The sequence below is a fragment of the Microbacterium lacus genome (assembly GCF_039531105.1).
In the GTDB taxonomy this organism is placed as follows: domain Bacteria; phylum Actinomycetota; class Actinomycetes; order Actinomycetales; family Microbacteriaceae; genus Microbacterium; species Microbacterium lacus.
Genome location: NZ_BAAAPK010000001.1, coordinates 3,073,915 through 3,283,630, shown reverse-complemented (window position 1 = coordinate 3,283,630; position 209,716 = coordinate 3,073,915). Strand labels below are relative to the sequence as shown.

The following is a 209,716-nucleotide window of genomic DNA, read 5'->3' as shown; positions in this document are numbered from 1 at the left end:
GATCAAATGGGCAGAACTCTGCGCAACCGCAGTCATCATCCTCGCCCCCATCGTGCTGTTCACCCTCGTCATGCAACGACCACTCGTCAAAGGCATCACCGCCGGCAGCCTCAAATCATGACCCACGAAGAAGAAAGGTAAGAGATCATATGAAGGTTGGCCTTGGCATCCCCGGTCCGATCCTGAATGATGAGACCCTGATTTTCGCCCGACAGGCCGGGGCGACACATATTGTCGCGCACTTCGTATCCGGCCTGCTCGGCGAGAAAGAAGATACCTGGCTGCGCGGTGGCCTGCGGAGGTCGTACGAGAACGACCCGCGGTATGACTATGAGTCGCTCGTAGAACTGCGCGACCGTGCCTCCGAGCAGGGATTGACTCTCGAGTCCATAGAAAACTTCGCCCCGGCAGACTGGTACGACGTTCTCCTCGACGGCCCGCGCCGGGACGAACAAATGGACAGAGTCAAACAGGTCGTGCGGAACGTCGGTCGCGCGGGCATCCCCACGATGGGCTACAACTTCAGCATCGCCGGAGTCTGGGGTCGACCGCATCAGCCGACAGCGCGGGGTGGTGCGCTCTCTGCGACATTCGCCAATTCTGAGCAGACCCCCATCCCACGGGGGATGGTGTGGAACATGGTCTACGACGCTGAACTCTACGAGCGCAGCCTCCGCAATGGCGATTTCGTCGAGCCGATTTCGCAGGAGCAACTGTGGGATCGGTATTCTCGGTTCTTGAACGAGATCCTCCCCGTCGCTGAGGAGTCGGGTGTCATCCTTGCTTTGCACCCGGACGATCCGCCCCTACCCGAGTTGAGGGGCGCGGCTCGCCTCGTGCATCGGGCACACATCTACGACCGAGTACTGGGGCTCAATCGGTCGCCCTCGAACGCCATGGAGTTCTGCGTCGGGACCCTCTCGGAGATGCCCGACCAGGACATATATGAGGTTGTCGAGCACTTCGTGGCTACGGGACGCATCCAGTACGTCCATCTGCGGAATGTGCAGGGTCGAGTCCCCGACTATCGTGAGACATTCATCGACGAGGGTTATGTCGATATGCAGAGAATCCTTCGCATCCTGCACGAGGGGGGATTTGACGGCGTCGTCATTCCCGACCACACCCCCCTCATAGCGACATCGTCGCCGTGGCATACCGGAATGGCATACGCGCTGGGGTGGATTCGGTCAGCGATGAAGGCGGTCGGTGCCCTCGAAAGGTGACGGGTGGCGATCCGGCCGCTCACATCGAGATGAGCTGCCGGATCGCATCGCCCGAAGCGAGCGCCCTCATCCCGTCTGCAATCGATTCGAGCGGAATCACGTCTGATACAAGGCGGTCCACGGGCAGCTGCCCGGCGGAATACAACTCGAGGTATCGCGGAACATCGCGCCGAGGAACGGCCGAGCCCATGTACGACCCACGTATGACGCGCTCCTCCGCGACAAGGCTGATCGCGGGGATCGACAGTTGGCGTTCTGGGTGCGGAAGTCCGACGGTGACCGTGGTACCTCCCACGGCCGTCGCCGCATAGGCCTGTGCCAGCACGCGTTCGCTGCCCACGCTCTCTATCACCGCTGGTGTGCCCCCTCTACTGAGCGCGCGAACCGCTGCCACTGGATCGTCGCTTTCCGCGTTGACAACGTGGGTAGCGCCGAGCTCGACAGCGAGGTCCAGCTTGCGGGCGATCCTGTCGACGGCGATGATCGGGTGCGCACCCGCCGCACGCGCCCCGGCGATTGCGCTTAGCCCAATCCCGCCAAGCCCGAAAATCGTGATGCCTGTTCCCGCCGTCACACCCGCTGAGTTGAGCACCGCGCCGACTCCTGTCACCACTGCGCACCCGAACAGCGCAGCATCGCGCAACGAGATCGTTTTTTCGATTCGGATGAGGGATGCGCGCGATGCGACCAGGTGACGAGCGAAAGCCGACACGCCGTTGTGGTGGGAGAGAGTCGCACCGTCGGCATCCACGAAACGACGAGACCCCGTGAGAAGAGTTCCCTCGGAATTGGCGCGGTTCCCCGGCGCGCACAGCGCTGGCCGCCCGACTACACACCACTCGCAGCGGCCGCACGGTGGAACGAACGAGAACACCACGTGGTCGCCGACTTGGAAGTCGTCCACGTCGTCGCCGATCTCGGCGACGACACCGCTGGCCTCATGGCCGAGCACAAGCGGGAGTGGGCGGATGCGTGTTCCGTTGACGACCGATAGGTCGGAGTGGCAGATGCCGGCGAATGCAACCTGGACGAGGACTTCTCCGCGGCCGGGCGGCAGAAGTTCGACCTCTTCAACCCGAAGACCAGAGTATCGATCGTCGCTCGGGTCAGCGGATCGCAGAACTGCGGCGGTGGTCTTCATCGATATCACCCTTTGATTGAGATTACTATATTATATTTTATCACCACGACGCGGTGGGTGGGTTCCCGTCGCTCAGCTCGACGGGCTTGCGCGTGGCCTCCCGCTTTGGCGGACTCGCGGCCTCGACGTTGCAGCTGGATGAGCCATGACACCCTCTCCGTGGCCGCGTGCCGTAGGCACCGAGCCCGCCCTCGCGCCTCTGGCCCTGCCCAGTCTCTGCGAGATTCGCGGCAATGGGTAGTCTCGCTGTCGTCTGCGACAACATATCTTTCTCGATCGCGGAGGACGTGCACCAAAGTCGATCCAGTATGCGTAATATATAAAATATAGACGGGCGACGGCGCGCGCTCTCGCCCTCACAAGGAGGACTGCTTTGGCTCAGACGCTAGCCTTCATCGATGGATCCTCCGTCGATTGCACAGCAACCTACGAGAACATCGACCCCGCGGATGGCCGTAGCCTCGGGACCGTCGTCCGCTCCGGCCCCGCGGAGGTGGATGCCGCGGTCGAGGCCGCCGGTCGAGCTCAGCGTCTGTGGAGGCGCGCCACACCCGAACAAAGGGCGGGGGTGCTCACACGACTAGGTTCCCTAATCTTCGACAATCGTGACGAGTTGGCGGTCCTCGAGAGCGAGGACACGGGTAAGCCCTTATCGCAGGCTCTCGCTGATGTCGACGTTTGTGCCCGATACATGACCTTCTACGGTCACGCGATCGACTCGTACTACGGTCTTTCGATTCCGATTGGGCCAGACCACGTCGTATACACCCGACGCGAACCGTTCGGCGTCGCTGCGCACATTCTTGCCTGGAACTATCCTCTGCAGCTCTTAGGACGCGCGATAGGACCCGCGTTGGCCACAGGGAACGCATGCGTGGTCAAGCCGGCGGACGAGACTCCTCGTTCTGCTGTGCGGGTCGCCGAGCTCGCGATCGAGTCCGGGTTACCCAAGGGGGTCCTCAACGTCATCCCGGGGATCGGCGCGGAGACAGGCGCTCTCCTGGCTGAGCACCAAGGGGTGGCTCACATCGGGTTCGTCGGTTCGACCGCTATCGGCGCACAGATTGCGCGCTCGGCTGCCGAGCGGACCGTCCCCACCACCCTCGAGCTGGGTGGCAAGTCCGCTCAAATCGTTTTCCCGGACGCCGACCTCGACGCTGCCGTCCCGGTCTTGCTGAAGGCGATCATCCAGAACGCCGGACAGACCTGCTCAGCTGGCGCACGACTCCTCGTGCACCGGCACGTTCACGCCGAGATCATCGAACGGCTCGGCCGACGATTCGAGACGGTGACAATGGGCCGCGGTATCGACGACCCCGACCTCGGACCGCTCATCTCCGTAAAGCAGCAGAAGCGGGTAGAGCAGTTGGTGGCCGCTAGCTCAGGGCGAGTCATCGCCGGTGGCACTATACCGGCCGGGTACGACGAAGGAGCGTTCTTCTCCGCCACTCTCATCGATGACGTCGATCCCGCCTCCGAGATCGCGCAGGAAGAGGTCTTCGGGCCCGTCCTCGTCACCACTTCGTTCGATGACGAGGCTGATGCACTCGCTCTGGCGAACGGGACCGACTACGCGCTGCTCGGAGCCGTATGGACGCGAGACATCGGTCGCGCGCATCGGATGGCCGCAGAGATCGAGGCGGGCCAGGTGTACATCAACACCTATGGCGCGGGCGGGGGAGTGGAGCTGCCCTTCGGCGGATTCAAACGTTCCGGCTACGGCCGAGAGAAAGGCTATGAGGCGATGGACGCCTACACGCAGACCAAGACTGTGGTGGTGAAGCTGTGACTGGGAAGGAAGTCACTGGGTGGGAGGGGCGATTCTTCGAAGACTTTGCGATCGGAGACACCTACTATCACCCGCTGGGGAGAACCATCACGGCCACTGACAACACATGGTTCACTCTGCTCACGCAGAACACCGCCAAGGTTCACTTCGACTCTGCCTACGCCGCCTCTACGGAGTTCGGCAGGCCGCTGGTGAACTCGACTCTCACGCTGGCGCTCGTAACGGGCCAGTCAGTGATCGACCTCTCCCTGAACGTCTTTGCGAACCTCGGATGGGACGTGGTGCGGCTCCCGGCGCCTGTGTTCGAGGGTGACACCCTGTACTCCCGCTCCCGCGTCCTCGAGCTTCGAGATTCGGGGTCGCGCCCGGCTGTCGGACTCGTCACCGTGGTCACGGAGGGTTTCAATCAAGACGGAGTTATCGTGATCTCGTACCGGCGTACCTTCATGGTTTACCGCCGGGGCATGGCTCCGCTCGCTGACGTCAGACGACCGGACACGGCCAGTCTTGACGAGGCTTCAGCGCGATGAGTCGGTCACTCGCAGATGCGCGCTCCCTGCTCTTCGTCCCAGGCGACCGCCCGGCGCGCTTCGTCTCCGCAGCCGCAGCTCGCCCCGACGTGGTCGTGCTCGACCTCGAGGACGCCGTCGACGCGGCGAGGAAAGACCTTGCGCGCGAAAGCATCGCCCGGGCGGTCCACGACGGGCTCGGGCGTGATCAGCTCTTCATTGTTCGCGTGAACGGTCTGGATACCTCTTTCGCCGACGATGACCGTGAGATCTTCGGCGCAGCACGCGCCAGCGGATTCGCAGGCGTCATGGTGCCGAAGGCTGAGGACGCATCCATCCTCGAGAACTACACCACAGGTCTCGGCGAGGTCGTCGCACTCGTCGAGACGGCCGTCGGCGTTCGGCACGCGTATGCTCTCGCGCGCTCGCGTGCCGTCACGCGCCTCGCGCTCGGAACGATCGATCTCGCGCTCGATCTCGGGCAGGCCGCGGTGGAAAGGACCCCGGATGCCGATCCGACGATGGATCTGGTCAGAGCTGACCTCGTGCTCGACTCGCGAGCCGCACAGTGCGCCGCCCCGATCGACGGTGTGAGCGTGGCGCTATCCGATGATGATGCATTGACCGACTCTGTTCAGCGGGCGCGCGCCATCGGGATGACAGGGAAGCTTTGCATCCATCCTCGTCAGGTCGGCCTGACGCACGACGCGTTCATTCCAACGGACCTCGAGATCTCTTGGGCGTGGTCTGTCGTTAGAGCCGGCGGTCCCACCCATGGCGCCAAGGCGGTCGATGGAAAGATGATCGACCGCCCCGTCATCGAGCGGGCTCGTCGGATACTGGCAGAGGCGGGCACGCGATGACGAATGCCCCGCTTGCCGGCGTGACAGTCCTCTCTCTGGAACAAGCTGTCGCGGCACCGTTCGCCACCCGACAGTTGGCGGACCTTGGCGCCCGTGTTATCAAGGTCGAGCGCCCTGAAGGTGACTTTGCGCGCGACTACGACACGAAGGTCTACGGCGAATCGAGCTTCTTCACGTGGCTCAACCGCGGCAAGGAGAGCGTGGTCGTGGACCTCAAGACGGCCGACGGGATCGCCCTCATACGTCGAATCATCCGAACGGCGGATGTCTTCGTTCAGAATCTCGCCCCCGGCGCCGTCGGGCGTCTTGGACTTGACCCGCTGCAACTGCATGCCGAGGAACCCTCCCTCATCGCCGCTTCGATCTCTGGATACGGTGGCGGCGGACCTGCGGAGAAGAAGAAGGCGTACGACCTGCTTATCCAGTGCGAGGCCGGCCTCGTCTCCGTGACGGGCTCACCTGACGCCCCCGCGAAGGTCGGAATCTCCATTGCTGACATCGCCGCCGGCATGTACACCTACTCCGGTGTGCTTACCGCTCTCTACGAGCGTGAAAAGACGGGCGCGGGGCAAGTTTTCGAGGTGTCGATGCTAGAAGCACTCGGGGAGTGGATGGCGCAGCCCTACTTCTACGCGCGCTACGGCGGGGCTGACCCCGCCCGGGCCGGCGCGCGCCATGCCTCAATCGCTCCCTACGGACCGATGGCGTGCAGGGATGGAACGGTGTTTCTCGGTGTTCAAAACGATCGCGAGTGGGCTGCCTTGTGCAGGGACGTGCTGAATCGCCCCGACCTCGCTGAGGACCATCGCTTCGTGGGGAACACCGGGCGCATGGCGCATCGTCAGGACCTCGAGGATGTGCTTGCAGCCGCGTTCAGCGGTATCCGTGTCGATGAGGCCGAGGCGCGTCTGGATGCGGCGGGAATAGCGAACGCGCGGCTGAGGACGATGCAGGAGTTTGCAGATCACCCGCAGCTCGAAGCTCGCCGCCGCTGGCGTGACATTGCGACTCGTAGCGGCGTCGTTCGAGCAACGGTTCCCCCCGTCACGGTATTCGGCCGCGAGCCTCTCATGGGCCCAGTTCCCGCGATCGGTGAGCACAGCGAACAAATCCGTGCAGAATTCGGGGCAGGGGGGAGCGCTTAAGGATGGACGCCGCTCCGATGACCGCCGACCTCGCGCAGCATGCAACCAGGGCCCCCGTACCCGAGACCGCATCCGACAGATTGAGAATGCTGGCTGTCGATTACCTGTCCCTTGCACGCGCTGGCTCGCGGGCTCCGTCGGCTATTGCCGCCGTTGCCGCAGTGAGTGATGACGCCGGGAGCGCTCACATCGAAGGTTCGCAGGCGCGAGTGCCCGCCGAAGCGGCTGCCCTGGTGAACGGGATCTCAGCGCACGGGCTGGAACTGGATGACACTCACGAGGAGTCCTCGACGCATCCCGGTGTTGTCATCTGGCCAACTGTGTTCGCGCTGGCCGATCTCGACAGCATCTCCGTGGACGAGGCTCTCGCCGCTGCGAACGTCGGTTATGACGTGATGACGTCCAGCGGGGTGCTGATCGGTGCGGCGGAGGTCTACCGACGTGGTTTCCATCCCACAGCTGTCGCTGGAGCTCTGGGGGCAGCAGCTGCAGCGTCTCGGCTGCTCGAACTGGACGTAGAGCAAACGCAGAATGCACTCTCGCTGAGCGCCAACCTCGCGGCGGGAAGCCTGCAGTTTCTCACGGATGGAGCGTGGACGAAAAGACTCAATGCCGGCCATGCGGCTTCCGCGGGCATTCGCGCTGCGCGCCTGGCTCGCGCTGGCTTCCGTGCGCCCGCAGCCGCTATCGAGGGCGACCACGGGTGGTTGCGCCTCTACGGCGGCGGAATGTCGGCGGGCAACGAGCTGGACCTTTGCGCGGGGCGAGGTGTGCTTTCCACAAGCGTAAAGTTCTTCGCGTGCTGCCGGTATATGCACGGCGCTATGGATCTGCTGGCGGACCTGCACATGTCCCTCGGGCACCTCACGAGTGACGAGATTGCCCGCATAGACGTGGCAGTCATCGAGGCGGGACAAGCTCTTGTTTCGCTTCCACCCGCTCAGAAGCTGAGCGTCGCATCGACGGTGGATGCCCAGTTCAACATGCCGTTTGGTGCGGCGCTCGCCTTCACCACGGGTCGAGCCGGGCTCGAGGACTTCGATAACGCAGCGTCCGTGGCCGAGCGGTTGGCGCCGTGGATGTCGAAAATCCACACCGTGACCAGCGCGAAGGTGGAGGCCGCCTACCCTTCCAGATGGACCGCCGAGGTGCGCGTGTTGCTCGACGATGGGCAGGAGATCGCGCGGACCACCGAGAGCTTCCGAGGTTCCCCTTCGAGTCCACCTAATTGGGAGGACATTGCTGAGAAGGCGGCGGAGTTAGTCGGTCCTGATTCTGCTCGTGCGCTCGTCAAAAGGTGGCGACACGCTGACGGAGACGCTCCGCTCTCTTCGGTCAAGTTAGATAGCGCTTCGTAGTCTATTATATATAATCCATAGTATGGAGATTGACAATGATTGAACGTGAGCGACTTCGTGCGGACGTCGCGGCACTTTGTAGCGAATTTCCGGACGAGTACTGGCGAGAGCTCGACCAGCGCCGCGGCTACCCCGAGGAGTTCGTTGACGCCCTCACGAAGGCGGGATTCCTTTCTGCGCTTATTCCGACCGAGTTCGGCGGCCTGGGCCTGGGAATAGGGGACGCTAGTGTGATTCTGGAGGAGATCAACCGTTCGGGCGGACACTCCGGAGCATGCCACGCCCAGATGTACACCATGGCAGCCCTTCTCCGGCACGGCAGTGACGAGCAGAAGCGAGCGTACTTGCCGGGTCTCGCGGGCGGCAGTTTGCGACTCCAGGCGTTCTCGATCACGGAGCAGACCGCCGGCTCCGACACGACGCGAATCGAGACCGAGGCTGTCCGCAACGGGGATGGTTGGACAATCACCGGTGAGAAGAGCTGGACTAGTCGAATCGATCAGTCGGACCTCGCGCTCGTTCTGGCGCGGACCTCACCCCGTAACGACGGTCGGGGCCGCGCTGATGGGCTCACCCTCTTTCTCGTCGACCTGAGAGAGGTGCGCGCGAAGCAACCCGAGGCGCTGATCGTCGAGCCGGTCCGCACGATGTTCAACTTCGCTACCAATCGAGTGAGCTACCGAGGGATGCGGGTGCCGGCAGATGCCGTGATCGGTGATGTCGGCAAGGGCTTCCGCTATGTCCTCGATGGCTGGAACGCGGAACGAGTCCTGCTCGCTGCCGAGGCCATCGGCGACGGCTACTGGTTCATTAGCCGCGCGACGGCCTACGCGAATGAAGTGGAGCGCTTCGGCGCCAAGCTCGCGGTCAACCAAGGAGTCCAGTTCCCCATCGCACGTGCCTACACCAAGATTCGCGCGGCAGACCTAATGCGCTTTGACGCGGCGGAGCGCTTCGATCGCGGCGAGGCTTGCGGAGTAGAGGCCAATATGGCCAAGTTGCTCGCCAGCGACGCGAGTTGGGAGGCGGCCAACGTGGCGCTCGATACTCATGGCGGATACGGCTTCGTCGACACGTATGACGTCGAGCGAAAGTTCCGGGAAACGCGCCTCTATGGGGTGGCACCGGTCAACAGCAACTTGGTGCTCTCCTACGTGGGGACGAAAGCCCTTGGAATGCCCAAGTCCTACTGATCTGAGGAGTCGACTCGCTCGTCGTAGTGCGCAGCCAAGAGTTCTCCGGCATGAAGGATGTGCGTCGCCATCGCGGCTCGCGCGGCAGTTGGGTCATGCGCGGCAAGCGCGCGCAACAGAGCATCGTGATCCTCGAGCGTCGCGGCCTGCCAGCCCGAGATGGAGGCGTAGAAGCGTCGCGGAGCGTACTTTGAGAGCAAGCCGATGGTCGCGGCGATCTTCGGCGCGGCCGCCAGCAGATTGACCGTGCGGTGGAAGTCGTGGTTCAGCTGCTCCACGTCCTTGGCGTCGTCCCGCGCAGCAGCGGCCCGCAGGCGATCTTGAATCTTCTCAAGATTGTCCAAGTCTGTTGCATTGGCACGCGACGTCGCCCGGGCGGCAAGCTCGCCAGCGAGCAGACTCTGCGCGGTGAAGACGTCTCTGATGTCTGCGCCCGTCAAGTGCGCGACGGTGAAGCCACGCCGGGGTTCGTAGCGCAGGAACCCCTCAACTCGCAGAGCCTGAAGAGCCTCACGCGCCGGCGTCGAGGAGATGTCCAGAGCCTCAGCGATCAACTCCGGGCGGACACGAGTGCCAGGCCGGATCTGGCCCGAGACAACGAGTTCGCGGAGGTAGTCGCTGGCTTCATCACTGAGTTGACCGCGCCCGGCTCGTGAGGCTGGAATTGGCCAATCTGTCCCGGTCTTCAATCGAGCCCTTCTCTCGTGGGCACCATCGGTGCGGCTATCCCCCATATTATATATCGAGTGTCGAACCTCGGAGAGGGATGATCTGGGCAAACGAAATCCTTCCAGTGTCTTCGCCGCCAATGACCGTTCGGTGGCTGTTTGGTTTCGGTGTGGCCCGATTCATGCGGCCTCACGCGGAAGCACGAGCTGGCGTCATCCGAGACCAAGCTAGCCGATCACCCGAGTTCACACCGTTTCGTGAATCGATGTGGTTGTGCGCCGACGTGCGGCGTGGCGGTGTCAAGTGACGAGGAGTCCACGGCGCCTTGGTGTCGAAGTGCTGTGGTGGGTGGCCGAAGGACGAAAACCACTGTTTTCCGCGGCTTGTGGCGACGAGGTGGGGATAGTCCGGCCCGGTGGGTGGGGCGTCAGGGATCGGTGGCGCCGATCATCGTGAGCAGGGTGAGTTTCTCTTGACTCTCGCTCCCGGGGTTCGCCGTGTAGACGAGCAGTCGGTGCCCTTGTTCCTCGTCAAGCAAGGTCTGGCACGACAGGGTGAGCGCGCCGACGTGGGGGTGCACGTAGCGTTTGGTGTCGCGAGGGCGGACCCCGATTTCGTGAAGCTCCCAGACCCGCTGGAACTCTTCGCTCTCGTCGAGAAGCTGAGCGGCGAGCGCTGCGGCTCGCGAGCCGGAGCCGCGAATCGTTGCGAACTGTCGCAGACCCGAAGCGAACATCCTGCCGAGGAAGTCGTGATCGCGGGGGTCGTATCGCGCTCGGGTGGTGGGGTCGGTGAACCAGCGGTAGCCGATGCTGCGCGATGGTCCGGTGTAGCGGGTGAGGTCGCCGGTCAACGCACGGGCGGGATGCGTCTGACGCAGTGTCTCGCCGAGCTCGGTGACGATCTCGGCCGGGGTGTCTTCGAGACGATCGAAGATGCGCATCATCCCCGGACTGATGTGCTCGCTGATCCCTCCCCGAGGGGGTGGGGTGTGTCCTGCGAGGCGGAACAGGTGATCGCGTTCGTCGAGCGTGAGATGCAGTCCTTGAGCGATGGAGGCGATCATCTGCTCCGACGGCTGTGGGCCGCGCTGCTGCTCGAGGCGGGTGTAGTAGTCGGTCGACATGTGGCTGAGTCCGGCGACCTCTTCGCGGCGGAGACCGTCGGTCCGGCGGCGCGGGCCCGCTGCAAGCCCCACATCTTCGGGCTGCAGTGATGCTCGTCGACGACGCAGGAACTCCGCGAGCGCAGCCCGATCAATGACCATGCCTCGTTTCTACCTGCCCAGAGCAGACTGATCCATGGATCAGCGATCCCTGGATGCCGGTCTGGCGCCCGTCGATGCTGGGATCATGACGCGCACACCTATCGACATCACGCTCCCCGACCTCACTGGCACTCGGGCCATCGTCACCGGCGCCAGCGACGGCATGGGTCTCGTCATCGCCACCCGCCTCGCCGCCGCGGGCGCGGACCTGATCCTCCCCGTCCGCAACCGCACCAAGGGTGACGCCGCGATCGCCGCCGTTCGGGATGCTGCGCCGACCGCATCGGCTGAGCTTCGCGATCTCGACCTCTCGTCGCTGGACTCGGTGGCCGGATTCGCCGCGGGCCTCCTCGCCGACGGGCGCCCGGTGCACCTGCTCGTGAACAATGCCGGCGTGATGACCCCGCCGACCCGGCAGACCACGGTCGATGGGTTCGAAGTGCAGTTCGGCACCAACCACTTGGGGCACTTCGCGCTGGTCGCACACCTGCTTCCCCTGTTGCGAGCCGGGCAGGCGCGCGTTGTCTCGCAGATCAGCATCGCGGCGAACCAGGGGGCCATCAACTGGGACGACCCCAACTGGGAGCGCAGCTACGACGGAATGCGCGCGTACAGCCAATCGAAGATCGCCTTCGGCCTTTTCGGGCTCGAACTCAGCCGTCGAAGCCGAGCCGAAGGGTGGGGCATCACCAGCGCGCTCTCGCACCCGGGTGTCGCCCCGACGAACCTTCTGGCGGCGCGGCCCGAGCTCGGACGCACTCGTGAGACGGGGAGCCGCCGGATCATCCGGGCGCTCTCGGAGCGAGGCATCCTGCTCGGCACGGTCGCGACCGCGGCTCTGCCTGCCCTTCTGGCAGCCACGACCACGGATGCCGACGGCGGGTTCTTCGGCCCGAGCGGTCCCGGACACCTCGGCGGACGCCCCGCTCAACAGAAGCTCTATTCCCGTCTGCGCAGCCCTGAAGACGCGTCCCGCATCTGGCAGCTCTCATCCGAGCTCACCGGAGTCCACGCCAGCACGTAAGGCTGAGGGGCGACAGGAAGACGTCCGCGAGAATTTCTAATCGCGAAGTGGGGGTGAAGGCCAGTACAAGTAGAGGCTCTTCGGCCATGCCTTTAGTTCCGCGGGGTCGGCGGAGGAACATCGAACGCTGGGCGTGCGACGCACCGTGGCCTGCCAAGAATGAGAAAGGATTGCGAAACTCTGGGTCGCCGTGAACGTCTGTAAACCTCGACCTACACCAAAGCGGACCATGGATTTCCGGCGCGAAACACCCTGAATCACCTCGGGTGCGAGCTGAATCGGCGGAGTTCAAATCCCTCCGTCTCCGCCACGCAGGCCCGGGTCGGTCCGGGCCATCCGCGTTGGTCTGGAAGCTCACGGGACTGCGCGCGAACACGTCAGGCGGCCTGGAAGTCGCGTGCGGATCAGCCGATCAACGTCACCCCGAAATCTGTCACGACGGATCGAAGTTCGGCGAGGTAGCGCTGTGCCTGCTCGGTGAGGGGGATCGCGGAATGGCCGATCCAGCCGATCTCGATGGACTCTTCGACCTCGAGCGGGATCGCGGTGATCTCGGGGTCGAGGTCGTCGCTGATGATTCCGGTCGAGATCGTGTACCCGTCGAGGCCGATCATGAGGTTGAAGATGGTCGCCCGGTCGGAGACCCGGATCTCCTGCCTGCTCGAGAGCGTCGAGAGGATCTCCTCGGCGAAGTAGAAGGAGTTGTTCGCTCCCTGATCGAAGGTGAGCCGCGGCAGGTCGGCGAGATCGGCGAGTGTGACCCGATCTCGAGTCGCGAGCGGGTTCTTCCGGGAGATGAAGATGTGCGGCTCGGCGAGGAAGAGCGGTCGGAACGCGAGCCCGGAGTCGCGCAGCAGCTTGTCGATCACCCTCCGGTTGAAGTCGTTCCGGTACAGGATGCCGAGTTCGCTGCGGAGTGTGCGGACATCCTCGATGATGTCCCACGTCCGGGTCTCGCGCAGGGAGAATTCGTACTCCGCCGCACCGCTGGATCGCACCATCCTCACGAATGCGTCGACGACGAACGAGTAGTGCTGCGCGGAGACCCCGAGCAGGCGCCGCGACGGGGGCCGGCCCAGATAGCGCTGTTCGAGGAGGGAGACCTGCTCGATCACCTGCCGGGCGTATCCGAGGAACTCCGCACCGTCCGCGGTGAGCGTGACCCCGCGCGCGGAGCGCAGGAGCAAGGACCGACCCACGCGGGACTCGAGGTCCTTCATCGCTGCGGACATCGTCGGCTGCGAGACGTAGAGCAGGTCGGCTGCGGCGCTGATGGACCCTTCCGCCGCGACCTCGATGAAGTATCCGAGTTGCTGGAGGGTGATGCCGTTCGATGCGCGAGCCATAGGCAGAGACTATATGCAGGCATAGCGCGGGCGAGTTACCCGATGGGACGTCTCTGACTGCACGATGGGACGCATCGACTCCCTGCAGGCCGAGCCCGGCCGATCAGCCACTGGATTGGCCCGCTCATGGCGACCGCTCTCACCTTCCGCATCACCACGACGCGCTTCGATGCCGACTACGCACCATCCGACAGTTCCCGGCTCACGACGAATTTCGCCAACCTGGCGCGAGGGCGGGAACGGCAGCAGAATCTAAGCAACGCGCTGATGATGATCGACCGCCGGTTCAACGATCTCGCTTCGTGGGACAACCCGGACGGTGATCGGTACACCCTCGAACTCGACATCGTCTCGGTGGGCGTGCAGCTGACGGACGACAGCGAGGAGCCGGAGTTCCCGCTGCTGGAGATGCTGGACATCCAGATCGTGGACCAGGTCACCGGCATCCGCCGGCACGGGATCGTGGGGAACAACTTCTCGTCCTACGTCCGCGACTTCGACTTCAGCATCCTGCTGCCGGCTGTCAACGAGCAATCGGCCGAGTTCGCGACGCCGCGAGACTTCGGCGAGCTGCACGGCAAGCTGTTCCAGCACTTCCTGGACTCTCCGGCGTACCGCGAGCGCTTCGTGCTCCCTCCCGTCATCTGCATCAGCGTCTCGACGAGCAGAACCTATTCCCAGACCGACAATCGCCATCCGATCCTCGGGGTCGAGTACTGTCAGGACGCCTTCTCGCTGACCGACGAGTACTTCGCCAAGATGGGCCTTCGGGTCCGGTACTTCATGCCTCCCGGCAGCGTCGCTCCGCTTGCGTTCTACTTCCGCGGTGATCTGCTCAACGACTATTCCCCTCTGCAGCTGATCGGGACGATCAGCACGATGGAGACGTTCCAGAAGATCTACCGGCCGGAGATCTACAACGCCAGCGCTGCCGCTCCGTCCGTGTACCGTCCACGCTTGGAGCATCAGGACTTCGCGCGGGTGCCGATCACGTACGACCGGGTGGAGCGCAGTCAGCTCGCGATCAAGCAGGGGAAGTACGCGGAAGAGCACTTTCTGAAACCGCACGCGAGAGCGCTCGAGCAGTGGGCGACCGGCCGGCCCGTCCCCGTCGCATGACCTCCGAAGGATCGTCCGCCATGACCACGCTTCTGCCCACCTCCATCGTCGGCAGTCTGCCGAAGCCGTCCTGGCTCGCGCAGCCCGAGACCCTCTGGTCGCCCTGGAAGCTGGAGGGCGACGCGCTCACCGAGGGCAAGCAGGATGCGCTGCGAATCGCCGTGCACGAGCAGCGGCGCGCCGGCATCCACGTCATCAGCGACGGCGAGCAGACGCGCCAGCACTTCGTCACGACCTTCATCGAGCATCTGAGTGGGGTCGATTTCGAGCAGCGCGAGACGGTGCGGATCCGCAACCGGTATGACGCGAGCGTACCGACCGTCGTCGGTGCCGTCGGCCGCGAGAAGCCCGTGTTCGTCGATGACGCCGCGTTCCTTCGCACCCAGACCGATCAGCCCATCAAGTGGGCGCTTCCGGGCCCGATGACGATGATCGACACCCTGTACGACCGGCATTACAAGAGTCGCGAGAAGCTCGCATGGGAGTTCGCGACGATCCTCAATCAGGAGGCGAGAGAACTCGAAGCGGCGGGGGTCGACATCATCCAATTCGACGAGCCCGCGTTCAACGTGTTCTTCGACGACGTCCGGGACTGGGGTGTCGCGACACTCGAGCGCGCCGCGGAAGGACTGCGGGCCGAAACCGTCGTGCACATCTGCTACGGCTACGGCATCAAGGCGAACACCGACTGGAAGGCGACGCTCGGCTCGGAGTGGCGGCAGTACGAGCAGACCTTCCCGCTCCTGCAGCGGTCCGCGATCGACGTCGTCTCGCTGGAGAGCCACCATTCCCACGTCCCGATGGAGCTCGTCGAGCTCATCCGCGGAAAGAAGGTCATGCTCGGCGCGATCGACGTGGCCAGCACCATGATCGAGACCCCGGAGGAGGTCGCCGACACGATCCGAAAGGCGCTCGCGTACGTCGACGCCGGCGACCTCGTCCCCAGCACGAACTGCGGGATGGCGCCGTTGCCCCGGGATGTCGCGCTCGGCAAGCTTGCGGCGCTCAGTGCGGGGGCGCGGATCGTGCGTGACGAGCTGGATCCGCCGGCCGGCTGAACGCGCTGATCGCAGGCCGGCCGATGCCGGATGGCGTCGGAGGCGGACTCCTATGCCCCTTCGGTGACGCGGTACCAGACCGTGGTGTCGCCCAGCAGAGCGGCGCCCGCGAGCGGCGAACTGCTGATCAGGATGTCCCTCGAAGGCAGCGGCACGTCCTCCAACCCGAAGTTCATCACGCACCCCCACTCGCCCCGCGTGAAGTGGAGAAGGTTTGCAGGTCGTTCGGTCTCATGCCATTCGAGAGCCGGTGAGGCGAGCCCACTGCCCCGCAGCTCGGACCTCAGCGCGAGGGCCTTCCGGTACATCGACAGCGTCGAGGTCGGATCAGCCTTCTGAGCCTGGACGGAGACCGCTCCGAAATCGGGTGGCATCGGAAGCTGCGGGGTCGCGGCGGTGAACCCGAAGTGCGGCGGATGTGTCGTCCACGGCACCGGGACGCGGCATCCGTCTCGGCCCTTCTCCGCGCCGTCTGTGCGGACGTGGATCGGGTCCTGAAGCACGTCGAGCGGCAGGTCGGCGACCTCGTGCAGGCCGAGCTCCTCACCCTGGTACAGGTACGCAGACCCGGGGAGGGCGAGCATCAGAAGCGTGGCGGCTCGTGCGCGTCGGAGTCCCCGCGCACGGTCCAATTCGGGCTCGGTTCCGCCGGTCATCAGCCACGCTTCGAGGCTGGTGTCTGTCGGCAGCCCGTAGCGCGTGGCGTGGCGCACGATGTCGTGGTTGCCCAGCACCCACGTCGAGGACGTGCCGGTCTCGGCGGCGATGGCGAGGTTCTCCTCGATGATCCGGCGGAAGCGCGTGGCGTCGTACGGTGCGTGGAGGAGATCGAAGTTGAACGCCTGGTGCAGCTCATCGGGGCGGCAGTACAGCGGGCGTCGCTTCGCGTTGACGGCGGCCTCCGCGACCGCGATGCGCGGGGGGTCGTAGCCGTCGAAGATCGTCCGCCAGTCGCGGTAGATCTCGTGCACCTCGTTGCGATCGAAGAGCACGTCGTCACCCGAGTCCGGGTTGTCGAAGTCGATGATCACGGGCTTGGAGCGCAGCGGCTCGGACAGATCCTTGGTGAGGGCGTGGGCCACGTCGATGCGGAAGCCGTCAACGCCCAGATCGGCCCAGAACCGCAGCGTCCGGCGGAAGTCCTCACGGACGTCCTCGTTCGTCCAGTCGAAGTCCGGCTGGTGGTGCGAGAACAGGTGCATGTACCACTGCTCCGGCCGGCCATCGGTGATGACACGTGTCCACGCGGCACCCCCGAAGCGGCTCGGCCAGTCCGAGGGCGGCAGGTCGCCGCCCGGGCCCCGTCCGTCGCGGAAGATGTAGCGCGCACGAGCAGCCGAACCCGGGGGAGAGGCGAGCGCTTCGCGGAACCATTCGTGGCGGTCGGACGAGTGGTTCGGCACGATGTCGACGATGAGCCGGATGCCGTGGCTGTGCAGCGCGGCGACGAGATCGGCGACATCGGCGAGGGTCCCGAGCCGCGGGTCGACGGCTCTGTGGTCGTCGACGTCGTAGCCGCCGTCGGCGAGCGCCGATGGGTAGAAAGGGCTCAGCCAGACGGCATCCACCCCCAAGCCAGCGAGATGGTCGACCTTCTCGATGATGCCGGCGATGTCACCGAGACCGTCGCCGTCGGCGTCCCGGAACGAGCGGGGATACACCTGGTAGACGACGGCATCGCGCCACCAATCCGGGTCTGCGGAGACGGCGGACCGGTTCACGGGGTGACCTGCTCTGCGCTCTCCGGCGACACCTGGAGCGCCGGGCCGGTGGAGCCTCTCACCTCGAGCTCGCCCTCCCAGAGTTCCGGCGGCGGCGCCTCCTCCGCGCCGCCGATATGCGCGATGAGCAGCTTCGCGGCGGCCGCGCCGATGGCCCGCGCCGGAGGCGAGATGGTCGTCAGCGGCGGGACGGTGAGCGCGACGAGGTTGTCCGGCGTCCCGATCGAGATCACCGAGAGCTCGCGAGGAATGCGATCGCCGTGATTCTGCGCGGCCGCCATGAAGCCGACGACGGCGTCCGCATTCATGGCGACGATGCCGGTGTACTCCAGGTCGGCGGCAAAATGATCGTCGTAGAGGACGCGACCCGCATCGACCGAGGAGTCCACGTGGAAGATGTGCGGCGTCAGCCCCCGGCGGCGGCAGGCGTCCTCGAAGCCGTTCTCCGCCCGCAGCACGGCGCCGAATCTCCGGTGGACGGTCGATGTCGAGCCGCCGATCATGGCGATCCGGCGGTGGCCGAGATCTGCCAGGTGCGCGACCGCCCGATCAGCGACGCGCTCGAAGTCGCGGTCGGCGGCGACGACGCCGGGAATGGCATCCGCGGTGCGCCCGATCAGGCCGAGGGGGACTCCGGCGTCGACGAGGATGTCGACGCGTTCGTCCTCCATCTGCACTTCCATGAGAAGCACACCGTCGATCATCCCCCCTTTCTGAAGGGCGAGGGCCTCGAGCACATCGAGCCCGTCCGTCGGCCACAGCATGAGGTGATACCCCTGTTCGCGCGCCGTGTTCGCGGCGCCCAGCACGTACTCCAGATCGGCGTTGGACATGCCCCGCTCCCTGGTGGGGAACAGGAGAGCGATGATCATGCTCTTGCCGCCGGCCAGCCCTCGTGCCATGGCGTTCGGTCGATAATCCAGATCCCGCATCGCGGCGAAGATGCGCGACCGCGTCGCATCGGAGATCGGGCGCTTGCCGCTAATGGCATACGACACAGCGGCTTCGGACACTCCTGCGACGCGGGCGACGTCGGCGCGTGTGGCCATGGGTGATCTCCTCGTACTCCGGTGTTCGAGCATGGCGCCTCGAGGGTGCCGTTACTTCATTGTTACATTTCCTTGTTGACGCGCGTCAACCCCCTCACCATACTGGTTCCACGATCGTTGACGCGCGTCAACTCGCACCGAACACGATCTCCGGTATCTCGCAGTCGAGGCCGGTCCAGAAACTCCGATTCCGCGGGGTATGCGTTCTAAGGAGAACACATGAGCAGGCAAGCACACCGCCGGATGCTGCGCAGGGGAGCCCGATCCCTCGCGCTGGGCAGCGGCATCGTCATCACCGCCCTCCTGGCTGCCGGATGCGCGTCCGGCGGGGGGGAAGCGCCCGACGCCGGCGACGCCACCGGCACGATCACCATCTGGGCACAGGAAGGTCAGGAAGGCGAGGTGCAGGCGGCCAAAGACGTCGTCGCCGCCTTCAACGAGTCGCAGGACGACATCACGGCTGAACTGACGCTCATCCCCCAAGCGACGTACGGTCAGACGCTGGCGTCGACCGATGTCGACGCGCTACCGGACGTCTACGAGTTCGACGGCGAGACGCTGGGTGCGCTCGTGTACGCGGGCAAGCTGCGCCAGCTCGACGGACTCGTCGCAGACGACACCATCCAGTCGCAGATCCCGTCGATCCTCGCCGAAGGGACCTACTCGGACGGCAACGTGTACGCGGTCGCACAGTACGACTCCGGACTCGGGCTCTACGGGAACGCATCGCTGCTGGCCGCGGCGGGGATCACCGACGTGCCGACGACGGTCGAGGACGCCTGGACGGTCGATGAGTTCCAGGACGCGGTCGTCGCGCTCGCCGGCGTCACGCCCGGCGGCAAGGGACTGGACATCAAGGAGAACTACGCCGGCACCTGGCCCGGGTATGCCTTCACCCCGGTCGTGAACTCTGCGGGTCAGCCCCTCGTGAAGGGCGGGTCGGCCGAGGGCACCCTGAACGCGCCCGAGGTCGCTGACGCTCTTACGCGGTTCGCGACGTGGCGGCAGTACGTCGATCCCAATGCCGACGACAAGGCGTTCACCGATGGGCGCGTCGGCCTGTCGTGGGTCGGCCACTGGAACTACCCCTCCTACGCCGAGGCTCTCGGTGATGACCTCGTCGTGCTTCCGCTGCCCGACTTCGGCAATGGCACCAAGAGCGGGCAGGGTTCCCACGCGTGGGGCATCGGTGCGAACTCCCCGAATGCCGCGGCCGGTGCGAAGTTCCTCGAGTTCCTGATGCAGGACGAGTGGATCACCCAGATCACGACGGCCAACGGTGCCGTTCCCGGCACGACGTCGGCCATCGCGGCGAGCGAACTGTACGCCGAGGGTGGGCCGCTGCGCCTGTACTACGACCAGCTCCAGCTCACGTGCGGCTCGGAGCCGCCGACGCCCGACTGTGTCACCGTGCCGCGCACGATCAGCCCCGCCTGGCCCGTGATCAACAGCGCGTTCAGTGAGGCGTTCTGGGCGATCTACGGAGGAGCCGACGCCCAGACCGAGCTCGACAAGGCCGTGAAGACCATCGATCTCGACTACGCCGACAACGGCGGGTACGAGGACTGACGATCAACGATCCGGGCGCGGCGGGGGCCGCGCCCGGATCACCCCCTCAGCGTCGAGACAAGGAGCACGAGCATGTCCATCACCGCCGTCCCCATCCAGACCGTGAAGGTGCGCAAGCGCCGATCGACGTTCGGTCACGACCAGCGCGCGGGGCTCCTCATGAGCCTGCCGGCCCTGATCCTGCTCATCGCGATGGTCGTGGTGCCGTTCATCATGGCGTTCGTCCTCTCGCTCTACAACGTGCGGCTGGACAATGCTCGGCCCCCGACGTTCATGGGGCTAGAGCAGTACCGCCGCATCCTGTTCGATCCCGACCTCAGCCCGATCTTCTGGCGCAGCCTGATCAACAACTTCACATTCGCGCTCATCGTGGTGCCGGTCCAGACCGCGCTCGCCGTCGGTCTCGCCGTGCTGCTCAATCAGAAGCTCAAGGGCATCGCGGCCTTCCGCACCTTCTTCTTCCTGCCGGTCGTCTTCCCCATGGCGCTCGTCGCGGTGATCTGGACCCTCATCTTCGCCAGAGACGCGTCCGGCCTGCTCAACGGGTTCCTGTCATGGGTCAGCTTCGGGCTCATCCCGCCGCAGGACTGGCTCGGCAACCCTGCCCTGGCACTGACTTCGATCGCTCTCATGTCGATCTGGGCGGGCGTCGGCTTCCAGATGGTGATCGTCCTCGCGGCACTGCAGGACATTCCGCCCGAGCTCTACGAGGCCGCGTCGATCGACAAGGCCTCCAAATGGCAGCAGTTCGTCCACGTCACGCTGCCGGGCCTGAAGAACACGCTCATCTTCATCATCATGATCACGACGATCTTCTCGCTGCGGCTCTTCGACCAGGTCTACATCATGACCAGCGGTGGCCCGAACGATGCGACGACCACGGTCATGTACCAGGCGGTGACCTCGGCGTTCCTGGAGAACAACGTCGGCCGCGGCTCGGCGATGACAGTCGTGTTCGTCATCATCATCATGCTCATCACGCTCGTGCAGCGCCGTCTGCTGCGCCAGGACAAGGAGATCTCATGAGCACGTCCACCCTGACCCGCGGCGACGCTGCCGCGGCACGGCGCAGCGGCCCTTCGCCACGCGGTCCGCGCCTGACGATGGCTGCCCGCGAGCGTCGTCGCAAGTTCTTCGCGTACGTCGTCCTGTCGATCGTCACACTCTTCTTCTTCGCACCGATCGCGTACATGATCATCGGGTCGTTCAAGCCGTCCGCGAAGGTGTTCGCCGGCATGGCGGGCTTCCTCCCCGTCGATATGTCGTTCGACAACTACATCGGTGTGATCAACAGGTTCAACGGGCCCCAGTCCGGGTACTTCTGGAACTTCTACCTCACGTCGGCGATCGTGAGCTTCTTCATCGTCGTGGGCGGGCTCGTGGTGAACTCGATGATCGCGTACGCCCTGGCCCGTTTGCGCTGGCGGGGTCGCAACGCGGTCCTCACCCTTGTCGTGATCCTCGTCATCCTGCCGTTCGAGGCGATCGCGGTGCCGCTGTTCTACCTCCTGAACGATTACCGGAACACGTACTTCGTGCAGTTCCTGCCGTTCATCGCCTCGGCGTTCTCGATCTTCCTCTTCTACACGTTCTTCATCGGGCTCCCCGGCGAGATCCAGGAGGCGGCGCGGCTCGACGGCGCCGGCCCGTGGCGCGTGTTCTTCCAGGTGATCGTGCCGATGTCCAAGCCCGTCTTCGCGTCGGTGACGATCCTGAGTTTCCTGGCGGCGTGGTCGTCGTTCCTCTTCCCGGTCATGATGATCGACCAACCGGCCGTGCGGCCGCTGCCGCTCGCGATCGCGGTGTTCAAGGCTCAGCCGCCGACCGACTGGGGACAGATCTTCGCGTTCGGTGTCCTGCTGGTGATCCCCGTCGTCGTCGTGTTCCTGCTGTTCCAGCGGTTCTTCATCCAGAGCGTCGCTTCGTCCGCCGTGAAGGGGTAGTCGATGCCGCCCGCCACGATCACCGATGTGGCACGCGCAGCGGGGGTCTCGCCCTCCACCGTCAGCAGGGCGCTGAACGGGGGGAGGGCCTCCGCGGCCACGATCGACCAAGTCAATCGGGCCGCCGCGAGCTTGAAGTACCGTCCGTCCTACATCGGCCGCGTCCTTTCGGCCGGGAGAACGGACAGCGTCGCCGCCGTGGTCGCGTCCCTGCGTCGCAGTGCTCTCATCGAAGCGCTCGGCGGACTCCATGCCGAGGCGGCTCGGCAGGGGTTGAGCGTGACGCTCGTCGAGCCCTCCGGGGGGCAGGGGCGCGATGACGCCGCGTTCCTGCGCCGAGACCGAGACCGCTTCGACGGCATCGTCCTCCTCGGTAGAACTGTCGCCGAGAGTGAGCGCGAGATCGGCGGTGAGAAGCTCATCGCCATCGGCTCTTACGGGAAGGACGAGACCGTCGGAACGCTGGACCCGACGGCGACGGCGGCGGAGCATCTGCGCAGGCTCGGGCATCGAAGCGTTCACTACATCGGTGTTGCCCATGCCGACCCGGAACGCACGGACTACGACGGTTCCCGTGAGACCAGCTTCTTCCGCTCGTGTTCCGACTCGTTCGTCGCCGCGACGAGCTCCGGAACCGCGCCCACCGTTGAGGGCGGCTTCTCAGCGACCGTGACAGCGGTGACCGGGAGTTCGGCGCGTCCGTCGGCACTGATCGCCGGAACCGCGGAAATCGCGATCGGATCCGCGACGGCGCTCCGACAGCTGGGATTGCACGTGCCGGGCGACATCGCTCTGATCGGGATCGAGGATCACCCTCTCGCCGCACTCCTCGGTGTGACCACGATCGACGTCGGCTCGGAGGCGCGAGGACGCCGAATCGCGTGCGATGTCGCAAAAACTCTGCATCCGGAGGCGGTCGACATGTCCGCCGTCCCGCCGGTATCCGCGCCGCGCGTCAGTCTGCGGCTGCGATCGTCGTGCTAACGCTTCAGGCTGGCGCTGGCTGATGTCGCCGAGGGGCGTCGCATCCGGCGCGACCATGCGACTGGTCGGTTTGTCCAGGAGCTCTTCCGGCATCCGGATCGGTCCTCGTCCGCGGCTGACTCGAGGACTACAGTGACGGGCATGAGGCCCGTCATCGCCGGCACCACCATGCCCATCCTCGAGATCACTCTCGACCCCGGAGAGTCCGTCGTCGCGGAGGGAGGCGATGTCGCCTGGCTCAGTCCCGGGATGCAGCTGGACACCTCGACCGCGCACGGCTCCGGCGGCCAGGGCGGCTTCATGAGCAGCCTCAAGCGCGTCCTCGGGGGTGGGCAGCTCTTCCTCACCCGCTACACCGCACCCGCCGGCGGACTCGTCGCCTTCGCGGCCCAGCTGCCGGGGACCATCCGCGAGGTGCAGATCGATCCGGCGGACAACTTCATGATCCAGTCCGGCTCGTACACCGCCAGCACGCCGGACGTGGAGGTGTCCGTCGCGCTGCAGAAGAAGCTCGGCGCGGGCATCTTCGGCGGGGCAGGGGTCGTCTTCCAGAAGCTCTCCGGCAACGGGACGGCCTGGGTGCAGCTCGCGGGCGAGATCACCGAGTACGAGCTCGCGGCGGGCCAGTCGCTGCTCATCCACCCGGGGCACCTCGCCATGTTCCGCGCGGAGATGCCCCTCGAGTTCGCCAGCATCAAGGGGATCAAGAACAAGTTCTTCGGTGACTCCCTGTTCCTCGCGGAGCTGCATGGACCCGGTCACGTCTGGCTGCAGTCGATGAACGCCGCGAAGCTCGCCGCGGCGATCGAGCCCTACCTGCCGCAGCAGAGCGGCGACAAGAACTGACCGCCTAATCCCTCCGCCGCGCGGACGCCAGCCCTCGCGTCCGTGCGCCGGATTCCGTAGCGTCGAGGCATGGCGCGCGACGAGTATCGACCCGAAGAGCTCTACACCGGACCCATCGATCTTCCCCTGCAGCAGATCGTCGACGACGAGGCAGGCGAAGCCGACAAGCCCGAGATCAGCTACGACGAGCAGCGCTATCCCGCCCGCCCGCGCCGCCTCCGCCCGCGCGACGTGGTCGGCGGCCGGGTGCGCCGCAACACGACCGACCCGCGCACCGCGAACGGCTCGAACCCGTCCTACATCGAGTGGCTCGTCCGGCAGTCGATGCTGAAGGACGCCGATGTGCTCGCCCGCCAGCTGTCGGGCCAGCCCTCGATGTGGCGGAACCCTTACGCCCGGCCCGACGCGCGGCGCGCGATCGCGACGAGCGACGTGTGGTTCACGGCGTACCCCATCTCGCTCATCACCCGCCCGGGCCAGTCCTTCCTCTCGGCGCTCGGCGCGGAAGAGCTGTGGGCCGCGTTCGACCGGGTGGGTATCACCGCGATCCACACCGGACCGGTCAAGCGCGCGGGCGGCATCGCCGGCTGGCTGGACACCCCGAGCGTGGACGGTCACTTCGACCGCATCAGCACCGCGATCGACCCCGCTTTCGGCACCGAGGACGAGTTCCGCGCGCTGTGCGACGTCGCCGACAGCCACGGCGGCAGCGTGATCGACGACATCGTGCCGGGCCACACGGGCAAGGGCGCCGACTTCCGCCTCGCCGAGATGGGCTTCAAGGACTACCCCGGCATCTACCACATGGTCGAGATCCAGCCGGAGGATTGGATGCTGCTGCCGGACGTGCCCGACGGCACCGACAGCGTGAACCTCGACGCGGCGACGGAAGCCGAACTCGCGGACCGGGGCTACATCATCGGCGCCCTGCAGCGCGTCATCTTCTACACGCCGGGGGTCAAGGAGACGAACTGGAGTGCGACGGCTCCGGTCCTCGGCCCCGACGGCGTCACGCGGCGCTGGGTCTACCTGCACTACTTCAAGCAGGGGCAGCCCTCGATCAACTGGCTCGACCCCACGTTCGCGGGCATGCGCCTCGTGATCGGCGACGCCCTGCATTCGCTCGGCGAGCTGGGAACGAGCGCACTGCGCCTGGATGCCAATGGATTCCTCGGCGTGGAGGTGAGTGCGGAGGGCCTGCCCGCCTGGTCGGAGGGGCACCCGCTCTCACACGCGGCGAACCACATCATCGCGGGGATGGTGCGCAAGGTCGGTGGCTTCACGTTCCAGGAGCTCAACCTCACGATGGAGGACATCCGCGACACCGCGGCGGTCGGGGCCGACCTGTCCTACGATTTCGTCGGCCGCCCGGGCTACCACCACGCCCTCGCGACCGGCCAGACCGAGTTCCTCCGCCTCGCCCTCACATCCTCGCTCGCGCTGGGCGTCGCTCCCGTGCAGCTGGTGCACGGTCTGCAGAATCACGACGAGCTCACGTACGAACTCGTGCACTGGGCGACGCGTCACGCCGATGAGCTGTACCGATTCCGTGGCGACGAGATCTCGGGCCGCGACCTGGCCGAAGTCGTGCGCGCCGAGCTCACCGAGAGCCTGACCGGGACGGCGGACTACAACCGGGTGTTCACGCAGAACGGCATCGCGTGCACGACGACCTCGCTCATCGCCGCGGCGCGGGGTGTCGAACGGCTCGAGGACATCACCGAGGCCGAGATCCCGGCGATCCGTGACGCCCACCTTCTCCTCTGCGCCTACAACGCGTGGCAGCCCGGGGTGTTCGCGCTGTCCGGCTGGGACCTGGTGGGGATGCTCACCGTTCCGGCGACCGACGTGCGCGATCTGATCGCGGCCGGCGACACCCGTTGGATCGAGCGGGGCGCCCACGACCTCCTCGACGTGGCGCCCGAGGCGACCCGTTCGGCCGCGGGGATGCCGCGCGGGCGTTCGCTGTACGGATCGCTGCCGGCGCAGTTGTCCGACCCCGATTCGTTCGCGTCCCGCCTGTCCTCCATCATCGCGCTGAGACGCGAGCACGCGATCGCGACCGCGACGCAGATCGACATCCCCGAGGTCGCCCATGCCGGGATGCTGGTCCTGGTGCATCGCCTCGACGACGGCGATGCCGATTCCGACGCCGCGACGCAGGTCACGGTCTTCAACTTCTCGGCGGAACCGACGGACGGGACGGTCCGATCGGAGCACCTCACGCCGGGCAGTGCGGTGGTGGACGTATCCACCGGCGCGGCGATCGGCCGGGTCGATGACCTGAACAGCTTCACGGTCTCGCTGCCGGGATACGGGGCGGCGTTCCTCCTGCTCGAGGCCGACGAGCAGGGCTGACTCAGGCGAGCGCGGCGTCGATGCCGGCGAGGGGGACGGGCAGCCAGTCCGGACGATTCCGGGCTTCGTAGATCGCTTCGTACACCGCCTTGTCCAGCACGAGGGCCCGAAGGACGACATCGTCCAGTTCGACGGCGCCCTGCGCGCGCGTGTAGGCATCGAGGAACGCGGCGCGGCACGCGGCCGCCCAGTGCGCGGCGTCATCGCGGCCGCCGACGGCGCCGGCGTAGTCGAACGACCTGAGCATGCCGGCGACGTCGCGGGTGGCGAGGTCCGGGATCGCACGCTCCGCCATCGGACGCAGGGGCTCGCCCTCGAAGTCGATGATGCGCCAGCCGTCCTCCGGAACGGCGAGCACCTGCCCGAGGTGGAGGTCGCCGTGGATGCGCTGCAGCCGCGGCCACGGTCGCGCGAGCGCGTCGTCGTACGCGGAGGCGATCGCTTCGGCGCGCGCTGCGACGGCGGGCACCTCGCTCATCGCGATCGACAGGCGTCGGCGCCAGGCGACCTCGGTCGCGCCGACGGACTCTGCATCCGCCGGCATCGTCTCGAGGTGGGTGCGGAGGGCGCCGTGGACGCCGGCGACGGCCGCGCCGAGTTCACCGGAGGCGCGTGTGAAGTCGGTGTCCGCCCGCGCGGCCGCCAGGGCGATCGACCAGCCGTCCCGCACTCCGGGCAGGAACTCCTGCGCGAATCCGAGAGTGCCGTGCGCGGTGCCGCCCGGACGGCCGATATCCGGCCACTGCGCGTCCAGGTTCCCGAAGAAGCGCGGGACATACGGCGATCCGGCGTCGCTCAGCACACGCTGGACGGTCACATCGGGGTTCTCCCCGTGATGCAGGGTGCGGAAGAGCTTCAGGATGATCGTGGGTCGGTCGTCCTCCTCGAACACGATCGACGTGTTCGACTGCTCTCCCGTCAGCACACGCGATCCACGCACGCGCTCGACGTCGACTCCCATGTCGGCGAGCAGACCGATCGTGAACGGCGGATGCTGCGCGGCATCGATCAGGGGCCCGGAGGCGTCGGACGCGACGGTCTCGGCATCCGTGCCCGCTGCGGGTCGGGCGAGCGGGACGTGGTACAGCGTCGGTCGGGAACCCGCGTCGTCCATGACGAGGTAGCGGACGGCCTCCCGGGTGGGCTGGGCGTCGAGGATCCTCAGGCGCGGGTCGTGGCTCTTGCCCGCGAACCAGCGCTGACGCGACACCCACACGCTCAGATCCGCGGTGAAAGACATGCTCAGCGGGCTTCCGACGCCCTGCTCCGCACGCGGAAGAGCATGCTGAGCTCCCGGGTGGCTCTCACGACGCCGTCCGGGTCATCCGCGTCGTCGAGGTCGTCGAACGTGCTGCGGAACCCGGGTGGCGGGGGTGCGTCCGACAGAGACGTCGGCTGATAGGCCATCGTCCAGTCCCCGAATTGCCGGTGCGACGGGTGGCCCTCGTTAAGGATGCGCGGTGACGTGTGGCGGGGATCCCGCTCGATCTTCGCGTAGAGGGCGCGCACCTCCGCCTCGGGTCCTTCGAGGAACTGCACGAATCGACCGCTGCGGTACAGCAGCAGGCCGCTGATGCCCTTCGACTCGTTGAGCACGCGGCACTGGCTCAGCAGTTCGGCGAGGTCGGCGTCGCCGAACGTCGAGGCGGCGTTGCTCGCGTACACCAGGGAGTACAGACCCGCTTCGGGTGCGGCATCCGTCATGGTCGTTCCCCCTGCGCCGCCGCTTCCAGTACTGTCCGCATCGCTTCGGGCAGATCGGCGCACGTACGGATCGGCTGCGTGTGCGCGTCCATCGCCGCGAAGCGCCCGTCCGGCAGCGTGTCGATGCAGCCCAGGAACGCGCCCTCGAGGCTGCCCACATAGAACCCGTCGTCGACGCGCGCCCACGTCGCGTCGGCGATATCGGCACCGGTCATCATGCTCGTCCTTTCAGGATCAGGTTCCAGTAGACCCACGGCAGGATGTGCCGGTCCACGAGGAACGACAGGCGGCGCGCCCGATACAGGCTTTTCCAGCCGGGTACGGTCGGTGCCAGGCGCCCACGCCCGTCGAACTCGGCGAACACGAGCGCGCGTCTGCTGACGGTGATGGGGCAGACCGAGTACCCGTCGTACCGGGCGGTCGGCGACTGCGCGCGCAGGGCCGCGCGGATGTTCGTCGTCACCACTTTCGCCTGCGGGCGGATGCCGCCGCCCGAGCGCAGGGTGTCCACGGTCGCCGCGTCGCCGACGGCCCACACGTTCGCGAACCGGCGCGAGCGGAGCGTGCCGGGGTCGTTGTCGACGAACCCGTGGGGGTCCGCCGGATCGGAGAGGCCGGATGCGGCGATGAACGCCGGCGGTGACTGCGGCGGGGCGGCGTGCAGCAGATCGTAGGCGAGCACCTCGGTCCGGCCGTCCTGTTCGATCACGACCTCACCCGTGCGCACCTCGCGAACGCGGGCGGAGAAGCGCGACTCGATGCCGTAGGCGTCGAGCGCGCGCTGGAGCTCGCTGCTGATCGCCGGGATGCCGAAGGCGGCGGGCTCGGGGGAGAGGAAGACGACGCGGATGCCGGCGAGGACTCCGCGCGCGCGCCACCAGTCGCACGCGAGGTACATCGGCTTCTGCGAGACGCCGGCGGCCGAGGCGGGTTCGGGCTGCTGGACGAAGACGACCGTTCCGCCGCGGACGTCGCGCAGCGCGTGCGAGGCCTTCGCGGCGAGATCGAGCGTGTAGCTCGAGACGCCGTCCGGGCGCTTCATCGCGTCCTCGAGTCCGGGGACGGCGTCGTAGCGGGTTTCCAGCCCCACCGCGATCACCAGGTGCTCGTAGCCGACCCGGTCACCCGATTCCAGTTCGACGGACGAGTCGTTCGGATGCACCCGGACGACGCGATCGCGGATCCACGCGACCCCGCGCGGCGTGACGGATGCCTGCGGGCGTCCCGCCTGCGACGCCCGAGCGAGGCCCCCGGCGATGTACGACTGCAGGGGCGCGAACACGTGCTGCTCGCGCGGCTCGATCACCGCGATGTCCTGGATGCCGGCCCGGCGCAGGCGACCCGCGACCGAGAGCCCTCCGTTTCCGCCGCCGATGATCAGGACGCGATGGCGGCGGGCAGGAGAAGGCATGCTTCCACTCCACACGGCCGCGCGGCGGATCGCAAAGGGTTGACACGGGTGTCCCCCAGAACCACAGCGCGCTCGGTGGGCGGTCCGTGCTGCTCCCGCCACGCGGATGCCGCGCATCGTGTCCACCGAGCCGGCCGGGAACGCATTCGGTGGGCGCGTTCTGCGGTATCGAGCTTGTGGATGCCGCGCAACGTGCCCACCGAGCCGTCGCGTGGAACCGGCCCTCAGCCCATCGTGATGATCTGGCGCGTCGCCCGACCTTCGCTGAGCTCGTCCATGGCTTCGTTGATCTGGGCGAGGGGCACGGAGGACGAGATGAGGCGCTCGACGGGGAGCCGGCCGTTCCGCCACCACTCGACGAAGCGCGGGATGTCGCGTGCGGGGACGGCGGAGCCGAGGTAGCTGCCCGTGATCGTGCGGGCGCCGGCGACGAGGTCGAGCGGTGAGACCGCGGCTCGTGCGTCCGGGTGGGGGAGGCCGACCGTGACCATGGCTCCGCCGATCGCGGTCAGTGCGAGCGCCGTCTCGAACGCACGGGCGCTTCCGGCGGCCTCCAGGACGCCGTCTCCGTTGATCCCGGCGGCGATCGCGTCAGCGGGGGAGTAGACCGCGTGGGCGCCGAGCGCGAGCGCGGCCTCGAGCTTCGCGGGAGCAGCATCCACTCCCACGACCTCGACGCCGTCGTGCGCCAGCGCGGTGAGCAGGCCTGCCATACCGACCCCGCCGAGGCCGACGACGATGACGCGCTGGCCGGCCAGCGGGCGCACCACGTTGACGATCGCGCCTCCGCCGGTCAGGACGGCGCAGCCCATCAGCGCGGCGACGTCTGCGGGCACGCCGTCGCCGACGGCGACCAGGCTGCTGCGGTGCAGGACGGCGTGGGTCGCGAATCCGGAGACGCCGAGGTGGTGCGCGATCGGCTCGCCCCGGCGGGTGAGGCGGCGACCTCCGCCGAGGAGCTCGCCCGCGCCGTTCGCGGCGCTCCCGTTGCGGCAGGGCACCCGTCCATCGGTCGCGCACTCGGGGCAGGAACCACAGCGCGGGAGGAAGCTCGCCACGACGGCATCCCCCGGTCGGAGGTCGTGCACGTCGTCGCCGACGGCTTCGACCACACCCGCGGCCTCGTGTCCGAGCAGCATGGGGAGCGGCCGCGGGCGGTCGCCGTTGACGACCGAGAGGTCGGAGTGACAGACGCCGGCCGCCTCGACGCGGATGAGCACCTCGGACGCGCCGGGGGCCTCGAGCTCGATGTCCTCGACCACGAGCGGGCGGGATGCCGAATACGGCCGCTCCGCACCAGAGCGCTCGAGCACTGCTCCCGTCACACGCACGTCGTTCTCCTTCGTTCCCGCGGCCCGACCGCTGTCACGACGCGACCACCGGGCATCCCAGGTCGGCCGCGACGGCGCGCATCGCCGAGGCCGCGGCCTCCACGGTCATCAAGGCATTCCCGCCGACGATGTGCAGCCCGTACGCGTCCTCGAGCGCCACGAACGTCATCGCGAGTGTCTCATCGTCCAGGCGCGGGGCGAACGCTCCTGTCGCGCGACCCCGCGAGACGATGCCGCGGTAGGTCGCCAGCTGGCGGAGGTACAGCGCCTGCACGAGCTCGTCGTGCGCCGACGCATCGCCGGCGAGCGCGTCGAACTGGTAGAGCAGGCCCATCAGCGCATCGTCCGGCCCGGTCGGCAGACCCGCCGCGATCGCGACCGCGAGCTGCACACGCGGATCCTCGATCTCTGCCAGGGCCGCGTCGCGCGCGGTGCAGAACCGCTCGATGCCTGCCGCGTGCGCTTCACGCAGCAGCGCGTCGAGATCGTCGTAGTAATAGAGGACGGCACCGCGCGTGAGACCGGCGCGCTGCGCGACGTCGGTGAGGGAGAGCGCCCGCAGGCCGCGCTCGGCGCCCACGGCGAGCGTGGCGTCGATCAGCGATGCGCGCCGGCCTTCTTGACGACGAGGACGAGCCATTCCTTGACACTAACGCAAAAGAATGTCAGGCTCGCGACCATTCTTTAACGATCGTGTCAAAGAATCATCCTCCGCCGACGCAAAGGAGCGATCGTGTCCCCTCACACCGACACCGGCGACCACGCACCCCTGGACACCGCAACCCTGACCACGCACGGTGCGAGCCTGTCCCGCTCGCTCGGGCTGGGAGGCAACGTGCTCATCACGCTCTCGGGCATCTCCCCGGCATCCAGCGTGTTCATCCTCGGCGGCGCCGCGCTCGCCGTCTACGGCACCGGGGTGTTCTGGGGATTCCTCCTCGCCGGTGTGATCAGCATCCTGGTCGGCTTCTGCTACGCCGAACTCGGGTCGCGGCATCCGATCGCCGGCGGCGACTACACGCTGGTCAGCCGGGTCCTCGGTCCGGCGGCAGGATCCGCTGTCTTCTTCATCAGCCTGGTGAGCCTCCCGCTCATCATCGCGATCTTCGCCCTGGGCGTCGCCGACTACCTCGGCGTCGCGATCGCAGGTCTGGATCCGCTGTGGACCGCGCTCATCGTGATCGTCCTCACCACGATCACGGCGTGCTTCAACATCCGCACGAACGCCTGGGTGACCGGTGTCTTCCTGTTCATCGAGATGGCGGCGCTCGCGCTGCTGGCGCTCCTGGGCTTCATCCACGTCGAGAGGCCCATCACCGCACTGCTGCAGCCCGAATTCCTCGACACCGCGACCGGCGGCCTCGCGCCGCTGGGGATCGCCGGGCTCGTGCTGGCCGTCACGCAGGGGATCTTCTCGTACAACGGCTACGGCGGGGCGATCTACTTCGCGGAAGAGACCCGGAACGCCCGTCGCACGATCGCCCGTGCGGTGCTGTGGAGCGCGCTCATCACCGTGATCGCCGAGCTCGTGCCGCTCACCGCGATCCTGCTGGGGGCGAGCTCCCTGCCCGAGCTGTTCGGCGCGGCGCTGCCGGTCGAGCACTTCCTCGCCGAGCGGTCCGGGCCCGTGATCACGATCTTCGTCCTCGTCGCGATCGCGTTCGCGATCATCAACGCCATCATCGCGATCGCGCTGCAGTCGGGCCGGCTGCTGTTCGCCGCGGCCCGCGATCAGGCGATGCCCGCCGCGCTGGCCCGACCCCTCTCGCGCATCTCGACGCGCACCCGGATGCCGATCACGGCCACCCTGACGGTGGGGGTGATCTCGCTTGCGGCGTGCTTCGTGCCGTTGGATGTGCTGCTGAACGCCACCGGCTCGACCCTCGCGTTCAGCTACGGCTTCATCGCGGTCGCCGCGCTCGTCGCCCGTCGCACGCGGTCCGGCGATGCGCCGGGGACCTACCGGATGCCAGCATGGCCGGTCGCGCCCGTCGTGGCGATCCTGGCGATCGCGACGATCTTCGTGATCGGCATCCTCGATCCGGCGCAGTGGCTGAGTCTCGGCATCGCCGCGAGCATCGTCGCGGCCGGATTCCTCTACTACCTGGTCTATCTCCGCACGAACCCCGCCACTGCCCACCTGCTCTCGGGAACCGACGACGAGGAGACCCTCTGATGCTCGACCTGCTCATCACCGGCGCCCGCGTGCGCACGTTCGCTCCCGATGCCCCCTTCGCCGAAGCGATCGGCGTCGTGGGCGACCGGATCGCCTACGTCGGCGATGCCTCCCAGGCTCCTGCGGCGCAGCGCGTCATCGAGGCGGACGGGCGGCTGGTCACCCCGGGCATCGTGGACAGCCACAATCACCTGCTGCTCGGGTTCGACGAGGACGCCGTGAGCCTGGAGGGCGCTCATGATCTCGTCGAGGTGCGGCGGCGCATCGCGGACTTCGCGGCGCGGCGGCCCGAGCTGGCATGGGTGTGCGCCGAGAACGCCGTGTACTCGATCGTCGAGAACCGCCGTCCGAATCTCCGCGACCTCGACGGCCTGACCGATCGGCCCGTCTTCGTCACGACGTACGACCAGCACTCGGTGTGGCTGAACCGCGTGGCACTGGATGTGCTCGGCATCTCCCGCGGCGGCGACATCGCCTGGGGTCGGCCGGAACGGGATGCCGAGACCGGCGAGCCGACCGGCTGGGTGACCGACTTCTACACGAGCGCGATGACCGCCGCGGGACTCGCCGAACTCCAGCGCGACATCCCGATGTACTCCCCGGAGCGCCGCTACCGGAAGATCCTGGCGAGCATGCGGATGGCGACCTCGGTCGGGATCACGACCGTGGTCGAGCCGCAGGTGCCGCTCGCGGAGCTGCCGCTGTTCGAGCGCGCGCTCGCTGCGGGGGAGCTGTCCTCGCGCGTGATCGCCGCCCTGTTCCACCCGGTGGGCGCGGACGGGGCGTTCCGCCGCACCCTGCGCGACACCATCGACCGCTTCCCCGTGGACCCGCGGCTGAGCGTCGGCCCCGTGAAGCTGTACGCCGACGACGTGATCGAACCGCACACGGCGTTCATGCTCGAGGACTACGCGAACCGCGCGGGGCGTCGTGGCCGGCCCAGCTACCCGGGCCGCGAACTCGTCGACATCATCACCGAACTGGACAGGCTGGGTCTGCAGACCCACACGCACGCGACGGGGGATGCCGGCGTCCGGCTCGCCCTCGACGCGATCGAGAACGCGGCACGGGCCAACGGCACGCGCGATCGCCGCCACGGCGTCGTGCACGTCGAGTGCCTGCATCCCGACGACCTGCCCCGGTTCCGGCAGCTCGGCGTGACGGCGGCGATGCAGCCGCGGCACTGCTCACCCGACCTGGTCGCGGGCACATGGATGGACAACGTCGGCGAGGAGCGCTGGGATCGGGCATGGCGGTTCCGGAGCCTCCTCGACGACGGCGCGACCGTGGCGTTCTCCAGCGACTGGCAGGTGGGGGAGATGGACCCGCTCGTCGGGATGTACTCGGCGGCCACGCGCGCGGGCCTGGACGGCTCGGATGCGTGGACGGCCTCTGAGCGCGTCGGGATCGATCGCGCGCTGGAGGCGTACACCGTGCACGGCGCACGCGCCTGGCATCGGGAGAGAGAGATCGGCCGCCTCGCGCCGGGGATGCTCGCGGACATCGTCATGTGGTCGGGCGACCTCCTCGCGCACGAGCACGACCCGTCGCGACTGCTCGGCGAGCACGCCGAGGTCACGCTCGTCGGCGGACGCGTCGAGCACTCGCGGGGTGCGGTGACGGATGCCGTCGGCGCGGTTCTCGATGATCCGGCAGGTTCTGCGCCCGCCGCCGACCCGCACGCGCACGAGGCCGCGCACGCGCATTGAGCGCACTCCTTCGCGGGCTCCGCCGCGATCGGTCATCGAACCGTAAGGATCGCGGCTGTGCCGCGGTACGACGCGGTGGCACTGTCGAAGAGTGGACAACGCCTCTTCTCCAGCCGTCGCCGTCATCGGTGGGTCGGGTCTCTACGAGCTCTTCGACGGTCCGTCCGAGCGCGTCGAGGTCGCGACGCCTTTCGGTGACACCGTCGTCCTCACCTCGGGAGAGCTCGGCGGTCGGGAGATCCTGTTCCTTCCGCGGCACGGAGCCGACCACTCCGTTCCGCCCCACCTGATCCCGGCGCGCTCGACGATCTGGGCGCTCGCCTCGCTCGGGGTGCGCGCGCTGATCTCGACCGCCGCCGTCGGATCCCTGAACCCGGCTCTTCCGGTCGGCACGATCGCGGTGCCCGATCAGCTCGTGGACCGGACGTGGGGTCGGCGGGATTCGTACTTCGACGGCTCCACGGTGCGTCACCTGCCCTTCTCCGACCCGTTCGGGTCCCGTCTGCGCGAGCTCGCGCTGCAGTCGTGTCCGGAGCTCGTGGACGGTGCGACCGTGCTCGTGATCCAGGGGCCGAGGTTCTCCACCCGCGCCGAGTCGACGATCAACCGCACCGCCGGGATCGACCTCGTCAACATGACCCTCTACCCCGAAGCGGCGCTCGCCGCGGAGCTGGGGATCGACATGGTGGCGCTGTGCCTGGTGACCGACGTGGACAGCGGCGAGACGGCGGAGGAGGCCGTGACCGCGGAGACGGTCTTCGCCCGCCTGGCCGAGGCGCGACCCCGATTGATCTCGGCGATCGCACGGATCGCGGCGTCCGTCCCGCGGGACTACGTCGCGCGTGAGCTGATCGACCGGGATGCGGTCGCCGGGGTGATGGCGGGCCGCAGCCGGTGAGCGTGCTGCTGGTCACCGGGGGAGCGGGCTTCATCGGCTCGCGCGTCGCGTCGGCGGCGCTCGCAGAGGGATGGACCGTTCGCGTGCTGGACTCCCTGTCGCCGGAGGTCCACGCCTCCGCGCCGGCGGCCGTCGCCGGAGTCGAGTTCGTCCGCGGCGACGTCACGGACCCCGCCGCGCTCGATGCCGCTCTGGACGGCGTCGAGGTGGTGAGCCACCAGGCGGCGAAAGTGGGCATGGGCGTGGACGTGTCCGACGCGCCCGCCTACATGCGGATCAACGTCGTGGGCACCGGAGAGCTGATCGCCGCCCTGCGCCGCGCGGACGTTCGCCGGCTGGTCCTGGCCTCGTCGATGGTGGTCTACGGCGAGGGTCGGTACGCCGGGCCGCGCGGCCTCGTGCGGCCGGGGCCGCGGCACGAGGCGGACCTGCGTGCCGGGATGTTCGAGCCGCGCGACCCGGAGACGGGCGAGTCCCTGATGCCGGAGATGACGCGCGAGGATGCGCCGCTGGACCCACGCAGCCTCTACGCCGTCTCCAAGCTCGCGCAGGAGCAGCTCGTCCGGGTCTGGGCGGCCGAGACCGGTGGGCGTGCGGCGATGCTCCGCTACCACAACGTCTACGGCCCCGGCATGCCGCGGGACACGCCCTATGCCGGGGTCGCGGCGATCTTCCGGTCCGCGCTCGAGCGCGGCGACGCGCCGCGGGTGTTCGAGGACGGCGGTCAACGGCGCGACTTCATCCACGTCGATGACATCGCCGGGGCGAACATCGCGGCGCTCGAGTGGACCGCCGGTGCCGGTTCGGATGCACGGGCGTTCAACATCGGATCCGGCGTGGTGACCACGATCCTCGACGTCGCCGACCAGCTCTCCCGCGCACACGGCGGCCCCGCTCCTGTGGTGACCGGGCAGTATCGCGCCGGCGATGTCCGTCACATCACGGCCGACTCCGCTCGCGCGCGTGTGGAACTCGGGTGGATGCCGACGGTGAGCGTCGCCGACGGGATGCGGGAGTTCGCCCGGGCGCCGCTGCGCGGCTGAGTCAGGCGAAGGACTCCTCGCGACCGTGCGTGACGCTCGGCAGGATCAGGTCGAAGCGGCATCCGCCCGCGACGTTCTGGACGGTCACCTCGCCCTGGTGCGCCGTGGCGATGCCGCGGACGATCGCAAGGCCGAGTCCCGCGCCGCTGGAGCGCAGCGGGCCGCTGATGCTGTGCGGATGCTGCTCGGGGGTCCGCGCCGGGACTCCGCGCCAGCCCGGGTCGAACACGCGATGCAGGTCGTCCTCGTCGATTCCGCCGCCCGTGTCGATCACGGTGACCGAGGCGCGTCCTTCGACGACCGATGCGGCGACGGTGATGGGCGATCCGGCGGGGGTGTGCTGAATCGCGTTGAGCAGGAGATTGGATATCGCCCGCGACAGCTCCCGCGGATCGGCGTGGACGACGGCGTCGTTGTCCAGCCCCGCCTCGATCCGGATCTCGTGGCCCTGGGAGACGGGTCGCAGCTCCGCGACCGTGTCCGAGATGACGTCGTACAGGGACACGTCCTGCAGGCTCAGGCGGAGGGTTCCCGAGTCGATCTTCGACAGCTCGAACAGGTCGTCCACCATGGCGGACAGCCGGGAGACCTGCTCGCGCATCTGCCGGTGGTAGCGCTGCGGATCCGTGGCCAGGTCGTCCTCGAGCGCTTCGGCCATCGACATGATCCCCGCCAGCGGCGTGCGCAGGTCGTGGGCGATCCACGCGACCAGTTCCCGCCGCGACTCCTCGATGCGGTGCTCGCGCTCGCGCGACTCGGCGAGCTTCGTGCTCATGGCCACCAGCTCGGCGGCCAGCGCCCGGAACTCCGCGCCGGACTGCGGCCCGACGGCATCCACGCGCTCCCCGGCGCCGATGCTGCGCGCCGCGTGCGAGAGCGACCGGGTGTTGCGCACCACGACCAGGCCGAGGACCGCCACCAGGGCGAGCGAGACGGCGCCGGAGAGCACCGCGACGTTCACGGCGACGGTCAGATCGTGCGCGGAGATGAACATGAGCCACGACGCACCGACCATGCTCGCGATCACCGCGAGCACTGCGGCAAAGACGAGCACGCACACCTGGACGGCGAGCGAGGACCGGCGCAGCACGAACAGCGCGGCGACGGCGACGCCGCCGATCGCCAGGGTGATCGCGAGCGACAGGCCCGCCACTTGCAGGAGGTCAGGCCAGCTCATGCGTCCCCCCGTCCGATGTCCAGTCGGTAGCCCACGCCCCACACCGTCGTCAGCAGGGTCGGCTGCGTGGGATCGGGCTCGATCTTCTCGCGCAGCCGGCGCACGTGCACGGTGACCGTCGAGAGGTCTCCGTAGGTCCACCCCCACACCGAGGTCAAGAGCTCGTCACGACTGAACGCCTGGCGCGGGTGCTTCACGAGGAACGAGAGCAGATCGAACTCCCTGACCGTCAGCGGCAGCAGCACACCGTTCATCTTCGCCACGCGCGCAGCCGGGTCGATGTGGAACGGACCGCGGTCCAGGGCCGATTCGGGGGCGTGCTCGCCGAGGGAGCGGCGCAGGACGGACTGCACGCGCAGCACCAGCTCACGCGGCGAGAAGGGCTTGGTGAGATAGTCGTCGGCGCCCGCCTCGAAGCCGCGGATCCTCTCCTCCTCGCTCCCGAGGGCGGTCAGCAGGATGATCGGGGTCGAGCTCGTGGCCCGGATGCGGCGACATGCCTCGATCCCGTCGATGCCCGGCAGCATCCTGTCCAAGACGATGAGGTCGGGTGAGATGCGGGCCTCGGCCTCGATCGCCTCGAAGCCGTCGGCGACGCGGTCGACCACGAACCCGGACGAACGCAGGTACTGCCCGACGACCTCCGCGACGGTCGGGTCGTCATCGACGACGAGGATCCGACGATCGATGAGGTCCTCGTTGCCCAGCGTGCGCGAGGGTTCTGCGATCACATGCACACAGTACGCCTCGCGCCCGGCCGCGACTCCGGGTCCTCCGCAGTCGTCCGCGTTCCGTAAGACTTTCCCGGAGACGGCGACCGACCGCGAGCCTACGTTCAGAGCATGGCCGATGTCGATCTCGTGCTCCCGTGTCTGAATGAGGCGGCGGCGCTGCCCTGGGTGCTCGAGCGTGTCCCGGCGAACGTCCGTGCGATCGTGGTCGACAACGGATCCACCGACGGGTCCGCGGACGTCGCGAGGGCCGCGGGCGCCACGGTGATCACGGAGTCCCGGCGCGGGTTCGGTGCGGCCGTGTCGGCGGGAGTGGAGGCAGCCCGGGCCCCGCTGATCGCCGTCTGCGACGCAGACGCCTCGCTGGATCCCGCCGAGCTGCCGCGGCTGCTTGCTCTGCTCGACGACGGCGCCGATCTCGTCCTCGGCCGTCGCATCCCCACGAAGCGGTCGGCGTGGCCCGCGCACGCCCGCATCGCCAACGGAGTCCTCTCCCGACGGATCGGACGGCTCACCGGGGTCCGGGTCACCGACATCGGACCGATGCGCGTCGCACGCACCGATGCTCTGCGTGGACTCGATCTCCGCGACCGCCGCAGCGGATATCCCCTCGAGATGGTGCTGCGTGCAGCGGCGGCCGGCTGGCGCATCGTCGAGACCGAGGTCGCCTACACCCCGCGGATCGGGCGGTCGAAAGTGACCGGGACCGTGCGCGGAACGCTCACCGCCGTGCACGACATGAACCGCATCCTGCGGGAGGCGCGGGCGTGACGGCGCTGGTGGTGGTCGCGAAGGCGTGCATCCCGGGCAGGGTCAAGACCAGGCTGAGTCCGCCGTTCTCGCTGGAGGAGGCAGCCGAGATCGCTGCGGCCAGCCTCGCCGACACGTTGGCGACCGTCGCATCGCTCGCCGCCCGGCGCATCCTCTACTTCGACGGCGAGCCGGACGGCACATGCCCGGCCGGCTTCGAGGTGATCCCGCAGCGGCAGGGGAGCTTGGACGAACGCATCGCCGCGCTCTTCGACATCCTCGACGAGCCCACGCTCCTGATCGGCATGGACACCCCGCAGGTGAGGGTCGCGGACCTCGTCTGGCCCGTCGAGACGGATGCCGTCATCGGCATGGCTGCGGACGGCGGGTTCTGGATGCTGGGCATGCGTCAGCCGTGCGGCGATGTCGTGCGGGGTGTGCCGATGTCGCGCGCCGACACCGGGGCTCTGCAGCGCGCCGCGCTCGAGCGCGCAGGACTTTCAGTGAGGGAGGCGTCGGTGCTGCGTGACGTCGACGAGGCCGGTGACGCGCAGGAGGTGGCGGCGCTTGTCCCGCAGTCGCGATTCGCGCGCGCCGTCGCCGCCGCGTCGGCACGCCGGAGCGCCGCATGAGCGCCGTGGTCGCCTTCGGGGCGGGGGGAGACGAGCCGTACGCGCTCCTGCTGCGCGCGGCCGAGGGCGGCCGGCTCGCGCTGCGGAGGGTGGGTGATGCGTCTCCGACGCTGCACGTGGATGTCACGGAGTGGCGGGCCCCGGCCAACGTCACCGATCGCGACGTCCTCACCGGGCTCTCCGGGCCGCTCCTGGACGTCGGCTGCGGCCCGGGCCGCATGGTGCGCGCCGCCGAAGAGATCGGGCTCGCCGCACTGGGCGTCGACATCTCCGCGCACGCCGCACGCCATGCGGCGGCCGACGGCACGCCGGTGCTGCGTCGTTCGGTCTTCGAGCGGCTGCCTCTGGAAGGCAGCTGGGCGAGCATCCTGCTCATGGACGGGAACATCGGGATCGGGGGTGACCCGCGGACCCTCCTCGAGCGGTGCGGCGAGCTCCTCGCGCCGGGCGGTGTGGTCCTGGTGGAGGTCGACCGGGACCCCGAACTGGACGAGAGCGCGGTCTACACCGCCGTGGCCGAGGACGGACGGGAAAGCGGCGTCTTCCCCTGGGCGCGCATCGGAGCCGTGCCGCTCGTGCGACTCGCCCTCGAATGCGGGTTCATCGCCGCCGGTGCCTGGGCGGCGGGCGACCGCCGCTTCGTCCAGGTGCGCACACCCGGCCGCGCCCGCTGAATCAGCGGCAGCGCCGCCGCCTGCTCAGCGCCGCCGCCTGCTCAGCGCCGCCGCCTGCTGATCGCCGCCTGGAGCACGCTCGCTCCGACGGCGGCCAGCAGCAGAGCGATGAGCAGGATCGCCAGGTTCAGGCCGTAGTCCAGCGGCAGGACGCTCGGATTGGCCGTCCCGATCGCCTGCTTCGCGATCTCGGGCGCGACCAGAAGCGCCAGGAGACCGCCGGTGGCCACCGCTGCCTGGAAGAGCAGGATCGTGCCATGCGGCACGCGACCCTCCGCCCGGCGGCCGGCGATCGCCAGCGCGAAGACCGCCCCGGCGATGACGACATCGTGCACCACGAGGACGAGGACGAGCCACGTGAGGATGGCCGGGTACTGGCGGGGCGGAATGTCGTTGATCAGTACGAGGCATCCGACGAGCATGCTGAGGATGCCGAGCCCGATGAGGACCGCGCGGACGTCATCCACCGTGAGGAGCCTCCACGTGCGGGGCGCCCGCGACGGCGGGGACGCGGGCGTCACGCGATCACCTCGATCGTGCTGAGCCACTTGGTCTGCAACACGCCGGGTCTGCCTGGGGCGATGAGGCGAGCCGGGAAGCCGTGGTCGATGTCGAGCTCCTCGCCGAAGAGCTCGAGGGCGACGAGCGTGAGAGGGTCGCGCGCGAACTCGGGCTGCATCTGGGTGACGGCGAAACCGCCGCGCGTCTGCAGGCTCGTGATCCGCAGGTGCGCGTCGCCGGCGGCTCCCACCGAGTCCAGCAGATCGCGCAGGCGCGGTCCCCGCCACGCAGCGTCCTGACTCCACCCCTCCACGCACGCGATCGGCAGGACGGCGTCATGCTGGGGCATCGCACGCAGACGCGAGCGCGTGTAGACCTCCCGCACCGGTCCGTTGACGACCGTCAGGGTCCAGTCCGGGGCCGTCGCGCTCTCGAGGACGCCCGCGGCCTCCGCAGTGCGATTGACGGGGAGCATCTGCGGGCCGACCCCGCGTCGGCGCGGCGCGAAGACGTTGAACGGTTCGAACACACGGAACGACTGACCGGCCGTCGTGGTCACGACGAGCCCGGTCGCGACCGCCACGGTCGTGAGGAATCCTCGGCGGGTCTGGTCGGCCGCGCGAGGTTCGCGCACCGCAGGGCTCCGGTCGATCCAGGCGAACAGCCGCCCGGTGACCCCGTGGTCCGGGCCCCAGCCGGTCCGTCGCTGCAACTCGTCGGGCACCTCGGATCCGGCATCCGGATCGGGCTGCGTCTCGAGAGTCGCCTCGGCATCCCCTCTGCGCCAGAAGCGGGCGATGACGGGGAGTTTGACGCCGATGTGGACCGCGAGCGAGCCGACGACGATCCAGGACAGGGCGTAGTGCGTCAACCGGAAGGAGAAGCCGAAGATCGCATAGAGCTGATACGTGTTGAGCAAGCCGGTCGTGATCAGCATGAGCGAGGCGGCGACGAACACCGCGATCGAGACGCGCTCGAGGAAGTGAGCGAGCGAGCGCACCGGCGGGTGCTGGAAGAGCTCGGGGAAGACCGCGAAGAGCTTGGCGAACAGCAGCGGGAAGCACGCGATCCCCGCGGTGATGTGCACGCCCTGCGTGACCTGGTAGATCCACACCGGCCGGGTGGGGAACGTCACCCACGGAAGCGGGTTCTGCAGCAGATGGCTGTACAGCCCCGTGCCGAAGCAGATCAGGAACGCCACCGCGAGGAGACGCCCGATCACCACGGCCATGCGCGGGGTGCGTGCCGGGGAAGCCACCGCATGTCTGGTGCGATGCAGAATCCGCTGCAGTCTGGCTGTGAGAAGCACGTCGGTCACCCCCTGTCGTGCCGACTGTAGGGTGCCGAGGTCGACCGGGACGGCCTCGAGATATGACGAACCGGGGACATCTGATGTCCTGACTCCGTAATGTCTTGCCTCGGCGGCGGGAGTGGGCGGTCCCTAGCCTCGGAGGGTGACCACCGACCCGTTCACCGCGCCGCGCGCCCGCTCCCGCAGGCGCGTCGCGGCGCCGTGGATCGGCCTCGGGGCTGCGGTCGTGCTCATGATCGCGGCCATGCTCTACCCGGTGCTTTCCGGGGTGAACGTGCACGTCCGGTGGTTCCCGCCGCTGCACGCCGAATGGATGCCGCGCGTGGGGCCCGGAACGATCGCGGCCCTGGTTCTCGGGGCGTTGGCTGTGCGCTATGCCGTCGCCCTGTCTGCGCGGATCTCGTGGCGTGTGCTGCTGGTCGCGGCGTTCGGCGGTGCCCTGCTGTGGATGCTGAGCCTTGCCGCCGTCGACGGCGCGGACGGGATCGGCGTCATCCTCGACACGTCCTACGAGTACTTGCGCACGGCACGCGAGGTGACCGACGTCGGGGCGCTGCTGCGCGAGTACATCGCTCACATCCCGCTGGACTCGGTGGACAACTGGCCGGTGCACATCGCCGGCCACCCGCCGGGCGCCGTCCTGGTCTTCGTGCTGCTCGTGAGGCTGGGGCTGGGCAGCGGGCTCGCCGCAGGACTCGTGGTCACCGTCGTGGCCGCGACGACTCCGGTCGCCGTCCTCCTGGTGCTGAAGAGACTGGGCGCCGAAGCCGCTGCCCGGAAGGCGGCGCCGTTCCTCGTCTTCGGCCCGGCGGCGATCTGGATGTCGGTGTCCGCCGACGCGCTGTTCGGCGCCTTCGCCGCATGGGGCCTGTGCGCCCTGGCGTGGGCGTCGACCTCGCGATCGCGCGTCGTGTCGGCCGTGTGGGCGATCGTGGCGGGACTCGTCCTCGGCTACTGCGTGATGCTCTCGTACGGGCTTCCGTTGCTCGGGGTGCTCGCGGTGACGATCCTGATCGTCTGTCGGCGGTGGGCGCCGCTGCCCTGGGCGGTCGGCGCAGCGGTCCTCGTGGTGCTCGTGTTCGCCGCAGGCGGTTTCGTCTGGTGGGATGCGTACCCCGTCCTCGTGGAGCGGTACTGGGCGGGTGTCGCGAGCAACCGGCCCTTCGGATACTGGGTGTGGGCGAATCTGGCCGCGCTGGCCTTCAGCGCCGGGCCACTGGTGGGGGCCGGGATCGCCGTCGTCCTGACCCGCCTGCGGGGCGTGCGCTCGGCCGTTCGCGACGATCTGGTCGTCGTCTCCGTCGTCACGGCTGCGGTGATCACCGTGATGCTCGCCGATCTGTCCCAGATGAGCAAAGCGGAAGTCGAACGGATCTGGCTGCCGTTCGTGCCGTGGCTCCTGGTCGGCACCGCCCTGCTGTCCGCCCGCTGGCGTCAGTGGGGGCTCACCGGGCAGATCGTCTTCGCGATCGCGGTGCAGCATCTGCTCGCCACGGGCTGGTGAGCGCGGCATCCGTCTGCAGTTCGTCACATCACGGGGATGCGCTCGCCCGGCTCCGCTGATGGGATGGGACCAGGACGAATGGAGCGACCATGAGTGAGACGACCGCCGACTACAGCGACCTCAGAGCGGTCTACATCAACTGCACGCTGAAGCGCTCACCGGAGGTGAGCAACACCCAGGGGCTCATGGACCGCAGCATCGAGCTGATGAGGTCGCAGGGGGTCGAGGTGACCTCGATCCGCCTGATCGATCACGACGTCGCCACCGGCGTCTATCCCGACATGCGCGACCACGGGTGGTCGGTCGACGCGTGGCCGGACGAAATCTGGCCGCTGGTCGATGCCGCCGACATCCTCGTCATCGGCGGCCCGCTGTGGCTCGGTGACAACGCCAGCGTCACTCGCCGTCTGATCGAGCGTCTTTACGCGATGAGCGGGCTGTTCAACCACAAGGGCCAATACGTCTACTACGGCAAGGTGGGCGGCACGCTCATCACCGGCAACGAGGACGGCATCAAGCACGCGGCGATGGCGAACCTCTACAGTCTGCAGCACATCGGGTTCACCATCCCGCCGGCAGCGGATGCCGGCTGGATCGGCGAAGTCGGGCCCGGGCCCAGCTACCTCGACGAGGGGTCCGGGGGACCCGAGAACGACTTCACCAACCGCAACACGACGTTCATGACCTGGAATCTGCTGCACCTCGCCCGAATGCTGAAAGACGCCGGGGGGATCCCGGCGTACGGCAACCTGCGGAAGGCGTGGAACGACGGGGAGCGCTTCGGGTTCAACCCCGAATACCGGTGAACGTTCCGTCCGGTACCACTCGCCTCCACGGTGTGCAATCCCCCGGGCGTCGGGCCGGGCACCCGTAGGTTTGTCCACATGGCGACCACCACGACGACGAAGAACAAGCGCAAGGCCGATCACGGCGCCCGTCTCACCGACGAGCAGAATGCCGAGAGCGGCTTCAGCGCGTCCGAGACCCTGAGCGAGAACCTGCAGAAGGTGCTCGTCGACCTCATCGAGCTCGCCTCGCAGGGCAAGCAGGCGCACTGGAACGTGGTGGGCACGAACTTCCGCGACACCCACCTGGCGCTCGACGAGATCATCGAGGCGGCGCGCGAGTTCGCCGACACGATCGCAGAGCGGATGCGCGCGCTCCACGCCCTCCCCGACGGGCGCAGCGACACGGTGGCGGAGTCCACGTCGCTCCCGGAATTCCCGCAGGGCGAGATCGCGACCACGAAGGTCATCGACCTCATCACGGTCCGTCTCGAGGACACCGTGTCGACCTGCCGCGAGGTGCACGACGACGTCGACGAGGAAGACCCCACGAGCGCCGACATCCTGCACGCGGTCATCGAGAAGCTCGAGCAGTTCGCGTGGATGATCAGCGCCGAGAACCGGGTTCCGCGCAGCTGATCCACCCCCGCATCACCCCCGACGCCCCATTCCGATCGAAAGGAGGGCGCGCCTGATCGGCGTGCCCGAACGGTGACGACATGACCGACATGTACGCGATGCAGGACCCGACGACGCAGTTCCCCCGCCCTCCGTTCCCCCCGCAGCAGCAGGACGGTCCGGGCGACATCCACAAGATGGATCCGGCGCCCGATCACGGCGAGACCTCCTACGTCGGCTTCGGCCGGCTCCCGGGTCGCCGGGCGCTGATCACCGGTGCGGACTCCGGCATCGGCCGCGCGGTCGCGATCGCCTATGCCCGCGAGGGTGCGGACGTCGCGCTCTCGTACCTCCCGGAAGAACAGACGCAGGCCGAAGAGGTCGCCGAGCTCGTCCGGGCGGAGGGTCGGAAAGCGATCCTGCTTCCCGGAGACCTGCAGCAGGAGCAGTACAACATCGACATCGTCGACAAGACGGTCGCCGAGCTGGGCGGGCTGGACATCCTCGTGATCAACGCCGGCGCGATGCCGACGGTGGACAGCATCGACGACTTCGAGACCGCGACGCTCGACGAAGTGCTCAAGGTCAACATCTATCCGCTGTTCTGGATGACCAAGGCGGCATCCCCGCACCTGAAGCCGGGCTCGGCGATCATCGCGACCTCCAGCATCCAGGGCTTCGACCCCTCGCCGTCGCTGGCCGAGTACGCGGTGTCGAAAGCGGGGATCGCGAACTGGGTCCGCGCGACGGCGCAGCAGCTCATCGAGCGCGGCATCCGCGTGAATGGCGTCGCTCCGGGACCGATCTGGACGCCGCTTCAGCCGGCGTTCGTGCCGACCGAGAAGATCGAGAGCTTCGGCGAGCAGACTCCGATCGGGCGTGCCGGTCAGCCTGTCGAGCTCGCGCCGGCCTACGTCTTCCTCGCGTCGCAGGAGTCCAGCTACGTCCTCGGAGAGGTCATCGCCGTCACCGGCGGCATGACCCTGACCTGATCGCCGGATGCCGTCACGCGGGCACGCCGCCCATCCTTCGCCGGCCGACCGCACCGATCTGCGCACCTACGCCGCGATCGGTGACGGTCGGACCGTGGCGCTCATCGCCGCCGACGGGGGCATCGATTGGCTGCCGATGCCGAACCTCGACTCGACGCCGGTGTTCGCGCGGATCATCGACGACGACCACGGCGGCTGCCTCGAGCTCGCCCCCGAGGGGGAGTACTCGGTGCGGCGCAGCTACGTCGGCGGCACGAACGTGCTGCGGACGACGTTCACGACGCAGACCGGTTCGGCGCGCGTGACCGATGCGCTCGTCACCGGCGTCGCCGGGCGGCTGCCGTGGGCGCAGCTCGTCCGGCGGATCGAGGGCGTGAGCGGCGAGGTGCGCTTCCGCTGGGCGGTCCGACCGGGGACCCGTCTGCGGACCGCGTCGCCGTGGGTGCAGAAGCACGGTGGCACACAGCTGCTGCAGGTGGGTTCGACCACGCTCGCCGTGCTCGGAGACGGGGTCGGCGCCATGCGGGCCGGCGGCGACGAATTCCCGTTCCCCGCCGTTCGGGGGACGTTCGTGACGGGCGCCGGGTCGCGCCACGTGCTGGGAGTGGTCTCCACGCACGACGAGCCCTTGCACGTCCCCGACATCGCGCACCTGGACGCGAGTCTGGACCGCACGATCGCGGGCTGGCGGGAGTGGTCCCGGGAGTTCTCGTACGAGGGGCCATGGGCGGACACCGTGCAGCGCAGTGCCCTCGCGCTCAAGCTCCTGGTCTACGCCCCCACCGGGGCGATCGCCGCAGCGGCCACGACCTCGCTCCCCGAGAATCCGGACGGAGGCAAGAACTGGGACTACCGGTTCGCGTGGGTGCGCGACCTCGCGTACACCGCTCACGCCCTCGTCCGCTTCGGGCTGCGGGAGGAGACCCACGCCGCGATCTCCTGGCTGATCAGGACCATCCGGCGACACGACGGTCAGCTCGGCGTCATGTACACCCTCCGCGGCGACGCCGTCGACGGCACGACGGAGTACGACGCGCCCGGATGGCGCGGCATCGGACCGGTCGTCTCGGGAAACCCCGCGCACGATCAGCTGCAGCTGGGGGTCTACGGCGACCTCTTCGCCGTCTGCCGGACCTATGTGGATGCCGGAAACGTGCTGGACGCCGACACCGGGCGGCTCCTCGCCCGCCTGGCGGACGAGACGTGCGACCTGTGGCGCAACCGGGACTCGGGCATGTGGGAGCTGCCGGAGCTCGAGCACTACACCTCGTCGAAGATGGGATGCTGGCAGGCGTTGCGCGATGCCGTGCACCTGGCCGAGGTCGGCGCGATCATGGGATCGAGCGAGCGGTGGGAGACGGAGCGCGATCGGATCGCGCTGTGGGTCCGTGAGGAGTGCTGGTCCGAGGATCTCGGCGCGTACACGATGATGCCCGGCTCCCCGCGCCTGGATACCTCGGTGCTCCTGCATGCCGAGAGCGGTTTCGACCGCGGCGAGCGGATGTCGCGCACGATCGACGCGCTGACCGACGCGCTCGGGGAAGGCGCGCTGATCTACCGCTATACGGGCATGGCGGATGAGGAGCACACATTCGTCGCGTCGGCCTTCTGGCGGGCGGGGGCACTCGCGTGCGTCGGTCGGCACGATGAGGCCATCGCCGCGATGGACGAGCTGGTCGGCCACGCGAACGACGTCGGGATCTACAGCGAGATGATCGCCGCGGACGACGGCGCCTTCTGGGGAAATCTTCCTCAGGCGCTGAGCCACCTCGCGGTCATCAGTGCCGCGCTCACGATCACCGATGTCACGCCGGCCCGGAAGCTCGCCGGGCACTGACCTCGCGCCCGGTCAGGGCTGCGGGGCCAGCATCCGCTCCGCCGTCCGCAGCGCGAGCGCGACCTGCGTCAGCGCGGGGTTCGCGATCAGGGCGCTCGGGAAGGTCGAGTTGTCGGCGATCCAGAGGTTGTCGATGTCGTGGCTGCGCCCGTAGCGGTCGACGACCCCGTCACTCGGGTCATCGCTCATCCGGCACGTGCCGAGGGTGTGCGCGGTGCGCTCGAGCACGCGCGTCGCTGTGGCGCCTGCCGCCTCGAGGATGCGGGTCATCACCGCGACCGCGTGACGTGACAGCGCCTTCTCGTTGTCCGCGGCGGTGAACGAAACCCGTGCGCGCGGCACCCCGAATCGGTCGATCTCGTCGCTCAGCTCGAGGAGGTTGTCCTCGCTCGGCAGGCACTCGCCGTTGATCCCGAGTCCGGCGGTGAAGCGGGCGGCCTCGAGAGCGGACATGAGCTCGTCGCCCCACAGCCCACCCCCGCGCACCAGGCTCGTCGCATACGTGAGCGGCATGACTCCGAGACTCTGGATCAGATAGCCGCCCGCGAAGTCCGCGTCGGTGGGGTGCAGGAAGTCCTCGGTGATCAACGAGGACGGATAGCCCCGATAGCTGCGCTGCGGCGTGTCGAACGTGCCCCACACCTGCGTGGCGGGGTGCGCGAGGAAGTTCCGGCCGACCTGCCCGCTGGAGTTCGCGAGGGCGTTGTGCAGCAGCAGACGCGGCGTCTCCACGCCCCCGGCCGCGAGCACCAGCGCGCGGCATGACTGGCGCACGTCGGTGTCCCCCTGGCGGTACACCACTGCGGTCACGCGCCCTGCGGCATCCGTCTCGACCGTGTGGACGAACGCATCGGCACGGATCTCGGCACCCGATCGGACCGCGGCGGACAGGTAGGTCGTGCCCATTGACGCCTTCGCTCCCGTGCGGCAGCCCTGGTGACAGGTCCCGCACGAGATGCATGCCCCACGGGTCTGCCCGTGCTCGTGACGCTCGCGGGTCAGCACGGCGGCGGGTGCGTCCGTCGCGCGGATGCCGAGCAAGGAGCATCCGTCGGCCATCCGGTCGGCCGAGGCGTTGCGTGCCGCCGGTGGGTACGCGTAGCGGCGTGACGGATCCCACGGATAGGCGGCTGGGCCGCTCACCCCGAGGTCGGCTTCGGCGCGGAGCAGGAAGGGAGCGAGCTCGTCGAGGGACAGCGGCCAGTCGCGACCCTGACCGGACTGGGTTCGCAGGCGCAGCTGACCGGCATCGGGCCGGGGGGTGAACGCTCCCCAATGCAGTGTCGAGCCGCCGACTCCGCGGCCGGAGTTGTTCGGGCCGAACGCGGTCGGATCCGCGCCGGCGGAGAGTCGCTCGTCCATCCAATTGATCTCGGCGGCGTCGGTCTCATCGGGCGTGTGGCGGAAGGGGTCGAAGAACGGACCGGCCTCGAGGGCGACCACGTCGAGCCCGGCGGCGGCGAGCTCCGCGAGCACCGGCGCGCCGCCTGCGCCCGTGCCGACCACGACGACGTCGACCTCGGTGCCGGGGGCGAAGCGCCGCATGTCCGTGGTGTCGATCGCGAGCTGCCCGATCATGCGGCGCCCTCGCGGTCTGTCTCTTCCGATCCGAACTCGGCAGGCTCCCACGCCGCGCGTGCACCGGCGCCCAGCACCGTGAAGCCCAGCGGCTGAGGTCCTCCGCGTGAGGCGAACACGTCGTACCCGGTGCGGGCGAGAGAGGCGGGATGCGCGAGCCAGTGCCGCACCAGGTCGACCCGGACGTCTTCGAACCATGCCTGCAGCTGGGTGGCCGACAAGGCGGAGCCTCCGGGGGTGCTCGTGCCCGATACGAGGGCCTCGACCGTCGCTCGCGCGCTCGCCGCTGCCTCTTCTTCGAGCGCGTCGAGCGCAAGTCGGGCGGCGATCGCGTCCGGGGGCAGGTCCGCGGGGCGCCACCCGTCTCCGTCGCCGGCGGCGAGCTGTCGGTCGAGCCGCGCAGCGAGGTCGATCCGTCCGCCCGTGGGCTGCGGCACGACGACATCAGCGAGGAGTCGCAGGGTATTCAGCTGGCGAGGGGTCAGCGCGCGCGGGGCGTACGACGGGTCGTCGGCGATCGCCCGGGCTGCCAGTGCGGCGCGGACTCTCGGCTCGATGCGCGGGGAGGCGATCAACCGGGACCACTCGTCGGGAACGAGCGGGGCGGATGCCGACACCTCCGCGATCAGGTCGGCGATCGCTGCCGCGACCTCTGTGGGTCGTTCCTGCGCGATGAGGTGACCGGTGTCCGGCAGGCGCCGGAACCGCGCCCGGGGAAAAGTCGGGGAGGCCAGGCGCGGCTGGGCGTCGGCGCTCAGATCATCATCGTCCTCGCCGCCGAGCACGATCGCGGGAAGGTTCAGGGAGCCCACCTCGCGCGTGAGGTCGGCGCGGCTTCCCGTCTCGAGCCACGCGCGCCAGGCGGCCGTGGCCGTGTGTCGCACGTCGGCGATCACCCGATCGGCCAGATCCGTGCGAAGCGGTCGGGCGGTGTTCGCGTCGAGGAACCCGCGGGCGTCGCCCGCGCTGATCGGGCCGTCTGCGGCCCAGCCGAGCATCTCCGCGCGTTTGGATTCGGACATCGGCTCGGGAAGGGTCGGTGACGGCGCGAGGAGCACGAGCCCGGTGAGTCCGAACACCGGAGCCTCACCCGAGAGCGCGCGCCGCGCGACGAGGGCGGCGACCTTGCCGCCCATACTGTGCCCGAGGAGCACCCAGCGCGGGCTCCCGTCGCGGGCGATCGCCGCCAGGACGTGATCGGCCATCTCAGGGAGCGAGATACCCGAGACGTCCACCGCGTCGCCGAAGCCCGGGAGGTCGATCGTGATCAGGCGGATGTCGTCAGCGAGGTGTTCGCGGACGGCACCGAACCAGGCGCCGCTGCCGCCGAGGCCGTGCAGGGCGTAGACGGTGGGAGGAGAGGGTGTTCGTTCTCCAGGAGTCACGGGGTGACCATGCCGCCGTTGACATTGAGCGTCTCGCCCGAGACGTAGCTCGATTCGGCCGATGCCAGGAAGACGAAGGCCGGTGCGATCTCCGCCGGCTGGCCGGCCCGCTTGTACTCATTCTCCTCGTCGAAGGCAGCCATCTGCTCGTCGGAGACGCCGTCCGAGACCTGGAGTGCGGTCCAGGTCGGTCCGGGCGCGACGACGTTGACCCGGATGCCGCGCGGCGCGAGCTGCTGCGCGAGTCCCTTCGAGAGGTTGTTGATCGCGGCTTTCGTCGCGGCGTAGTCCAGGCGGTCCGGCGCCGGGACGTAGGCCTCGAGGGAGGCAGTGTTGATGATGGTCGCGCCGGGCTGCAGATGGGGGAGTGCTGCCTTGATGAGCCAGAACGGTGCGAAGACGTTCGTGCGGAACGTCGCCTCGAACTGTTCGTCGCTGAGATCCTCGACGCGCTGCACCGCGACCTGCTTGCCGGCGTTGTTCACCAGGATGTCCAGACCGCCCAGATGCGCGACGGCTTCCGCCACGATCTCGGCGCTCCGGGCGCGATCCGAGATGTCCGCGACGATCGCGGCACCTGTGCGGCCCGCCGCGGTGATCTCGCTCAGGATGTGCTCGGCATCCGGCTGCTCCCCGTCGAGGTGCACGATGACGACGTCCGCCCCTTCCCGGGCGAACGCGATCGCCGTCGCGCCGCCGATGCCCGAATCCCCGCCGGTGATGAGGGCACGGCGGCCCGCCAGGCGGCCGGTGCCGCGGTACGTCTTCTCCCCGAGGTCCGGCACCGGCGTCATCCACGCTTGGATGCCCGGCTCCGGCTGGTGCTGGACGGGCGGATCCACACGTGCATAACGCGTCACCGGATCGTCGAACGTGTACTGGTCGTGCGGCATGTGTCGCTCCCCTTGCCGGCATCGGCGGCCGGCGTGACGATTGGGATGCTACGCGCGCTCTCGACGGTCGAGGGTGGCTGGCGCCGGAGGTTCCCGACGGTGTAAGGGACGCCCACGGCTGAGGTCTGCCCGGCGGACTCAGGCGGTCTTCACACGTGCGGATCCGGCAAGCAGGACGGCCGCTGCAGCGGCGAGGCAGAACGCCGCTGCCCCCAGGAACAGCCAGGAGAATCCCGCCGTGAGGGCCGCACCGCTCGACGGCGCCCCCTCTGCGACCGCGGACGTCCTCGCCGAGGCGAGGGCGGCGAGGAGGGTCAGGCCGAGCGCTCCGCCGATCTGCTGACTCGTGTTCACGAGACCGCCGGCGAGTCCGGATTCTCCGCCGTCGACGCCGTCCACCGCGAGTTGGGTCGCGGTGACGAGAGCGCCGCCGATGCCCATGCCGATGAGCAGGGTCGGTCCGAGCAGGTGCGCCGCGAACGACGCATCGGCCGGTGCGAACGCGAGCCAGGCGATGCCCGCCGCCAGCACGAGCAAGGCTCCGATGAGAGTGGGACGTGTTCCGAGCCGCGTGATCGACAACGGGACGAGGCCCGCCGTGACGACCAGAATGCCGGCGAGCGGCAGCTGGCTGAGGCCCGCCTGCAGCGCGTCGTAGCCGAGCACCGCCTGCAAGTACACCGAGAGTGCGAAGAAGAGGGCGACAACCGCGCCGCCGACGAGCAGCACGACGATGTTGCCGACGGCGAGGTTGCGGTTGGCGAAGACGGCGGCCGGCACGAGGGGGTGCGGCGTCCGTCGCTCGATCGCGATGAATGCCGCGCCGAGCAGGAGCGCGGCGATCGCGAGGGCGAGGGGGAGTGGGCCGAAGCCGGTGCGCTCGACGGCGCTGAGTGCGGCGACGACGGCGACCAGTGCACCCGTGATCGTCACCGCTCCGGGGATGTCGAGAGGCACGCGAACGGATGCCGCATCACGGGAGATGAGGACCGGCACGGCCGCGAGCACGATCACGCCGACCGGGACGTTGACGAAGAAGACCCACTGCCAGCCCCACGTGGCGGTCAGAACTCCTCCGAGAAGCACGCCGGCGACCGAGCCGATACCCGCCACCCCGCCCCACACACCGAGCGCGCGTGCGCGGTCCTGCGGCGCGGGGAACAGCTGGGTCAGCAGGGCGAGGGCCGCTGGTGCGAGAAGGGCGGCCGACGCGCCCTGCAGCGCGCGTGCTCCGAGCAGCATTCCTCCCGAGAGTGAGAGGCCCGCCAGAACCGACGCGACCACGAACCCGGCGGTACCGATCAGGAACAGGCGGCGGTGGCCGAATCGATCGGATAGTCGACCGCCGAGCAGGAGAAGACTGCCGAAGGGCAGCACGTACGCCGTGATGACCCAGGCGAGGGATGCGGTGCCGAGTCCGAGCTGCTCTCCCAGCGCGGGCAGTGCGATGTTCACGATCGACGCATCCAGCACGACGAGGAACTGCGCCAGGGCGAGCACGGTGAGCGCGAGCCAACGATGTGTCGTGCGGATGGGATGGACGACAGTGGTCATGATCTTCCTTTCTGAGAGAGTGACTGATCAATCACTCTTTTGGACATGCGAAGAGGGGTGGGTCGATGGGGGTGTCAGGGGTGTCGGATGCCGCGCGTGAGAGCGGATGCCCAGGATGCGGGGACGGCGTCGAGGTCCAGTGTGACGATCAGATGGCACAGCTGACCGAAGGCGATGAACTGCTGGACCTCCTCATCGGTGCACCGCGATCGCTCCTGCGCGAAGGATGTCACGTTCGAGAGGCCTTCGCGCATCGCGCTGCGGATCTCGGTGACGTCCGCGACGGACTGCGCGTGCACCTGGAGCAGCAGGAGGTCGCGATCCGCGATGAGCTCGGCGTAGGCGTCGCCCATCGCGTCGAGGATTGCGGCGGAGTCGTCGGATCCTGCGGCGTCGGCGCCGCTCGCGAGCGCGCCGAGAATCTGGTCGAAGCATTCCTCGAGTGCGGCGACGAAGAGCAGCTCCTTGGTGGAGTAGAGCTTCGAGACGTAGGAGGCGGAGATGCCGGCGACCGCGGCCACGTCGGCGATCGTGGTGCCGCGATAGCCGCCGCGCGCGAAGGCGCGGACCGCGGCCGACGTGACGAGCGGTCGACGCGACTCGGCGGTGGAGAGGGGGCTCATAGGAGTGAGTGTACGACCACTCACTCAGATGAGCAAGAAGAGGAGGCGTCAGGGCGACAGTCTGCCGGCCCGCTCTCCGGCCGTCAGGCCCTCGGGTTCTTGCGGCGCTGAGCGAGAACGATCCACACGACGATGCCCGCCGCGATCAGCACGACGAGGGCGATGATGACCCAGAAGAGCACGGGCGACATCCCGTCCGAGGCGGGCTCCGGGCTCACCGTCGGCGTCGGGGTGGCGGTGGGCGACGGTGCGGCGCTGGCGGTCACCGTCGTGGTGCCGAGCACCGTCTCCCCGTCTCCGACCGCGATCGTCACGCTGCCCGCCTTCGACGGCGTGAAGCTGATCGTGGCCTGCCCGTCGCTCACCGGTGCTGTGGCGCTGGACTGACCGCCCGGCTCGAACGTGCCCGCCGCGGTGTCGTCCAGCCCGAAGCTGGCTTGCTCGAGACCGCCGAGTCCGGTGACGGTGATCGTCGTGGCCGTGCCGACGGCCACGGATGCCGGGCTCGCGGTCACCTCGACCGTTGAGCCTCCGCCGCCCGTGATCGTGATCTCGACGGTGCCGAGGATGGTCTCGCCGTTTCCGACCGCGACGGTCACCTTCCCCTCGGCGAGACCGCTGAAGGTGGCGGTGGCTGTTCCGTCCGACACCGGCGCCTGATAGCTCGTCTCCGCGTTCTCGGTGAACTGGCCGAGGCTGTTGTCGCTCAAGCCGAAGCTCGCCTGCTCGAGACCGCCGAGTCCGGACGCCGTGATCGTCGTGGTGTCGCCCACGTCGATCGTCGTCTCGCTCGCGGTGACCTGCGGGGTGGAGGACGCGTACGCCGGTGCCGCGGCCAGAACGAGCGTGGCTGCTGCGGCGGCGATGAGCGCCCCGAAGGTGCGCGTGCGCAGCGAAGGGTGGTGAACAGGAGAAGGGCGCATTTCGGTCTCTTTCGCGGGATCCAGGTCACTGAGGGTGCGGTGCAGGTTCAGTCTGGCCCGTCGTGCTCGCGCCGCCCACAGAAAATCTCAGAACGGCGGGGGTGAGTCTGAGGCGGCGACGAACCGCACCGTATGGGCGGGTGGATGCTCGTGTCCCGTGACGCCGAGCGGGCTGGTCCACTCCAGGACGCCTCCGGGGAGTTGTCGGACCTTCCACGGGGCGAACTGCTTCATCGAGTGGTGCCGCTGACAGAGATGGGCGAGGTTGCCGACGTCGGTCGTGCCGCCGCGCGCCCAGTCGACGGTGTGGTCGACCTCGCACCGGATCGCGGGTATCCGGCATCCGGGAAAGCGGCAGTGCCCGTCCCGAGCCTTCAGATGTCGGTCCATCGCGGCGGTGCGCTGGTAGGTGTCGGTGTGGAGGACGACACCGGTGGCGGGGTGGATGATGACGCGCTCCCACGGACCCCGCGCCTGCGCAGCGAGGGTACGAGCGGCCTCTGCATCGATGGGGCAGTGTCCGACGAGGTCGGCGGGGGCGTCGGCGCCGAGAAGAACGGTCGCGGGAATCGTGATCTGCACGTGAGCGCGGATCGCGCCGAGGGAGCCGGGCCCGTCGTCGGAGCGGGTCGCGTCGATCGCCGGCATCCCTGTGAGCAGCAGGTCGCAGAGGAGGTCCGCGCGAAGCTGATCCATCGTGCGTGTATCGGACCTGATCACCTCCAGTCGAGCCCGCTCCCGATCGGCATCCGCTCCGTCCTCACCGGCGAGCTCGCGCAGCCGCGCGGCAGCTGACGAACGGGCGTCGGCGATCTGGCGCGCTTGCCGGGTCAGGCGGTCTTCGATCCCGACGGCGAGCACGGTCGGGACCGTCGCGATCACGTCGGACATGCCCTCGCCCACGGCGATCGTCCGCACTCGACGCGACTCCGCCGCAGCGGCGTGCCGCTCGGTCAGCGTGTCGGGGTGCAGGTCGGCCGCCAGCATCTCCAGCCGTGGGCGTACGCGGGACGGAATGTCGGTCGTGCAGATCTCCACAGCTGCGGTGTCGAAGGCGGAGAGCGCATCCAAGGGAAGAGCGGCCCCGGCGTGGGTGATCTCCCGAATGTGCCGGGATGTGATCTGCGCTGTCTCCCACGCCGCCATGGCCGCCGGATAGTTCTCGACCAGCATGAGTGCCTCGCCGATCTGTGCCTGCATCGCTCGATCCGAGCGTCGAGCGGGACCGGCGACCTCGGCCGCGATGCCCCGCAGTGCCATGTCGCGCACGGCGATCCGGCGATCCTGCTCCGCCGTCTGCCGCAGGGCGACCTGGCCGGCCCGGGCCAAGAGGCGAACCCTTCTGACCTCGACGGCTGCGAGCTCGCGCTCGGTCGACTCGATGCCGTTCACGACCGCTGCCAGCTCGGCCACGTCGGCGTCGCTGAAGCCCACCGGGCCGACTCCGCCAACGCGCGCCTTCGAAGACATGTTCGAATTATTCCACGGGCCTCCGACATTCGAGCCCGACCCCGGAAGGCCTGTGCGCGGGAGGCGCTCCGGCCGCATGATCCAGCATTGCGAGCCCGTCGGTGGAGCGGCGGAGGCGGCGGGAAGCGCGAGGGCGGACGCTCCTGAACGCCGCGGGCGCGTCCAACGCCGGGTCCGAAGCGGGCTGATCGACGCCTGTCAACCCGCTCGGCTTCGCGGGCACGCGGTGGTTGCCTGAAACCAGCTGACGGAAGGGGCGATCATGCCGCGTGGGAAAGACCCCCGACTCAAGGATCCCGAGATGTACGAGGCGCTGCGACGCGACGGTGCGTCCAAAGAGAAGGCGGCCCGCATCTCCAACGCCGCCGGTGGCACGAAGGCCGGCCGATCCCAGGTCGGGCGCAAGGGCGGGGAGTCCGGCGACTACGAGGACTGGACCGTGCCCGAGCTGAGGAAGCGTGCCAAGGAGCTCGGCCTCTCCGGCTACTCGCGCATGCGCAAGTCCGCTCTGATCACCCTGCTCCGCACCCACTGACCCCGTTCCTGGGGCGCTGAGTGTCCAGGACACGCCGCGTCCGGCATCCAGCATGCGGCGTGTCTTGGACACTCGACGGGTTGGCCGGAGGCATGCGCGTAAAGAGACGTGATTAACCGCTTGACCACATCCTCAGCGTCCTGATACCGTAATGCATAACCGGTTAACCATCCGGTGACGGACCGTCAGCGACGAGGTGTTCATGGATCAGCGAGGCTTCTACCGGCCCGAGGGCGCGTGGGTGGGGGATGTCATCCCGTTCCAGGAGGACGGGGTCTTCCACCTCTTCTACCTGTACGAATCGCGCCGCACTCCGAAAGACGGGATGCCGTGGCACCGGCTCGACAGCGACGACCTCGTCGCGTTCCGTGAGACGGGCCCCGCGATCGCCTCCGCCGGCCCGGACGCGCCGGACTTCAACATCTACACGGGCAGCATCGTCCGCGATGAGAAGGGCGTGCACCACGCCTTCTACACCGGACAGAACCCCGAACGCCGCGGCGCAGACGGCCTCTCGCTTCAGCTCGTGATGCACGCGACCAGCCGCGACGGCATGGCGACGTGGCAGCGGCACCCCGCCGACACCTTCGGTGCGACCGCCGGCTACGAGACGGCGGACTGGCGCGACCCGTTCGTGTTCCGGGATGCCGAGGCCGGCATCTGGCGCATGCTGATCACCGCCCGTCACGCCGACGGGCCCGATCGGCGCCGCGGCGTGATCGCCCAGTGCACGTCCACCGACCTGCGCACCTGGACCCCGGCCGCACCGTTCTGGGACCCGCGTCGCTACGTCGCGCACGAATGCCCCGAGGTGTTCGAATGGAACGGGTGGTGGTACCTCGTCTACTCCGAGTTCAGCGAATCCTTCACGACGCGGTACCGCATGTCGCGGAGCCTCCACGGACCGTGGATCGTCCCCGAGGACGACTCCCTGGACGGTCGTGCGTATTACGCCGCGAAGTCCGCCGCCCGTGACGGCCGCCGTTTCTTCTTCGGGTGGATCGCCTCCCGCGAGGGCGGCGTCGACGACGGCGCGTGGCAGTGGGCCGGCACGCTTTCCGTGCTGGAGGCCGAGCAGCGCGCCGACGGGACGCTGCGCTTCCACCCCCCGCGCGAGTTCGCCGACACGTTCGGCGAGCCCGAACCCGGCCTCGCTGCCGGAACGATCCTCCGGGCGCTCGACGGCTATGCCGATGCTCTCGTCCCGGTCGAGGCGCCGCGCGCCTTCCGCGTGCGCGCCCGCTTCGACATCGCGCCCCATACGACCGAGTGCGGCATCCTGCTGCGGGCGAGCGCGGACGGCGACGAAGGATACGTCCTCCGCCTCGAGCCGCGCCGCGGGCGCCTGGTGTTCGACCGCTGGCCGCGCCTGCGCACCGGCACCGAACAGTGGCAGATCTCCGGAGACGTGCCCCATGCGGTCGAGCTCGAGCGGTCGGCCCCCATCGATCCGGGGGAGCACACCCTCGAGGTGATCGTCGACGGCGACCTGTGCGTCGCGACGCTCGATGACGCGGTCGTCCTCAGCACCCGCCTCTACGACCGGCCGGCCGGCCGGGTCGGGGCGTTCGTCGGCGAAGGCTCCGTCGTCGTCACCGAATTCACTGTCCACTCGCCGCTGACGGATGCCGAGGACTCGGCATCCGTCACGGCCGAACTCATCGCCGCACCCGCATGACCCATCCGAAACCGACCTCGATTCCTGTTCCTCACCCGCCCGCGACACAATCAATGGAGATCACGCAATGAACATCCCACAGCGCACCGCGACCCTCGCCGCCTTCGCTCTGGCCGCATCCCTCGTCATGACGGGCTGCGCCGGATCGTCGGGCGGTGCCGACCCGACCGACGTCAACCCCGACGGGGAGGTGAAGCCGCGCGAGATCTCGTGGCTGCTCTCCCGGCCGGCGGACGGCGGGGTCATCACCGCGATGCAGCAGATCGCCGACGAGTACGCCGCCGATCACCCCGGCTTCGCGCTCAACCTGATCACGACCCCCGACCGGCCGTCGTACATCCAGAAGTACGAGACGCTCGCCGCGGCGAACAAGCTGCCCGAGCTGTTCGACACCGATGCGACGCCGTTCGCGCAGAAGCTCGCCGCCCAGGGGAAGATGGTCGACGTCGATCTGCTGCTCGAGGACCTCGGGCTCGCGGACGACTACCGCGAGGCGGCGCTGAACTATCAGCGCTTCGACGACGGGTCGCTCTACATGGTGCCGTTCGAGTTCCAGCTCGAGTTCTTCTGGTACAACAAGGCCCTGTTCGAGCAGGCGGGGGTGCCGATCCCTGCAACGCTCGACGACTTCGCCGCCACGTGCGAGGCCCTGCGGGCCGAGGGCATCACCCCGATCGCGCTCGACGGACAGGACCAGTGGCCGCTCGAGCGCTACATGGCGTACTACCCGTTCCGTCTCGCCGGCCCCGAGTACGTGCAGAAGCTCAAGACGGGGGATGCGTCCTTCGGTGATGAGCCCGGTCGCGCGGCCGCCGAATGGCTGTCCGGCCTCGGCAAGGCAGGCTGCTTCCAGGAGGGCTTCTCCTCGACCGGCTACGCAGACGCGCAGGCGCTGTTCACCTCCGGCAAGGCCGCGATGTACAACATCGGCACGTGGGAGCTCGGCAACCTCGCCACCGATGCGCTGGATGCCGGCGTCCGAGACTCCGTCGACTACTTCACCCTCCCCACGATCGAGGGTGCCGTCACCGACGACAACGAATACGTGACGCCCTCCGGCATCGGCATGGCCGTGAACGCCCAGACCTACGACCCGCTCGTGCGCGACTTCCTCGCTTTCGCCCTCGAGCGCTACCCCGAGGTCTACACCGCGTCCGGTGCCCTGTCGCCGACGAGTGGCGTCGACCCGGTGATCCCCGACAACGCGACCCCGCTGTACGGCCGCGCGGTCGAGCAGTCCGCCGAAGTGGGCCCCGCGATCGCGATGCCGTGGGACACGCAGCTGGATCCCGCGACGAACACGCGGCTCCAGCAGGAGCTCACGCTCCTCGTGCAGGGTGACATCACTCCGGACGAGTTCATCGAGACGATGGATGCCGCCCTCAAGGAGAACGTCGGTGACTGACATCGCCGAAGCCGGGGTGCGCGCGGTCCGTCCGCGCGCCCCTCGGCGCCGCCCGGCGATGAGGTCGTCGATGCTGCCGCGCCGCTCGGCGCTGTCGGTCATCGTCTTCCTCGTCCCGCCGCTCCTGTTGTACGGCATCGCCGTGCTCCTGCCGATCCTGCAGTCGCTCGTGCTCAGCGTCTTCCGCTGGGACGGCATCACCGACATGGTCTTCGTCGGCTTCGACAACTACATCAAGATGTTCACCCGCGACGACGTCTTCTGGACGGCGTTCGGCAACGCGCTGGGCTACCTCGCGATCTGCCTGGTGCTGCAGTTGGGCGGCGCGCTCGCCGTGGCGGGGCTCCTCACCGCGCTGCCGCGGGCCCGGGAGCTCGTCAAGACGCTGTACCTGCTGCCGGCGGTCATCTCGACCGTGGCGATCGCGTTCCTGTTCGTGCGCATCTACTCCCTCGAGCCGGTCGGCCTGCTGAATCAGCTGCTGGCCTGGGTCGGACTCGAGGGGCTGCAGACCGCCTGGCTGTCGAACGTGCAGACGGTCCTCGCGGCGGTCTCGATCCCGGAAGGCTGGCGCTTCACCGGCCTGTACATGCTCATCATCTACGCAGCGCTCATCGCGGTGCCCAAGGAGCTGGAAGAGGCCGCGCGCCTGGACGGGGCGTCGTGGTGGCAGATCTTCTGGCGCATCCGGTTCCCCTACATCCGGCCCGTTTGGATCACCACGACGATCATGGCGACCACGTTCGCCCTGCGCGGCTTCGACATCCCCTACCTGCTCACGAACGGCGGTCCCGGACAGGCGTCCGAGCTGCTCACCACCTACATGTACAAGACCGCGTTCGTGCACACGGACTACGGCTATGCGAGCGCGATCTCGGTCTTCATCGTGGTCGAGTGCCTCGTCGCGGTCGGCCTGATCATCGCGCTGCTTCGTCGAAGGGACGACTCATGACCGCCCCCGTCCTGGACCGACCGATCATGACCGACTCCGTGCCCACTCCCGGCCGCCCGCCGCGCAGTGCCGGCTCGTACCGGCTGCGCGTGCAGCGCACGCTCCTGACCGTCACGGTCGTCCTGATCGTCATCGTGCAGGTGTACCCGCTGCTGTGGCTGTTCCTCACGAGCTTCCGCACGGCATCCGATTTCGCCGGAGGCAATCCCTTCGCCTTCCCGTCGGAGTTCACTCTCGACAACTACGCGCGTGCGTTCTCGACCGGCAACCTGTGGCTCAACATCCTCAACAGCCTGATCGTGACGCTCGGCGCGAGCGCGCTCATCGTGATCGCCGGGATGATGGCCGCCTACGCACTGCAGGTGCTGGGCTTCCGCTTCAGCAACCTCGTGCGGGCGCTGTTCCTCCTGGGCATCATCGTGCCGGTGCAGATCGCGCTCGTGCCCCTGTTCATCGACTACGCGCAGGTCGGTCTGCTCGACACCCACCTGTCGATGATCGTGCCGCTCGCCGCGTTCTCGCTGCCGATGGCGATCTACCTGTTCTCGTCGTTCTACGAGTACATCCCCCGCGAGATGTACGAAGCGGCGTCGCTGGACGGCGCGGGTCCGTACCGGATCTTCGGGCAGATCACCTTCCCGCTGTCTGCCAACACGATCATCACGGTCGTCCTGGTCAACAGCATCTTCATCTGGAACGACTTCATCTTCGCGAACACGTTCGTCCTCTCCGACGGATTGAAGACGATCCCGCTCGGCCTGCAAAACTACATCGGAGCGATGGGCAATACGGACTGGACAGCGACGTTCGCCGCCGTCTGCGTGACGGTGACGCCGCTGCTGCTGGTCTTCCTCGTCCTGAACAAGGCCATGATCAACGGACTGGAGAGCGGGGCTACCAAGGGATGAGCTCTACCGGGCACGGCAGGAACGGACCTGCCGTCACGATGCGCGATGTCGCCAAAGCCGCCGGGGTCTCGGTGGCGACCGTCTCGCACGTCGTGAACGACAAGCCCGGTGCCCGCATCGGGGACGACGCGCGTCGTCGCGTTCAGGATGCCGTCCTCGAGCTCGGATATCGTCCGAACGCCCTGGCGAAGACCCTCTCGCAAGGCGGATCCCGCTTCATCGGACTCGTCGCCGACGCGATCGCGACGACCCCGTTCGCCGGCCAGATCATCCACGGTGCGCAGGACGAGGCGTGGAAGCACGGCTACGTCCTGCTCGTCGCCAACACCGAGGGCGATCCCGTGGTCGAGAAGGACGTGATCGCGATGATGCTCGAGCACCAGGTGCACGGCATCCTCTACTCCACCTGGTATCACCGCGAGATCGTCGTACCCGAGATCCTCCAGCAGACCGACACCGTCCTGGTCGACTGCTTCTCCGCGGACGGCGCGCTGCCGGCCGTGGTGCCCGATGAACGCCAGGGCGGCAGAACCGCGACCGAGCAGCTGCTGGCCGCAGGCCACCGGCGCATCGCGTTCATCAACACCACGACGCCGTCGCCCGCGCGCTCCGACCGACTGGCCGGATATCGCGACGCGCTCGAGGCGGCCGGTGTCGAGTTCGACACGCGCCTGGTGCTCGAGGCGGAGCCGCAGCAGGAAGGCGGGTATGCCGCGGCGGAGGCGATCGTCGCCTCGGGCGTCACGGCGGTGTTCTGCCACAACGACCGCGTCGCGATGGGCCTCTACGACGGCCTCCGCGAGCGCGGAGTCCGCATCCCGGCCGACATCGCCGTCATCGGATTCGACAACCAGGACGTGATCGCCGCGCACCTCCGTCCGCCGCTGTCCACGGTGGCCCTCCCGCACTACGAGCTCGGTGCCGCGGGGGTGCGGGTGCTGCTCGGCATCGACCCGGCCGGTGAGGGCCCGACGCTCGTCGCCTGCCCGCCGGTCCTGCGCGCGTCCATCGGCTGATCAAGACGACTTGACACGTCGTCACTCGTCCTTCATGATCATGCCAAGACGTTTTGCCAAGACGTTTTACCAAGAGTCTGCAACTCACCGATCACATCAACGAATGGAGACGAAGTGATGACGCTTCGTAAGAATCACCGCGCGGCAGCGCTCGGGCGGCGCGGACTCGCCCTCGTGGCGATCGCGACGGCCGGGGCCGTGGCATTGAGCGGATGCGGCGCGGGGGGATCCGGCGCAGCACCCTCGGATGCCGACACGCTCACGGTCGTCGTCGAAGGCGGCGGCAAAGCGGAGTTGCAGCCGATCGCCGACCTCTATCAGGAGGAGACCGGCACCGAGGTCACCCTGCTGGAGCTCCCGTACGCCGGCCTGTACGACCGGATCTCGTCCGAGCTGAAGGCGGGGAGCCCGTCGTTCGACGTCGCCGCGCTGGACGCGATCTGGCTGACGGCGTTTGCGCCGGGTCTCGCGCCGCTGGACGACCTCTACACGGACGACGTCAAGAGCGACCTGTTCGGGGGCCTGGTCACCGAAGCGCAGGTCGACGGAACGTACGTCGGGATGCCGGTCTGGACGAACTCCGAAATCCTCTTCTACCGCACCGACCTGTTCGAGGACGCGCAGAACAAGGCGGACTTCGCGGCGAAGTACGGCTATGAGCTCGTGCCGCCCACGACGTGGGAGCAGTACCGGGATGCCGCGGAGTTCTTCACCCGCGACACCGACGGTGACGGCGCGATCGATCTCTACGGCACCGACGTCAAGGGCGCGGTCGAGACCGAGTGGCTCGCGACCGTCTCGCAGGCCGGTGAGGAGCACATGGTGCTCGACGCCTCCTCGGGCGAGGTCACGATCGACGATGCGGCCCACAAGGAGGCGCTGGACTTCTACGTGAGCCTGCTGCCGTACGCGCCGGCGGGCGCCGCGCAGCTGGACTGGGCAGGCGCGCAGAACCTCTTCTACCAGGGCAATCTGGCCATGATGCGGTTCTGGGGTCACGCCTACCGGCAGACCCCGGACGACTCGCCCGTCAAAGACGACATCGGGGTCGCCCCGATGATCGCGGGCCCGGGCGGCATCGCGGGTGTGCCGGGAGCCTGGTACCTGTCGGTGCCGGCATCCGGTTCGAAGAACGAGGCCGCCACGAAGTTCATCCGGTTCGCCTACGACCACAACGATCTGTCGGCGGACACCTCGCTCGGTCTCGTGGCTCGCAAGAGCGCGTTCGAGAGCAAGGCCGGCGAGCCCGGATACGAGAACTACCCGGCCCTGCTCGAGACGCTCGAGGCGGCGCAGACGCTGCCCCGTCCGGCGACCGCGCAGTGGCAGGAGATCACCGATTCGGTGCTCATTCCGCTCCTGCAGAAGGCCGTCGAACCGGATGCCGATACCGCGGCGCTCCTCTCGGAGGCCAAGACACAGATCGAACAGATCATCCAGTAGTTCCGGCATCCGGACGAATCGACGCAAGGACACACCGATGCACACACGAACCACGGGAGGGGTGGCGACCGTCGCCCCTCCCGCGGGAGTGACGCCCCCGCCGCCCGCACCGACGCCCGCCCTGCCGCGCCGCCGCCGGCAGAGTCGGATGAACGACCGCCGATTCGCGCTCCTGCTGATGCTCCCGGCCGCCGCGTTCCTCGCGGTCTTCGTCCTCTGGCCTCTCGCCCGCTTCGTCTACGACAGCTTCTTCGTCATCTCCCCCTTCGCGGGTGCACCCCGCGAATTCGTCGGCTTCGCGAATTACGCCGCCGCGTTCGCCTCGGAGGCATTCCAGAACGCCGCCGTGCGCACCGTCGTCTACACGCTCATCGTCGTGATCGCCGAGTTCACCCTCGGGCTCGCCGTCGCCCTGCTGTTCACCGCGCTCGGTCACCGCTCCGCGGTGTTCCGAACGATCTTCATGTACCCGCTCATGATCGCGCCTGTCGTGGCGGGTCTGCTCTGGCGGTTCCTGCTGATCGACAACTTCGGCATCGTCAACGAACTGCTCTACCGGGCGCACATCCTCGCCAGCCCCGACCAGATCCAGTGGTTGAGCGACCCGAACATCGCGCTGTTCGCCGTCGCGCTGCCGGATATCTGGTTGACGACCTCATTCATCACGCTCGTGCTCTTCGCCGGTCTGCAGAACATTCCGGGCGAGGTCGTCGAAGCTGCCCGTATCGACGGCGCGCGCTACCCGCGACTCCTGTTCAGCATCATCATCCCGTTGCTTCGACCCGTGATCGCGGTCGCGCTGATCGTCCGCGGCATCGACGCGGCACGCGCGTTCGACATCATCCTGATCCAGACCGACGGAGGCCCCCAGGGCAGCACCACCACACTCAGCCTGCTCATCTATCGCACGATGACCCGCTTCGGCGATCCGGGGCTGGCCAGTGCGATGGGCACCGTCTACCTCTTCGTCATGCTGGCCGTCGCCATCGCCGCCATCATGCTCATCTGGCGTCCTGGGAGCACAGCGCGATGAACCCCCTCGAAACGCGCGGCAAGAGCCGCCTCATCCTCTGGGTCCTGCTCGCCGTGACCCTCATCCTCTACGGATTCCCGTTCGTCTACCTGCTGCTGACCTCGTTCAAGACGCCGCTCGACGCGATCGCCGTGCCCCCGACGGTCTGGCCCGAGCAGTGGACGCTCGAGAACTACGTGTCGGCGCTGAGCCGGGAAGGCGTGCCGGCGGCGCTGATCAACAGTGTCACCACCGCGGTCATCTCGACGGTCCTCTCGCTCGTGCTCGCGGTCCCCGCTGCCTACGCGATCACCCGCTTCCGCACACCCAGCGGTCGCGTGTTCATCATCGCGGCGCTGGTGACCCGGATGGTTCCGACGATCGCCGTGGGGGCGCCCCTCGTGGAGATCATGCGCAGCCTCGGGCTGACCGACACCTCGTTCGGACTCGCCCTCGCGCACACGACGATCTCGCTGCCACTGTCGATCTGGCTCATGGCGAGCTTCTTCGAAGCGGTGCCCGACGAGCTCGACGAGGCCGCGAAGGTCGACGGGTGCAGCCGGCTGCAGGCACTGTGGCGGGTGGTGCTGCCGGTCGTCACGGGTGGGCTCGCCGTCACCGCGATCTTCGCGTTCCTCGCCTCCTGGAACGAGTTCCTGTTCGCGCTGCTGCTGACCTCGGTCCGCGCGCAGACGACCCCCGTCGTGATCGCGAACTTCCAGACGCAGTTCGGGCTGGACTGGGGTGGCATGACGGCTCTCGCCGCCGTCTACTCCGTGCCGGTCATCATCCTGACCCTCTTCCTCCAGCGCCAGATCGTCGCCGGGCTGACGCTCGGCGCGGTCAAGGGCTGAGCCGACGAACGAGCCGAGAACCATGCCGAGCAACAACACGTACGACGTCACGACCTGGCCGGACGGCGACGCCCACCACGACATCGGCGCGGTGATCAACAGCATCATCGCCGACGTGAAGAAGCGACAGGCGGATGCCGATCACAACGACGGCGGAAAGCCGGGCGCCGTCATCCACATCCCGCCCGGGGACTACCGGCTGCGCACGCAGGTGCGGATCGACATCAGCTTCCTGCGCATCCAGGGCGCCGGGCACGGATTCACGTCCTCCAGCATCCGCTTCAACACGCCGGAGGCGGAGTGGCCGGACCTGCACGAACTATGGCCGGGCGGCAGCCGGGTGATCGTCGACCTGCCGGCGTCGGATGCCGGTGACGACGTCGACGGCGCGGCCTTCCTCGTCGCGCGCACCGGCAGTCCGCGCATCAGTTCGGTGGAGTTCGCGGACTTCTGCATCGACGGACTCCACTTCCGCGCCGATGGATCAGGTTCGGACCCCGAGAACACCTATCGCAACGGCAAGACCGGCATCCGCGTGGCCGACGCGAACGACTCCTTCCGCGTCACCGGAATGGGATTCATCTACCTCGAGCACGCGCTGACGATCTTCCACGCCGATGCGCTCTCGATCCATGACAACTTCATCGCCGAATGCGGATCGTGCATCGAGCTGCGCGGGTGGGGGCAGGCCTCGAAGATCACCGACAATCTCATCGGCGCAGGCCCGTCGGGTGCGTCCATCTACGCCGAGCACCACGGGGGACTGCTGATCACGGCGAACAACGTGTTCCCGCGCGGGGCGAGCAGCATCCATCTGCACGGCGTGACGAGATCGAGCATCACCAACAACAGGCTGCACTCGTTCTATCCCGGCATGGTGGTGCTCAGCGGAGGGAGCTCCGAGAATCTGGTGGGCTCGAACCACTTCCTGCGCGACCGCGAGCCGTGGGTCCCCTTCATCGACATAGACAACGGACTCGACGACACCTACGGACTCCTCGTCGTCGAGGGCAGCGGCAACTCGGTGATCGGCAACCACTTCTCGGAGATCGTCGCCGCCGAGGACATCCGACCGATCGGCGCGGCACCGGTGATCATCCGTCTGGCGCAGGGCGAGGAGAACTACGTCTCGAGCAACCACATCGTGGCGACGGACGTAGTGAGCATCGCGAGCGAGTCCTGCTTCGAAGCGCAGGTGGACGCGCTGCTGACCACCCGAGGCTCGCGCGCTCTGGCCGTGGTGACCGTGCTCGTCGAGACCGCGTCGTCGGGCAATGTCGTCCTCGATTCCGGCGCCGACGATCAGGTCACCATGGATCGCTCGGTCAACGCGCTCCGCGCCACTCCGTCCGTCGCCGCCCACGTCCCCGCGGGAAAGGTGATACGAACGTGAGAGGTCGACGATGACGGGGAGTCGCATGACGGAGAAGACAGCGGGCATCCGCGACGTCGCGGCGCACGCCGGCGTCTCGCAGACGACGGTCTCCCACGTGCTGAACGCGACGCCGCACACCAGGGTCAGTGAGGACACCGCCGCGCGCGTGCGTGCGGCGGCCGAGGAGCTCGGCTACCGTCCCAACCGATTCGCACGGGGCCTGCGCACGCACGCCTCGGACATGATCGGCCTCGTCACGGAGGAGATCGCGACCACCCCGCACGCCGGTCGCATCATCCTCGGAGCGCAGGAGGAGGCGAGCCGCCGCAACCTCACGCTCGCGATCATCAATTCGGAGCTGAATCCGGATCCGGAGGTCGACTCGGCGCAGGTGCAGGCGTTCCTCGACCGACAGGCCGACGGCATCATCTACGCCACGGTGTACCACGACGAGATCGTGGCGCCGGAGAATCTCCGTTCCCGCCCTGCTGTCCTGATCGGTGCCCGAGACGCATCGGGCAGCATCCCCGCGGTCATGCCCGACGAGCGCGCCGGCGCCGCTGCGGTCGTCGAGATGCTCGTCGCCAAGGGGCATCGCCGCATCGGCTTCGCGGCCAGCGTCGAGGACGTGCCCGCGACCAGAGGCCGCCTCCTCGGCTATCAGCAGGCGATGCAGGCCGCCGGTCTGCCGAACGATGACCTGGTGGCCTTCGGATCGGCGGACGCGCGCGGCGGCTACGCGGCGACGCTCGAACTGCTCGATCGTGAACCGACGGCGGTGTTCTGCTACAACGACCGCATGGCGATGGGCGCCTACCGGGCGGCGGGCGAGCGCGGTCTGGTCATACCGGCCGACCTGTCGGTGGTCGGGTTCGACGACCAGGCTCCGATTCCCGACAGCCTGTTCCCGACCCTGACGACGGTCACGCTCCCGCACTACGAGATGGGCGCTTGGGCCGTCTCCACGCTCGCGTCACTCCTGCATGGCAAGGACGAGGAGGCGCTGCTGGCCGCGCACCCGACCGTGCTCGCTTGCCCGCTCCTCGAACGCGAGTCCGTCGCGCCGCCGCGGAGCGCCGCGCTGCTGTGAACTGCATCGCTTCGACGGGATTCCCCGCCGCCACCTGACCGGAGGGGTCCGGGCTGCGAACCGCAGACTCCGCACTCGGGCCCCTCCACTTCCGTGGTCAGCCTTTCACTGCTCCGACGGTCATCCCCGCGATCACCTGTCGCTGGAACAGCGCATAGATAGCCAGCTGGGGGAGCAGCACCAGCGTCGCCGCGGCCATCATTCCGCCATAGTCGACCGTGTACTGGCCCTGGAAGCGTGAGACGGCCAGCGAGACCGTCACCATCTCGGGATCGTTGATCAGGATCGACGCGAACGGGAACTCGTTGAACACGTAGACGACGTTGAAGATGAGGATCGTCGCGATGACGGGCTTCATGAGGGGCAGCACGACGCTCCAGCACAGCCGCCACAGCCCGACGCCGTCGATGATGGCAGCCTCCTCGATCTCCGTCGGGAACTCCCGGAGGAAGCCGGTCATGAGCAGGGTGTTGAAGGGGATGGACACCGCGACATACGGCAGGATCAGCGCCCAGTAGGTCCCGAAGATCCCGAGTGCGAGGTCCAGGCGGTACACCGGGAAAAGCAGGATGTAGACCGGCACGGCCAGTCCCGCCAGGAGATAGAAGCGCACCGATGACTGCGCCCGTGGGCGGCGGAACACCATGCGCGTCAGCGCGAACGCGGCCATGAACGAGATCGCGGTGCCGATCGTGACCGACACGACGGCGATGAGGAGCGTGTTGCCGTACATGCGCAGCAACGGGAGCGAGGAGATCGCGTTGGCGTAGTTCTCGAGCGTGAGATGCGCGAAGGACAGCGGGTTGGAGAGGATGTCCGCACTCGGCTGCACCGACAGGAGGGCGATCCACAGCAGTGGGAGGACGATCAGGAACGTGATGAGATACGCCGCGCCGGCGATGATCCACCCCGTCCGCCGGCGTCGCCGCCGTGCCGTCATGCCGTCGGTCGCAGAGACCAGGGCGGGCGTCGCGCCGGTCCGTTCCTTCAGGTCCGTCATGAGACCGGCTCCTTCCGCCGCGCGGCGATGAGGTACCCGACGGAGACCACGGCGCCGAGGATCGTGATGATGACGGCCAGAGCCATGCCGTAGCCATACTGCTGATTGGTGAAGGTGATGAAGTACATGTAGCTGACGAGGGTCTCGGATCGATGGACGGGGCCGCCGCCGGTGAGCATGTAGACGAGCTCGAAGATCTTGAAGACGTTCGTGACCATCAGGATCGTGACGATCGTGAACGTCTCGCGCATCATCGGGATCTTGATGTGCCAGATCTGCTGCCACCCCGTAGCGCCGTCCAGCGCGCTCGCCTCCATGACATCTGCGGGGAGCATCTGCAGACCCGCATAGAAGATCGTCATCGCGAAGCCGATGCTGCTCCAGATGAAGACGATCGACACGGAGATCGGCGTCAGATAGTCCCCGCCGATCCATTGCACGGGCGGGATGCCGACCGCGCCGAGAACGCGGTTGAGCAGACCGATCTTCGGGTCGAGGATGAAGACCCAGATCAGGCCCACGAGGATCGGGGCGATGATCGCCGGCCCGAACACGAGCGCGCGGAGGGCGCCTCCACCGGCGATGGCGCGTTGGAGCAGCAGCGCGAGGGCGAATGATGAGGGGATCAGGATGCCGAGGCTCACGACCAGGATCACGATGGTGTTCTGGAGCGATTGCCAGAAGAACGGATCGCCAGCCAGAGCCGCGTAGTTGTCGAAGCCGATCCAGGTCGGGGCCCCGAAGCCCTGGAATCGAGTGAAGCTGAAGACGCCGGAGTAGATCACCGGATAGACGACGAATGCCGTGAACACGATGACCGCGGGGGCGAGCATCAAGAGGATCTTTCGGCGATTGCTGACCCAGATCATGGATGGGACTCCTCGTAGCGAGAGGTGGGGCCGTCGCCGACCCCACCCCGGTGGTCACTGCTGATTGCTGTCGAGCGCCTTCTGCACCAGCTCAAGGGCTGCCTGCGGAGTGAGCTGCCCCTGGATCACGCCGTAGATGCTGTCGTACATCGCGTTGGCGACGGGCGTCGGGACGAGCAGGTCGGGCTGGGATTGGGGGCTGGTCACGCCGTCGGCCGTCGCAGCGTCCAGCGCGGCCTTGAGCGCGCTCTGCGCGTCGGCATCCACCTGGGCCTGATAGGTGGTCACTGGAGGCTGGCCGTTGTCGACCAGGATCTGCTGCGCTTCGTCGCTGTAGTAGAACGCGAGGAACTTCTCGACCGCGGCCAGCTTGGCGGCATCGTCTGCGACCTTGTGGTCCACCGCGAACGGCGCCGAAGCTACATTCATGATGATGTTCTGCTCACCCACGCCGTCATCGAACTGCGGACCCTGCCAGAAGGCGATGTCAGGTGAGACCACGGACTCCTGGATCGCGCTGGATGCCCAGACACCCGCATCCAGCATCGCCGCGTTGCCGCTCGTGAATTGATCGACAGCCTGCTGGTAGGTCTGGGTGGACACGTTCGAGGGGAACGCGCCCGCCTCGCGGAGCTCGTCGATGTGCTCGTACAGGCGCAGGAAGTCGTCGTTCGTGTACTGGCCCGAGCCGTCGAGGAGGCCGTCGACCTTGTCCTCGTACCCGAAGCGATCGAGCATGGTCAGGAAGCTCCATACGCTGAACGCAGACTGGTTTGCCCCGTTCGAGATCGTCGTGATGCCCTTGGCGCTCAGCGTCTCGGACGCCGCGAGCAGGTCGTCGAATGTCTTCGGCATCTCGATGCCGTTGTCGGCGAGGATCTTCTTGTTGACCCACAGTCCGGTCAGCAGCCCCTGGTAGGGCACGCCGTAGACGACGTCGCCCGCGGAGAAGTTCGCGACGGTGCTCTCCGGGAAGGCGTCGGTCAGGTCGAGCTCCTCCAGAACCGGCGCGAGGTCCAGGAGAAGCCCGGCGCTCTGCATCTCCTCTGCGGTGGACTTGTAGACCCAGAAGATGTCGGGAAGGGTGTCGCTCTGGGCGGCGATGGACAGTTTCTGCAGGTGTTCCGCGACGGCTTCGCCCGACACGGTCACCTCGATGTCCGGATTCGCCTTCTCGAACGCCTCGACGATGGCCCACGTCGCCGGGTCGGCCGACTCGACGTCGGGATTCTGCATAGAGAGGGTTATCTCGGTCTTGCCGCCGTCGCCGGCGTCTGAGGACGACGTGCCGCAACCGGCGAGAACCAGTGCGGACGCGGTGAGGGCCGTGAGCGCGAGGGCGAGGCGCCCGTGCGCAGCGCGATGTGCTGTGCGCATGTACATCTCCTTTGATGGAAGTTCTGCGGTGCAGAATCGGGATTCATCGAAACGTTTGATCGAAACGTTTTTCTGAAGATAAGCGCCCGCTTCAGAACTGTCAAGCCTCGGCTGTTCCCGCGGTGAACCCCTCGGTGGACTCGCGCAGCTCGAGGGTCTGCCGGAGCCGTACGGTGCGCGGGTAGGCATCCGGGGCCTCGATCCGCTCGATGAGCAGGCCGACGGCCGCGACCCCCATGTCGAATGCAGGCTGACGCACGGTCGTCAGTCGCGGCCGGAACAGATCCGGGTTCGTGAATCCGTCGAACGTCGCGAAAGCGATGTCGTCGGGCGTCGAGCGGCCCGCCCCGTCAAGCGCCTCGAGCGCGGCGACCGCGAGCGGGGTGCTGCAGGCGATCACAACGGTCCGCGAGCGGTCTGCGAGGTCGGCGACCAGTAAGGCGCGGACCGCACCGACGTCGACTCCGGTCAGGACGAGCTGATCGGCGGCGTCCAGACCGGCATCGCGCACGCCGTCGTGGAAGCCGTCGAGGCGCTCTGTGAGTGCCGGCACGCGGGTGTCGCCGGCCACGACGGCGAACCGGCGATGGCCGAGCCCTGTCAGATGGGCCATCAGACGCCGCATGGAATCGCGGTTCTCTGCGCCAATCTGGTCGACCGGGACGTCGTGGTAGAGGCGGTCGAGCAGGACGACAGGGGCCTTCTCCTGCTGGAGCGACGTGAGCAGGTTCGGATCGGTGTTCGCGGCGCGGGCCAGGATCAGACCGTCCACGCGCCGCTCGAGCAGGGTCCTGATGGCGCGCTGCTCGCGGTCGGCGTCTTCTGCGGAGTTCGCCAGGAGGAGCGTCAGGCCGCGATCCGCCGCCGCTTGTTCGACCCCGTGGGCCATCTCCGCGAACGCCGGTTCCCCGGCATCCGAGACGATCAGGCCGATGCTGTCGGTCTTCGAGCGACGCATGGCGCGCGCCAGGGTGTCCTGCCGGTAGCCGGTCCTCTCGATGGCCTGCAGGACTCGACCTCGGGTCTTGGGTTCGACGTTGCGCGTGCCGTTCAGCACGTGCGAGACGGTCGATATCGACACCCCCGCCATCCGTGCGACATCCACCATGGTCGCCATCCGCTTGCTCCTCTGCTCGCGATGCAATCTTGCGCAAACGCTACATCATGGCCTTCGGTGCGCGTCAAAGGCACGATTCTCGCGCTCGAAACGCCAGACTTGCGCGCCCTGCCGCCGTCGGATACCGTCAAAGTCAGAAAAACGTTTCGATGACGATTCGCCCGTTCGCGGGGGAGGAGGACGACGGTGACCGAAGTCACACAGCCCACGGGGATGCTCGCCGACCTGACGCGCTCCCGGCCGGCGCGCACTGCGCGGGCCTCGAGCTTCGATCAGACCGGTCGCAACCGCGACAACTGGATCATCATGCCTGGTGAGCAGCGCACGCTCGCCGATATCGAGGGTCCAGGGTTCATCACCCACATCTGGATGACGCAGTCCTGCCGCATTCAGCCGGGTCCCGGCCAGATCGATCCGGATGTCGTCGGCGTGCCGATGCTCGAGATCCACAATGCGCTCGGCGTGAGCTGGGAGGTCGTGGACCCGGACTACTACCGGAAGATCGTTCTGAAGATCTATTGGGACGACCAGGAGACGCCGAGTGTGCTGGCACCGCTCGGAGACTTCTTCGGACTCATGAATTCGCTGTCCGGTTCGTACGAGTCGCTTCCGCTGTCGGTCTCGGCCAAGGAACCGGAGCTTCACACGTTCGGCGGCAGCGCCGCCTTCAACAGTTATTTCAGGATGCCGTTCGGAAAGCGTGCGCGTGTCGTCGTCGAGAACCAGAACGACATCCCCTACCTGCAGTACTTCTACATCGACTATGAGCTGCAGCGCGAGCAGCTCCCCGCGGACACCGTGTACTTCCACGCGCACTGGCGCCGCGCGCTCCCCAACGCGGGGTGGGGCCCCGATCTGCAGTCCAACAGCATCGAGACGACGATCCCCAACCTGGACGGCGCCGACAATTACGTTGCGCTGGAGACCGAGGGACGCGGCCATTACGTGGGGTGCACCCTCGCGGTACGCCACTTCCAAGGTTCCTGGTGGGGCGAAGGCGACGACATGATCTTCATTGACGACGACACCTGGCCGCCGAGCCTTCACGGCACAGGTATGGAGGACTACTTCGGTCACGCGTGGGGAATGCAGCGCAACGCCTACCTCTTCAACGGCACGATCGTCCACGAGGAGGACGTTCCCGGGTTTCATCACAGCTATCGGTTCCACCTGGCCGACCCGATCCGCTTCGACAAGCGCATCAAGGTCACCTTCGAGCACGGGCACGGGAATCATCTGTCCGATGAGTGGTCGTCCACCGCCTACTGGTATCAGACGCTGCCGTCACCGCAGCTCACGATCCCTGAAGTCGATCAACGTCTCCCGCTGCGCCCGGTCGACCGGGTGATCGAGGTGCCGCTGCCGGAGCTGACGGACGCACAGCGGGCCGCTCGCACGGCGGCCGCCGAGCGAATGGATAAGTTTGTCCAGAACCGCGACCGCATGCGCGCGGAACGCCGCACGCAGATCGACGAGTGGGAGCGCGGAAACGCGCTGATCGCCCGCGAAGTCCGCACCCGCTTCGACGCTTCGAAAGAGAACTGACCATGCGCCCGCACTTCCACTTCACGCCGCAGTCCGGCTGGATCAACGATCCGCACGGCATCACCTACCGCGACGGCGGGTACGACACGTTCTTCCAGTACGTCCCCGGCCAGACCGTCTGGGGTCCGAACTGCCACTGGGGCCACGCGCGCGGCCGCGACCTGTTCTCCCTCGAAGAGCTGCCCGTCGCGATCGCGCCGGGTGAGGGCGACGGTGGCATCTGGACGGGATCTCTCGTCACCGGTGCCGACGGGAAGACGCGCGTCTTCTACACCTCCACGTCCGAGCCTGACATCGGGATCGGCCGCGTCCGCATCGCGACCCCCGATGACGCGGAGTGGATCTCCTGGTCCAAGGGCGACTTCGTCGTCGACGCTCCGGCGGGGCTCGACCTCATCGCGTACCGCGACCCGTTCCTGCGGCAGGACTCCGACGGCTGGCGGATGTTCGTCGGCGCGGGCGACCGCGCCGGCACGGCGATGGCCCTCAGCTACCGCTCGGACGACCTGCAGGAGTGGACCTACGAGGGCGTCGCCCTCGAGCGGTCCTCCGCCGAAACGGCGGATGTGTGGATGGGTGCCCTCTGGGAGTGCCCGCAGATCATCGACGTCGACGGACGCGCGGTCATGGTGTCCTCGATCTGGCAGGCGGACGTCCTCTACTACTCCGGCTACGCGATCGGCACGTATGAAGCCGGCCGCTTCGTCGCCGAGCGCTGGGGCCGTCTGACCTGGGGCGACAGCTACTACGCGCCGTCCTTCTTCCGCGACGAGCAGGGCCGGCCCTGCCTCGTGTTCTGGATGCGGGGGATCGAGGACCTCGATGCCGGCTGGGCCGGTGCCCACAGCGTCCCGTACATCCTCTCCATTGAGGGCGACGTGCTCGTCGCCACGCCGCACCCCGACATCGAGCAGTACCGGGAGCCCGGCGCGACCGGACTCGCCGCGGACATCACGTGGACGCCCGACGCGGCCGGACTGCGACTGACGTCTGGTGGCGAGGACGCGGCGACGCTGGAGCTGAGCGGCGCGGGGGAGCTGATCGTCCGCATCGGCGATGCCGTGCACGCCTTCCCTGCCTCGGGGGAGGTCCGCGTGATCGTCGACGGGCCGGTGCTCGAGGTGGTGAGCCGCGGGGGACTGTTCGGTGCGCCGATCGCGCCTCGTGGCGACACGCTGACCGTGACCGCCGGTGACGACTCGGACGTGACCGTGCATCCCCTCGCGCGGTAGCGTCGCGTCATGACCTCGCACAACGATGATGCCGTCGGCGCCTCGAACAACGGCATCCTGGTGATCGGTGAAGCCCTCATCGACATCGTGGTCACCGCAGACAATTCCGAACCCGTCGAGCACGTGGGCGGGTCCCCGGCGAACGTCGCGCTCGCGCTCGGCCGTCTCGGCGACCGTGTCAGTGTGCTGACCGCGATCGCCGACGACGACCGCGGCCGGCGCATCGCCGATCACCTCCGCGCATCCGGGGTCGCCATGCATCCCTCCTCCTGGAGCCTCGACCGCACGTCCACGGCTCTGGCCCGCATCACGGCGGACGGCTCTGCGCGGTACGAGTTCGACGTCACCTGGTCGCTGCCGTCGGTGCCCGTCGTGCGCGATGACATCGTTCACGTCGGCTCGATCGCCGCGTTCGTCCAGCCCGGCGCGGACTCCGTGCTCACCGCGCTGCAGAACACCCCGGAGCCGACGGTGATCTCGTTCGACCCGAACATCCGCCCGGCTCTGGTCGGCGACCGCGCGGCGGCGCTCGCGCAGGTCGACGCGATCACCGCGCTCGCCGACATCGTGAAGCTGAGCGACGAGGACGCCGAGTGGCTCTACCCCGGCTGGGGTGCCGAGGCGGTCGTGGACCGCCTGCTCGAGACCGGTGCGCGTGTCGTCGCCGTGACGATGGGCGGCGACGGCGCGCTGATCGGCTCGGCGCACGGCAAGGTCACCGTGCCTGCTCCGCACGTCAAGGTGCGCGACACCGTCGGCGCGGGCGACACGTTCTCGGCGGGGCTCATCGACGCGGTGCTGCACCAGCCCGACCTGCTGCAGACACCGGATGCCGACGCCCTCACCTCCCTCGGGCGCCACGCCGCCGCCGCCGCGGCGATCACCGTTCAGCGTCCCGGTGCCGATCCGCCGACCCGGGAGGAACTGGACCGCGCGCTGCGCGCGGAGGGTGTCCGGCGCTGCACGACCGAGGGCATCGGCCTCTTCCCGTACTGACGCCGCCCGATCGGAGGCTGTCGCGCTTTCGGAAGGACGATCTCAGCGAGATCGTCCTCCGAAAGCGCGAAACCCTGCAGAACCGGAGGCGGCGTGCTCAGGGCAGCTCGACGGAGTCCGCGTACACCAGGCGGTGGTCGCGCTGAGGCAGGACCGCGAGGAGGGGCGGCAGCCCGATCGTGTCGGCTTCGTGCACCTCGTACTCAGCGAGCTGCACGCGCAGGCGCTCGCCGGCCACCCGCTCGGGCAGCGCGACGCTGCCCACCCACTCCGCCTCGGCGAAGCGCTCCTGTCGAACCGCCGAAAGGCTCAGGCGCACATCGAGCTCCACCGGGTCGCCGACCGCGGTCCAATCCAGATCGCTCGTCGCATCGGCGGGCAGACGCTCCGCCCAGGCCGCGATGCGCCGCGACGCACGGATCTCGGAAGCGAGATCGGGAAGTCCGCGTGCATGCTCGGGAACGCCCACGGTTCCGGCGAGCGAGAGGATGACCGCCGACGAGTCGGGAGTGACGGTGAACGTCGCCTCACGGCGGGGGAGCGGCTGCAGCCAGTCGGCGCGGACGACGCTGGAGATCTCCACCCCTGGCACCGAATGGGGCTGATACCTCGCGAGCGCCAGCTGCACGAACGGCGTGTACGCGTCACCGGATTCGATCGCGACGTCGCAGAACCAGAGGCGACGCTCCGGATCGAACTCGGGTTGATGGCCGACCACGACGACGGTGTCGGGCACCTCGGCCAGCGCGACGGTCCCGACCGCTGTGCGCCGCGGGAAGTGCGTCGCGTACGGTCCCGCCGGGAGCGACTCTCCCGCGAAGACCGGATCCGCTCCCCACGCTGTCGTGAAGCGCAGCCCCGCCGCGCCGGTGCCGGGCGTGAACGTCCGGAACTCGGTGACCAGCGCCGCCGTGGCGCGGACGTCGGCGGCCGCCGAGAGGTCGGCATCCGCGGTGCGTGCCTCGCCGATCGAACGGTCGACGCTCACGAGGAAGCGGTCGAGCGCGGTGCGGGGGCGGGCCGATCGGATGCCGCGCTCGGGCGCCGGCGTGGCCTGCGCCACCTGGGCGAGGCGCTCGGCGATGAGCGTCGTGGCGTCGCCGCCCGGTGCGCCGATCGCGCTCTGCGCGACGACCTCCTGCGCCCACGCCTGCGCGGCACCGCGTGTGGTGCTGTCCACGAGGATTCCGGCGTCGACGTCGACGGGCCAGCGCACGTGCGGCTGGCGGGCCAGCACGACTCCGAGGAGCTCGTCGGGGCCGCTGGAGAACCACGGGCGGCCGAGATAGACACGCAGACCGCCGGCGGTGCGGATGCGGCGCACCGCGAACGGCGCCTCCACCGCGAGCGCCTCGGTGCGCCACTCCCAGTACGGCACGAGGTACTGCACGTCCGGCGGGGCGGGTCGCGAGCTGGAGGGCACGTCGACCCGCAGGGCCGCGCCCGTCGATGTGGTCAGCGCCGGGTCGTCGGTGATCCGCGCCGGGAAGTATTCGCGGAAGCGCGTCGTCGCGGTCGGGGTGTAGTCGACCCACCGATGCCGGGTGTCGCCGAACTCGTGCCGGACGGCGTGGCGCGGACCGTAGGGTCCCGCCGGCGGGCCGTTCGTGCGCCACAGGCGCGCGTCGACCTCGAAGGGCTGGATCTCGAAGTCCGACACGTGGGATCGCTTGCCCTCCTCCCGCGGCATCGGCTCGAGGACGTCGTCGACGGGGTCAGACCACGCCGCATCGATGTCGAGGCGCCCGGTGCTCGCGGCGTGGTTGTGCACGACACCCGGCAGCAGCGAGAACGTCGCGTCGACGTCGCGCATCCAGCCCGGTTCGAGTCGGATCTCCGGAGCTTCGAGCGGCTTCTCGACCGCGTGCACGAGTGTCAGGTCGCTCGCGGGGGTGATCATCCAGTGGCGACCGCGCCGGACGGTCTCGCGCTGCGCGGCCGATGCCGGCGCCTGGTCCTCGTCGATCAGATGCCACACGCGCATCAGGTCGATGTCGGCGTCGTCGAGGAACGAGCTCAGGTGGACCGTGCGCAGTGTCGCCTTCGGCAGCGCCACCGTCAGGACGCGGGCATCCGCGTCGAAATCCGGCGCCCCGTCGCCCTCGACGACGCGCAGCAGCACCGGCCGGCGGTCGGTCCAATCGGCGGGGTCTCCAGGCCAGCGCAGGAGTCGGGTGGGCGGTTCGCCCTGCACGTCCGGTGCGCCGCCGGCCTCGTCGCCGGGCAGCGTGGTGAGCGAGATGCCCCGGGAGAGCGGATCGGGCAGATACGGCAGCTCGAGCGACACGGCCGGGTGCACGACGTACTGGCCGTCGGGCAGCACCTGATCCTTCTGGCCGGTCAGGGCATCGGCCGGTCCGCGCGGGTTGATCACCTGCGCACCCGGCGCGGTGAGGAAGCTGCCGGCCTCGCGCGCGGCGACCTGGAACTGGGCGGCGACCGCATCGGCGTCGCCGGTGAGGGCGGCGTCGAACATGCCGTGCGTCTCGGCGAGCTGCACGCTGCCGATCGGAGCGGCCAGGTGGCGCTCATTGCGCGCGCGGTAGACCACACCGGTGTCGCCGCCGGGCTCGTGCCCGGGGAGCGTCCGCACGCGATCGAGAGCGATGTACTCCTCGACCGGGACGTCGAGCGTCGACCGGATCACGAGACGCATGAGGGATTCGCCCTCGGTGTACTGCGTGAGCGGGATCACGGCCGGGGAGGGGACCGGCTCCCAGCGCTGGTACGTCTCGAGATCGCGCTCGTGGGCTTCGTCGAGCTGATCGTCGGGGATCGACATCCCGGACAGGTCGACCGCCCGCACCCGCAGCCGGTACGCGCGCCCGAACCGCAGGCGGGGAAGCGACCCGCGCTGCACCCGGAATCGCGCGGCGAGCGGGAAGCCGGTGTCGGCGACCTCGGGCCGGGTGGCGGGATCCACCGGCGCGGTCTCGCCGACGACCTTTCCCGGCCGCTTCACCGCGAGCGACCATCCGTCCCAGCCGGCGAGCGTCTCGTGCAGGTACTGGTCGGCGGCGGGGTCCGGTGCCGCACTCGAGGTGGCGGCGGCCTTCAGGTAGCCCTCGTCCGGCGCGGGTTGCACGCTGAGGGGCCGCGTGTCGGCGCCGGGCGCGACGAGCTCGTACCGGCCCTCGCGCCGGTGCAGCGAGAACCACTCCCGCGTCCCCGACTTCTCGTCCTGGATGTCGATGCGCCAGCCGCGGGTCACGTCCTCGGCGCCGAGCTGCGCCGGTTGACCGGCCGTGTGGCGCTGATCGTGTCGGGCGGACCGGTCGAACTGGGCGACCATGTCCGCCGCCCGGTCCTGCCGGGCGACGATGATCCCGTTGGAGCGCAGGGCCGGCAGCGACGACGCATCCGCCGTCATGGACTCCGCCCCGTTGTTCGCCTGGGCGCTGTCGCGCAGATCCTGATCGGTGCGTTCGAGGTGCGCGAGAAGCGTCGTGAGCTTGAGCGCGGCGCCGTCCGGGTCGAGCTGGTCGACGAGGAAGCGTCGGGCATCGTCGACGGTGAGGCTGCCGTCGACGATGTCGGGGACTTCCGAGCGGGATGCCGGAGCCCACGCGCGGTCCGTCCGGTGCGCCAGCGTCCGGGGTCGCGCCTGCTCGGGCGCGGTCGCGGGGACGATGAGCTCCTCGAGCAGCCCCCCGTTGAACCCGGACGCGACGCGGATCTCACTGATCTCGCGGATGCCGCCGTCATCGGGGATGCCGATGTCGATCGCGAGCCCGAGATGGCGCAGCAGCGCCGGGTAGTCCGCGCACCGGGCGACGAACGAATGGAACTCCGGCGCGATCGGCGGCGGCGCGACGGCTGTGGCGGCGGCCCCGTCCCAGGGGTCGTCGGTGCGGTCGTAGAAGGTCGTCGCCGCCGCGAGTGCGAAGGCCGGCCGCTCGGCCGGCGGGACGTCCTCGATCCGCAGGAAGCGTCCGGGCAATCCGCCCGGACGCGGGTCGGAGGTCCGCCGCACACCGGCGATGAGTTCGCGGATCGCACGACGGTGACCGCCCTCGCCGAACCGCTCGCGCACGCTCAACGGCGAACGCAGCTCCGCGAGCTTGCCCGCGAGCGGTCCGCGGGTGATCGTGGGGAAGGCGGTGGGGCTCGTGACGGCGACGGTCTGGTACAGCCCCGCGACGGCCCGGGCGACCTCGGCGACGGGGTACGAATGCACGACGGCCTGCGAGAAGTCCTGGAACCCGGCCTCGCCCACCGCGGTCGCCCCGAACAGCTCCTCCCACACCTTCGGGTCTGGCGTCACCGCCCCGGGGTCGCGCACCTCGGTGAGCGGGATGCCGTCGAGCACCCCCAGCCCGTCGACCTCGATGGCCCAGCGCGCCTCAGTCAGGGTCTTCGGCCAGTTCGCGAACGCCGCGAAGTCCGCGAGGGGGAGACGGATGCCGCTCCCGGCCGGCGCGCCGGTGGAGAGTCTCGGCGTGACGAACACCGTCACTTTCAGCAGCCCGTGCTCCGGCATCCGGCCCGCGGGGATCGCCGTGAAGATCGCGGCCTCGGTGCTCACGGCGTCTCCACTCCGAACGCCTCGCAGTACTGCGCCCACGGGTCCTGCTCGAGCCCGCGGTCATCGACGTACCGGTCCATCGTGTCCAGGAACGTGGGGTCGCCGCTCGAGCCGGCGAATTGCTTCTCGCACGAGACCGACACCGAGAAGGACAGGAAGCACACCGACACCTCGATGCTGATCGAGGCCTTGCCGACGGCCTTGGAGGCTCCTCCGATCGAGCGGTAGCTGAGCTCGAGGTAGAGCTCGATCGCGGCGGAGATGAGTCCGAGGACGTCCACTTCACCGCGCGCCCGGAAGTAGCCGGTGAGCTGCACGGCCTCGGTGTCGCCCTGCAGCTCGAGGCGGAAGTAGATGCCCGCCATGACCGACAGGCTGCCCGACGCGACCACGAAGCTCATCTCCACCGCGGCGCCGAACTCGAACGCCGCCTCGATGACCTTCAGTCCCTTCGGCGAGACCGTCAGCGCGAAGAACCCGCCGCCGGCGAAGAACGCGACCTGCAGGCGGAACGGGTTCTCGCGGGTCGCGAAGAAGAACCGGAACTCGAGGGACTCGCCGATGAACGGCACCGAGAGCTCGGCGCCGACGTGGATGTTGCTCAGTGCGAACACCCCCACCGCGAGATCCGGGATCTGCAGATCGAAGCCGGCCTTCAGTCCGCTCGGCTGGATGTCGAGATAGGGCGGATCGCTGAAGCCGTCGAACGGGATGATCTCCTTGAGCGTGTTCACGAAGGCGAGCGGCCCCAGGAACTCGATGCCCTCGGCGCGGCCGTCCTTGCCGTCGCTCAGCTCGACGTTCACGTCGGTCTTGCGGCCGGGCTGGACGGAGAACTCCATCACCGTGACGTGGATCGCGAGGAAGCCGGTGTCGCCGAACAGCGTCACCGTGAACGGCGGCAGGGCGCACGAGACGAGCGTGGTCGGCGTTCCGCCGCGCAGCGGCGCCTGCACTTCCGAGACGAGCCGCAGCACGCCGTCGCCTTCCGGGCGGAACACCGGCGGGCTGACGCCCGTGGGCGGCCACGGGACGAGCGGTGTGCTCCACTCCAGTCGGGCACTCACCCGCTCGGGCAGCAGAGCGCCGGTCGCGAAGGCCTGAACGGCCTGGGCGACGGGCGCGGCATCCGTCGCGAGGTCCGCCAGCCGGTCCAGCAGCGCCATCAGGCGCTCACGCTCCGGTCGCGCCACGGCGAGCGCGTCGCCGATCTCGCGGAGACGATCGGCGAGGGCGCGGGCGTCACCGGCGACCTGCGTCAGCAGCACGTCGAACGGCTGAGGCGGATGCGGCGGCTGCAGCACCGCCGCGAGGGCATCGGCCACCGCCGCCGCGGAGACGCCGAGATCGGCGGCTGCCTGCTGCACCGCCGCGGACTGCGCGGCGAGCGGAGCGCTCTGCGCCGCGAGGAACGCCCTCGCCTCGGTGATCGACGATCCCAGGTCGACGACGACGTTGACCGACTTGGTGACGAAGGCCGGAAGCGGTCCGCCCGAGGAGGGCAGGAGCTCGGACAGAGGAAGGATGCCGAACAGCTTCGCCGCGTCGAGGCCGAACATGCCGCCGACGTCGAACCCCGCGGCGTTCGACGCGAGCTGGGTGAGGTCGCCGCCGACGGGACCGACGCGGCGGGCGAGGGCGGTCACGCCGACGCTCGGACTGACGAAGCTGCCGGAGCGCTGGGACTGCGTCGAGAACCCCATCGTGACGGCGGATGCCGGAGGCAGAGGAGTGCCGCTGTCATCCGACAGTTGCAGGAACAGCCCGCCCTGATTGCCGGGGGCATTCGCCCCGGCGCCGACACCGTGCTCGCGATACGCCTTCGCATACGTCAGGGCCCGGGCGCCGGTCTGACCGGTGAACGCGGACATCGCGGGCACCGGCGCGTGGGCGACGCGCATGACGGGAAGCACGAAGTTTGTCGACTTCTCCTTCGTGACCGTGTCGAACTCGGCGTCGAAGCGGATGCGCTGCGTCGCGAGCGTCGTGTCGTCGGGGTCCAGGGGCGGCGCGAACGCGAGCCGCTGGCCGAGGAGCGGATAGGTGGTGTCCACCGCGTTCGCCGCCGCCAGTGCGGCCTCCCGGGACGCGGCGCCCTCGAAGACGGTCTTCTCGACGAACACCGCGGGGCCCTCGAACTCGACCAGCCGGTTGGCGATGTCGTTCGCGAGGAAGCGGAAGTGGAAGGCGTGCGTGCCGGCGCCCGGCGCGCCGGGTCCCGGTGCCGGACCGTCGCCCTCGGCCACCTCGGGGACGAAGATCTGCCCCGGTGCTCCGGTCAGGAGGGTGCGCGGGGCGGAGAGCGGCGGTGTCTCCTGCGTGAGCAGCCGCACCCAGCGCAGCGGCATCCGATTGTCGAACTTCTTCGTTCCCGTCGCGAGGAACCGCCGCTCCGGCTCGCGGACGACGACGAAGAGCCGCTGGTAGAGCGTCGCGCGGCCGTCGGCCTTGACCCGCCGCTCGGTGACCTTGACGAGCGAGGCGCGGTGGCCGAACGGCAGCAGCACGCCCTGATAGACGACCTTCACGTAGTGATCGCGGCCGAGGGTCGCCCGGTGACGCCACTCCTGGATCGACAGCCCTTCGGCGCGGGCCGGATCGAAGTGCGCCTCCAGCGCCAGCCATCCCCCCGGGGCGGTCAGCATGAGGCGCTCGACAGCCGCGGGCTGGGGCTTGTACCCCGGCCACCGGTGGTTCGAGGTGAGGTGCACGAGCTGCATGCGATCGCGGACGGTCAGGCTCGCGCGGAACGGAGGAAGGGTCGCGGGGTTGCCGAAGTCCTCGCTGGGGAAGACGGCTTCGCGGGCCGCCGCGGCTTCGGGCGTCCGGAAGTCACGGGTCCACACCGCGCGCACCGTGCGCGCGGCAGCCCGGGCTTCGTCCAGCGGCGGAGCGCTCGCCGGGTCGAGGTCGGCCGGGCCGTCGGTGCGCGTGGCGAGCCGTGAGTGCCACAGCTCGATCCGTCCGTCGTGCTCCGCCTCATGCAGCGCGTGCGCGAACGCCCCGCGCGAGTGCGGGCTGAGCTGCAGCCGCCACGGGATCTCCAGGGCCGTCTCGGTCTCGGTCGGCGGCCGCGGGATCGGTGGGCGCACGTCGATGGGGATGCGCGGCCCGATCTCCAGGCCCGGCCGGATGTCGGTCGTGACCGCGGCCACCGCCGCGGCCGCCCCGAACCGCTCCTCCAGCTCGGCGGCGGTGCGCCGCAGCTGCGCCGCCGCGGTCAGGTCGACGAACGCGGCGTCCGTCCGCCGAAGGCTGCGGCGGACCGCGGCGCGGCGGGAGACCCGCACCCGCGCGTCGACCGATGCGATCGCCCCGCGCTCCACCGCGAGCTCCTGCCACCGGATCAGCGGCGCCGCGTGCTCGGCGTGCGGCACGACGCTCAGGGGCAGCACCCGCATCGCGTGCAGCAGACCGGCCGCCGTGAACGGGATGCGCTCATCGGCCACCGCGTACGCGACCCGGCTCTCGCGCGCGATGCGCGCCTTGACCGGATAGCTCGGGACCTCCGCGCCGCCGGGCGGTGCCGCGGCACGGTTTCCGTCACCGGGCACCGGCTCCGTCGCGAAGGCGCCGGCCGGACCGGCCGGGTCGAAGAACGCCTGCTCGAGCAGGTGCTGGGGTCCGAACACCGCGACGAGGAAGGCGGGCTTTCCGGCGTCGCGGCGGACGAGGACCGGGATGCCGGCATCCTCGTTCCGGTCGAGGTTCACGAACCGGAATCCGATGTTCAGCAGATCGCCGGCCCGCAGAAGATCCAGCCGGGGAAGCGTCTCGCCCGACGCGCCGGCGACCATGTCGACCACGCCGCCCAGCTCACCGACCGGCACCGTGATCGAGGGCGCCCGCTCGAACACGCGCGACACCGCCGCGGCCATGCGTGGATCCCGTTGCCCCGCCATCGTGCCCCCGCACTGCGCCGCTCCCCCGAGTCGACGGCGACACTCTACTCGCGCCGGCCGCGCGGCACACCCCCTCCGGCGACAGCCGTCGTGGCACGCCGAGTCGCCTCGGTCAAGCCCCCGGAGCACCGGGGTGCGGGCGCGCAGAGTGGAGACCCCCCCCGACGACCCGGAAGGACCCCATGCCCCGCTTCGGCTACACCCTCATGACCGAGCAGAGCGGACCCCGCGACCTCGTGCGCTACGCCGTCGCGGCCGAGGAGGCCGGCTTCGAGTTCGAAGTCTCCAGCGACCATTTCACACCGTGGCTGACGAGCCAGGGCCACTCGCCCAACGCCTGGGTCACGCTCGGCGCCGTCGCGCAGGCCACGTCGAACGTCGAGCTCATGACCTACGTCACCTGCCCGACGATGCGATATCACCCCGCGGTCGTCGCCCAGCAGTCCGCGACGCTGCAGCTGCTCTCCGAGGGGCGCTTCACCCTCGGGCTCGGCTCGGGCGAGAACCTGAACGAGCACGTGATCGGCGAGGGCTGGCCCGCGGTGCAGGTGCGCCAGGCGATGCTCGAGGAGGCGATCCAGATCATCCGCGAGCTGCACACCGGTGAGCTCGTCACGTGGGAGGGCGACTACTTCCGGGTGGACTCCGCGCGCATCTGGGACGCCCCCGAGGGCGGCGTTCCCATCGGCGTCGCCGTCTCGGGTGACAGCTCGATCGAGCGGTTCGCCGATCAGGCAGATCACCTGATCGCGGTGCAGCCCGCCGGAGACCTGATCGAAGCGTGGGATGCCGCCCACGGGAAGGGCTCGCGCAAGATCGGTCAGATGCCGATCAGCTGGGATCCGGACGAGAAGGTCGCGCGCGAGCGCGCGCACGACCAGTTCCGCTGGTTCGCCGGGGGATGGGCCGTGAACGCCGACTTGCCGACGCCGGCGGGCTTCTCGGCGGCGAGCCGGTTCGTCCGGCCGGAAGACGTCGCCGATTCGATTCCGTGCGGCCCCGATCTCGACAGGATCGCGGAGGGCGTCAAGGAGTACCTCGACGCCGGTTTCACCGACGTCGCCCTCGTCCAGGTCGGTGATGAGGGCCAGGAGCGCTTCCTCGCCGAGGCGGCCGCTCCGCTCCTGGAGAAGCTGCGCGCGCTCTGAGGCGCACCGCGGGGCCGGGTGTCCGGCGGGAGTACGGTGGAGAGATCCCCCCACTGCCGACCGTCGGACACCCGTGACCTCTCCCGCGCTCCCCACGCCCTCCTTGCGTGCGTGGACGATCTGGAGCGTCGGGGTCGCCGCCTACGTCCTCGCGATCACGAACCGCACGTCGCTCGCCGCGGTCGGCGTGGACGCCGCCGATCGGTTCTCCGCCGACGCGTCGACCCTGTCGATGTTCGCGGTGCTGCAACTCGGCGTCTACGGCGCCATGCAGATCCCGGTCGGGGTGTGGCTGGACCGCTGGGGTGCGCGCCCGATCATCACGATCGGGATGATCCTGATGGCGGTCGGCCAGCTCGTCATGGCCCTCTCGCCGAACGTCGGGATCGCGATCGCCGCCCGCATGCTGCTCGGCGCCGGCGACGCGATGGTCTTCCCGAGCGTCCTGCGCGTGATCGCCACCTGGTTCCCCGCGCAGCGCGGTCCGGTGATGGTGCAGATGACCGGCATCCTCGGACAGCTCGGTCAGATCATCGCGATCATCCCGCTCGCTGCGCTCCTGCACGCCACCTCCTGGTCGATCGCGTTCGGCAGCGTCGCCGGGCTCGGCATCCTGTTCGCGGTGCTCGTGTTCGCGGTCATCCGCAACCATCCGCCCGATCGGGCCGAAGACGTCTCGGTCGACACCGACACCGGGGCGATCAGGGTCGTCACGTCGGCCGTGGACACGAGGGTCGGCATCCGCGCCGCCTGGTCGCACCCCGGCACGCGCCTGGCGTTCTGGTCGCACTTCACGACACCGTTCGCAGGAACCGCGTTCATCATGCTGTGGGGTGTCCCGTTCCTCACCTCGGGGGAGGGGCGCACGCAGGCCGAGGCGGCGGCGATCACGACCGTGCTGGTGCTCTCGGGCATCGCGATCGGGCCGGTCATGGGTCTGCTCTCCGGGCGCCTGCCGCACATGCGGTCCCGCGCGCTCGTCCTGCCGACGATCGCCGTGCAGATGATCGCGTGGCTCGTGGTGATCGCGTGGCCCGGTCCTGCGCCGCTGTGGCTGCTGTTCGTGCTCGTGGTCGCCCTCGCGACGGGGGGACCGGCATCCATGATCGCGTTCGATCACGCACGGACGCACAACCCGAGCCACCGGCTGAGCACCGCGACGGGCATCACGAACTCAGGCGGGTTCCTCGCCGGGATGATCGCGATCTTCCTGATCGGTCTCGCGCTCGACCTGCAGGGAGCGGGCACCCCGGACACGTTCACGCTCGACGCGTTCCGGATCGCGTTCCTCACGCAGGTGCCCTTGTGGCTCGTGGGGGCGCTCTTCATCGTGCGCGAGCGCAAGCTCACGCGCATCCGTCTCGGGCTGGACGAGCCGCGGCGCAAGCGGCGGCGCTGACGGCTCTTCGCGTCGGGAAGGTGGCGGCTCTGGTCGTCTTGCGGGTGACACCTCGGTGCGGTGGGGGAGGCCCCCGCTAGCGTCCGGGGCATGGCGGAACCGGTGCGGGCGTGGTGGGCGCGGAGGCAGTTCTCGCGCGGTGCGGAGGTCCCGTACCCGGTCGGCACCTACCGCGAGGCGTGGGCGGCGTACCCGATGCTGATCCGCCAGTACCACCCGGAGCTCAACGCGGGCATCACCCTCACCCAGGTGCCCCCTGCGGCCGACGTGCTGCTGCTGTGGGAGTGCGAGTCCGGGCACCGGTTCGTCGCGACGCCGTCCGAGCAGCGCGCGCGTCCGGGGCGGCAGCGCCGTCGGTCCGCGTGGTGTCCCGACTGCGCCGAGCTCGCCGCGCCGAAGCGAGTGGTCCCGGCGGCGGTCCCGGCCCCGCCGAGCGCTTCAGGCCCGACGCCGTCGGCCGCATCCCCGGCCCCACCGCGCACCGAACGCCCGACCCCGGCGCCGCCGCGCGTGAAGCGGCCGCGCACTCTGTGCCCGAAGACCCCGGCGCTCCCCGCGGGCGAGCCGTTCGTCAGCGCGTGCGCGCCGCGGCCGGCATCCGCCGTCGAAGCCCGACTGCGCGCCGACATCTTCGCCCGGCTCGAGGTGACGCCGGGCATGAACGCGGTCCGAATCAGCCGCCCCTTCTTCGACCACCTCGAAGTGTGGCCGGACATCCTGCTGCCGGAGCTCCGCGTGGCGATCGAGTACGACAGCACCGGCCGGTTCGGCCTCGAACACGTCGGCTCACGCGAAGATGCAGACAGACGCAAGGACCGGATGCTGCGCGCCGCGCGCTGGGAGGTGGTGCGCATCCGCACCGGCAAGCTCGAGAAGCTCGGCCCGCACGACCTCCAGCTCTCTTCGCTCGGGCGGCGCGGCATCGACCGGCTGATCGACACCCTGCGCGAGATCCGCGGGCCGCTGTTCGTCGATGCCTATCTGCGCTGAGGCCCCGATACGCGAACGGCGGCCAGGACCTCTCGGTCCCGGCCGCCGCGTGGGGGGCGTGTGTTTACTTGAACGCGTCCTTCACGTTCTCGCCGGCCTGCTTGAGGTTCGCGGCCGCCTGGTCGCGCTCGCCCTCGGCTTCGAGACGCTCGTTGTCGGTGGCCTTACCGACCGCTTCCTTGCCCTTGCCGGTGAGGTCCTGTGCCGCGTTCTTGATCTTGTCGTCGAGGCCCATGGCTGTCTCCTTCGTTCGAGGTCGAGTGGCTCGTGTCTGCGCCGCTCGTGGATCCATCCCACGCCGACCCCGGCCGACCGGACAAGGGCTTGACAACCCCGACCCGTGCGCTACCAGCCGCCGCGGGTGGGGGTGTGGCCTTCGCGGGCCCCCTCCGGCATCGCCATCTCGGCGCGAACCCCGAGCAAGCGCACCGCGCGGTCCGGCGCGATCTTCGCCGCGAGCTCCCGCAGCTTCCCGCGGATGACCGCCGGGTCCGCGGTGCCGGCGATCTTCTTCGTGAACGTCTTCGTCGTGAACGGCGCGTACCGCACCTTGAGCCCGAGCCCGACGACGGGTCGGCCCTCGGCCGCGACGTCGGCCAGCACCTGCGCGAGCAGGTCGTCCAGCGCCGCGTCGACCTCGGCACGGTCCTCGAGGTTCGCGTTGAACGTCGTCTCACGGCTGTGCCCGCGTGCGACCCACGGGGTGTCGTCCACGACGCTCGCGCCCTCGCCGCGCCCGAGCTGCGCGTACCACGGGCCCATCCGCGGGCCGAACTCGGCGATCATGGCCGCCGGGTGGGCCTGCGCGAGCTCGGCGACGGTGCGGATGCCGAGCCCTGCGAGCCGACGCGAGATCTTCGTCCCGACGCCCCAGAGCTCGATCGTGGGCCGATCACCCATCACCGACAGCCAGTTCTCGACCGTGAGGCGGAACACGCCGCGCGGCTTGCCGAACCCGGTGGCGACCTTGGCCCGCACGAGCGTGTCGCCGATACCGACGCTGCAGTGCAGCCGGGTCGCCTCGAGCACCGCCGAATGCACATCCCGCGCGTACGCCTCCGGGTCGGACGTCTCGACGCCGACGAACGCCTCGTCCCAGCCGAGCACCTGCACGACCGCGCCGGGCTGCGCGCGGAGGGTCGCCATCACGACGGCGGATGCCGCGTCGTAGGCCGCATGGTCGACGGGGAGGATGACGGCGTCGGGGATCTTCCGGGCGGCGATCCGCAGCGGCATCCCCGACCCCACGCCGAATGCGCGGGCCTCGTAGGACGCGGTGGAGACGACCGCCCGTTCAGCCGGGTCGCCCCGGCCGCCGACGATGAGCGGGAGTCCGGCGAGCTCGGGATGCCGCAGCACTTCGACCGCGGCGATGAACTGGTCCAGGTCCACGTGCAGCACCCAGGAGCGGGCAGCTGCACTCATGGCCGGAAGGTCAGGACCGGCGACTCTGCGTGTGGAAGAGCAGCCCCACGGCGAGGGAGATCACCAGGATGCCGGCAGCGAAGATCAGCCCCTGGAACGCCGACACGGTGAATGCGAGACCGAGCAGGTAGAAGCCCGCCAGGAACAGCACCAGGTACAGAGCGAACAGAACGATCATCGCTACCTCTCTCCAAAGTCCCTCCGATCGTACCGGGACTTCTGCAGCCTGCGCGCCCGCGCCCGCGCGGAACCGGGCGCGCGTGCCAGGCTGGGAGCATGTCGCACAGTCAGCCAGGCCGGGAGTGGTGGCGCTCCGCCGTGGTCTACCAGGTGTACCCGCGCAGCTTCCAGGACTCCGACGGCGATGGCATCGGCGACATCCCCGGGATCGTCTCCCGGCTGGACTACCTGCACGATCTCGGCGTGGACGTCATCTGGCTCTCGCCGGTGTACCGCTCGCCGCACGACGACAACGGCTACGACATCAGCGACTACGAGGACATCGACCCGACGTTCGGCAGCCTCGCCGATATCGACGAGCTCATCGCGCAGCTGCACGCGCGCGGGATGAAGCTCGTGATGGATCTCGTCGTCAACCACACATCGGACGAGCACGCCTGGTTCGTCGATTCGCGGTCGGGTCGGGATGCCGAACACGCCGACTGGTACATGTGGCGCGATCCGCGCCCAGGTGCGGTTGGCGGCCGGCCGGGCGCGGAGCCGAACAACTGGGGCTCCTTCTTCTCCGGTTCGGCGTGGGAGTGGGAGCCTGCGCGCGGGCAGTACTACCTGCACCTGTTCTCCCGGAAGCAGCCCGACCTCAACTGGGAGAACCCGGTCGTGCGCCGCGCGGTGTACGACATGATGAACCGCTGGCTGGACCGCGGCGTCGACGGATTCCGCATGGACGTCATCAACTTCATCTCGAAAGACCTCGCCCTTCCCGACGGCGAAGTTCTCCCCACGGGCTTCGGTGACGGCATGCCGTTCTTCCGCAGCGGCCCGCGGCTTCAGGAGTTCCTCGCCGAGATGAAGGCCGAAGTCTTCGACGGCCGGGAGCAGGACTACCTCACGGTGGGCGAGATGCCCGATGCGACGCCCGAGCTCGCCGCCCGGCTGACCGACTCGCGCACGGGTCAGCTGAGCATGATCTTCCAGTTCGAGCACGTCGGACTCGACCAGATCGGCGGCAAGTGGAACGTCGGCGAGCTCGACCTCCGCGACCTGAAGCGCTCGTTCGCGCGCTGGCAGGAGGCGCTCGCCGAGCACGGCTGGAACAGCCTGTACTGGAACAACCACGACCAGCCGCGCATCGTTTCGCGCTGGGGGAACGACCGCGAGCACTGGTACGCGTCGGCGACCGCGCTGGCCACGGTCCTGCATCTCCAACGCGGCACGCCCTACGTGTATCAGGGCGAAGAGCTCGGAATGACGAACGTGCCGTTCGACGACATCGGTGCCCTCCGCGACATCGAGTCGATCAACCATTACGCGACCGCGGTCGATCTCCTGGGTCACGAGCCGGAGGATGTGCTGGCGGCGCTGCGCGCAATGGGTCGCGACAACGCCCGCACGCCGATGCAGTGGACCGCCGAGCCCGGCGCCGGCTTCACCTCCGCCACCCCGTGGATCGGGGTGAACCCGAACCACGAGCGCGTGAACGCCGCGGCCCAGGTCGGCGACCCGGGTTCTGTGTGGGCCCATTACCGTCGCCTGATCGCGCTGCGGCACGAGGACCCCGTCGTCGTGCAGGGCGACTTCCGGATGCTGCTCCCCGACGACCCGGCAGTGTTCGCCTACACGCGCGAGGCTGAGGGGACGCGCCTCCTGGTGGTGGCGAACCTCTCCGACGACACGGTCGAGTGCGACCTCGCGGGCGACCGGCTCGTGCTGACGAATCTGCCCGAACACGCCGGCGTCGGGGGCCGGCTGGCGCCGTGGGAGGCCCGGATCTACCGGTCCACCGTCGCCTGAGCGCGGCGCAGCGGTGGCAGCCGGCGGTCGGCCGGGAGCAGCGATGCGGGATCATCCTCGTCCCAGCGCTGCCAGGTCTGCAGGATCCAGAACAGCAGAAACACCACGAGGGCGACGGCTTCGCCGACGAGGATCCACGGCGGAGCCGCCCCATCGGCATCCCGTCGTGCGAACGTCGCGGCCAGCAGCACGATCATGTCCACGACCAGCACGGCGGCGATCGCGATGTACGTGATCCGCAGCCACCGGGGCGGCGTCCGGCTCGACGTGCGCCAGAACGCGTTGAGGACGGCATCCGCGGCGATCAGCCCGAAGAAGATCACCGTTGCGCTCACGTGCGCGAAGCTCAGGAACGCCTCCGGAGCGATGAGACCGGTCACGGTCACCAACACCAGCACGATCACGCCGAGGATGATCGAGAACAGCGATCCGGGGGCCTGTCCGAGCGTGCGCAGGACGAGCGCGACCGCCAGGACCACGGCGAGCACGACCAGATACGTCACCACGCCGTTCGCGACGTCGGGCCGCGCCACGGGCGGCACGCAGGGGCTGCACGGCACGTCGACGCCCGGGACGGACGCCGACCCGATCACGGTGGGAACGAGCGCGACCAGGGGAGCGAAGAGCGCCGCCGCGTCGAGGATCACGCGCTCGGCTCCGCGGCCGGACAGGGCGAGCAGAGCGAGCGATGCCGCGATCAGTGCCCCGACGAAGGCGTTGCGCGCCGGCGTGTAGAAGTAGTCGCTGATCGCCGAGAGCCAGCCGAACCCCGGGACCGCCGCGAGGACGGCGACCAAGATCACCACGACCGTGCCGCCGATCGCGAGTCGGAGGTAGCGGTGGGTGCGCTGGGGCGACGTGGACGTGCTCATGATCACCCTCCGACGCGACACACGGGGGCCGTGCCACGCAGGACCCATTCTCCTGCAGGGCGACGACCCCCGTGCGGCCTCCCCCCGGAGGCCGATCGCGCAACCGGCGCGATCAGCGGTTCTCGGCGGCTTCCTCCGCAGCGATCTCGGCCTCGACGGCTTCGTCCAGCGCCTCGTCGAACTCGGCCTCGGCTTCCACGAGCTCCAGCGCGGCGAAGGCGGCGGCGACGTCGACCGGGTTGACCCGGCCGTCCGCGATCACGACGCCGCCGGCGCGACGCGCGGCAGCGGCGAAGGGCGCCGCCCACAGGTTCTCGTACACGAGGACTCCGGCGACGCTGCCCGGGCTCATCTCCGCGGCGAGGATCTCGACGTCGTCCTCCGCGAGCAGGCCGGCCAGGCCCGCCTCGATCTGGGTGAGCGGGCCGAGGTCCTCGGTGTCCGAGAGCTCGACGGCGTCCAGGTTGCCCTCGGCGTCCTTCGTGATGACGATCATGTCGATGACCCGGATGGTCCCGGCGTCGACGAGCCGCACGATCTCCTCGGCGATCTCGCCGGTGAAGTTCTGCGCGCCCGCCGGGAACTCGACGATCAGATAGTCGACAGGCCCGTACTCGTCCTCGTTCTCGGCCATGGAAAACCTTCCTCTTCGTGGGAGCCGTCGCGGCTCATGATCACGTTAGGCAGACCTCCACCGAGCGACGTCATGCAGATCGGGTGATATCGGCGGGGTGAGGTCGGAGGGTGATGCGAGACTCGATCGGATGAGCGATGAGACCCGCACGGCCGCCCTCGAGATCCTCCGTACGCTCGTGGGTGCGCCGGACGCCGACTTCCACGACGGGCAGTTCGAGGCGATCCGCTCCCTCGTCGACGACCGCAGCCGTGCCCTCGTCGTCCAGCGCACGGGGTGGGGCAAGTCCGCCGTCTATTTCGTCGCGACGCTCCTGCTCCGCCGCCGGGGCGGGGGGCCGACGGTGCTCGTCTCGCCGCTGCTCGCCCTCATGCGCGATCAGATCGCCGCCGCCGAACGCGCGGGCGTGCGCGCCGTCGCGATCAACTCCACGAACGCGCACGAGTGGTCCGACGTGCTCGGCCGGCTGCAGAACGACGACGTCGACGTGCTGCTGCTCTCGCCCGAGCGGCTGAACAATCCGGCGTTCCGCGACGAGCAGCTGCCGGCGCTCGTCGAGCGCATGGGGATGCTGGTCGTCGACGAGGCGCACTGCATCAGCGACTGGGGCCACGACTTCCGTCCCGACTACCGGCGACTGGGCGAGCTGATCCGCCGCCTGCCGGCGGGGGTGCCGATCCTCGCCACGACGGCGACCGCGAACAGCCGGGTCGTGACCGATGTCGAGGAGCAGCTGGCCGGCGGCGGGGTCGAGGTGGTCACGATCCGCGGGCCCCTCGCGCGCGCGTCGCTCCGGCTCGGCGTGCTGCGGCTGCCGGACGCCCGGGCACGCCTCGCATGGCTGCTCACGCACCTCGGCGACCTGCCCGGCTCGGGCATCATCTACAGCCTGACGGTGAGCGGGGCGCAGGACGTCGCGCGGCTGCTCCGGGATGCCGGCCACGACGTGCACGCGTACACCGGGCAGACGGATGCCGCCGAGCGCGAGGAGTCCGAGGCTCTGCTGAAAGCCAACCGGGTGAAGGCGCTCGTCGCGACGAGCGCGCTGGGGATGGGGTTCGACAAACCCGACCTCGGCTTCGTCGTGCACCTCGGCGCTCCGTCGTCCCCCGTGGCGTACTACCAGCAGGTGGGCCGAGCGGGGAGGGCGACGGAGAACGCCGACGTCCTGCTGCTGCCCGGTCCCGAAGACCCCGACATCTGGCGCTACTTCGCGACGGCGTCGATGCCCACGCAGGAGCGCGCCGAGCGGGTGATCGCCGAGCTCGGCGACCACCCGCTGTCCACTCCGGCCCTGGAGGCGCTCGTCGACATCCGTCGCACGCCGCTGGAGCTGCTGCTCAAGGTGCTCGACGTGGACGGTGCGGTGCGCCGGGTGCGCGGCGGCTGGGTCGCGACCGGCGCGCCGTGGACCTACGACGCCGAGCGCTACGAGCGCATCGCGCAGGCGCGCCGGATCGAGCAGCAGCACATGCTCGACTACGAGCGCACGGACGGATGCCGGATGGAGTTCCTCCAGCGCACCCTCGATGACCCGACCGCGGCGCCGTGCGGGCGGTGCGACGCGTGCGCAGGAGCGTGGTATCCCACCGACATCGCGGAAGCGGCCACGGGCTCGGCCGACGCGTCGCTGGCGCGCGTGGGCGTCCCCATCGAGCCGCGGGCGCAGTGGCCGACCGGAGGCGACAAGCTCGGCATCCCGCTGAAGGGCAACATCCCGCCGGCGGAGCGCGCCGAAGAGGGCCGGGCGCTCGCGCGGCTCACCGATCTCGGCTGGGGCGGCTCGTTGCGCGCCCTGCTCGAGGGCGGCGCAGCCGATGCCCCGCTCACGCCGGCGATGCGCGACGCCGTGGTCCGGGTGCTCGCCGACTGGCCCTGGACGGCGCGGCCGGCATCCGTCGTCGCCCTGCCGTCCCGTCGCCACCCGCAGCTCGTCAGTTCCCTCGCCGAGCAGCTCGCGGCGGTCGGTCGGCTGCCGTACCTGGGCACGCTGGCCATCCGGGGCGGCGGCCCGAGCGGCGCCCCGGGCGGCAACAGCGTGTTCCGCCTCTCCGGGCTCTGGGACCGTTTCGACGCGACGGGGCTCGAGATCCCTCCGGGGCCGGTGCTCCTGGTGGACGATCTGGCCGACAGTCGATGGACGCTCACCGTCGCCGCGCGCGAGCTGCGCCTCGCCGGCGCCGAGGCCGTCCTGCCGTTCGCCCTGGCTCTGCGCGGTTAAGGACTGCCGGCCAGCTGTTCATTCGGCGTCGCTGCGTGCCGAAAGACTGCTGGCTGTGACCGATGTCGTCCTCGCCGGCCGGTTCGACCTCCGTCGGCACCGCTCAGCAGTCGCCGGGCACGCGCACGGGTCGTGCGCGGCCGATCAGGCGGGGATCGTCGCCGTGTCGATCACGAACCGGTAGCGCACGTCGCCGCGCACGACCCGGTCGTACGCCTCGGTCACCTCGTCGGCGCTGATCGTCTCGATCACCGAGGCGATGCCGTGCTCGGCGCAGAAGTCGAGCATCTCCTGCGTCTCGCGGATGCCGCCGATGTTGGAGCCGGCGAGCGAGCGCCGACCGCCCACGAGCGAGAACACCCGGAACGTCTGCGGCTTCTCGGGCAGGCCGACGAACACGAGCGCGCCGTTCAGGCGCAGCGTCTGCAGGTAGCGGTCGACGGGGATGTCGGCCGAGACGGTGTTGATGATGAGGTCGAAACGACCGCGCAGCTCCTTCAGCGCGCCGGCGTCGCCGGTGCCCTCGGGGTCGGTCGCGACATAGTCGTCGGCGCCGAGAGCGAGTCCCTCCTCCTTCTTGGCGAGCGTGCGCGAGAGCACCGTCACGTGCGCGCCCATCGCGTGGGCGATCTGCACGGCCATGTGGCCAAGGCCGCCCATGCCGATCACGGCGACCCGCTTGCCGGGGCCGGCGCCCCAATGGCGCAGCGGCGAGTACGTCGTGATGCCGGCGCACAGGAGGGGGGCCGCGACGTCCAGGGCGATGCCGTCCGGGATGCGCAGCACGTAGTTCTCGTCGGCGACGATCTCGGTGCTGTATCCGCCGTAGGTCGGGGTGCCGTCGTACTGGCGGCCGTTGTAGGTCGCGACGTTGCCCTTGAGGCAGAACTGCTCCTCGCCGGCCAGGCAGTTCTCGCACTCCCGGCACGAATCGACGAAACAGCCGATGCCGACGCGGTCGCCGACGGCATGCCGGGTCACCTCGGAGCCGACCTCGGTGACGATGCCCGCGATCTCGTGACCCGGGACCATCGGGAAGATGCCCGCACCCCACTCCTCGCGAGCCTGATGGATGTCGGAGTGGCAGATGCCGGCGAAGGCGATGTCGAGGCGCACGTCGTGCGGGCCGACCTCGCGGCGCTCGATCGTGCCGCGCTCGAAGGCCTGGCCGGGGGTGGGGACGAGAAGGGCGGGAGTCGTTGAGGGCATCCCCTCATTCTCCCAGACGTACGCTGGGGGGATGCCGCAGCTCGACCATCCCGTCACCGTCATCATCCCGTGGCGACCGGCGCCGTCCCGGGTGCCCGCTTTCGATTTCGTCGTGGACTGGTACGCCCGTCATCTGCCGGAGTTCCGCATCCAGACGATCGACACCGACGACGATGTCTTCGTGCTCGCCGCGTGCCGCAACCGGGGCATCGCCGCGCACGATCCCGACGAGGTCGTCGTGGTGTGCGATGCCGACACGCTGCCCGAGCCCGAGCCCCTCCGCGCCGCGGTGATCGCCGCGCGGACGAGCGGGCTCGTCCATCTGCCGTACACCGAGTACCACTGGCTCGGACGCGAGGGCGACGCGCAGCTGCGCGCCGGTGTGCCCGCCGCCGAGTGCGACTACGAGCTCGTGATCGGCGCGTGCTCGGGCGTGTATGTGACGACGCCGCGCACATGGGCGTCGCACGGAGGCCAGGACGAACGGTTCCGCGGGTGGGGTTTCGAGGACGCGGCGTGGTTCCTCGCGCACAACGCGCTGCTCGGCGCGGAGCCGGTCCGTCACGAGGGCAACGTGTACGCGCTGCACCACGCGGCCGAGGTTCGCGCCGGCGCACGGTACGACGCGAACGCGGCGCTCATGGAGCGCTACCGCGCCGCGGAGGGCGACCGTGAGGCGATGGCTCAGCTCGTGGCCGGATCGGGCGCGCTCAGCAGCTCGTAGGCGATCGCGGGGCCCGGCATCCGCTGCTGCTCCCGCGCGATCCCGCGCAGGAGGGGCGAACCGGCGAGCTCGCGAACGGTGCGCAGCGCCGTGACGAGGTCGGTGACGGATGCCGCATTCGGGTCGAGCGCCGCTCCCGCCCCCGTCCGCTCGATCGCCGCCGCACCGGCGAACTGGTCGGTGGAGAACGGCAGGACCAGAAGCGGCACCCCCTGACCGATCGCTTCGGTGACGGAGTTGTTGCCGCCGTGGGTGACCGCCGTCGTCGCCGCCGAGAGGAGTCGCACCTGCGGCAGGTAGTCGCGGACGAGCCAGTCCTCGGGGATCTCGCCGAGCTCGGACACCGGCGTCGATCCGGTGGCGATCGCCGCCGGCATCCCGATCTCGATCAGCGCTTCCGCGACGCGACGCAGGACGTCACCGCGCACCGAGAGGAAGCTCCCGAAGCTCACGTACGCGAACGCCGGGGTCGCCGCGATCCAGCGCTCCACCTCGTCGTCGACCGCTTCGACGCGTCGGGTCGAGCCGAGGAACGCGTGCGGAGGCAGTGCGCGCCCGTCGCCGTCGGCCAGCGCGGCCGGATAGTTGTAGAGCACGAGATCGCCGTGCTCGCCGAAGGCGTCGGCCGTGAGCGGCGCATCGGGGCGCAGTGCGCGCGCCGTGCGGTTCCATTCCGCGGTGAAGCGCGCGGACACTTCCTCGCACAATGTGCGCAGGTCGCTCAGCTCGGCCTCGTCGGGGTCGAACGCCGTCGGCCAGAACGGCGGATACCCGTAGACCTCTCCGGCGACCGGCAGGGCGCTCGGGTGGCCGAGCACGACGTCGGCGTAACAGATGCCGGCGGTCTGCAGGGCGAGCCGCGCGCTGAAGGCCAGATGGTCCACGATGATCGCGTCGGGCTGCACCGCATCGACCGCGGCGAGCACGCGGCGGCCGGCATCCACCGGTTCCCACATGAGGTCGGTGAGCCGCTCGCGGGCCTGGTAGCGCAGGGTCGGCACCATGCCCCGGCGGGTCGCGTCGAAGAACCCGCGCAGCGAGTCGGACTCCTCCGCGGGCTGCTCCTCCGCGCGGATGACCCGCGCATTGCTCCCGCGGCCGAGGGGGAGGTCGAGGCGCTCGAAGCCGAACTCGCGCACGATCGGGTCGGTGGCAGGCCCGGTGGCGACCACGACCCGGTGGCCGGCATCCCGCCACGCGGTGGCGATCGTCGCGAGCGGCAGAAGGTGCGAGGCGTAGTCGGGACTGATGACGAGCAGGGTCATCGCGCGCACCTCACGAGAGCGCGACGCCGTCGACCGCGTTCGCCGCGCGGATCAGGGCCTCTTCTTCGGCGGCGACACCGCGGTACACCGGTCCGAGCGCGGTGGCCATCGCCTGGATCGTGAACTTCGTGCGCACCATGTCGTGCGCGGCCCGCACGCGGTCCTCGTCGGGTTGGGCAGCCGCATCGAGGGCGGAGGTGACGCCGGCCTCGAGCCGGACGGGATCCCAGGTCTGGGTGAGGACGCCGGTCACGCCGTCCTGCACGTACGTCGCAGGTCCTCCACCGTCGGGGGCGACCACCATGAGGCCGGTCGCCATCGCCTCGAGCAGCGCGATGCCGAACTCCTCCTTCACGCTCGCGCACACGTACACGCCACCCGCGGGGCTGAGGCCCGGCATCCCGAACCGTGCGGCGGCGAGCCAGAACGCCGCGACGCCGTTCGGGCGGTGGCCGGCGAGGAGGAGTCCCGACGACGGGTCCGGGACGGCCGCGTGGATGCGGTCGAGCTGCTCGCGCTCGTCCAGTGACGGGTGCTCGAGCTCGCCGCCGATGATCACGAGGTTCGCGCGATCGCGCAGCGGTCCCGACGCCCACGCCTCGACGAGGGTCGCCATGCCCTTCACACGGTGGAGGCGACCGAGGCTCACGATGAGCGGAAGGCCGCGCCGCTCGGGAGCGAGCTGCTCGACGAGCGCACGGAGCTCGGCGATCGCTCCCGGTGCGACGCCGCCGTCCGCGTGCGCGCGAGCGGCATCCGCGGCGCGGTCGACGACCGCGAGGTCGACGCCCTCGGCCACGATCGTGTGCCGCTCGGGGTGCGCGGTGATGTCGATGCCGACGAGCTGCGCCATGTCCCGCTGCAGATCGGGGCGGGGGAAGAGCACGGTGTGCGCGGCGTTCGACGCGAGGCTCGTGACCAGCCGCGCCCGGAACCAGAAGTGCTCGACCAGGTCCACCTCTCCGAACCGCTCGCGGGTCAGCGCCCCCGAGCGGTCGAGGGAGCGGATCACGGCGTGCGGGTCGGGCGCGACCGTGAAGACCGTGGGGATGCCGAGCTCGCGGGCGACGTCGGCGGCGGCGAAGCTTCCGACATCGGCCATCCGCAGGTGGAGGAGATCGACGGGCGCCGCGGCGCGGAGGATGCGACGGATGCCGCGCCGCGCGGTGACGCGGAGGGGCCAGGCGGCTGCCGACGGGACCGGCTGCGGCAGCAGCGGAACACGCCCGTACACGTGGCCCGACGTCGCGGAGCCGATCTCGAGCAGGTCCTCGGCGGCTTGCGGGACCGGGCCGCGCGACAGCGTGATCACGCGGTCGACCCCCGTGGTGGGATCGGCCACGAGCGCGTCGCCCAGGCGCACGAGAAGCGTCGCGATGCCGCCGTTGTCCCCGGCGCCGACCGACGCGAGAGCGGGGTCGATGTCGGCGTGCAGGAAGAGCTGCCCGACAGTGAGGCCGTCCGCGCGGGCGACGCGCGGGTGGGGGACGGCATCCAGGTCGATGAGCGCGAGCCGCGCGACTTCGGCGATCCGACCGTCGCCGCTGACGAGGTCTTCGAGCAGCGCGGGGATCGCCGGCGCCCCGCGGCGCTGTCCGAGCGCGGCGATCGCCGCCACCCGGACCTCTTCGTGTTCGGCGCGGTCGGCGGCGAGTTCCAGCAGCGGCCGCGTGGCGATCGCGTGGCGGACGAGCCCGAGCGTCTCGGTCAGCCGCGCGCGGGTCGAAGGTTCACGCTCGCCCAGCAGCGCCGTCTCGAGCGCGACGGCCAGGGTCTCGGCCGCGGTCGACGACCACTTCTCCAGCGTGCGCTGCGCGAGCATGCCGGTGAAGCCGCCCGCGGCGACCAGGGCGATGAGTCTGCTCATCGCGTCGAAACGGGGCAGGACCGAACCGAGCGCCCACGCCGCGTGCTCGCGGATCGTGGCGCGCTCGTCCGAGAGCAGCGCGGTGAGCATGCGCGCGGCCTGCTCGTCGAAGATCTCCGCGAGCGCGTGCACCGCGGCGATCGCGGCGACCTGATCGTCGCCGTTGAGCGCCGACGCGAGGATCCGCAGGGTGCGCACCCCCGGGTCCCGACCCGCCTCGAAGGCGAGGTCATCGGCGAGTCGCATCGCCTCGACGATTCCGGGCGCGTCGCGCACCGCATCCAGAGCAGTCTGAACGCCCATTCACGGTCCTGTCCTCCGCGCCGACGACAAGCGGGCGGGCGTTCGATGGTAGCCCGGCGGGAAGACGTCCCGGGTGGACTAGCGTGTACTGGTTCCCCCCGAATAGTCTGAGGAGCTTCTGCGTGCGTGTCGTGACCCTGGGCGATGTCGGTGTGATCGACGACATGATGCACATCGGCGATGAGGCGATGTTCCGCGCCGCGCGCGATGAGCTCGCGGACCGCGGTGCCGCCGTCACCTCCGTATCATCCGTGCCCGCCGAGACGGCGGAGCGCTACGGCGTGACCGCGGTGGGACGCATCCGCTTCGACGGCTTGGACCGCGCGGCGTCCGAAGCGCGGCTCGGCGCGGTGCTCGCCGCGGCCGACGGTACGGGCGCGCTGGCCGACGATGACCCGGCGCATGCGGTGATCGCGGCGGTCGCCGACGCCGACGGCGTGCTGATCGCCGGCGGCGGCAACATGGCCTCGACCTGGCCCCTGCACGTGTACGAGCGCGCCGCGCTCGGCGGGGTCGCGCAGCGCCTCGGCCGCCCGCTCGTCGTCTCCGGGCAGACTCTGGGACCCGACCTCCGCGGCCGCGATCGGGAGCTCGTCGCCCAGCTGGTGCACTCGGCGCGCCTCGTCGGTGTGCGTGAGGCGGCATCGCATGCGCTCGCCGCGGATCTCGGCGTGACCGCCCGGCTCGGCGTCGATGACGCCTCCTTCGTGTCGGCGGATGCCGCCGCCCCGGTGACCGGGGGAGTGCTCGTGAGCCTGTCGCTCTCCCTCGGCGGCGCATCGCGGGCCGAGACCGTCGCCGCCGTCGCCGCGCTCGTGGATGCGGCCGCCGAGCTCGCCGGCGAGCCGGTCCGGTTCCACGCCCACTTCGGCGCGCTCACGGGCGCGTCGCCGCGCGGGGACGCGGTGCTGCACGATGAGGTCCGCGCGGCGATGCGGACGGGCTCCACCGTCGTACCCACCGGCGATGTGCCCGCTGCGGCTGCTCTTGCCCGCTCGGCATCCCTCCTCATCACCGGGCGCTATCACCCCGCGGTCTTCGCCGCGCCCGCCGGTGTCCCGGTCCTCGGTCTCGTGACCGACGAGTACACGGCGGTCAAGCAGCGCGGCGCTCTGGCCCACTGGGGTCAACAGGCCACCGTGCCGATCTCGGCCGCGCAGAGCGACGGAATCCCGAACCTGCGCGAGCTGTGGGCGGAACGCGACGGAGTGCGCGCCGAGGCCGGCCGGCGGCGGCCCGGCCACCTGGCCGAATTCGGCGGATGGTGGGACGCGGTGGCGGACGCGCTGGCCTGAGGCGCCGGTCACCACGGGCGGGGTCCGGCCGTCCGCCGCGCGCGGGACGACGGATACGCTCGAGGTCATGGGGGACGGTTCCGCACTCGTCGTGATGGGGGTGTCCGGCGCGGGCAAGTCGACGATCGCGGCCGCCGTCGCCGCGCGGGTGGGCGGGATCTTCCTCGACGCCGACGACTTCCACCCGGCATCCAATGTCGCCAAGATGACCGCCGGGATCCCGCTCGACGACGACGACCGTGCGCCGTGGCTCGCGGCGGTCGGCGATGAGATCGCGCGCCGCACCACGGCCGGGGAGATCGTCGTGGTGGCGTGCTCGTCTCTCAAGCGCGCGCATCGCGACGCGCTGCGCGCCCGTGCGGACGGCACGTGCTTCGCGCTGCTGGACGGATCACCCGAGCTGCTGGCGACGCGCCTCGGCGCGCGGGCCGACCACTTCATGCCCGCGACGCTCCTGAACTCGCAGCTCGTCGCGCTCGAGCGGCTTCAGCCCGACGAGACCGGGTTCGCGGTCGACATCTCTCAGACTCCCGATGCGATCACGGCCGAGGTCGTGGCCTGCTGGCGGGACGTGGCCGAGGCCGCAGCGCGGCATCCGCGAATCTGAGGAGATCGAGGTTCCGGAGGTTTTCCGGCGCCGAAATCACCTCCCGAACCTCGATCTCCTCCGAACTCGCGGTCACACGTGGTCGCGCCACGAGTGCCGGGGTGCGTAGCCCAGCAGCCGCCGCGCCTTGTGGATCGACAGGAGCGTGTCGTGCTCGCCGAGTTCCGCGGTGGTCGGCACGTCGGGGAACACCGCTGCCACGAGCTCGGCGTTCGGGCGTGACATGACGGTGTCCGCCGCGGCGATGATGAACGTCTCGAAGCCCGCGGGCGCGTTCTCGAGCGCACGCTGCACGGCCTGCGCCCCGTCGCGGGCGTCGATGTAGCCCCACAGGTTCCATTTGCGCAGCAGCGGATCGGCGTCGAAGGACGGGAACTCGGCGTAGTCCTCCGGGTTCATCACGTTCGAGAAGCGCAGGGCGGTGACCGAGAGATCGGGGTGCCAGCGCACGAGCTCGGTCGCGAGCTGCTCTTCCAGCACCTTGACGATCGAGTAGACGCTCTCGGGGCGCGCGGTGTACTCCTCGTCGACCGGGATGTACGGCGGCGGCACGTCGAAGGGCAGCCCCAGCACCGTCTCGCTCGAGGCGTAGACGATGCGACGGATGCCGAGCCGGACGGCCGCCCAGAACACGTTGAACGTGCTCGCCATGTTGTTGTGGAAGGTCGCGACATCCGTGCGCAGGCCCGGGGCGGGGATCGCGCCGAGGTGTACGACCGCGTCGTAACCGTCCGAGCGGTCCACGCCGCCCAGCGCGTCGACCACCTGTCCGTAGTCCGTCAGGTCGACCTGGACGAAGCCGTCCTGCCGCGGCCCGACGATGTCGAGTCCGGTGACGTCGTGGCCGGCATCCCGGAGTTCGCGGAGGACGACGGAGCCGAGCTTGCCGGTCGAGCCGGTGAGTGCGATGCGCATTCGTCCAGCTTGCCCCTGCTCCTGCGCGAAAGGGCACGAACGTCCGGGTTCGACGGCGTGTTGCCCTGCAGATGTGCCCTCTCTCGGGCGGCAGAGCGACTTTCAGGGATCTGCCAGGATTCCGCTGCGCGGCCCGGAAAGACGCGGAATACGGATGTCGAGCGCGACCGCTCGGCGGCGTGTCGGGCGTGTGCGTCCAATCCGATCCGCGGATGTTTTCGGATCACCCCCTGTGCGGCGAAAGCCCGCATCGATTGGAGAGAGAAACATGCGAAAGATCACCCGTCTCGGACTCATCAGCACCGCCGGCGCGAGCGCCGCGGCCCTCGCCGTCGCCGGATTCGCGCTGCCCGCCTCGGCGGACACGTGGAACCCGAGCGAGGAGACCACGACGACCGTGACCGAAGCCTCCACCTCGATCGAGGGCTTCCAGACCTGGTTCCGCGAGAACGTGCTCGGAAGCGGCAACGACACCACCGCCGGCAACCTCGGCATCGACGGCGGCCTGATCAACGGGCCGCTCGTCAGTGACTCGCTGAACCCCGCGGTCCTGTCGGGCAACGACGTCTCGGCGCCCGTCGGATCCGGCAACGACGTGTCCGCCCCGATCGACGCCCCGATCGGCTCGGGCAACGATGTCTCCGACACCGAGCTCGGCTCGGTCGGTGACGTCGCGAACGGAACCGACGTGGGCGGCGACACCGGCGTGTCCGTCGGCGACATCGGCGCCGAGGTCGATGACCTCGTCGGCGACGTGAGCGGGGACGTCGACTCCCTCGTCTCGGGTCTGCTCGACTGACCCCGTCTCCTTGCGAAGCGGCGCCTCGGCCTTTCGGCCGGGGCGCCGCTTCGTTCCTGCTGCTTCGCGAGAGGGCACAAACGTGCGTCTCCCACGGCGTGTTGCCCTACAGATGTGCCCTCTCGCGAAGCAGTAGGGAATAGACGCACGAATTGGTTGTTGGGTCAACCAACGGCGGGCCCACACGAACCCACCGACGAGGGGGGAGACCGATGACCACGACCGCTCTGGATTGGCGCCCGGCGCCGATCCACACCGGCGGCGCCGCCGCCGACGCGACCCGGATGGATACCGTCGAACTCCTCGTCGGAGACCTCGACGCGCAGACCGAGTTCTACCGTCGCGCTGTGACGCTCGATGTGCTCAACCAGTCGGGGGCCCGCGCGACACTCGGCCGCGACGGCATCCCGATCATGACCCTCACCCACACGCCCGACCTGCCGCCCTTCGACCGGCGCGACGCCGGGCTCTACCACACGGCCATCGCGTTCCCCGATCGTGCGGCGCTGTCCACTGCCGTGCTGTCGATGGCGCGCCAGGCTCCTCATCTGTACGAGGGTGCGACCGACCACACGTTCAGCAACGCCTTCTACTTCCACGACCCGGAGGGCAACGGCATCGAGTTGTACTGGGACCGACCCGTCGAGGTGTGGCAGAACAAGCCGGCCGGATGGATGCCGCAGAACACCGCGATCGACCCGAACGCGTTCCTGCGCGAGCACTTCGATCCCGCGCGCGAGACTCAGGATGAAGCCACGATCGGTCACGTGCACCTGCAGGTCGGCGACATCCCCACCGCACGCCGGTTCTACGTGGACATGCTCGGCTTCGACGTCACGATCGACGTCGGCTCCGCCCTGTTCATCTCCGCCGGCGGCTACCACCACCACATCGGCCTGAACACGTGGCACAGCGCCGGCGCGGGACCCCGTGCCGTCTCGCTCGGCCTCGGTGACGTGCGATTGCGGATGCCGGACCGCAGCGACGTGCTCGCGCTCGCCGACCGCGCCCGGCATCACGGGGTCGCCGCCGAGGACGATGGTGAGAGCCTGCGCCTGCGCGACCCCTGGGGGACGCTGCTGACCGTCACCCGGGAAGGCGCTGCGGCATGAGCGCGCCGATTCCGTTCCCGCCCGCCGCGGAGGTCCGCAGGGAGGTGCGGATTCCGCTCCGATTCAGCGACGGCTTCGAGGCGGACGCGCGCGTGTCGACCTTCCGTCATCTCGCCGACGGCGCGGAGCACCTGCTGCTGCGCTTCGACGGACCGGGCGAGGCGGAGGTCCCGCTCGTCCGTCTGCACAGCGAGTGCCTCACCGGCGACGTGTTCGGCTCGCAGCGCTGCGACTGCGGTCCGCAGCTGCGCGAAGCCGTCGAGAGGCTGAGCCTCGAGGGTGGTGCGCTGCTCTATCTCCGTCAGGAGGGGCGGGGCATCGGACTCTACGCGAAGCTCGACGCGTACGCCCTGCAAGACCAGGGGCTCGACACGTACGAGGCGAATGCAGCGCTCGGCCACGGCGAGGACGAGCGCGACTACACGGCGGCCGCGCAGATGCTGCAGGCCGTCGGCATCCGTCGCGTCCGCCTCCTGACGAACAACCCGGACAAGGTCGCGCAGCTGGAGGCGCTCGGAGTGGACGTCGAGGAGACCGTGCCGACGGGCGTGCACCTGACCGCGGCGAACGCGCGGTATCTTCAGGCCAAGCGCGACCACACCGGCCACCTCTTGAACCTCCCGGCGGCGTGACGACGCGCGGAGCGGAGCGGACGATGACCCACCCGGTGCCGCGGATGACGCCGGAGGAGGCGCAGGCGTGGCTCGGTCTCATCCGCGTGTGCGACCTGCTGCCGAGCGAGCTCGACTCGCAACTGCAGCGGGACTCGGCGATGACGCACTTCGAGTTCGGTGTCATGACCTACCTTCGGTGGATGCCGGAATCGACGGCATCCATGAGCGAGATCGCCGAGGCGACGAACGCGACGCTCTCGCGGCTGTCGCACGTGTGCTCGCGGCTCGAGCGGCGCGGCCTCGTGCAGAAGTCGACGTCCCCGGCCGACCGGCGGGTCTCGCGAGTGACGCTGACCAATGCCGGGCGACGCGAGCTCGTCCGCGCCACACCGGGGCACATCGCCACCGCCCGCCGGCTCGTGATCGATGCGCTCTCGCCCGAAGACCTCGCCGATCTCGCGCGGATCACCGCCAAGCTCGGCGAGCAGCTGGACCCGGAGCAGCGATTCGCGACGGGGCGGTAAGGCCGCGGCATCGAGCCTGGTGACGATAACATGGGGCCTTCCGACCCTCGCGAGGCGCATCCCATGAGAACTGTTCTGTCCGGTACCCAGCACGCGCTCCGCGCGGGCGACTACGAAGCCGTCATCGCGAGCGTGGGTGCGAGCCTGCGCTCCCTCACCTTCGCGGGGCGCGACCTCGTCGTCCCGTTCGACGCCGATGAGGTACGACCTTCGTATCGGGGCGCGACGCTCGCGCCGTGGCCGAACCGCATCGTCGACGGGCTGTATGCCTTCGGCGGGACCGAACGCCAGGTCGCACTCACCGAACCGGCCCGGCATCACGCACTGCACGGCCTGGCCGCCTGGCTCGACTACGAAGCGGTCGACAAGGGGCCGAGTCACGTCACCCTCGAGGCTGCGGTCGAGCCGCAGACCGGGTATCCCTGGCGCGTCGTCATCCGCACGACGTTCTCGCTCGATGCGGAGGGGCTGACGCAGACCGTCACGGCGACGAACGAGAGTCCGGATGCCGCTCCCTGGGGCACCGGCCCGCACCCGTACCTGGTGGCGGGCGCCGGTCACGTCGATGACTGGACGCTGGACCTGCCGGCCGACGAGGTGCTCGCAGTCACGCCTGATCGCCTCAGCCCGATCGGACTGCGCCCGGTCGACGCGGACGATCCGGAACGGTTCGACTTCCGCGCCGCCCGCGCGATCCGTGCGGTGGAGATCGACCACGCCTATACGGCGCTGCAGCGCGACGAGGCCGGCCTCGCGCGCGTGCGGGTCACGGACGCGGCCGGTTCCGGCGTCGAGATGACGTGGGATGCCGCGTGCCCCTGGGTGCAGATCCACACGTCCGACAAGGGTGTGGGCAGGCCCGGGCACCGGACGGGTCTGGCGGTGGAGCCGATGACCTGCGCGCCCGATGCGTTCAACGCGGACCGATACGACTACGACGCGGGCCTGATCGTCCTCGAGCCGGAGGCGTCGGCCTCGGCATCCTGGCGGATCTCCGCCGTCTGACCCGAGGTCCTCGCCCGCCCGCGCCCCTGGGTTTGTCGCCGAGGTGGTCTCTTCCTCGCCGAGGTGGTCTCTTCCCCGTCGAGGTGGTCTCTTTCCCGTCGAGGTGGTCCCTTTCCCGTCGAGGTGGTCCCTTTCCCGTCGAGGTGGTGACCACCATCTCGGCGGAGAACCCACCATCTCGACGGAGAACCCACCATCTCGGCGGGGAACCCACCATCTCGGCGGAGAACCCACCGTCTCAGCGGGGGAGCACGCGCGCGGCGGGATGGGTGAGTGCGAGGCTCAGTGGTGCGAGTGCTCCACCATCTCGCCGTGCGGCACGGCGTGACGGCCGGCTTCGGTCGCAGCCAGCGCCGGAGTGACGGCGCCCGAGACCAGCACCGCGGCGACCACGAGCCCGATCAGACCTGAGCGGCCGGCATCCGATCGGCGAGTCGCACGCGCGCAGCCCAGGGCCACGGCGATCAGCAGGACGATCGCCACGGCCACGGCGAACACGCTGATCCGCACGGGGTCGAGCGCCAGCGCGGTCGCTGTGACGAGGATCCCGGCCAGGGACCCGGCGATGCTCGCCCGCGGAGCGACGATGCGTCCGCGGGCCAGGATCACCGCACCCCAGCCGAGGGCGCCGGCGCCGATCACGATCAGGGAGATCCCGACCACCCCGATGGCGGGATCGTCCTGCACCGTCGTGATGGCGCCGGCACCGAGCGCGATCTGGACCAGCCCTGCGCCCCACGCGACGATCGCGGGCCAGATCGAGGCGGTCGCGCGGCCCCCCGAGGCGACGACCTCCTCGTCCGATGTGGCGATCGTGCGCGGGGCGGTCAGGCTGTCCATGTCGGCTCCGTTCAGGCGGCGCGGGTCGACAGGCCCGCGCGCGTGCCGCGCTCGGCCCCGAGCCCGACGCCCAGCAGCACGATGGCGCTGGCCAGGTGCAGGAAGTGGTCGAACGTGTTCAGCGCGAGGATGTTCAACGCCGTGCCGACCAGGAAGAACCCGACGATGCCGAGCAGCAGGTAGACCGCACCGATCGTGATGTTCACGCCCTTCGCAGCACGCGCCGAGGTGAGCCCCGCGATCAGCAGCGCGGCGCCGATGAGCAGGTGGGCGACGTTGTGCAGCGGGTTCACCATGAAGATGCCCAGCAGCAGGCCTCCTTCGGTGGCGAGGAAGCCGACGCCGCCGGTGACGGCGAAGCCGAGCAGCCCGACGAGGATGTACACCGCTCCGAAGATGGTCGCGATGAGGCGGTTGGGTGACGAACGCATGAGGACCTCCTGTGTGGTGCGCGGCGTTCGTGCCGCGCTCAGAGGGTGTTCGGAGGCGCGTGCGGATCGGTTTGCCGCGCCGCAGAAATCCCCTCGGACCAGCGCAGATGCGCCCCTATGATGAGCGGCATGAACCTCGCCTCCCTCTCCCGGCTCACCGAAGTCACGCCGATCAGCACGAACGTGAACGACGCCCTGTTCAACGTCACGACGGGCATCCTCACGTTCCTCTGGTACGTCCTGATCGCGATCGCGATGTGGATGGTCTTCAAGAAAGCCGGCTGGCCCGGCATCCTCGCCCTGATCCCCATCGTCAACATCGTGATCCTGGTCAAGATCGCCGGCTACTCGGGGTGGATGTCGCTGCTCTACCTCATCCCGATCGTCAACATCGTGTTCTCGATCATCGTCGCCATCAAGGTGGGCGCCGCATTCGGCAAGGGCGGTGCCTGGTCGTTCTTCCTGCTGTGGCTCATCTCCTTCATCGGCTTCTTCATCCTCGGTTTCGGCGACGCCACCTACTCCAAGCCCGTCCGCGCCTGAGCGGATACGGAAAAGGCCCGAGGCGATCGCCTCGGGCCTTTCTCGCGCGGATGCCGCAGCTCAGCCGCGGGTGCCGCTGTGCTGCGCGCGACGCGAGCCGGTCGGTCGCGACGCGCGCGGAGTGAAGTTGTTCTGCGCGGGCTGGCCGGTTCCGGTCGAGTAGACAGGGCGGGCCTGGCCGGTTCCGGATGCCGCCCGGCCGGCGCCCTGCGCCGAACCGGTGCCCTTGCCACGACCTGCGGATGCCGCACGGCCCGAACCGGCGGCGTTGCCGCCACGGCCCGAACCGCCGGCGTTGCCGCGACCGCGACCCTGGCCGGAGCGCTCGCCGCGCTCCGCCGGGCGGCCGGACTGACCGGTGCCACGACCCTGGCCCGTGCGGGGCTTGGCGGCCCGCTGGGGCTGGGCCTGCACGGGGGCGGGCGTGACGTACTCGGCGCGCTCGCCGACGAGCTCGACGATCGGAGCAGACTCTGCGCCCACCTGCTCGAGCGGCGCGGTGATGCCCGCCTTGCGCAGGAGGTCGTTCACGTCCCGACGCTGCGAGGGGATCGTCACGGTCACCACGGTGCCGGCGGCACCCGCGCGCGCCGTGCGGCCCGAGCGGTGCAGGTACGCCTTGTGCTCCATCGGGGGGTCCACGTGCACGACGAGTTCGACCTCGTCCACGTGCACGCCGCGCGCGGCGACGTCGGTCGCGACGAGGACGCGGACGCCGCCCTTCGAGGGCTCGGCGCCGAACGCCGCGAGGTTGCGCTCGCGCGCCGCCTGCGACAGATTGCCGTGCAGGTCCACCGACGGGATGCCGGCTGCGGTGAGCACCTTCGCGAGCTTCTTGGCCTGGTGCTTGGTGCGGGTGAAAAGGATGCGGCGCCCACGACCGGAGGCGAGGTGCTTGACCAGGTCGGACTTCTCCTCGTCGGCCACGAGGAAGACGCGGTGGGTCATCTCGCCCTGGGGGACGCTCTGGTCGTCGATCTCGTGGCGGACCTCGTCGCGGAGGAATTTGCGCACGAGGCCGTCGACCCCGCGGTCCAGGGTCGCGCTGAACAGCATCCGCTGACCGCCCTGGGGCGTTGCGGCGAGGATGCGCGTGACGCCGGGGAGGAAGCCGAGGTCGGCCATGTGGTCGGCCTCGTCGAGCACGGTGATCTCGACGCGGTCCAGGCGCACGACACCCTGCTTCATGAGGTCTTCCAGGCGGCCGGGACACGCCACGACGATGTCGACGCCGGTGCGCAGTGCGGCCTCCTGCGGCTTCTGGCTGACCCCGCCGAACACGGTCGTGACGGTCAGACCGGATGCCGCGGCGAGCGGCTGGATCGTCGCGGCGATCTGCGTCGCGAGCTCACGGGTGGGAGCGAGGACCAGTCCGCGCGGGCGGCCGGACGTGCGGGCGGCGGCGAAGGCGCTCGACAGGCGCGCGACGAGGGGCAGCGCGAACGCGATCGTCTTGCCGCTGCCGGTGCGGCCGCGGCCGAGCACGTCGCGGCCGGCGAGCGAGTCGGGGAGCGTGTCGCGCTGGATGGGGAAGGCTTCGGTCTTGCCTTCGCGGGCGAGGGAGTCTGCCAGCGGCGCGGGCACGCCGAGGTCGAGGAAAGTAGGCATGGGGATGCTTTCGGGATGACGCGCCGATGAGGGGCGCTGAGAGGGCGACGGCGCGGGTTCGCGCATCGGTTCGCCGTATGAAATGAGCCGCGGCATGAGAGCCGCGAAGCGTGACAACGACGCTGGGCGGAGGATCCGCCGTGTTCACGCTAGCACGAGCGGCAGGGGGGAGCCTGTGAGGGCGAGACTGGGTATCTGCCCCGCAGGTGATGAGACTGCTATCACATTCCGGCGCCCGCATAAACCGGCGCGTACTGTGAGGTGAAAGCGATCGGCACCCGTCTTTCGCCTCCGCCCGTTCCGCCCCAGCGGGATCCCCCGAATAGGCAGGTGTCGCAAATCACTACACTCACCGCACCCGAGTCCACGATGGGCCGCGTCCGTCAGACGTACGCACGCAAGGAGAGCTTCCCGCCCATCACCCAGGCCTACACCAAGGTGTCCCAGGTGGTGCGTGAGACAGGTCTGCTGGAGCGGACCCCGTGGTTCTACATCCTGGTCGCGACCGCGATCACGCTCGGCTTCGCGGGAGCGATCACCGGTTTCGTCCTCCTGGGTGACAGCTGGTTCCAGCTTCTGATCGCCGCGGCGCTCGGCATCCTGTTCACGCAGGTCGCGTTCCTCTCCCACGAAGCGGCCCACCGCACGATCCTCAAGTCCGGCCGCGCGAACGACATGCTGGGCCTCATCATCGGCAACGGCATCGTGGGGATGAGCCGCGACTGGTGGGGCTCGAAGCACACCCGGCACCACGCGAACCCGAACCGTGTCAGCAAGGACCCCGACATCGAGGTCGACACGATCCGCTTCCTGGAGGTCGACGCCGAGAAGGTCAGCGGGCCGATGAGCCTCATCACACGTCACCAGGGCTGGCTGTTCTTCCCGCTCCTCACGCTCGAGGGGCTCAACCTGCACTTCCTCGCGTTCCGCCACGTCCTGAACTTCCGCCACGAGGTCAAGGACCGCTGGCTCGAGATCGGTCTGCTCACGCTGCGCTTCGCGCTCGTCCTCACCCCCGTCTTCCTCTTCCTGCCGCTGGGCATGGCGTTCGCCTTCATCGGCGTCCAGATGGCCGTCTTCGGCATCTACATGGGTGCGGCATTCGCTCCGAACCACAAGGGCATGCCGATCATCGATGCCGACGCGAAGCTCGACTTCTTCACGAAGCAGGTCCGCACGTCCCGCAACATCTCCGGCGGATGGTGGGCCACGTGGCTCATGGGCGGGCTCAACTACCAGATCGAGCACCACCTGTTCCCGAGCATGCCGCGTCCGCACCTCGCCCAGGCGCGCGAGATCGTGATCGAGCACTGCAAGACGCTGGGCGTTCCGTACACCGAGACGACGCTCATCAAGTCCTACGGCATCGTCATCCGGTACCTGAACGACGTCGGCCTCGCCGCCCGTGATCCGTTCGAGTGCGGCATCGTCGCGAAGTTCCGCAACAAGGGATCCCTGACGAGCTGATCGTCACCGTCTCTCGACGCCGGTCGTCTCTGCTCCTGCAGCGAGGCGACCGGCGTCGTCGTGTGCGGCGGCTCCGCGCTGGGCGCGCCCCCGCCGGGCGCGGACGGTACCCTCGAGAGCAGGGGAGGTGCGCGCATGGGGAAGACCGCGGATGCCGTCGCCGAAGGCGTCTCGATCGCGTCCGCGGCAGCGCGTCTGAGCGTGCGCAACCACATCCTCGTCGCCACGATCGCGAACGACGAGACGTTCGACCTCGCCCAGATCTCGCCGTTCGCGAGGGAGACTCTCCTCTCCCTCGCGAAGGAGCAGGAGGACGCGGCAGCGCTCGCACGCACGCAGCGCAAGCGTGCGTGGGGCAAGTTCACCGACTCCGACGGCACGCACGACTACCGGGACCGCGACATGCGCAACCTGCGCAAGCGTGAGCGTCAGTACCGCGGTGTGGCCAAGGAGCTGCGCGCCCGGGCGGACGACGCGAACGCGGTGCGCGAGCTCGTCGAGGAAGCGCGGGACGCGGCGTGGGGCGACGTCGAGGCCAACCTGCAGCGCCGGTTGAAGGTGGAGGGGATGCGCCCGGACGTCGACCCCGACTACGAGATGATGCGCGGTGCGCGGATGCAGGCGCTCCGGCTCGTGGACCTGCCGCGGCTCTCCGCGCACCGGCGCACGCTGGCGCGCAGCGAGAATGCGGGCGCTGACCCTGCGGAAGAGGTCCCTGCGGAGTAGGGTCGCCCGCATGCCGGAGCATCCGCTGAGGTTCGCGTCCGATCACCCGCTCGTGCAACGGGTGCGGGGATTGTGCATGCGGTATCCCGAGGCCGCGGAGGTGATCGCCCACGGCCGCTTCACCTTTCGCGCCGGCAAGCCGCAGTTCGCGATCGTCGGCGCGGCGCACGAACCCGACGGCGCTGTCGAGTTCCTCCCCGACCCGCTCGAGCGCGAAGCCCTTCTCGAACGCGACGACGTGTTCGTGCCGCTGTATGAGGGCGCGTACGGATGGCTCGCGATCCGCGTGGACGCGGCATCCGGCGACTGGGGCTTGTTGGAAGAGCTGCTGGACACGTCGTATCGCCGGGTCGCGCTGGTCCGCCAGCTGCGGGCATTGGATGCCGCTCCCGTCGTGCCTGTGGCGGATTGAGCCCCGATTCGGCAGGAGCGGACGCGTGGGGTATTCTGGACGCTGGCCTGCTCGCGAGGGCGGCCATGCGCCCGTAGCTCAATGGATAGAGCATCTGACTACGGATCAGAAGGTTGGGAGTTCGAGTCTCTTCGGGCGCACACTGTGTTGAGACAGTGAGGGAACGGTCCGCTTCGGCGGGCCGTTTCTTGTTTCGGGGTTCTCGCTTGCCGTCCGGGGCGGCGCGTCGCATGAGCGGCTCGCGACCTCGCGCGTGCCGACTTGTCCTCTCGGGGGTCTCGGCGCCGCCGAATCGGCACTCGACCCACGGGTCGCGCCACCGGACACTGAGATCATGACGCTTCTTCTCTCCTCTTCGAACGCCGAGATCTCCGAGCGCGACCGACGGAGCGTCTTCCACTCCTGGTCCGCGCAGGGCTCCCTCGATCCGCTTCCCATCGCGGGCGGGGCCGGGGTCGAAGTCTGGGATGCCGAGGGGCGTCGCTACCTCGACTTCTCGAGTCAGCTCGTGAACGTGAACATCGGCCACCAGCATCCGAAGGTGGTCGAGGCGATCCGGACGCAAGCCGAACAGCTTGCCACCGTGGCACCGGCACACGCGAACGCGACCCGGGCGCGCGCCGCCGAGCTCATCCTGGAGCGGGCGCCGGAAGGGTTCGCCAAGGTGTTCTTCACGAACGGCGGCGCCGACGCGAACGAGAACGCCATCCGGCTCGCGCGCCTGACCACGGGTCGCGAGAAGGTCATCTCGCACTACCGCTCGTACCACGGCAACACGGGTGCGGCCATCAGTGCGACGGGGGACTGGCGGCGCATCCCGAACGAGTACGCCCGCGGACATGTCCACGTGTTCGGGCCGTACCTCTACCGCTCGGAGTTCTGGGCACAGTCTCCGCAGGAGGAGTCGGCGCGGGCGCTGCGCCACCTCGAGCGCACGATCCAGGCCGAGGGCGCGGACAGCGTCGCCGCGATCCTCCTGGAGTCGATTCCGGGAACCGCCGGCATCCTCGTGCCGCCGCCGGGCTACCTGGCCGGCGTGCGGGCGATCGCGGACCGTCACGGCATCGTGCTGATCCTCGATGAGGTCATGGCGGGATTCGGACGCGCCGGTGAGTGGTTCGCCTTCGACGCGTTCGACGTGCGGCCCGACCTCATCACTTTCGCGAAGGGCGTCAACTCGGGCTATGTGCCCGTGGGCGGCGTGATCATCTCCGCGCCGATCGCCGCGGCGTTCGATGAGCGGGTGTTCCCGGGCGGACTGACGTATTCGGGCCACCCGTTGGCCGCGGCGAGCATCGTGGCGACGCTGGAGGCCATGGCGGAGGAGGGCGTGGTCGAGAACGCGCGCGCGATCGGCGAGACGGTGATCGGACCCCGGCTGCGCGAGCTCGCCGGTTCGTCGCCGATCGTGGGGGAGGTGCGCGGTCGCGGAGTGTTCTGGGCGGTCGAACTCGTCGCCGACCGCGAGACGCGCGACCCGATCGCCGGCTCGGTCGTCGCGGCGATCAAGTCCGACCTGCTCTCGCGCGGGGTCCTCGGCTTCACGGCGGAGAACCGGTTGCACATCGTTCCGCCGGCCGTGATCGGCGAAGCGGATGCCGCGCGCGGGCTGGAGATCATCGCCGAGGTCATCGATCGCCACGGACGGAAGGCGTGACGGACATGGATGCGTTCAGCTCCGTCGACGTGCTCGCCGCCGACCTGCCTCTGGTCGAGGTGCCCCGGGAGCAGGTGACCTCCGGATCCCCGCGCACGGGTGTGCAGCCGGTGCTCGACGTGTTCGGCGTCGAGATCGGCATCTGGGAGATGACCGAAGGCGGCATGCGCGACATCGAGATCGACGAGGTCTTCATCGTGCTGGAGGGGGAGGCGTCCGTGACGCTGCTGGTGGACGGGCTGGAGACGGAGCGGATCGACCTGCGACCCGGGTCCCTGTGCCGATTGTCGGCGGGCTCCGCGACACGCTGGGACGTGTCGCGTGCCCTCCGTAAGGTGTACGTCATCGAACGAGAGGCGAGCGACTCATGACCGCTGCGATCCCGCCCACCGCCTACGGGCACGAGCTGAAGACTCCGATCGACGCGGTCCGCCGTTCTCTCACGGGCGCCCGCACGGTGCCGTTCTGGATCGACGATCTGGGTTCCGCGTCGCAGCGCCCCGCACTCGCCGGCCGCCATGAGACCGACCTCCTCGTGGTGGGTGGCGGATTCTGCGGCCTCTGGACGGCGCTCATCGCGAAGGAGCGCGATCCGCAGCGCTCAGTCACCCTCATCGACGGTGTCCGGGTGGGATGGGCGGCGAGCGGCCGCAACGGCGGGTTCGCGGAGGCGAGCCTGACGCACGGTGAGGAGAACGGCGAGTTGCACTTCGCCGACGAGATGGCCCTCATCCGCCGCCTCGAGAAGGACAACTTCACCGCGTTCCGCGACACGATCAGCTGCTACGGGATCGATGCGGAGTGGGAGGAGACCGGAACCCTGACGGTCGCGACGGAGCCGCACCAAGTGCCGTGGCTGCGCGACGCGGCGGCGGGCGATGCCGACCACGACGCGGTCTTTCTCGAGGGCGACGCCCTCCGCGCCCGGGGCGACTCACCGCTCTACCGCGCCGGTCTGTTCACCGAGGAGGGGCAGGCCTATGTGCACCCGGCCAAACTCGCGCGCGGGCTCGCGGAGGCCGCCGAGCGCTTGGGCGTCCGGATCTTCGAGCGCACGCGCGCGAAGGATCTGCGCATCGATGCCTCCGGCCGCGTCGAGGTCACCACGAGCGAAGGCGTCATCAGTGCCGAGCGCGTGGCGCTCGCCACGAACGTCTTCCCGTCGCTCCTGCCGAGTCTGCGCCTGTTCACCGTGCCGGTGTACGACTACGTCCTGATGACCGAGCCGCTCACCGAGGAGCAGTTGCAGGCGATCGGATGGACCGAGCGGCACGGCATCACCGATTCGTCGCGGGAGTTCCACTACTACCGGAAGACCGCCGACAACCGGATCCTGTTCGGCGGATACGACGCCGTCTACCACCGCGGGGGCAAAGTGCGGCCGGAGCAGGATCTGCGCCCCGAGACGTTCGAGCGTCTGGCCGATCACTTCTTCCTCACGTTCCCGCAATTGGCCGGCATCCGCTTCACCCACACGTGGGGCGGCGCGATCGATATGTCGACGCAGCTGGTCGCGTTCCACGGCGTCGCCCGGGGCGGCCGCGTCGCATACAGCGCGGGATACACAGGGCTCGGTGTGGTGGCGACCCGGTTCGGCGCGGAGGTGATGCTCGATCTCCTCGAGGGCCGGGACACCGAACGGACCGGGCTGAAGATGTCCCGGCGGCTCCCCATTCCGATTCCGCCGGAGCCGTTCGCATACCCGCTCATCCAGATGATGCGCAACGCCGTGGCTGCCTCGGACCGCAACGGCGGCAAAGACGGACTGCTGCTGAAGACGGCCGGGCTCTTCGGCGTCGGCTTCGACTCCTGATCAGGGCGATCGCGCCTACAGTTGTGGCTGAGATGCCGGCCACGCTCAGAACCCTCGTCGCAGAGCGATCCTTCGCCATCCGACCCCTCGCGGCTGTCTCCGACGATGCGTGGGACCGGCCCCTGTCGTGGGTGCACAGCTCGGACCTCTGGGACCCCGCTCCGTGGTTGGAGCCGGGCAATCTGCTGCTGACGGATGGAGCGCAGTTCACCGAGGACAGGTCGGATGCCGACGTCCTGGCGTACTGCCGACGCCTTCGCGGCGCCGACATCGCCGGGATCGGCTTCGCCGTCGATGTCATCCACGACCGGGTCCCTCCCGCGCTGGCCGAGGCGTGCGCGCAGACGGGACTGCCGCTGTTCGAGGTCGGCGCTCGCACGCCCTTCATCGGGATCATCCGGTTCGTCGCCGACGTGATCGCCGCAGAGCGGGTGAGCCGGTACGCCTGGCTCCTGGACGCCCAGCGGGCGGTGGCGGGGGCGGCGCTGCGCGATGACGGTCTGGGCGAGATCCTGCGGACGCTCGCGATCCGTCTGCAGACGTGGGTCGTGCTCTTCGACGCGAAGGGAAGCGTCGTCGGCAGTGCGGGCGCCGTGCCCGACGCGAGCGACGGCGGTGCCGGTGAGCAGGCGCGGATGCTGCTCGGGCGGGGGCTGCCGGCGAGCCTGGACACCGAGGGTGAGGCCCGCGCGACGCTCCAGACGATCGGGCGGTCCCGGCGACTGCGTGGAGTGCTCGCGGTGGGCAACCCCGAGCGCCTCGACCCCGCGGAGAAGGATCTCATCGGCACCGTCATCGCGATCGCGAGCATCGCGCTCGAGCAGCAGCGCCGTCTCCAGGCCTCGCGCCGCCGCGTCCGCAGCGCGGTCGTCGAGATGCTCGTCGCGGGCAGGGTGCGGGAGGCGCAGCGCACGGCGCGCGCGGTCGGTGCCACCCTGCCTGAACCACCGTGTCGGATCGCCGTGGCGACGAGCTGGGACGGCGCCGTGCTCGAAGAGCTCGAGAACACCGAAGATCGCACGGGTGCACTCTTCGTCGCGGAGCGCGACGATCGAGTGATCCTGCTCATGGCCGAGGAAGCGCTGCCGGCCGTGACGGCCGTCGCCGAGAAGCGCGGGATCGGCGTGGGGGTGGCGCGCCTGGAGTCCTGGGCGGGAGTGGAGGACGGCATCCGCATGTCCTCGCACGCGGCGAACGACGTCTCCGGGGTCGCGTTCTACGACGACATCGCCGATCGGGGCCTGATCGGCGCGCTGCGGACACGAGGCGGCGAGATGCTCTCGCGGAGCATCCTCGAGCCGCTTGCGACGATGGACGAGGCCGAGCGCGGGCGCCTGATCCGTTCGGCGCAGGTCTGGCTCGATGCGAACGCGGCCTGGGATCCCGCCGCGCGTGTGCTCGGCATCCACCGGCACACGCTGCGCGCCCGGGTGGCCCAGCTCGGCCAGGTGCTCGGACTGGACCTCGAGACCTTCGCGGGCCGGGCCGAACTGTGGGCCGCGCTGGAGCTCGCCCGGCGGGAATGACCGCCCGGTCAGCTGTTCTGCGGGAAGCCCAGGTTGATGCCGCCGTGCGCGGCCGGGTCGAGCCAGCGGGAGGTGACGGCCTTCTCTCGCGTGAAGAAGTCGAAGCCGTGGACTCCGTAGGCCTTCGCGTCGCCGAACAGGGATTGCTTCCAGCCGCCGAACGAGTGGTAGGCCACCGGTACCGGAATGGGCACGTTGATGCCGATCATGCCCACCTGCACCTCGTTCTGGAACCGCCGGGCGGCGCCGCCGTCGTTCGTGAAGATCGCGGTGCCGTTGCCGAAGCGGCCGGAGTTGATCAGCTCGAGGCCTTCGTCGTAGCCGGCCACGCGGACGACCGAGAGGACCGGGCCGAAGATCTCCTCGCGGTAGGCGCGTGAAGTGACGGGGATGTCGTCGATGAGCGTCGGGCCGAAGAAGAAGCCGTCCTCGAGCCCATCGACGCGGAAGTCGCGCCCGTCGACGACGATCTTCGCGCCGTCGCGCTCCGCGATGTCGACGTACGAGGAGACCTTCTCGCGGTGGACGCCCGTGATCAGGGGGCCCATGTCCGGTTCCGCGGCGTCCGCGCCGTTGCCGATGCGAAGGCGGGCGATCCGTTCGCTGATCTTGGCGATCAGCTCGTCGGCGATCGGCTCCACCGCCAGGACGACCGAGATCGCCATGCACCGTTCCCCGGCGGCGCCGAATCCGGCGTTGACCGCCTGATCGGCGACGAGGTCGAGGTCGGCATCCGGCAGGACGAGCATGTGGTTCTTGGCGCCCCCGAGGGCCTGCACGCGTTTGCCGTGGCGGGATGCCGTCTCATAGATGTACTGCGCGATCGGCGTCGAGCCGACGAAGGAGATCGACTGGACATCGGGGCTCTCCAGGAGGCCGTCGACGGCCAGCTTGTCGCCCTGCAGCACGGTGAAGACTCCGTCCGGCAGCCCCGCCTCCTTCCAGAGACGCGCCATCCACAGGGACGCGGACGGATTCTTCTCGGACGGCTTGAGGATCACCGCATTCCCCGCCGCGATCGCGATCGGGAAGAACCACATCGGGACCATCGCGGGGAAGTTGAACGGAGAGATGACACCGACGATGCCGAGCGGCTGCTTGATCGAGTAGACGTCGATGCCGGTCGAGACGTTCTCGCTGAACGCGCCCTTGATCAGGTGCGGGAAGCCGGTGGCCAGCTCGACCACCTCCTGGCCCCGCAGGATCTCGCCCATCGCGTCCGAGAGCACCTTGCCGTGCTCAGCGGTGATGATGCGCGCGAGCTCGTCTTTGCGGACGTTCAGCAGCTCACGGAACGCGAACAGCACAGCCTGTCGCTTGGCGATCGAGTACTGCGACCACACCGCGAAGCCCGACCGGGCGGACGCGATCGCGGCGGCGATCTCGGCGTCATCGGCGAGAGCGACCTGGGCCGTGACCGCACCCGTGGCGGGATTGAACACCGAGGCGGTGCGTCCGCTCGATGAGGGGTACTCCGCGCCGTCGATCCAATGCGAGATCGATCGGTCGGTCTCGGCAGCGGGGGAGGGCGAGGCAAGGAGAGACGGATTCGACATGCGTCCAGTCAACGGGCTGAGAGCAGTCGAGGCGCTGCCAATCGGGCGCGATGCGACACGGGTCAGGACAAGTCGTCGATGGACACGTCTGCCCCGACCGCGACGGTGATGGTCAGCCGCGGTCCTGGACGTCTGCGCAGTCAGACTCAGTCGTACCCCAGAACGACGATCGTCGCGGTGGTGAGCGGGACGACGTCCTCGAGGTGCGGGAGCGCCGTCGTGACAGCCGGCTCTGCCGGGTGGGAACGCGTATCGGTGCTCGCAGGAATCATGGGCCTCATCGGTGATGCTCAGCCGCGGTCGTAGACGACGACGAACATCTTCCGAAGAGGCCGATGGATCTCCCAGCGGCCGGACCATCCGGAGGGCGTCGACACGGTGTCGCCCGCCTCGAGGCGAATGCTCTCAGCACCGTCGGTGTGCAGGGTCGCCTCGCCGGAGATGACGTGGAAGATCTCCGTATAGCCGTCGCGGGAAGCGCGGCTCTCGCCTGGTGTGCCCTCCCAGTACCCCATCTGGACACCGGCGGCCGGATCGGCGTAGAACTGTCGTTCCGCCGCACGCATGCCGTCCGTCAGGGCCGGGCCCCACGGCGCGAACGGCCCGAGGCTCACCGAGGCCCCGCGCACGAGGACGGGTACCGGTGACGCGATCTCCACCTCGCTCACCGTACGACCGCCGATCGATCGGACGACGGACTCTCGACCGCAAGCACGTCTCGAGTCAGATCCGCCGGCGAGCTCGCGCCGACCATCCCCATCGCCGTGCTGAACTCCCCGGTGAGGATCTCGAACGCGTGCCGAACTCCTTGTCCTCCCGCCGCCGCGAGCCCGTAGGCGAACGGGCGTCCTGCCGAAACCCCGTGCGCGCCGAGGGCGAGTGCCTTGGCGATGTCGGAGCCCCGCCGGACCCCGCCGTCGACGATGATCTCGGCTCGGCCGTCGACCGCGTCGACGACGCCGGGGAGTGCGGAGATCGTGCTCTGCTGATCGTCGAACTGCCGTCCGCCATGGTTCGAGACGAAGACACCGTCGACGCCGGCATCGACGGCGCGTCGTGCGTCCGCCGGCGACATGATGCCCTTCACGACGAGCTTGCCCGGCCACGAACGACGCACGGCTTCGACGTCCGCCCAGGTGGCGGCCGGGTTCTCGTTGCCGTGCAGCCAATCACCGATCTCCGACATCCGGATCGCTCGCCCATCGATGAGGTACGAACCGAGCGTGAGGGGGCGGCCGGTGGCGAATCGCCAGAGCCATCCGGGATGCAGTGCGACATCCACCACGTCGCGGAACGGGGGGCGTGGAGGCATCGCGGTGCCGTGGCGCATGTCCCTCTCCCGTTTGCTCGAGATGCCGACATCCCCCGCGATCACGAGGGTGTCGACACCGGCGGCACGCGCTTGCTCGATGTGCTGTTCCGTCTCGTGCGCCGCCTTCCAGAACGCGATCTGCGCCCAGACTCGTCCGGGCGCCACCGCGACGACGTCGCGCAAGGAGCATCCCGACCACGGGCTGTGGATGAAGATGCTTCCCGCCTCCGCCGAGGCCCGTGCGATCGCGACGTCGGCGTCCGGGTGCAGCAGAGTCAGCAGGCCCATCGGCGAGACGATGAGGGGCACCGAGAGTCCGGTGCCCAGCAGGGTCGTCGCCGTAGATCGCGTCGAGATGTCGGCCAGCACGCGCTGCGCGAGCAGCGTCGCGTCCAGGTCGTCGCGATTGCGGCGGAGCGTCAGCTCGTCCAGGGCTCCACCGTCCAAGAAGTCGGCGACCATCGCGGGCAGGCGGCGACGGGCACGCCCGTACAGGTCTTCGATGTTGCGTGGGGTCGTGCTCATATATGGTCCTCGGCGCTCGGGGGGTTCTAGAGAATTCGAGAGAGGAACGCCTGTGTGCGCTCGTTCTCGGGAGCAGTGAGCACCTTCGCCGGGGTTCCCGCTTCCACGACGACGCCGTCGGCCATGAACACGACCTGGTCGGCGACCTCACGGGCGAACCCCAGCTCGTGCGTGACGACGAGCATCGTCATCCCCTCGTCGGCCAGGTCGCGCATCACGGTGAGGACGTCGCCGACCAGTTCGGGGTCCAATGCGGATGTCGGCTCGTCGAAGAGCATGAGTTTGGGTTTCATCGCCAGAGCGCGGGCGATCGCTATGCGCTGCTGCTGACCTCCCGAGAGCTCTTGCGGGTAGGCGTTCTCCTTGTCGCTCAACCCCACGCGCTCGAGGAGCACACGGGCTTCGGGGATCACATCCGAACTCTTGCGGCCGAGCACGTGCACCGGTCCCTCGAGGATGTTCTGCATCACGGTTCGATGGGGGAACAGGTTGAACCGTTGGAAGACCATGCCGGTCGTGCGGCGGCTGCGGGCGATCGCGGACTCCTTCGCCTCGTGCAGAACCCCGCGACGGGTCGTGGTGCCGACCATGTGTCCGTCGACGAGGATGATCCCGGCGTCCAGGGTCTCGAGTCGGTTCACGCAGCGAAGGAGCGTCGTCTTGCCCGATCCGGACGGACCGATGAGGCACGTCACGGTGCCGACCGGCACCCGGAGCGAGACGTCTTTCAAGACCAGGTCGCGACCGAAGGATTTCCGAGCTCCGCGGATGTCGATCATGTTGCTCATCGGGCGTCTTCCTTTCGGCGTCCGCGCAGCCGGCCGGTGCGAGCACGTGGATCGAATCCCCGGCCGTAGTACGCCTCGATCCGGGACTGGACGGCGGTGAGGATGCTGGTCATGAGCAGGTACCACGCGCAGGCGACGAGCAGCAGCGGAATGACTTGGTAGTTGATCGCGTAGATCGTCTGCACGGAATACAGCAGATCGGAGATCGCCAGCACGCTGACCAGCGAGGTGCTCTTCAGCATCGAGATGACCTCGTTGCCGGTGGGGGGGATCACTACCCGCATAGCCTGTGGCAGGATCACACGGCGCATCAGCTTGCCGCCGGTCATGCCGATCGCCCGGCCCGCGTCGAGCTGACCCGCATCGACGGAGTTGATGCCGCTTCGCACGATCTCGGCCATGTAGGCACCCTCGTTGAGGGAGAGCCCGAGCAATGCGGCCGCGAGGGGCGTGATCAGCACGTTGGCGGACCCGAACTCGATCGACGGCCCCCCGAGCGGCAGTCCGAACGCGATCGTCGGGTACAGGGCGGCGATGTTGTACCAGAAGATCAACTGCACGAGCAGGGGGGTTCCGCGGAAGAACCAGATGTAGGCCGCGGCAACCCACGAGAACACCGGATTGCGCGAGACGCGCATGACCGCCAGTAGCACCCCGAGGACGATGCCGGCCGTCTGGGCGATGACGGTGAGGATGATGGTCAGGAGGACGCCCTGGAGTACCTCGGGTGCGAACAGGTACTCCAGGACCGTGGGCCAACCGTAACCGGGGTTGCCAGGAACGTCGATGAGGAAGACGACCACGATGACGGCGACCAGGATGCCGCCGACGATCGTCGCGACGGGGCGGTGCTTCTTCACCGTGAGAGAGGTCAGTGTCTCGCTCACGGAGGTCGCCGTGGACTGATCGATAGATGATTGCGCCATCTTCCGTCTCCTCGTTGCCGTCAGGGGGTCGATCGTCACTGCGGGACGTTGACGCCGACTTCGGTGATCGCGCCCGACTCGAGGCCGTAGGTCGTGAGTACCTCGATGTACTCCGGCGAGTCGATGATCGCCTCCATCGCCTTCGTGACCGGCTCGAGCAACCCGGTGTCGTGCGGGATGCCCACAGCGACGGGTGCACTGTCGAATTCCGACTTGACGACGAACCCGGGATTCTGACCTGCCGCGTATCCGATGACGGTGGAGTCGGCGAACGCGGCGTCCGCGCGGCCGCTCGTCACGGCCTGGATGACCTGGCGTGTCTCCGCGAACACCATGACGTCGACCGGCTGCTCACCGCCCGACGTGCACGCCTCATCGATGAGCGGGATGTTCACGGAGAGCTGGTAGGAGCCCGAGAGCAGGGCCACTGATCTGCCGCACATGTCGTCGATGGAGACGTCCGTCTCCTCGAGGGCGCCCACGGCGGACCCGATGTTCATGTATTCCACGAAGTCCAGCGTCTGCATCCGCTCCTCGGTCGGCGTCATCGAGGACACCGTCGCGTCGTAGCGGCCCGCAGCGAGGCCGGGGATGAGCGCGTCGAAGTTGGCGATCTGGATGTCGATGCCCAGGCCGAGGGCACTGGCGAGCAGCCGGGCGATGTCGGCGTTGACACCGGTCATGTCCTTCGTGCCCTGCTTGTAGAACTGCATGGGCGGCTCGTTGGTCGGCATGACGACGGTCAGGACCCCCTTGTCCTTGATCGCCGCGGGAACGAGATCGGCAGCATCCTGCACGACGGGCATGGTCGGTTCCGCCGCGGGCGAGGGGTCGGAGTCGGTGGTGCCTGCGCAGGCGGTGAAGGCCAGCGCCGAGATGCTCAGGGCGACCAGAGTGGACATTCGTCGGTCGCGACGCGGTGATCGGGAGTGCATGGCGTCTCTTTTCTCGAGGTGGGGTGGTGGTGCCGCTCGAGATTGATTCTGCGATGCAGGCACCCGGTGCGATATGTAGGATCGACTCGCAGGTCACCGACGAGGGTGGAGATTTCTACATGGTTGGTACACGTCGATCTCCCGAAGTCACCCTGAAAGACGCGATCGCGACGTGTGAGCCGCACCTCGCGCTGGTGGCCGGGAGCGATGACGTTTCCTACTCCGGTGTGGGCTTCCACGAGTCGGGCGGAGTCGACGGCGACTGGTCCGGGCGGATCGTGCTGTGTCCGGGGATCACCGATGGCGAGGAACTGCGTCTCGCCGCCGCGCGATCCGGTGCGGCCGCGATCGTCCTCCGGGAGGCCGCGGAGCTGCGGGCGTCATCGACGCCCGCGGTCCTTCGCCTTTCCTCTCACGGTGACTGGGCCGAGATCGCCGCAGCGCTTCGCGCGATCGCCGATCCGGCAGGGCAGTCCTACGTCGCCGCTGCTCCTGTCGGTGACCTGTTCGCCGCCGCCAACGCCCTTGCCGCGCGTGCCGGGGGTGCGGTCGGGTTCGTCGACCCCACGGGGCGGGTCCTCGGGTACTCGACGCTCAGCGACCAGCCGCTGGATCCGGAGCGCAAGAGGATCACGCTGTCGCTTCGCGAGGACCGGGATCCCTCAGAGGACGTCCAGCAGATCGCAGTCGTCAACGCGAGTCGAGCGCTGATCTTCCCGCCGGAAGGGGAGTCGTTCGGACGGGTCGCTCGTGCCGTCCGAGGGGGAGGGGAGCTGCTCGGCACGGTGTGGGTCGTGCTGCCGAGCGAGGCCGCAGGGCCCCGGATCGCCGAGCTTCTGGACACCGTCGAGCCTGTGCTCGCACAGCATTTTCGCCGCGCGCGGAACGAAGCGGAGAAGATCGACGATCGACGCCGCGACGTGATGGCAGGGTTGCTGGACCCCTCCACCGCGGCGGTGACCTCCGCCCGCCAGGGCTACCCGCCGCGCGTCGACATCGTGGTCGAGCGCTTCGCGATCGACTTCGCCACGGCTCCTGACGAGTCTCGGTCACGCGCGTTGAGGCGTCTCCTGAACGTCGTGCTGAGCAGCGCGTCCACATGGTTCGCCCATTCGCGGACCTCCATCGTCGACGACGGTGTCACATCGGTCGTCGCCGAGAGCGATGCAGCCCGGATCCGCGCTCACGCCGAGTTCGTCGCATCCGCCGACCCGTCGGTGAGAGCCGGGCTCGGAGGGGCTGCGACCACTCCCGCGGGGATCGCGCGCTCTGCGCGCGAAGCCGAACTGGCCCTGGGATACCTGCTCACCGCGCCGGCGGACGGTGCGGTCGCACGGTTCGACGACATCAGGGATCGAGTGGCGCTGGCACAAGTCGGAACATTTCTCGCCGATCTTCCCCTCGCCGTCGCCGATCATGCGGAGCGTCTCAGCGACTTCGACCTTCGCCATGCGACCGAGTTGACCCTCACGACCTTCGAGTACCTCCAGGCGGGACAGAGCATCGCCGCCGCCAGTGCGAAGCTGCATCTCCACCAGAACACCGTGCGCAACCGTCTCACGCGCGTGCGCGAGGAGCTCGGCATCGATCTCGATGACCCGGACACCCGGCTGTGGCTCTGGCTGAGGCTTGCGACCCGCGAACGGGTCAGCGAGGGCTCTCGGCCTCGAGCGCTTCACGCGCAAGACGGCCGGCCTTGAGTCCGGAGCGGACGGCGCCGTCGATCGTGCCCGGCGCCGCGTGGTCGATATCCGCACCCGCGAAGATCAGTGGCCCGTCGCGCCCCTCGCACGCGAGAGCGTCGACCCACTGGCCGGGTTTGTGGGCCATCCAGGTTCCCCGTGCATACGGGTCGCTGTTCCAGTCGTAGGCGTCGATCGACACCAGCGTGGCCTCGGGAATCACCCGACGGAGGGCGTCGGCGACGACCGCCTCGTTCACCTCCGGCATCGCGTCGGCATGGGAGAACCCGACCATGAGCGCGCGACCGTCCGGCAGCAGTCGCTCGGTGCGGAGGTAGGCGAAGCCCCCGAACGGGTCGACGGTTCGGACGAAGTCCGTCACGCCGTCCACGATCATCCACACTTTGACCGAGCGCCCCGGCTGCCGCTCGTCGGCGAGGCGTGCCCGACTTCCCGCGAGGGGCGGATCGAAGGCGATGTCGCCCCAGGTGTTCACCGGCACCGCGATGATCGCCAGAGCGCAGGAGAAGGTGTCGCCCCGTGCGTCGGTGATCTGCACGCCCTCCTGCGTCCGCCTCACCGAGGCCACGGGCGTGTTCACGGCGATCCCGAAAGCGCCGTCTCGGGCGATGGACGCGAAAAGCATCTGGGCGCCGCGCTCGACCTTCCAGCTGTAGGCGTCGATGTCCTGCAGGGCTGCTCGGTCCAGCAGCAGTCGCCACGCGCCGGACGTCTGATCGAGGGGGGCGCCCATCAGGTAGGAGGTCCAGGCGTCGAGCCACACCCGTGCCTCGAGACCCACAGTCTCGGCGACGACAGCCAGCGAGTCGGCGTCGGCCTCCGCCGCACTCAGCGATGTGCGCATCGCCGCGGCGAGCTCACTCAGAGCGGAGTCCCCGGGCGTCGCCGACCGGCGGACGTCGTCATCGCCGATGCGCGTGACGAAGTGTTCCGGCATCCGCGTCTGCGTCGCCTGGACGCCGTACCGCTGCATCTCAGCGAGGATGGCCTCGTGGCCCGGCAGCACCCATGTGCCTCCGATCTCGATGTCGAAATCGGCATCCGAATATTCGCGAGTCCATACGCGCCCGCCCAGGCGATCCCTCGCCTCGAGAAGAAGGACGTCGTGCCCGCCGGCCGCCACCTCCCGAGCGGCGACGACGCCGGCGAAGCCGCCGCCCACGACGATCACATCGGCATCCAGCGGTGCCTTCGTTGGATGTGTCATAAGACGCCCTTCGATGTGTGCTCGGCCGGGAAACCGGATGCCGATGATCGTCACTCGAGTCTGAGAGAGGTCTCGGCGCTCTGTAAATGTGAGATCCCACACCGCCTGACCCTGCCGGCGATCTGTTCCCCACAGCCGCCGCCCGGCCGTCCCCGCTCGCCCCCAGTCTCACGGGGACGCGGGCGGGCGGAGCGGACCGCGCGTGTGGCCTAGTCTGGCGGCAGGAGATGTAAGGGGAGCGGCGTGCAAGCGATCGGCCATCTGCTCCCGATCGCCGTCGCCGTCGCCGTGAGCTCGGTGCCGATCCTCGTCGCGATGGTGCTCCTGCTCTCGCCGCAGCGCTCCCGCACCGCCCTTCCCTACCTGATCGGCTGGGTGGCCGGCATCGCGAGCCTGCTGTCCGTCTGCGCGCTCATCGCGCACGCGCTGCCGGCGCGTTCGAGCGCGACCGAGCCCGATGTGTGGATCGGGGTCGGCGAGATCCTGGTGGGCCTTGCTCTCGTCGTGCTCGGCGTGCTGACCTTCCGGCGGCGCGGGCGGGCGAAGACCACGACGCTGCCGATGGGGCTCGGGTCGGTGAGCCGGCTCGGAGCCTGGTCGTCGCTCGCGCTGGGCTTCGTGCTGAATCTCCGGCCGAAGGGTCTGCTGCTCGCGGTCGCGGGCGGACTCGTCCTCCGGGCCGACGCGGGTTCGGTGCCGATGGCGATCGTCGCGGTGATCGTCTTCACCGTGATCGCCGCATCCACGGTCGCCACTCCGGTCATCGCCGTCACGGTTGCCCCGGGGAAGACGGAGCCGACCCTCGCCCGCGTGCAGGAATGGATGCTGAGCAACGGCGGCGTGCTGACGGCGGCGATCCTCGTCCTCATCGGCGTCGTGGTGTTCGGGATGGGACTCGTGCGGCTCTGACCCACGACAGTCCTATGCTCGTGTGGGCGGGAACAGGGGAGCGCGGACGTGTCGGATCAGAGACCACCGGGGCCGCAGAAGGCGAGCATCTACGACGTCGCCGAACGCGCAGGGGTATCGCACATGACGGTCTCGCGCGTGCTGAACGGACACCCGAGCATCCGCGAATCCACGCGCACACGCGTACTCCAGGCGATCGAGGACCTGCAGTACACGCGCAGCGCGATCGCCCGCGCGCTCGCCCGTCGCCGGTCCATGCGGATCGGCGTGATCGTCGAGAGTGCCGAGCAATGGGGGCCGAACAGTACGCTGCGCGCGATCGAGCGGGCCGCGCGCGGTTTCGAGTACTCGGTGAGCAGCTACACCACCGCCGGTGACGACGGCGCGCAGCTGACGTCCGGCATCGCGGATCTTGTCGCACAAGGCATCGATGCCCTCTGCGTGATCGCGCCGCGAACGTCGTCCCTCGATCGCCTGCGCGAGCACAGCGCCCACATGCCCACGCTCGTGATCGGAGCGGATGCCGAGGAAGGCCTCCATACGGCGGCGGTCGATCAGTCCGCGGGCGCTCGTCTCGCTGTCGCACATTTGATCGAGTGCGGGCATCGCGAGATCGCGCACGTGTCGGGGCCCCCCGACTGGCACGACGCGCGGGCGCGCGAACAGGCCTGGCGCGAGGTCATGACGGATGCCGGGCTCGTGCCGTCTGTGAAGGCTACGGGGGACTGGACATCGGACTCCGGTTACCGCATGGGCACAGAACTTGATGTCGAACGCGTCACGGCGATCTTCGCGGCCAACGACCAGATGACTCTCGGGCTCATGCACGGACTCGCGGAGCGCGGCATCCGTGTGCCCGATGATCTGAGCATCGTCGGCTACGACGATCTTCCGGATGCGCGTCACTTCCTGCCGCCGCTCACGACCGTCCGCCAGGATTTCGGCGCGCTCGGCGTCCTCGCCGTGCAGCGGCTCGTCGATGCTCTCGACGGCGGCGAGCTCGCGCACCGTGACCTCATCGCTCCCGAACTCATCGTCCGGTCGTCGACGGCGCCGCCCCGGATCTGAAGTGCCGGAGGCGCGGGGCTCTTGCGAGCGCGGCATGTTAGCGCGCACAATAGGTGCACGAAGATGACAGGAGAGTCAGCGTGGATTCCGAGACCCAGGTTCAGCGTGAGATCGCCGCCGTCCGCGCTGACGTGGCGGCGCTGCACGCCGAGCTCGTCCGCTACGGGCTGGTCGTGTGGACCGGCGGGAATGTGTCCGGCCGCGTCCCGGGGGCGGACCTGTTCGTGATCAAGCCGTCGGGGGTGTCCTACGACGACCTGACAGCCGAGAACATGATCCTCTGCGACCTCGACGGCAACGTGGTCGAGGGGACTCCGGGCAGCGAGCGGGCGCCGTCCAGCGACACCGCCGCGCACGCGTACGTGTACCGCCACATGCCCGAGGTCGGCGGCGTCGTGCACACGCATTCGACGTTCGCCGTGGCGTGGGCCGCACGCGGCGAGGAGATCCCGTGCGTGATCACGGCGATGGCGGACGAGTTCGGCGGGCCGATCCCGATCGGGCCGTTCGCGATCATCGGCGACGACTCGATCGGCCGGGGCATCGTGCAGACGCTGCGCGGGCATCGCTCGCGCGCCGTGCTGATGCAGAATCACGGGCCGTTCACGATCGGCACGTCGGCGAAGGACGCCGTGAAGGCCGCGGTCATGGTCGAAGACGTCGCCCGCACGGTGCACTACGCCCGGGAGGCGGGCCCGCTGATCCCGATCCCGCAGGAGGCGATCGACCGGCTGTACGACCGCTACCAGAACGTGTACGGCCAGTCCGCGGACGAACGCCGATGAGCGTCATCGGCCAGGGGCGAGCGGTGCTGGGCATCGAACTCGGCTCGACACGCATCAAGGCGTGCCTCATCGACCCCGATCGCCCGACCGATGTGCTCGCGGTGGGCAGTCACGAGTGGGAGAACGAGTTCCACGACCGCGTGTGGACCTACCCGCTCGACGCGGTGTGGTCGGGAGTCCAGGCCGCCTACGCCCAGCTGATCATCGACGCGCGGACGCGTCACGGCGTCGTGCCGGAGAGCTTCGCGGCGATCGGGGTGTCCGCGATGATGCACGGCTACCTCGCCCTCGACGCCGACGGAGCGCTCCTCACCCCCTTCCGCACGTGGCGCAACACCTCGACCGGTGTCGCCGCAGAAGAGCTCACCGCGCTGTTCGGCGTCAACATCCCGCTTCGCTGGTCCATCGCGCACTTCCATCAGGCGGTGCTCGACGCCGAAGTGCACGTCGCCGATGTCGCGCACCTGACGACTCTCGCGGGCTATGTCCATGCGATGCTGACGGGTCGCCGCGTGCTGGGGGTCGGCGACGCCTCGGGCATGTTCCCGATCGACACCGCGACCGGGGACTACGACGCGCGGCTCGTCGGTCTCTTCGACCGGCTGGATGCCGACGCCCTCGCCGGCCGCAGCGTCACGGACCTGCTTCCCGCGGTCCTCCCCGCGGGCGCGGACGCGGGCACGCTCACGGCCGCGGGGGCGGTGCTGCTGGATCCGACCGGGACGCTGCGGCCCGGCATCCCGCTCTGTCCGCCCGAAGGCGACGCCGGCACGGGGATGGTCGCGACGAACGCGGTGGCCCCGCGGACCGGCAACGTCAGCGCGGGCACGAGCATCTTCGCGATGGTCGTGCTGGAGAAGCCCCTCACCCGCGTCCACCACGAGCTCGACCTGGTCACGACGCCCTCGGGCGACCTGGTGGCGATGGTGCACTGCAACAACGGCGCGAGCGAGCTGGCCGCCTGGGCGGGGATGTTCGCACGGTTCGCCGATGCCGCCGGCGCCGCCCTCAGCACCGATGAGGTCTTCGATCTGCTGTTCCGTGAAGCACTCGCGGGGGATGCCGATGCCGGTGGCCTGCTCGCCTACAACCACCTCGCCGGCGAGCCGATCGTGGGCCTGGACCAGGGCCGTCCGCTCTTCGTCCGGACGCCGGACAGTCGCTTCACCTTGGCCAACGTCATGCGCGCCCAGCTGTACGGCGTCTTCGGGACACTTGCCCTCGGCATGAGGGTCCTCGATGGCGAGGGGGTGCGGTTGGACCGCATGTTCGCGCACGGTGGCATGTTCCGCACCGCGGGCGTGGCGCAGCGGTTCCTCGCCGGCGCTCTCGATGCCCCCGTCGCCGTCGGCGACACGGCATCCGAGGGTGGAGCCTGGGGGATCGCCGTCCTCGCCGCGTTCGCGGCGGCTCCCGGCCGACGCGCGCTGCCCGACTATCTCGATGACGTCGTCTTCCGTGACGCGCAGACCATCACGGTGGATGCCGACCCCGTCGACGTCGCCGGCTTCACCTCCTACCTCGAGCGCTACCGCGCCGGCCTCGCGGTCGAAGCCGCGGCCGTGACCGCCCTGTGAACCACGAAGGATCCTCATGACCCGCACGCCTCTTTCCACCACGCTCGAGAACTACGAGGTGTGGTTCGTCACCGGCAGCCAGAATCTGTACGGCGAGGAGACTCTCCGCCAGGTGGCAGAGCAGTCCCAGGCCGTGGCGGCGGGCCTGGATGCGCTGCCGGTGAGGGTCGTCTGGAAGCCGGTTCTGAAGGATTCGGACTCGATCCGCCGCCTTGCACTGGAGGTGAACGCGCGCGACGACGTGATCGGCGTGGTCGCGTGGATGCACACGTTCAGCCCGGCGAAGATGTGGATCGCGGGCCTGGACGCGCTGCAGAAACCGTTGCTGCACCTGCACACGCAGGCCAACGTCGAGCTGCCGTGGTCGGAGATCGACTTCGACTTCATGAACCTGAACCAGGCCGCGCACGGCGACCGGGAGTTCGGGTACATCCAGACCCGGCTGGGCGTGGCGCGCAAGACCGTGGTCGGGCACGTGTCGAATCCGGTGGTGCGGGCTCAGATCGAGGACTGGCAGCGGGCGGCGGCGGGGTGGGCGGCGTCCCGCTCCCTCAAGCTCGCGCGTTTCGGTGACAACATGCGCTACGTCGCGGTCACCGAGGGCGACAAGACCGAGGCGGAGCTGCGCTTCGGGGTGCAGGTGAACACGTGGGGCGTGAACGAGCTCGCGGATGCCGTCGCCGCGGCATCCGCGGCGGACATCGACGCGCTCGTGCAGGTCTACCTCGACGAATACGACGTGGCGTCCGAGCTGGTTCCCGGCGGGGAGCGGCACCAGTCTCTCCGTGACGGGGCCGCGATCGAGATCGGGCTGCGGTCCTTCCTCGAGGAGGGCGGGTTCGGCGCGTTCACGACGAGCTTCGAAGACCTCGGTGCCCTCACGCAGCTGCCGGGGCTCGCGGTGCAGCGCCTCATGGCCGACGGGTACGGGTTCGGCGCGGAGGGGGACTGGAAGACCGCGATCCTCGTCCGGATCGCCAATGTGATGGGTGCGGGGCTCCCGGGCGGCGCGAGCCTGATGGAGGACTACACGTACGACCTCGTGCCGGGCTCGGAGCGCATCCTCGGCGCGCACATGCTCGAGGTCTCCCCGTCGCTGACGACCGCCCGGCCGCGCCTGGAGGTCCACCCGCTGGGCATCGGCGGGAAGGATGACCCGGTCCGGCTCGTGTTCACCGCCGACCCCGGGCCCGCGCTCGTGGTCGCGATGAGCGACATGCGCGACCGGTTCCGGCTCGTCGCGAACGTCGTGGAGAACGTCGAAGCCCCGGATCTGCCGCAGCTCCCGGTCGGGCGGGCGATCTGGAAGCCCCAGCCCGACTTCGCCACGTCCGCCGCGTGCTGGCTCACCGCGGGCGCTGCGCACCACACGGTCATGACCACCGCGGTCGGCATCGAGGTCTTCCGCGACTTCGCCGACATCGCCCGCACCGAAATCGTCGTGATCGACGAGAACACCACGGTCCGCGGCTTCCAGAACGAACTGCGCTGGAACCAGGCGTACTACCGCCTCGCCCAGGGCTTCTGACCCCGTCCGCGTCAGTGCGGCGCCGCCGATCCGCACCTGCGCCGTAGCCGGAGTGATGGCACTGACCGCGGTCGGGAGCACGGACGGACTAAGGGAGCCCGCGAGCATCGTGCTCGCGGGCTCCCTCCGCGCGTCCGTACCTGCCGGGGCCGATCGCGATGACGTGCCGAAGTACTGCTGTCTGTGACGGCTGTCGGCGTGTCGCCGCACCTGGCGGCCCACACGCCCCAGGTGGCAGTGTCTCGGCGCGCCCGGAGAGGGAACGGGTGCGTCGCCGAGAAGGAGGAGCGGGGTCCCGCGATGTGCAGACGTTGCGGTGGCCGAGGCTCAGCAGGTGCTCGGTCGACTGGCGCGCCCCGGCGCCGTGATCGACGTCGACGACGGAGTAGTTCGCGCCCGCGTTCGAATCGATCACGACGACGGGCAGACCCGGAGGGAGGGAGATCTCGACCTGGTCGAGGAGCGCCGATGGCGAATCGCCGCAGCCTCATGGGCGACATGCGGAACGCGTGGTGGCAGAACGTCTTCGGCATCATCGGGCTGGTGGCTGTCCTCGCACTGTCGGTGCGGTTGATCTTCAGTCTCATCGGAGGCAGATCGGGTCTCCGCATCCCGGCCGCCCATGGCCGTGTCGCCCCAATGGCGACACGGCCATAGGTGTTCCGCGCGGGCACCGCGAGTCGGCGGAAAGCGGAGTCGTCAGAGCGATCGGACGCGCAGCCACGCGTAGCCGTGCGGCTGGAGGGCGAGGCCGTGCGTCAGGTCGACCTCGTCTCCCGTGACGACGTCGATCGCGTCGGCGTGGAAACCGCTCAGCGTGCGCGGATCGATGAGCGCCAGGTCGTCCCCGACGTTCGCGAGCACGAGGATCAGCGCATCGCGGCCGGGCCGCTGGAATCCGAGCACGGCCGGGTGCTTCGCATCGAAGCCGATGAGCTCGCCGCCGGCGAATTCGGGCGTGCCCTGCCGCGCGCGGATCAGGTCGGTCAGACCCCGGAACACGCGGCCCGCGTCGGTGGCGGCATCCGACCGCTCCGCATAGCGCTGCTGCGGGCGCTTCGGCCGGTGCACCCACCGGCTGTCGCCCGCCGTCGCCTCGTCGTCGACGTAGGAGTAGTCGTTGAGCTGCGCGACCTCGTCGCCGAGGTAGAGCAGCGGAACCCCGCCGGTGGACAGTGCGATCGCGTGCGCGAGGACCACGCGGTCCACACCTCCGGCATCCCGCGCCTCGATCCCCGCGAGCGAGGCCGTCGTCCCCGTGATGCGGGCGTCTCCGGTCTTGGGGTTCTCCTGGAAGGGCACGCCGCGGGCGAAGCTGCCGGGAAAGCGCCCCACGTAGAAGTCATTGAGGAACCGGCGATGCGAGAACCCGTCGATGCCGAACTCGGCGGCATCCTCGTCGGCGAACGTCCAGCCGATGTCGTCGTGGCTGCGCACGTAGTTGACCCACGCGGTGCCGGCGGGCAGAGCGTGGCGACGCTCGAGCGCCTGCTGCAGCAGGCGCGGGTCGCGGGTCGCGAGCGCCTCCCACGTGAGCGCCATCTGCAGCGGGTTGTACGACAGCTGGCACTCCTGGAGCGACACGTACTCGACGACCTCGTCGGGGTGCACGATCGCCTCGGACTTGAACAGCAGGCTCGGCGCGGCCATCCGCAGCACCGCGTTGAAGGCCCGCAGCAGCAGGTGCGCCTCGGGCAGTGATTCGCACGCCGTGCCGAGCTGCTTCCAGATGAAGGCCACGGCGTCCATCCGGAGGATCTCCACGCCCCGGTTCGCGAGGAACAGCATCTCCCCGGCCATCGCGCGGAAGACCGCGGGGTTGGCGTAGTTGAGGTCCCACTGGAAGTGGTAGAACGTCGCCCAGATCCATCGCCCGTCGGGTAGCTGCACGAAGCTGCCCGGATGATCGTCCGGGAAGATCTCCCGCACCGTCTTCTCGTACTCGTCCGGCATCGTGCGGTCGGGGAAGATCAGGTAGAAGTCCTCGTAGCCGGGTTCTCCCGCGACGGCCTTCTTCGCCCACTCGTGCTCGTTGCTCGTGTGGTTGAAGATGAAGTCGACCACGAGCGAGATGCCGGCCAGGCGCAGGTCCGCCGCGAGCGAGGCCAGGTCGTCCATCGAGCCGAGCGCGGGGTTCACGTGCCGATAGCTGGAGACCGCATAGCCGCCGTCGGAGTTGCCCTCGGGACTCTCGAAGAGCGGCATGAGGTGCAGGTAGGTCAGACCGAGCTCCTGGAAGTACGGGATCTGCTCGCGCACCCCCTGCAGATCGCCGGCGTAGCGATCGACGTAGCAGACGCCGCCGAGCATCTGGTTCGACAGGTACCACTCCGGGTTCTGCTCGCGCAGGTCGTCACGCGCCTTGAGCTCGAGCGGGCGGGCGTTCCACGAGGCGGCCGCCTCGGCGACGACCGCCGCGAGCTGCTCCAGTCCGTCCTCGCGGGTGCCGTAGAGCTGGACGAACAGCGGATGCAGCGTCGGGAAGTGCTCGGCGAAGCGACGCGCGAACGCGGCATCGGGTTCTCCGACGGCTCCCGCGGCCAGGCGACGGACTTCGTCGATGTCGCTCGTCCACTCGGCGGTGAGTCTCGGCATGGGGCTCCCTTTTCGCGACGCTGTTGCCTGCACTCACTTTAGGGCTGACAGACTGTCGATGACGGATGCCGAGGGGGCGCTCATGCGGTTGGTTCAGGTGGCGCAGCGCGTGGAGGATCTCGACCGCGCAGCGGACTTCTACACGGTGCTGCTGGAGACTGCTCCCACCGCGCGGTTCGATGACGCCGGACTGGTCTTCTTCGATCTCGACGGGGTGCGGCTCCTGCTCGATCGCAATGCGCCGGCCGGTCTGCTGTACCTGCAGGTCGACAACGTGCACGACGCCCTCGAGCGTCTCGAGGGACTGGCCGAGGTGATCTCACGCCCGCACGTGATCTTCACTCACGACAGCGATCTGCTCGGCCCCGTCGGGCATGAGGAGTGGCAGGCGTTCGTCCGAGACTCCGAGGGCAACGCCGTCGGCCTGGTCGCGTTCCAGCGCGGCTGAGACGCCGTTCGCCGCCCTGTCGTCCGGCCCTCTTCGCCGTGAGCGAACGGCTGGCACTCTCCTACCTCGAGTGCTAATCTGAGCGTAGTTGAGTCATACCGACTCAACTCTCAGAACCCTCCGGAGCAGCATCCGGACGACGACAAAGGAGTGAATCATGGCCACCTACGACCCGTTCCGTGAACTGGACCGCTTCGCGTCGACGCTGTTCGACCCGCGCCGCGGTCCGCGACGGATGCCGATGGACCTGTACCGGGACGGCGACCACTACGTCCTGACCGCCGATCTTCCGGGCATCGATCCGGGCTCGGTCGACATCGACGTGGACGGTCAGCTGCTGACGATCCGTGCCGAGCGAACCCTGACCGCGGGCGACGGCGTGAAGTGGATCACCCGCGAGCGCGAGGCCGCGAGCTTCCTGCGGCAGCTGAACCTCGGCCAGGGCATCGACACCGAGCGCATCTCCGCGACGTACAGCAACGGCGTGCTGAGCGTGACGATTCCGGTGAGCGAGAAGGCGAAGCCGCGCAAGATCGAGGTGTCCACGGATGCCGAATCCCCGGTGATCCGCGCCCACGAGAGCGCCGACGCGCCTCAGCCGGTCGAGCAGTAAGCCCGGACCGCATGACGATGCCCCCGGACCTCGCGGTCCGGGGGCATCGTCATGCACGGCTCACTTGTCGCCGTTGAACGCGTCCTTCACGTTCTCGCCCGCCTGCTTGACGCCTGCCTTGGCCTGGTCGGCCTTGCCCTCCGCGACGAGCTTGTCGTTGTCGGTCGCCTTGCCGATGGCCTCCTTGGCCTTGCCGGTCAGCTCTTCGGCCTTGTTCTTGATGTCGTCTCCGATGCCCATGGCATCTCCTTTCCTTTGTGGTGATGAGGGCCCGACCGGGGCCCGGCGGTGGTCAGGACAGGCGCTGCTTGTCGTGCGCGAGTTTCGCGCGCAGACCCGTGTGGATCGAGATGTACGTCGGCGGATCCTGGCCGGTCAACCGCGCGAGACCGGTGAGCAGAGAGTCGATGTGACCCGTGAGCTCACGCGGTGAGGTGTTTTGACGAGGGGTGACGCTCACGTGCATGACCGGCTGGCGCTTGATGTCGTTCGCCGTCACCGCCGTCGAGAGGATCTCATCGCGTCCCGCCAGCGAGTTCTTCAGAGCATCCGATGCGAAGGCCTCGGTCACCGTGACTCGTCCGATCGGGTTCTCTGCACCGCTCGAGCGCAGAACGGTCTTCGACCGGCCGCCCGAGGCGGTGCGGACGATCGTCACGATCAGCAGCACGACGAGCACGACGATCACGGCCAGCCCGCCGAGGGCGAGCCACGTGAGTGTCGTCCCGCCGATCTGGGTCACCTTCGCGGCCTGTTCGAGCCAGGACTCGCTGTTCTCGCCGGCGCCGGTCCAGATGTCCCGAGCGGGCGCCCACGTCACCGCGAGGATCGCGGCGGCGCCGAGTGCGGTGAGGAGGAGGCCCACGATCAGCAGCACCGTGCGGTTGACGGCGCGGTTGGTGTCGTTCATCAGGCGAGCTCGCTTTCGCTCGGGCGGACGACCCGCACGCGGGTCTTCACGGAAGGGATGAGGCGGTACTCGGCGAGCTCGCGGTCGGCGACCTCGCGCACACGGTTCTGTTCGAGCGGAACGCCCGCACCGGGGCGGACCGTGACATCGACCGTGCGATGCGCGACGCCCACCGTGATCCGGTCGCGGGGGAGACCGATCTCGTCACTGATGTGCTGAGCGAGTGCCGAGGCGATCACGCCGTTGTCCACGACGACCGCGCGCTCGCCCCACTGCATCTGGTGCTTGGACAGTCGACCCGGGGTCACTGCCAGCACGACGAAGGCCAGCCCGACGATCGCGATGACCGCGCCGCCGAGGACGACCAGAGCCGGTGGCTGCGCGGTCGGGAGTCCGACGACCCACGCGAGAGCCTGTGCGGGGCCGAGGAGCAGTGCCGGCTGCGACAGCAGGTGCAGCACGATCTCGGTGCCGATGTAGACCAGCGCGAGGATCAGCAGGATGAGGGCCACGAACATGGCGACGGTGCGCGGCGAGTGCGTCTCACGACGTACGACGCGGCGAAGGGCCGGACTGCTCATTTCACCCTCCTTCTGGGTGGCACCGTGGCTCCGGTGATGGTGATGTTGATGCGGGTGACCCTGCGGCCGACGATGCCGGAGATCGTGCTCTGGAGCTCGGCCTGCAGGTTGGCCACACGCTCGAGGACGGGGACGGATGCCGCGATGGCGGCGGCGTCGTCCAGATCGGGGATCGGGAGCGGAGTCGCGAGGCGGAGTGCGATTCCTCCGCCGTACTCGGATACCTCGACCGAGATGTCGCTGCGGTCCACGCCCATCGTGCGAGCGGACGCCTCTTCGGCGACCTTGCGCACAGCCCTCTCCTTCACGTCGATGCGGCCCGGGTAGGCGGTCTCCCCGGCGGCGACCCCCGAGGGGCCGCCGCCGGCGGATCCGATCTGGTCGACACGCATTACGACGTGCGCCGACCCGAGAACGCGTTCGCAAGACCGCGGACGTCGAGCTTGCCCGACGCCACCCGGCCCACGAGCGCACCGATGCCCATGAACAGGGCGACCAGCAGGAAGCCCCAGAACCCGAACAGCAGCGCGGCGAGCGCGAGGAGGGCGCCGATCAGGGCGCCGGCGATGGTCGGGCTCATGAGACGCGCGACTCGTCGTTGGCGCTGTCGTCGCCGGGCAGGTGCACGTCGTTGACCTCGACGTTGACCTCGACGACCTCCAGGCCCACCAGGCGCGTGATGGCGCCGGCGACGGCGGCGCGCACGTTCGACGCGACCTCCTGGATGGCGGCCGGGTACTCGACGACGATCGTGAGATCGGCGGCGGCCTGCGTCTCGCCCACCTCGACCTTGACGCCCTGCGTGAGGTCGGTCGCGTTGATGACGTCGCGGATCGCGCCGAGCGCGCGCGCGCCGCCACCGCCGAGGGCGTAGACACCCGGGACCTCACGGGCGGCGATCCCGGCGACCTTGGCCACGACGCCGTCGGCGATCGTGGTGCGGCCGGCGGCGTTCGCGTCCGCGGGGATGCGGGTCGAGGCGAAGCTGCGGTCCACGCGCGCCGCGGGCAGACCCTTCTCGGCGGGGGTGGTGACCTTCTCGGTGTTCTGGTTCTCGGAAGCCATTTTCGTTTCCTTATCTCGTTCGATGGACCGGAGGCAACCACCTGCGTGGCCGCATCCGGAAGCGTTACGTTCGCTTTACAGATAAGAGGCACGTGCGCACGAAAACGTCACAAAAAAGTTTCGGGGGAATCTTGGTGGCCGGTGGAGGAACGTGGGAAACCGCGTCTTTGGGCGAGATCTCCGACCAGATCCTGGTCGAGCGGGCGGTGGATCAGGATGCCGATGCCTTCGGCGAGCTCGTGCGGAGGCACTCGCCCCTCATGCGCGCCTACGTCTCGCGGATCGTCGGGTCGCTCTCGGCGGCGGACGACGTGGTGCAGGACGCGTTCCTGGTGGCGTGGAACCAGCTCCCCACCTTGCGCGACGGCTCGGCTGTGAGAGCCTGGTTGATGAGGATCGCCAGCCGAGAGGCGCTCCTGCAGGTGAAGAGAAGGCCCTCGGAGGCCGCGCTGGAAGGTTTCGACGTCGCGGTTTCGGCCGATACGCAGCCCGAATCGCGAGCAGTGCGCAACGCCCAGCTGCACGCGCTGTCGCTCGCACTGGATGAGCTGCCGGAAGGGCAGCGGCGGTGTTGGCTGCTCCGGGAAGTGGCGGACATGAGCTACCACGAGATCGCGGCAGAACTCGATCTCCCGGTCAGCACCGTCCGCGGAAACCTGGCGCGAGCCAGAACGAGCATCATGATCCGAATGGAGGAATGGCGATGAGCGATTTCGACGCCCCGGTCCTCGACTGCGGCAAGACGCTCGAAGAGCTCAGTGACTACCTCGATCGCGGGCGGGTCCCGCGCGATCCGTCGATCGAGGAATGCCCCTCGTGCCTGAACGCCCTCGATGCCCTGACCCGCGTCGGTGTCCTGTCGCGCGACCTCATCAGCGAAGACGCCGCCCAGCTGCCCGCGCCGCCCGAGAGCTGGTTCGCCGCGATCATGGACACCGTGCGCACCGAGCTGCGCGCCGGCCGCGAGTTCCCGATCCGGCATCCCGACCCCCGGGTGCACATCACGGTGACCGAGGGGGCGGTGCGTTCGCTGCTGCGCGCGACGGGCGACACGATCGACGGACTGTACGTCGGCCGCACCGAGATCATCGGCGATGCCGAGGAGCCCGGAGCGCCGGTGGAGATCCGCCTCAGCGCGAGCGTCGCGTGGGGGATGCCGATGCAGGAACTCTCCGCGACGTTGCAGGAACTCGTCCGCCGGGTCCTCGCCCAGCACACCGACCTGAACGTCACTGCCGTCAACGTCACCGTGGAGGACATCCACGGCGTCGAAAGCCTGAAGGACCGAGGATGAGCACGATCGACCCCATTCCCGCCCCGGGTGAGGATTTCACGGACGATGCGGCCGTGCTCGCGGTCGACGGCGTCGCCGGCCTCTTCCCCGCGCAGAGCACGCTGGGCCTCGTCTCCGGCAGAGTCGTCGCCGCGGTGACCGGCACGTCCGTGGCGACGCCGAGCGTATCCGTGCGTCCCGAGTCCGGCGGCACGTCCGTGACGGCGCGCATCGCCGCCTCGGCTCAGGACTCCGCGCGCGACGTGGCGGGCCGGGTCGCCGACGCGCTGCTCGCACGGCACCCCGAGGAGGACACGCTCGTCCGCATCCAGGTCGCGCGCATCCAGTAGTCGAGGAGCCGGCGGCGTAGCCTGGAGCGTGTGAGCGCATACGTCTCGGCGTTCGAGCTGTTCTCCATCGGAGTAGGACCCTCGAGCTCCCACACGGTCGGCCCCATGCGGGCGGCCCACGATTTCGCGACCCGTCTGCGCGAGGAGCGACTGCTCGATCGCGTCTCACGGGTGACCTGCACCCTGTACGGGTCGCTCGGCGCGACCGGCATCGGACACGGCACCCCCGACGCGGTCGTCGCAGGCCTGCGCGGGCTCTCGCCCGAGACCGTCGAGCCCGCAGAGGTCCGCGCGGCGTGGACCGACTGGACGGCGGGCGAATCGCTCCTGTTGGCCGGCACGCACGCGGTGCCGTTCGAGAAGACCGACATCGCGTTCGCCCCGCGCACCCGCCTGCCCGGGCATCCCAACGCGATGACGCTCGAGGCCTGGGGGGCGGATGCCGCACCCCTGGCGGCGGACACCTACTACTCCGTCGGAGGCGGGTTCATCCGGCGCGAGGGCGAGCCGCCGCGCGTCGCCGCGCACGCGTATCCGCTCGCGTTCGACAGTGCGGAAGCGCTCATCGCGCTGTGCGACGAGCGCGGCATCACGATCGCCGAAGCCGCACGCATGAACGAGGAGGCGCTGCGGTCGGACGAGGAGATCGCCGACGGCCTCGACCGCATCTGGGACACCATGGCCGCGTGCGTGGAGGCGGGCCTGCACTCGGACGGCGTGCTTCCCGGGATGCTGCGCGTCAAACGCCGTGCGGGCGCGATCCGTGCGCAGCTCGAGGACGCGGAGGCCGGCGGCCACCGCGAGCTCCCGGGCGAGTGGCTGGGCGCGTTCGCGCTCGCCGTGAACGAGGAGAACGCTGCCGGCGGACGGGTCGTCACCGCTCCCACGAACGGAGCGGCCGGCATCCTCCCCGCCGTCGCGATGTACTGGTGGCGCTTCCTCGCCGACTCCGGGCTCGGCGTCGGCAACGCGGTGACGCCGCACGGCGAGCTCGTCGGAAGCGCCCTCCTCGGCTTCGCCGCCCGACAGCAGCTCGGGCCGGTGGTTCCCGACGTCGTGGACGAAGAGCTCGTCGCCGAGGCGAACCGCCGGCGCGGCATCCGTCGGTTCCTCCTCACGGCGACCGCGCTGGGGTCGCTGTTCAAGGCGAACGCGTCGATCTCGGGCGCCGAGGGCGGGTGTCAGGCCGAGGTCGGGTCGGCGTGCGCGATGGCGGCGGGCGGGCTCACCGCGGTGATGGGCGGCACGAACCGGCAGATCGAGAACGCCGCCGAGATCGCGATGGAGCATCACCTCGGACTCACGTGCGATCCGGTCGGCGGACTCGTGCAGATCCCGTGCATCGAGCGCAACGCGATCGCCGCGTCGACGGCCGTGACCGCCGCCCGCCTCGCGCTGCGCGGCGACGGCAGTCACTACGTCTCGCTCGACGCCGTCGTCGAGACGATGCGTCAGACCGGGATCGACATGTCCACGAAGTACAAGGAGACCAGCGAGGGCGGCCTCGCGGTGAACGTCATCGAGTGCTGAGCGCCAGGCGTTCGGTCGGCCTGATGCGTCGCATCCATCGGGCGATCGCCTCGGATGGTGTCCACCGAGTTCGCGGGGCAGGGCGCAGGTGGACGCATTGTGCGTTGACGTCGGCGCCGTGTCGACGGATGCCGTCCACCGAGTCAACGTGCAATGCGCGGCTCCGGTCCGGGGTGCCATCCCGCGCGCACGAGCGCGGCGCGGATCCTCGCGACGGCCGGCTCCGGGGTCGGGTAGACATGCCGGCCGGTGAACCGCAGAACGTTCCAGCCGAGCTCGACGCAGCGGGCGTGCTTCTCGATGTCGCGGTCCCACTGTGCACGACTCACACGGTGGTGGTCTCCTTCGAACTCGATCAGGATCATCCATCGGGGATACGCGAGTTCGGTGAAGCCGATCATCGCACCGCTCGGATCGAGGACGTCGAAGTCGAGCGCCGGTTCGGGTAACCCCGCTCGGGTCGCAGCGAGACGGAGCTGCGTCTCCGGCGGTGACATGCTCCCGGCCCGGATGTGGGGAAGCGCCTGGCGGAGCTTCTCCACCCCGGTTCTCCTGCCCGCGGTCGCCGCCGCGGCAAGCTGATCGAGTGTCGCCAGACCCGAACCGGGCGCGCCCTTGATCGCGTTCCTGCCGCGGGGCTGGTGCACGATCGCATCGCCGACGATGATCAGCTCGTCCACGGTCAGCTCCTCCGCGAGCTGGGCCCAGGTGGTGGCCGGACTCGTGACGCGCCGTCCGCCGACCTCGCGCACAGAGAGCAGCTCCCCGGCGAGCCGGTGTGTCCGGACGCCGGAGACGCGTGGGCCGCGCCGTGGAAGGCGGACGCCCACATCGATCGGCCGCTCACCCCGCGTGCCGGTCGGACTCGATCGGGATTCCATGCGGAGCACGCGCAACGGCAGCGGCAGGCCCCAGATCGCGGCGGCGGTGACGTGGCAGAAGAACGCCTCTTCGGACATCACCGTGCCGTACGCGTGCGCTGTCGATACCAGCCGGGCAGTCGCGACCCGTGCGCACGCTGCCGTCGGAGAGTCGTCGTGATCCTGCGGAACCTCGTCCGGCTTTCGCAGACGTCGCACTCCGCTGAAGGGCGACTCCAGGTCTCGCGCGCGGAGGCGCGCGCCGGTCACGCCGGCCTCGCGCGCGGCGCGCACCGAGAATGTGTCGCCGAGCGGTGGGGGAAGCGGTGACGGGCGGCGCGGCATCCCCTCACCCTTCCCCTGGGCCGGCCCCGTCGGGGCGAGCCGGACGAAGCGGTGCAGAAACCGCAGCGGCACGGGAGTTGGGGAGGAATGGCCCGGAGTTCGGTGGACGCCATGCGCTGCGCACTCGCGACCGAAGGGGCGAATTCCGCCCACCGAAGCCGGAGTGCGGCCGCTCGGTGGACCTGATCTGCGGTCCGTGAAGCGCGGATGCCGCGCATCGTGTCCAGCGAAGGGCCAGCCCCCGGACCTCAGCCGCCGGCGCGCCGCCCCCGTCGTACGCGGGCGACGGTCTCGGCCGCTGCGGTGAGTGCGAGTACCGCGGCGACGGCGAGGGACTCGCCGAGGGCGTCGAGGACGAGGGCGGCCGGGATGAGCAGCAGGATGCCGACCAGGCCCGCGATCTGCGCACGGACCCATCGATGCTCGAGCACCCGGCGGAACAGGAGTGTCCCCACGAGGAACAGGAGAGGTCCGCCGAGGGTGACCACGGTCGCGGGCACATCGTGCTCGTGCGGGTGGCCGAGGGCCTCTTTGTCGCCGACGCTCAGCAGGACGATCCCCGCCACGATCGCGAGGTGGATCCAGGTGTAGGCCGTCCGCACGAGACGACCGGGCGCGGGCGACGCGTCGATCGCCTCCGCGCCGATGCGCTCGCCGTGATCGAAATAGATCCACCACGCGGATGCCGCCGCGACGAATGCCGCGATCATCGCGGCGATGCTCTCGGGCGAGGACTCCGTGGCGACGAACGCGAAGCCGGTGACCAGGAGCCCCTCGCCGAGCGCGATCAGCACGAACAGGGCGGTGCGCTCCGCGATGTGCGGACCCGAGACGTCCCACGCGGCCAGATCCACGCGCCCGCGGCCGGGCACCGGGTACCCCAGCATCGTCCCGACCAGCTCGACGCCGAGCGCTGCGGCCCAGAGCGGCAGCTGCAGCGACAGGGGAGCCAGCGCGCCGCCGATCCACAGCACGGCACCCGCCGAGAGCCAGACGAGGATGCGCGTGAAGTCCTGCGAAACCGCCGCGCCGTGCCGCCGCGTCGCCCAGACCATGAACGCGGTCCGGCCGAGCTGGAGCACGACGTAGGCGACCGCGAACGTCCACGCCCGATCGCCGAAGGCCTCCGCGATCGCGACGCTCATCACGAACGAGACGAACGCGAGGGCGACCACCGCGCCGCGCACCGGGAGCTTGACCGGATCGAGCCAGTTCGTCACCCACGTCGTCGAGACCCATGTCCACCACAGCGCGCACACCATGATCACGCCCTCGAGGGCGCCGAGCGGGGTCTGGTTCTCGTAGAGGTAGGCGGAGAGCTGCGTCAGCGCGAAGACGAAGACGAGGTCGAAGAACAGCTCGACGTACGTCACGCGGTCGGCCCGCGACGAGTCGGCCGGCCGCAGCACATCGCGCCGCATCCCGAAGGTCATGCCTCATCCTGGCACCGTCCGGGGCCGTGGACGCGGATGCCGCCGCCGGTCGCTGCGGCACCCGGTCTAGGCTGACCGCATGCCCGAGTTCGTGGTGCCGACCCCCCGGCGTCGCGGTCGCCCGAAGGGCGGCGAGTCGGACGCACCGGACCGCATCGTCTCAGCCGCGGTCGATGAGTTCGGAGAGCTGGGCTACGACGGTGCGACCATGCGCGGCATCGCGGCGCGAGCCGGCGTGGACGCCGCGCTCGTCCATCATTACTTCGGCACGAAGGCGGATCTCTTCACGCAGGTGGTCGGTGCGCCGATGCGTCCCGACCTGGACATCCCGCAGCTTCTGGACGGGCCCGACGACGAGCTCGGCGAGCGGATCGTCCGGTACGTCCTCGAGGCGTGGGAGCACCCCGATGTGCGCACGCGCGGCATCACGCTGCTGCGCGCCGGGATCGGCAACCGCCTCACGACCCCGTTGCTGGCCGGGTTTCTGCGACGCGAACTGATCGGGCGCATCGCAGGCCGGCTCCAGGTCCCCGATGCCGCCCTCCGCGCCTCCCTCGTGGCCAGCCAGATCGCCGGGCTGCTCATCGCCCGTCACGTGCTGCAGCTGCCGGCCCTCGCCTCGGCCGACGTCGACGAGATCGTCCGGCGTGTCGGCCCCGCAGTCCAGGCTTATCTCACCAGCTGACGCCCCTGACGGCGTGACGCGCAACCGAACGGAGGAAGTATGTCCTTTCAGGCATACCTCGACAACATCGAAGGCAAGACCGGGCTCACGCCGCGGGAGTTCGTCGCCCTCGCGGACGCCCGAGGCTTCGGACCCGGAACGAAGGCCGGCGAGATCATCGCGTGGCTCGCGGAGGACTACGGTCTTGGTCGCGGCCATGCCATGGCACTCGTGCACGTGATCACCAAGGGCGATCGGATCGACGCGAAGCACGTGGGCTCCGGCGGCACGCACAGCGACGCGACGGACACACTCTGGCTCGACGGCAAGGCGACCAACCCCGCCGGCTGACGCGCGCGGGTCTTGACGCGCCGCACAAGCGGCGCGATATTCATCGCATGATGAATATCGAGGATGCCGCGCTGTCGGCGTCGGCTGATGTGGCGGTGAGCGTTCGCGGGCTGCGCGTGACGCGGGGCCGTACGGTCGTGTTCGACGGCCTCGATCTCGCGATTCCCCGAGGCCGCATCACCGGCTTCCTCGGTCCGTCGGGATGCGGCAAGACCACGCTGATCCGATCGATCGTCGGGGTGCAGAGAATCGCCGGGGGAGACGTCGAGGTTCTCGCAGAGCCGGCCGGCTCCGCGCTGCAGCGGCACCGTGTGGCTTACGACACCCAGGCGGCGTCGGTGTACGACGACCTCACGGTCCGTCAGAACCTGACATATTTCGCCCGTCTCATCGGAGCGCCCCGCAGCGACATCGCGCGCGTCATCACCGAGGTGGGCCTCGCGGATCAGGCGGATCAGACGGTCACCTCCCTCAGCGGTGGGCAGAAGAGCCGGGTGTCCCTCGCGGTGGCGATGCTCGGCTCGCCTGCGCTGATCGTGCTCGATGAGCCGACGGTGGGGCTGGATCCGGTCCTGCGCGCCGAGCTGTGGGCGATCTTCCGCTCGCTCGCCGACCGTGGCGCGACGCTCATCGTGAGCAGTCACGTCATGGACGAAGCCGTCCGCTGCGATCGCCTGATCCTGTTGCGGGCCGGTCGCGTCATCGCCGACACCACGCCGGAGTCCCTGCTGGCCGACACGGGCACCTCCGACCCGGACGCGGCCTTCCTCGCGCTCATCGCCCGCGCGGACGACGGCGATCGGCATCCACCCAGCCGGCGTTCGCGCCGGAGCGGAGGGCGGTTGTGAACGCCGCACGCACGCTCTCCACGGCGGGCCGCGTGCTCCGTCAGCTCAGCCACGACCCGCGGTCGATCGCGCTCATGCTCGTGGCGCCGAGCTTGCTGGTGGGACTCTTCGCGTGGCTCTTCAGTGAGCAGGCCGGAGTGTTCGATCAGTTCGGCGGGGCGATCCTCGCGCTCTTCCCCTTCATCGTGATGTTCCTCATCACCTCGATCACGACCCTGCGCGAGCGCCGGTCGGGAACGCTGGAGCGGCTCATGACGACACCGCTCGGAAAGGCCGACTTCATCGTCGGGTATGCGCTGGCGTTCGGTCTGGCAGCGACCGTCCAGGCGGTGATCACCGTCGCCTTCGCCGTCCTCGCGTGCGGTTTGGACGTGCAGGGGCCGGTCTGGCAGCTCGGACTGGTCGCGGTCGTCGACGCGGTGCTCGGGTCCGCCCTCGGCCTTCTCGCGAGCGCGTTCGCGCACACGGAGTTCCAGGCCGTGCAGTTCATGCCTCTGCTCGTGTTCCCGCAGATCCTGCTCGGCGGGCTGTTCATGCCGCGGGACGAGATGCCCGCCGCGCTGTACGCGATCTCGGACTGGCTTCCGCTGAGCTACGCCATCGACGCGGTCAATGCCGTCACGGCGGGCGACGAAGGTGCGGATCTGATCCGACCCATCCTGATCGTGGCGGCGTTCGCGGTCGGGTCGCTCGTCGTGGCGGCGCTCACTCTGCGGCGGCGAACCGACTGACCTCAGCAGCCCGCGGGTCGGGAGCGCAGCTTCGCGGTGAGATCGCGCAGCTGCGCGAGCTCTTCGTCGCTCAGCAGCGACATCCGGTCGGCGATCGAGCGACCGTGCGCGGAGGCGACGCGGCGGAAGGCGCCTGCGCCTTCCGCGGTGGCGCGGACGAGTGCGCCGCGGCCGTCCTCCGGGTCTGCGCACTTCGTCACGAGTCCGCGCGCGGCCATCCGGTCCACGAGGCGGGAGACGCTCGGCTGGCTGATCAGCATGTTGGCCGTCACGTCGCGCAGGCGCGCGGTCATCCCGTCGCCGCGCGTCACGGTGAGCAGCACGTCGTACTCGGCCTGCGACAGACCCGTGTCGTCGAAGTCGCACGCGATCTCGGTGAACACCTCGTGCTGCGCGCGGAACAGGCTCTCCCAGGCATCGATCGCCAGTCGCCGGTCGCTCATGGCACCACTGTAAGACAAGCGGCCCGTTCTAGGCTGGCCCTCATGGGGCAGAAGATGTGGCGCGCACTGGTCGCGCTGGTCGCGCTGGCGGTTCTGCCGATCGCGGTGCTCACCGCCTGCTCGGTCGATTTCGGCGACGACGGGAGCACCGCGGTCTCCACGAACGTGAACGACTTCTCGTTCGACAGCCTGGACGTGCAGTACACGCTCGGTCGGGCCGACGACGGCACGAGCACCCTGCGCGTCGAGGAGACCTTCGTGGCCCGCTTCCCGGACTACGACCAGAACAGGGGCATGCGGCGCAGCATCCCCGATTCGTATCTCGACGCTCCGCTGAACCCGCGCCTCATCTCGATCACCGACGGGGAGGGCAACCCGCGCGAGTCCGAGACCGCGTCCGAGGACGGCGTCTTCTCCATGACATCCCGGGCCGACGACTACGTCCGCGGCGTGCAGACGTACGTCTTCACCTACGAGCTCGAGAACGTCGCGCGGTACTTCTCCGACACCGGTGTGGACGAGTTCTACTGGGACGTCAACGGCACCGAGTGGCAGCAGGACTTCGGGCGGGTGACGGTGCGGCTGATCGTCCCCCCGGATCTGGCGGACTCCCTCGCAGGAGGGCAGGCCTGCTACCTCGGCTTCCAGGGGTCGGGGGACACGTGCGGACTGTCCTCGGATGCCGCCCCCGACGGCGCGGTGACGTTCGAGGCGACCGCCGCGCCGGTGCCGGCGTATCAGACCATGACGATCTCCGTCGCTTTCGCGCAGGGCACGTTCGCGCCGTTCGACGACTCCTACCTCGCCTCGCCGTGGGGCTGGGTGAATGGCCTCGCGGCGCTCGCGGCGCTCGCCGCGCTCGTCTTCGCGATCGTGACGCGCGTCCGACGCCTGAGCGACGAGCCCGGACGGCCGACGATCATCGCGGAGTACACGCCGCCTCCCGGCATGGACGCGCTGGAGAGCGCGGTGCTGCTCGGCAAGACGTCGAAGGCGATCCCGGCCGAGGTCCTCGAGCAGGCGGTGGTGGGCAGCATCCGGATCGTCGAGGGGGAGCGGAAGCTGTTCGGCGGCGTCAAGCTCAAGGCGCAGCTCGTCGACCCGTCGCGTGCGGACGGCGACGGCCGGGCGCTGCTGGCGGGGCTCTTCCCCTTCATGGAGCCCGGCGCCGAATACGAGTTCGGCAGCACCGACACGCGGCTGTCGGCGGCGGCGCAGCGGATCCTGAAGGCAGCGACCGGCGAGCTCACCCGCCGAGGCCTGCGCAAGAAGATCCCCGGTGGTGTGCGGGCGTGGCCCGTCCTCGCGATGGTCGCGACGGGTGCGGCGGTCGTGTTCAGCGCGTTCCTCGCCCTCGACGCCTCGGTGTTCCCGCTCATCCCGATCCTGACCATGATCGGCGCTTTCCTCGCGTTCTTCGTCGTGATCGTCCTCGTCTCCCGCAATCCCCTCTCCGCGAAGGGGGCGGAGGTGCGCGATCACCTGCGCGGGCTCGAGGAGTTCATCGAATGGGCGGAGGCGGATCGCATCCGCATGCTGCAATCGCCTCAGGGTGCAGAGCGCGTGCGCGTCGATCCGTCGGATCCGGCCGGGATGCTGAAGTTGTACGAGGCCCTGCTGCCGTACGCCGTCGTGTTCGGGCAGGAGAAACAGTGGGCCGAGCGCCTCGCGGTGCTCTACGGGCCGGAGAGCTCGCCGACCTGGTACGCCGGGAGCCACGGCTTCAGCGCCGCGTCCTTCTCGTCGGGAATCGGCTCGCTCTCGGCCAGTTCGGCCTCATCGTCGTCCACGTCGGGCGGTTCGAGCGGGGGCGGCTCGGCCGGCGGCGGCGGGGGCGGCGGGGGCGGCGGCGGCGTCTGAGCGCGCACACCGGGCAAGAGTAAGGGCCGGTCGGAGAGGCTCCCGACCGGCCCTTGTCCCTTGCACCAAGAGTGTCCTGCAATCACATGCGGTCGTTGCCACAGCAAACAACTTCCGTGCACTCACTCTATAACGGTGAGGTAACGAAGGGAAGAGCTCGCCGTTATCTTTTCGTGATTGCGTCGCGGGACGCCTCAGCGCGCGGGAGAGCGTGCCGATCACTCCGGTCGGACGCATGGTGAAGGGCCGGTCGGAGAACCCGACCGGCCCTTGTCCCTTGCACCAAGAGTGTCCTGCAATCACATGCGGTCGTTGCCACAGCAAACAACTTCCGTGCTTGCACTCTATAACGGGGAGGTAACGAAAGGGAAGGGCGTCTCGTTATCTTTTCGTGATTGTTTTGAATGGGGTCATCGGACGCCGACTCGAGAAGTCCGCGCGGTCGAAGTCGGACAATCCGGCGCCGCCGCGTCGCCGAACAACTGATGCAGGTCCTCGCTACAGCGTGCCTGCTCGCAGACGGAAGGACACCATGGCCATCGCGACGGCACTTCGACGCTTCGAGCTGGACACCCGCCCGATCCATCCGGATACCCGCAGGGCGCTGGACCGGCGCTGGGCGGAGTTGCCCGAGCACGTGAAGACACCGAACCAGCTTCTGGGTCGGTGCGCGGTCGGCTGCGAGGGGACCCACGGGGTCTTCCCGAAGTGCAACCTCACGTGTTCGCCCTGCTATCACTCCGCCGATGCGAACAAAGTGCGCATCGACGGAGACCACACCGTCGACAACGTCGCCCGCCAGATGGACTTCCTCCGCCAGGTGCGCGGCCCGCGCGCCCATGCGCAGCTCATCGGCGGAGAGGTGAGCCTGCTCTCCGCCGAGGACCACGCCCAGGCGCTGCTGGCGATGCGCGCGGTCGGTCGCGAGCCGATGTCGATGACGCACGGCGATTTCGACTACGAGTACCTCCTCGACCTCGTCCTGGATGCCGACGGCAAGCCGCGCTTCGAGAAGGTGTCCTTCGCTGCGCACTTCGACTCGCTCATGCGCGGCCGCCGGGGTGCCGTGCGTCCCCGCAGCGAAGCCGAGCTCAACCCGTTCCGCGAGAAGTTCGCGCAGATGTTCGTCGATCTCAAGCGCGATCACGGGGTGAACCGCTACCTCGCCCACAACATGACCGTCACCCCCTCGAACGTCGACGAGGTCGAGCAGGTCACCCGCGACGTGCTCGAGATGCCCTTCGACATGATGTCGTTCCAGCCGGCGGCCTTCATCGGCGACGACCGGCGCTGGCGCGAAGACTTCGGCGAGGTCACGATCGACGCCGTCTGGGAGCGCATCGAGAAGGGCGCGGGGCAGAAGCTGCCGTGGCAGGCCACGCAGTTCGGCGATCCCCGCTGCAACCGTTCGACCGTGGGCATGCGCGTCGGAGGCACGTTCGCACCGCTCCTGGACCCGGAGGACCCGAAGGACATCGCCGCGCGCGACCGATTCCTCGATCACTTCGGCGGCATGATCTTCGGCGACGTCCCCAAGGGCGTCCTGACGGTGAAGGTCATCCGGGCGATCGCCGCGCACCCGGGTGACATCGCGCCGCTCATCGGCCTCGCCCGGCGCGTGCTGCGCCGCGGTGGCGGCGTCCGTCGCGTCCTGCGTGCCGCCCGCCGGGGCAAGCTGTCGTTCAAGACGTTCGTCGTGCACAACTTCATGGATGCCGAGCAGGTCGCGCCGGCCTGGAAGCTCATGGAGCAGGGCATCGTCGCGGACGACCCGCTGCTGAAGGAGACGCAGGAGCGGCTCGGATCCTGCATGTACGCGATGTCGCACCCGGAGGACGGCAGGCTCGTGCCGGCGTGCGTCCAGCACTCGGTGCTCGACCCGATCGAGAACATCGAGCTGCGCAGGATCCTCCCGCTGCCCACGACGCGCGACGGGATCGCGCCGCAGGTCGTGGCGCGTCCGGCCGGGCTCACCGCCGTCCGATCGACGGGGCAGCCGGCTTCCTGACCGGTGCAGGGCGCGCCGCCGGGCTGTTCGGCCCGTCGGCGTCGTCAGGCGGCGACGACGTGCAGGGCGGCGTGGGGCAGATCGAGTCCGATCGCATCCCCCGGGATCGGCGGCGCCGTGCCCGGCGCCTCCGCGTGCAGGACGGTGCCGTCGGGGGTCCGCACGGTGACGTCGGTGCGAGCGCCCGCTCGGCGGACGTCGGTCACCATGGCCTCGATCCGCGATGCCGTCGCAGGGACGGGCGTGTCGGGCTCGGCGAGGAGGACGTCCTCCTGGCGGACCAGCAGCACGGCGTCGCCCTCGACGGCCGTCTGGCGCACGGGGAACCGGCCGAGCACGCTCACGTGGCGGTCGCCGACCACGCGGCCCGGGATCTCATTGCGCCCGCCCATCAGGCGGGCCACCTGCAGCGTCCGCGGGCGGCGGTAGGCGTCGGCGACGCTGCCCTCGTGCAGCAGCGCTCCGTCCTCCACCACGGCGATGCGGTCCGCGACCCGTGCGGCCTCGTCGCGGTCGTGCGTCACGAGCACGATCGTCGGTGAGACCGCTCGCCGAATCGTCGCGAGCAGATCGTGCATGTCGGTCCGGAGTGCGGGATCGAGCGCGCTGAACGGCTCGTCCAGGAGCAGGACCGCCGGCTCCGCGGCGAGCGCACGAGCGATCGCCACCCGTTGCTCCTGACCTCCCGAGAGCTCGCCGACCCGTCGATCGCCGTATCCCGCGAGCTGCACCATCGCGAGGTACTCCTCGGCCCGCGTGCGAGCCGCGGTCCTGGACATCCCGGCGACCCGGTCGGCGAAGGCGATGTTGTCGCGCACTGTCAGGTGCGGAAACAGCAGCGATCGCTGGAAGACCATTCCGACCCCGCGGCGCTCGGCGACGATCGGGCCCACGTCCCTTCCGCCGATGCGGACGGTGCCGGCATCCGGCGTCTCGAGGCCGGCGATCACTCGCAGCAGGGTGCTCTTGCCCGACCCGCTGGGGCCGAGGACCGCGGTGCACGTGCGCGCGGCGACCGTGAGCGAGAGCGCGTCCAGAGCGGCCGACCGCGCGCCGGGGAACCGCTTGGAGAGGTGATCGAGGACGAGGTCGGCACTCATGCGGGAACCTTTTCTTTCGGGGGCGTCGCGGATGCCGGCGTTCGGGTCGCCACGACGCCCGGTGTGCGCGGTCGGGCGCCGCCGGCCGTGGTCGACCGGCCGGCTCGTCCAGACCGGCCGACGGACAGCGTCGCGATCAGCAGGAGGAAGGGCGGGACGACGGCGGCGAGGGACATCACGGCGACCGCGGCGTCGTTGCCGAGACCGGCCGCCGCGCCCGCGACGACCAGGGGCAGGGTCACCAGCTCGCCGCCTCCGATGATGACGGTCACGATGTAGTCGCTCCACGCGACCAGGAACGCGAGGAAGGCCGCTCGTCCCAGCGCGGGGGCGATCATCGGAAGATGGACGCGCCGCAGCACCTGCAGGCGGCTTGCGCCGAGGAGTCGCGCCTCGTCCTCGTAGGCGCGGTCGTACGCACCGTAGGCCGTGCGCATCACGAATGCGGTGTAGGGGATCGCCAGAACGACCAGCACCAGCACGACGCCGAGCACCGATGGCACGAACGCCCGCAGCAGCAGGACGTTGACGCCGAGCACCGCGGCGAACGGGGGGAGCGCGATGGGGGCGAGCAGCAGTGCCGACACGGTGCGCGGGAAGGGCACGGCGCCGAACGTGAGCGCGCGCGCTGCCAGTGCGCCGAGCGGGGTCGCTATCGCGGCGACCGCGAGTCCGAGAGCGATGGAGCGCACGAACGCCGGCCAGGCCCCGAAACCGGTCGCCGCCTCGACCCCGCCGACACCCCACGCGGTCGGAAGCGGCGACGGATACGACCATGCATCGGCGAACGACCACAGCACGAGGGGGAGCAGCGGGAGGGCGAACCAGACGATCAGGACGGCGGAGACGAGGATGCGGCCCGCCCTGCCGGCACCGCGCGAGACCGTGAGGGCGCTGCCCGTCGGACGCGTCATCTCCACGCCGCCGTTCGACGCAGCGCCGCGAACGTGAGTGCGACGGTCGCGAGGGCGATCACCGACGTCACGATCGCGACCGCCGCCGCCTCGGGCCGTGAATCCAGCGACACGCCCTGGAACAGGCGCACCGCCAAGACGGGAAGCGGCTCGGGATACGTGCGTCCGAGCAGCCAGGCGACTTCGTAGGAGCCGAGGGCGTAGACGAACCCGATCGCGCCGGCGATGATGATCGACGGCAGCGTGAGCGGCAGAAGCACATGCCGGAAGCGCTTCCACCTGCCCGCGCCGAGGAGCGCGGCCGTCTCGTCGAACGCGGACACCCGGGTCGCGAGCGTGCCCGTCACCACGAGCGCGACGAACGCGGATTCCTTCCAGGCGAACTCCGCGATCACCGCCGCCCACCAGGGCCCCCCGACGAACGCCGGCCACGACTCCGGCGGGATGCCGAGCAGACGCGGCAGGACGCCGGCGTCGGCCAGGAGCAGTCCGATCGTCGCGGCGCCGATCAGGTGGGGGATCGTCACCGTGACCGCGCCCAGCCCCGCGACGATGCGACCTCCGAGTCGGCCGGAGACGATCACGATCGCCGCCGCGGTGCCGACGGTCACGGCGATGGCAGTCGATGTCGCGGCGATGCCCAGGGACACCCCGACCGCCGAGGCCAGATCGTCGGGATGTGCGGTGAATGCGCCGATACCCGGCCGCGCCGGACCGATGATCGGCAACAGCCCGAAGGCTTGGGCCAGAGTCGCGCCGAGGCCGCCGAGGACCACGATCGCGGTCACCGTCACGGCGGGAAGGACCATCAGGGCACCCCGCCGCCGCGCGGCGCCGGTCCCGGCGCGGCGCGGGACGGGAGCGAAGCTCATCGGCTCAGCACGTTCGTGCGCCAGCCCTCATCCAGTGCGGGCACCCATTCGGCGGACAGCTCGCCGTGCGCGTTCCGCGAGAGGACGTCGAACGGCGGCACGACGGGCGACTGCGGCAGTGCGTCGAACAGTGATCGGTCTGCGGCATCCAGCCCGTCGATGTCCAGGACGGTGAACTGTCCCCAGACGTCGGGCTTCGCCTTCGCGACCTGCTGTTCGACCGACAGTGCGACGTTCGCGACGACCATGGCGCCGGCTGAGGCGTCGGAGTTGACCGGCAGGCCGAGGAAGCTGGCGTTGCCCACGGTGCCGTCCTCCAGGGGCAGCACGGTGGTCCCGGCAGGATAGGTCCCGTCGGCGACGAGATCGGTGAGGGTCGCGGGCCCGTAGGTCATCGTCATGTCGACCTGGCCGTCGGCGAACAGCTGCCCGAGCTCGGCCTCGTTCGCGGGATAGGTGTCGCCGCCGCGCCACAGACTCGGGGCGAGGCCGGTCAGCCGGTCGTAGAGCGCGGGGCTGAGCTCGTCGAACGCGGCCTGTGAGAACGCGGCCGGAACCTCGTCGGCGCCGCCGGACACGCTGGCGAGCACCTCGCGGACGAAGACGGAGCCGGTGAAGTCCGGCGGCGCCGGGTACGTGAAGCGGCCGGGGTTCGCCTCGGCCCAGTCCAGGACCTCGGCCATCGTGGTGGGCGGCTCGGCGACCGTGTCGGCGTTGTAGACCAGCGTGAACTGCGCCTTGTGCCACGGGGCCTCGCACCCGTCGACCGGCGTGCCGAAATCGGACTCCAGCAGCGGGTCCGCCGGGTCGGTGTTCGCCATTGACGGGAGGAGGTCGGTCCAGCCGCACAGCCACGCATCGGCCTCGCGTCCCGTGCGGAAGTTGTCGCCGTTGACCCAGATGAGATCCACGGTTCCGTCCGAGCGGCCCGCCTGCAGCTCGGTGAAGACCCGGTTCAGTGCGTCACGCGTGTCGGTCACCGGTACCCGCTCGAGGGTCACGCCGTACTCGGCCACCGCCGGAGCCAGGATGTCGTCGACGTACGCGTTGCCCTGGTCGTCTCCGCCGTACATCCACAGCTGCACGGTCTGGCCCTTCGCGTCGGCGAGGACCTGATCCCACTCGTCGTACGCGCCCGGCGCCGTTGCCGCGGGAGCGGCACAGCCCACGAGTGCGAGGAGGGGAAGGGCCGACGCCGCAGCGGCGAGGCGGACGGAACGGGGGTGGGCGCTTGTCACGCGGACTCCTCGGGGGCGGGCGGAGCCGGTCGGCACACGCTGGACTAGGGTATGGGAGATCGGAAGGGATGCTGTGGACGCTGGCGATCCGGGTGTTCATCCCGTCCGATCGAAGCGCTGGGCGGTCACCCGGCTGGCGCTTCTGCTGTTGTTCGTCGCCGTCGCCGCAACGGTTGGTTTCCTGCTCGCGCCGAGCGACATCGAGGCCATCCGAGCGGCCGCGGCGGACTGGGGGTGGGCCGGCGCGCTGCTCTTCCTCATCGGCTATGCGGCCCTGACTCTGACGCCCGTTCCGAAGAATCTGCTCGGCATCGCCGCGGGAGTCGTGTGGGGATTCTGGACCGCGCTCGTGCTCGTCTACGTGGGCGCGCTGATCGGGGCAGCCGCCTCGTTCGTGATCGGGAGGGCCCTCGGCCGGGAGGCGATAGAACGGCTCACCGGCGCGCGCGTCGCGCGGCTGGACGAGGCGATCGCCCACCGGGGTTTCGTCGCGGTGCTGGGTGCTCGGCTGATCCCGGTGATCCCCTTCACCCTGATCAATTACGGCGCGGGCCTGACCTCGGTCCGCCGACGCGACTACGCACTGGGCACCGCGATCGGCATCCTCCCCGGTTCCGCCGCGTACGTCGCGCTGGGCGCGTACGGCTTCGAGTTCGGACCCCCGTTCTGGATCGCGCTCGCCGTGCTCGGCGCGCTCGCGATCGGCGGAGTCGTCGGGGGCGCCGTGGTGCGCTCCCGCCGTCAGCGCGCGGTGACGGACTCAGGGGAGTCGGATGCTTGACCGGTCGCTGCGGAGCGTGCTGTCGCGTCCGCTCGAGGCGACGGCAGCAGCGATCGACCGCCCCTGGATCTCCCCGGACGGCCTCACGATCACCGGGCTCGTCCTCGGCGTCGGATCGGCGGTCGCCGCCGGATTCCAGCTGTGGTGGGTCGCCCTGGCGCTCTGGCTCGTCTCGCGGGTCGCCGACGGGCTGGACGGTACGCTCGCGCGCCGCCGGCGTCGACGTGTCACAGAGGATGCCGCACCGCCGCCGTCGCATGCCGGCGGGTTCCTGGACATCACCGCCGACTTCGTCGCGTACGGCGCGACCGTCGTCGGCGTCGCCTTCGGAGCGACCACCGGCTACGGCGCCCCGTGGTGGCCGTTCCTCCTCGTTCTTCTGGCGTACTACATCAACGGCACGGCGTTCCTGGCGTTCTCCTCGATCGCCGAGCGCTCCGGCCGGACGATCGACGACGGCAGATCGTTGTCCTTCCTCGGGCGCATCGCCGAGGGGACGGAGACGATCGTCGTGCACTCGCTGTGGTTGATCCTGCCGTTCTGGGCGTGGCAGATCGCCCTCATCTGGGCGGTGTTCGTCGCGGTGAGCGCGACGCAGCGGATCGTGGCGGGGTACCGCGCCCTGCGCTGACGCGCAGCTCAGGACGTGCGCGAGCGTCGGCGACGGTGCAGCCCCGCCAGGAGGCGGATGCCGCGGCGGAGCGCCCCCGACCGAAGCCCGCGCTGCGCCTCGGCCACCACGGCGTTCCACCCGGCGTCGGCGTACGTCGGGTACGCGTGCGTGGTCGTGGCGAGCCGCGTCGCGGTCAGGCCCGCGCGCATCGCGGTCGTGTATTCGGCGAGCGCTTCGCCCGCGCGCGGGCCGACGATGCTCGCTCCGCGGATCCGCCCGCGCCGATCGACGATGATCGTGGTCCGTCCGGCGGTGTCGCCCTCGGCAATCGCCCGATCCAGGTCCCGGTGCTCGTGGACGAGGACGCGGAACCCCCTGGTGCGGGCCTCCTCGGGGGAAACGCCGACGGCGCCGACCTCGGGAGCGGTGAAGGTGACGCGAGGGACGACGTCCAGATCAGCCGCGCGCGACAGGCCCAGCACCGCGTTCGTGGCCGCCGTGCTCCCGAACACCCCCGCCGTATGGGTGAACCGGGGAAGGGGGGTCACATCGCCGGCGGCCCGGATCCGCGGGTTCGAGGTGCGCAGTGCCCCGTCGACGGCGATCGCGCCGGAGTCGTCGACGGCGACTCCTGCGGCCTCGAGACCGAGCCCCGCCGTCACCGCGCGTCGGCCGAGGGCCGCGAGGATCCGATCGAACCGCACCTGTGCGCCGGTGCTCAGCTGCGCGGTGCCGCCGCTGGAGCCATCGCCGTGCGCGCCGTGCAGCTCCTGGACGCTCGCCTGCAGATGCACGTCGACGCCGTCGGCGCGGAGAGCCTCGCGCACGAGCGCGCTTGCGGCGGGATCCTCCCGGGGGAGGAGCCGCGGCCCGCGGTGCACGAGGGTGACGGCGCTGCCCAAGCGCGCCATCGCCTGCGCGAGCTCGCACCCCACGGCGCCCCCGCCGAGCACCAGGAGTCGTTCGGGTAGCTCCTGCAGGTTCCAGAACGTCTCGTTCGTGAGGATCTCCACGGCATCCGCCCCGCGGACATCGGGTAGGACGGGCGCGCTGCCGGTCGCGATGACCGCGTCGCCGAATCGGAGGCGCCGCCCGTCCACGCTCAGCGACTTCTCGTCCTCGAACCGCGCTCGGCCGGCCAGCGTGAACACACCGGCACGGGCGAGGGCGTCGGGCGAATCGACCGGCTGGATCGCGGCGATCGCGCCCCGGACGTGGTCCATCACGTGGCCGAAGTCAACGCGCACCTGGCCGGCGTGCACGCCGAACCGGCCCGCCGTCCTCGCCGCGTGCGCCGCGTGCGCGGCCGCGATGAGCGATTTCGAGGGCACGCACCCCGTGTGCAGGCACTCCCCGCCGAAGGAGCCTGCCTCGATCAGCAGCACGCGCGCGCCGAGGACTGCCGCGCTCTTGGCCGCGACCAGTCCCGCGCTCCCCGCGCCGATCACGATCAGGTCCCACCGCGCCGCACCGGCCTCGTCGGCGGAGAGCGGACGGGGGGATCTGCGTGTCGGAGCGCTCATCCCCGAAGCCTAGAGTGGAGCGGACCCTGGGAGGCCCAATGGCGACCCCGCTGCGACGATACGGAGCCGGCGCGCGCGTGTACGACGTGCTCTCCGGCGAGCGCTGGGTCTACCACGCCGGTCGCGAGGCCGGCATCGATCTACTCGCACCGCGCCGCGGGGACATCGTGATCGACCTCGGGTGCGGGACGGGACTCAACTTCCCCGCCCTGGCCGCCGCCGTCGGACCGGAGGGGCTCGTCGTCGGCATCGACCGAAGCGTCGACATGCTCGCGATGGCGCGGCGTCGGGTGTCGGCCGAAGGGTGGGGTGACCGCATCCGGATCGTCGAGTCGGATGCGGCGGAACTGGACACCGGTCGGATCCACGCGCTCATGGCCGGCGAACGCGACCGTGATCGTGCCGACGCCCTGTTCATCACGTATGCGCTCAGCGTCTTCGACCGCCGAGATGAGGCGTGGACGCGTGCGCGGACGCTCGTGCGGTCCGGAGGCCGCGCGGGCATCGTCGACATGCAGGCGCCGACCGGTCGGTGGAAGGTCTTCTCGCCGCTCGCGCATCTCGCGTGCGCGACGGGGGGGTCGGACATCCGCTCGCGCCCATGGCGGCTCCTGGAGCGCGACGCCGTCGCCGGGACGGTGCGGCGGACGGAGCGCAAGGGCGGCCACCTCGTCGTGGTCGCCGCGGACCTGCCCTGAGCGGCCTCAGTGCAGTGCGACCACGGGAAGAGGGAGCTCCGCCCCGGCGCCGGGCAAGACCATCCACACGCACGCGCCGCCCAGCGGCGAGTCCTCGATGCCGATGAGCCCGCCGTGCGCCTCGACGATCCGCCGGCACGTCGACAGCCCGATCCCCCAGCCCGGTACATCGTGGGCGTCGCCGCGCTCGAGCAGATCGAACACGCTCTCCCGGTTATCCGGCTCGATCCCAGGACCGTTGTCCTCCACGGTGATGCGCCATCCGGACGAGATCGGAGAAGCCGTCACCTCGACGTACGGCGGGACACCGGATGCCGCGCTGAACTTCACCGCGTTCGCGATCAGGTTCTGCAGGAGGACGCCCAGCAGCGTCGGGTCGCCGAGGACCGTCGCCGGGGTGTCGATCGCCACGCGCGCAGCGGAGCGCCGCAGTGCGGCATCCAGATCCTCCATCACGACGCGCAGCACGCCATCGAGGGCGACCGGCTCGCGCCGGGGCTCGGCGCCACCGCTGCGCGCGTATTCGAGGAGGTCCGCGATCATGCGCTCCATGCGCGTCGCGGCGGACTCGGCGCGCGCGAGTGCCCGCGCGGCGCGGGGGGCGTCGGCGAGTTCGGGGCTGTCCGCCGCCAGCTCGATGAAGCCCGTGACGGCGGCGAGGGGGTTGCGCAGGTCGTGGCTGACCTGCGCGGCGAACGTCTCGAGCTGGTCGTTCGAGGCCTGCAGTGCGCGCGTCATCCTGCGCAGCTCGAGCACGTCCACGACCTGATGGGCGAGGATCGCGAGGGCGGCGCTGTCGGCGGGGGAGAGATCGCCCGTCTCCTCGTCGAAGACGCACAGGGTGCCGATCGGGATGCCGGCAGGGGTGATGAGCGGACTCGACGCGTAGAAGCGGATGTTGGCGATGGCGCCGGTCACGAACGGGTTGTCGGCGAAGCGATCGTCCGCGCGTGCATCGGGGACGACGACGTGCCCTGGCTTCTGGAACACGACCGCGCACATCGAGTCCTCGCGGCTGCACATGGAGGGCGTGAAGCCGACCGCCGCGATCTGGTGCTGCAGCCGGTCATCGATGATGTTGATCACCGCCGTCGACACGCCGCACACGGTCGCCGCCAAGCGGACCAGGCCCTCGAGATCGGGCTCGGGAGGCTCGCCCACCACCCGGTACTCGGCGATCGCGAGTCGCCTGGTCACGTCCTGCGCAGTGGTCACGCGCGTCCCCTCGTGAATGACCCGTCCGCCTCAGGATAGCGCCGAGGGGCCGGTGCTCTGCACGGCGAGGTTTGCCGGTGCCCACCACGGTGGGCCCGCGCTCAGGAAGGCGAGGAGAGGCGCGGGATCAGCACCGGTGTGCGCTTCTTGTACGCCTCGTAGGCGTCCTGCCCGCCCCACGTGCGATCCGCCTTCGCCTCCAGCAACGGGATGCCGCTCACCCGTGTCAGCAACAGGACGACGACGAGCGGGGAGAGGATGCCGACCCACTGCCAGCCGCTGAGGACCGGCGCGGCGACGAGGAAGACACCGATCCACAGGACGATCTCGCCGAAGTAGTTGGGGTGGCGCGAGCGCGACCACAGTCCCGAGGAGATGAACAGGCCGCGGTGTGCGGGATTCGCCTTGAACGCCGTCTTCTGCAGGTCGGCCACGACCTCGATGACCAGACCGATCACCCACACCGCGATGCCCGCGAACGCGAGCGCGTCGAGGTCGCGGCGCTGCAGGCTGCTCATCGCGATCCACGCGGCCGATGCGGTCAGACTCACCCACGCACCCTGCACGATCCACACGCGCAGGAAGCGCAGCGGCTCGCCCTTGATGTCGTCGAACCTGTCGTCGCTGCCGGCGCGATGGATCCGTGCGAACAGGAAGCCCGACAGTCGCACCGCCCACACCGCCACCATGACGGCCAGCACCACGCTGCGCGCATCCGGCGCGGGCGAGAGAGCGAGGATCCCGAGGGTCACGAGGAGGAAGGTCCCGCCACCCGTCAGATCGAAGAACCTCTCCGTCCGGGCGATCGCCGACGGGATGAACACGATCACCTGGATGAGGAACGCGACGCCGACGGCGAGGGCGAACAAGGGGATGCCGCCGACCGTGGCGCCGCCCTGGCTTCCGGCGACCGCCACCAGGGCGCCGATCACGAGGGTGATCACGATCGTGAGCAGGGACGCGCGGTTCTGAGAGGTCATGGTGTGGAGTTCTCCGGATCGGGTGAGCGGGTCACGAGTACAGGGCGTCGACGAGCGCGGTGCCGCGGTCCAGCAGCGCTCCGCGCCTGATCTTCATCGTCGGGGTGATCAGGGTGGGGTCGGCCAGATCGGTCAGGACGGGCGTGAAGCGGCGGATCTGCTCGGCTCGGGACACCCGTGCGTTCGCCGCATCCACGGATCGCGACAGCGCTTCCCGCAGGCGCGGCTCGACGATCTCCGCGAGCGGTGTGTCCGTTTCCGATCGGGATCCCGGCTCGCGGACCCCGTGCGCCGACGCCCACGAGGCGACCTGCTCGGGGTCCAGTACGAGGAGAGCCGACAAGTACGGCCGCCCTTCGCCGACCACGACGGCGTGCGCCACGAGCGGATCGAGCTCGACGGTCTGCTCCCAGAGGCCGGGGGTGACCGTCTTGCCGGAGCTCGTCACGATGACGTCCTTCACGCGGCCGGTCAGGACGAGATTGCCGACCTCGTCGAACCGGCCGAGGTCGCCGGTCCGGAAGAACCCGTCGCGGAACGCCTCGGCGTTGTGGCGCTCATCGCGGTAGCCGGCGAACACGCCGACGCCGCGGGCGAGGATCTCGCCGTCCTCGGCGATGCGCACGGTCGAGCCGGGCAGCGGCCGCCCGACCGTGCCCGAGCGGATCATGCCGGGCAGGTTGCCGGTCAGCGGGGCGGTCGTCTCGGTCAGTCCGTAGCCTTCGATCACGGGCACGCCGAGCCCGCGGAAGAACAGGGACAGTCGGTCCTCCAGCGCCGCGCCGCCGGAGAGGATCCAGGCCAGCCGGCCGCCCATGAGTGTGCGGAGCCGGGCGTAGAAGATCCGATCGAACAGGGCGCGGCGCACGCGAAGGCCGAGCGAGCCCGCGGCGCCGCGCTCGGCGGTCGCCCCGGCCTCGACGGCCGTCTGCTCGGCCGCGGCCCACACGCGCCCGAGGTGCGCGGCCGCGGCCTTCTCGCCGGCCGCCGCGCGGATCTTCTCGAGCACGCGCGGCACGACGACGAGGAACGTCGGTCGGAGGGCGGCGAGCGAGGGTACGACCTGCGTCGTGTCCGGCACGTGGGCGATCCGCATCCCGGATGCGAGGCAGATGAGCTGCAAGCCGCGCGCGAGCACATGCGCGAGCGGCAGGAAGATCACGGTGTTGCCGTCCTCGCGGACGACCTCGCGGTACGCCGCGGCGATGTTCAGCACCTGGCCGAGGAAGTTGCGGTGCGTGAGGACCGCGCCTTTCGGCTCGCCCGTGGTGCCGGAGGTGTAGACGATCGTCGCGGCATCGTCGAGGGCGGCGGTGAGCCGCCGCCGCTCGAGCGTCGGATCGTCGACCTCGGTGCCGCGCCCGGCCAGCGTGAGGAGGGAGCTGGGCCCGGCATCCATCGTCCACAGGCCGAGGTCGCCTCGGCCCGTTTCGGCGAAGACCTGCCGGACGAGCTCCGCGCTCGAGGGGTCACCCGTGACGGCGAGCCTGATCTCGGCATCCGTCACGATGTTCGTGATCTGCTCCGCGGATGAGCTCTCGTACACCGGAACCACGACGGCGCCGGCATACCAGGCGGCGAGGTCGGTGACGGCCCACTCGTAGCGGGTCGGGGCCATGATCGCGATCCGGTCGCCAGGATCCAGTCCCAGGGCGATCAGCCCCTTGGCCACGCGGGCGACCTCGCGCTCGAACTCGCCCGTAGTGACCGCGCGCCAGGGCTCGGCCGGGTCGGCCGTCGGAACGTCGAACGCGGCGTGATCGGGGGCATCCGCCGCCCGACGCGCAAGGAGATCGGTGATGTTGCGGTGCGAGGAGGGGTCGGCCAGCGGCGAGGTGCTCTGCTCGGGCATGGGGTTCTTCCGTGCAAGGTCTGCGAGGGTCACGGGAGTCTTCGGTGCCGCCTGCCGATCGGATGGGTGCGAACAGCGCAGAGCGCCCCTCGGACAGGGAGTCCGAGGGGCGCTCCGCGTGGAGGCTCAGTACCAGTCTGTCGCCTGCGAGTGGCCCCACGCGCTGCACGGCGTGCCGTACGCGGCTTCGATGTAGCCGAGTCCCCAGGCGATCTGGGTCGCGGCGTTCGTCTGCCAGTCCGAACCGGCGGTCGCCATCTTGTCGCCGGGAAGCGCCTGGGGGATGCCGGTCGCGCCGCTGGAGTCGTTGTACGCCTGGTAGTTCCAGCTGGACTCCTTGTTCCACAGCGACATCAGGCACGAGAACTGGTCCTCGCCCCAGCCGTAGCGGTCGGCCGCCATCTGACGGGCGGTCGCCTGCGCGCCCTCGGGCGTGTTCGCCGCAGCGAGCGCGGCCGCAGCGGCTTCGGCCTCCGCCTGGGCCTTCGCCGCGGCCTCCTCGGCAGCCTTCTGCGCGGCTGCCGCGGCCTCTTCGGCCGCCTTCTGCGCCTGCGCGGCATCCAGACGGTCGCGGAGGTCGGACACCTTGTGCTGCACGCGCTCGATCGCGGCGGCGGTGTCATCCGTGGCACCGGGGAGGAGCAGAGCGGGCACGACATCCACGGCGCTCAGGCGCTCGATCTGCGCGCGCAGGTCGCTCGTGTCGATCGTGGTCGGCGCGGATCCGAGGTCCAGGCCCGAGTTCGCCGCTTCGTCGCTCAGAGCCGAGGCGGCGGCATCCGTCGCCTTCGCCAGATCGAGCGTCGACCGCGCTTCGGCCGAGATCTGGCGGATCGTGTCGCCCGCGGTCGTGACCGCTGCGGCCACATCGGGTCCGGTGGCGGCGAACGCGGCCCCGGAGGAGCCGAAGCCGGTCATGACGACAACGCCGAGCGCGGCGGCGATCAGGGCGGGACGATGCGAAAGCGGGGAGCGACGGGCGCGGCGGGCACGCCGAGAAGAGGTGTCGTGAATCACGGGGGAGAGGTCTTTCCGGGGTCAGGAGGCTCCGGCGGACGCGCCGGAGCGGGCGTTCTTCGGGTGAACGCGAAGCTCCCAGTCTGCGCACCCCGTCTGGACGAACCCTCCGTGCCTCCTGACAGCCGCGTGTGCGCGCCCCCGGACCGTGAGACGACAACTGCACGTCGAGACCATGGGGTTCACCCACGGTCTCGACGTGCAGATGTCGTCTCAGCGGGGGGGGGGGATCAGAACGGGACGTTGCCGGCGCTGCAGTACGAGCCGGGGGAGTGCACCCCGTGCGCGATGCGCAGTTCGGCCTCGTCGTCGTCGCTCGCGAGCGGCGCGATCTCCGCGGGGACGTTCCAGGCGAAGGGCTCCTCCGTCGGCTCGCGTCGCGCGCGCTCGCGCAGGGCGACGGGCACCAGCCGCAGACGGCGGTCGACCCACTCGGCATCCCACGGGCCCTCCGCCGCGATCTGGCGCGCCGAACGGAACTCGTAGTAGATCGTGCGACGCAGGCGATTGCCCTGCACGGCCTCGCTGCCGTGGACGATCATCACGTCGTGGACCAGGACGTCACCGGGTTCGAGCTCGACCTGGATGACGCCGGGGGCGTCCCACCCGTACTCCTCCTGCAGCTGGCAGACATCGACCGGCGCGAGGTGCGAGCCGGGCGCGACACGCAATGCGCCTTCTCCTGCACGCGAGGCGTCGAGGTACACGTCGATGTTGAAGATGCGGTGGGTCCGGGGGTGCACGGCGTCCTGGTGCCAGTCGATCGCGGCGCCGTCACCGGCGTCCTTGAAGACGAGCGACTCGTAGGTCGGCACGAAGTCGGCCCCGGCGAGGCTCTCGGCGATCCCGAGCACCGCGGGGCTGCCGAGCAGCTCGAGAGACGCCGACCGCCCCTTGCCGTGCAGGTAGTCCACGCGGAACATCCGGCGCTCGCCGCCGCGGACCGCATAGTGGTAGTCGACCGCGGCCGGGTCGTCTTCCGTGACGTCGCGCCCGTCCGCGATCCACCCGACGGCGGCAGACTGCAACCGCTCGAGCAGGGGGGCGGGGATGCGGTTCTTCAGGACGAGATAGCCCTCGCGGTCGAAGCGGGCGACCTCCTCGTCGGTGAGGTGGTACTCGCGCCGTGTGGCGCTCGGCGTGGCCAGGGCGGTGGTCATGGGGTCCTCCTTCGGATCGGTGACTTCCACGCTAGGGCGCAGGATTCCGCAGATCTTCCGCTCGGATGTGACAGACTTCCGGGATCATGAGTTCCTTGCACGATGAACGTGTCGAGCGCTCCTCCTTCGGCCTCGCGTGCTGGTCGGGCGACGCGGGCGGCATGACACTCGCGCACCGACACGACGACCTCGAGTTCAATCTCGCCGACACCGACCTCGAATACGTGATCGACGGCCGTCCCCATGTGCTGCGTGCCGGCACCGTCGCCGTGTTCTGGGCGGCACGTCCGCACCGGCTGCTCGAGGCCCCGACCGCCCGCACCGTCACCTGGCTCACGGTGCCGCTCGGCCAGGCGCTCGCGTGGCGGCTGCCGAAGGCCTTCATGGCGCGGATGCTGCGCGGCGAGGTCCTCGGAACACCTGCCGCCGGCGGCATCCGTCTGGATGACCTCGTCTCGCGGTGGCAGGACGAGCTCACTCCGGGCGGCGACGCCGTGCGGATCGCCCGCACGGAGATCGAGGCGTTCGCGCTGCGGGTCGCGCATGCGAGCGGTGCTCTGCATGCGGACGCCCGGCCGGACGCGTCCGGCCCGGGGGCGGCAGGAGCGATGGCGGCATTCATCTCGGAGGAGTACGCGCGCGACATCTCCGTCGCCGACGTCGCGGCCCACGTGCATCTGAACCCGCAGTACGCGATGACCGTGTTCCGCCAGGCACTCGGGATCACGATCGGGGACTATCTCGCGCACTGTCGCGTCGCCGCCGCGCAGCAGCTCCTGCTCGAGTCGGACATGGCGGTCGCCGAGGTCGGCTACGCCGCAGGGTTCCGCTCGCAGAGCCAGTTCTACGACCGCTTCGCGCGCTGGTGCGCTCAGTCGCCCGCCGCCTACCGCCGCTCCCTGCGCCCGGCCTGAACCCGCGCTCGCGAGACTGCACCGGAGCGCCGAGACGTAGGCGATTCCCCTCGGTCTCGGCGCTCGGATGCAGTCCCGCGGATAGGCGGGCGGGGGGCGCGCGTCAGGCGGACTCGCGCCAGACGATTTCGCAGTCCAGGAGCATCTCTCCCGGCGCCGCCTCGCCCCGCAGCTGCGCGAGGACGAGGGCCGCGGCCTGCCGGCCCAGGCCCTCGGCGGGCTGGCGGACGGTGGACAGTGCGGGGAGCGTGCGACGCGCCCAGGCGCTGTCGTCGAAGCCGACCACGCCCACATCGATCGGCACGCGTCGACCCGCGGCGCGCAGGGCTTCCATGGCGCCGGCGGCGACGGCGTCGGATGCCGCGAACACCCCGTCGATGTCCGGGGCGCGCTCCAGCAGTGCCGTCATCCCGTCTCGGCCCGCGGAGTACGAGTACAGCGGCACCGGCTCGATCAGGCCGGGGTCGAACCGGTCGCCGAGGGCGTCCGTGAACCCGGCGAGGCGGTCCGAGCCGGAGTCGCGGTCCAGCGCCGCCGCGATCATCCCGACGCGTCGGCGGCCGGTCTCGAGCAGGCGCGAGGTGATCGCGCGCGCGGAGCCGCGGTTGTCGATCACGACGAAGGCGGCGGAGGAGGCCCCGGGCGGGTGTCCGACGAACGCGGCCGGGATCTTGAGCTTCTCCACGACGCGGGCGACCGGGTCGTTCGCACGGGCCGAGACGATGATCGCGCCGTCGACGGAGCCGCCGGAGAGGTACCGTGCGACGCGGTCGGTGTCGCGCTCGGAGTCCACGATGAGGACCGCCATCTGGTGGTCCGCCTCGGAGAGCGCCGCGTTGGCCCCGAGCAGGATGCCGCCGATGTTGGGGTCCTCCACGAACAGCGAGTGCGGCTCGTGGACGATGAACGCGACGGACTCGGTGCGCTGCATCACCAGGTGCCGGGCGGCGGTGTTCGGGACATAGCCGACTTCGGCGATCGCCGCCTCGATCGCCTCGCGGGCGGATGCCGACACATACGGATCCCCGTTGACGTACCGGCTGATCGTGCCCCGCGAGACGCCCGCGACGACGGCGACATCGTGCACGGTGGCACGGCGCGGGCGCCCGGATGTGGTCGACACGCGACAACTGTATCGGTCGGAGGTGTTGACACACGGGAGTGGGGGTGTCATTCTGTGTACGTTCACAGAAGCTCAGAGATGATCTTCTCCTCCAAGAACTGTGCACGTGCACACACCGACGAAGACGCCGACCGGGAGCCCGCTTGAACCGCTCACTCGCCACGACCGAGCCGAAGCTCGCCCGGCCGCGCTATGAGCACCGGGGCATCGACTTCGGCTGCGACTACAACCCCGAGCAGTGGGACCCCGCCGTCTGGCGCGAGGACGTCGCCCTCATGCGCGAAGTCGGCGTCAGCCTGGTCGCGATCAACATCTTCGGATGGTCCGATCTGCAGGGGCCCGACGGCGGCATCGACTTCTCCCGCCTCGATGAGATCATCGGGCTGCTCCATGACGCGGACATCCGCGTGAACCTCGGCACCGGTACGTCATCGCCGCCGCCGTGGCTCGCCGCGCGGCATCCCGAGATCCTCCCCATGACGATCGACGGCACGCTGCGCTACCCCGGCGGACGCCAGGCCTGGTGCCCGAGCTCACCGGTGTTCCGCCGCTACGCGCTCGACCTGGTCGAGGCCGTCGCCGAGCGCTACGGACAGCACCCCGCCGTCGCCCTGTGGCACGTCTCGAACGAGCTCGGCTGCCACAACGCGCACTGCTACTGCGACGTGAGCGCCGCCGCCTTCCGCCGATGGCTGCGCGAGCGCTACGGGTCGATCGCGGCACTGAACCGCGCGTGGGGGACCAGCTTCTGGAGCCAGCGGTACACCGACTGGGACGAGATCGGCACGCCGCGCCTCACTCCCGCGACGCGCAACCCCGGTCAGGTCCTGGATTTCTCGCGCTTCAGCTCCGACGAGCTGCTCGGCCACTACCGCGCCGAGCTCGAGGTCATCCGCCGTCACAGCCGGGTGCCCGTCACGACGAACTTCATGGTCACGGCGCACATCCGCGAGCTCGACTACTGGACGTGGGCTCCCGAGATGGACGTGATCGCCAACGATCACTACCTGGATCACCGGCTCGCCGACCCGTCGTCCGAACTCGCTTTCGCGGCCGACCTCACCCGTGGACTCGCCGGCGGCGGACCGTGGATGCTGATGGAGCACTCGACCGGCTCGGTCAACTGGCAGCCGCACAACCTCGCGAAGGCTCCGGGCCAGATGCTGCGGGACTCCCTGCAGCACGTCGCACGCGGCGCGGACTCGGTGTGCTTCTTCCAGTGGCGCGCCTCGCTGCAGGGCTCGGAGAAGTTCCATTCCGCGCTCATCCCGCACGCCGGCACCGACTCGGCCCTGTGGCGCGAGGCCGTCGATCTCGGCGCCGTCCTCGAGCGCATGGGCGAGGTCGCGGGCACGCGCGTGGTCGGCGACGTCGCGATGCTGTTCAGCTGGGAGGCGTGGTGGGCGACGGATGCCGAGAACCGCCCCAGCTCCGCGATCTCCTACCTCGATCAGGTGTGGGCGACGCACCGTGCGCTGCGCGAGGCCGGCGCGACCGTCGACATCGTCCGCCCCGGTGCCGACCTCACCGGGTACCGGCTCATCGTCGTCCCGGGCCTGCACCTCGTCCGCGATCACGAAGCGGCCACGCTCGACGCCGCCGTGCGGGCGGGCGCGCACGCGCTCGTCACGTTCTACAGCGGCATCGTGGACGAGGACGACCGCGTGCGGCCGGGCGGCTATCCCGGTGTCTGGCGCGACCTGCTCGGCATCCGCGTCGAGGAGTTCTCGCCGGTCCTCCCCGAGCAGGAGGTCCTGCTCGAGTCCGGGACGCGCGCATCGCTGTGGACCGAGCGCCTGACCGCGACAGACGCCGACGTGCTCGACCGGTTCGTGGGTGGTCCGGCCGGTGGTCTGCCCGCCCTCACCCGCCGGCGCGGGACGGACGGCGCGGGCGACGCGTGGTACCTCGCGACCCTGCCGGATGGCGCGGGCCTCGCGCGCATCATCGACCAGGCGCTGACCGCCGCGGGTGCCGGCCGTGCTGCGGGGGCGCGGGCCGGCGTGGATGTGATCCGCCGCGTCGCGGAGGACCGCAGCTACCGCTTCATCATCAACCACGGCAGCGAAGACGTGCTGCTGAACGCCCGAGGCGTCGACCTCGTCACGGGCGAGACCGCCACCGGGACGATCCGCGTCCCGATGGGGGCCGTCCGCGTGATCCGAGAGGACGCCGTCTCATGACCGCACAGACCGCCACCGAGGTCCTCGTGACCCCGAAAGACCGGAGACGCGCACCGCGTCCGCCGAAGAGCAAGGTGCACCACAAAGGTGCGATCCTCTTCTTCGTCGCCCCGTTCGCGCTGCTGTTCATCCTCTTCTACCTGATCCCGATCGGCTACGCGATCTGGCAGTCGCTGCTCGTCGTCGAGCGCGACGGCACGTTCGGTGAGGCGAAGGAGGTCTTCGGGGGGCTCTCCCAGTACATCCTCGTCTTCCAGAACGAGGCGTTCTGGACCTCGGTCGGCCGGGTGCTGCTGTTCGGCATCGTGCAGGTGCCGGTCATGCTCGGCCTGGCGCTGCTCTTCGCGCTGCTGCTGGATTCCCCGCTGCTGAAGGGCAAGAAGTTCTTCCGGCTGGCCTTCTTCGTCCCCTACGCCGTCCCCGGCGTCATCGCGGCGATCATGTGGGGCTTCCTGTACTCGCCGAACCTGTCTCCGTTCACCGTGCTCACGGGCAACATCGACTTCCTCTCCGCAGAACTCGTCCTCTGGGCGATCGCGAACGTCGTGACCTGGGTCTTCGTCGGGTACAACATGCTCATCATCTACTCGGCGCTCCTGGCGATCCCGAGCGAGATGTACGAGGCGGCGCGCCTGGACGGAGCGGGGCAGTTCCGCATCGCCTGGTCGATCAAGATCCCGATGGTGCGGCCCTCGCTCGTCCTCACGGCGATCCTGTCGATCATCGGCACTCTGCAGCTGCTCGCGGAGCCGCAGGTCTTCCGCTCGTTCAGCTCCGCCGTGACGAGCACGTACACCCCGAACATGACGATCTACGCGACGTCCGCGATCCCGAACGTGAGCCTGGCCGCGGCGTTCTCCGTCGTGCTGGCGCTCGCGACCTTCATCCTCTCGTTCACGTTCTTGCGCATCACCCGACGGAAGGCAGAGGCATGACCCGCGTGACGGATGCCGACACCCGCGCGCTGCGGGCGTCCTCGGCGGCGACTCCCAAGGCGCGTGGTCCCCGGGAGAGCATGCTCTCGCGCGGCGTCGCGATGCTGATCATGGTGATCTTCACCCTGTACTTCCTGATCCCGATCTGGTGGCTGCTGGTCGCGTCGTCCAAGGATCGCGGCGACTTGTTCACCACGAACCCGCTGTGGTTCGCGGATTTCAACCTCTGGAACAACATCGTCGCGCTGCTGAACTACGACGGCGGCGTCTACGTGCGCTGGATCGTGAACAGCATCGGCTATGCCGGCGTCGGCGCCCTGGTGGCGACGGTGCTCGCCGGAATGTGCGGCTACGCGCTGGCGAAGTACCGCTTCCGCGGTCGCGAGGTCCTGTTCAACGTCGTGCTCGGCGGCGTACTCGTTCCGGCCACGGCGCTGGCGCTGCCGCTGTTCCTGCTGTTCAGCCAGGTGCAGCTGACCAACACCTTCTGGGCGGTGTTCCTTCCGAGCATCGTGAGTCCGTTCGGCGTCTACCTCGCCCGCGTCTTCGCGGAGGCGAGCGTCCCCGACGAACTCCTCGAAGCCAGCCGTCTGGACGGCGCAGGCGAGATCCGGACCTTCTTCACGGTGTCGATCCGCCTCATGCTCCCCGCGCTCATCACGATCTTCCTGTTCCAGTTCGTGGGCATCTGGAACAACTTCTTCCTGCCGCTGATCATGCTGCGCAGTGAAGAGCTGTTCCCGGTGACCTACGGCCTGTACGCGTGGAACTCCACGATCAACCAGTTCCCCGAACTGCGCACCTTCGTCCTGGTCGGCGCGCTGCTGTCGATCGTCCCGCTCATCATCACCTTCCTTCTTCTTCAGCGGTACTGGCGCACGGGACTCGGCGCCGGCGCTCTGAAGTGACAGACCCGCCCGGAACCTGCCGGTCGGCCCTTGCAAGTAACCAGCAACGAAAGAGAAATCATGCGTCACATGAAGAAAGCAGCCGGCGTCGCGATCCTCGCGACCGTCGCGCTGACGATGGCTGCGTGCTCGTCCAGCGGTGACAGCGGAGGCGGCAGCGACGCCGCCGCGTGCGCACCGTCCGAAGGCGACGTCACGCTCACGTTCACGTCGTGGATCCCCGGCATCGAAGACGCCGTGGCGATCTGGAACGACGCGAACCCCGACATCCAGGTCGAGGTCCAGACCGGGCCGTCCGGCAACGCCGGCACGTACCAGAACTTCTTCAACCAGCTCGAGGCCGGCAACGCCCCCGACCTCGGCCAGATCGAATACGACGCGATCCCGAACTTCCGCGTCCAGGACGGCCTGGAGGACCTCGCCGCGTGCGAGGACGTCGTCGCGGCGGAAGACCAGTTCCTGGACTGGACCTGGGGGCAGGTGAGCCTCGGCACCGAGGACGAGGTGTATGGCATCCCGCAGGACCAGGGCCCGATGGCTCTGTTCTACCGCTCGGACCTGTTCGAGCAGAACAACATCCCGGTCCCGACGACGTGGGAGGAGTACAAGTCGGCGGCGGAGCAGATCCGCGCGCTCGGCGGCTACATCACCAACTTCTCGCAGTCCGACATCAACCAGTTCGCCGGTTTCGTCTGGCAGGCGGATGGGCAGTGGTTCCAGAACGACGGCAACGAGTGGACCGTGGAGCTGACCAGCGACGCGTCCGAGACGGTGGCCGACTACTGGCAGGACCTGATCGAGAACGACCTCGTCGCGGTGTACCCGCCGTGGACGGATGAGTGGAACAACGCCTACAACTCCGGTGAGGTCTGGACCTGGAACTCCGCCGTGTGGGGCGCCAACTCGATCGCGAGCGGCGCTCCGGACACGGCCGGCAAGTGGTCGGTCGCACCCGCACCGCAGTGGGCTGCCGGCGACGCCGCAGCAGGCAACTGGGGCGGTTCGTCGATCGCCGTCTTCAAGGGCACCGACCACCTCTACGAGGCGGCCAAGTTCGCGCTGTGGCTGAACACCTCGGAGGAGGCGCTCACGTCGCTCAACGAGACCGCGGCGATCTACCCCGCCACGAAGGCCGGGCTCGAACTGCCCGTCCTGCAGGAGGGCGTCGAGTTCTACGGCGGACAGAAGATCTACGACGTCTTCGCCGAAGCCGCCGGCCAGGTCAACCCGGACTTCGTCTGGGGTCCGACGATGACGCAGACCTACGCCGACGTGTCGGACGGGTTCAAGGCCGCGATCGCCGGTGACGGCACGCTCGCCGACGCGCTCGCCGACGGCCAGGAGAAGACGATCGCCGCTCTCGAGGCGCAGTCGATCCCGGTCGCGAAGTAGTCTCTGCGAGTGATCCATCACCTCCGTGCCGCGGGTGTCAGCCTTCTGGTCGACACCCGCGGCACGGGCGTGCCCGCGGTCCTGCACTGGGGTGCCGATCTCGGCGAGCTGACGCCTGCCCAGGCCGAGGCCGTCGCCGCGGCATCCGTTCCCGCCGTCGGGCCGTCCTCGATCGACATCCCGTTCCGGCTCTCGCTCGTGCCCACGTGGGGCGACGGGTGGAGCGGCCGGCCCGCACTGCAGGTGTCCCGCGACGCGGCGGGAGCCGACGGCGCCGCGGCCGCGGAACGCGCGCGCACGCCCGTGCTGACACAGCGATCGGATGCCGAGCCCGGTGTCTCCGCCGCCGGTGATCAGTCGCTGCGGCTGAACCTCGTCGACACCGACGCGCACATCGGCGTCGGTGTGGAGCTGGCCCTGTCGCCGCAGGGCGTGCTGCAGATGCACCTGGAGGTCTCGAACATCGGCACCTCGCCGCTGACGGTCGCGAGGGCGGCGTCCGTGCTGCCGATCCCGGCGTGCGCCGGCGAACTGCTCGACTTCAGCGGCGTCTGGGGCAGAGAGCGACGGCCGATCCGCCGGACGCTCGAGCACGGCATCCACAGTCGTGAGGGCCGGCACGGCCGCGGCGGTCACGAGAGCGCCTTCCTGCTGGCGGCCGGAACCCGTGGGTTCGGCTTCGGCGCCGGCGAGGTGTGGGCCGTGCACGAGGCGTGGAGCGGCGACACCGAGGTGTGGGCGGAGTCCTCACCGCTCGGGGCGAACGTCCTCGGTGCCGGCGAGCTGCCGGCGCCGGGAGAGATCGTCCTGGCGCCCGGCGAGACGTACACCGCACCATGGACGGTCGCGGTGTACTCCGCGACCGGGCTCGGCGGGATCCCCGACCGGGTCCACCCGTGGGTGCGCTCGTGGTCGACGATCGCGAGGGAACGGCCCGTCACGCTCAACACGTGGGAAGCCGTCTACTTCGACCAGTCGCTCGAGCGTCTCGAACCGCTCATCGAGGCGGCATCCGCCGTCGGTGTCGAGCGCTTCGTCCTCGACGACGGCTGGTTCCACGGGCGGCGCGACGACCACCGCGCACTCGGGGACTGGACGGTCGACGCCGGGGTCTGGCCCCACGGACTCGGCCCGCTCATCGACCGCGTGCACGCCGGCGGCATGGAGTTCGGGCTGTGGGTCGAGCCCGAGATGATCAGCGTCGACTCCGACCTCGCGCGCGCCCACCCCGACTGGGTCATGGGGCGTGCGGGGGCGAACGAGTGGCGCTTCCAGCGGGTGCTCGACCTCGGCATCCCCGAGGCGTCCGACCACGTCTATGCGCGTCTGGACGCGCTGCTCGCCGAATACCCGATCGCCTACCTCAAGTGGGACCACAACCGCGACCTGCTGGAGGGGTCCTCTCATCGCCAGACCGCGGCGGTGTACGCGCTGATCGATCGGCTGCGGGCTGCGCACCCGGGGGTCGAGATCGAATCGTGCGCGTCGGGCGGCGCCCGCATCGACCTCGGGATCCTGCGGCGCGTCGATCGGGTCTGGCCGAGCGACACGAACGATCCGCTCGATCGGCAGGGCATCCACGCCTGGACCTCGCTGATTGTCCCGCCCGAGTACCTCGGCGCGCACCTGGGCGATGCGCGGGCGCATCTGACCGGGCGGTCCGCCGACCTGTCCTTCCGGACGGCGACCGCGCTCTTCGGCAGCGCGGGCATCGAGTGGAACCTCGCCGCCGCGACCGACGCCGACCGGGCTGCGGTCGCGGCGTGGATCGGCGAGTACCGGCGACTCCGGCCGCTGCTGCACGGCTCGCGTCCGGGCGGCGCGCGCGTCGTGCGCGCCGACGGGCCGGACCCTGCGATCGCGGTCCACGGGGTGATCGCGGGCGATCGGTCCCACGCCGTGTTCTCGGTCGCGGCGCTCGCCGCCACGGCGGCGGCCGTCCCCGAAGCCGTGCGGCTGCCCGGCCTGGACCCGCGGGCGACGTATCGCGTCGCCGTGCTTCCGCTCGCCGGCGATCCCGGCGTGATCCAGGACGCCCCGCCGCCGTGGACCGCGGCCGGCTCCGTGGAGCTCCCCGGCGTCGCTCTCGCCGAGATCGGCCTCCCGATGCCGCTCCTCCTGCCCCAGCAGGCCGTGCTCCTCGAGGTCACTGCGGTCTGATCGGTGCGAAAGCGCGGGGCGAAATCGCGTATTCGGTGACGATCGGCCGCGCGAGGTCGCAGAATCGCCCCGCGCTTTCACGTGGACGGCGAGAAGCCCGGCCCGCGTAGCCTGGGCTGATGAGCTCCGCGCGCACTGCCCTCGAGATCGCCGACTGGCGCCGCCGCGTCTTCGCGCTGTACGACGCCGTCCGCGCGCAGGACGATCCCGAAGAGGCGCACGAGCTGTGGCGCATCGAGCGAGACGACCTGATGGCGCGGCACCCCGCGACTCCGTTCCTCGAGCCCGAACGCCTGCTGTTCGAAGGCCTCTCGATCGCGCCCTACGACGCCGCGTGGCGGTACGAGCTGCCGATCCTCGAGGCCGAACCCGGTGGGTTCGAGTTCGCGACCGGCACCGACGGGGTGGTCCCGTTCGAGCGGATCGGGCGCGTCGAGATCCCGGATGCCGGCCCCCTCGACGTCTGGCGCCTGATGACGTACGGCGGGGGAGTGTTCATCCCCGTCCGCGACGCCCTCGCCGGGTCGGGGACTTACGGCGGCGGCCGCTATCTGATCGACACGATCAAGGGCGCCGATCTCGGGTCAGACCCCGGCCGCGGCACGATCGTGCTCGACTTCAACTTCGCGTACAACCCGTCGTGCGCGTACGACCCGGCCTGGGCGTGCCCGCTCGCGCAGCCGGGCAACGTCCTGCCGATCGCCGTCCCGGTGGGCGAGCTCTACGCCGGCTGAGACGCGCGCGGCAGCAGCGCTTCGCGCACCGAGCGGTGCAGCCAGCGCACGTAGTCGTCGTGCGACAGGCCCGCACCGTCGACGAGCCGCGTGTAGGTCTCGGCCATCGTCAGTACCCACAGTGTCGCCACGAGCTCGTCGTGCGGCACATCGCCGCGCAGCCAGCCGCGCGCGTCGAGCAGCGCGAGGGAGGCCGTGAGCTTCGCGCGCACCTCGGTCATGACCGCGTTCCATCCCGCGCGCAGTCCGGGATCGGATGCCGACGCCCACGCCATCCAGAGGCGGTGGGAGCGCGCGTTCCACGCGATGATCGAGGCGAGCGACAGGTCGAGGTACTCCTCCATCGTGGCCGCATGCACGAGGGCGTCCAACTCGCTGTCGGGATCAGCGGCGGTGTCGCCGGTCATCATGGCCCGCACGACCGACTCGATCAGATCGGACTTCGATCCGAGCTTGTGCAGGTATGCCAGCGACACGCCCGCGGCGGAGGCGACGTCCGCGAGCGTCGTCGCCTCGAAACCGTGCTCGGCGAAGAGGACGGTGGCGGTGTCGATGACGTGCGCCCGTCTCTCGAGCGCGGTGCGCTGTCTTCGGGTGGCGTCATATCGGCGAGGATGCGACATCGTGTTCACATTTCGGTATGGTCGAACAGCACCTAATTCGGGGGGTGCACCCGATTTTCTCACGGACGCGCCGGCATGTCCGCGTCGCGCGTGGGAGCGGGCCCCGCGGCGCGCGCGTGTGGGGGCAGCGCGCGCCGCGGTCTTTCGCCGTGGGTCAGGGCGTGCGGTGCGCCGCGTAGTACTCCAGCAGCGAGCGCGTCGACGCGTCCTGCGCCCCGAGGGCTGCCGCATCGCCCTCGATCGCCGGGGCGATCTGCAGCGCGAGCTGCTTGCCGAGCTCCACGCCCCACTGATCGAACGAGTTGATGCCCCAGATCACACCCTGCGTGAACGTGATGTGCTCGTACAGCGCGACGAGCTGGCCGAGCACGCGCGGCGTGAGGGCGGGCGCGAAGATCGACGTCGTCGGCCGGTTGCCGGCGAACGTGCGCGCGGCGACGAGCGGACCCGTCGTCCCCTCGGCCTCGACCTCCTCCGCGGTCTTGCCGAATGCGAGGGCCTTCGTCTGAGCGAGGAAGTTCGCCAGGAAAAGCCCGTGCACGTCGCGTCCGTCGTCGGTCAACGGGTAGGCGGGGTTCACGAACGCGATGAAGTCCGCCGGGATCAGCCGGGTCCCCTGGTGGATGAGCTGGTAGAACGCGTGCTGTCCGTTCGTGCCGGGCTCGCCCCAGAACACCTCGCCGGTGTCGGTCGTGACGGGCGAACCGTCCCACCGCACGGACTTGCCGTTGGATTCCATCGTGAGCTGCTGCAGGTACGCGGCGAAGCGGCTGAGCTGCTGCGCGTAGGGGAGCACGGCGTGCGTCTGGGCGCCGAGGAAGTTCACGTACCAGACGTTCAGCACACCCATCAGGACCGGCACGTTCTCGGCGAGCGGCGTCGTGCGCACGTGCTCGTCGACCTCGTGGAACCCGGCGAGCAGCTCGCGGAACACCCCGGGCCCGAGCGTGATCGCGAGCGACAGGCCGATCGCGGAGTCCACGGAGTACCGGCCGCCGACCCAGTCCCAGAAGCCGAACGCGTTCTGCGGGTCGATGCCGAAGGCGGCCACCTTGTCGAGGGCGGTCGAGACGGCCACGAAGTGGTGGGCGACGGCATCCGTCCTGGCCGCGTCGGTCGCCGCGATCGCTCCGGACGCCTCGAGTCCCGCCCACAGCCAGTCGCGCGCGAGACGCGCGTTCGTCAGCGTCTCCAGCGTCGTGAAGGTCTTCGACGCGACGATGAACAGCGTAGTCTCCGGGTCGAGGTCCGCGGTCTTCTGCGCGAGGTCGGTCGGGTCGATGTTGGAGACGAAGAGGGCGCGGATGCCGGCGTCCGCGTACGGGCGGAGTGCTTCGTAGATCATCACCGGACCGAGATCCGATCCGCCGATGCCGATGTTCACGACGTGCGTGACCTTCTTGCCGGTCACGCCCCGCCAGCCGCCGTCACGCACGCGATCGGCGAAGGCGCTCAGCGCATCGAGCACCTCGTGCACGTCGTGATCGACGTCCTGCCCGTCGACCTCGAGCGGAGGGATCGCTCCGGCGGGCCTGCGGAGGGCCGTGTGCAGCACGGCGCGGTCCTCGGTCGTGTTGATGTGCTCGCCGCGGAGCATCGCGGCATAACGCTCGGCGACGCCCGTCTGCTCGGCGAGGGCGACGAGCGAGCGCAGGATCTCGTCGGTGACGAGGTTCTTCGACAGATCGACGTGCAGGTCGCCGACGGTCCGGCTCAAGCGCTGCACGCGCTCCGGGTCGGCCGCGAACCAGCCTCGGAGATCGGGGTCGAAGGAATCGCGATGGGCGAGCAGCTCGGCCCAGGCGGAGGTGGACGTGGGATCGATCGGAGCGGTCACGTCCCCACGGTAGCGCCGAGAAGGGGGGATGACGATGTCGGAGATCGGTGTGACCATGGCAGAAGGGTGTGGACTTCCGGGCCGCCCCAGGGCTCGGTGCGAACGAGAGGCTTTCGATGACGGAGCAATCGGACAGTGCGGCGTCGCCGGCGGGTGCGCCCGCGCACGTTGCGCAGCACCAGCCTGGCCCGCGCACGATGCGCAGCTTCTACCAGGTGCTCGCCAACACCGCGATCGCGAACATCACCTCGAGCTACCTCTGGTGGGCACTGACGTTCTGGGCGTACCTCGAGACCAAATCCGTGCTCGCGACCTCGATCATCGGCGGGTCGTACATGCTGCTGGTCGCCGTCTTCGGAGTCGTGTTCGGCGCGCTCGTGGACCGCATGAAGAAGAAGGCGGTGATGGTGCTCTCGAGCACGATCACCCTCACGACCTATCTGCTCGCGGGCGCGCTGTACCTCTCGTTCCCCGAGAGCGTCCTGGTCGACTGGGGCGGGCCGTGGTTCTGGGTGTTCGCCGGGGTGATCCTGATCGGCGGTGTGGTGGAGAACCTCCGCAACATCGCGCTGTCGACGACGGTCACGCTTCTCGTGCCGGCTGAGCGCCGAGACAAGGCGAACGGCCTGGTCGGGGCCGTGCAGGGCATCGCCTTCATGGTCACGAGCGTGTTCTCCGGACTCTCCGTCGGGCTCCTCGGCATGGGATGGACCGTCGTGATCGCGATCGTCGCCACGGCGCTCGCGCTCCTGCATCTCCTTTTCGTCCGCATCCCGGAGCGCGGCGTCGCACACGTCGAGGGCGGGACGCCGAAGCTCGACTTCCGCGGCATCATCCCGGCGGTGATGGTGGTCCCGGGTCTGCTCGCGCTCATCCTCTTCTCGACGTTCAACAACCTCGTCGGCGGGGTGTTCATGGCGCTCATGGACCCCTACGGCCTCACGCTGTTCTCGGTCGAGATGTGGGGCATCGTCCTCGGTGTCACCAGCGTCGGCTTCATCGCCGGCGGGTTGATCGTCGCCCGTTTCGGTCTCGGCAAGAACCCCTTGCGGACGATGCTGCTCGTCAACATCGGCATCGCCGTGCTCGGCATCGGGTTCGTGATCCGCGAGTTCTGGTGGCTGTACGCGCTCGGCATCCTCGTCTTCATGGCGCTCATGCCGATCGCCGAAGCCGCCGAGCAGACGATCATCCAGCGCGTGGTGCCCTTCGAGAAGCAAGGGCGCGTGTTCGGCTTCTCGGCGAGCGTCGAGTCGGCCGCGGCGCCGGTGTCGGCGTTCATCGTGGGCCCCGTCGCCCAGTTCTGGCTCATCCCGTTCATGGCGTCCACGCAAGGGCAGGACACGTTCGGCTGGCTTCTCGGCGACGGGGAGGCGCGCGGAATCGCGCTCGTGTTCGTGATCGCGAGCCTGGTTCTGCTGGTGATCGTGCTCCTCGCCTTCTTCTCGCGGCCCTACCGGCAGCTGTCCGCGGCGTACGCCGCAGCCCCGCCGTCGCTGGAGACGGATGCCGCGGGGGAAAGCACCGAGACGGCGATCGGCGACGCGGGCGAGGGGTTGCGTTCCAGCGTCCGCTGACGGCCTCGGTCCGCGCCCAGGGCGGTGTGCCAGGCTCGCAGTATGACGTCAGAGAATCCCTACGCGGCGCGCCCGTGGCTCGCGGCCTACGCCCCCGGCGTGCCCGACACGATCGACGAGGTCACCCAGACCCTCTCCGACATGATCGAGGGCAGCATCCGGAGCCATCAGAAGGCGCCCGCGCTGGAATTCTTCGGTGCGCGCACGACGTACCGCGAGCTCGGTGAGCAGATCGAGCGCGCCGCGGAGGGGCTGCGCCGGCTGGGGGTGACCCACGGCGACCGGGTCGCGATCGTGCTGCCGAACTGTCCGCAGCACGTCGTGGCGTTCTACGCCGTCCTGCGGCTCGGCGGGATCGTCGTCGAGCACAACCCGCTCTACACCGCCCGAGAGCTGCGTCACCAGTTCGAGGACCACCAGGCGCGCTTCGCGATCGCGTGGGACAAGGTGTACGACACGCTGGACGGGTTCCCCGCCGACCTGAAGCTCGAGCGCATCGTGAGCGTCGACATCACCGAGGCGATGCCGTGGACCACCCGGGCGGCCCTGCGGCTGCCGGTCGCGAAGGCCCGGGAGGCACGGGCGGCGCTGACCGCGACGCCGCGTGCGAAGAAGGTGCTCGCGTGGCGTTCGCTCGTGGACGGCCGACGGCTCAGCAAGCGGCATCCGCGCCCCGTCCTCGATGACATCGCGCTCCTGCAATACACGAGCGGCACGACGGGCACCCCCAAGGGGGCGATCCTCACGCACCGCAACCTCCGCGCGAACGCGATGCAGGGGCGCGCCTGGGTGCCGGGCCTGCACGAGGGGGAGGAGACCTTCTACGGCGTCCTCCCGCTTTTCCACGCGTACGGCATGACGCTGTGCCTCACGTTCGCGATGAGCATCGGGGCCAAGCTCGTCCTGTTCCCGAAGTACGACGCGAAGCTCGTCACGGATGCCGCGAAGAAGTCCCCGCCGACCTTCCTGCCCGCCGTCCCGCCGATCTACGACCAGCTCGCCCGCGCGGCCGAGCGCGGCGAGATCGACCTGACCTCGGTGCGGTTCGCGATCTCGGGGGCGATGAGCCTGCCGGTGGACACCGTGGCGCGGTGGGAGGAGGTGACCGGCGGACTGCTGGTCGAGGGTTACGGGATGACCGAGACCTCCCCGGTCGCGCTCGGAAACCCGATCGGACCGTCCCGGCGTCCCGGCACGGTCGGTGTGCCGTTCCCGAGCACGGACATCCGGGTCGTGGACCCCGCGGACCCGCACACCGACCTGCCGTTCGGGGAGGCGGGCGAGCTGCTGATCCGCGGGCCGCAGGTGTTCCAGGGCTACTGGCGGCGACCGGCCGAGACGGCGGACTCACTCCTGCCGGGCGGCTGGGTCCGCACGGGTGACATCGTCACGATTTCGCCCGACGGGTTCGTCACGGTCGTCGACCGGCTCAAGGAGATCATCATCACCGGCGGCTTCAATGTCGCACCGACCGAGGTCGAGGCGGCGCTGCACGCCCACCCCGATGTGCTGGAGGCGGCCGTCGTGGCGCTCCCGCGCGCCGGCGGCGAGCAGGTCGTCGCGGCGGTCGTGCTCCGCGAGGGGGCCGTCCTGGACCCGGACGCGCTGCGCGAGCACTGCAAGCAGCACCTCGCGGCCTACAAGGTGCCGCGGCGCTTCTTCCAGGTCGACGAACTGCCCCGGTCGCTCATCGGCAAGGTGCTGCGCCGCCAGGTGCGCGAGCAGCTGCTGCGCGACGGCGACTGACCTCACCCCGTCGGGCTCGTCGCCCCGTCCGCGCTCGGGCTCTGAGTCGACATGCTCGCGGCCCGTCCCCGCACTCGCGGCCCGCGGTGCCGCACGTGCCGCGAGCCGCGACCCGTGCCGCGAGCCGTCCGATGGCGCGCCGCGGCTAGAGCGCGGGGGTGCGCGGGGGTGGGGTGCGGCGCGGGCGCAGCGACTCGAAGCCCGCAGCCCAGCGCAGCAGCTCGGTGTCGGAATACGCCGGGCCCGCGAACGTGAGGCCGACCGGCATCCCGATGTCGGCCATCGTGCCCATCGGCACCGTCACGGTCGGGATGCCGAGGTGGCGGATCGCGAGGTTGCCGTTCGCGACCCACACCCCGTTGCGCCATGCCGCGACCGCGGACTCCTCGTTCACGTCGGCATCCGCCGGACCGACGTCCGCGACGGCGGGGAAGACCACTGCGTCCAGGCCGAGTCGGGTCATCCACTCCTCGAGGTCGATCCGCCGCGTGCGCTCGAGCCCCTCGAGCCCCGCACGGATGAGCGCCGCGAGCGACCCGTTCAGCGGATCGGACATCCCGTTCACCCGGGCGCGCGTCACGTATTCCGAGATGTCGATGTCGAACGAGCCGTAGCGGTCGGGGAGGGCCCCCTCGGGATGCGGGAAGATCTTCGGCCCGTCCACTTCGGCCAGCGACGACAGGCCCGGCTGCCCGTTCGCGGCGAGGAAGTCGTGCCAGGACCACATCGACAGGTCCCAGATCTCGGCGTCGAAGAACGCGCTCGGCACGATGCCCCGGTCGAAGATCGACGGCGCCCCGGCGCGGTCGGCCTCGTAGTTGCTCACCACCGGGAAGTCGACGACGACCACCTCGGCGCCGACTGCCTCGAGATCGGCCCGGGCCTGAGCCCACAGGTCGAGCACCGAGGCGCGCGGTTCGATGCGCTGCCCGGTCGATGCGCCGATCCCCGGTCCCGTACCGGCATCCGGATCCTCGCCGAGGTACATCGCGGGGATGCCGAACCTCTTGCCCGCGAGCGCCGACGAAGCCCCGTCCGCCAGGGCGGGGTACGACGACGGCCGCACGGTCGACGAGCGGGGGATCGGCACCCAGGGCTGCACGCGCCAGAAGTCGCCGCGCGTCTCGTCATCGTCGGCGACCATCACATCGAGCACCTCGAACAGGTCCGCCATCGAGCGGGTGTGCGGGACCACGACGTCCATCGTCGGCACGAGCGGCCAGTTTCCGCGCACCGAGATCACGCCGCGTGACGGGGTGTACGCACACAGCGCGTTGTTCGACGCGGGCGCACGGCCGCTGGACCACGTCTCCTCGCCGAGCCCGAACGCCGCGAACGACGCGGCGGTGGCCGTGCCCGAGCCGTTCGACGAGCCCGAGCCGAACGCCGAGGTCAGGAAGTCCGCGTTGTACGGGCTCTCCGCCCGGCCGTACAGCCCGCGCTGCATGCCCCCGTTCGCCATCGGCGGCATGTTGGTGAGCCCGACGAACACGCACCCGGCCGCGCGCAGGCGCTCGATCGAGAACGCGTCTCGCCGTGCGACGAGGTCGGCGAACGCGGGCGAGCCCGATGCGACGGTCCGCCCGCGCACCATGTAGCTGTCCTTCGCCGTATACGGGATGCCGTCCAACAGGCCCCGGAGCGTCCCGGACGCGCGGCGCATGTCCGACGCCTCCGCCTCGGCCCGGGCGTCGGGATTCAGCTCCACGATCGCGTTCAGGCGTATGCCGCTCTGGTCATACGTCGCGATGCGCGCGAGATAGGCGTCCAGAAGGCTGACCGCGGTCTCGTCTCCGGCGTCGAGTGCGGCGCGCAGATCGGCGATCGAGGCCTCGACGACGTTCATCGGCCGGCCCGCGGCTGCTGCTGGGTGATGCAGTGGATGCCGCCGCCCCGCTGCAGGATCGGGCGGGCGTCGATCGTGACCACTTCCCGTCCGTAGGCCTCGGCGAGGATCCCGGCAGCGCGCGCGTCCGCCTCCGGTTCACCGTAGCCGCACGCGATGACGCCGCCGTTCACCACCAGATGGTTGGCGTAGTTCCAATCCACGAATCCGTCCTCGTCCCGCAGCGTCGCGGGGGCGGGCAGCTCGATGATCTCGAGGTGCCGGCCGGCGGCATCCGTCGCCTCTTCGAGCACGGCGCGGATCTGCCGCACGACGCCGTAGTCGGGGTGGGCGGGATCGTCCTGCCAGTGCAGCAGCACGCGGCCCGGCGCGGCGAACGCGGCCACCATGTCGACGTGCCCGCGGGTGCCGGCCGATTCGTAGTCGCGCGTGAGCCCGCGCGGCAGCCAGATGACCTTCGTCGCACCGATCGTGCGCTGCAGCTCCCACTCCACGCGTTCCTTCGTGGCGTACGGGTTGCGGCGCGGGTCGAGCTGCACCGTCTCGGTCACGAGGACCGTGCCCTCCCCGTCGACGTGGATGCCGCCGCCTTCGTTCACGAGCGGGGACGGCAGGTGCGTGGCCCCGGCGAGGCCGGCGACGGTCGCGCCGATGCGGTCGTCGCGTTCCCAGGTCGCCCAGGCGTTCGCGCCCCACCCGTTGAAGGTCCAGTCCACGGCGCCCAGCGTGCCCGCCTCGTCGAGGACGAAGGTCGGGCCGATGTCGCGCATCCAGAAGTCGTCGAGCGGCGCGATCTCGATCTCGACGTCGGCGGACAGGCGCGCACGCGCCTCGGTCACGGCCGAGGGGTCGACGACCATCGTCACGGGCTCGAAGCGCGCGGCCGCGTTCGCGACCGCCGCCCACGTGTCGCGGGCCTCATCCGCCGAGTCGGCGTCGTCGCCGAGCGTGTTGCCCACGCGCGGGAAGGCCATCCAGATGCGCTCCTGCGGCGCGAATTCTGCGGGCATGGTCCAGGTCATCGGGTGCTCCTCACGGGCTCGCGGTCGGCGATGCTCTCATTGTGACGTTCGGGGTGCGCGGGCGCACCGGGGGAGAATGCGGCCGCCGGATCAGCGGCGCCGGGGCGGGCGGCGGGGTCGCTGTACGGCCGCATCGTGCGCCACAGCAGGGCGTAGACGGATGCCGCCAGCGCCGGCCCCGCGATCGAGGACAGGTCCGCGCCGCCGAGCGCGGCCGAGATCGGTCCGGTGTACAGCGTCGTGTTGACCATGAGCACCGCCACCGTGGTCGCGAGCACCATGGCGATCGTGCCAGGGGCGAACCAGCCGCCCGTGTACCAGAACGGGCTGCGGCGGCTCGTGTCGTTGAGCGCCACGCCGTCGTAGCGTCCACGACGCAGCACGATGTCGATCGCGTAGATCGCCACGAGCGGCCCCATGACGGCGACGGCGATCTCGATCGCGTAGCTCAGGGTGTCCAGGAACCGCGGTGCGCCCCACAGCAGGTAGCAGGCGAGCACTGCGGCGACCACGCCGACGATGACGACCGAGACGGCTCGGCGGATCCGGGGGACGAACGCCTGCGCGTACAGTCCGGTCGAGTACGAGCACAGGACGTTGTTCGCGAGCGTGCCGACGATGATCGCGAGGAGGGACACGGGGTAGAGCCAGGCCGGGATGATCTCGGCGATCGCCGTCTGCGGGTCGGTCATGTCGATCGCGGTCGCGGCGAGCACGCCCATCGCGGAGATCAGGACCGAGGGCACGAACCCGCCGAACGCGGTCCAGAGCACGATCGCGCCGCGCGACGTGGCGCGGGGGAGATATCGCGAGTAGTCGGCGCTCGTGCCCCAGGACAGCGGGCCGGACGCCACGATCGTGAAACCGAGCAGCAGGAGCGCGATGTTCTCCGAGGCGGGCAGCGCTTCCGGGGTGTACGACCAGTCGGTCGCGCCGATCACGAACACGGCGACCGCGGCGAAGCACAGGCCGACTGCGACGGAGAGGTACCCGCTGAGCTTCTCGATCGTGGCGTGCCCGAAGACGCTGACGATCAGACTCAGCGCCGACACGGCGACCAGCAGCAGCACGGCGAGGGAGTCGGGCACGACCACGCCGACGCTCGCGAGCAGCGCCTGGCTGGCGAGCGTCGTGAACGCCAGGTTCAGCACGATGTAGAACAGACCGATCAGGACGCCGAGTCCCGATCCGAACAGCGCGTTGCCGCGCACGCCGAACATCGCGCGCATGATCATGACGCTCGGGGTGCCGGCGGCCGGACCGCTGACGGCGATCCAGCCGATCACGAACCACCACAGGTTGCCCAGCACGCACAGGGCGAGGGACTCCCACAGGCCGAGTCCGAGCAGCATGAGGATGCCGCCGAACACGAAGTTGAGGTACAGCACGTTCGCCGCCGCCCAGATTCCGAACAGCGAGCGGGGCCGGCCGTGGCGCTCGGCATCCGGGATGCAGTCGATGCCGCGGGTCTCGATGTGACCGGCGACGTCGCCGGTCCGCGCGGTGATGCTCATGTCATCCGCTTTCGTTGCCATTAGTATTGATCAAGCGATCAATAGACCAGACGGTACCTACACTGGCGGAGACATGTCAAGCACTTCGGCGAAACCCCGCACGCGCAAGTCGCCCGCCGAGCGATCGGCCGAGATCCTCGCCGCCGCGACCGAACTCGCGCGGGAGCAGGGCCTCAGCGCGCTGACGCTCCGCGCCGTGGCGGAGCGTGCGGGGGTGGCGTCCGGTCTGATCGCGCACTACCAGCCCTCGATGGACGAGCTCGTCGCGCGCGTCTACACGGATCTCGTCGACGCGGAGATCCGTGAGGTCGAGATCGAGATCGGTGCTGTGGCGAGCCCGGCGGAGCGCATGGCGGCGCTGCTGGAGACCCTGCTGGACGGCACGCGTGAGGACATCACGGTCGTGTGGGCCGAGGCGTGGGCGCTGGGGCGGCGCAACCCCGCGCTGGCGGACGCGGTGCGCGCGCAGATGGACGCGTGGCACCGGATGGTGGCCGCGCTCATCGAGGAAGGCCGGGCTGCGGGCGACTTCACCGCCGACGCCGCGGATGCCGCGTGGCAGCTCCTCGGCATGATCGACGGCCTGAACGCGCAGTCCCTGGCTCGCGGTGTCGAGGCCGAGGGGTCGGCCGCCAAGATGGCGCGGGCGGCGGAGATCCTGCTCGGGGCTGCGCCCGGTTCGATCAGGGCGCGCTGACCGGCGTCACGGAACGAGCGAGTAGAAGCGGAAGAAGCCGAACTCGCCGACCGGCAGGACCTCCACGTCGCGGAATCCGGCCTCGCGCGCATATTTCTGCAGTGTCGCCGGGCGCATGACCGTGCCGGTGGCGACGGTCGGCCGGTGCGACATGCTGTCGGGCAGGCACACGAACAGGCTGAAGCCGTACATGATGCGCTCGATGTCATCGCCCGGAGCGGTGAAAGTCTCTGCGACCGCTTCATCCATGATCACGATCGGACCTCCGTCGCGCACCGCCAGACGCATCGAACGGAGCACATCGACGGGCCTCGGCATGTCGTGCAGGCATTCGAAAGCGAAAGCGGCATCGAACGGCCCGAACCCTGACAGGCCGTCGGCGTCGGCGTTGTGGAAGCGCACGCGTTCGGCGACCCCGGCCTGCAGGGCGTTGCGACGAGCGGTCTCGATCGACGGGTCGTCGACGTCGAACCCGTCGACCTGCAATCCGGGATGTGCGAGTGCGAGCGCGATCGAGGACCAGCCGGCGCCGCTGCCGACATCGGCGACGCGCGCGCCGGGTCGCTTTAGCAGGGAGCGGATGCCGTCCACACGGCCGAGCGCATCGGGGAGGCGATCGAACCACGGCCGGTTCATGTCGGCCTGGGCCTCGCGGGCGTCCGGGCCGAGCTGCTCCCAGCTCACACCCTCCCCGGTCCGGTAGGCCTGCAGGAGATCGGGGAGCGTCGGTCCGGCGGCGGCGAACATCCGCGCGAGGGGGGCGAGATAGCTCAGGCTTCGCTCGTCCGTGAGTACTTCGGCCGGGCCCGGAGCCAAGGCGTACCGCCGCTCGTCAGGAGCGGCATCCGGAGTCGACTGCACCGCGAGGATGCCCGACACGGCCTGATGCTCGAGCCACTCGCGGCAGTAGCGAGCGTCGGTACCGGTGCGTTCGGCGAGCTCGACCGGCGTGCGGGGGCCCGACTCGGCGAGGGTGCGATACCAGCCGAGCCGGTCGCCGACGTAGACGGAGAGTGTCTCGGCCATGCCGAGGGCAGAGGCGAAAAGGCGCTCCGCGAACTCGTCTGCGGTGGGGTCATCGTCCTGGCTCACGGCGCGCTCCCTTCGGCGAAAGTCTGCCGCGCCGCACCCGCGTGCGCCATCCCCATCGCCGCGCGCGACGAAGGGGTCACTATCTGTCGCTTCCCGCGCGCGGAGGCGGCAGAAACCGCCACTTGAGCGGAGCAGCTCAGCGGATCAGCTGCTCCCACCCGTCGCCGTCGGCGTGCTCGAAGATCAGGTTCGTCTCGGTGTGGGCCACCGCCGGGTGTCCGGTGAGGTGTGCGAGGACGAACTCGCGCAGCTCAGCGGCGTCGCGCGCCATGACGTGCAGCAGGAAGTCGTCCGCGCCCGCCATGTGGAACAGGCTCAGCACGCCGGGCAGGCTCGGCGCGGCACGCCGGAAGGCCTCGATCTCTTCGCGCGCGTGCTTGACGAGCCGGATCGCGATGAGGGCCTGCACGGTCGCACCCAGCGCGAGCGGGTTGAGATCGACCCGATAGCGACGGATCACGCCGCTGGTCTGGAGCCGGCGCAGGCGCAGCGACACCGTCGACTCCGCGATGCCCAGAGTCGAGGCGAGCGATGCCCCCGACGCGCGGGCGTTCGCGGTCAGGGCCCGCAACAGCGCGCGGTCCGTCCGGTCGAGTTCAAGGACCTGCGCCATGGGGCTCCTTCGCCGAGCGGTGGGTGAAGATTCTTCGACCGAGTCTATGGAAGGATCGGCATCCTCCAGAGTCGATTGCCGATTCGCGCAGTTTCTGTTGTCCTCGACGCATGGATCCCCGTCACCATCGCCTCGACACCCGCGCCGTCCACGGCGGGATGCAGGGCCTGCGCGAAAGCGGCGCTCACGTCCCGCCCATCGACTTCTCGACCACGTACCCGTTGCCCGATGTCGATACCGGCGGGCTCGCGTACGAAGAGCTCGCAACCGGGCACGACCTCGGCCCGGGTCGCAGCGCGGTGTATCAGCGGCTGTGGCAGCCCGGGGTCGCGCGGTTCGAGGACGCGCTCGCCGACCTCGAGCACACCGAAGGTGCCGTCGCCTTCGCGAGCGGCATGGCGGCTTTGGCTGCCTGCCTGATCGCGACCGCGACCGCGGGAAAGCCCCACATCGTCGCGGTCCGACCGCTCTACGGCGGCACCGATCACGTGCTCGAGAACGGCCTGCTCGCCACGACCGTGACCTGGGCGCACGTCGAGGAGATCGCGTCGGCCATCACGCCGCAGACGGGCCTCGTCATCGTGGAGACCCCGGCCAACCCCACGCTCGAGCTCGTCGACCTCGCCGAGGTGGTCGCCGCCGCCGGTGATGTTCCGGTGCTCGTGGACAACACGTTCGCGACGCCGGTTCTGCAGCAGCCGGCGCGCCACGGTGCGACCCTCGTCCTGCACAGCGCGACGAAGTATCTCGGTGGCCACGGCGACGTCATGGGCGGCGTCGTCGCGACAAACGAGGAGTGGGTGCGGCGGCTGCGTCAGGTGCGCGCCCTGACCGGGGGACTCCTGCATCCGATGGCCGCCTACCTCCTGCACCGAGGGCTGCGCACCCTGCCCCTGCGCGTGCGCGCGCAGCAGCGGACCGCCGGGATGCTCGCGGAGCGCATCAGCGCGCATCCTGCCGTCGCTCGTGTCTTCTATCCGGGGCTTGCGGGTCAGGATCCCGCGGGGCTCCTCGGCCGGCAGCTCGACGGACCCGGCTCGATCATCGCGCTCGAACTCGCCGGCGGATACGACGCGGCGGCGCGGTTCACCGAGTCGTGCGAGCTGATCGAGCACGCGGTCTCGCTCGGCGGCATCGACTCGCTCGTGCAGCATCCGGCGTCGCTCACGCACCGCCCCGTCGCGGGGGAGGCGAAGCCGGGCGCGGGGGTCGTGCGCCTGTCGATCGGTCTCGAGGACGTCGATGACCTCACGGATGACCTGCTCGTCGCGCTCGCCGCTGCGGACGCGCTGTCGGATGCCGCACCCGAGCTGACCCGCACGCCCACCCCGGCCTGACCGCCGGCTTCCGGCATCCGCGGGTTAGCGTGGAACGCATGCCATCGACTCCCTTCCGCTCACTCGAGGACTACATCGCCCTGCCCCGCGTGGAGGCGCTCGCGCTGTCACCGGACGGCACCCGTGCCGTGCTCACGGTCGCCACGCTCAAGAAGGACGGCACCGCGTACGAGCGATCCCTGTGGACGGTCCCGACGGACGGAGCGGGGTCGCCGGCGCGACTGACGCGCTCGGCCAAGGGCGAGTCCAGCGCCTCCTTCACGGCCGACGGCGACATCCTGTTCGTGTCCGCCCGCGCCGACAGCGAGGCCGACGAGGACGACGACTCGGCCCAGCTCTGGCTGCTGCCGGCGACCGTCGGCGAGGCTCGTCCGGTGACCCGGCTCGCGGGAGGCGTCGGGTCGATCGCGGCGGTGGCACAGGACGCCTCCCGCGTCGTGCTGAGCGCCGAGCTGCTGCCCGGCGGTGAGAGCCTGGAGGCGGAGGCGAAGCTGCGGGCGCTCCGCAAGAAGAAGAAGGTCTCCGCGATCCTGCACGAGTCCTACCCGGTGCGCTTCTGGGATCACGACCTCGGTCCCGCCGAGCCGCACCTGCTCGCCCTCGACCTCTCCGCACTCGCCGACACGGTGGCTGCTGTTCCCGCCGAGTCCGATGATCGCGCGCCCGGTGACGCGGTCGACGAGGACGGGGATGCCGGCACGCCCTATCCGGCGACGCTGCCGCGCCCGGCCGACCTGACTCCCGCCCCGGGTCGCAGCGCCGACATCGCCGGTGCCGCCCTCACCCCGGACGGCACGACTCTGATCGCCGCGCTGCGCATCCCCGAGACCCGCGACGGACGGTTCGCCCTCGCCGCGATCGACGTGGCCACGGGTGAGCGCACGTGGCTGTTCGACGAGCCGGGGGTCGACTTCGAGGCGCCGACCGTCAGTCACGACGGGCGGACGCTCGCCTACCTGCGCTCTGTCCGGAGCACCCCCGCGGGGCCCACCGACATCGAGGTCTGGGTGTCGGACATCGACGGCGGCAACGCCCGTCGCATCGCGACCGAGTGGGATCGCTGGGCCTCGAGCCTCGTGTTCGCCGCGGACGACGCCGTGCTGATCGCCACGGCGGATTCCGACGGTCGGGGTCCCGTCTTCCGGCTGCCCCTGGACGGCGGCGCGGCAGAGCAGCTCACCCAGGACGACTTCACGTACACGCACGTCGCTGTGGATCGCGCGTCGGGCGGGCTCGTCGCGCTGCGCTCGAACTGGGTCGCGCCCGCCCACCCGGTCCGCATCGCGCCCGACGGCTCGGTGACGCCGCTCGTCACGCCCGCCGTCCTGCCCGTCGCTCCCGGGTCGATCACCGAGGTCGACACGACCGCCGAGGACGGCGCGCGCGTGCGCGGCTGGCTGCTGCTGCCCGAGGGCGCCTCCGAGGATGCGCCCGCCCCGCTGCTGCTGTGGATCCACGGCGGACCGCTGAACAGCTGGAACGCCTGGAGCTGGCGCTGGGCGCCGCTCCTCGCGGTCGCCCGCGGGTATGCCGTTCTGCTGCCCGACCCCGCCCTGTCGACCGGATACGGGCTGGAGTTCATCGCCCGCGGCTGGAACAGCTGGGGCGGCAAGCCCTACACCGACCTCATGTCGATCACGGATGCCGTCGTCGCCCGCCCCGACATCGACGAGTCCAAGACCGCGGCGATGGGGGGCTCGTTCGGCGGCTACATGGCGAACTGGATCGCCGGGCACACCGACCGCTTCCGCGCGATCGTGACCCACGCGAGCCTGTGGGCGCTGGACCAATTCAGCGGCACGACCGACAGCTCCGACTACTGGCAGCGCATCTTCACGCCCGAAGCGATGATCGAGAACTCCCCGCACCGCTTCGTGGACGGCATCCGCACGCCCCTGCTCGTGATCCACGGAGACCGGGACTACCGGGTGCCGATCGGCGAGAGCCTGCGGCTGTGGTCCGAGCTCGCCGAGCACCACGCGCAGCCCGACGGCTCGACCGTGCACAAGTTCCTGTTCTACCCGGACGAGAACCACTGGGTGCTGAAACCGCAGCACGCCGTGGTCTGGTACGAGACGGTGTTCGCGTTCCTGGACCAGCACGTGCACGGCGCCGACTGGCGCCGCCCCGAGCTCCTGGGCTGACCCTGCAGCCCGCGAGAGGGCACAAATGACCCTCTCGCGCGGCGTGTCGCCCTACATAAGTGCCCTCTCGCGAGCTGCAGGGGTGCAACGCGAAACGCGGACGCAACAGATTTCCGCGACACTGTGGGGATGTCCACAAAGGTCTCGCTCACTCACCACACCGGGTACACGTTCGCCCGACCGGTGTCGGTCACCCCGCACGTCGTGCGCCTGCGGCCCGCCCCGCACGCGCGGACGCCGATCGAGGCCTACTCGCTCGAGGTGAGCCCGGCGAACCACTTCATCAACTGGCAGCAGGATCCTTTCGGCAACTGGGTCGCGCGCCTGGTCTTCCCCGAGAAGATCGATCACCTCTCGGTCACGGTGAGCCTGGTCGCCGACATGATGGTGATCAACCCCTTCGACTTCTTCATCGAGGAGTACGCCGAGACCTTCCCGTTCGAGTACGAGCCCGGCCTGAAGGCCGACCTCGCTCCCTACCTGCGTCCGGTCGAGGGCAGCGACCAGGCGGCGGTGTGGAAGCAGTCCTTGCCGCCCGTCCCCGCCGAGGGGATGCCGACCGTCCCGTTCCTGGCGGGGCTCAACTCCGCGGTGCACCGCGATGTCGCGTACGACGTGCGGATGGAGCCCGGGGTGCAGACCCCCGACGAGACCCTCGGCCGGGCGATCGGCTCGTGCCGGGACAGCGCGTGGCTCCTGGTGAGCCTGCTCCGCCAGTACGGCCTCGCCGCCCGGTTCGTCTCGGGATACCTGGTCCAGCTCGCCGCCGATCAGAAGGCCTTGGACGGCCCGAGCGGCACCGAGGTCGACTTCACCGACCTGCACGCGTGGACCGAGGTGTACATCCCGGGTGCCGGATGGGTCGGCATGGACCCCACGAGCGCCCTGTTCGCCGGCGAGGGTCACATTCCGCTCAGCGCGACTCCGCACCCCTCCAGCGCCGCGCCGATCCAGGGCGCCACCGAGCCGGTGGAGGTCGCGTTCGAGTTCCGCAACGAGGTCATCCGCATCCACGAGGATCCGCGCACCACGAAGCCGTACACCGACGACCAGTGGGCGCGCATCGACGCGCTCGGGCTCGCGGTCGACGATCGCCTGCGCGCGGGCGACGTGCGTCTCACGATGGGCGGCGAGCCCACGTTCGTCGCGCTGGAGAGCGCCGACGAGGAGGGCAAGACGAGCCCGCAGTGGAGCACGGATGCCGACGGCGAGCACAAGCGCGAACTCGCGAACGTGCTCGCCGAGCGCCTGCGCAGCACGTACGCGCTCGGCGGCGTCGTGCACCGCGGGCAGGGCAAGTGGTATCCCGGCGAGCCCCTCCCGCGCTGGAACATCGCGCTGCAGTGGCGCACGGACGGTCAGCCGCTGTGGAGCGACGCGTCCCTGTTCGCCGACCCGTGGGGACCGGATGCCGATCCCGACGCGCCCCGCAACGCCGAAGCCCTCGCCCGCGCGGTGACCGCGCTGCTCGGCATCCCCGATCGACGGCTCCTGCCCGCCTACGAGGATCCGTTCGCCGCGCTCGCCGCCGACGTGCGTCAGCCGGAGGGGCCGCGTCCCGGCGTGGACGAGAGCGACCTCGACGTCGCCGCCGCCGACCGCACGGCCACGACGCCGACCGGCTGGGTCCTGCCGCTGACGACCGAGGGGGAGTGGACGAGCCCCGCCTGGAGCTTCCGGCGCGGGCGGCTCGTGCTCCTTCCCGGAACCAGTGCCGTGGGACTGCGGCTGCCGCTGGACTCGGTCTCGTGGACCGACCCGGAGCACCCGGGGGAGCCCTCCTATCTCGAAGCGGGCCCGGCGCTGGAGTCCCGCATCCGCAGCGTCCCCGTCGTCGACCCGGAGGAGGCGCGCACGACGGCGCTCGCGTTCGAGGCCCGGGACGGCTTCGTGCACGTCTTCCTGCCGCCAACGATCGAGCTCGAGGCGTACGCGGACCTCCTGGCCGTCATCGAGCGGGCGGCCGCTCTCACGCGGTGCCGGATCGTGCTCGAGGGCTACGGTCCGCCGCCGGACGCGCGGCTCACTCAGCTCGTCGTCACCCCCGACCCCGGGGTCATCGAGGTCAACGTGCAGCCGACCTCGTCCTGGGAGGAGCTCCGCCACCTCACCGTCACCCTGTACGAGCAGGCCAGGCAGAGCCGGCTCGCGACCGAGAAGTTCGACCTCGACGGTCTGCACACCGGCACGGGCGGCGGCAACCACCTCACGCTCGGCGGCACGCAGCCCGTCGACTCGCCGCTGCTGCGGCGTCCCGATCTGCTGGCGAGCCTGATCACGTACTGGCAGCGGCACCCGAGCCTGTCCTACCTGTTCTCGGGGCGCTTCATCGGACCGACGAGCCAGGCGCCGCGGTTCGACGAGGGCCGGCCGGAAGCCGTGTACGAGATGGAGATCGCGCTGCAGGAGGTCCGCCGGCTCACCGGGGTGGCGCGGGAGCTCGGCGAAGAGTCTTCGCCGTGGCTCATCGACCGGGCGCTGCGGCACCTGCTCACGGACCTCACCGGCAACACGCACCGCGCCGAGTTCTGCATCGACAAGCTCTACAGCCCCGACTCGAGCCGGGGACGCCTGGGTCTGCTCGAACTGCGCGGATTCGAGATGCCGCCGCATCCGCAGCTCGCGCTCGTCCAGGCGCTTCTGGTGCGGAGCATGGTCGCGATGTTCTGGGAGAAGCCGTACGAGGCGCCGCTCATCCGGTGGGGAACCCGCCTGCACGAGGACTTCCTGCTGCCGGAGGGCGCGACCACCGACATCGCCGAGGTCGTCGCGGACCTGCGGGACCACGGCATCGCGTTCGAGACGGAGTGGTTCGACGCGTTCACCGAGTTCCGCTTCCCGCGCATCGGCGTGACGCGGCTCGAGAACGGCGTCGAGCTCGAGCTGCGGCAGGCGATCGAACCGTGGAACGTGCTCGGCGAGGAGGTGACCGAGGGAGGCACGTCGCGCTACGTCGACTCGTCGCTCGAGCGCATTCAGGTGAAGGTCACCGGGCTCGATCCGCGCACCCACCTCGTGACGTGTCAGAGTGTTCCCGTGCCTCTGACCTCGTCCGGCCCGGCCGCGGAGTACTACGCCGGCGTGCGCTATCGCGCGTGGCAGCCGTACTCGGCGCTGCACCCGACGATCCCCGTGCACGCGCCGCTCGTCTTCGACGTCGTCGACATCGCCTCCGGGGTGAGCGTCGGCGGCGCGACCTATCACGTCGTCCACCCCGGTGGCCGGTCGTACGAGCGGCCCCCGATCAACTCGAATGAGGCCGAGGCTCGGCGCGCGAGCCGGTTCGCGCCGCACGGCCACACGGCCGGCCGGCTCGACGTGGCCGAGCTCCGCGAGAAGGCCCGGCGGGCCGCCACACCGGACTATCCGCACACGCTCGACCTGCGGCGGGTGCCGCTCTCGTGAGTCTGCTGCGCGACTACGCCGCCGCGATCTCGCAGCCCACGCTGCCGCTCGCGGGCACCGGCGCGCGCTTCGACGAGGTCGTCGGACCCGACGGCGGGCTGCGGTCGGCATGGAAAGGCATGGCCGCGGTCGCGGTCGAGCTCACCGGGATCGAGATCGGCCGGATCGACGACGAGATCGCGACCCTTCTCGCCGATGACGGCGCGACGTACGGCAACCCCGAGCAGGGGACCCAGCCCTGGCAGCTGGACCCGATGCCGCTCGTCCTGGATGCCGCGACCTGGGCGCGGCTCGAGGTGGGTCTCGCGCAGCGCGCGGAGCTGCTGAACGCGCTGCTCGCGGACCTGTACGGCGAGCAGCGGCTCCTCTCGGAGGGCATCATCCCGTCGGCCGTCGTGTTCGGGCACTCCGGCTACACGCGGCCGATCGTCCGCCGCCGCGGGCACGACCCCCAGCCGCTCATCCTCGCCAGCACCGACCTCGGCCGCGACGCGGCGGGCGAGTGGCGGGTACTCACCGACCGCGTGCAGGCGCCCTCCGGGCTCGGCTACGCGATGGAGAACCGGCGGATCCTCTCGCGCGTGCTGCCCGACCTCTACGAAGAGGCGGGTCTGCATCGCATGGAGCCGTACTTCTCGGCCGTCCGCTCGGCGCTCCTCCAGGCGGCCCCCGCCGAGATCGCCGACCCGCGCGTGGTCGTCCTCTCGCCGGGAACGCACTCCGAGACCGCGTACGACCAGGCCTTCATCGCGAACATCCTCGGCTTCCCGCTCGTGCAGGGCGAAGACCTCGTCGTGCACGACGGCTGGGTGTGGATCAAGCCCGCCGGCTTCCCGCAGCATGCGCCGCATGAGCGCGTGGACGTGATCCTGCGGCGCGTGGATGCCGAGTGGTGCGATCCGCTCGAGCTGCGCGCCGGATCCCGGCTGGGCGTCGCCGGTCTCACCGAGGCCGTGCGCCGGGGCCGGGTGCGCCTCGTGAACGGCCTCGGTGCCGGCGTGCTGGAGAATCCGGGACTCATCCCCTTCATGCCCGCCGTCTGCGAGCGTCTTCTCGGCGAACAGCTGCGCCTGCCGGCGGTGCCGACGCAGTGGTGCGGCGACGACGAGGGGCTCGCCGCCGTCCTCGCCTCGCTCGATCAGCGGCCTGCGACGGAAGCCCGGGCGCTCATCATCCGCGAGATCGACGGTCGCGCCGCTGATCTGTCGGGTCTGGATCCCGCGGAGCTGCGCGCGCGGATCCTCGCGGCGCCGCACCGCTTCGTGGGACAGGAGCGCCTCCCGCTCTCGCAGGCGCCAGCGTGGGGGAGCGTGGGTCGCACGTCGGGCCGGGCGGGGCCGCATCCGCTCGTCCTGCGCTCGTTCACGGTCCGCGACGGCGCGATCTACCGCCCGCTGGTCGGCGGACTCGCCACGCTCGTCGACGACCGCGCCGCCGCGCCCAGCACGAAGGACGTCTGGGTGCTCAAGAACGCCCCGACCGATCCCGACCAGGGCATCGTCGAGGTCGCTCCCGTGCCGCTCACTCGAGCGGTGCCGGTGCTGTCCCCGCGCGCGGTGGAGGACATGTTCTGGTCGGGCCGGTACACCGAGCGCGCCGAAGACCTCGTCCGGCTCGTGATCACGGCGAGCGCGTACGCCGAGCAGCTCGACTTCAGCTCGAGCACGCAGGGCGGGGCGGCCGTCCGGGCGCTCATCGGCGTCCTGCAGCGGCTGTGCGGGACGCGCTACGGCGACCCGGATCTCGAGCAGCGCTCGCTGCTGCTGGACGCCGATCGCCCCGGCTCCGCCGCCCACTCGCTCCAGCGCCTGCGCGACGCGCTCGAGGGCGTCCGCGATCAGCTCTCCGTCGACACCTGGCGCGCTTTCGGCAGCACCGACCGGGCGATGCGGGCGCTGCGCTCGTCGCGCCGGACGCAGATCGCCGAATCGGCCAGTCGCATGCTGGGCGGCATCCTGTCGCTGCAGGGCGTGACGGCCAACATGATCCGCGACGACGGCTGGCACGCGATCGAGGCGGGCCGCTACCTCGAGCGGGCGCTGCAGGTGTGCACGCTGCTGGCGTCGACGACGACCGCCTCGCACGGGATCGGCGTGGACCGCGCGGTGCTCGGCGGCGTGCTGATGGCCGCGGAGAGCTCCGTGACGCACCGTCGCCGCTACCGAGGCGTCCTGCGCACCGCCGACGTGCTCGAACTGCTGCTGCTGGACACCGGCAACCCCCGGTCGGTGGCGTTCGCGCTGGATCGGCTGCGCTTCCATCTCGCTGCCCTCGCCGCCTCGACCGGCTCGACGCGCCCCGAGCGGCTGCTCGAGCACCTCGAGGACGCGCTCGAGGCGGTCGACCTGCCGGCGCTCACCGTCCCGGTCGACGGCCGCCGTCCGCGTCTGGACGAGTTCCTCGCCGAGACCCGCGCCCAGCTGCATCGCCTGGGCGATGCGATCGTGCATCTGCACTTCGCCGCCGGCCCTGAGCCGCAGCCGCTGTCGTCGCTGAGCCTGATCGAAGTGAGCGGAGCCGACGCATGAGATACCGCGTGTCGCACCGCACGACGTACACGTACGACGACGACGTCTCCAGCAGCTTCGGAATCGCGCACTGCCGGCCGCGCGAATTGCCGTGGCAGCAGGTGGCCTTCCGGACGGTCACGATCGATCCGGCGCCCGGCGACCTCAGCGACGACGTGGATTGCTACGGCAACGTCGTGTCGTACTTCCACGTCACCGAGCCGCACCTGCAGCTCACGATCGACGCGCTGAGCGAAGTGACGGTCGAACCCACTGCCTACGATGCCGACGCGCTCGCCGAACCGTGGGAGCGGGCGCGCCCGATCCTGCACCCGGAGATCCGCGGCGCGTGGTCGGCGGCCGAATTCGCTCTGGAATCACCGAAGGCCCGGCACGTGGACGCCGCCCGCGCGTACGGCGCGGCATCCCTCACGCCGGGGCGCCCGATCGGCGAGGCCGTGACCGATCTTATGCACCGGATCAAGACCGATTTCCACTACGACAAGACCGCCACGACGGTCACGAGCACTGTCGCCGACGTGTTCGACAAGCGGGCGGGTGTCTGCCAGGACTTCGCCCACCTCGCCCTCGCGTGCCTGCGCAGCCACGGCGTCGCCGCTCGCTACGTCAGCGGGTACCTCGCGACGACACCGCCCCCGGGGAAGCCCCGCATGGTCGGCGCCGACGCGTCGCACGCGTGGGTGGCCGCGTGGCTGCCTGGTTCGGACCAGTGGCTCGCGTTCGATCCGACCAACGACCAGTGGACGGCCGACCGGCACGTGACGGTCGCGTGGGGCCGGGACTACGGCGATGTGCCGCCGGTGAAGGGCGTGATCTTCACCGAGGCGAAGAAGTCCACACTCCGCGTCGCGGTGGATGTCGCCCCGCTCACCGAGCTCGCGCAGAGCTGACCGCAGATCATCCCCCGATCCGCAAGGGCCGGGGGCCGATCGGTTCGACGTGCGAGCCTGAGAAGGTGAAAGCCTATCGATGCCGCGTGTGCAGCAGTCCCCTCTTCTTCGAGAACTCCCTCTGCGTGACCTGCCGGACGGGCCTCGGGTATTCGCGTGACGAGCGGCAGATCGTCCCGGTCGACCTGCAGGGCCGCTACGTCGACGCGACCGGGCTCATCTGGCACGTCTGCCGCAACCTCGACCTGTCGGGATGCACGTGGCTCGCGCCGCTCGAGGGCGGCCAGTGCTTCAGCTGCGCGCTCACGCGAACGCGCCCGAACGACGCGGATGCCGCGGGCATCGCGAACTTCCCGGTCGCCGAGCGGGCGAAGCGCTACCTGATCGCGGAGCTCGATGACCTGGGCTTCCCCGTCATCGGCAAGGATGCCGCCACCGGCGGCGATCCCGTCGACGGGCTGTGCTTCGACCTGCTCTCCAGCACCGACCGCAACGTCGTGATCGGGCATGACGAGGGGGTCATCACGATCGACCTCGCCGAGAGCGATCCCGCGTACCGCGAGCGCGTCCGCGGCGAGCTCGACGAGCCGTACCGGACGATGCTCGGCCACTTCCGGCACGAGGTCGGGCACTACTTCGAGTGGCAGCTCGTGGAGAAGGCGGCGGATGCCGGGCTCCTGGCGCGCGCACGTGAGCTGTTCGGCGACGAGACCGTGGACTACCAGGAGCAGATCGATCGGCACTACGCTGACGGCCCGCCCGCGGGATGGGAGGAGCGATACCTCACGATGTACGCGACGATGCACCCGTACGAGGACTTCGCCGAGACCTGGGCGCACTACCTGCACATCTGCGACACGCTCGACACGGCGGTGCACTACGGACTGATCAGCGACGAGCGCGGCTCCCGGTCGTTTCGAGAGCTGGTCACGGAGGTGTGGGTGCCGCTGTCGACCGCGCTCAACGCGATCAACCGTTCGATGGGCAAGGACGATCTCTATCCGTTCGTGATCCCGGCTCCGGTCCTGGACAAGCTCGAGTTCGTCGCGTCGCTCAGGCCGTAGCGGGAACGACGAAGGGCGCCGACGGATGACCGTCGGCGCCCTTCGGATGATCAGGCGCGCTTGCGGCGACCGACGATGAGGCCGTAGATCAGCAGGACGATGATCGAACCGCCGATGGCCAGGAGCCAGGTCTGCAGCGAGAAGAAGTCCTGCAGCGGCGCGCCGAAGAGGACGCTGCCGAGCCACCCGCCGAGCAGGGCGCCCACGACGCCGAGGAGCAGGGTGATGAGCCAGCCGCCGCCCTGCTTACCGGGGAGGATCAGCTTGGCGATGGCGCCGGCCAGCAGGCCGAGGATGAGGAATGCGAGGAAACCCATGGTGTGTCTCTGTTTCTGTCGAGGTGATGTGCTGTGAACCTCCGCTCCGGGCGAAGGCCGTGCCCGAACCTATCCCAGGCGCGACAGCCCGGAGGGGGGCTTGCGCACTAGGGTGAAATGCCCTTCGCGTGCGTCGGGCGCGCGCGGGACGGACCCGCGGGAGTCAGGAGGATGCCGTGCTCGACGTGATCGGCGACCTCATTCCGTTCGGGATCGGCGTCGCGCTCAGTCCGTTCCCGATCATCGCCGTCCTGCTGCTGCTCACCGCCCCGGTGGGGCTCGGCGGGAGCAGCCTCTTCCTCCTCGGCCGCGCGGCGGGCTTCGCGCTGCTCACCGCGGTCTTCGCCGTCGTGTCGGACCTGATCGATCAGGCCGCGGGATCCTCTCTTCCGGCAGCTGTGCTGCGGCTCGCCCTCGGCGTCGTGCTCGTGGGGGTCGGCATCCGCAAGTTCGTCCGGCGGCCGCGGGCGGATGCCGCACCGAAGCTGCCGGGCTGGATGCAGTCGATCGAGCGCACCGGCAGGGGCGGTGCACTCCGGCTCGGGTTCGTGCTGACGGTCGTGAATCCGAAGGAGATCGCGTTCGCCGCGGGAGCCGGGCTCACGATCGGCGGGGCGTTCCTGCCGATCGGTCAGGCGATCGGCGCGGGCGCGCTCTTCGTCGTGCTCGCCTGCCTGAGCGTGGCGGTCCCGGTGACCCTGGTGGCGGTCGCCGGCGACCGGGTCACGCCGGTCCTGCAGACCGCGAAGAACTGGCTCATCGCGAACAACGCGATCGTGATGGCTCTCGTGCTGATCGTGATCGGCGCGATGCTCATCGGGAGCGGCGTGTCGGGGCTGTCCGGCTGACCGCTTCGGGTTAACCCGACGGGAGGATTCCGGATGCCCCCGGCGCGCGCGGCGGCGCGCATCAATACCGTGGAGCCATGACCTCCTCCACCCTCGCTCCGAGCGCCGCTCCCGTCGTCCCGCCGCCGTCACGATCGCCGCTGCGCGACCCGCTGCGGATCGCCGGAGCCATCGCCCAGCTCGCCGCCCTCGGCGTCGTGGGGCCCGTCGTCTTCACGGTCCTCGCCACGCTGCTCGGGGTCGGGCTCGGACTCGTCCCCGTCCTCGGCATCGGCCTGGTCTTCCTCCTCGGCTTCGTCTACGCGCTGTACGGCGTGGCGTGGTTGGAGACGGCACGCGTGGACGGGCTGTATGCGCTGGGCCTGCCGGGCCTCGCGCCGCGTCGGCGGACCACGCCGGGCTTCGGCGGCTTCCTCCGTGTCGTCTGGCGGCAGTTCATCGACCCGTCGATGTGGCGCGCGATCGCGAGTGCCGCGATCGGGACGGTCCTGGGTCTGATCGTCCTGCCGCTCGTGTCGGTCTTCGCGTCGGCGATCGTGCTCGTCTTCGCTCCGCTCTTCGCCCGCAGCGGCGCCGTCACCCTCGCCGGCACCGGCATCGAGGTGCCTGTCTCGTGGGCGGTCGTCACCGGGATCCTGGTCGCGCTCGTCGCGGTGGCCGCGATCATCGGTCTCGCCGTGCTCCACGCCGTCCTCGCCCGCGCGATCGTGGTGCCCACCCGTGAGGCCCAGCTCGTCGAGCAGGCGCGCACATCCGACGTCCGCCGCGAGGGGGCGATCCGGGCCTCCGAGGTCGAGCGCACCCGCATCGAACGAGACCTCCACGACGGGGTGCAGCCCCGGCTCGTGTCGGTCGGGATGACGCTGGGTCTCGCGCAGCAGAAGATCGACGACGACCCCGAGGCGGCGAAAGCGCTGCTCGCGGAGGCGCACACCTCGACGAAGGCCGCCATCACCGAGCTCCGGCAGCTCGCGCGCGGCATCCACGCGTCGGTGCTCGATGATCGGGGGCTGGATGCCGCCCTCTCGGCTCTCGCCGGGCGCTCGCCCATCCCCGTCCAGCTCGACGTCCGCATCGATCGGCGCTGCGACAGCAACGCCGAGGCCGCCGTCTACTTCTGCATCGCCGAATCGCTCACGAACGCCGCGAAGCACTCACGCGCAACGGGCTGCCGCGTGCTGGTCCGTCAGCGCCCGGACGGGAGCCTGTGGGCGCGCGTCGAGGACGACGGGATCGGCGGCGCGCAGGTGACGCCCGGTGGCGGCCTGGACGGCATCATGAACCGCGTCCTCGCCGCGGGCGGCACGGCACGGCTGGACAGCCCCCAGGGTGGTCCCACGTCTCTGGAGGTGAGCGTCCCGTGCGCATCCTGATCTGCGAGGACTCCGTCCTGCTGCGCGAAGGGCTCGTCCGCGTCCTGGAGGACTCCGGCCACGAGGTGGTCGCCGCCCTGGCGGACGCGCGGACCCTCGAGGAGACCGTCGAGCAGACGATGCCCGAGCTCTGCCTCCTCGACGTGCGGCTTCCGCCCACCTTCACCGACGAGGGCATCCGGGCCGCGCTGAGACTGCGGGCCCGGCATCCCGATCTCCCCCTCCTCGTGCTCTCGCAGTACGTCGAGGAGCGCTATGCGAGCGAGCTCATCACCGCCCACGGCGGAGCGATCGGCTACCTGCTGAAGGACCGGGTCGCGGACGTGTCGGACTTCCTCGAGGCGGTCGCCCGCATCAGGGACGGTGCAACGGTCCTGGATCCCGAAGTGGTCGCGCAGCTGCTCAGCCGCCGACCCCGCGACGAGCGGATGCAGCGCCTTACGCCGCGCGAGGCGTCGACGCTCGCACTCATCGCCGAGGGTCGGTCGAACCAGGCGATCGCGGCAACCCTCTTCGTCTCCGAGGCGAGCGTGGAGAAGTACATCACCGCGATCTTCCAGAAGCTCGAACTCGAGCCGGACGAGTCCGGCAACCGGCGGGTGCTGGCAGCGCTCGTCCACCTCGAACACGGCGGCCCGCAGCCGCAGACAGGAGCAGGATCATGACCATCGCACCCCCTCCCGCGGCTCCCGCGGCCCCGACGCCGCCGCCGACCCGGGGTTCCTCCCGCGTCGTGGCGATCCTCGCGATCGCGCTCGGCGCGGCCGTGATCCTCGGGGCGCTCGGCTCGGCGGTGTTCTCCACCGTCGCCGCCGCGAGCGTCCGCACCGAGAGCCGCAGCGTCGATGTCGGGGGAGTGAGCGAACTCGATGTCAGTGTGGATGCCGCCTCGCTCCGCCTCGAGTTCGCCGACGTGTCCGAGGCGACGCTTCAGGTGACCAGCGGTCTGGGGGCGGGCTCGTGGACGCTTCGCACCGACGGCGACACCCTGCGGGTCGCCTCGCCCCAGCGCTTCGGTCCAGGCTGGTGGGTCTTCGGCGGTGAGGTGCGGGCGATCCTCACGCTGCCGCAGGACCTCGCCGGCGACGACCTCGACGCCACGCTGGAGCTCGCCGCCGGCGATCTCACGGTCGATGGGCGGTTCGGCGACCTCGGCATCGACGTCGGCGCGGGCCGGCTCTCGGTGGACGGATCGGCCACGACGCTCACCGCCGAGCTGAGCGCGGGCGGGGCGGACATCGACCTCGCGGACGTGACCGAGGCCGGCTTCTCGGTGAGCGCGGGCACGATCGATGCACGCCTGACCGGCACCGCGCCGCGCACCGTGACGGTGGACGTGAGCGCAGGTGGCCTGGATCTCGAGCTCCCGGACGGCGCCTACGACGTGCGCTCGGACGTGTCGGCCGGCGAGTTCGACAACGGGCTGCAGACGCAGGCCGGTGCCCGCAACACGGTCGACGTCACGGTCTCGGCCGGGACGGTCACGATCGACAGCGCCCGCTGACGCGCCGCGCGCGGCACACGCGAGCTCGCACGCCGCGCTGCGCCTCGCGGCCCGCGCTGCGTGTCGCGGCCCGCGCTGCGTGTCGCGGCCCGAACCGCACCACGGGCCGCGAGAACGGAAGCCGGCCGCGAGAGCACATCCGTGTGCGGGAGGATGGAGTCATGCTGAGCATCCCCACCGTGACCCTGAACGACGGCGTGGCCTTCCCCGAGCTGGGACTGGGCACCTACAAGCTGCAGGGCCCGGAGGGAGTGGCCGCGATCGTCGCGGCCATCGACAGCGGCTACCGACTGTTGGACACCGCGGTCAACTACGAGAACGAGGGCGAAGTCGGCGAGGCGGTCCGCACCGCCGGCGTGGACCGCGCCGAGCTGCTGATCACGACCAAGATCCCCGGTCGTCATCACGGACGCGCGGAGGCGCTGGAGAGCACCAAGGCCTCGCTCGCGCTGCTGGGTCTCGACCGGATCGACCTCTCGCTCATCCACTGGCCCAACCCCAGCGTGGGCAAGTACCTGGACACCTGGCGCGGGATGATCGACGCCCGGGAGCAGGGGCTGGTGCGCTCGATCGGCGTGTCCAACTTCACGGCCGCGATGCTGACCGAGCTCATCGACGAGACCGGCGTCACGCCCGCGGTCAATCAGGTGGAGCTGCACCCCTACTTCCCCCAGGCGGAGCTCCGTGCCTTCCACGCCGTGCACGGCATCCGCACCGAGAGCTGGAGTCCGCTGGCGCGTCGATCCGAGCTGCTGCAGGAACAGGTGCTGCAGGAGATCGCCGGCACCCACGATGTGACCCCCACTCAGGTCGTGCTGCGCTGGCACACGCAGCTGGGGAGCACGCCGATCCCGAAGTCAGCCGATGCCGACCGTCAGCGCGAGAACGCCGATGTCTTCGGCTTCCGCCTGACCGATGACGAGGTGTCGGCGATCTCCGCGCTCGAGCGCGGTCGGCTGTGGGACGGGGATCCCGATACCCACGAGGAGATGTGAGGGCGTCCGGAGCCTAGAGCTGCGCGCCGTTGTCGTCGGGGTCGTCGATGCCGATGTGCCGCCCGCGCCAGGATTCGTACGCGATCAGCCAGCCGACCGAGATCGCCAGGGCCAAGACGATGCCGATCCACAGCTGTCCCCAGATCAGACCGAACAGCACGCCGCCGGCGAAGATCAGGATCGTGCCGATGAGCCACTGGATGCGGCCCTTCGGCCAGCCGGTGCGAGGTTCAGACATGGGATCAGCCTAGGGCGCGGCCTCGAGCTCAGCGGTTGCGGTGGTCCTCGGGGTGCAGGCGCGGTGCGCGCCGGGGCTCCCGGATGCCGCTCGCTTCGAGGTAGCGGATCACGCGCTGACGCTGACCCGCCCACGGGGCGAGCAGCTCCAGCATCCCGTCGTCGTCGACGCGCGCGCCGGTGAGGGCGTAGCCGACTTCGTGTGCGAGGTGGAAGTCGCCGACGCTCACCGCGTCGGGATCTCCGAGCGCGCGGATGCGCGTCTCGGCCGAGGTCCACGCGCCGATGCCGCGCTGACTGATCAGCACGCGGTCGCGGGCCTCGCCGTCGGTCGCCGCCATGAAGACACGGCCGATGGCCTCGCCGCGGCGGGCCGCTTCGACGATCGTGCGCGACTGCGGAGGCTCGAGCCCGGCGCGGTGCCACGACCATGACGGGATGCGGCGCCACCCCTCGATGTCCGGCGGGGCGTACATCGGCTTCGGCGTCGGCCCGGGGGCGCGCTCGCCGTGCCAGGTGACCAGCCGGCGCCACGCGCCGAACGCCTGCATGCCAGTGACCTTCTGCTCGATGATCGCGCTGGCGAGGGAGTCGAAGAACAGATCGGTGCGACCGATGCGCACGCCCGGGTGGCGGTGGTGCGCGTCGGCGATGAGCGGATGCCGCGTCGCGTCGAAGTCGCCGGGATCGTCGTCCCGCCCGCAGAGCGCAGGCAGCTGATCCAGCGCCCAAGACGCGCCCGGGCCCCACGCGGCGCCGCGGATCACGCCGGGGGAGACCTCTCGGATCGCCAGGGTGGCGATGCCCTCCGGGGTCCTGCTGGCGCGCCAGATGACCTCGCCCGCGATCACCATGGTGGGGTCGCCGCCGCCGTGGCGCTGATAGACGACGGTGCGACGCACGTCGACCGGATGCCGCGGGCGGTACTCGGTCTCGAGCGGTCGATCGGCGGCGGTCCGCGCTGCCGGCCGGAGCTCCGCGATCGTCATGCGCTCACCCTACGCTCCGCCCCCCGACACTCGGCGCTCGCGCTCTGAGGATCACGTGAGAACGGCGTCGGTCGTTCCGCTCTTGGGGATCCGGCCCTCCCGCTTTCCGCGCGGGATAGCGTTGAGCGAATGACGCTGAACCACATCCGACGCGGGAACGGCAGCCCCTTGCTGCTCGTACACGGTCTGGGCGCGGGGTGGCGATCTTGGGCCCCGATCCTCGACCAGCTGGCCGAGCACCGTGAGATCATCGCTGTCGACCTACCGGGTTTCGGGGAGACACCGCCTTTGACCGGTGAGGTCTCGATCGCCACGCTGACCGACTCTGTCGCGGACTTCATCCGCGAGCAGGGGCTGGACGGGGTCTCGACCGCCGGCCAGTCGATGGGCGGCCGAATCGTGCTCGATCTTGCGCGGCGGGGGGTCGGCGGCGACACTGTGGCGTTGGACCCGGGCGGCTTTTGGAGCCGCGGCGAGCTCGTCGTCTTCGGAGCCACGCTGCGGCCCTCGATCGCTCTGGTCCGAGCGCTGCGAGGCGTGCTGCCAGCCCTGCTGGACAACCCTGTCGGCAGGGCTCTGCTGCTGGCGCAGTTGTCGGCGCGGCCCTGGACGCTCTCGCCCGAGACCGTGCTGCCGGACGTGCGCGGACTGGCCGATTCGCCGGCGACCGGTGCCGCCATGGACGCCCTCACCAAAGGACCCAAGCAGCAGGGCGCACCGGCCGGAACGGTGCCCGGCCGGGTCACGATCGGGTGGGGGCGGCGCGATCTGGTGACGGTGCCGCGTCAGGCCTCTCGCGCCACAGAACTGTTCCCCGACGCCGTGCTGCATTGGTTCGAGCGCTGCGGCCACTTTCCGCAATGGGACGCCGCGCAGGAAGCGACTCGACTCATCCTCGACAGCACCCGCTAAAACCGGCGGTCTGCCCAGCCGAGGACTGCGCTCGTCACCGTTCATCGATCCGTATGCGTCAGCGGCACGCCTCGACGCGTGATGGACAAGATCCCACCGTCAACGCTCGGCTGGTCCCTGCGGACCAGCGGCACGCCTACGAACAATTCGTCGGAGACATCTTCACTGCGCGCGGCCGCGGCATGGCTGCGATCCTGGCGCCGGTCGTGAGGTCGTCGGCGCCCGCCGCCCGGCAGATCCTTTCCGCGGCGGGCATCCACCCCGCATCACTGCCGCGCGATCTGGATGCCGCGCAATGGGCGCGGCTGTGGTCCAAACGATAGAGCCCCGCGTGCGTCCGTATCACGCGGACGTCTCGCCTCTCTTCTCCAGAGAGGCGTCGAGAGTTCTCGGTTCGGAGGCGAGTCGCTGCAAACGGAGCGGCGGCTGCCCTCTCAATAGTCCAGGCGCTGGGCGCAGGAAAACGGGAGATGACATGTCCTGGGTTGGTCGCAAGAAGATTGCTTTCGTCCCGCTGTACCGCACGAACGCCCTACCGCCCGACATCGTGCCGAACCACTGGGAGGATGACATCCTTCGCAGGGCGCTGTACGACCCTGATCCGAGCACCGGCAGAGACCGGTCGCTGAGGGCGTACATCAGGGCCGCGTCCTCGGGGATCGCCGACCTGGACGCCGTCGTGGTGGAGCGGCACAGTGTCGACCAGCGTGATGTGCCGGCGGCCATGCTGGAGCCGGTGATCGGCGCTCGACTTCGGTCGGAGGGGTTCGATGCCGCTGCGATCGTCATGCTCGGCGGACGCGGCGCGGGCACGAACAGCGGATTCTGGTCGAGGTTCGTGATGGTCGAGGACGTCGGTGTCTGGGCGATGGAGTTGATGCACGGCCTGACCGGGTTCACGGATCTGTATCCGTTCGGCGACGACATCGATCCACAGAATCCCGTCATCGGCAGGTACGACCAGATGTCTGCGTCGACCGCGACCCACCCGACGGCGTACACGAAGACCGGGATCCAGTGGCTCGATCCGGCGACCGTGGCGCAGCACAGCGGCCGCGTCGGCGAGTATGCCCTCCACGCGATAAGTCTGACGCAACCACCGCCCAGCGGTCGGGTCGCGGCGGTGAAGGTCGGCTCGGGGGTTCCGTACGTCATGATCGAGGCCCGACTCATGGCTGATCAGTTCGATGCCGGCATCCCGGAGGAAGGCGTCATCGTCTATGCGGTCCAGACACCCGATCCGCTCGGTCATCGCATAGACAAGCTCCGCCCCGTCATCATGAAGGCGCCTTCAGCGCTGGGCGCAAGCGAGCGATTCGAGTCCGACACGCTGACAGTGGACGTGACGCGCGCAATCCCCGGCGGATTCATCGTTTCTGTCTTGGACTCCGGTCCGCCGTTCATCCGGGGCGAACTTCTGTCG

The 209,716-nt window shown here is 69.7% G+C and carries 190 protein-coding genes and 1 tRNA gene; 111 read left to right on the top strand and 80 right to left on the bottom strand.

Going from position 1 to position 209,716, the window contains the following annotated elements; translation table 11 throughout:
* Positions 1-149 precede the first annotated feature (149 nt).
* Entirely contained in the window at positions 150-1,226 is a 1,077-nt protein-coding gene (locus tag ABD197_RS15530) for a mannonate dehydratase (protein WP_344055761.1), read from the top strand.
* A gap of 19 nt (positions 1,227-1,245) precedes the next feature.
* Here ABD197_RS15530 and ABD197_RS15525 read toward each other — a convergent pair whose 3' ends face one another.
* Positions 1,246-2,367 (bottom strand): zinc-binding dehydrogenase, encoded by a 1,122-nt coding sequence (locus ABD197_RS15525; RefSeq protein WP_344055760.1) that lies wholly within the window; start codon positions 2,365-2,367, stop codon positions 1,246-1,248.
* A 373-nt stretch (positions 2,368-2,740) separates the two neighbouring features.
* On the opposite strand from ABD197_RS15525, the gene ABD197_RS15520 reads away from it, so the two are divergent.
* Genes ABD197_RS15520 through ABD197_RS15495 form a run of 6 tightly spaced genes read left to right on the top strand, consistent with a single transcriptional unit; the run spans position 2,741 to position 9,224 of the window.
* The gene (locus ABD197_RS15520; RefSeq protein WP_344055759.1) at positions 2,741-4,156 is read left to right on the top strand and encodes an aldehyde dehydrogenase family protein; all 1,416 of its coding nucleotides are present in this window, start codon (positions 2,741-2,743) and stop codon (positions 4,154-4,156) included.
* Positions 4,153-4,686, top strand: coding sequence for a MaoC family dehydratase (locus ABD197_RS15515; RefSeq protein ID WP_344055758.1), 534 nt, complete (start codon positions 4,153-4,155; stop codon positions 4,684-4,686). Before ABD197_RS15520 ends, ABD197_RS15515 begins: the two co-directional genes overlap by 4 nt.
* Positions 4,683-5,528 carry an HpcH/HpaI aldolase/citrate lyase family protein gene (locus ABD197_RS15510; RefSeq protein ID WP_344055757.1) on the top strand — a complete coding sequence of 282 codons (846 nt, stop codon included), beginning with the start codon at positions 4,683-4,685 and terminating at the stop codon, positions 5,526-5,528. Before ABD197_RS15515 ends, ABD197_RS15510 begins: the two co-directional genes overlap by 4 nt.
* Entirely contained in the window at positions 5,525-6,673 is a 1,149-nt protein-coding gene (locus ABD197_RS15505) for a CaiB/BaiF CoA transferase family protein (RefSeq protein ID WP_344055756.1), read from the top strand. Before ABD197_RS15510 ends, ABD197_RS15505 begins: the two co-directional genes overlap by 4 nt.
* A gap of 17 nt (positions 6,674-6,690) precedes the next feature.
* On the top strand, positions 6,691-8,031 hold the full coding sequence (locus tag ABD197_RS15500) for an MmgE/PrpD family protein (protein WP_344055755.1): 1,341 nt from the start codon (positions 6,691-6,693) through the stop codon (positions 8,029-8,031).
* A 35-nt stretch (positions 8,032-8,066) separates the two neighbouring features.
* Positions 8,067-9,224 carry an acyl-CoA dehydrogenase family protein gene (locus ABD197_RS15495; RefSeq protein WP_344055754.1) on the top strand — a complete coding sequence of 386 codons (1,158 nt, stop codon included), beginning with the start codon at positions 8,067-8,069 and terminating at the stop codon, positions 9,222-9,224.
* On the opposite strand, the gene ABD197_RS15490 is transcribed toward ABD197_RS15495, so the two are convergent.
* Positions 9,218-9,913 (bottom strand): GntR family transcriptional regulator, encoded by a 696-nt coding sequence (locus ABD197_RS15490; RefSeq protein WP_344055753.1) that lies wholly within the window; start codon positions 9,911-9,913, stop codon positions 9,218-9,220. The genes ABD197_RS15495 and ABD197_RS15490 overlap by 7 nt on opposite strands.
* Before the next feature lie 407 nt (positions 9,914-10,320).
* Positions 10,321-11,160 (bottom strand): helix-turn-helix transcriptional regulator, encoded by an 840-nt coding sequence (locus ABD197_RS15485; RefSeq protein ID WP_344055752.1) that lies wholly within the window; start codon positions 11,158-11,160, stop codon positions 10,321-10,323.
* Positions 11,161-11,245: 85 nt separating this feature from the next.
* Between ABD197_RS15485 and ABD197_RS15480 the strand changes: the two genes are divergently transcribed.
* Positions 11,246-12,184, top strand: a complete 939-nt coding sequence (locus ABD197_RS15480) for an SDR family oxidoreductase (RefSeq protein ID WP_344055751.1) — start codon at positions 11,246-11,248, stop codon at positions 12,182-12,184.
* Positions 12,185-12,588: 404 nt separating this feature from the next.
* Here the strand turns inward: ABD197_RS15480 and ABD197_RS15475 are convergent, their stop codons facing one another.
* A complete protein-coding gene (locus ABD197_RS15475) occupies positions 12,589-13,530 on the bottom strand; it encodes a LysR family transcriptional regulator (RefSeq protein ID WP_344055750.1) in 942 nt (313 codons plus the stop codon).
* 126 nt (positions 13,531-13,656) lie between these two features.
* Here ABD197_RS15475 and ABD197_RS15470 point away from each other — a divergent pair, with 126 nt between their 5' ends.
* Together ABD197_RS15470 and ABD197_RS15465 are read left to right on the top strand one after the other, a co-directional pair.
* Positions 13,657-14,649, top strand: coding sequence for a putative oxygenase MesX (locus tag ABD197_RS15470; RefSeq protein WP_344055749.1), 993 nt, complete (start codon positions 13,657-13,659; stop codon positions 14,647-14,649).
* A 20-nt stretch (positions 14,650-14,669) separates the two neighbouring features.
* Complete coding sequence (locus ABD197_RS15465) at positions 14,670-15,707, top strand: methionine synthase (RefSeq protein ID WP_344055748.1); 1,038 nt, start codon at positions 14,670-14,672, stop codon at positions 15,705-15,707.
* 50 nt (positions 15,708-15,757) lie between these two features.
* Here ABD197_RS15465 and ABD197_RS15460 read toward each other — a convergent pair whose 3' ends face one another.
* Positions 15,758-17,428 (bottom strand): glycoside hydrolase family 13 protein, encoded by a 1,671-nt coding sequence (locus ABD197_RS15460; protein WP_344055747.1) that lies wholly within the window; start codon positions 17,426-17,428, stop codon positions 15,758-15,760.
* Positions 17,425-18,477: a LacI family DNA-binding transcriptional regulator gene (locus tag ABD197_RS15455; protein ID WP_344055746.1), complete on the bottom strand. Its 1,053-nt coding sequence runs from the start codon at positions 18,475-18,477 to the stop codon at positions 17,425-17,427. Before ABD197_RS15455 ends, ABD197_RS15460 begins: the two co-directional genes overlap by 4 nt.
* A 219-nt stretch (positions 18,478-18,696) precedes the next feature.
* Here ABD197_RS15455 and ABD197_RS15450 point away from each other — a divergent pair, with 219 nt between their 5' ends.
* The 6 genes from ABD197_RS15450 to treS all read left to right on the top strand — a co-directional run bounded on the left by ABD197_RS15450 (position 18,697) and on the right by treS (position 26,177).
* The gene (locus tag ABD197_RS15450; RefSeq protein WP_344055745.1) at positions 18,697-20,046 is read left to right on the top strand and encodes a type 2 periplasmic-binding domain-containing protein; all 1,350 of its coding nucleotides are present in this window, start codon (positions 18,697-18,699) and stop codon (positions 20,044-20,046) included.
* A gap of 72 nt (positions 20,047-20,118) precedes the next feature.
* Positions 20,119-21,072 (top strand): carbohydrate ABC transporter permease, encoded by a 954-nt coding sequence (locus tag ABD197_RS15445; RefSeq protein WP_344055744.1) that lies wholly within the window; start codon positions 20,119-20,121, stop codon positions 21,070-21,072.
* Positions 21,069-21,989: a carbohydrate ABC transporter permease gene (locus ABD197_RS15440; RefSeq protein ID WP_344055743.1), complete on the top strand. Its 921-nt coding sequence runs from the start codon at positions 21,069-21,071 to the stop codon at positions 21,987-21,989. The genes ABD197_RS15445 and ABD197_RS15440 overlap by 4 nt, the downstream gene beginning before the upstream one ends.
* Positions 21,990-21,992: 3 nt before the next feature.
* Positions 21,993-22,973 carry a LacI family DNA-binding transcriptional regulator gene (locus ABD197_RS15435; RefSeq protein WP_344055742.1) on the top strand — a complete coding sequence of 327 codons (981 nt, stop codon included), beginning with the start codon at positions 21,993-21,995 and terminating at the stop codon, positions 22,971-22,973.
* Between the two features lie 141 nt (positions 22,974-23,114).
* On the top strand, positions 23,115-23,819 hold the full coding sequence (locus ABD197_RS15430; protein WP_344055741.1) for a TIGR00266 family protein: 705 nt from the start codon (positions 23,115-23,117) through the stop codon (positions 23,817-23,819).
* Positions 23,820-23,888: 69 nt separating this feature from the next.
* Positions 23,889-26,177 carry a maltose alpha-D-glucosyltransferase gene (gene treS / locus ABD197_RS15425; protein ID WP_344055740.1) on the top strand — a complete coding sequence of 763 codons (2,289 nt, stop codon included), beginning with the start codon at positions 23,889-23,891 and terminating at the stop codon, positions 26,175-26,177.
* A gap of 1 nt (position 26,178) precedes the next feature.
* Here the strand turns inward: treS and ABD197_RS15420 are convergent, their stop codons facing one another.
* The 6 genes from ABD197_RS15420 to ABD197_RS15395 form a co-directional block, all read right to left on the bottom strand.
* Positions 26,179-27,417 (bottom strand): phosphotransferase, encoded by a 1,239-nt coding sequence (locus tag ABD197_RS15420; protein ID WP_344055739.1) that lies wholly within the window; start codon positions 27,415-27,417, stop codon positions 26,179-26,181.
* A gap of 2 nt (positions 27,418-27,419) precedes the next feature.
* Positions 27,420-27,881 carry a BLUF domain-containing protein gene (locus ABD197_RS15415; protein WP_344055738.1) on the bottom strand — a complete coding sequence of 154 codons (462 nt, stop codon included), beginning with the start codon at positions 27,879-27,881 and terminating at the stop codon, positions 27,420-27,422.
* A complete protein-coding gene (locus tag ABD197_RS15410; protein ID WP_344055737.1) occupies positions 27,878-28,096 on the bottom strand; it encodes a hypothetical protein in 219 nt (72 codons plus the stop codon). Before ABD197_RS15410 ends, ABD197_RS15415 begins: the two co-directional genes overlap by 4 nt.
* Positions 28,096-29,292 (bottom strand): NAD(P)/FAD-dependent oxidoreductase, encoded by a 1,197-nt coding sequence (locus ABD197_RS15405; protein ID WP_344055736.1) that lies wholly within the window; start codon positions 29,290-29,292, stop codon positions 28,096-28,098. The genes ABD197_RS15410 and ABD197_RS15405 overlap by 1 nt, the downstream gene beginning before the upstream one ends.
* A gap of 224 nt (positions 29,293-29,516) precedes the next feature.
* Positions 29,517-30,623 carry an alcohol dehydrogenase catalytic domain-containing protein gene (locus ABD197_RS15400; protein ID WP_344055735.1) on the bottom strand — a complete coding sequence of 369 codons (1,107 nt, stop codon included), beginning with the start codon at positions 30,621-30,623 and terminating at the stop codon, positions 29,517-29,519.
* 34 nt (positions 30,624-30,657) lie between these two features.
* Positions 30,658-31,263 (bottom strand): TetR/AcrR family transcriptional regulator, encoded by a 606-nt coding sequence (locus ABD197_RS15395; protein ID WP_344055734.1) that lies wholly within the window; start codon positions 31,261-31,263, stop codon positions 30,658-30,660.
* A gap of 93 nt (positions 31,264-31,356) precedes the next feature.
* On the opposite strand from ABD197_RS15395, the gene ABD197_RS15390 reads away from it, so the two are divergent.
* From ABD197_RS15390 to ABD197_RS15375, 4 genes are all read left to right on the top strand, one after another.
* Positions 31,357-32,799, top strand: coding sequence for an APC family permease (locus ABD197_RS15390; protein ID WP_344055733.1), 1,443 nt, complete (start codon positions 31,357-31,359; stop codon positions 32,797-32,799).
* Positions 32,799-34,508, top strand: a complete 1,710-nt coding sequence (locus ABD197_RS15385) for an amidohydrolase (protein WP_344055732.1) — start codon at positions 32,799-32,801, stop codon at positions 34,506-34,508. The genes ABD197_RS15390 and ABD197_RS15385 overlap by 1 nt, the downstream gene beginning before the upstream one ends.
* A gap of 91 nt (positions 34,509-34,599) precedes the next feature.
* Positions 34,600-35,406: an MTAP family purine nucleoside phosphorylase gene (locus ABD197_RS15380; RefSeq protein ID WP_344055731.1), complete on the top strand. Its 807-nt coding sequence runs from the start codon at positions 34,600-34,602 to the stop codon at positions 35,404-35,406.
* Positions 35,403-36,449, top strand: a complete 1,047-nt coding sequence (locus ABD197_RS15375) for an NAD-dependent epimerase/dehydratase family protein (RefSeq protein ID WP_344055730.1) — start codon at positions 35,403-35,405, stop codon at positions 36,447-36,449. The genes ABD197_RS15380 and ABD197_RS15375 overlap by 4 nt, the downstream gene beginning before the upstream one ends.
* Position 36,450: 1 nt before the next feature.
* On the opposite strand, the gene ABD197_RS15370 is transcribed toward ABD197_RS15375, so the two are convergent.
* Positions 36,451-37,626 (bottom strand): sensor histidine kinase, encoded by a 1,176-nt coding sequence (locus ABD197_RS15370; RefSeq protein WP_344055729.1) that lies wholly within the window; start codon positions 37,624-37,626, stop codon positions 36,451-36,453.
* A complete protein-coding gene (locus ABD197_RS15365; RefSeq protein WP_425561042.1) occupies positions 37,623-38,354 on the bottom strand; it encodes a response regulator in 732 nt (243 codons plus the stop codon). Before ABD197_RS15365 ends, ABD197_RS15370 begins: the two co-directional genes overlap by 4 nt.
* A 114-nt stretch (positions 38,355-38,468) precedes the next feature.
* Here ABD197_RS15365 and ABD197_RS15360 point away from each other — a divergent pair, with 114 nt between their 5' ends.
* The 3 genes from ABD197_RS15360 to ABD197_RS15350 are packed head-to-tail and all read left to right on the top strand — an operon-like array spanning position 38,469 to position 40,413.
* The gene (locus ABD197_RS15360; protein WP_344055727.1) at positions 38,469-39,128 is read left to right on the top strand and encodes a glycosyltransferase family 2 protein; all 660 of its coding nucleotides are present in this window, start codon (positions 38,469-38,471) and stop codon (positions 39,126-39,128) included.
* Entirely contained in the window at positions 39,125-39,739 is a 615-nt protein-coding gene (locus ABD197_RS15355; protein WP_344055726.1) for a TIGR04282 family arsenosugar biosynthesis glycosyltransferase, read from the top strand. Before ABD197_RS15360 ends, ABD197_RS15355 begins: the two co-directional genes overlap by 4 nt.
* Positions 39,736-40,413, top strand: coding sequence for a methyltransferase domain-containing protein (locus tag ABD197_RS15350; protein WP_344055725.1), 678 nt, complete (start codon positions 39,736-39,738; stop codon positions 40,411-40,413). Before ABD197_RS15355 ends, ABD197_RS15350 begins: the two co-directional genes overlap by 4 nt.
* A gap of 41 nt (positions 40,414-40,454) precedes the next feature.
* Here ABD197_RS15350 and ABD197_RS15345 read toward each other — a convergent pair whose 3' ends face one another.
* Positions 40,455-40,880, bottom strand: a complete 426-nt coding sequence (locus tag ABD197_RS15345; protein ID WP_344055724.1) for a hypothetical protein — start codon at positions 40,878-40,880, stop codon at positions 40,455-40,457.
* A gap of 50 nt (positions 40,881-40,930) precedes the next feature.
* Positions 40,931-42,172, bottom strand: a complete 1,242-nt coding sequence (locus tag ABD197_RS15340; protein WP_344055723.1) for a molybdopterin-dependent oxidoreductase — start codon at positions 42,170-42,172, stop codon at positions 40,931-40,933.
* 196 nt (positions 42,173-42,368) lie between these two features.
* On the opposite strand from ABD197_RS15340, the gene ABD197_RS15335 reads away from it, so the two are divergent.
* From ABD197_RS15335 to ABD197_RS15315, 5 genes are all read left to right on the top strand, one after another.
* Positions 42,369-43,730, top strand: a complete 1,362-nt coding sequence (locus ABD197_RS15335) for a hypothetical protein (RefSeq protein ID WP_344055722.1) — start codon at positions 42,369-42,371, stop codon at positions 43,728-43,730.
* Positions 43,731-43,819: 89 nt separating this feature from the next.
* A complete protein-coding gene (locus ABD197_RS15330; protein WP_344055721.1) occupies positions 43,820-44,536 on the top strand; it encodes a flavodoxin family protein in 717 nt (238 codons plus the stop codon).
* 78 nt (positions 44,537-44,614) lie between these two features.
* Positions 44,615-45,154, top strand: coding sequence for a Dps family protein (locus tag ABD197_RS15325; protein WP_344055720.1), 540 nt, complete (start codon positions 44,615-44,617; stop codon positions 45,152-45,154).
* An 80-nt stretch (positions 45,155-45,234) separates the two neighbouring features.
* Complete coding sequence (locus ABD197_RS15320; RefSeq protein ID WP_344055719.1) at positions 45,235-46,125, top strand: SDR family oxidoreductase; 891 nt, start codon at positions 45,235-45,237, stop codon at positions 46,123-46,125.
* Between the two features lie 7 nt (positions 46,126-46,132).
* Positions 46,133-47,962: a glycoside hydrolase family 15 protein gene (locus tag ABD197_RS15315; protein ID WP_344055718.1), complete on the top strand. Its 1,830-nt coding sequence runs from the start codon at positions 46,133-46,135 to the stop codon at positions 47,960-47,962.
* Between the two features lie 12 nt (positions 47,963-47,974).
* Here ABD197_RS15315 and ABD197_RS15310 read toward each other — a convergent pair whose 3' ends face one another.
* The 7 genes from ABD197_RS15310 to ABD197_RS15280 all read right to left on the bottom strand — a co-directional run bounded on the left by ABD197_RS15310 (position 47,975) and on the right by ABD197_RS15280 (position 56,388).
* A complete protein-coding gene (locus ABD197_RS15310; RefSeq protein ID WP_344055717.1) occupies positions 47,975-49,540 on the bottom strand; it encodes a GMC family oxidoreductase in 1,566 nt (521 codons plus the stop codon).
* A complete protein-coding gene (locus ABD197_RS15305; RefSeq protein ID WP_344055716.1) occupies positions 49,537-50,925 on the bottom strand; it encodes an alpha/beta fold hydrolase in 1,389 nt (462 codons plus the stop codon). The genes ABD197_RS15310 and ABD197_RS15305 overlap by 4 nt, the downstream gene beginning before the upstream one ends.
* Positions 50,922-51,818, bottom strand: coding sequence for an SDR family oxidoreductase (locus ABD197_RS15300; protein ID WP_344055715.1), 897 nt, complete (start codon positions 51,816-51,818; stop codon positions 50,922-50,924). The genes ABD197_RS15305 and ABD197_RS15300 overlap by 4 nt, the downstream gene beginning before the upstream one ends.
* Positions 51,819-51,956: 138 nt before the next feature.
* Complete coding sequence (locus ABD197_RS15295; RefSeq protein ID WP_344055714.1) at positions 51,957-53,372, bottom strand: MFS transporter; 1,416 nt, start codon at positions 53,370-53,372, stop codon at positions 51,957-51,959.
* Positions 53,373-53,446: 74 nt separating this feature from the next.
* Positions 53,447-53,995, bottom strand: coding sequence for a TetR/AcrR family transcriptional regulator (locus ABD197_RS15290; RefSeq protein ID WP_344055713.1), 549 nt, complete (start codon positions 53,993-53,995; stop codon positions 53,447-53,449).
* Positions 53,996-54,078: 83 nt separating this feature from the next.
* Positions 54,079-54,918: a hypothetical protein gene (locus ABD197_RS15285; protein WP_344055712.1), complete on the bottom strand. Its 840-nt coding sequence runs from the start codon at positions 54,916-54,918 to the stop codon at positions 54,079-54,081.
* Between the two features lie 87 nt (positions 54,919-55,005).
* The gene (locus ABD197_RS15280; RefSeq protein WP_344055711.1) at positions 55,006-56,388 is read right to left on the bottom strand and encodes an HNH endonuclease signature motif containing protein; all 1,383 of its coding nucleotides are present in this window, start codon (positions 56,386-56,388) and stop codon (positions 55,006-55,008) included.
* A 262-nt stretch (positions 56,389-56,650) separates the two neighbouring features.
* On the opposite strand from ABD197_RS15280, the gene ABD197_RS15275 reads away from it, so the two are divergent.
* From ABD197_RS15275 to ABD197_RS15225, 11 genes are all read left to right on the top strand, one after another.
* A complete protein-coding gene (locus tag ABD197_RS15275) occupies positions 56,651-56,923 on the top strand; it encodes a DUF7218 family protein (RefSeq protein ID WP_344055710.1) in 273 nt (90 codons plus the stop codon).
* Between the two features lie 202 nt (positions 56,924-57,125).
* The gene (locus ABD197_RS15270; RefSeq protein ID WP_344055709.1) at positions 57,126-58,601 is read left to right on the top strand and encodes a family 43 glycosylhydrolase; all 1,476 of its coding nucleotides are present in this window, start codon (positions 57,126-57,128) and stop codon (positions 58,599-58,601) included.
* 67 nt (positions 58,602-58,668) lie between these two features.
* The gene (locus ABD197_RS15265; RefSeq protein WP_344055708.1) at positions 58,669-60,006 is read left to right on the top strand and encodes an ABC transporter substrate-binding protein; all 1,338 of its coding nucleotides are present in this window, start codon (positions 58,669-58,671) and stop codon (positions 60,004-60,006) included.
* Between the two features lie 70 nt (positions 60,007-60,076).
* Entirely contained in the window at positions 60,077-60,958 is an 882-nt protein-coding gene (locus ABD197_RS15260; protein WP_344055885.1) for a carbohydrate ABC transporter permease, read from the top strand.
* The gene (locus ABD197_RS15255; RefSeq protein ID WP_344055707.1) at positions 60,955-61,866 is read left to right on the top strand and encodes a carbohydrate ABC transporter permease; all 912 of its coding nucleotides are present in this window, start codon (positions 60,955-60,957) and stop codon (positions 61,864-61,866) included. Before ABD197_RS15260 ends, ABD197_RS15255 begins: the two co-directional genes overlap by 4 nt.
* Positions 61,863-62,882 carry a LacI family DNA-binding transcriptional regulator gene (locus ABD197_RS15250; protein WP_344055706.1) on the top strand — a complete coding sequence of 340 codons (1,020 nt, stop codon included), beginning with the start codon at positions 61,863-61,865 and terminating at the stop codon, positions 62,880-62,882. The genes ABD197_RS15255 and ABD197_RS15250 overlap by 4 nt, the downstream gene beginning before the upstream one ends.
* A gap of 117 nt (positions 62,883-62,999) precedes the next feature.
* Positions 63,000-64,325: an ABC transporter substrate-binding protein gene (locus ABD197_RS15245; RefSeq protein WP_344055705.1), complete on the top strand. Its 1,326-nt coding sequence runs from the start codon at positions 63,000-63,002 to the stop codon at positions 64,323-64,325.
* Between the two features lie 148 nt (positions 64,326-64,473).
* Positions 64,474-65,358 carry a carbohydrate ABC transporter permease gene (locus ABD197_RS15240; RefSeq protein WP_344055884.1) on the top strand — a complete coding sequence of 295 codons (885 nt, stop codon included), beginning with the start codon at positions 64,474-64,476 and terminating at the stop codon, positions 65,356-65,358.
* Positions 65,355-66,191 (top strand): carbohydrate ABC transporter permease, encoded by an 837-nt coding sequence (locus ABD197_RS15235; protein ID WP_344055704.1) that lies wholly within the window; start codon positions 65,355-65,357, stop codon positions 66,189-66,191. Before ABD197_RS15240 ends, ABD197_RS15235 begins: the two co-directional genes overlap by 4 nt.
* Positions 66,192-66,213: 22 nt before the next feature.
* Entirely contained in the window at positions 66,214-67,584 is a 1,371-nt protein-coding gene (locus ABD197_RS15230; protein ID WP_344055703.1) for a NosD domain-containing protein, read from the top strand.
* 25 nt (positions 67,585-67,609) lie between these two features.
* A complete protein-coding gene (locus tag ABD197_RS15225) occupies positions 67,610-68,656 on the top strand; it encodes a LacI family DNA-binding transcriptional regulator (RefSeq protein ID WP_344055702.1) in 1,047 nt (348 codons plus the stop codon).
* 97 nt (positions 68,657-68,753) lie between these two features.
* Here ABD197_RS15225 and ABD197_RS15220 read toward each other — a convergent pair whose 3' ends face one another.
* The 4 genes from ABD197_RS15220 to ABD197_RS15205 all read right to left on the bottom strand — a co-directional run bounded on the left by ABD197_RS15220 (position 68,754) and on the right by ABD197_RS15205 (position 73,019).
* The gene (locus ABD197_RS15220; RefSeq protein ID WP_344055701.1) at positions 68,754-69,656 is read right to left on the bottom strand and encodes a carbohydrate ABC transporter permease; all 903 of its coding nucleotides are present in this window, start codon (positions 69,654-69,656) and stop codon (positions 68,754-68,756) included.
* Positions 69,653-70,525 carry a carbohydrate ABC transporter permease gene (locus tag ABD197_RS15215; protein WP_344055700.1) on the bottom strand — a complete coding sequence of 291 codons (873 nt, stop codon included), beginning with the start codon at positions 70,523-70,525 and terminating at the stop codon, positions 69,653-69,655. Before ABD197_RS15215 ends, ABD197_RS15220 begins: the two co-directional genes overlap by 4 nt.
* 54 nt (positions 70,526-70,579) lie before the next feature.
* Positions 70,580-71,902, bottom strand: a complete 1,323-nt coding sequence (locus ABD197_RS15210) for an ABC transporter substrate-binding protein (RefSeq protein ID WP_344055699.1) — start codon at positions 71,900-71,902, stop codon at positions 70,580-70,582.
* Positions 71,903-72,002: 100 nt separating this feature from the next.
* A complete protein-coding gene (locus ABD197_RS15205; RefSeq protein ID WP_344055698.1) occupies positions 72,003-73,019 on the bottom strand; it encodes a LacI family DNA-binding transcriptional regulator in 1,017 nt (338 codons plus the stop codon).
* Between the two features lie 186 nt (positions 73,020-73,205).
* On the opposite strand from ABD197_RS15205, the gene ABD197_RS15200 reads away from it, so the two are divergent.
* Genes ABD197_RS15200 through ABD197_RS15190 form a run of 3 tightly spaced genes read left to right on the top strand, consistent with a single transcriptional unit; the run spans position 73,206 to position 76,792 of the window.
* On the top strand, positions 73,206-74,564 hold the full coding sequence (locus ABD197_RS15200; RefSeq protein WP_344055697.1) for a glycoside hydrolase family 172 protein: 1,359 nt from the start codon (positions 73,206-73,208) through the stop codon (positions 74,562-74,564).
* Between the two features lie 2 nt (positions 74,565-74,566).
* Positions 74,567-75,796, top strand: coding sequence for a hypothetical protein (locus tag ABD197_RS15195; protein WP_344055696.1), 1,230 nt, complete (start codon positions 74,567-74,569; stop codon positions 75,794-75,796).
* A 9-nt stretch (positions 75,797-75,805) separates the two neighbouring features.
* Positions 75,806-76,792: a carbohydrate kinase family protein gene (locus tag ABD197_RS15190; protein WP_344055695.1), complete on the top strand. Its 987-nt coding sequence runs from the start codon at positions 75,806-75,808 to the stop codon at positions 76,790-76,792.
* A 97-nt stretch (positions 76,793-76,889) separates the two neighbouring features.
* Here the strand turns inward: ABD197_RS15190 and ABD197_RS15185 are convergent, their stop codons facing one another.
* Both ABD197_RS15185 and ABD197_RS15180 read right to left on the bottom strand, forming a co-directional pair.
* Entirely contained in the window at positions 76,890-81,317 is a 4,428-nt protein-coding gene (locus ABD197_RS15185; RefSeq protein ID WP_344055694.1) for a hypothetical protein, read from the bottom strand.
* Positions 81,314-85,195, bottom strand: coding sequence for a hypothetical protein (locus tag ABD197_RS15180; protein ID WP_344055693.1), 3,882 nt, complete (start codon positions 85,193-85,195; stop codon positions 81,314-81,316). Before ABD197_RS15180 ends, ABD197_RS15185 begins: the two co-directional genes overlap by 4 nt.
* Positions 85,196-85,401: 206 nt before the next feature.
* On the opposite strand from ABD197_RS15180, the gene ABD197_RS15175 reads away from it, so the two are divergent.
* From ABD197_RS15175 to ABD197_RS15165, 3 genes are all read left to right on the top strand, one after another.
* Positions 85,402-86,367: an LLM class F420-dependent oxidoreductase gene (locus ABD197_RS15175; RefSeq protein ID WP_344055692.1), complete on the top strand. Its 966-nt coding sequence runs from the start codon at positions 85,402-85,404 to the stop codon at positions 86,365-86,367.
* Positions 86,368-86,440: 73 nt separating this feature from the next.
* The gene (locus tag ABD197_RS15170; RefSeq protein WP_344055691.1) at positions 86,441-87,766 is read left to right on the top strand and encodes an MFS transporter; all 1,326 of its coding nucleotides are present in this window, start codon (positions 86,441-86,443) and stop codon (positions 87,764-87,766) included.
* 90 nt (positions 87,767-87,856) lie between these two features.
* Positions 87,857-88,756: a zinc-ribbon domain-containing protein gene (locus ABD197_RS15165; RefSeq protein WP_344055690.1), complete on the top strand. Its 900-nt coding sequence runs from the start codon at positions 87,857-87,859 to the stop codon at positions 88,754-88,756.
* 64 nt (positions 88,757-88,820) lie between these two features.
* Here ABD197_RS15165 and ABD197_RS15160 read toward each other — a convergent pair whose 3' ends face one another.
* The 3 genes from ABD197_RS15160 to ABD197_RS15150 all read right to left on the bottom strand — a co-directional run bounded on the left by ABD197_RS15160 (position 88,821) and on the right by ABD197_RS15150 (position 90,359).
* Entirely contained in the window at positions 88,821-88,991 is a 171-nt protein-coding gene (locus tag ABD197_RS15160; RefSeq protein WP_344055689.1) for a CsbD family protein, read from the bottom strand.
* Positions 88,992-89,101: 110 nt separating this feature from the next.
* Entirely contained in the window at positions 89,102-90,181 is a 1,080-nt protein-coding gene (locus tag ABD197_RS15155) for a DNA polymerase IV (protein WP_486341518.1), read from the bottom strand.
* A gap of 10 nt (positions 90,182-90,191) precedes the next feature.
* Complete coding sequence (locus ABD197_RS15150) at positions 90,192-90,359, bottom strand: hypothetical protein (RefSeq protein ID WP_344055688.1); 168 nt, start codon at positions 90,357-90,359, stop codon at positions 90,192-90,194.
* A gap of 98 nt (positions 90,360-90,457) precedes the next feature.
* Between ABD197_RS15150 and ABD197_RS15145 the strand changes: the two genes are divergently transcribed.
* Positions 90,458-92,155, top strand: coding sequence for a glycoside hydrolase family 13 protein (locus ABD197_RS15145; protein WP_344055687.1), 1,698 nt, complete (start codon positions 90,458-90,460; stop codon positions 92,153-92,155).
* Here ABD197_RS15145 and ABD197_RS15140 read toward each other — a convergent pair.
* Together ABD197_RS15140 and ABD197_RS15135 are read right to left on the bottom strand one after the other, a co-directional pair.
* The gene (locus tag ABD197_RS15140) at positions 92,134-93,027 is read right to left on the bottom strand and encodes a hypothetical protein (protein ID WP_344055686.1); all 894 of its coding nucleotides are present in this window, start codon (positions 93,025-93,027) and stop codon (positions 92,134-92,136) included. The two genes, ABD197_RS15145 and ABD197_RS15140, sit on opposite strands and share 22 nt — an antisense overlap.
* Positions 93,028-93,139: 112 nt before the next feature.
* Complete coding sequence (locus tag ABD197_RS15135; RefSeq protein ID WP_344055685.1) at positions 93,140-93,661, bottom strand: DUF6325 family protein; 522 nt, start codon at positions 93,659-93,661, stop codon at positions 93,140-93,142.
* Positions 93,662-93,791: 130 nt separating this feature from the next.
* Between ABD197_RS15135 and ABD197_RS15130 the strand changes: the two genes are divergently transcribed.
* On the top strand, positions 93,792-95,882 hold the full coding sequence (locus ABD197_RS15130) for a RecQ family ATP-dependent DNA helicase (RefSeq protein ID WP_344055684.1): 2,091 nt from the start codon (positions 93,792-93,794) through the stop codon (positions 95,880-95,882).
* Positions 95,883-95,937: 55 nt separating this feature from the next.
* On the top strand, positions 95,938-96,066 hold the full coding sequence (locus ABD197_RS15125; protein ID WP_344055683.1) for a hypothetical protein: 129 nt from the start codon (positions 95,938-95,940) through the stop codon (positions 96,064-96,066).
* Here the strand turns inward: ABD197_RS15125 and ABD197_RS15120 are convergent.
* Positions 96,027-97,091 carry an NAD(P)-dependent alcohol dehydrogenase gene (locus ABD197_RS15120; RefSeq protein ID WP_344055682.1) on the bottom strand — a complete coding sequence of 355 codons (1,065 nt, stop codon included), beginning with the start codon at positions 97,089-97,091 and terminating at the stop codon, positions 96,027-96,029. The two genes, ABD197_RS15125 and ABD197_RS15120, sit on opposite strands and share 40 nt — an antisense overlap.
* 31 nt (positions 97,092-97,122) lie before the next feature.
* Here ABD197_RS15120 and ABD197_RS15115 point away from each other — a divergent pair, with 31 nt between their 5' ends.
* Entirely contained in the window at positions 97,123-97,815 is a 693-nt protein-coding gene (locus ABD197_RS15115) for a hypothetical protein (protein ID WP_344055681.1), read from the top strand.
* Here ABD197_RS15115 and ABD197_RS15110 read toward each other — a convergent pair.
* Both ABD197_RS15110 and ABD197_RS15105 read right to left on the bottom strand, forming a co-directional pair.
* Positions 97,776-99,080, bottom strand: coding sequence for a glycosyltransferase (locus tag ABD197_RS15110; protein WP_344055680.1), 1,305 nt, complete (start codon positions 99,078-99,080; stop codon positions 97,776-97,778). The two genes, ABD197_RS15115 and ABD197_RS15110, sit on opposite strands and share 40 nt — an antisense overlap.
* Before the next feature lie 10 nt (positions 99,081-99,090).
* Complete coding sequence (locus ABD197_RS15105) at positions 99,091-101,250, bottom strand: glycosyltransferase (RefSeq protein ID WP_344055679.1); 2,160 nt, start codon at positions 101,248-101,250, stop codon at positions 99,091-99,093.
* Positions 101,251-101,372: 122 nt separating this feature from the next.
* Here ABD197_RS15105 and ABD197_RS15100 point away from each other — a divergent pair, with 122 nt between their 5' ends.
* Both ABD197_RS15100 and ABD197_RS15095 read left to right on the top strand, forming a co-directional pair.
* On the top strand, positions 101,373-102,545 hold the full coding sequence (locus ABD197_RS15100; RefSeq protein WP_344055678.1) for a polysaccharide pyruvyl transferase family protein: 1,173 nt from the start codon (positions 101,373-101,375) through the stop codon (positions 102,543-102,545).
* A 67-nt stretch (positions 102,546-102,612) separates the two neighbouring features.
* Positions 102,613-103,152 (top strand): gluconokinase, encoded by a 540-nt coding sequence (locus tag ABD197_RS15095; protein ID WP_344055677.1) that lies wholly within the window; start codon positions 102,613-102,615, stop codon positions 103,150-103,152.
* A 72-nt stretch (positions 103,153-103,224) separates the two neighbouring features.
* Here ABD197_RS15095 and ABD197_RS15090 read toward each other — a convergent pair whose 3' ends face one another.
* A complete protein-coding gene (locus ABD197_RS15090) occupies positions 103,225-104,067 on the bottom strand; it encodes an NAD-dependent epimerase/dehydratase family protein (RefSeq protein WP_344055676.1) in 843 nt (280 codons plus the stop codon).
* Positions 104,068-104,335: 268 nt separating this feature from the next.
* Here ABD197_RS15090 and ABD197_RS15085 point away from each other — a divergent pair, with 268 nt between their 5' ends.
* From ABD197_RS15085 to ABD197_RS15065, 5 genes are all read left to right on the top strand, one after another.
* A complete protein-coding gene (locus tag ABD197_RS15085; protein ID WP_344055675.1) occupies positions 104,336-104,866 on the top strand; it encodes a hypothetical protein in 531 nt (176 codons plus the stop codon).
* Positions 104,867-105,078: 212 nt separating this feature from the next.
* Positions 105,079-105,978 carry a VOC family protein gene (locus ABD197_RS15080; protein ID WP_344055674.1) on the top strand — a complete coding sequence of 300 codons (900 nt, stop codon included), beginning with the start codon at positions 105,079-105,081 and terminating at the stop codon, positions 105,976-105,978.
* A complete protein-coding gene (locus ABD197_RS15075; protein ID WP_344055673.1) occupies positions 105,975-106,610 on the top strand; it encodes a GTP cyclohydrolase II in 636 nt (211 codons plus the stop codon). The genes ABD197_RS15080 and ABD197_RS15075 overlap by 4 nt, the downstream gene beginning before the upstream one ends.
* On the top strand, positions 106,607-107,116 hold the full coding sequence (locus ABD197_RS15070) for a MarR family winged helix-turn-helix transcriptional regulator (RefSeq protein WP_344055672.1): 510 nt from the start codon (positions 106,607-106,609) through the stop codon (positions 107,114-107,116). Before ABD197_RS15075 ends, ABD197_RS15070 begins: the two co-directional genes overlap by 4 nt.
* 63 nt (positions 107,117-107,179) lie before the next feature.
* Positions 107,180-108,121 (top strand): aldose 1-epimerase family protein, encoded by a 942-nt coding sequence (locus ABD197_RS15065; RefSeq protein ID WP_344055671.1) that lies wholly within the window; start codon positions 107,180-107,182, stop codon positions 108,119-108,121.
* Between the two features lie 282 nt (positions 108,122-108,403).
* Here the strand turns inward: ABD197_RS15065 and ABD197_RS15060 are convergent, their stop codons facing one another.
* Positions 108,404-108,961, bottom strand: a complete 558-nt coding sequence (locus ABD197_RS15060) for a hypothetical protein (RefSeq protein ID WP_344055670.1) — start codon at positions 108,959-108,961, stop codon at positions 108,404-108,406.
* An 11-nt stretch (positions 108,962-108,972) separates the two neighbouring features.
* Positions 108,973-109,392, bottom strand: a complete 420-nt coding sequence (locus tag ABD197_RS15055; protein ID WP_344055669.1) for a DUF4383 domain-containing protein — start codon at positions 109,390-109,392, stop codon at positions 108,973-108,975.
* A 129-nt stretch (positions 109,393-109,521) separates the two neighbouring features.
* Between ABD197_RS15055 and ABD197_RS15050 the strand changes: the two genes are divergently transcribed.
* On the top strand, positions 109,522-109,935 hold the full coding sequence (locus ABD197_RS15050; protein WP_344055668.1) for a DUF5684 domain-containing protein: 414 nt from the start codon (positions 109,522-109,524) through the stop codon (positions 109,933-109,935).
* 60 nt (positions 109,936-109,995) lie between these two features.
* Here the strand turns inward: ABD197_RS15050 and ABD197_RS15045 are convergent, their stop codons facing one another.
* Positions 109,996-111,543 (bottom strand): DEAD/DEAH box helicase, encoded by a 1,548-nt coding sequence (locus ABD197_RS15045; protein WP_344055667.1) that lies wholly within the window; start codon positions 111,541-111,543, stop codon positions 109,996-109,998.
* A gap of 339 nt (positions 111,544-111,882) precedes the next feature.
* Between ABD197_RS15045 and ABD197_RS15040 the strand changes: the two genes are divergently transcribed.
* From ABD197_RS15040 to ABD197_RS15005, 8 genes are all read left to right on the top strand, one after another.
* Positions 111,883-113,010, top strand: coding sequence for a fatty acid desaturase family protein (locus tag ABD197_RS15040; RefSeq protein ID WP_425561041.1), 1,128 nt, complete (start codon positions 111,883-111,885; stop codon positions 113,008-113,010).
* A 135-nt stretch (positions 113,011-113,145) separates the two neighbouring features.
* Positions 113,146-113,736: an asparagine synthase gene (locus tag ABD197_RS15035; RefSeq protein ID WP_344055666.1), complete on the top strand. Its 591-nt coding sequence runs from the start codon at positions 113,146-113,148 to the stop codon at positions 113,734-113,736.
* Positions 113,737-113,746: 10 nt separating this feature from the next.
* Entirely contained in the window at positions 113,747-114,148 is a 402-nt protein-coding gene (locus ABD197_RS15030) for an MmcQ/YjbR family DNA-binding protein (RefSeq protein WP_344055665.1), read from the top strand.
* Positions 114,149-114,215: 67 nt separating this feature from the next.
* A tRNA-Arg gene (locus ABD197_RS15025) sits at positions 114,216-114,288 on the top strand.
* 194 nt (positions 114,289-114,482) lie between these two features.
* Positions 114,483-115,805 carry an aspartate aminotransferase family protein gene (locus tag ABD197_RS15020; protein ID WP_344055664.1) on the top strand — a complete coding sequence of 441 codons (1,323 nt, stop codon included), beginning with the start codon at positions 114,483-114,485 and terminating at the stop codon, positions 115,803-115,805.
* Positions 115,806-115,810: 5 nt separating this feature from the next.
* The gene (locus ABD197_RS15015) at positions 115,811-116,176 is read left to right on the top strand and encodes a cupin domain-containing protein (RefSeq protein ID WP_344055663.1); all 366 of its coding nucleotides are present in this window, start codon (positions 115,811-115,813) and stop codon (positions 116,174-116,176) included.
* On the top strand, positions 116,173-117,618 hold the full coding sequence (locus ABD197_RS15010; protein WP_344055662.1) for an NAD(P)/FAD-dependent oxidoreductase: 1,446 nt from the start codon (positions 116,173-116,175) through the stop codon (positions 117,616-117,618). The genes ABD197_RS15015 and ABD197_RS15010 overlap by 4 nt, the downstream gene beginning before the upstream one ends.
* A gap of 32 nt (positions 117,619-117,650) precedes the next feature.
* A complete protein-coding gene (locus ABD197_RS15005) occupies positions 117,651-119,144 on the top strand; it encodes a PucR family transcriptional regulator (protein WP_344055661.1) in 1,494 nt (497 codons plus the stop codon).
* A gap of 8 nt (positions 119,145-119,152) precedes the next feature.
* Here the strand turns inward: ABD197_RS15005 and ABD197_RS15000 are convergent, their stop codons facing one another.
* The 7 genes from ABD197_RS15000 to ABD197_RS14970 all read right to left on the bottom strand — a co-directional run bounded on the left by ABD197_RS15000 (position 119,153) and on the right by ABD197_RS14970 (position 125,153).
* Complete coding sequence (locus tag ABD197_RS15000) at positions 119,153-120,700, bottom strand: CoA-acylating methylmalonate-semialdehyde dehydrogenase (RefSeq protein ID WP_344055660.1); 1,548 nt, start codon at positions 120,698-120,700, stop codon at positions 119,153-119,155.
* A 146-nt stretch (positions 120,701-120,846) separates the two neighbouring features.
* A complete protein-coding gene (locus ABD197_RS14995) occupies positions 120,847-120,972 on the bottom strand; it encodes a hypothetical protein (RefSeq protein WP_344055659.1) in 126 nt (41 codons plus the stop codon).
* Between the two features lie 18 nt (positions 120,973-120,990).
* A complete protein-coding gene (locus tag ABD197_RS14990; RefSeq protein WP_344055658.1) occupies positions 120,991-121,359 on the bottom strand; it encodes a cupin domain-containing protein in 369 nt (122 codons plus the stop codon).
* A 5-nt stretch (positions 121,360-121,364) separates the two neighbouring features.
* Positions 121,365-122,537 carry an alpha-hydroxy acid oxidase gene (locus tag ABD197_RS14985; RefSeq protein ID WP_344055657.1) on the bottom strand — a complete coding sequence of 391 codons (1,173 nt, stop codon included), beginning with the start codon at positions 122,535-122,537 and terminating at the stop codon, positions 121,365-121,367.
* Between the two features lie 26 nt (positions 122,538-122,563).
* Positions 122,564-123,325, bottom strand: coding sequence for an amino acid ABC transporter ATP-binding protein (locus tag ABD197_RS14980; RefSeq protein ID WP_344055656.1), 762 nt, complete (start codon positions 123,323-123,325; stop codon positions 122,564-122,566).
* Positions 123,322-124,251 (bottom strand): amino acid ABC transporter permease, encoded by a 930-nt coding sequence (locus ABD197_RS14975; protein WP_344055655.1) that lies wholly within the window; start codon positions 124,249-124,251, stop codon positions 123,322-123,324. Before ABD197_RS14975 ends, ABD197_RS14980 begins: the two co-directional genes overlap by 4 nt.
* 35 nt (positions 124,252-124,286) lie before the next feature.
* Positions 124,287-125,153 (bottom strand): transporter substrate-binding domain-containing protein, encoded by an 867-nt coding sequence (locus ABD197_RS14970; RefSeq protein ID WP_344055654.1) that lies wholly within the window; start codon positions 125,151-125,153, stop codon positions 124,287-124,289.
* Between the two features lie 86 nt (positions 125,154-125,239).
* Here ABD197_RS14970 and ABD197_RS14965 point away from each other — a divergent pair, with 86 nt between their 5' ends.
* A complete protein-coding gene (locus ABD197_RS14965; RefSeq protein ID WP_344055653.1) occupies positions 125,240-126,886 on the top strand; it encodes a PucR family transcriptional regulator in 1,647 nt (548 codons plus the stop codon).
* Here ABD197_RS14965 and ABD197_RS14960 read toward each other — a convergent pair.
* Positions 126,834-128,096 (bottom strand): flavin monoamine oxidase family protein, encoded by a 1,263-nt coding sequence (locus ABD197_RS14960; RefSeq protein ID WP_344055652.1) that lies wholly within the window; start codon positions 128,094-128,096, stop codon positions 126,834-126,836. The genes ABD197_RS14965 and ABD197_RS14960 overlap by 53 nt on opposite strands.
* 243 nt (positions 128,097-128,339) lie before the next feature.
* Between ABD197_RS14960 and ABD197_RS14955 the strand changes: the two genes are divergently transcribed.
* The 6 genes from ABD197_RS14955 (at position 128,340) to ABD197_RS14930 (ending at position 134,620) form a co-directional block, all read left to right on the top strand.
* A complete protein-coding gene (locus tag ABD197_RS14955; protein ID WP_344055651.1) occupies positions 128,340-129,005 on the top strand; it encodes a GAP family protein in 666 nt (221 codons plus the stop codon).
* 48 nt (positions 129,006-129,053) lie between these two features.
* The gene (locus tag ABD197_RS14950) at positions 129,054-130,073 is read left to right on the top strand and encodes a LacI family DNA-binding transcriptional regulator (protein WP_344055650.1); all 1,020 of its coding nucleotides are present in this window, start codon (positions 129,054-129,056) and stop codon (positions 130,071-130,073) included.
* Positions 130,074-130,153: 80 nt separating this feature from the next.
* Entirely contained in the window at positions 130,154-130,858 is a 705-nt protein-coding gene (locus tag ABD197_RS14945) for an L-ribulose-5-phosphate 4-epimerase (RefSeq protein ID WP_344055649.1), read from the top strand.
* A complete protein-coding gene (locus tag ABD197_RS14940; protein WP_344055648.1) occupies positions 130,855-132,435 on the top strand; it encodes a xylulokinase in 1,581 nt (526 codons plus the stop codon). The genes ABD197_RS14945 and ABD197_RS14940 overlap by 4 nt, the downstream gene beginning before the upstream one ends.
* A 16-nt stretch (positions 132,436-132,451) precedes the next feature.
* Positions 132,452-133,963 carry an L-arabinose isomerase gene (gene araA / locus ABD197_RS14935; protein ID WP_344055647.1) on the top strand — a complete coding sequence of 504 codons (1,512 nt, stop codon included), beginning with the start codon at positions 132,452-132,454 and terminating at the stop codon, positions 133,961-133,963.
* A gap of 468 nt (positions 133,964-134,431) precedes the next feature.
* Positions 134,432-134,620 (top strand): hypothetical protein, encoded by a 189-nt coding sequence (locus ABD197_RS14930; protein ID WP_344055646.1) that lies wholly within the window; start codon positions 134,432-134,434, stop codon positions 134,618-134,620.
* Between the two features lie 42 nt (positions 134,621-134,662).
* Here the strand turns inward: ABD197_RS14930 and ABD197_RS14925 are convergent, their stop codons facing one another.
* Positions 134,663-136,558 carry an alpha-amylase family protein gene (locus tag ABD197_RS14925; protein WP_344055645.1) on the bottom strand — a complete coding sequence of 632 codons (1,896 nt, stop codon included), beginning with the start codon at positions 136,556-136,558 and terminating at the stop codon, positions 134,663-134,665.
* An 82-nt stretch (positions 136,559-136,640) separates the two neighbouring features.
* Here ABD197_RS14925 and ABD197_RS14920 point away from each other — a divergent pair, with 82 nt between their 5' ends.
* The gene (locus tag ABD197_RS14920) at positions 136,641-137,006 is read left to right on the top strand and encodes a VOC family protein (protein ID WP_344055881.1); all 366 of its coding nucleotides are present in this window, start codon (positions 136,641-136,643) and stop codon (positions 137,004-137,006) included.
* A gap of 157 nt (positions 137,007-137,163) precedes the next feature.
* Positions 137,164-137,619: an Hsp20/alpha crystallin family protein gene (locus tag ABD197_RS14915; RefSeq protein WP_344055644.1), complete on the top strand. Its 456-nt coding sequence runs from the start codon at positions 137,164-137,166 to the stop codon at positions 137,617-137,619.
* Positions 137,620-137,679: 60 nt separating this feature from the next.
* Here ABD197_RS14915 and ABD197_RS14910 read toward each other — a convergent pair whose 3' ends face one another.
* Genes ABD197_RS14910 through ABD197_RS14885 form a run of 6 tightly spaced genes read right to left on the bottom strand, consistent with a single transcriptional unit; the run spans position 137,680 to position 140,175 of the window.
* Positions 137,680-137,859, bottom strand: a complete 180-nt coding sequence (locus tag ABD197_RS14910) for a CsbD family protein (RefSeq protein ID WP_344055643.1) — start codon at positions 137,857-137,859, stop codon at positions 137,680-137,682.
* Between the two features lie 52 nt (positions 137,860-137,911).
* On the bottom strand, positions 137,912-138,529 hold the full coding sequence (locus tag ABD197_RS14905; protein WP_344055642.1) for a hypothetical protein: 618 nt from the start codon (positions 138,527-138,529) through the stop codon (positions 137,912-137,914).
* Entirely contained in the window at positions 138,529-139,110 is a 582-nt protein-coding gene (locus ABD197_RS14900) for an Asp23/Gls24 family envelope stress response protein (protein ID WP_344055641.1), read from the bottom strand. Before ABD197_RS14900 ends, ABD197_RS14905 begins: the two co-directional genes overlap by 1 nt.
* Entirely contained in the window at positions 139,107-139,502 is a 396-nt protein-coding gene (locus tag ABD197_RS14895) for an NTP pyrophosphohydrolase (RefSeq protein ID WP_344055640.1), read from the bottom strand. The genes ABD197_RS14900 and ABD197_RS14895 overlap by 4 nt, the downstream gene beginning before the upstream one ends.
* The gene (locus ABD197_RS14890; RefSeq protein ID WP_344055639.1) at positions 139,502-139,690 is read right to left on the bottom strand and encodes a DUF2273 domain-containing protein; all 189 of its coding nucleotides are present in this window, start codon (positions 139,688-139,690) and stop codon (positions 139,502-139,504) included. The genes ABD197_RS14895 and ABD197_RS14890 overlap by 1 nt, the downstream gene beginning before the upstream one ends.
* On the bottom strand, positions 139,687-140,175 hold the full coding sequence (locus ABD197_RS14885; RefSeq protein ID WP_344055638.1) for an Asp23/Gls24 family envelope stress response protein: 489 nt from the start codon (positions 140,173-140,175) through the stop codon (positions 139,687-139,689). The genes ABD197_RS14890 and ABD197_RS14885 overlap by 4 nt, the downstream gene beginning before the upstream one ends.
* Before the next feature lie 167 nt (positions 140,176-140,342).
* Here ABD197_RS14885 and ABD197_RS14880 point away from each other — a divergent pair, with 167 nt between their 5' ends.
* From ABD197_RS14880 to ABD197_RS14865, 4 genes are read left to right on the top strand one after another with little or no spacing between them, the layout of a single operon-like run.
* Entirely contained in the window at positions 140,343-140,882 is a 540-nt protein-coding gene (locus tag ABD197_RS14880) for an RNA polymerase sigma factor (RefSeq protein ID WP_344055637.1), read from the top strand.
* Positions 140,879-141,469, top strand: a complete 591-nt coding sequence (locus ABD197_RS14875; protein WP_344055636.1) for an Asp23/Gls24 family envelope stress response protein — start codon at positions 140,879-140,881, stop codon at positions 141,467-141,469. The genes ABD197_RS14880 and ABD197_RS14875 overlap by 4 nt, the downstream gene beginning before the upstream one ends.
* Positions 141,466-141,798 carry a hypothetical protein gene (locus tag ABD197_RS14870; protein ID WP_344055635.1) on the top strand — a complete coding sequence of 111 codons (333 nt, stop codon included), beginning with the start codon at positions 141,466-141,468 and terminating at the stop codon, positions 141,796-141,798. The genes ABD197_RS14875 and ABD197_RS14870 overlap by 4 nt, the downstream gene beginning before the upstream one ends.
* Positions 141,799-141,828: 30 nt before the next feature.
* Positions 141,829-143,328: an L-serine ammonia-lyase, iron-sulfur-dependent, subunit alpha gene (locus tag ABD197_RS14865; protein ID WP_344055634.1), complete on the top strand. Its 1,500-nt coding sequence runs from the start codon at positions 141,829-141,831 to the stop codon at positions 143,326-143,328.
* 143 nt (positions 143,329-143,471) lie between these two features.
* Here ABD197_RS14865 and ABD197_RS14860 read toward each other — a convergent pair whose 3' ends face one another.
* Both ABD197_RS14860 and ABD197_RS14855 read right to left on the bottom strand, forming a co-directional pair.
* A complete protein-coding gene (locus ABD197_RS14860) occupies positions 143,472-144,533 on the bottom strand; it encodes a hypothetical protein (protein ID WP_344055633.1) in 1,062 nt (353 codons plus the stop codon).
* 248 nt (positions 144,534-144,781) lie between these two features.
* Positions 144,782-145,966: a low temperature requirement protein A gene (locus ABD197_RS14855; RefSeq protein WP_344055632.1), complete on the bottom strand. Its 1,185-nt coding sequence runs from the start codon at positions 145,964-145,966 to the stop codon at positions 144,782-144,784.
* 79 nt (positions 145,967-146,045) lie between these two features.
* Here ABD197_RS14855 and ABD197_RS14850 point away from each other — a divergent pair, with 79 nt between their 5' ends.
* The 4 genes from ABD197_RS14850 to ABD197_RS14835 are packed head-to-tail and all read left to right on the top strand — an operon-like array spanning position 146,046 to position 148,560.
* Complete coding sequence (locus ABD197_RS14850) at positions 146,046-146,651, top strand: TetR/AcrR family transcriptional regulator (protein ID WP_344055631.1); 606 nt, start codon at positions 146,046-146,048, stop codon at positions 146,649-146,651.
* Positions 146,652-146,690: 39 nt separating this feature from the next.
* Positions 146,691-146,981, top strand: coding sequence for a DUF4287 domain-containing protein (locus ABD197_RS14845; protein WP_344055630.1), 291 nt, complete (start codon positions 146,691-146,693; stop codon positions 146,979-146,981).
* 47 nt (positions 146,982-147,028) lie between these two features.
* Complete coding sequence (locus ABD197_RS14840) at positions 147,029-147,829, top strand: ABC transporter ATP-binding protein (protein ID WP_344055629.1); 801 nt, start codon at positions 147,029-147,031, stop codon at positions 147,827-147,829.
* On the top strand, positions 147,826-148,560 hold the full coding sequence (locus tag ABD197_RS14835) for an ABC transporter permease (RefSeq protein ID WP_344055628.1): 735 nt from the start codon (positions 147,826-147,828) through the stop codon (positions 148,558-148,560). Before ABD197_RS14840 ends, ABD197_RS14835 begins: the two co-directional genes overlap by 4 nt.
* A 2-nt stretch (positions 148,561-148,562) precedes the next feature.
* Here ABD197_RS14835 and ABD197_RS14830 read toward each other — a convergent pair whose 3' ends face one another.
* On the bottom strand, positions 148,563-149,003 hold the full coding sequence (locus ABD197_RS14830) for a MarR family winged helix-turn-helix transcriptional regulator (protein WP_344055627.1): 441 nt from the start codon (positions 149,001-149,003) through the stop codon (positions 148,563-148,565).
* A 42-nt stretch (positions 149,004-149,045) separates the two neighbouring features.
* Here ABD197_RS14830 and ABD197_RS14825 point away from each other — a divergent pair, with 42 nt between their 5' ends.
* The gene (locus tag ABD197_RS14825; RefSeq protein WP_344055626.1) at positions 149,046-150,863 is read left to right on the top strand and encodes a DUF2207 domain-containing protein; all 1,818 of its coding nucleotides are present in this window, start codon (positions 149,046-149,048) and stop codon (positions 150,861-150,863) included.
* A 532-nt stretch (positions 150,864-151,395) separates the two neighbouring features.
* Complete coding sequence (locus tag ABD197_RS14820; RefSeq protein ID WP_344055625.1) at positions 151,396-152,871, top strand: hypothetical protein; 1,476 nt, start codon at positions 151,396-151,398, stop codon at positions 152,869-152,871.
* 44 nt (positions 152,872-152,915) lie between these two features.
* Here ABD197_RS14820 and ABD197_RS14815 read toward each other — a convergent pair whose 3' ends face one another.
* The 4 genes from ABD197_RS14815 to ABD197_RS14800 are packed head-to-tail and all read right to left on the bottom strand — an operon-like array spanning position 152,916 to position 156,995.
* Entirely contained in the window at positions 152,916-153,971 is a 1,056-nt protein-coding gene (locus tag ABD197_RS14815; RefSeq protein WP_344055624.1) for an ABC transporter ATP-binding protein, read from the bottom strand.
* A complete protein-coding gene (locus tag ABD197_RS14810) occupies positions 153,968-154,885 on the bottom strand; it encodes an ABC transporter permease (RefSeq protein WP_344055623.1) in 918 nt (305 codons plus the stop codon). Before ABD197_RS14810 ends, ABD197_RS14815 begins: the two co-directional genes overlap by 4 nt.
* Positions 154,882-155,757, bottom strand: a complete 876-nt coding sequence (locus tag ABD197_RS14805; RefSeq protein WP_344055622.1) for an ABC transporter permease — start codon at positions 155,755-155,757, stop codon at positions 154,882-154,884. The genes ABD197_RS14810 and ABD197_RS14805 overlap by 4 nt, the downstream gene beginning before the upstream one ends.
* Positions 155,754-156,995, bottom strand: a complete 1,242-nt coding sequence (locus tag ABD197_RS14800; protein WP_344055621.1) for an ABC transporter substrate-binding protein — start codon at positions 156,993-156,995, stop codon at positions 155,754-155,756. Before ABD197_RS14800 ends, ABD197_RS14805 begins: the two co-directional genes overlap by 4 nt.
* A 73-nt stretch (positions 156,996-157,068) precedes the next feature.
* On the opposite strand from ABD197_RS14800, the gene ABD197_RS14795 reads away from it, so the two are divergent.
* Both ABD197_RS14795 and ABD197_RS14790 read left to right on the top strand, forming a co-directional pair.
* A complete protein-coding gene (locus ABD197_RS14795; protein ID WP_344055620.1) occupies positions 157,069-157,776 on the top strand; it encodes a TVP38/TMEM64 family protein in 708 nt (235 codons plus the stop codon).
* Complete coding sequence (locus tag ABD197_RS14790; protein ID WP_344055619.1) at positions 157,769-158,407, top strand: CDP-alcohol phosphatidyltransferase family protein; 639 nt, start codon at positions 157,769-157,771, stop codon at positions 158,405-158,407. Before ABD197_RS14795 ends, ABD197_RS14790 begins: the two co-directional genes overlap by 8 nt.
* A gap of 8 nt (positions 158,408-158,415) precedes the next feature.
* Here ABD197_RS14790 and ABD197_RS14785 read toward each other — a convergent pair whose 3' ends face one another.
* On the bottom strand, positions 158,416-159,912 hold the full coding sequence (locus ABD197_RS14785; RefSeq protein ID WP_344055618.1) for a dihydrolipoyl dehydrogenase family protein: 1,497 nt from the start codon (positions 159,910-159,912) through the stop codon (positions 158,416-158,418).
* 38 nt (positions 159,913-159,950) lie between these two features.
* On the opposite strand from ABD197_RS14785, the gene ABD197_RS14780 reads away from it, so the two are divergent.
* Positions 159,951-160,610 carry a methyltransferase domain-containing protein gene (locus ABD197_RS14780; RefSeq protein WP_344055617.1) on the top strand — a complete coding sequence of 220 codons (660 nt, stop codon included), beginning with the start codon at positions 159,951-159,953 and terminating at the stop codon, positions 160,608-160,610.
* Positions 160,611-160,616: 6 nt separating this feature from the next.
* On the opposite strand, the gene ABD197_RS14775 is transcribed toward ABD197_RS14780, so the two are convergent.
* From ABD197_RS14775 to ABD197_RS14755, 5 genes are all read right to left on the bottom strand, one after another.
* On the bottom strand, positions 160,617-161,825 hold the full coding sequence (locus ABD197_RS14775) for a sensor histidine kinase (RefSeq protein WP_344055616.1): 1,209 nt from the start codon (positions 161,823-161,825) through the stop codon (positions 160,617-160,619).
* A 101-nt stretch (positions 161,826-161,926) separates the two neighbouring features.
* Positions 161,927-162,805, bottom strand: a complete 879-nt coding sequence (locus ABD197_RS14770) for a DUF1295 domain-containing protein (RefSeq protein ID WP_344055615.1) — start codon at positions 162,803-162,805, stop codon at positions 161,927-161,929.
* Positions 162,806-162,836: 31 nt separating this feature from the next.
* Complete coding sequence (locus tag ABD197_RS14765) at positions 162,837-164,657, bottom strand: AMP-dependent synthetase/ligase (protein ID WP_344055614.1); 1,821 nt, start codon at positions 164,655-164,657, stop codon at positions 162,837-162,839.
* 126 nt (positions 164,658-164,783) lie between these two features.
* Positions 164,784-165,674 carry an aggregation-promoting factor C-terminal-like domain-containing protein gene (locus tag ABD197_RS14760; protein ID WP_344055613.1) on the bottom strand — a complete coding sequence of 297 codons (891 nt, stop codon included), beginning with the start codon at positions 165,672-165,674 and terminating at the stop codon, positions 164,784-164,786.
* 230 nt (positions 165,675-165,904) lie between these two features.
* A complete protein-coding gene (locus ABD197_RS14755) occupies positions 165,905-166,834 on the bottom strand; it encodes a phytanoyl-CoA dioxygenase family protein (RefSeq protein WP_344055612.1) in 930 nt (309 codons plus the stop codon).
* An 86-nt stretch (positions 166,835-166,920) separates the two neighbouring features.
* Between ABD197_RS14755 and ABD197_RS14750 the strand changes: the two genes are divergently transcribed.
* Positions 166,921-167,748 carry a helix-turn-helix domain-containing protein gene (locus ABD197_RS14750; RefSeq protein WP_344055611.1) on the top strand — a complete coding sequence of 276 codons (828 nt, stop codon included), beginning with the start codon at positions 166,921-166,923 and terminating at the stop codon, positions 167,746-167,748.
* A 103-nt stretch (positions 167,749-167,851) separates the two neighbouring features.
* Here ABD197_RS14750 and ABD197_RS14745 read toward each other — a convergent pair whose 3' ends face one another.
* Positions 167,852-168,871, bottom strand: a complete 1,020-nt coding sequence (locus ABD197_RS14745; protein ID WP_344055610.1) for a LacI family DNA-binding transcriptional regulator — start codon at positions 168,869-168,871, stop codon at positions 167,852-167,854.
* 143 nt (positions 168,872-169,014) lie between these two features.
* Between ABD197_RS14745 and ABD197_RS14740 the strand changes: the two genes are divergently transcribed.
* From ABD197_RS14740 to ABD197_RS14715, 6 genes are all read left to right on the top strand, one after another.
* Positions 169,015-171,054, top strand: a complete 2,040-nt coding sequence (locus ABD197_RS14740) for a beta-galactosidase (RefSeq protein ID WP_344055609.1) — start codon at positions 169,015-169,017, stop codon at positions 171,052-171,054.
* Positions 171,051-171,989, top strand: a complete 939-nt coding sequence (locus ABD197_RS14735) for a carbohydrate ABC transporter permease (RefSeq protein ID WP_344055608.1) — start codon at positions 171,051-171,053, stop codon at positions 171,987-171,989. The genes ABD197_RS14740 and ABD197_RS14735 overlap by 4 nt, the downstream gene beginning before the upstream one ends.
* Positions 171,986-172,897 carry a carbohydrate ABC transporter permease gene (locus ABD197_RS14730; protein ID WP_344055607.1) on the top strand — a complete coding sequence of 304 codons (912 nt, stop codon included), beginning with the start codon at positions 171,986-171,988 and terminating at the stop codon, positions 172,895-172,897. Before ABD197_RS14735 ends, ABD197_RS14730 begins: the two co-directional genes overlap by 4 nt.
* 60 nt (positions 172,898-172,957) lie before the next feature.
* Complete coding sequence (locus ABD197_RS14725) at positions 172,958-174,289, top strand: ABC transporter substrate-binding protein (protein ID WP_344055606.1); 1,332 nt, start codon at positions 172,958-172,960, stop codon at positions 174,287-174,289.
* 9 nt (positions 174,290-174,298) lie between these two features.
* The gene (locus ABD197_RS14720) at positions 174,299-176,449 is read left to right on the top strand and encodes an alpha-galactosidase (RefSeq protein ID WP_344055605.1); all 2,151 of its coding nucleotides are present in this window, start codon (positions 174,299-174,301) and stop codon (positions 176,447-176,449) included.
* Between the two features lie 119 nt (positions 176,450-176,568).
* Complete coding sequence (locus ABD197_RS14715; protein WP_344055604.1) at positions 176,569-177,183, top strand: DUF1684 domain-containing protein; 615 nt, start codon at positions 176,569-176,571, stop codon at positions 177,181-177,183.
* Here the strand turns inward: ABD197_RS14715 and ABD197_RS14710 are convergent.
* Together ABD197_RS14710 and pgi are read right to left on the bottom strand one after the other, a co-directional pair.
* Positions 177,171-177,806: a TetR/AcrR family transcriptional regulator gene (locus tag ABD197_RS14710; RefSeq protein WP_344055603.1), complete on the bottom strand. Its 636-nt coding sequence runs from the start codon at positions 177,804-177,806 to the stop codon at positions 177,171-177,173. The genes ABD197_RS14715 and ABD197_RS14710 overlap by 13 nt on opposite strands.
* Positions 177,807-177,960: 154 nt before the next feature.
* A complete protein-coding gene (pgi, locus tag ABD197_RS14705; RefSeq protein ID WP_344055602.1) occupies positions 177,961-179,643 on the bottom strand; it encodes a glucose-6-phosphate isomerase in 1,683 nt (560 codons plus the stop codon).
* 116 nt (positions 179,644-179,759) lie between these two features.
* Here pgi and ABD197_RS14700 point away from each other — a divergent pair, with 116 nt between their 5' ends.
* Positions 179,760-181,220 (top strand): MFS transporter, encoded by a 1,461-nt coding sequence (locus ABD197_RS14700; protein WP_344055601.1) that lies wholly within the window; start codon positions 179,760-179,762, stop codon positions 181,218-181,220.
* 42 nt (positions 181,221-181,262) lie between these two features.
* Positions 181,263-182,966: a long-chain-fatty-acid--CoA ligase gene (locus ABD197_RS14695; RefSeq protein WP_344055600.1), complete on the top strand. Its 1,704-nt coding sequence runs from the start codon at positions 181,263-181,265 to the stop codon at positions 182,964-182,966.
* 145 nt (positions 182,967-183,111) lie between these two features.
* Here the strand turns inward: ABD197_RS14695 and ABD197_RS14690 are convergent, their stop codons facing one another.
* From ABD197_RS14690 to ABD197_RS14680, 3 genes are read right to left on the bottom strand one after another with little or no spacing between them, the layout of a single operon-like run.
* Positions 183,112-184,812 (bottom strand): amidase, encoded by a 1,701-nt coding sequence (locus ABD197_RS14690; protein ID WP_344055599.1) that lies wholly within the window; start codon positions 184,810-184,812, stop codon positions 183,112-183,114.
* The gene (locus ABD197_RS14685; RefSeq protein ID WP_344055598.1) at positions 184,809-185,834 is read right to left on the bottom strand and encodes an agmatine deiminase family protein; all 1,026 of its coding nucleotides are present in this window, start codon (positions 185,832-185,834) and stop codon (positions 184,809-184,811) included. The genes ABD197_RS14690 and ABD197_RS14685 overlap by 4 nt, the downstream gene beginning before the upstream one ends.
* Positions 185,831-187,348 (bottom strand): purine-cytosine permease family protein, encoded by a 1,518-nt coding sequence (locus ABD197_RS14680; protein WP_344055597.1) that lies wholly within the window; start codon positions 187,346-187,348, stop codon positions 185,831-185,833. Before ABD197_RS14680 ends, ABD197_RS14685 begins: the two co-directional genes overlap by 4 nt.
* A 73-nt stretch (positions 187,349-187,421) precedes the next feature.
* Between ABD197_RS14680 and ABD197_RS14675 the strand changes: the two genes are divergently transcribed.
* A complete protein-coding gene (locus ABD197_RS14675; protein WP_344055596.1) occupies positions 187,422-188,045 on the top strand; it encodes a TetR/AcrR family transcriptional regulator in 624 nt (207 codons plus the stop codon).
* 6 nt (positions 188,046-188,051) lie between these two features.
* Here ABD197_RS14675 and ABD197_RS14670 read toward each other — a convergent pair whose 3' ends face one another.
* The gene (locus ABD197_RS14670; protein WP_344055595.1) at positions 188,052-189,137 is read right to left on the bottom strand and encodes a class I SAM-dependent methyltransferase; all 1,086 of its coding nucleotides are present in this window, start codon (positions 189,135-189,137) and stop codon (positions 188,052-188,054) included.
* Positions 189,138-189,273: 136 nt separating this feature from the next.
* Positions 189,274-189,750 (bottom strand): Lrp/AsnC family transcriptional regulator, encoded by a 477-nt coding sequence (locus ABD197_RS14665; protein WP_314505133.1) that lies wholly within the window; start codon positions 189,748-189,750, stop codon positions 189,274-189,276.
* A 110-nt stretch (positions 189,751-189,860) separates the two neighbouring features.
* On the opposite strand from ABD197_RS14665, the gene ABD197_RS14660 reads away from it, so the two are divergent.
* The 6 genes from ABD197_RS14660 to ABD197_RS14635 all read left to right on the top strand — a co-directional run bounded on the left by ABD197_RS14660 (position 189,861) and on the right by ABD197_RS14635 (position 201,118).
* Entirely contained in the window at positions 189,861-191,087 is a 1,227-nt protein-coding gene (locus tag ABD197_RS14660) for a trans-sulfuration enzyme family protein (protein WP_344055594.1), read from the top strand.
* Positions 191,088-191,125: 38 nt separating this feature from the next.
* Positions 191,126-193,231 (top strand): S9 family peptidase, encoded by a 2,106-nt coding sequence (locus ABD197_RS14655; RefSeq protein WP_344055593.1) that lies wholly within the window; start codon positions 191,126-191,128, stop codon positions 193,229-193,231.
* 129 nt (positions 193,232-193,360) lie between these two features.
* Entirely contained in the window at positions 193,361-196,636 is a 3,276-nt protein-coding gene (locus ABD197_RS14650) for a transglutaminase family protein (RefSeq protein WP_344055592.1), read from the top strand.
* Positions 196,633-199,164, top strand: coding sequence for a circularly permuted type 2 ATP-grasp protein (locus tag ABD197_RS14645; protein WP_344055591.1), 2,532 nt, complete (start codon positions 196,633-196,635; stop codon positions 199,162-199,164). The genes ABD197_RS14650 and ABD197_RS14645 overlap by 4 nt, the downstream gene beginning before the upstream one ends.
* The gene (locus ABD197_RS14640; protein ID WP_344055590.1) at positions 199,161-200,054 is read left to right on the top strand and encodes a transglutaminase family protein; all 894 of its coding nucleotides are present in this window, start codon (positions 199,161-199,163) and stop codon (positions 200,052-200,054) included. The genes ABD197_RS14645 and ABD197_RS14640 overlap by 4 nt, the downstream gene beginning before the upstream one ends.
* Before the next feature lie 86 nt (positions 200,055-200,140).
* A complete protein-coding gene (locus tag ABD197_RS14635; RefSeq protein ID WP_344055589.1) occupies positions 200,141-201,118 on the top strand; it encodes a zinc-binding metallopeptidase family protein in 978 nt (325 codons plus the stop codon).
* Between the two features lie 50 nt (positions 201,119-201,168).
* Here ABD197_RS14635 and ABD197_RS14630 read toward each other — a convergent pair whose 3' ends face one another.
* A complete protein-coding gene (locus ABD197_RS14630) occupies positions 201,169-201,435 on the bottom strand; it encodes a GlsB/YeaQ/YmgE family stress response membrane protein (RefSeq protein ID WP_344055588.1) in 267 nt (88 codons plus the stop codon).
* A 176-nt stretch (positions 201,436-201,611) separates the two neighbouring features.
* On the opposite strand from ABD197_RS14630, the gene ABD197_RS14625 reads away from it, so the two are divergent.
* The 5 genes from ABD197_RS14625 (at position 201,612) to ABD197_RS14605 (ending at position 206,155) form a co-directional block, all read left to right on the top strand.
* Positions 201,612-202,283 (top strand): GAP family protein, encoded by a 672-nt coding sequence (locus ABD197_RS14625; RefSeq protein ID WP_344055587.1) that lies wholly within the window; start codon positions 201,612-201,614, stop codon positions 202,281-202,283.
* A gap of 77 nt (positions 202,284-202,360) precedes the next feature.
* Positions 202,361-203,656 (top strand): sensor histidine kinase, encoded by a 1,296-nt coding sequence (locus ABD197_RS14620; protein WP_344055586.1) that lies wholly within the window; start codon positions 202,361-202,363, stop codon positions 203,654-203,656.
* Positions 203,644-204,321: a response regulator transcription factor gene (locus tag ABD197_RS14615; RefSeq protein WP_344055585.1), complete on the top strand. Its 678-nt coding sequence runs from the start codon at positions 203,644-203,646 to the stop codon at positions 204,319-204,321. Before ABD197_RS14620 ends, ABD197_RS14615 begins: the two co-directional genes overlap by 13 nt.
* On the top strand, positions 204,318-205,160 hold the full coding sequence (locus ABD197_RS14610; protein ID WP_344055584.1) for a DUF4097 family beta strand repeat-containing protein: 843 nt from the start codon (positions 204,318-204,320) through the stop codon (positions 205,158-205,160). The genes ABD197_RS14615 and ABD197_RS14610 overlap by 4 nt, the downstream gene beginning before the upstream one ends.
* 161 nt (positions 205,161-205,321) lie before the next feature.
* Positions 205,322-206,155 carry an aldo/keto reductase gene (locus ABD197_RS14605; RefSeq protein WP_344055583.1) on the top strand — a complete coding sequence of 278 codons (834 nt, stop codon included), beginning with the start codon at positions 205,322-205,324 and terminating at the stop codon, positions 206,153-206,155.
* A gap of 13 nt (positions 206,156-206,168) precedes the next feature.
* Here ABD197_RS14605 and ABD197_RS14600 read toward each other — a convergent pair whose 3' ends face one another.
* Positions 206,169-206,393 carry a hypothetical protein gene (locus ABD197_RS14600; protein WP_344055582.1) on the bottom strand — a complete coding sequence of 75 codons (225 nt, stop codon included), beginning with the start codon at positions 206,391-206,393 and terminating at the stop codon, positions 206,169-206,171.
* Positions 206,394-206,421: 28 nt separating this feature from the next.
* Entirely contained in the window at positions 206,422-207,381 is a 960-nt protein-coding gene (locus ABD197_RS14595; protein ID WP_344055581.1) for a DNA-3-methyladenine glycosylase family protein, read from the bottom strand.
* A gap of 129 nt (positions 207,382-207,510) precedes the next feature.
* Between ABD197_RS14595 and ABD197_RS14590 the strand changes: the two genes are divergently transcribed.
* The 3 genes from ABD197_RS14590 to ABD197_RS14580 all read left to right on the top strand — a co-directional run.
* Positions 207,511-208,293 carry an alpha/beta fold hydrolase gene (locus ABD197_RS14590; protein ID WP_344055580.1) on the top strand — a complete coding sequence of 261 codons (783 nt, stop codon included), beginning with the start codon at positions 207,511-207,513 and terminating at the stop codon, positions 208,291-208,293.
* A 182-nt stretch (positions 208,294-208,475) separates the two neighbouring features.
* A complete protein-coding gene (locus ABD197_RS14585) occupies positions 208,476-208,616 on the top strand; it encodes a hypothetical protein (protein WP_344055579.1) in 141 nt (46 codons plus the stop codon).
* An 8-nt stretch (positions 208,617-208,624) separates the two neighbouring features.
* Positions 208,625-209,716, top strand: a 1,092-nt coding sequence (locus ABD197_RS14580; protein WP_344055578.1) for a hypothetical protein, incomplete at its 3' end; no start/stop codon positions are given.

What these genes read in the sequence shown, in the direction of transcription:
- ABD197_RS15530 (WP_344055761.1), top strand. Translation starts at nt 150, where the DNA reads ATGAAGGTTGGCCTTGGCATCCCCGGTCCGATCCTGAATGATGAGACC.
- ABD197_RS15525 (WP_344055760.1), bottom strand. Translation starts at nt 2,367, where the DNA reads ATGAAGACCACCGCCGCAGTTCTGCGATCCGCTGACCCGAGCGACGAT.
- ABD197_RS15510 (WP_344055757.1), top strand. Translation starts at nt 4,683, where the DNA reads ATGAGTCGGTCACTCGCAGATGCGCGCTCCCTGCTCTTCGTCCCAGGC.
- ABD197_RS15505 (WP_344055756.1), top strand. Translation starts at nt 5,525, where the DNA reads ATGACGAATGCCCCGCTTGCCGGCGTGACAGTCCTCTCTCTGGAACAA.
- ABD197_RS15500 (WP_344055755.1), top strand. Translation starts at nt 6,691, where the DNA reads ATGACCGCCGACCTCGCGCAGCATGCAACCAGGGCCCCCGTACCCGAG.
- ABD197_RS15495 (WP_344055754.1), top strand. Translation starts at nt 8,067, where the DNA reads ATGATTGAACGTGAGCGACTTCGTGCGGACGTCGCGGCACTTTGTAGC.
- ABD197_RS15485 (WP_344055752.1), bottom strand. Translation starts at nt 11,160, where the DNA reads ATGGTCATTGATCGGGCTGCGCTCGCGGAGTTCCTGCGTCGTCGACGA.
- ABD197_RS15480 (WP_344055751.1), top strand. Translation starts at nt 11,246, where the DNA reads ATGACGCGCACACCTATCGACATCACGCTCCCCGACCTCACTGGCACT.
- ABD197_RS15475 (WP_344055750.1), bottom strand. Translation starts at nt 13,530, where the DNA reads ATGGCTCGCGCATCGAACGGCATCACCCTCCAGCAACTCGGATACTTC.
- ABD197_RS15470 (WP_344055749.1), top strand. Translation starts at nt 13,657, where the DNA reads ATGGCGACCGCTCTCACCTTCCGCATCACCACGACGCGCTTCGATGCC.
- ABD197_RS15465 (WP_344055748.1), top strand. Translation starts at nt 14,670, where the DNA reads ATGACCACGCTTCTGCCCACCTCCATCGTCGGCAGTCTGCCGAAGCCG.
- ABD197_RS15455 (WP_344055746.1), bottom strand. Translation starts at nt 18,477, where the DNA reads ATGGCCACACGCGCCGACGTCGCCCGCGTCGCAGGAGTGTCCGAAGCC.
- ABD197_RS15450 (WP_344055745.1), top strand. Translation starts at nt 18,697, where the DNA reads ATGAGCAGGCAAGCACACCGCCGGATGCTGCGCAGGGGAGCCCGATCC.
- ABD197_RS15445 (WP_344055744.1), top strand. Translation starts at nt 20,119, where the DNA reads ATGTCCATCACCGCCGTCCCCATCCAGACCGTGAAGGTGCGCAAGCGC.
- ABD197_RS15440 (WP_344055743.1), top strand. Translation starts at nt 21,069, where the DNA reads ATGAGCACGTCCACCCTGACCCGCGGCGACGCTGCCGCGGCACGGCGC.
- ABD197_RS15435 (WP_344055742.1), top strand. Translation starts at nt 21,993, where the DNA reads ATGCCGCCCGCCACGATCACCGATGTGGCACGCGCAGCGGGGGTCTCG.
- ABD197_RS15430 (WP_344055741.1), top strand. Translation starts at nt 23,115, where the DNA reads ATGAGGCCCGTCATCGCCGGCACCACCATGCCCATCCTCGAGATCACT.
- treS (WP_344055740.1), top strand. Translation starts at nt 23,889, where the DNA reads ATGGCGCGCGACGAGTATCGACCCGAAGAGCTCTACACCGGACCCATC.
- ABD197_RS15420 (WP_344055739.1), bottom strand. Translation starts at nt 27,417, where the DNA reads ATGTCTTTCACCGCGGATCTGAGCGTGTGGGTGTCGCGTCAGCGCTGG.
- ABD197_RS15415 (WP_344055738.1), bottom strand. Translation starts at nt 27,881, where the DNA reads ATGACGGATGCCGCACCCGAAGCGGGTCTGTACTCCCTGGTGTACGCG.
- ABD197_RS15410 (WP_344055737.1), bottom strand. Translation starts at nt 28,096, where the DNA reads ATGACCGGTGCCGATATCGCCGACGCGACGTGGGCGCGCGTCGACGAC.
- ABD197_RS15405 (WP_344055736.1), bottom strand. Translation starts at nt 29,292, where the DNA reads ATGCCTTCTCCTGCCCGCCGCCATCGCGTCCTGATCATCGGCGGCGGA.
- ABD197_RS15395 (WP_344055734.1), bottom strand. Translation starts at nt 31,263, where the DNA reads ATGGCTCGTCCTCGTCGTCAAGAAGGCCGGCGCGCATCGCTGATCGAC.
- ABD197_RS15385 (WP_344055732.1), top strand. Translation starts at nt 32,799, where the DNA reads ATGCTCGACCTGCTCATCACCGGCGCCCGCGTGCGCACGTTCGCTCCC.
- ABD197_RS15370 (WP_344055729.1), bottom strand. Translation starts at nt 37,626, where the DNA reads ATGAGCTGGCCTGACCTCCTGCAAGTGGCGGGCCTGTCGCTCGCGATC.
- ABD197_RS15360 (WP_344055727.1), top strand. Translation starts at nt 38,469, where the DNA reads ATGGCCGATGTCGATCTCGTGCTCCCGTGTCTGAATGAGGCGGCGGCG.
- ABD197_RS15350 (WP_344055725.1), top strand. Translation starts at nt 39,736, where the DNA reads ATGAGCGCCGTGGTCGCCTTCGGGGCGGGGGGAGACGAGCCGTACGCG.
- ABD197_RS15330 (WP_344055721.1), top strand. Translation starts at nt 43,820, where the DNA reads ATGAGTGAGACGACCGCCGACTACAGCGACCTCAGAGCGGTCTACATC.
- ABD197_RS15325 (WP_344055720.1), top strand. Translation starts at nt 44,615, where the DNA reads ATGGCGACCACCACGACGACGAAGAACAAGCGCAAGGCCGATCACGGC.
- ABD197_RS15320 (WP_344055719.1), top strand. Translation starts at nt 45,235, where the DNA reads ATGACCGACATGTACGCGATGCAGGACCCGACGACGCAGTTCCCCCGC.
- ABD197_RS15315 (WP_344055718.1), top strand. Translation starts at nt 46,133, where the DNA reads ATGCCGTCACGCGGGCACGCCGCCCATCCTTCGCCGGCCGACCGCACC.
- ABD197_RS15310 (WP_344055717.1), bottom strand. Translation starts at nt 49,540, where the DNA reads ATGATCGGGCAGCTCGCGATCGACACCACGGACATGCGGCGCTTCGCC.
- ABD197_RS15300 (WP_344055715.1), bottom strand. Translation starts at nt 51,818, where the DNA reads ATGCCGCACGACCAGTACACGTTCGACGATCCGGTGACGCGTTATGCA.
- ABD197_RS15295 (WP_344055714.1), bottom strand. Translation starts at nt 53,372, where the DNA reads ATGACCACTGTCGTCCATCCCATCCGCACGACACATCGTTGGCTCGCG.
- ABD197_RS15290 (WP_344055713.1), bottom strand. Translation starts at nt 53,995, where the DNA reads ATGAGCCCCCTCTCCACCGCCGAGTCGCGTCGACCGCTCGTCACGTCG.
- ABD197_RS15285 (WP_344055712.1), bottom strand. Translation starts at nt 54,918, where the DNA reads ATGCGCCCTTCTCCTGTTCACCACCCTTCGCTGCGCACGCGCACCTTC.
- ABD197_RS15280 (WP_344055711.1), bottom strand. Translation starts at nt 56,388, where the DNA reads ATGTCTTCGAAGGCGCGCGTTGGCGGAGTCGGCCCGGTGGGCTTCAGC.
- ABD197_RS15275 (WP_344055710.1), top strand. Translation starts at nt 56,651, where the DNA reads ATGCCGCGTGGGAAAGACCCCCGACTCAAGGATCCCGAGATGTACGAG.
- ABD197_RS15270 (WP_344055709.1), top strand. Translation starts at nt 57,126, where the DNA reads ATGGATCAGCGAGGCTTCTACCGGCCCGAGGGCGCGTGGGTGGGGGAT.
- ABD197_RS15265 (WP_344055708.1), top strand. Translation starts at nt 58,669, where the DNA reads ATGAACATCCCACAGCGCACCGCGACCCTCGCCGCCTTCGCTCTGGCC.
- ABD197_RS15260 (WP_344055885.1), top strand. Translation starts at nt 60,077, where the DNA reads ATGCTGCCGCGCCGCTCGGCGCTGTCGGTCATCGTCTTCCTCGTCCCG.
- ABD197_RS15255 (WP_344055707.1), top strand. Translation starts at nt 60,955, where the DNA reads ATGACCGCCCCCGTCCTGGACCGACCGATCATGACCGACTCCGTGCCC.
- ABD197_RS15250 (WP_344055706.1), top strand. Translation starts at nt 61,863, where the DNA reads ATGAGCTCTACCGGGCACGGCAGGAACGGACCTGCCGTCACGATGCGC.
- ABD197_RS15245 (WP_344055705.1), top strand. Translation starts at nt 63,000, where the DNA reads ATGACGCTTCGTAAGAATCACCGCGCGGCAGCGCTCGGGCGGCGCGGA.
- ABD197_RS15240 (WP_344055884.1), top strand. Translation starts at nt 64,474, where the DNA reads ATGAACGACCGCCGATTCGCGCTCCTGCTGATGCTCCCGGCCGCCGCG.
- ABD197_RS15235 (WP_344055704.1), top strand. Translation starts at nt 65,355, where the DNA reads ATGAACCCCCTCGAAACGCGCGGCAAGAGCCGCCTCATCCTCTGGGTC.
- ABD197_RS15230 (WP_344055703.1), top strand. Translation starts at nt 66,214, where the DNA reads ATGCCGAGCAACAACACGTACGACGTCACGACCTGGCCGGACGGCGAC.
- ABD197_RS15225 (WP_344055702.1), top strand. Translation starts at nt 67,610, where the DNA reads ATGACGGAGAAGACAGCGGGCATCCGCGACGTCGCGGCGCACGCCGGC.
- ABD197_RS15220 (WP_344055701.1), bottom strand. Translation starts at nt 69,656, where the DNA reads ATGACGGACCTGAAGGAACGGACCGGCGCGACGCCCGCCCTGGTCTCT.
- ABD197_RS15215 (WP_344055700.1), bottom strand. Translation starts at nt 70,525, where the DNA reads ATGATCTGGGTCAGCAATCGCCGAAAGATCCTCTTGATGCTCGCCCCC.
- ABD197_RS15210 (WP_344055699.1), bottom strand. Translation starts at nt 71,902, where the DNA reads ATGCGCACAGCACATCGCGCTGCGCACGGGCGCCTCGCCCTCGCGCTC.
- ABD197_RS15205 (WP_344055698.1), bottom strand. Translation starts at nt 73,019, where the DNA reads ATGGCGACCATGGTGGATGTCGCACGGATGGCGGGGGTGTCGATATCG.
- ABD197_RS15195 (WP_344055696.1), top strand. Translation starts at nt 74,567, where the DNA reads ATGCGCCCGCACTTCCACTTCACGCCGCAGTCCGGCTGGATCAACGAT.
- ABD197_RS15190 (WP_344055695.1), top strand. Translation starts at nt 75,806, where the DNA reads ATGACCTCGCACAACGATGATGCCGTCGGCGCCTCGAACAACGGCATC.
- ABD197_RS15180 (WP_344055693.1), bottom strand. Translation starts at nt 85,195, where the DNA reads ATGGCCGCGGCGGTGTCGCGCGTGTTCGAGCGGGCGCCCTCGATCACG.
- ABD197_RS15175 (WP_344055692.1), top strand. Translation starts at nt 85,402, where the DNA reads ATGCCCCGCTTCGGCTACACCCTCATGACCGAGCAGAGCGGACCCCGC.
- ABD197_RS15165 (WP_344055690.1), top strand. Translation starts at nt 87,857, where the DNA reads ATGGCGGAACCGGTGCGGGCGTGGTGGGCGCGGAGGCAGTTCTCGCGC.
- ABD197_RS15160 (WP_344055689.1), bottom strand. Translation starts at nt 88,991, where the DNA reads ATGGGCCTCGACGACAAGATCAAGAACGCGGCACAGGACCTCACCGGC.
- ABD197_RS15155 (WP_486341518.1), bottom strand. Translation starts at nt 90,181, where the DNA reads ATGAGTGCAGCTGCCCGCTCCTGGGTGCTGCACGTGGACCTGGACCAG.
- ABD197_RS15150 (WP_344055688.1), bottom strand. Translation starts at nt 90,359, where the DNA reads ATGATCGTTCTGTTCGCTCTGTACCTGGTGCTGTTCCTGGCGGGCTTC.
- ABD197_RS15145 (WP_344055687.1), top strand. Translation starts at nt 90,458, where the DNA reads ATGTCGCACAGTCAGCCAGGCCGGGAGTGGTGGCGCTCCGCCGTGGTC.
- ABD197_RS15140 (WP_344055686.1), bottom strand. Translation starts at nt 93,027, where the DNA reads ATGAGCACGTCCACGTCGCCCCAGCGCACCCACCGCTACCTCCGACTC.
- ABD197_RS15135 (WP_344055685.1), bottom strand. Translation starts at nt 93,661, where the DNA reads ATGGCCGAGAACGAGGACGAGTACGGGCCTGTCGACTATCTGATCGTC.
- ABD197_RS15130 (WP_344055684.1), top strand. Translation starts at nt 93,792, where the DNA reads ATGAGCGATGAGACCCGCACGGCCGCCCTCGAGATCCTCCGTACGCTC.
- ABD197_RS15120 (WP_344055682.1), bottom strand. Translation starts at nt 97,091, where the DNA reads ATGCCCTCAACGACTCCCGCCCTTCTCGTCCCCACCCCCGGCCAGGCC.
- ABD197_RS15115 (WP_344055681.1), top strand. Translation starts at nt 97,123, where the DNA reads ATGCCGCAGCTCGACCATCCCGTCACCGTCATCATCCCGTGGCGACCG.
- ABD197_RS15110 (WP_344055680.1), bottom strand. Translation starts at nt 99,080, where the DNA reads ATGACCCTGCTCGTCATCAGTCCCGACTACGCCTCGCACCTTCTGCCG.
- ABD197_RS15105 (WP_344055679.1), bottom strand. Translation starts at nt 101,250, where the DNA reads ATGGGCGTTCAGACTGCTCTGGATGCGGTGCGCGACGCGCCCGGAATC.
- ABD197_RS15095 (WP_344055677.1), top strand. Translation starts at nt 102,613, where the DNA reads ATGGGGGACGGTTCCGCACTCGTCGTGATGGGGGTGTCCGGCGCGGGC.
- ABD197_RS15090 (WP_344055676.1), bottom strand. Translation starts at nt 104,067, where the DNA reads ATGCGCATCGCACTCACCGGCTCGACCGGCAAGCTCGGCTCCGTCGTC.
- ABD197_RS15085 (WP_344055675.1), top strand. Translation starts at nt 104,336, where the DNA reads ATGCGAAAGATCACCCGTCTCGGACTCATCAGCACCGCCGGCGCGAGC.
- ABD197_RS15080 (WP_344055674.1), top strand. Translation starts at nt 105,079, where the DNA reads ATGACCACGACCGCTCTGGATTGGCGCCCGGCGCCGATCCACACCGGC.
- ABD197_RS15075 (WP_344055673.1), top strand. Translation starts at nt 105,975, where the DNA reads ATGAGCGCGCCGATTCCGTTCCCGCCCGCCGCGGAGGTCCGCAGGGAG.
- ABD197_RS15065 (WP_344055671.1), top strand. Translation starts at nt 107,180, where the DNA reads ATGAGAACTGTTCTGTCCGGTACCCAGCACGCGCTCCGCGCGGGCGAC.
- ABD197_RS15060 (WP_344055670.1), bottom strand. Translation starts at nt 108,961, where the DNA reads ATGGACAGCCTGACCGCCCCGCGCACGATCGCCACATCGGACGAGGAG.
- ABD197_RS15055 (WP_344055669.1), bottom strand. Translation starts at nt 109,392, where the DNA reads ATGCGTTCGTCACCCAACCGCCTCATCGCGACCATCTTCGGAGCGGTG.
- ABD197_RS15050 (WP_344055668.1), top strand. Translation starts at nt 109,522, where the DNA reads ATGAACCTCGCCTCCCTCTCCCGGCTCACCGAAGTCACGCCGATCAGC.
- ABD197_RS15045 (WP_344055667.1), bottom strand. Translation starts at nt 111,543, where the DNA reads ATGCCTACTTTCCTCGACCTCGGCGTGCCCGCGCCGCTGGCAGACTCC.
- ABD197_RS15035 (WP_344055666.1), top strand. Translation starts at nt 113,146, where the DNA reads ATGGGGAAGACCGCGGATGCCGTCGCCGAAGGCGTCTCGATCGCGTCC.
- ABD197_RS15030 (WP_344055665.1), top strand. Translation starts at nt 113,747, where the DNA reads ATGCCGGAGCATCCGCTGAGGTTCGCGTCCGATCACCCGCTCGTGCAA.
- ABD197_RS15020 (WP_344055664.1), top strand. Translation starts at nt 114,483, where the DNA reads ATGACGCTTCTTCTCTCCTCTTCGAACGCCGAGATCTCCGAGCGCGAC.
- ABD197_RS15015 (WP_344055663.1), top strand. Translation starts at nt 115,811, where the DNA reads ATGGATGCGTTCAGCTCCGTCGACGTGCTCGCCGCCGACCTGCCTCTG.
- ABD197_RS15010 (WP_344055662.1), top strand. Translation starts at nt 116,173, where the DNA reads ATGACCGCTGCGATCCCGCCCACCGCCTACGGGCACGAGCTGAAGACT.
- ABD197_RS15005 (WP_344055661.1), top strand. Translation starts at nt 117,651, where the DNA reads ATGCCGGCCACGCTCAGAACCCTCGTCGCAGAGCGATCCTTCGCCATC.
- ABD197_RS15000 (WP_344055660.1), bottom strand. Translation starts at nt 120,700, where the DNA reads ATGTCGAATCCGTCTCTCCTTGCCTCGCCCTCCCCCGCTGCCGAGACC.
- ABD197_RS14995 (WP_344055659.1), bottom strand. Translation starts at nt 120,972, where the DNA reads ATGATTCCTGCGAGCACCGATACGCGTTCCCACCCGGCAGAGCCGGCT.
- ABD197_RS14985 (WP_344055657.1), bottom strand. Translation starts at nt 122,537, where the DNA reads ATGAGCACGACCCCACGCAACATCGAAGACCTGTACGGGCGTGCCCGT.
- ABD197_RS14980 (WP_344055656.1), bottom strand. Translation starts at nt 123,325, where the DNA reads ATGAGCAACATGATCGACATCCGCGGAGCTCGGAAATCCTTCGGTCGC.
- ABD197_RS14975 (WP_344055655.1), bottom strand. Translation starts at nt 124,251, where the DNA reads ATGGCGCAATCATCTATCGATCAGTCCACGGCGACCTCCGTGAGCGAG.
- ABD197_RS14970 (WP_344055654.1), bottom strand. Translation starts at nt 125,153, where the DNA reads ATGTCCACTCTGGTCGCCCTGAGCATCTCGGCGCTGGCCTTCACCGCC.
- ABD197_RS14965 (WP_344055653.1), top strand. Translation starts at nt 125,240, where the DNA reads ATGCAGGCACCCGGTGCGATATGTAGGATCGACTCGCAGGTCACCGAC.
- ABD197_RS14960 (WP_344055652.1), bottom strand. Translation starts at nt 128,096, where the DNA reads ATGACACATCCAACGAAGGCACCGCTGGATGCCGATGTGATCGTCGTG.
- ABD197_RS14940 (WP_344055648.1), top strand. Translation starts at nt 130,855, where the DNA reads ATGAGCGTCATCGGCCAGGGGCGAGCGGTGCTGGGCATCGAACTCGGC.
- araA (WP_344055647.1), top strand. Translation starts at nt 132,452, where the DNA reads ATGACCCGCACGCCTCTTTCCACCACGCTCGAGAACTACGAGGTGTGG.
- ABD197_RS14930 (WP_344055646.1), top strand. Translation starts at nt 134,432, where the DNA reads ATGGCGAATCGCCGCAGCCTCATGGGCGACATGCGGAACGCGTGGTGG.
- ABD197_RS14925 (WP_344055645.1), bottom strand. Translation starts at nt 136,558, where the DNA reads ATGCCGAGACTCACCGCCGAGTGGACGAGCGACATCGACGAAGTCCGT.
- ABD197_RS14920 (WP_344055881.1), top strand. Translation starts at nt 136,641, where the DNA reads ATGCGGTTGGTTCAGGTGGCGCAGCGCGTGGAGGATCTCGACCGCGCA.
- ABD197_RS14915 (WP_344055644.1), top strand. Translation starts at nt 137,164, where the DNA reads ATGGCCACCTACGACCCGTTCCGTGAACTGGACCGCTTCGCGTCGACG.
- ABD197_RS14910 (WP_344055643.1), bottom strand. Translation starts at nt 137,859, where the DNA reads ATGGGCATCGGAGACGACATCAAGAACAAGGCCGAAGAGCTGACCGGC.
- ABD197_RS14905 (WP_344055642.1), bottom strand. Translation starts at nt 138,529, where the DNA reads ATGAACGACACCAACCGCGCCGTCAACCGCACGGTGCTGCTGATCGTG.
- ABD197_RS14900 (WP_344055641.1), bottom strand. Translation starts at nt 139,110, where the DNA reads ATGAGCAGTCCGGCCCTTCGCCGCGTCGTACGTCGTGAGACGCACTCG.
- ABD197_RS14895 (WP_344055640.1), bottom strand. Translation starts at nt 139,502, where the DNA reads ATGCGTGTCGACCAGATCGGATCCGCCGGCGGCGGCCCCTCGGGGGTC.
- ABD197_RS14890 (WP_344055639.1), bottom strand. Translation starts at nt 139,690, where the DNA reads ATGAGCCCGACCATCGCCGGCGCCCTGATCGGCGCCCTCCTCGCGCTC.
- ABD197_RS14885 (WP_344055638.1), bottom strand. Translation starts at nt 140,175, where the DNA reads ATGGCTTCCGAGAACCAGAACACCGAGAAGGTCACCACCCCCGCCGAG.
- ABD197_RS14875 (WP_344055636.1), top strand. Translation starts at nt 140,879, where the DNA reads ATGAGCGATTTCGACGCCCCGGTCCTCGACTGCGGCAAGACGCTCGAA.
- ABD197_RS14870 (WP_344055635.1), top strand. Translation starts at nt 141,466, where the DNA reads ATGAGCACGATCGACCCCATTCCCGCCCCGGGTGAGGATTTCACGGAC.
- ABD197_RS14860 (WP_344055633.1), bottom strand. Translation starts at nt 144,533, where the DNA reads ATGCCGCGCCGCCCGTCACCGCTTCCCCCACCGCTCGGCGACACATTC.
- ABD197_RS14855 (WP_344055632.1), bottom strand. Translation starts at nt 145,966, where the DNA reads ATGACCTTCGGGATGCGGCGCGATGTGCTGCGGCCGGCCGACTCGTCG.
- ABD197_RS14850 (WP_344055631.1), top strand. Translation starts at nt 146,046, where the DNA reads ATGCCCGAGTTCGTGGTGCCGACCCCCCGGCGTCGCGGTCGCCCGAAG.
- ABD197_RS14845 (WP_344055630.1), top strand. Translation starts at nt 146,691, where the DNA reads ATGTCCTTTCAGGCATACCTCGACAACATCGAAGGCAAGACCGGGCTC.
- ABD197_RS14840 (WP_344055629.1), top strand. Translation starts at nt 147,029, where the DNA reads ATGATGAATATCGAGGATGCCGCGCTGTCGGCGTCGGCTGATGTGGCG.
- ABD197_RS14830 (WP_344055627.1), bottom strand. Translation starts at nt 149,003, where the DNA reads ATGAGCGACCGGCGACTGGCGATCGATGCCTGGGAGAGCCTGTTCCGC.
- ABD197_RS14825 (WP_344055626.1), top strand. Translation starts at nt 149,046, where the DNA reads ATGGGGCAGAAGATGTGGCGCGCACTGGTCGCGCTGGTCGCGCTGGCG.
- ABD197_RS14820 (WP_344055625.1), top strand. Translation starts at nt 151,396, where the DNA reads ATGGCCATCGCGACGGCACTTCGACGCTTCGAGCTGGACACCCGCCCG.
- ABD197_RS14815 (WP_344055624.1), bottom strand. Translation starts at nt 153,971, where the DNA reads ATGAGTGCCGACCTCGTCCTCGATCACCTCTCCAAGCGGTTCCCCGGC.
- ABD197_RS14810 (WP_344055623.1), bottom strand. Translation starts at nt 154,885, where the DNA reads ATGACGCGTCCGACGGGCAGCGCCCTCACGGTCTCGCGCGGTGCCGGC.
- ABD197_RS14805 (WP_344055622.1), bottom strand. Translation starts at nt 155,757, where the DNA reads ATGAGCTTCGCTCCCGTCCCGCGCCGCGCCGGGACCGGCGCCGCGCGG.
- ABD197_RS14790 (WP_344055619.1), top strand. Translation starts at nt 157,769, where the DNA reads ATGCTTGACCGGTCGCTGCGGAGCGTGCTGTCGCGTCCGCTCGAGGCG.
- ABD197_RS14785 (WP_344055618.1), bottom strand. Translation starts at nt 159,912, where the DNA reads ATGAGCGCTCCGACACGCAGATCCCCCCGTCCGCTCTCCGCCGACGAG.
- ABD197_RS14780 (WP_344055617.1), top strand. Translation starts at nt 159,951, where the DNA reads ATGGCGACCCCGCTGCGACGATACGGAGCCGGCGCGCGCGTGTACGAC.
- ABD197_RS14770 (WP_344055615.1), bottom strand. Translation starts at nt 162,805, where the DNA reads ATGACCTCTCAGAACCGCGCGTCCCTGCTCACGATCGTGATCACCCTC.
- ABD197_RS14765 (WP_344055614.1), bottom strand. Translation starts at nt 164,657, where the DNA reads ATGCCCGAGCAGAGCACCTCGCCGCTGGCCGACCCCTCCTCGCACCGC.
- ABD197_RS14755 (WP_344055612.1), bottom strand. Translation starts at nt 166,834, where the DNA reads ATGACCACCGCCCTGGCCACGCCGAGCGCCACACGGCGCGAGTACCAC.
- ABD197_RS14750 (WP_344055611.1), top strand. Translation starts at nt 166,921, where the DNA reads ATGAGTTCCTTGCACGATGAACGTGTCGAGCGCTCCTCCTTCGGCCTC.
- ABD197_RS14735 (WP_344055608.1), top strand. Translation starts at nt 171,051, where the DNA reads ATGACCGCACAGACCGCCACCGAGGTCCTCGTGACCCCGAAAGACCGG.
- ABD197_RS14730 (WP_344055607.1), top strand. Translation starts at nt 171,986, where the DNA reads ATGACCCGCGTGACGGATGCCGACACCCGCGCGCTGCGGGCGTCCTCG.
- ABD197_RS14725 (WP_344055606.1), top strand. Translation starts at nt 172,958, where the DNA reads ATGCGTCACATGAAGAAAGCAGCCGGCGTCGCGATCCTCGCGACCGTC.
- ABD197_RS14715 (WP_344055604.1), top strand. Translation starts at nt 176,569, where the DNA reads ATGAGCTCCGCGCGCACTGCCCTCGAGATCGCCGACTGGCGCCGCCGC.
- ABD197_RS14710 (WP_344055603.1), bottom strand. Translation starts at nt 177,806, where the DNA reads ATGTCGCATCCTCGCCGATATGACGCCACCCGAAGACAGCGCACCGCG.
- ABD197_RS14700 (WP_344055601.1), top strand. Translation starts at nt 179,760, where the DNA reads ATGACGGAGCAATCGGACAGTGCGGCGTCGCCGGCGGGTGCGCCCGCG.
- ABD197_RS14695 (WP_344055600.1), top strand. Translation starts at nt 181,263, where the DNA reads ATGACGTCAGAGAATCCCTACGCGGCGCGCCCGTGGCTCGCGGCCTAC.
- ABD197_RS14690 (WP_344055599.1), bottom strand. Translation starts at nt 184,812, where the DNA reads ATGAACGTCGTCGAGGCCTCGATCGCCGATCTGCGCGCCGCACTCGAC.
- ABD197_RS14685 (WP_344055598.1), bottom strand. Translation starts at nt 185,834, where the DNA reads ATGACCTGGACCATGCCCGCAGAATTCGCGCCGCAGGAGCGCATCTGG.
- ABD197_RS14680 (WP_344055597.1), bottom strand. Translation starts at nt 187,348, where the DNA reads ATGAGCATCACCGCGCGGACCGGCGACGTCGCCGGTCACATCGAGACC.
- ABD197_RS14675 (WP_344055596.1), top strand. Translation starts at nt 187,422, where the DNA reads ATGTCAAGCACTTCGGCGAAACCCCGCACGCGCAAGTCGCCCGCCGAG.
- ABD197_RS14665 (WP_314505133.1), bottom strand. Translation starts at nt 189,750, where the DNA reads ATGGCGCAGGTCCTTGAACTCGACCGGACGGACCGCGCGCTGTTGCGG.
- ABD197_RS14660 (WP_344055594.1), top strand. Translation starts at nt 189,861, where the DNA reads ATGGATCCCCGTCACCATCGCCTCGACACCCGCGCCGTCCACGGCGGG.
- ABD197_RS14655 (WP_344055593.1), top strand. Translation starts at nt 191,126, where the DNA reads ATGCCATCGACTCCCTTCCGCTCACTCGAGGACTACATCGCCCTGCCC.
- ABD197_RS14650 (WP_344055592.1), top strand. Translation starts at nt 193,361, where the DNA reads ATGTCCACAAAGGTCTCGCTCACTCACCACACCGGGTACACGTTCGCC.
- ABD197_RS14640 (WP_344055590.1), top strand. Translation starts at nt 199,161, where the DNA reads ATGAGATACCGCGTGTCGCACCGCACGACGTACACGTACGACGACGAC.
- ABD197_RS14630 (WP_344055588.1), bottom strand. Translation starts at nt 201,435, where the DNA reads ATGGGTTTCCTCGCATTCCTCATCCTCGGCCTGCTGGCCGGCGCCATC.
- ABD197_RS14620 (WP_344055586.1), top strand. Translation starts at nt 202,361, where the DNA reads ATGACCTCCTCCACCCTCGCTCCGAGCGCCGCTCCCGTCGTCCCGCCG.
- ABD197_RS14610 (WP_344055584.1), top strand. Translation starts at nt 204,318, where the DNA reads ATGACCATCGCACCCCCTCCCGCGGCTCCCGCGGCCCCGACGCCGCCG.
- ABD197_RS14605 (WP_344055583.1), top strand. Translation starts at nt 205,322, where the DNA reads ATGCTGAGCATCCCCACCGTGACCCTGAACGACGGCGTGGCCTTCCCC.
- ABD197_RS14600 (WP_344055582.1), bottom strand. Translation starts at nt 206,393, where the DNA reads ATGTCTGAACCTCGCACCGGCTGGCCGAAGGGCCGCATCCAGTGGCTC.
- ABD197_RS14595 (WP_344055581.1), bottom strand. Translation starts at nt 207,381, where the DNA reads ATGACGATCGCGGAGCTCCGGCCGGCAGCGCGGACCGCCGCCGATCGA.
- ABD197_RS14590 (WP_344055580.1), top strand. Translation starts at nt 207,511, where the DNA reads ATGACGCTGAACCACATCCGACGCGGGAACGGCAGCCCCTTGCTGCTC.
- ABD197_RS14585 (WP_344055579.1), top strand. Translation starts at nt 208,476, where the DNA reads ATGGCTGCGATCCTGGCGCCGGTCGTGAGGTCGTCGGCGCCCGCCGCC.